This is a genomic window from Mesorhizobium loti, assembly GCF_003148495.1.
Lineage (GTDB): Bacteria > Pseudomonadota > Alphaproteobacteria > Rhizobiales > Rhizobiaceae > Mesorhizobium > Mesorhizobium loti.
In genome coordinates, this window is sequence record NZ_QGGH01000004.1 from 344,902 (window position 1) to 573,242 (window position 228,341).

Consider the following 228,341-nt stretch of genomic DNA (forward strand, 5'->3'; position numbering starts at 1 on the left):
ATGGACACGCAAAAACTCCTCGGCGAAGTCGCCGGCCAGCTTCTTTCAGGCGCCATCAAGGTGGTCGACCTGACAGCACCGCTCGGGCCCGACACCCCGCTGATCAAGCTTCCACCGGAACTCGCCGTCGACACGCCGAAGGTCGAGATCCACTCGATCTCCCGCTATGACAAGAACGGTCCCTGGTGGGCCTGGAACTGGCTGAAGCTTGGCGAACATTCGGGCACGCATTTCGATGCGCCGCAACACTGGATCTCCGGCAAGGACTATGCCGACGGCGCCACCGACACCATTCCGGCGCAGAACTTCGTCGGCCCGGTCAATGTCATCGACTGCTCGAAGGAAGCCGCCGCCGATCCCGATTTCCTGCTCACCGTCGACCACATCAAGGCGTGGGAAGCCAAGCATGGCGCGATCAATGCCGGCGAATGGGTGGTGATGCGCACAGACTGGTACAAGCGCAACGGCTCGGAAGCCGAATTCCTCAACGCCAACGAGACCGGCCCGCACACGCCGGGCCCGACGGCCGAAGCGATCCAGTTCCTGATCAGCAAGGATATCAAGGGCTGGGGCAGCGAGACCATCGGCACCGACGCCGGCAAGGCTGGCGGCATGGAGCCGCCGTTCCCGGCGCACACGCTGATGCACAAGGCCAACCGCTACGGCCTTGCCAGCCTCTGCAACCTCGACCAGCTGCCGCCGAAGGGAGCCATCCTGATCGCGGCGCCGCTGAAGATCGAACACGGCACCGGCAGCCCGATCCGCGCGCTGGCGCTTGTTTCGAAGGGCTAAGCGAAAGCGTTTGCCGTGAGCCAGCCGGATCACATCATCGTAGGCAGCGGCATCAACGCGCTGGTCTGCGCGGCGATGCTTGGCGGCAAAGGCGCCAAAGTGCTCGTCCTTGAGCGCAACGACCGCATTGGCGGCTGCATGCGCACCGAGGAGATCACCGCGCCCGGCTTCATCCATGATGTGATGGCGACGACCTTCGTGCTGTTCATCACCTCGCCAGCCTTTGCGGCGCTGGGCGCCGACCTCGCGCGGCACGGGCTGGAGTTCTGCCACACCGGCACGCCGACCGGCGTGCTGCGGCCGGACGGCAGCCATGCCGTGCTCAGCACCGACCGCGCCGCCAATGTCGCCGCGCTCAACGCGATCGCGGCGGGCGATGGCGACCGGCACGCGGAGGATGTCGGCGGCATCGAGCGCAATGCCGGCCTGCTGTTCGGCCTGCTCGGCGGCAGCCTGTGGTCTTATCCGACGGCGAAGCTGCTGGCCGGCGAAGCCTGGCGACGTGGCTCACGCGGCCTTGCCGCCTTTCTCGGCGAGGCACTAATGCCGGCGCGCAACTGGCTCGAAAGCACCTACCGGTCCGAAACCACCCGCGCGCTGTGGGCGCCCTGGGTGCTGCATGCCGGGCTTGGGCCGGAAGATGCATTCTCGGGCCAGATCGCCAAGGTCATCGCCTTTGCGCTGGAAGCCGCCGGCGCACCGATCGTCAAGGGCGGGGCGCAGAACCTGCTGGCCGCATTCGAGGCATTGATCATCGAGCGTGGCGGCGTCATCTCCACCGAAGCGGACGTTGCCTCCATCATCCTGGCTGGAGGTCGCGCCACCGGCGTGCGGCTGGCCTCGGGCGAAACGGTCCATGCGAAGAAGAGCATCATCTGCTCGGTCACCCCGACGCAGCTTTATGGTCGGCTGCTCGGCGCGGATGCTCCCAGGGATGACGTCGAAGCGACGCAGAAATACCGCTACGGCAAAGGCAATTTCCAGATTCACTACGCCTTGGACAAGCCGCCGGCATGGCGCGGCGAAGGCCTGGACAAGGTCGCGCTGCTGCATCTGACACCGGGGCTCGATGGCGTGTCAAAGGCCTGCAACGAAGCGGCGCGCGGCATGCTGCCGGAGGTGCCGACCATCTGTGTCGGCCAGCCGCATGCGCTCGACCCGTCGCGCTGTCCGGAGGGCAAGGCGATCCTGTGGCTGCAACTGCCCGAGGCACCTCGCCATATCAAGGGCGACGCCGCCGGCAAGCTGCAGGCGCCGGCTGACGGGCAATGGACCGACGCTTTGCGCGAAGCCTATGCCGACCGTGCAGAAGCCATCCTCGCCAGCCACATCGATGGCTTCAAGGACAGCGTCATCGCACGCCACGCCTATTCCCCGGCCGATCTGGAAGCGATGAACATCAATCTGGTCGGCGGCGATCCCTATGGCGGTTCCTCGACCATCGACCAGTCGTTCCTATGGCGGCCATTCAAGACCAGCCGCAACCATCGGACTGGTATCAAGAACGTCTACCATATCGGCGCCTCGACCCATCCCGGTGCCGGCCTCGGCGGCGGCTCCGGCTTTCTCCTGGCGGGGAGGCTGTGATGGAACACAAGGTTGCGGAAAAGCGCCAGCGCATTTCGACCCTGGGGCAGATCGGGCTGCAGCAATTCGCGCCCTATCTGATGAACCGCATCATGGGCCGTTACAACGCTACCTTGCGCGACGATTTCCGCAAGCAAGGCCTGACCATTCCGCAGGTGCGCACGCTGGCCGTGCTGTCGGTCACCGACGGCATCACCGTCAACGACCTCTCGGTCTACACTGTCATCGAGCAGTCGACCTTGAGCCGCACGCTCGACTCGCTGGAGAGCCAGGGCCTGGTGCGGCGCGAGCAGGGTGTCACCGACAGCCGCATCCGCCATGTGTTCCTGACCGACGAGGGCCGCGCCGAGTTCACCCGCGCCTGGCCGGCCATGCATGACGCGTTCGAGGCGATGTTCGACGATATCGACGACGCCGAATATTCCGCGCTCATCGCCACGCTTTTGAAGATGCTGAAGAACATTCGCAAGCACGACATCTAGCATGACCCCGAAAAGTGGAAGCCGGTTTTCGGAAGAGGTCATGCGCAAACAAATAGACCTACGCGCTGCCAGCCTCAGGCAGTAACGGAAGGGAGAAAAAATGGCCGAACGGTCTTTTGCCAAGGAAGTCGAGAAGCTTCGGCTCGGTGCCGGCGAGGAATTTGCCGGCGAAGGCATCCTCGCCATCACCAAGGCGCTGCTGCAATGTGGCGTCGGCTATGTCGGCGGCTATCAGGGCGCGCCGATCAGCCATCTGATGGACGTGCTGGCCGACGCGCAGGACATTCTGGGCGAGCTCGGCGTGCATTTCGAGGCCAGCGCTTCCGAAGCCACCGCCACCGCCATGCTGGCCGCCTCTGTGCACTACCCGATCCGCGGTGCCGCGACCTTCAAGTCGACCGTCGGCACCAATGTCGCCTCCGATGCGCTGGCCAATCTCGCCTCCGGTGGCGTCACCGGCGGCGCGCTGATCATCGTCGGCGAGGACTATGGCGAAGGCTCCTCGATCATGCAGGAGCGGAGTCATGCCTTCGCCATGAAGAGCCAGGTCTGGCTGCTCGATCCGCGCCCCAATCTGCCGTCGATCGTCAAGGCGGTGGAGGATGGTTTCGAGCTGTCCGAGATTTCCAACACGCCGGTCATGCTGCAGGTCCGCATCCGCTGCTGCCACGTCCACGGCCATTTCATCGCCAAGGACAACAAGCGGCCACCGATGACGGTCGCCGATGCGCTCGACGCACCGCGCCGCGACACCGGCCGTATCGTGCTGCCGCCCGCTTCCTTCCTACACGAAAAGGAAAAGGTGCAGAAACGCTGGCCGGCGGCGGTCGACTTCATCCGCAAGAACAAGATCAACGAATTCTTCGGATCGGATCATGGTTCGGTCGGCATCGTCATGCAGGGCGGCATGTACAATTCGGTCATCCGCGCGCTGCAGCGGCTCGGCCTTGCCGACATTTATGGCGACACCGACGTGCCGCTTTATGTGCTCAACGCCGTCTATCCGCTCATCGACGACGAGTTCCTGTCCTTCTGCGAGGGCAAGCAATCGGTGCTGGTCGTCGAGGAAGGCCAGCCCAACTACATCGAACAGGCCTTCGCCGCGATGCTGCACAAGGCCGGGCGCGGCACCAGGCTGGTCGGCAAGGAGCACCTGCCGATGGCCGGCGAATACACCGGCCAGGTCATGCTCGATGGCATCGGCGCCTTCCTGCGCGCCGAGGCGCCGCATCTGCTGCCTGGCGAAGTGCGTGCCCCCAACAAGGTCGGCGACGGCGTCGATACAGCCGACCTGATCAATGTCGTTCCAGGACGACCGCCCGGTTTCTGCATCGGCTGCCCGGAGCGGCCGATCTTTGCCGCGACAAAACTGGTCGAACAGGAACTTGGCAAGCACCACATCGCCTCCGACATAGGCTGCCATCTGTTCTCGATCATGCCGCCTTTCGAGCTCGGCGCCACCACCATGGGCTATGGGCTCGGTCCGGCTTCCGCCTCGGCGTTCAACTCGCCCGATGCCAAGCGCCGTTCCATCTCCTTCGTCGGCGATGGCGGCTTCTGGCACAACGGCCTGACCTCCTCGATCGGCAATGCGGTGTTCAACAAGAACGACGGCGTTATCGTCATTGTCGACAATTTCTATTCGGCCGCGACCGGTGGGCAGGACATCCTGTCGTCGCGCGCGGGCAACAAGACCAAGTCGACGAAGCATCCGATCACCGAGGCGGTGAAGGGCATGGGCGTCAAATGGCTGCGCCATGTCGACCGCACCTATGACGTGACCAAGATGCAGGACACGCTGCGCGAGGCGCTGACGACCGACGAGAAGGGGCCGAAGGTTATCGTCGCCTCGTCCGAATGCATGCTCAACCGGCAGCGCCGCGAAAAGCCGCTGGTCGACAAGGCAATCAAGGGCGGCGAGCGAGTGGTGAAACCGAAATTCGGCGTCGACGAGGATATCTGCACCGGCGACCATGCCTGCATGCGGCTGTCCGGCTGCCCGTCGCTGTCGGTCAAGTCGCTCGACGATCCGCTGCGCGACGATCCGGTGGCGCATATCGACCAGAGCTGCGTCGGCTGCGGCAATTGCGGCGAGGTCGCCGATGCGGCGGTGCTGTGCCCATCCTTCTACCGCGCCGATGTCGTCCATAATCCGAGCCATTGGGACCGTTTCCTGGAAGCCGCGCGCCGCGCCACCATCGGCCTTTTGCAGCGTCGCCGCGAAAGCCGGCGCCTGACCTTCGCCGATGCTTGACGCTGTCCCCCCACTTCGCGCCCACGTCGGCGCTCAGGATGACGAGCGTGTCATCAAGCTTGCCGTGCTCGCGGTCGGCGGCCAGGGCGGCGGCGTGCTCGCCGACTGGATCACCGATGTCGCCGAGCGCAACGGTTATGTCGCGCAATCGACCTCGGTCGCCGGCGTCGCCCAGCGCACCGGCGCCACCATCTACTATGTCGAGATGGCCCGCGACACCGGCCGGCTGCCGGTCTTTGCATTGTCGCCGTCGCAGGGCGATGTGGATATCCTGATCGCCGCTGAACTGATGGAAGCCGGCCGCGCCATCATCCGCGGCTTTGTCACGCCCGAGCGCACGACGCTGATCGCCTCGTCGCACCGCATCGCCGCCGTGTCGGAAAAAATCGAACCCGGCGACGGCCGAGCCTCGTCTTCCAGGGTGCACGCAACGGCGGAGGCCGCATCGAAGCGCTTCATCGCTTTCGACATGGAAAAGATCGCCGCCGACAATGGTTCGATGATCTCGGCCAGCCTGCTCGGCGCGCTGGCGGGGTCCGACGCGCTGCCCTTCACCCGCGAGAGCTACGAACAGGCAATCGGTGCCGGCGGCCGGGGCGTCAAGGCCAGCCTCGCCGCCTTCGGTGCCGCGTTTGACCGCGCGCGCGGTACGGCAGCGCCGGCGTTGAAGCCGGCTGAGCCCGCGATTGTCGAATCTGCCCTGGGCGCCGGACAGGTGAGTGGTCCGCAAAACCTGCTGCAAGGCTGGCAGGCTTTGGCCGCCCGCATCGATCTGTTGCCGGTGGCAGTCCGCGACATGGCGCTCAGGGGCCTGAGAAAGGTCGTCGACTATCAGGACATCGCCTACGGGCGCGAGTATCTCGACCAGCTGGACAAGGCCGTCGCGCTGGACGGACCGGACCGCGGCTATGGCCTGTCCATCGCTGCTGCAAAGCATCTGGCCAACGCGCTATGCTACGACGACATGATCCGCGTCGCCGATCTCAAAACGCGCTCGACGCGTGACCGGCGCGTGCGCCGCGAGGTCGGCGTCAAGGACGGCTCGATCCTTCAGGTCACCGAGTATTTCCATCCGCGCATCGAGGAGTTCTGCGGCACGCTGCCGGCGGGTCTTGGCAGCTACATCGAAAGCCGGCCGAAGCTCGCCGCCTTTCTCGACCGCCGCATCAACCATGGCCGCCGTATCCGCACCGACAGCTTCGCCGGCTTTGCAGCACTCTGGTTCATCGGCGGCCTGCGCCGCTGGCGCCGCAGCCTGCTGCGTCACAAGGTCGAGATCGCGCATCTCGACCGCTGGTACGCTCTGGCGCTCGACCATGTGCCTCAGGATTATGCGCTGGCTGTCGAGATCCTCAACTGCCGCCGGCTGATCAAGGGCTACAGCGACACCCATGTCCGGGCGCAATCGAAATTCGACCGGGTGCTGTCCGCGCTCGATCTGCTCAAGGGCCGAGCGGACGCCGCCGACTGGATCCGGCGCCTGCGCGAGATGGCGCTGAAGGACGAGAAGGGCGACATGCTCGACGGCGCGCTGAAGACGGTGGCGACGCTCAACGACAATGCAGTCCGCTGACGGACGTCGTGACGCCCATTGGCTATTCAGCCGTCACGCGACAAGCCCCTGCATTGGCTTCACTGCGGCGGACTCCGGAAACACCTTGTCACCGAGGGTTCCGGCCGAAAGCCCGAACTGATCGGCGAGCAGCCCTTTCAGCACCGCCCTGACATCGCTGGTCGGCGCTAGGTCGCGTTGTTCGTAAAGCTGAGCCGGCTTCAATCCAGGCCAATCAGCGATAACGCGCCCGCCCTTGATGGCGCCGCCGGCCAGCAGCACCACAGTGCCGGTGCCGTGATCGGTGCCGACGGTGCCGTTGATCTGGGCCGTGCGTCCGAACTCGGTGATGACGACGATCGCCGTGTCCTTCCAGCGCTCGCCGAGACCTTTCTCGAATTCTTCGAAGGCGCCGTCGAGACCGCCGAGCAAGGTGGCGAGCCGACCGGTCGCACCGCCTTCATTGACATGCGTGTCCCAGCCATCGAAGGCGAGAGCCGCAATACGCGGCCCGTCGTCGGCCGCCATCAGCTTGGCCGCACCCTGTGCCGCCTGCCGCATGCCGGCGGCACTGTCGGGACCGCCCTTCGGCTTCATCGCCTTGGCGCCCATCTGGTCGTCGAGCGCCATGCGGTCGGCGTCGAGCCCCTTTTGCAGGGCCACCGCGAGAACCGTGTCGCGATGCTGGTAGAGGTCGAGAACGCGCGCCGCGAAACCATCGCTGGGTGCCGGCAGCGATTGCGGCGCCCAGCCAAGTACGGGTGCGGCGCCACGGATCACCAGCGGCGTTGACGGCCCGACGGCCAACCCACCAAGCGTTGCCACGCGGTCGCCCGATGGCAGGTTTTCAAGCGCCCGGTTGAGCCAGCCGGTGGCGACATGGCCGGGGCCGGCAAAGCCGCTTTCCAGCACGTCCTGGCCGTCGAAATGCGAGCGGTCGCGATAGCCGGTTGCGGCCGCATGCACGACCGCCGCCTGGCTGTTCTTGAACAGCCGTGCAAACACCGGCATCGACGGATTGAGCGCGAAGAAGCCGTCCAGCGGCAGCGCCGCATGCGGGCCGGTCAGGGACAAGGCGATGTCGCCATGCAAGCCGGCATAGTCGGGATCGCCGACCGGACCGACCGCCGACAGGCCGTCAAGCGCGCCGCGCAGCACGATGACGATCAGACGTGGATCGCGATTGTCGGCGGCGCGGGCAAGGCGGGGCATGTAGGCCCAGGCAAACAGCGCGCCACCGGTCATCAACACGGCGCGGCGGGAGGGATCGGGAACTTCGCACAGCAGGCTCATGACATCGTCTCCACGGAAGTTGTCTGCGCTGGAACTACCTGCGCTGGAATTCTGGGGCCATCAGCAACAGCGCCAGCCCTTGCTGCTTGGATTCGGCATGGGCGATCGCCTGCCGCGTCTCCGGCGAGGCGGCAGGGCCGATCAGCGCCTCAAGCATGTCGTTGGGATTGCCGATATCCTTGACCTGGCGTGCCGCTTGCCAGGCGATGTCGAGGCGGATTTTCATACCCTCGGCCGACGTCCAGCCGTCGGCCCCGTCGGAAAAGCCGTTGGGTCCCGGCGGCTGCCAGAGCGGCTCGCCCAGCGCGTTGAGCCAGCCGAGCGACTGGCCGGGATCGTTCGCCGAGCCGGGACCGGCCGCCCTTCGGATGGCGGCGATATAGTCGAAGGGCGAGCGTATCTTCATCAGTGGCGTCGACCACGCCTCCGGCATGTCGATGAGGGCGACCGCCAGCGCCCGCAGATTGCCGTCGGTCTTGGCGAAGACCTTGGCGAGGCGCGCAACTGTAGCCGCCGGGGGCGTGTCGGCGATGAAATGGCGAGCCAGTTTGGTGGCGATGTGCAGGGCTGTTGCCGGATGGCGGGCGATATCGTTGAGCGCGGCCTCGGCCTGTCCCATGCCACACGCGGGATAGGTCTTGCCGAGCAGCACTGCGTCGCCCGGCTCATGTGCATTTGCGTTGAAGACAAAATTGCCGGGCTCGCCCAGCCGTCCATCGCGCCCGGCCATCGTCCAGCCGGTGAGGATGCGCGCGAAGCTGGTGACATCGGCCTGGGTATAGCCACTGCCGACGCCGAGCGTGTGCAATTCCAGGATTTCCCGGGCGAGGTTTTCATTGAGGCCACGCTTGCGGTTCTTGCCCGCGCGCGACTCCGGGCCGATCGATTGCTGGTTGTCGAGATAGAACAGCATCGCCGGATGATGCTCTACCGCCAGCAGCATATCGGCGAAGCGGCCGAGCACGAAAGGGCGGATGGCTTCCCGCTCGAAGGCACCGGCGCTGGCGCGAACGACGGTGTCCTTTGCCACCGAGACACAGAAATGGTTCGACCAGAAGCAGACGAGGCGTTCGACGAAGCCGGCCTTGACCCGAACAGCCTTGTCGAAGCGCGCCTGCGCTTCCGCCCGGAACAACACCACCTCGACCGGCGGTACGCTGGGTTTGCCGGCCGGCACGGGTTGTGTTGGCACGGCCTGGGCGCTCGCCGCCCCCGGCTGCGCCACCGCGGCCATGCGCTCACGCTCGAGCTTGCGCTGGAAATTTGCCGCCATGCTGGCCTGGATGGCAGGCGTACTGCCTTGCAGGTTGGCATAGGCCGGGTCATCAGGCGAGATCATGGCGATGTCGGCTTGCCGCAACTCCGCCTTGAGATAACCGCGCGGATCGCCGGCTATGCTGTCGCGGTCGCCAGGCCGTGCTCCAAGCCCGAAGCGGTTGAACGCGACGAGGGCCGGATCAGGGGAATTGAAAGCCGGGATAGCCAAGTCAGCTCTCCATCGCTTGGGCCTCCTGTGCCTGGCGCAGGAGCCCGTCCGAGCCGTTTTGTACCTGGTTCAATGGGGATCGAGGGGGCCGGCACGTGGTGGAGCGGCCGACCCCCTTATGTCCTACCAGCGGTGCCAACGATGCCAGCGATGGTGCGGATGCCCGACATAGAAGGCCGGGCCATGCCAACGGTGGTAACGAGGATAGACCACCACACGGTTGGGCACGCAGCGTCCCCAATGATTGGGATGCCAGCCCGGTCCACAGCCCCAGGCGACATGCTCGACCAGCGCCGGTGCGGCAAGTGGCGCCAATGGCATCGCCAGGGATGCCGCAGCGGTCGCAACCGTTCCGGTAACGGCAAGAGCGGCGGTGATCGCGTATTTTGTCAGATAGTTCATGACGATGCTCCGAATGTTTCCGAGGTTGAAAGCCTGCCGCACCACACGGATCTGGCAGGCCTGCCCTTCGCTTCGTTAAACGGCACCGTCAGCGTTTTCCGTCGGTCATCACTGCGATTTTTTTGGCGCGGCGGCCCCGCTGCGTTTCATCAGCCCTTGCGCCAGCACGCCGCGCCCCTCAGCGGAACTTGCCGCCGCGAACTCCACAATGCGCTGCTCCAGCCGCGTGCGCACGGTGACATCGGCATTGCGGGCCCGCTCCAGTGCCGCCGACAGCGCCGTCGTGTCCAGAACCGGCTGTTGCAGCAGGTCGGCTGCTTCACGCCTGGCTTGCTGGCCGTCGAGAATGACCTGACGGGATTCTCGGCGAACATCGCGCAACGCCTTGCGGAAGACCGTGCGATCCTGTTCGGGAAGCCGGCCACCGGCCGCCTCCAGTGAATAGCCCTGGTTTTTGCCGCTTCTTATCCAGACGGCTCCGCCGGCAAGCGCTCCGGCCAGGAAAACGTTGAGCACCACCGACGCGATGACAAGGTTGCGGCTCATGGTCATAGGTCTTCCTCGATCGTGTCGCGGTCGGGGCCGGTATCGCCGAACGCCGTCACATTGGCATCCAGCACATAGTGGTCCGGCTGGACCTCGGGTGTGACGACGGTCACCAGGGCCAGTCCTGCCACGGCGCCGGCCAGACCAATGCCGGCAAGTCCCAGCCCCAGCCACCAGAACCGCTGACGCCGGCGCTGGATGAGGTGCCGGCCGGCGGCCTGCTGGATGCTGCCGTGCAGGGCCTTGCCGGGGGCGTCGACGCGGTAGCTGTCAAGCCGCGCGTCGAGTGTCCCGGCATGCTTCAAAATGGCCTCGCCCGCTTCGCTTGCGGCAAAGATAGTGCCGGCCATCCGTTCAGCCTCGGGCCATCGCCGCAAGTCACCGCCATAGGCCGCAGCCAGGGCGGCAAAGCGCTTGGCATCCATTGCCGGTTCGTTCCTGGACCCTTCAGCCATGTGTCTTCCCCTTGCCCATTGGCGCCGCGTGCTCGCGCGGCATGGGGCTGACAGGAATCGAGCGCCAGGCAGCGCCTGCAAGGCGCGATGGCCGTTGCGCCTTGGTGCTGATCCGGTTCTCACTCATCGGCGTCATCCCTGGTCAGGATCGTCTGCAGCGAGCGGCGGCCGCGTGCAAGCAGGCTCTCCAGGGCATCGACGCTGATCTGCAAGGTCGCTGCCGCCTCGATGTTGGACATCTCCTGATAGTAGACCAGGATGATCGCCTCGCGCTGGCGCGGCGCGATGCCTTGCAGCGCCTGTTTGACCCGATGATCTTCCTCCCCGGGATGAGCATCGGGAAGCGGCGCAGGATCGGCCACGTCCGGCACCTCGTCGGTCACCCATTCGCGGCGCCGGCGCAGCCGGTCGTAGCACAGGTTCAGCGTCACCCGGTGGACCCAGGTGTCGAAGCGCGCATTGCCGTACCGCCAGCCCGAGGCATGACGCCAGATCCGGACAAAGGTTTCCTGGGCGACATCCTCGGCCTCCGCCGCATCGCCGAGCATGCGCACGGCAAGCGCCAGGATGCGCGGCAGCTTGCGCGCGACCAGGGTTTGCACGGCAGCCGGATCGCCGGCGCCGACACGGCGAACCAGCTCCTCGTCCGGATCCGCAGCCATCAGTCGGCGCACTCCCGATGTTCATCGCGCGTCATTGCCTCTTGGTCATTGCTCCTGCTTGGGAGCGGTTTTGTGGCTTGGCAGTTCGTCGGCCGTCAGAACGCCGTCGGCATTCTTGTCGAGCCGGGCAAAGCGCTTGGCGAAGAATGCATCGAGCTCGGCGCGGTCGATGAAGCCGTCATGGTTGGAATCGATCCGCGCGAAGGATTTGGCGGGGTCGCCCTTGCCGTTGCGTTTCGCCTGAAAGGCCGTCCACTCCAGCAGGCTGATCTTGCCGTCGCCGTCCGTGTCGGCCGCCATGATCGCCTTCTCGCGCCGCTTCTGGAATTTGGCCAGCGTGATGTCGGATTTGACCCCCGAGGCGCTTGGCGAGGCGGTCGGCGGTGCAGGGGGCGGTGTCGTTGTCTGGGCGAAAGCCGCAACGGCTTGCAAACTCAAGGTAACGACGATTATCGAACGGCTGATCATGCTTTGCGTCTCCGGGTTGGTGCGTTGCAGACGACCTGTGCCGCCGTCACGCTTCAACCGTTAAACGCCGCGACCCGAAAAATCCGTCGGTCGCGCGTGCTGATCCGTTCGTGCTCGAAAAAACAAATAGAGCCCATCCCGATTCCATCGGGATGGAACAGGCTCTAGTCTGATTGGTCGGCCGCAACCAGTTGTTCAGGCTTGAACCCGGCATGTTGCGGGGTCCACACCTCGCCCTCGCGATTGAACCAGTGGCACATATACATGCCCGAGGCCGCACCATCGCTGACCGTCATCCTGGGGCCTCCGGATTTCAGCTTGACGACGTCTCCGGTCTTGAAATTGTTGGGCATTTTTGACCTCCCATGCTGAGGCCACGAGTTTCACATCAAACCGGGGTCTCGACAATGGCAGATGTGCTTCGCCGGCGTCGCAATCCTTTGCACCAGCAGAGCATCTCCCGAGCGCCAGCCGAACGCGTTGCGGCGGTCCGATCTATCTCTTCGGTCTTAACCTTTCCGTAAATATTTGGCGGCTACTTGGACAGCGATGGCCTCGTGGCGGAGCGGCTACGCTGGAGACTGCAAATCTCTGAAGCCTCGGTTCGATCCCGAGGCGAGGCCTCCACCTTTCCAGGATACTATCGGACCATCAGGGGATCCTGTCCGGCAAGCATTCAGCGGCGACAATCGACAAAGAAGCGAGAGGTCGGGCACAAGAGGCTTGGCCCCGGACGCAAGAGGCTTAGCCCAGTGAGGGCGCTATTGCCTGCTCTTTTTGGGAGAAGTGGTGCCGCTTGCGTGACTCGAACACGCGACCCCCGCATTACGAATGCGGTGCTCTACCAACTGAGCTAAAGCGGCCAGGGAGGCCAAGGCCTCCAAGATGCGGGGGTGATAGACGCAACCGGCCGCGAATTCAAGATGGGACTTGGCAATTCATGCGAGGATGTCATGCCGCTGTCGAAAGCCCGCCGCCGCGTTGTTTGCCAACCGGTTGTTAAGTCATGTTCAGCACGGCGCGCACCTCCCTACGCGTGAAAACCGATGAAACATGCTGATTTTGTTGCCGGAACAGCGCCGGCATGGACTTTGGACACCTCTCCAAGGCAGAATGCGCCGCTCGCCCGTTGATTGATTGGTCGCCTGCGGCTAACGATCACGGCAAGGTTGGCGAATGGACAGAGGGACCCGATTGGACGCGATCGAAAAAGCGATCCGGAACGCCTTGGAGAAAGGCAGCGCCGAGGACCGCGCGTTCCGCGAGAGGGTCTATCGCGCGGCTTTTGCCGCGCTTGATCGCGCGCTCCAGGCCAATCCCGGCGTGACCGTGGAAGTCGCCATCAAGCGCCGCAAGGCGATCCAGGCGAAAATCACCGAAATCGAATCCGAGTTTCTGCCGGCGGTGCCGGATGTCAGCCCGCAAGGCGATGCACCGGCGGTCGAGCTTGGTGCAGACTCGGCGCCTGCGGTCGAAACCGGCCAACAGACACCGTCCCCCGCTGTCGTCGTCGATGGCCCCGTGCAATCCGCTTCCGATGCGCCGCGCTCGCGCGTGCTGCCCGTCGTTCCCGACATCATGCCGGACGCTACTCTTCCCGACGCTCCGGCCATCGACATGTCCGCTCCGGCCTCGACCGGCGCGGCGACGGAAGTGGCGCCCGATCGCGATGAACGGCGCATAAGAGGGCGTCGCCTGCCGCTGACCGCCATCTTCCTGACCATAACGCTGCTTGCCGCTATTGGCATTGGCCTGTTTTTCGCCGTGCAGACCGGCGTGTTCAAGACACAGGCGCAGCTTGATACCGCCCCGCCCGAAGCGCCGCCGACCGTTGACGACGACGATTTCGCACCGGCCGACGGCGGCCCGGCAAAGCCTGGTGACGCGGACCAGGCGCGCGACTGGATCAACGTGTTTTCGCCGGCCGATGCGTCGCATGTCAGCGCCCCGTCGGACGCCAAGGCCGAAGTGATGAAGGACGACACCGGGTCGTTCCTGCGCATCCGTTCCGGCGCCTCCGGTTCGGCGATCAGCTTCGATGTCGGACAAGGCGTGCTGGAGAAGCTCGCCGGCAAGCATGCCGTGTTCGACATCATCGCCCGCTCCCAAGAAGGCAAGGAGACGCAGATTTCCGTCGACTGCAATTTCGGCGAACTGGGTGACTGCGGCCGCAAGCGCTACGCTGTCGGCCAGCAGCAGAACGAATATCTGTTCGACGTACAGTTTCCCGAAAAGCGTCCGGGCTCGGCCGGTACGATTGCCATCAATTCCGACTTCGACAAGCAGGGCAAGGCCGCGGACATCTACGAGATCCGGGTTTCGGTCGAGCCGTAAGACAGCTCTAGCGGTCGAGCAGCGCCTGCAGCGTCTCGATGCGGTCTGCCTCATTGGCCGGCTTGTCCCAGCGCAACCGTGAAATGCGGGGAAAGCGCATGGCGACGCCGGATTTGTGCCGGGTCGAGCGGTTGAGGCCTTCGAAGGCGACTTCCAGCACCAGGCCGTTGTCGCGGTCGGCCCGTACCGAGCGCACCGGCCCGAATCGCTCGATCGTGTTGTCGCGGACATATTTGTCGATCTGCTTCAGCTCCTCGTCGGTGAAGCCGAAATAGGCCTTGCCGACCGGCACCAGCTCCTCTTCGCCTTCGGCACCGGACCAGACGCCGAACGTGTAGTCCGAATAGAAGCTGGAGCGCTTGCCATGGCCGCGTTGCGCATACATCAGCACCGCGTCCACCGTGTGCGGATCGCGTTTCCACTTGAACCACGGGCCTTTCGGCCGGCCGGCGACATAGGGTGAGTCCCAGCGCTTCAGCATCACGCCTTCTATGATCGGGTGCGGTGGTGCCCGGCGCAGTTCCTCCAGCGCCTGCCAGTCTGTGAATTCGACGAACGGCGACAGATCGAAGCGGCTCGGGTCGAGCGTCCCGGCGAAGCTTTCGAGGCGGCCACGCCGCTCGCGAAACGGCAGCGCGCGCAAATCCTCGTCGCCGATCTGTAGCAGATCGTAGCAGCGCATGAAGGCCGGGTACTGCAGCTGCATCTTCGGCGTCACCGTCTTGCGGTTCAGGCGCTGCTGCAGGTCCGAGAAGGTTCCCGTTGCCTCCCGGGGATCGCCGACCAGCAATTCGCCGTCCAGCGTCGCGGAAAAATGCATGGCGTTGGCGAGGTCCGGAAAGGCGCCGGAGACATCGTCGCCGGTGCGCGAATAGAGCCGGCGGATGCCGCCTTCGGCCACCGCCTGGACGCGGATGCCATCCCATTTCCATTCGGCGGCATAATCCGCCGGATCGAGCTTTTCGAGATCGCCGTCGCCGACCGGGTTCGACAGCATCACCGGGCGAAACAACGCCATCGCCGTGTTCCTGGGCTTTTCGGCCTTGCCTTCCAGCCACGCGAACAGCGCCGTGTAGGGCGGCGACAGCCCGTGCCAGAGCTCCTCGATCTCGGTGACATCGACGGTGCCGAAATCCGCCAGCGCCTGTTTGGCCAGCCGCGCCGACACGCCGATGCGCAGGCCGCCGGTGACCAGCTTGATGATGGCAAAGCGCGCCGAGATGCCGGCGCTGTCGAGCAGCCCTGCCAGCACCTTGGGTCCGTCGGAACGGCTTGCCGCCTGCAGTTTTGCGACGACCTCGCCAAGCGTCGGCTCGCGGTTCGGGATGTTTCCGGGCGTTTGCGGCCAGACCAGCGAGACTGTCTCGGCCAAATCGCCGACATAGTCGTAGGAATAGCGGAACAGCACCGGATCCATGCGCTCGGTGACCAGCGTGCGCAGCATCGCCGGCTTAACCGCGGCGATGTTGAGATCGCCGGTGATGGCGGCCAGCGCCAGCCCGCGGTCGGGATCCTCGACGCTGCGGAAATAGTCGGTCAGCAAGGTCAGCTTGCCGTTGCGCGACGGCGTCAGCACCAGACGGTCGAGAAGTTCGGCGAAGCGGTTCATACCATCAATCGCCCTCGTCCTCGTAGCCAACCAGATGCAGCGGTCGCGCCGCGATGCCTTCGAGTTCGCACCAGCGCACCAGCGCTTCCTCGCGGCCATGCGTCACCCAGATCTCCTCGGCTCCGGTCTCCTTGATGGTGGCGGTCAGCTCGTCCCAGTCGGCATGGTCCGAGATGATCAGCGGCAGTTCGACGCCGCCCTGCTTGGCACGCTGGCGAATGCGCATCCAGCCCGACGCGAAGCACGAGATCGGATCGGGAAAGCGCCGCGCCCAGCGGTCGGCGAAGGCCGATGGCGGACCGACGACGATGGCGCCCGCGAAGTCTTCCTTGCCACCTTCCACCGTTGCCGGTTGGAGCGCGCCCAGGTCGATGCCCTGACTCTGGTAGTACTCGCTGAGTTTGGCCAGTGCGCCATGGATGTAGAGCGGCTTGTCGTAGCCGGAATCGCGCAACAGCCGCATCACCCGCTGCGCCTTCCCCAGCGCATAGGCGCCGACCAAATGCGAGCGCTCGGGAAACTGCGCCGCCGATTTGAGCAGCCGGGCGATCTCTTGCGTGTCGGGGGGATGGCGAAACACCGGCAGGCCAAAGGTCGCTTCGGTAATAAACACATCGCACCGGATCGGCTCGAATGGCGCGCAGGTCGCGTCCCTCTGCCGCTTGTAGTCGCCGGAAGCGACGATGCGCGTGCCCTGATGTTCGACGGATATCTGCGCCGAGCCCAGCACATGGCCGGCGGGATGGAAGCTGACGCAGACACCGTTGAGCGCAATCGTTTCGCCGAGCCGGGCTGCTTGCGTTGTTCCCGCGAAATCCTCGCCATAGCGCAGACCCATGATGTCGAGCGTCTGTTGCGTCGCCAGCACCGAGCGGTGGCCGGAGCGCGCATGGTCGGAATGGCCATGCGTGATCAGCGCGCGGTCGACCGGCCGCACCGGGTCGATGAAGAAATCGCCCGGCGGGCAATAAAGGCCTTCGGGCCGGGGATGAAGCAGGTCGCTGGCGCGCATGGCCCCAAGATAGGATATAATTCCGCTGCGGGAAGCCTGTTGTAAGTCACTGCTGACTCCCGCATACAGCACCGCCGGCTCGATCCGCCGGCAGGACCCATCGCCATGAAACCGCTTCAGGCCTCGTCCGGCGACTTGAACGCCGATCGCCGTGCCGACTATGCCGAGATGCTGCATGCGGACGGCGATCATGCGGCAGCGGCGGAATTGCTGCTCGGTGCGCTGGGGATGACACCGCAATGGGCGATGGGCTGGTTTCGCCTCGGCGAGATACAGCAGGCGGCGGGCGCGCCGGATCTGGCTGCGCAGGCCTGGACGATGTCGCTGCAACTCGATCCATCGGATCATCAAGGCGCTGCACTGAACCTGCAATTGATCGGCAAGGCGCCGGCGCTCGATGCGCTGCCCAGCGCCTTCGTCGAGACCCTGTTCGACCATTATGCCGAGAGCTTCGATGAATCACTGGTCGACAGACTGGGCTACCGGCTGCCTGAGTTGCTCGATCAGGCCATTCGAACGGCAAGGCCGGGGCGCTTCGCGCTGGCGCTGGACCTCGGCTGCGGCACCGGCCTGATGGGGCAGAGGCTGCGGCCGATCGCCGATCGGCTGGAGGGGTATGACATTTCGGCCAGGATGCTGAAGCAGGCGCGGGCCAAGAGCGTTTATGATTTCCTTGATAAGGCTGATCTGCGGGATTTTTCCTATGCCGGCCCGAAAGCCGATCTGGTGACGGTGGCCGATGTCTTCATCTATGTCGGCGCGCTGGACGGCGTTGTGAAGACGATTGCCGGCTTGCTGGCAAGGGATGGCCTGTTCGCCTTTTCCGTCGAGAAGCTGGCCGGCAGTGGCGATTTTGTCCTGCAGCCATCGCGCCGCTACGCGCATGCGCAACACTATGTGCGCGACGTCCTGGCTGCCAACGGATTTTCGGTCCTGTCGCTGGAAACAACCGTGATCCGGCAGGACCGGCGGGAACCCGTCAACGGGCTGGTCGTTGTGGCAGGCAGGCTGCCGGCGGCTTGAGGCTGCAGTCTCTTGTGGCCTTGCGGACATCCGTGCTGCGAAAAAGTCCGATTTGCATGCGCGACTGATATTTGCGATCTGGTCGCATCAGGGCGGGATATCAGGAGGAGCATAGTCGATGCGCTGGAACATGATGATCTTGGCATCTTGCCTGCTGACCGCCGGCTGCGTCGGCGGCACCTCGATGGCCGAACGGCAGGACGCCAACATCCAGTCTTCCCTGCAGTATGACAGCGTGCCGTGCGACCAGTTGCTGGCGCAGCGCAACGGCTTGGCGCAGCAATACAACCTTTCGGCGAAGGCCAAGCCGACCTTCTCCAATCCGGCCATGGGCTTCGGCCCGTTCACGCCGGACATGCGCTCCAAGGCCAAGCGCGACACCGACAAGGCGAGCGGCGAGATCGATGCCATGAACCGGTCGATTGATCGCCGCGACTGCGGCCACCCGGACAAGCAGAAGAAGCTCGCTCTGCCTGGTTAATATCCGGCTTTGCGGTCCACCAGATTGTCGAGCTTTTCGCCGCGCTCGAAGGCGTCCATCTGGCGCAGCATGATTGGCGCCAAATGGACAGGGTCGGAGGTCGCCGCCGCGTGCGGCGTCACGAACACTTTTGGATGCCCCCACAGCGGGCTGGTCTTCGGCAGCGGTTCGACCTCGAACACGTCGAGGCTTGCCTCCTTCAGTGTGCCGTCATCCAGCGCCCGCAAAATGTCGGCGTCCTTTTGCAGGCGGCCGCGCCCGGCATTGATCAGTACCGAGCCGCCGAGGCCGTTGCGTTTCCTCAATTCCTTCAGCACGCCGTAGTTGATGATGCCCTTGGTGTCCGGCGTCAGCGGCAAAAGCACCACCAGGATGTCGGTCGCCTTGAGGAAGGGAATCAGCCCGGCCTCGCCGGAATAGGTCGCGACGCCTTGCATAAGCCGCTCGCTGCGCGACCAACCATTGACGGCAAAGCCGAGCGACAGCAGCAGCGTGGCCGCGGCGCGGCCGAGACTGCCGAGACCCATGATGCCGACCGAAATGTCACCGGCCGGCCTTTGCTGCGGCTCGTGCCAGATCTTTTTCGACTGCTGCGACCGGTAGAGCAGGCCCTGGCGGTGATGGTCGAGCACCCGCCAGACGACATATTCGGTCATGTACTGGGTGAGGTTGTCGGCGACGACCTTGACGATCGGCACATCGGGCAGGCCGGGATCGGCGAAGATATGGTCGACACCGGCGCCGATCGAGAAGATGGCGCGCAGATTGGGCAGCGACGCCAGGATGTTCGGCTTCTGCTTCCACACCACGGCATAGGTGATCGAGGGGTCGCTGGCGCCGTCCGGCTCCAGCACCACCTCGCGTTCGGCCGACAGGAGTTCGCGCCAGCGCTGCGGATGAAAGCCGGTGACGGCAAGCAGGATGCGGCCTTTTTCCATTGCGATCTTCTCGTCCTCTTTACGCAAATCACTCGCTGACGATGCCGACCGGCGCCGTTTCTATCTTGAAGGCGGCTGAGATCAGAGCCCGAGTATAGTCGGTTTGCGGATTTTCAAAAATCTGCTGGGAAGGGCCGGCTTCGACGATCCTGCCATTGCGCATGACGATGACGTCGTTGGCCAGCGCGCGGATGACTTTCAGGTCATGGCTGATGAAAAGATAAGCGAGGTCGTGCTTGGCCTGCAGGCTGCGCAACAGGTCGACGACCTGCGCCTGCACGCTCATGTCGAGCGCCGATGTCGGCTCGTCCAGCATGACGAAGCGCGGGTTGAGCACCATGGCACGTGCAATGGCGACGCGCTGGCGCTGGCCGCCGGAGAACTCGTGCGGGTAGCGGTTGCGCGTCGCCGGATCGAGGCCGACTTCCTTCAGCACGGCCGCCACCTTGTCGTCGCGCTGGTCGGGCGACAGCTTAGGCTCGTGGATCTTCAGGCCTTCCTCGATGATCTCGGCGATCGACATGCGCGGGCTGAGCGAGCCGAACGGATCCTGGAAGACGATCTGCAATTCGCGCCTGAGCGGTCGCATGGCGTTGAAGGACAGCTGGTTGATGTCGCGGCCGTTGAACTGGATGGTCCCGCTCGAGGAGATCATGCGCGCCAGCGCCAGGCCGAGCGTCGTCTTGCCGGAGCCGGATTCGCCGACCACGCCCAGCGTCTGGCCGGCGCGCACCGTGACATCGATGCCGTCGACCGCCTTCACATTGTCGACGGTGCGGCGGAAGAAACCCTGTTTGATCGGGAACCAGACCTTTATGTCCTTGCCGGTCATCACAGGCTTGGCCGCGGCATTGGCGGCCGGCGGTCTGCCCTTCGGCTCGGCCGCCAGCAGATGCCTTGTGTAGGCATGCTGCGGATTGGCGAAGATCTCCTTGGTCGGGCCTGTCTCGACGATCTTGCCCTTGGTCATCACGCAGACCCGGTCGGCAATCTTGCGCACGATGCCGAGATCATGGGTGATGAACAGCATCGACATGCCCTTGCGGCTCTTCAAGCCGGCCAGCAGTTCGAGGATCTGGGCCTGCACGGTGACGTCGAGCGCCGTCGTCGGTTCGTCGGCGATCAAAAGTTCAGGCTCGTTGGCCAGCGCCATGGCGATCATCACGCGCTGGCGCTGGCCGCCTGACAGCTGGTGCGGATAGGCATCGAGGCGCTTGTGCGGATCGCGGATGCCGACCTCGTTGAGCAAGGCCAGCGTGCGCTCCTTGGCCGGTCGGTCGGCCATGCCTTGATGCAGCTTCAGGATCTCGACGATTTGATGCTCGATCGTGTGCAGCGGATTGAGCGACGTCATCGGCTCCTGGAAGATCATGGTGATCTTGTTGCCGCGCACCTGCCGCAACTGCTTCTCGCTCATCGCAAGCAGGTCGGCGCCATGGAACAGGATCTTTCCCGAGGGGTGGCTGGCGCTGGGGTAGGGCAGCAGCTTCAGCACCGACAGCGCCGAGACTGATTTTCCGGAGCCGGATTCGCCGACCAGCGCCACCGTCTCGCCCTTGGCGATGTCGAACGAGATGTGGTCCACAGCCAGCGACTGGCCGCCGCCCTGGCCGAAGGCGACGCTGAGGTCCTGTACGCTGAGCAGGGGCGCTTCGCTCATCGGAACGTCTTGCGCGGATCGAAGGCGTCGCGCGTTGCCTCGCCGACGAAGACCAGCAGCGACAGCATCAGCGAGATGACGATGAAGCCGGAAATGCCGAGCCACGGCGCGTTGAGGTTGCGCTGCGCCTGCTTCAGCAGTTCGCCGAGCGAGGCGGAGCCGGGCGGCAGGCCGAAGCCGAGATAGTCGAGCGAGGTCAGCGTCGAGATCGAGCCTGAGAGCAGGAACGGCAGGAAGGTCAAGGTCGCTACCATGGCGTTGGGCAACAGGTGCCGGAACATGATGGTGCGGTTGGGCACGCCGAGCGCGCGGGCCGCGTTGACATATTCGAAATTGCGGGCGCGCAGGAACTCGGCCCGCACCACGCCGACCAGCGCCACCCAGGAGAACAACAGCATCAGGCCGAGCAGGATGAAGAAGCCTGGCGGCAGGATGGCAGCGACGATGAGCAGCAGATAGAGCACTGGGATCGCCGACCAGATTTCGATGAAACGCTGGAACAGCAGATCGGTCCAACCGCCGAAATAGCCTTGCACGGCGCCGGCCGCGACGCCGATCAGGGCCGAGCCGGCGGTCAGGATCAGGCCAAACAGCACCGAAATGCGGAAGCCGTAGATGACGCGCGCCAGCACGTCGCGTGCCTGGTCGTCGGTGCCGAGCCAGTTCCAGTTGCCGACGATGCAGGCCGGGTCGGCCGCACCCTGCGGATACTGGTTGCAGCGCGTCTTGGCGTCATACTGCCAGGACGGCTTGGCCGGAGCTGCTTCCGGAATAGCGTTGTTGACGGTCTGATAGGAGTAGCGCACCGGCGGCCAGATCATCCAGCCATTGGCGTTGATCTCGTCCTGGATGACCGGATCGCGATAGTCGGTGACGGCATAGAAGCCGCCGAATTTTTCCTCGGGATAGGCGACCAGTACCGGAAACAGGATCTCGCCCTTGTAGGAAGCGATGATCGGTTTGTCGTTGGCGATGAATTCGGCAAACAGCGACAGCACGAACAGGACGAGGAAGATCCACAACGACCAGAAGCCGCGCCGGTTGGCTTTGAAGTTCTGCAGGCGGCGCTTGTTGAGCGGCGACAGAAACGGCCGCTTGATCCGCGCGGGTGCAGCCTCCGCGGTGGCAGTAGCCTCCGACATCAGACGTCTCTCCGCTCGAAATCGATGCGCGGATCGACCCAGGTGTAGAGCAGGTCGGACAGCAGCCCGACGAACAGCCCCAGAAGCGAGAAGATATAGAGATTGGCGAACACGACGGGATAGTCGCGCTCGACCACCGACCGGAAGCCGAGCAGGCCGAGGCCATCGAGGGAAAAGATGTTCTCGATCAGCAGCGAGCCGGTGAAGAAGGCCGAGATGAAGGCGCCGGGAAATCCGGCGATGACGATCAGCATGGCATTGCGGAAGACGTGGCCATAGAGCACCTGCCGTTCCGACAGGCCCTTGGCCCGCGCCGTAACCACATACTGCTTGCGAATTTCTTCGAGGAACGAGTTCTTGGTCAGCAGCGTCGTGGTGGCGAAGGCCGACAGCACCAGGGCGGTCAGCGGCAAGGTCATGTGCCAGAAATAGTCGACGATCTTGCCCCACCAGGACAATTGATCCCAATTGTCCGATGTCAGGCCGCGCAAGGGAAACCAGTCCCAGAAGGATCCGCCGGCAAACAGCACCATCAGCATGATGCCGAACAGGAAGCCAGGGATGGCATAGCCGACGATCACGACGCCGCTGGTCCAGACGTCGAATGGGGTGCCATCCTTGACCGCCTTGCGGATGCCGAGCGGGATCGAGATCAGGTAGGACAGAAGCGTGATCCACAGCCCGATCGAGATCGACACCGGCATTTTTTCCAGGATCAGGTCGAGCACGGAAATGTCGCGGAAATAGCTGTCGCCGAAATCGAAGCGGGAATAGTTCCACAGCATCATGCCGAAGCGTTCGAGCGGCGGCTTGTCGAAGCCGAACTGCTTCTCCAGCTTCTTGATGAATTCCGGATCGAGCCCCTGCGCGCCGCGATATTTCGAGCTGACGTCGCCGGCGACGTCGAAATTGGCGCTGCCGCCCGCGTCGCCACCGCCGCCGCCGAGGCGGTCGCTGCCGCCCTGGTTGGTCAGCCTGGCGATGACCTGCTCGACCGGGCCGCCGGGGGCGAACTGGATGACAGCGAAGGATATCGCCATGATGCCGAACAGGGTCGGGATCATCAAAAGGATGCGGCGCAGGATATAGGCGCCCATCAGGCTTTCTGCCTTCGTTGGACCGATATCTCAGCCTTTGCCAATTTTTGCCGCCTTGCCCTTATCGAACCACCACAGCGTCTCGACCGGAAAGCCGAAATCGGGCTTCTGCTCGACAAAGCCGAACATGTCCCAATAGGCGACGCGGTGATTCGCCAGATAGTATGTTGGAATCCAGTCCAGCCGCGCGCGCAAGACCCGGTCGAGCGCTCTAAGCGCCGTGACGAGTTCAATTCGGCTTTTCGCCTTGCCGGCTGCCACGATCAGCGCGTCGATGGCTTTGCTTTCGGTGCCCGGATAGTTGCGCTGCCCCGGCGTTTTCGCCATCCGGGAATCATAGAGCATCTCCAGGCCGTCGTCGGTCGGCGTCGCCCCGATCGACCAATGCAGCAAGGCAAGATCGAAGTCGTAATCGCTCTGCCGCTGTTCATACTGTGCCGAATCGATTTGCCGGATCGATGCGTCGATCCCGATCGCCTTCATATTCTCGGACCATGGGGTGTAGATGCGAACGATGCCGTCATCCTCCGCCAGCATTTCGACCCGCAGCTGCTCACCCTTGTCGTTGACGACGAAACTGCCCGCGCGCTTCCAGCCGGCTTGCGCAAGCAATCTTGAAGCCTCGCCCAGCAGCTTGCGGTCATGGCCCGAACCGTCAGAGAGGGGCTGCGTTACCGCTTCTCCAAAGACCTCTGGCGGCAACTCGGTCCGGAACGGCTCCAGCAGGGCTAATTCGCCAGGCGAGGGCAGGCCTTCGGCCTTGTAGTCCGACCGTTCGAAGTTCGATTGAGAGCGCTCGTAAGAGCCGTAAAACAGGGCCCGCTTCATCCATTCGAAATCGAAGCATCTGGCTATCGCCTGCCGCACCCGCTCATCGCGGAACTGCGGACGACGCTGATTCAGCGCGACACCTTGCATGTCTGGCGTCTTCTCGCCGGGAAATTCCCGTTTGACGACCTTGCCATCCTTCAGCGCCGGAAAGTCGTATCCGGTCGCCCACACCCGTGAGGTGAATTCCTCGCGAAAATGCGTGTCGCCTTTCTTGAAGGCCTCGAAGGCGGCCTGCCGATCAAGATAGAAGTCGATGCGGATACGGTCGAAATTATAGAGGCCACGGTTCACCGGGAGATCGCGGCCCCAATAGTCGGGCACACGGTCATATTCGACAGTCTGTCCGGCCGCCACGCGTCCAATCTTGTAGGGTCCCGAACCAAGCGGCGGTGTCATCGTCGAGGAATCGAAATCATTGGCCGTATAAAAGGCCTTGGAGACGATCGGCATCCCCACGATCGCAAGGATGTTTTGCGCCGACTGTTTGCCGTTGAGGGTGAGATCGAAGGTGGCGGAATCGACCGCAACCGCGTCGGCCATGTACCGCAACGCCTGGGAAAGGTTCGGATGCCCCTTGTCCTTATAAAGCTTCAGCGAGAAGGCAACGTCTTGCGCGGTCAGCGGCGAGCCGTGGTGGAAACGCGCTTGCGGTCGCAGCGCGAAGCGGAAGCCGTTGCGGTCCGGCGACAGGGTAACGGTTTCGGCAAGCAGGCCATAGACCGCATCCGGCTCATCGAGCGCGCTTGTCATCAGCGAATCGAAACAGAGTTCGGTGCGCGGCGGCGCCTCCCCCTTCAGCACCAGTGAGTTCAATGTGTTGAAGGTCAGGAAGCTCTGATTGAGGGTCGAGTTCGGCGGCGCGAAATTCATCTGACCGCCTTTGGGGGCGTCCGGATTGACGTAGTCGAAATGCGTGAAGTCCGGTTTGTATTTGAGGTCGCCGAAGGCGGACAGGCCGTGCAGTTTGGTGCCGGTCGCAGTGTCGGCGAAGGCCCGGCCTGGCAGCAAGGCGGCGGCAGCAGCGGCACTGCCCAAGGCCAGGAAGTCGCGGCGGGGCAGGGCCGCCATCAATTGCTGCCCTTGTATTTGGCCGCCAGCGCCTTTTCTCTGTCCGGGTCGATCCACCAGGAGTCCAAATCGACGCCGAGATAGGTTGGTTGTTTTTCAGGCATGCCGAACTTGTTCCAGTACGCGGCCCGAACTTTCCCCAAGTGCCATTGCGGCACCATGTAGAAATTCCAAAGCAATACCCTATCGAGGGCATGGGTCGCAGCCGCCAGGTCGTCGCGGTCGGTCGCAAAGATGACGCGGTCGATCAGCGCGTCGACGACAGGGTTCTTGATGCCGGCCAGATTGCGTGACCCGGCCCTGTCCGCAGCCGTGGAACTGAAAAAGTCGCGCTGTTCGTTGCCGGGTGAGTTGGATTGCTGAAAACCTGCGAGCGCCAGCATGTCGAAGTCGAAAGCGCGGGTACGGTTCGTATATTGGCTGTCATCGACAATGCGAAGCGTTGCATCGATGCCCAGGCGCCGCAAATTGTCGATGAAAGGCGAGGCGACCCGCTCGTCAACGGGATCATTGCCGAGGAACTCGATCTTGAACACTTCGCCGGTCTTCGCATTCACCAGCTTTCCGGCCTGATTGATCCAGCCGGCTTGCTTGAAAAGCTCGTAGGCCTTGCGCAAATTCTCGCGACCCGATTGTGGCGTGTCGTAGACCGGCAGCTTGAATTCCTGCGTGAACAGTTCAGGCGGCAACTTGTCTCGAAACGGCTGGAGTATCTCCAACTCCTTGCCCTGTGGCAGGCCGGTCGAGGCCAGATCGCCGCCTTCGAAATAGCTGTCCGTGCGCGTATAGGCGCCGAAGAAAATGGTTCGGTTCATGCTCTCGAAATCATACGCGTAGGTGAGTGCCTGGCGTACGCGCACATCCTGGAACAGCGGGCGGCGCGTATTTATCAAATAGGCCTGCATGGGTTCCGGTGAGGTCGTGGGGAATTCCTTTTTGATGACATCTCCGGATTTGATCGCTGGAAAGGTATACTCGACCGCCCAACGCTGGGCGCGTGCCTCGGCGCGGAAGTCCTCGAAGCCCCCTTTGGTGAAGGCCTGCCAACCGGCGTTGTCGTCAAGGAAATAGCTGAAACGCTGCTTGTCGAAATTCTCGCGGCCGATCTTCACCGGCAGTTTGGCGCCCCAATAGTCCGGCACACGCTGCCAGATGATTTCGGAACCCGGCTTGAAACTAGCGATCTTGTAGGCTGCTGACCCCAGCGGCGGCTCCAGAGTCGTCTTGGTGATATCGCGCTTCTTGCCGCTGGCGTCGTTGCCCTCCCACCAATGCTTCGGCAGAATGACGAGATCGCCGAGAATCTTCGGCAGTTCCCTGTTGCCTTTCTGATTAAAGTGGAACTCGACCTCGCGATCGGAGACCGCGACCGCGTCGGTGACGTTCTCAAAATAGCGGTTGTACAACGGGCTGTTGGCCTTCAGCACCTGGAACGACCAGATCACGTCGTCGACAGTGATCGGCTGGCCGTCATGCCATTTCGCACGCGGGTCGAGCCGATAGGTGGCAGAGGAATAGTCGGCAGGATATTTGTAGGCATCGGCGATCAGCGGATGGCTGGTGCTGCCTTCGTCGGTCGCCTGCTCCATCAGCGTGTCGTAGAGCAGGCCGCCGCCGAATCCGACCAGGCCAGCCGCCGGTGATCCCTGAACGATATAAGGATTGAAGTTGTCGAACGTGCCGATCACCACCCGGTTCAGCGTGCCGCCCTTGGGCGCGTTCGGATTGACGTAGTCGTAGTGCTGAAAATTGTCGCCGTATTTGGATTCGCCGATCAGCGATGAGGTGGTGCGCCATTCGTCGGCTCGGGTCGCTTGCAACCCCGCCGCCAGAAGGGCTGCCGCCAGCAACGACTTGAGAAGCGTTCGGCCAACCGTCATGCACTATCCTCTTCGCAATGCCCGTTGATAGGCAATCTAGATGATTTGGCGCTCGTGAAAACCGCCATGCGCGGCTTTGTCGCCGCATATGTGGTTTTCCTAACAAAAAAGCCGGGCTGAACCCGGCTTTTTCAAGATCGTTGAGCTGACAGTTTGTTTATTTGGCCGGGGCAGCTGGAGCGGCAGGTGTCGCCGGCTTGGCTGGAGCGGCACCTTCAGCCGGCTTTGCCGGAGCAGCTGCATCGGCAGGCTTGGCGGGCGCGGTTGCATCGGCGGCAGCGCCTGGCGCCGGCAGCGGCTTGGGATTGTCCGACAGCGTGCGCAGATAGGCGATGACGTTGGCGCGGTCCTCGTCCTTGGGCAGGCCGGCGAAGCCCATGGCGGTGCCCTTCACGAATTTCTTCGGCGAGGTGATGAAGTGGTTGATGTTGTCGTAGGTCCACTTCTCGGTGCCGCCCTTGGAAAATTCCTTCATGCCGGCCGAATAGGCAAAGCCTTCATGCTCGGCCACGGGGCGGTCGACGAGATCCCACAGATCGGGGCCGACCTTGTTGGGGCCGCCCTTTTCGCCGGAATGGCAGGCCTGGCACTTCTTGAAGACGGCAGCGCCCTGCTCGACATTGGCGGTCGCCAGCAGATCGGCGATCGGCTTGGCTGCGGCAGCAGGCGCGGCCGGGCCGCCTTCGGCGGGCTCGGTGGCCTCGATGGCGAAACCGGGCTTTTCCGGAGCCGGCGAGGCAAACAGCGCATCGGACACAATGCCGACCGAGAAGACCACGAAAACGGTTCCGAGCAATCCGGCGAGCAGTTTGTTGACTTCGTTGGAATCCATACGCCCCTTGCTCCCTTTTCCGGCGGACCGAACCGTCCACTCCGTCCGTCGGTATCGTGACCCACCCTGCCAGGGCGGTCAAATCGGGCGGAAACTAGGTCTTTTGCTGCGGCGTTGCAACACCTATAAGGGCGCTTCCAGTGAGACCTTTTGCCACTTTCCTTGTCCTCTTTGAGACGCCTTGCACCTGAGATGTCCACGCTGATCCTGATCCCGGCCCGCATGGCCTCGACCCGCCTGCCGGGCAAGCCGCTGGCTGACATAGCCGGCGCCCCGATGATCGTCCATGTCGCCCGCCGCGCCGCCGAGGCCGACCTTGGCCGGGTGGTGGTGGCGACCGACACGCAAAGCGTGGCCGAAGCGGTGCGCGCGCACGGTTTCGAGGCCGTGATGACGCGCATGGACCACGAATCCGGCTCCGACCGCATCCACGAAGCGCTGGTCGCGCTCGATCCTGACCGCAAGGTCGAAACGGTCGTCAATGTCCAGGGCGACCTGCCGACCATCGATCCCGGGATCATCGTTGCATCGCTGAGGCCACTCCAGGATAGAGCGGTGGACATCGCCACGCTCGGTGTCGAGATCGTCCGCGATGAGGAAAAGACCAATCCCAACGTCGTCAAGATCGTCGGTTCGCCGCTTTCGGGCACCAGGCTGAGGGCGCTCTATTTCACCCGTGCCACAGCACCTTGGGGCGAGGGGCCGCTTTATCATCATGTCGGACTCTATGCCTATCGTCGCGCCGCGCTTGAACGTTTTGTCGCGCTGAAGCCGTCGCCGCTCGAACGCCGCGAGCGACTGGAGCAGTTGCGGGCACTGGAGGCCGGCATGCGCATCGATGCGGAGATCGTGCGTTCGATGCCGCTGGGCGTCGACACGCCGGACGACCTCGAACGCGCCAGAACCATCCTTGCAAACTGAAAAATCCCTTCGAAGCTGAGACCCCCTGAATCGAGAATTGGCCATGCCTGAAAAGACCAACAGAATATCCTTCCAGGGCGAGCCGGGCGCCAATTCCGACACCGCCTCCCGCAACGTCTATCCATCGATGGAGCCGTTGCCGTGTCCGACCTTCGAGGATGCGTTCAACGCGGTAGAGACCGGCAAGGCCGACCTCGCCATGATTCCGATCGAAAACACCATTGCCGGGCGCGTCGCTGATATCCATCATCTCTTGCCGGAATCGAAGCTGCACATCATCGGCGAATATTTCCTGCCGATCCATTTCCAGCTGATGGTGCTGCCGGGCGTCAAGCGCGACGAGATCAAGACGGTGCACAGCCACATCCACGCGCTTGGCCAGTGTCGCAAATACATCCGCAAGAACGGCTGGAAGGCGATCGTCGCCGGCGATACGGCCGGCGCCGCCAAGATGGTCTCCGAGGTCAAGGACCGCACCATGGCGGCGCTGTCGCCGGCGCTGGCCGCGACGCTCTACGGGCTGGATATCATCGAGCAAAATGTCGAGGACACCGATTCGAACGTCACCCGCTTTGTCGTCCTGACCAAGAACAAGCAATGGGCGGAGCGCCCGTCGCCTGACGTCAAGATGATGACGACCTTCATCTTCCGCGTCCGCAACGTGCCGGCCGCGCTCTACAAGGCCATGGGCGGCTTCGCCACCAACGGCATCAACATGACCAAGCTGGAGAGCTACCAGCTCGGCGCGTTCACGGCGACGCTGTTCTACGCCGACATCGAGGGCCATCCCGACGATCCACTGGTCAAGCTGGCGCTGGACGAGCTTCGCTTCTTCTCGCGCGAGGTGCGGATTCTGGGCGTCTATCCGGCCAGCGAGTCGCGTGAGCAGTGGAAAGTGGCGGATTAAATCACCGCCCCCAGCGGCACGTAGTCGATCTCCATGAAGGCCTCGACCTCCGGCACCCAGCGGTCGCGCACGAAGGCGACATGGTCTGGATGGTCGTTGTACCTGTTGTAGGCGGCCTGGTCGGCGAACTCCATCGAGAATCCGAAGCGATAGTCGTTCTTCGGGCTAACCTGCCGCAATTGCTCGAAATGCGTGACGCCCCTGATCGCGGTGAGGATTTTCTTGGCGTCGACGAGGAACCTCTTTTCCTCCAGCGAATGCGGCGGGTGCTTCAGGGTGAAGACGACGGTGTGACGGATCATGTCCTGCTCCTGCTATGTCTTTCGGTGTTCGCGGTCATCATTCCGAGTCGACCCAGGCGCGGATCAGGTGATGCGCAATGGCGCCTTTCGGTGGCGTGATCAGATTGACGGGATGCTCCCTGGTCAGCATCAAACGCACTTCGTCGCGGGCAAACCAGCGGCAGTCCTCCAGCTCGTTGAGGTCGGCCTGGATATCGTCGTTGAGCGGTTCGCCGAAGCAGCCGATCATCAGCGAATAGGGAAACGGCCAGGGCTGGCTGGCATGGTAGACGACACGGCCGAGCCTGATGCCGGCCTCCTCCAGCGTCTCGCGGCGCACCGCCGCTTCGATCGTCTCGCCCGGCTCGATGAAGCCGGCAAGGGCCGAGTACATGCCCGGCGCGAAATGACGGCCGCGCCCGAGCAGGCACTTCTCCCGCGTCGCCGTCAGCATGATCGCCACCGGGTCGGTGCGTGGAAAATGCTCGGTGCCGCAATTCGGGCAATGCCGTTTGTATCCGCCGGCCCGCATCTGCGATTCGGTACCGCATTTGCTGCAGAAACGATGGCTGGCGTGCCAGGCAAGCAGGGCGGCCCCTTGCGCCATCGCGCCGGCAGCCGCCTCGTCGATCAGCCCTTGCATATAGACCGAGCGATAGTCGATGGCCTTGATGGTTTCCGGCAATTGCTCGGCGTCGATGCCGGCGGGCACGGCCAGCACCGGTCCCTGTTCGGAAAAACCGAGCAGGATGCCTTGCGCAAGGGAGACCTTGAAGGGCTCGCTCTCGGCGGCGCTGAACCAGGGGTCGAGACCGCCGCCATCCCCGAGCCTCAGATAGAGCCGGCCGCCATTCATCAGAAGCAGCCGCGTCGCCGGGTCGGCGAGCGCCTTGTCGACGGAATCGTCGGCGCGGTTTTCGGATTGCCGGTCGATGGTGTTGCCGGCAAAGCCGACGAACTGGCTCGGCTCGCGCAAAGGCGCGTCAAACAGGCGGAAGCTCATGGAGACTCTGGCGTACGTTGCGGGATGGACACGGGGAACGCTTATAGCGCCGCCTTGATCGTTTCGGCAAACCGCCGCAGGTCGGAACGTTGATAGGGCTCACGCAGGCCGTGCCCCCATACCGGGCCTGGCCAGCCGGGATCGCCTTCCGAACGCGCAATGACATGGATGTGCAGCTGGCGCACAATGTTGCCGAGAGCGCCGGTGTTGATCTTGGTGCAGCCGGTCGCTTTTTTCAGTCCCTGTGCCACCATATTGGTCTCGAAGGTCAGCATCGCCTGGTCGAGCGGCGTCATGTCGTGGATTTCCTCCGCGCCCGGCCGCTGCGGCACCAGGAGCAGCCATGGCCAGCGGCGGTCGTTCATCACGCGCAATTCGCACAGCCCAAGCCACATCAACTGCTCGCTGTCCGCCTCCAGCCGGGTGTCCAGCGTGAATCCGGCCTTCAGGCCCGGCAGCATCGGCGTTTCCCTTGCTTTTCTTGGTTTCCTCAAACGCAGGAACGCTAGAGCGGCGGCAAGGGGGCTGCAAGCGAATCATTGCGCCGCTCACGGTTTGGTGCGCCAATTTCATCTTTTGGCGATTTCTCCGGCGCACTTGCATTTCGTCGCACAATTGCCGATATGGAAAGCGGGAGGTTGGTGGTGGACGATCCACTCGCCAACCGGGTCAGGTCCGGAAGGAAGCAGCCCTAACGAGCCCGGAACGGGTCATTGTTCCAGCCTCCCACCTCATCGGCCCCTCTCGCGACATTGACGACGCATTGCAGCGCGGGCGAGACTATGCGCAGGAATCGGCCGCCTTCGGGTGTGGCCATTTGGAGCTTACGGGCGAATGAGCGAAGCCGGAAATTCGGGACCAAAAAGCCTGGAGATAGGCAAGGCCGCCGCCTATCGTGTTCTGGCGCGCAAGTATCGTCCCTCGAACTTCTCCGAACTGGTCGGCCAGGAGCCGACGGTGCGCACCCTCACCAATGCCTTTGCCACCGGCCGCATCGCCCAGGCCTGGATGCTGACCGGCGTGCGCGGCGTCGGCAAGACCACGACGGCGCGCATACTCGCACGGGCCCTGAACTATAAAACCGCCACCGTCGACCAGCCGTCGGTCGACCTTGCCGTGCTCGGCGAGCATTGCCAGGCGATCATGGAAGGCCGCCATGTCGACGTCATCGAGATGGATGCCGCCTCGCACACCGGCATCGACGACATCAGGGACATCATCGAGCGCGTGCGCTACGCGCCGGTCTCGGCCCGCTACAAGGTTTACATCATCGACGAAGTGCACATGCTGTCGACGCAGGCCTTCAACGGCCTGCTGAAGACGCTTGAAGAGCCGCCGCCGCACGTCAAATTCATCTTCGCCACCACCGAAATCCGCAAGGTTCCGATCACCGTCCTGTCGCGCTGCCAGCGCTTTGACCTAAGACGCATCGACGCCGGCGCGCTGGTCGCGCATCTCGCTTCGATCTCGGCCAAGGAAGGCATTTCGGTCGACGACGACGCACTGGCGATGATCGCGCGTGCCGCCGAAGGCTCGGCCCGTGATTCGCTCTCCATCCTCGATCAGGCGATTGCCCATGGCGCCGGCTCCGTCAGCGCCGATGCGGTTCGGGCGATGCTGGGGCTCGCCGACCGCGCCCGCATCGTCGACCTGTTCGAACATGTGATGAAGGGCGATGTGGCGGCGGCCCTTGGCGAATTCCGCGCGCAGTACGATACCGGTGCCGATCCGGCTGCCGTGCTGACCGATCTGGCCGAATTCAACCATCTCGTCACCAGGCTGCGTTTCGTGCCGACGGCCATCGAGGATGCCTCGCTCTCCGAGGACGAGCGGCAACGCGGCGCGGAATTCGCCAGGACGCTGTCGGTCCGTGTGCTGTCGCGGACATGGCAGATGCTGCTCAAGGGCATTCCCGAGGTGCAGTCCTCCAACCGGCCGGTGAGTGCAGCCGAAATGGTGCTGATCAGGCTGGCGCACGCCGCCGACCTGCCGACGCTGGACGAGGCGTTGAGATCGCTTGAGGGCGCAGCACCGGTGCAAAATGGTGCGCCGCGCCCGAATGGTGCGCCCGCAGGTTCCGGCAATGGCGGTGGCGCCAGCGCGGTGGCGCAGACCCGCATGCCTGCCGGGTCGGGCGGCGCACAGACCATGCGGCTTGTGGAGACCACGCCCGCCCCCGTTGCCTTCGTCGCTCCGCCGGAACCCGTCGTGGAGACGCAATCGGCACCGCTGAAATCGCTGGCCGACATCATTGCCCTGGCTGATGCGCAGCGCGACATCGCCTTCAAGGTGCAGGTCAAGAGCTATATCCGCCTCGTGCGCATCGAGCCCGGCCGGATCGACGTCGGCCTGACCAGCGACGCGCCCAAGATGCTGCTCAACGACCTGACGACAAAGTTGCGCGCCTGGACCGGCCGCAGTTGGCTGGTCTCGCTGTCGAAGGAAGAGGGTGGCCAGACGCTTGCCGAGATGGAATCGGCCAAGCGCGAGAACGCCTTCCTCGATGCCAAGAGCGACCCGACGGTGGCCGCCATCCTGGCCCGCTTTCCCGGTGCCAAGATCATCGACGTGCGCATTCCAGACGCGCCGGAAGCCGAAACGGCCGAGGCCGAAGTGCCGGTCGAGCCCCCGGCTGACGACGACGAAACCTGATCCAGCCACGAATCCGCAAAGGACCCGACCATGAAAGATCTTCTCGGCTTGATGGGCAAGGCGAAGGAAATGCAGGCCAAGTTCCAGGCCATGCAGGACGAGATCGCCACGCTGGAAGCGTCCGGCCAAGCCGGCGGCGGCCTGGTCAACGTGACGCTGACCGGAAAATTCGAGATGAAGTCGCTGAAGATCGATCCCTCCTTGTTCAAGGAGGACGATGTCGAGATATTGGAAGACCTCGTGCTCGCCGCCCACAATGACGCCAAGACCAAGGTCGAGCAGATCATGCAGGAAAAGACCAAGGCGCTGACCGCTGGCCTGCCGATCCCGCCGGGTATGAAACTGCCCTTCTAGCATTCGGCACGGCCATGACCGATGACCCTTCCGAAAGATTGATCGAGCAGCGTATTCGCAACAGGATCTACGAGATCCTGGAAATCCTGGCCGATTGCGACGACGGCGTCGATCTCGTCGGCATCAAGGGGTACTTCAATCTGTTCGAGGATTTCGTCCATCGCCCGTCGATCGAAGCCGGCATATCGGCGCTTTCGAAGGACGAGCGCGCCATCGTGCTGGAGATCGCCGAATTCCTGGAAGCTGCAAGCGAGACAAACCCGGACTTCACCAAGGCCGAGTTCATCGAAAGCGACTGGCCGGCAAAGATCGCGCCGACGGCCAGGGACGCGCGGACGCTGTTCCTCCGGCGCGGCCTGTTTTCGGAGAAGGTTGAGGAGCTTGAGCCTGGCCAGCCGGCCGCGATTGCGGCCGGGCGATAGACCGGTTCCAGGAAAGACGTGACGCGGTTTTCCCGGGAAAAGCGTGTCGCGCTTTCCCTGGGCAATTGCGGCGAAACAAAGAGAGAGCGGTCATCGCTTTTGTGAAATGATGGCTCGATCTATCTGGAAAGCCACGAAATTGTGCCAATTTGGCAACAGTGCGTTGTTAATAACGTTTTGGCCATCATTTTGCCCGAAAGTGTCTCATTCTTGCCGCAGCCTGGGGGCGGGCACGAAGTGAGAGGGTTACCTGTTGATTTCCACGCGATGGAAGACGCCGCTGTTGCTCGGCGCCGTCATTTCACCCCTGTTTTTGGCTGCCTGCAGCCAGACCACTTCGCACGGCATGTCCGTCGCCAGCCTGACCGACGCCATCACGCCGAGTTTCCTGAGCTCGCGGGCCTACAGCCATACGCCGAAGGACAAGGAATGCCTGGAACGGGCGATGTTCTTCGAGTCCAACCGCTCAAGCCGTGATGGCATGGTCGCTGTCGGCACGGTGGTGATGAACCGGCTGCGCTCCGGCAACCACGGCAGCACCATCTGCCAGGTGGTGGGCGAGCCCGGGCAGTTCGCGCCCGGCGTCATGACCAGGTCGATGAATTCGCGGGCGATGCCCGATGTCGAGGAAGCCGCCGATGCCGTGCTCAAGGGCGAGCGCAAGGCCAAGCTCAAGAACACCATGTATTTCCACACCGCCGGGCTGCGCTTCCCCTACAAGAACATGCACTACACCATGGTTGCCGGCGGCAATGCCTTCTATGAGAAGCGCGGCCGCAACTGGCAGCCGCTGCCGGATGAGCCACAGGTCGCCATTGCCTCGGCGGCACCGGAGAAGCCAGCCGCACCGGTGACGCTGGTCGCATCCGCCGAGCCGGCACATCCGGCCAAGACGACAACCGTTCGATCCGCTCCTGCCCAACAGACCTACGTGACCGCGGCCGCCGCGCCGACCGCGAAATCCGCGCGTGTCTCGGAGGAGCCGACGGTGGTGGCGATGCAGGAGCCGATGGAGGAACCGGATGCCGCTCGTTTTGGCGGAACCTTGAACGCAAGGACAAGGGTCATCTCCTCGGTTGAGGACGCGCCGCAAGAGGCGTCGATGGGATTCCAGTCGACGCCTGAGAACACCGACGCCATCGGCGCGATGATTGTCAGCCAGGGCCGGCCGCTCGAAGCCAACTGAACGAATCGCACTCCATAGGGTCCGCCAATTCAACATGGCGGATCCAGTGCTGGGCTGTTTCAAAGCGCGCTGAAAAATCCTAGATCAGAGCGATGTCCAAGCGAATCGCCGGTCCCGAGATCGAACGCCTGATCCAGCTCCTGGCCAAGGTGCCGGGGTTGGGTCCCCGTTCGGCCAGGCGCGCCGCCCTGCATCTGATCAAGAAGAAGGAACAGCTGCTGTCGCCGCTGGCTGCCGCCATGGCCGAGGCGGTCGACAAGGTGCGCATCTGCTCGACCTGCGGCAATGTCGATACATCGGACCCTTGCATGATCTGCACCGATCCGCGCCGTGATGCCGGCACCATCATCGTCGTCGAGGACGTCTCGGACCTGTGGGCGCTGGAGCGCGCGGCGGCGATGAATGTGCGCTACCACGTGCTCGGCGGCACGCTGTCGCCGCTCGACGGCATCGGCCCCGATCAGCTCAACATGCGCTCACTGGTCGATCGCGTCGCCGGTGGCGAGGTCAAGGAGATCATCCTTGCCGTCAACGCAACGGTGGAGGGCCAGACGACCGCGCATTACCTCACCGACCAGTTGTCCGGCTTCGACATCAAGGTGACGCGCCTTGCGCATGGCGTGCCGGTCGGCGGTGAACTCGACTATCTCGACGAAGGCACGCTGGCCGCGGCGCTACGCTCGCGGACGGCGTTTTGACGCAATTGGCCGGCAGGAGAAGCAAATGATTCCTGCTTTTATGAAATCCGCCCTCGTCTTTGCCTGCCTCGTCTTTGCGGCGATGGTTTGGGCCGCTCCCGCCTCCGCTGCAATGATCGACGATCAGTTCCGCGCCTGGCTGCAAAACGACCTCTGGCCGCAAGCCAAGGCGAAAGGCATTTCCAAAAAAACCTTCGATGCCGCCTTCGATGGCATCAAGCCCAATCTGAAGCTGCCCGACCTGGTCAAGCCGGGCGAGAAGGCGACCACGCCGCAGAAACAGCACCAGGCCGAATTCGGCTCGCCCGGCGCCTATTTCGCCGACAAGACGGTTGGCGCGGTAACGGCAGGCGGACGCGCGCGTGAAGTCACCAATGCCAGGACACTTTCGGCCATCGAAAAGCGCTATGGTGTGCCGGGCGAAGTGCTGCTGGCGATCTGGGGCCGCGAGACCGGCTTCGGCGCGGCGAAGATGCCTTACGACGCTTTCGAGGTGTTGGGCACCAAGGCGTTCATGTCGACCAAGAAGGATTTCTTCCGCACCGAACTGCTTGCGGCACTCGAGCTGGTCGAGCGCGGGCTGGCCCCTGTCGGCGCGATGAAATCGTCCTGGGCCGGTGCGCTCGGCCAGCCACAATTCATGCCGACATCGTTCCTGAAACATGCCGTCGATTTCGACGGCGATGGCCGCGTCGACATTTGGAACTCGACGCCGGACGTGCTGGCCTCGATCGCCAACTATCTCGTCCATTATGGCTGGGTGAAGGGCCGCGGCTGGGGTTTCGAGGTGACCGTGCCGGAGACGGTTTCCTGCGCGCTGGAAGGTCCGGACCAGGGCAAGAAAATCTCCGAATGGGCGGCAATGGGCATCAAGCGTATTGGCGGAAAACCGTTTCCGGCCAGTGAGCTGAAGGCCGAAGGATTTTTGCTGATGCCGGCCGGGCGCAGCGGCCCGGCCTTTATCGCCACACCGAATTTCTATGTGCTGAAGGAATACAACACCAGCGACCTCTACGCGCTGTTCATCGGCCATGGCGCCGATCGTATCGCCCATGGCGATCAGAATTTTGCCGGCAGCTGGGGCGCGGTCGGTGGGCTGCACCGCTCGGACATCGCCGCCCTGCAACGCGCGCTGGAAGCCAAGGGCTATGATGTCGGCAGCGCCGATGGCCTGCCCGGCTTCAAGACCCGCCGTTCGATCGGCACATGGCAAGCCAAGAACGGCCGGGCCGCTACCTGCTTCCCTGACGCCGACCTGGTCGCAGTGCTGAAATAGCTCCGGAATTAGTAGATTTTTCTCGATCGGCAGCCTCGATTGGCTGGCCTATGCGTCGACACCCCACCGGCCTTTCTGGCCCAATGAGCCGTCGTATAAATGCTCGTTGCCCGCCACGGGGCCGCCGGATATGGTGTTGACCAACTGGACAAAAACCGCAACGGTAAGAGATCAGAGGGGCCGTCTCCAGGCCCCGAAAAAATTCCACAACCCTGAGCCGGGAACTCAGGTCAACAAACAACAAAACAGGGAACAATCACCATGATGATGGAAAAGTTTGCTCTACGCTCCCGCTTCTTGCTCGCGGGTGCAGCCATGTCCGCGCTGCTTCTGGCCGGCGCGCCGGCTGGCGCGGTCACGCCCGCCGATACGCTGGTCGAAGGTTTCGCGATCGACGACATCATCTCCATGGATCCGGGCGAGGCGTTCGAGCTGTCGACCGCCGAGGTCACCGGCAACACCTATGATCTGCTGGTCCGTCTCGACCTCAGCGACACTTCCAAGGTCAAGGGCGACCTCGCCGAAAGCTGGACCGTCTCCGACGACGGCCTGACCTACACCTTCAAGCTCAAGCCCGGCCTCAAATTCGCTTCCGGCAATCCGATCACCGCGGCCGACGTCGCCTGGTCGTTCGAGCGCGTCATCAAGCTGGACAAGAGCCCGGCCTTCATCATCGGCCAGTTCGGCATCAGCGGCGACAACGTCACCGAAAAGGCCAAGGCGGTCGACGACGGCACCTTCCAGTTCACCGTCGACAAGGCCTATGCGCCGAGCTTCGTTCTGAACTGCCTGTCGGCAACGGTCGCTTCGGTGGTCGACGCCAAGGTGGTCAAGGAACATATCGCTGCGGTCACGCCAAGCGCCGACTACAAGTGGGACAATGACTTCGGCAATGCCTGGCTGAAGACCGGCTATGCCGGCTCTGGTGTCTTCAAGCTGCGCGAATGGCGCGCCAACGAGGCTGTCGTTCTCGAGCGTAACGACAATTACTACGGCGAAAAGGCCAAGCTTGCCCGCGTCATCTATCGCAACATGAAGGAAAGCTCGGGCCAGCGCCTGGCGCTCGAAGCCGGCGATATCGACGTTGCCCGCAATCTCGAGCCGAACGACCTTGACGCCATCGCCAAGAACGCTGGCCTCACCACGACCAGCGCGCCGAAGGGCACGGTCTACTACATCAGCCTCAACCAAAAGAACGCGAACCTCGCCAAGCCCGAAGTACGCCAGGCGTTCAAATATCTGGTCGACTATGACGCGCTGAGCACGACCATCCTCAAGGGCATCGGCGAGATCCACCAGACTTTCCTGTCCAAGGGCGTTCTCGGCGCCATGGACAGTAATCCCTTCAAGCTCGACGTCGCCAAGGCCAAGGAACTGTTGGCTAAAGCCGGCTTGCCGGATGGCTTCAGCGTAACCATGGATGTACGCACCGGCCAGCCGACCACCGGCATGGCGGAATCGATTCAGCAGACACTGGGACAGGCGGGCATCAAGCTGGAGATCATTCCCGGCGACGGCAAGCAGACGCTGACCAAGTACCGCGCCCGCAACCACGACATCTATATCGGCCAGTGGGGCCAGGATTACTTCGATCCGAACTCAAACGCCCAGACCTTTGCCTCGAATCCGGACAATTCGGATGCCGGCAAGTCCCACACACTGGCCTGGCGCAATGCCTGGGACATTCCGGATCTGACCAAGGAAACCGAAGCGGCCCTGCTGGAGAAGGATTCGGGCAAGCGCGCCGACATTTACAAGGATCTGCAGCAGAAAATCCTCGACACCAGCCCCTTCGTCATCATCCATCAGCAATTGGAAGTGGCTGGGCTGCGCAAGAACCTCAAGGGTTTCGCGCTTGGCCCGAGCTTCGACACCAACTTCGTCGGCCCGGTCTCCAAGGAGTGATGCCGGCGGACGCGCCGCATGAGCGCGGTTGAAAACGAGGCGGGGCGCGGCAGCGCCCGCGCCGTCGCCATTGCATCATCGCTCGGCCGTTTCCTGGTCATCGCGATAACGACCTATCTTGGTCTTCTCGCGGTGACCTTCTTCATCGGCCGTGTCATCCCGATCGACCCGGTGCTGGCGGTGCTCGGCGACCGGGCGCCGGCCAATGTCGTCGAGCGTACGCGCCGCGAAATGGGTCTCGACCTGCCGCTGATCGAGCAGTTCTATATCTATGTCAAAAATGCGCTGAGCGGTGATTTCGGCATTTCGGTGCTGACCACCAATCCTGTCATGACCGACATTCGCCGAGCGTTGCCGGCAACGACGGAACTGGCGACGCTGGGGACGCTGATCGGTGCGCTGTTCGGCGTGCCGCTTGGCGTGCTGGCCGCGGTCAGGCGCGGCAGCCTCATCGACCAGATAGTGCGCGTCATCGGCCTGATCGGCTATTCCGTGCCGATCTTCTGGCTCGGGCTGCTGGCACTGGTCCTGTTTTACGCCAAGCTGCAATGGGTCGCCTTCCCGGCGAGGCTCGACGTCGTCTACGAATACACCTTCACGCCGATCACCGGCTTCTACCTTCTCGACTCCGCGATGCAGGGGCAGTGGGACGTCTTTTACGACGCCTTCCGCCACATCATCCTGCCGGCCTCGCTGCTCGGTTATTTCTCGCTTGCCTATATCAGTCGCATGACACGCTCGTTCATGCTCAACGAGTTGACGCAGGAGTACATCGTCGCGGCGCGCGCCAAGGGCCTGTCGGAAACCCGCATCATCTGGGGCCACGCTTTGCGCAACGCGGCGGTGCCGATGGTGACGGTGATCGCGCTCTCCTATGCCGGGCTGCTCGAAGGCTCGGTGCTCACGGAAACCGTCTTCTCGTGGCCGGGCATCGGGCTCTACATCACCAACTCGCTGCAGAACGCCGACATGAATGCCGTGCTCGGCGGCACCATCGTCATCGGCTCGGTCTTCATCGCCATCAACCTTCTCTCCGACCTGCTCTACCGGGTGCTCGATCCGAGGACGAAGTCCGCATGAGCGTCGAGACCATCCAGAGCCGTCGCGATTGGCTGCTCAGTGAGCGGCCGGCCTCGCGCATGCAGGCAAGGCTCGGCCGCGCCTATGTGGCGTGGCGGCGCTTTTCCGCCAACCGGCTGGCGTTTCTCGGCCTGCTCATCATCATTGCCCTGCTGGTCGTTGCCGCGCTTGCCGGCGTGCTGGCACCTTATTCGCCGACATTCGGCGATCTGAAGAACGCACGTCTGCTGGCGCCGAGCGCCGAGCATTGGTTCGGCACTGACGATCTCGGCCGCGATATCCTTTCGCGCATTCTCTACGGCTCGCGCTGGACGCTTTATGTGGTCATCCTGGTCGCCATCATCGCCGCACCCATCGGCCTTCTGGTCGGCACCGTTGCCGGCTATGCCGGCGGCTGGACCGACGCCGTCCTGATGCGCATCACGGACATTTTCCTCGCCTTCCCCAAGTTGATCCTGGCGCTCGCCTTCGTCGCCGCACTCGGACCCGGTATCGAGAATGCGGTGTTGGCCATCGCCATCACCTCGTGGCCGCCTTACGCGCGCATCGCGCGAGCAGAGACGCTGACGGTGCGCAATTCCGACTACATCAAGGCGGTGCAATTGATGGGCGCCTCGCCCTTCCGCATCGTATTGCGCCACATCATGCCCCTCTGCATTTCCTCGCTGATCATCCGGGTGACGCTCGACATGGCCGGCATCATCCTCACCGCCGCGGGCCTCGGTTTCCTCGGTCTTGGCGCGCAGCCTCCGCTGCCGGAATGGGGCACCATGATCGCTTCGGGGCGTCGCTTCGTGCTCGACCAATGGTGGGTGGCCGGTGCGCCGGGCTTCGCCATCCTGATCGTCAGCCTCGGCTTCAACCTGCTCGGCGATGGCCTGCGCGACGCGCTCGATCCGCGGAGCGGCGACCAATGAGCGGGGAGACAAAGACGCTTCTCGACGTCGACGATCTGCGCGTCAGTTTCCCGACCCGCACCGGGTTGATCGAGGCGGTGCGCGGCGTCTCCTTCTCGCTCGGCCGCGAACGGCTCGGCATCGTCGGCGAATCCGGCTCCGGCAAATCGCAGACCGGCCGCGCCATCATGGGCCTGACGCCGCCGCAGGCGCGGATATCGGCCAACAAGCTCGCCTTCGACGGCATCGACCTGCTGGCCGCATCGCCACGCGAACGCCGGAAGCTGCGCGGCAAACGCATCGCCATGATCCTGCAGGATCCGAAATACTCGCTCGACCCTGTAATGAGCATCGGCCGCCAGATCGTCGAGACTCTGCGCACCCATGAAATGGTCGGCAAAGCCGAGGCGCGCGACCGCGCGCTGGCAATGCTGGAGGCGGTGCAGATCCGTGACCCGGCCCGCGTCTTCGACCTGCATCCCCATGAAGTGTCGGGCGGCATGGGCCAGCGCGCCATGATCGCCATGATGCTGATCGCAGGACCGGAAATGATGATTGCCGACGAGCCGACCTCGGCGCTCGATGTCACCGTGCAGCTCGACGTGCTCGGCATCCTCGACCGGCTGGTCAGCGAGCGCGGCATGGGGCTGATCTTCATCTCGCACGATCTGCGCCTGGTCTCGTCCTTCTGCGACCGCGTCATCGTCATGTATGCCGGCAAGGTGGTCGAGCAGCTCAAGGCCTCCGAACTCGGCCGCGCCCAGCATCCCTACACGCGCGGCCTGCTCAACTGCATGCCCAAGATCGGCGCCGACCGTCACCCGCTGCCGGTGCTCGATCGCAAGCCGGAGTGGGCGGCATGACTTCTGCGATTGCCGTCGACAGGCTGGAAGTGATCTTCGACCGTTTTCGCGCGCTGAAGGGCGTCAGCCTCGACGTGCAGCCGGGCGAATCTTTCGGCCTGGTCGGCGAATCCGGCTCCGGCAAATCGACGCTGCTCAGGGCCATCGCCGGCCTCGCGCCGGTCGCATCGGGCAGCATCACCGTCAATGGCAAGACGCTCGGCACCCGCCGCGACAAGGCTTTCTACCGCGAAGTGCAGATGGTCTTCCAGGATCCGTACGGTTCGCTGCACCCACGCCAGACCGTCGACCGCCTGCTGCAGGAGCCGCTTGCGATCCATGGCTTTGCCGATGGCGAAAAGCGCATCCAGCGGGCGCTCGACGAGGTCGGCCTCGGCAACGGTTTTCGCTTCCGCTACTCGCACCAATTGTCGGGCGGCCAACGCCAGCGCGTGGCCATCGCGCGCGCCTTGATCCTCGAACCGTCGATCCTGCTGCTCGACGAGCCGACCTCGGCGCTCGACGCCTCGGTGCAGGCGGAGGTGCTCAATCTGCTGGAAGAGATCCGCCGGCGGCGCAAACTGACCTTCCTCATGGTCAGCCACGACCTCGCCATCATCACCCATATGTGCGAACGGCTGATGGTGATGCAAAGCGGCGAGGCGGTGGAGAATCTGGCGGCGGCCGACCTTGTCGAGCGTCGCGTGACCAAGGACTATACGCGCAACCTGCTGAGAGCGAGCGACGGGTTTGTGAGAACCGCCTGAATTCGTCGTCCTGTGTGCAGAACCAACCGTTTTCAGGGATTCCGATGGAGGAATGGAAGTTTGCGGATCCGCCCAACCTCGCGGTATTATCGGACAAGAGCCTATTTAGACGTGGCGACTGGATCGCATACGTTGTGCATGAAGATGATGACGACGACAGCTACAACGACGAAGGTGGCAGTTAGCAATTCTACAGCAGCGATACTCGAGATTGGGATGAACGCGAGATAATGCTCGTAGGCCTGCAAGAGGTGGTTCAACTGGATGAAACCATCCTGGAGTTGGCCGATTTGCCGAAAGGTTGGCGTGCTCGGCGTAGTTCCAAATCGTCACCGTGGCAACGCGCCAAGTCACGCCCCGTACCCTCCAACGACAACGAATGACCCGGCAAAGCCTTAAGTCTGAGCTTGCACCGGTTCGCCGCTCTCCACGGGTGGCTCTTCCTGGGCTTTCGGCTCCTTGATCCTGAACCACGTCACATAAAGCGCCGGCAGGAACAGCAGCGTGATCGCCGTGCCGGCGATGATGCCACCCATCATGGCATAGGCCATCGGCCCCCAGAACACTTCGCGCGCGATCGGGATCAACGCCAGGCTGGCGGCCGCCGCCGTCAGGGCGATCGGCCGCATGCGGTGTTCGGTGGCCTCGATGACGGCAGCCCAGCGATCCTTGCCCTCCCGGACAAGATCCTCGATCTGCACGATCAGGATGACCGAGTTGCGGATCAGGATGCCGATCAGCGCCAGCACGCCGAGAATGGCGACGAACCCAAGCGGCGCCCCGCTCGGCACCAGCGCGGCCACCACACCGATCAGGCCGAGCGGCGCCACGGCGACGACCAGGAACAGGCGCTGGAAGCTTTGCAACTGCACCATCAGGATCGTTGCCATGACGAACAGCATCAACGGCACCACGGCGGCGATCGGTCCCTGACTTTTACCGCTTTCCTCGACCGAGCCGGCGGTCTCGATGGAATAGCCCGGCGGCAGCTTGGCGATGAAGGCATCGACCGATGGTTTCAGTTCGTTGACGACCGTGGCCGGCAGCACGTCACCGACCAGGCCGGCCCGCACGGTGATCGTCGGAATACGGTCGCGCCGCCACACTGTCGGTTGCTCCAGATCGTAGCGGAAGTTGGCGACGGCCGCGAGCGGAATGGCCTCGCCGGTGCTGGTCGGCAGTTGCATGTTCTGCAACGTTTCGATCGAGCCGCGTTCGGACCCACGTGAGCGCGCCACGACATTGATCAAATAGGTGGCGTCACGCACTTGCGTGATGGTAGCGCCGCCGACGGTGCTGTTGAGCGCGCTGGCGATGTCGGAAGAGGTGATGCCAAGCTGGCGTGCCTTGTCCTGCAGCACGTCGACCCTCAGCACGCGTTGCGGCTCGTTCCAGTCGAAGGTCGGCGCGGCAAGCTTGGGGTTGGCGGAAATGATACCGGCGAATTGCTGCGCCAGCCCGCGCACCGTCTGGATGTCGGGACCGCCGACACGATATTGCACCGGCCGGCCGACCGGCGGTCCGAGCTCTAGCGGCTTGACGAAGGCGTCGGTGCCGACGAATTCCTCGCGCAGCAGCTTCTCCAGAGCCGGCTTCACCCGGTTGCGAGCTTCGATGCTCTTGGTGACGATAACGGTCTGGCCGAAATAGGGGTTGGCCGGCTGCACGTCATAGGCCAGCACGAAGCGCACCGCGCCCTGGCCGATATAGGACGAGAAATGGTCGATGTCGGGATTGCCGACCAGCGCCCGCTGCTCGAACCGCTCCATCTGGTCGCGCGTCTCGGCGATCGATGAGTTCTGCGGCAGGTTCCAGTCGACGATCAGCTCCGGCCGGTCCGATGGTGGAAAGAACTGCTGCTGTACCAGGCCGAAGCCGGCGATCGAGCCGGCAAACAACAGCACCGTGGCGATGATGGTCAGCCAGTGATGGCGCACCGAGCCGACAAGCACGCGCCTGAACAGCGAGGTGAGGCGGCCGGGCTGGTCGTGATGCTTCGTCTTCATCGTTGCCGGCAAGATGGTGACGCCTAGCAGCGGCGCGAACAGCACCGCCACGATCCATGACACCAGCAGCGACACGGCGATGACGACGAACAGGGTGAAGGTGTATTCACCGGCCGCACTGTTGTTGAGGCCGATCGGGATGAAGCCGGCGACCGTCACCAGCGTACCGGTCAGCATCGGGAAGGCGGTCGAGGTGTAAACATAGGTCGCCGCTTTGCGCAGATTGTCGCCGACCTCCAGCCGCGCCACCATCATCTCGACCGCGATCATGGCGTCGTCGACCAGGAGGCCGAGCGCGATGATCAGCGCGCCGAGCGAAATGCGCTGCAACGATATCCCGAGATATTCCATGACGGTGAAGGTGATGGCCAGCACCAGCGGGATCGACAGCGCCACGACGAAGCCGGCGCGCATGCCGAGGCTGATGAAGGACACCGCGAGCACGATCGCCACCGCCTCGAACAGCGCGCGCGTAAAGCCCGAGACTGCCTCCTCGACGATGACCGGCTGGTCTGCGACCAGATGCACACCGACGCCGACCGGCAGGTCGGCCAGCACCTTGTTCATCTCCTGGTGCAGCGCCTCGCCGAATTTGAGCAGATTGGCGTTGGGTTTCATGCCGATGGCGAGTCCGATCGCATCCTGGCCGTTGAAGCGGAACAGCGCCGCCGGCGGATCGACATAGCCGCGGGTGATGGTGGCGACATCGCTCAGCCGGAAGAAGCGGTCATTGACGCGCAGATTGATGGCGCGAAGGCTGTCCTCGGAGGTGAACTGGCCGCCGACGCGCACGCTGATGCGCTCCGGGCCGGACTGGATGACGCCGGACGGCGTGATCGCGTTCTGCGCTTGCAGGCTGGCGACAATCGCTTGCTGGTTGAGGCCAAGGGCCGCGATCTGGCGGGTCGAGAATTCGAGATAGATCGCCTCGTCCTGGGCGCCGACCAGATCCACCTTGCCGGCATTCGGTACGGTCAGGATCTTTGTGCGGACATCCTCGACATAGTCGCGCAGCTGGCGCGGCGTCAGCCCGTCCGACGTGAAGGCATAGATGTTGCCGTAGACGTCGCCGAAGCGGTCGTTGAAGAACGGTCCCTGCACGCCTTGCGGGAACTGCGCCTTGATATCGTTGACCATGTTGCGCACCTGAATCCAGTTCGGCACGACATCGCGCGCCTTGGTGGTATCCTTCAGGTTGATGAAGATGACGGTCTGGCCGGCGGTGGTGACCGATTTGGTGTAATCGAGGCTGTCGAGCTCCTCGAGCTTCTTCTCGATGCGGTCGGTCACCTGACGCAGCGTCTCGTTGACCGAGGCTCCAGGCCAGTTGGCCTGGATGATCATTGTCTTGATGGTGAAGGCCGGATCTTCCTCGCGGCCGAGGTTGAGATAGGAGAACACGCCGGCCACGACGAAGACCAGCATGAAGTACCAGACCAGGGAGCGGTGGTTGAGTGCCCAGTCGGAGAGATTGAAGCCCTTCATGAGGCCCCTCCCTCGGACACTTTCACCTTTTGACCTTCGCTCAGGCTGTGGACGCCCGCCGTGACCACGCGCATGCCGGCTTCAAGCCCTCCGGCCACCGTGAACGTGCCGCCATTCTTCGACGCGACCTTGATGTCGCGCGCGCTCACACTCGATGTCTGCGGGTCGACGATCCATACTTTTTCGGCACCATCCTTTTCGAGCAGCGCCGACATGGGCAGCTCTATCTTCGGCACAACCTTGGTCATGCGGGTCGCCGTCACCGTCGAGCCGAGCCTGAAGGCCTGCGGCGGATCGGTCAACGTCAGCTTGACGCGCCGCGTGCGGGTCGAACCCTCGGATTGCGGCGCGATCTCGCGCAGCTTCGCCTCTGTCTGGATTGTCGGTAGCGATTGCAGGATGACCTGGAACGGCGTGCCGGTCGCGAGGTCGCCGGTCAATTGGTCGGGAATGTCGACCACCGCCTCGCGCAGGTCCGAGCGCGCCACGGTGACGACCGTCTGGCCGGGCGAAACCGTCTGGCCAACTTCGGCACCGACGGCGGTGACAACGCCGTCGAAATCCGAAAACAGGCGAGCGTAACCCAGCTGTTCCTGCGACTTGGCCAGCGAAGCCTTGGCCCGTTCGACACTGGCTTCCGCCGCTTTCCTTGCCTGCTGCGCGGCATCGAAGACGGCCTGCGATGTGTTGGCGGAGGCTAGCAGCTGGCGCTGGCGCTCCTCGCTGGCGGCGGCGTTGGCGAACTGCGCCTCGGCATTGGAGAGCTCGGCCTTGGCCGCTTGGACGGCCAGCTCCAGCGCGGTCGGATCAAGCGCGGCGATGGTCGTGCCCTTGCTTACGATGTCGCCGACATTGACGTCGCGCGAGACGACCCGACCAAGCAGGCGGAAGGCAAGGTCGGCGCTGACCTGCGGTTCGACTGAACCGGCGAAGCCGAAGACCTGGGTGGTGAGTGGCTCGATCACCATCGACAGCACCGGCCGGATGATCTCGGGCGGCTTTTCATCGGACTTCGAGCAGGACGCGAGCGTGCCGAGCATAAGCACGCCGAGCAGGATGCGTGGCAGCCGGCTCATTGGCTCGCTCCCGATATTTCGATCGTTTGTCCGGAGCTGAGCAATTGTCCGCCTGCGGTGACGACGCTTTGGCCTTCGTTCAGCCCGCTGGCGATCACGACCGTGCCCGAGTCGAACGCCAGCACCTCGACCGGCATCACCGTCACTGCCTTGGTCGATGGGTCGACGATCCAGACCGCCGGCTTGCCGGCGCTGGACGTCAGCGCCTGCCAGGGCAGCAGGATCGCCTTCGCCGACCTGGCGCTGACCGAGCCGATGACGGCTGCTCCCAGCGGCATGCCGGTGGGCGTATCGGGAATGGCGACCTTGACCCGGACCGAGCCCGAAGCCGGATCGACCGCCGGTGAGATTTCGCGCACCTGACCCGTCGCCCTGATTTGCGGATCGGACAACAGCGTGATCGTTACCGCAGGAGATGCCGGCGCCTTGGCAACCAGCGTCTCCTGCACGTTGAACACCGCGTCGCGATCACCGTCCTCGGCAACGGTGAAGACGGTTTGCGCCGCCTGCACCACCTGGCCGGCTTCGACCTGGCGGGCCGTGATCACGCCCGCGGCCCCCGCCTTGAGTTCGGTGAAGGAGAGGTTTTGCTGAGCATTGGTCAACGCACTCTGCGTGGCGTCGACACTGCCTTGCGCCACCTTCAGCGCCTGATCGGCAGCGTCATAGTCGCGCCGGGTGGTGAAGCCTTGGGCAAGCAGTGTCTTCTGCCGCTCGAAGGCAGCGGCGGACTGGGTCAGTTGCGCTTGTGCCGCGTCGAGATCGGCCTGTGCGGAGCGCAGATCGGATTCCTGCTCCTGCGGGTCGATGCGGGCTAGCACCGCACCTGGGTCGACATGCTGGCCGACATCGACGAGCCGCTCCGCGACGCGGCCACCGACCCGGAACGACAGATTGTTCAGCGTGCGGGCAGCGATCACCCCTGTCAGCGAGGTTCTTGGCGCATAGTCGGCCATCGCCACGGTTTCGGTGCGCACCATGATGGGCAGTTTCTTTGCTGCCGCTTCCTGCTTCTGGCAGCCGGTCAGCAGAAGGGCAACCGTGCAGGCGAAAAGCGCCGGGGCGGTTGGAAAAGACAAAAGGCTGGAGGTTTTGACCGATGGCGGCGAGACGGACGATGTCGCGTTCCTGCTCATGGGCTCCCCCAGCCGTAGGCCGCTCGCTGATCGCGATGCCTCGCGGACGTCTGAAAGATAGTCGATCCCTTGAAAAAGAAAACCTCTCTCATACGCGTATCGGGCGACTGGTTAAGGTGGCGCCGGGATCGCAGGCCCAATCGCCTACCGGTGGTGCCGACTTGAGGAAAACGTGAAATAAGGTCAGAAGACGTGTCAGCGGCATCAAACAAGAACGGGCGCCGGCCCGATGAGGATATCATGAAGAATTCAGCCATTTCCGAACGCAAGAACCAGTCGATCTCGCGCGGCGTCGGCATGACCACGCAGATCTATGCCGACAGGGCTGAGAATTCGGAGATCTGGGATGTCGAAGGCCGCCGCTACATCGATTTCTCGTCGGGTATCGCCGTCGTCAACACCGGTCATCGCCACCCCAAGGTGATCGAGGCGGTCAAGGCGCAGCTCGACCGCTTCACCCACACCTGCCACCAGGTGGTGCCCTATGAGAGCTATGTGCGGCTGGCCGAACGGCTGAACGGCATGTTGCCCGGCAAGTTCGAGAAGAAGACGATCTTCGTCACCACCGGCGCCGAGGCGGTCGAGAACGCCATCAAGATCGCCCGCAACGCCACCGGCCGCCCGGCGGTCATCGCCTTCGCCGGCGGCTTCCATGGCCGCACCTTCATGGGCATGGCGCTGACCGGCAAGGTCGTGCCCTACAAGGTCGGCTTCGGCGCCATGCCGGGCGACGTCTACCACGCTCCGTTCCCGGTGCCGCTGCACGGCGTTTCGGTCGCCGATTCGCTGGCCGCACTCGACCGGCTGTTCAAGGCCGATGTCGACCCGGCCCGCGTCGCCGCCATCATCATCGAGCCGGTTCAGGGCGAGGGCGGCTTCTACGAGGCGCCGCGTGACTTCCTGGTTGCGCTGCGCAAGCTTTGCGACCAGCACGGCATGCTGCTGATCGCCGATGAAGTGCAGACCGGCTTTGCCCGCACCGGCAAGATGTTCGCGATGGATCACCATGAGGTGGCCGCCGACATCACCACCATGGCCAAGAGCCTGGCCGGCGGTTTCCCGCTGGCCGCGGTCACCGGCCGCGCCGAAATCATGGATGCGCCTGGCCCCGGTGGGCTCGGCGGCACTTATGGCGGTAGCCCGATCGGTGTCGCCGCGGCACACGCCGTGCTCGACGTGATCGACGAGGAAAAGCTGTGCGACCGCGCCAACACGCTGGGTGCGAGGCTGAAGCAGCGGCTGCAGTCGATCCGCGACGACGTGCCCGAGATCGTCGACATCAGGGGGCTCGGCTTCATGAACGCCGTCGAGTTCAACGACGTCAAGAAGGGCCTGCCATCGGCCGAGATCGCCAACGCGATCCGGCTGAAGGCACTCGACAAGGGCCTGATCCTCTTGACCTGCGGCGTCTACGGCAACGTCATCCGCTTCCTCGCGCCGATCACCATCCAGGACAGCGTCATGAACGAGGCGCTCGACATCCTGGAAAGCTCGATCCGCGAAGTCTGCGCCGCGTAGCGCAAACCCCTACCTCCCACCTGTGGGGAGGTCGGACCGGAGGTCCGGGTGGGGGGCCTCGCGCAGACCCCACCCCGATGCTTCGCATCGACCCTCCCCACGAGGGGGAGGGTAGGTATCCTGCTAACCCGCAGCTCTCGTCGGTTCATTCTGCTGAAACGCGGCCAGTGCCGCCTTTAGCCCTTCGGGACCCATGGCCACCGTTTCCGGCGTCGGCGAGAAGCCGGCGCCGAGCATTTTGCGGCCAAGCATGTGGTCGCCGGGACGATTGACGGATTCTATGCCGAGCAGCCGGTCGCCGGCATAGTGGTAGATCGAGAACTTGTTGTCGGGCAGGTCACCCAGCACGACATGGCTGTCGCCGCCGGCGGTCAGGCCGACCATCTGCAGCTTCATGTCGCCGATATCGGACCAGAACCACGGCACCGCCGAATAGGCGTCGGCATGGCCTGATATCGTGCGCGCGGCAAGCCGCGCCTGGTCGGTGGCGTTCTGCACCGATTCCAGCCGCACGTCGCCGCCGGTGAACCAGTGTCGGTAAGAGGCGGCGTCGCCAATGGCGAGAATCTCCGGCACCGAAGTGCGCATTTGGTGATCGACGCGGATGCCGTTGGCGATGCTGAGGCCTGCGGCCTGCGCCAGTTCGACATTCGGCACGGCGCCGATGCCGACAATGACCATACGCGCCGGCAGCCTTTCGCCTGACGAGGTGATCGCAGCCACCACATGGCCGTTTTCGCCTTCGAGCCTGGCGATCGAGGTGCCGGTGAGGATGCGCACGCCTGTCGCTTCCAGCCGTTGCCGGACATGGCTCGCCACGACCGGCGCAACGGCGCGGCCGAGCAGCCGGTCGACCGCTTCCACAACTGTCACCGTGCGGCCGGCGGCCCTCAGCGTCGCGGCGATCTCCAGCCCGATAAAACCGCCGCCGAGGATGACGACCTCGTCGCTCTGTGCGCTGAGCTCGCGGATCAGCCGCGCATCGGCCAGCGAGCGCAGCGACAGCACGCCGGACAGGTCCGAGCCGGGCAACGGCAGGGTGCGCGGGCGCGAGCCGGTCGCCAGGATCAGGTGGTCGAAGGCAAGCGCGCCACCGCCTGATATCTCCAGGCTGCGGCGTCCGGCATCGATGCGATCGATCCTGACGCCCGGCCGGTAGTCGATGGCACTGCCGGTGTAGAAGGCCTCGCCACGCAGGGGTTGAGGTTTGGCCTCGGCATCCTTGATGAAGGTCTTCGACAGCGGCGGCTTGTGGTATGGCAGCTCGTTCTCGTCACCGACGAGGATCACCGGACCGTCATAGCCGTCCTCGCGCAGACTGGCGGCCGCTTGCACGCCCGCATGACCCGCGCCGACAATGACCACACCGTTCTTCATCGCATTCCAATCCGCTTCTATCCTAGGATGTCTCGCCAAGTGGCAATTGTCTGGCGCCGCCGCAAGAGAGCTTTTGCGGGTCGCACCCGGAATGGCGGCTGTCAATCGTACAGTTCAGTTGCAAGACCGGTGCAGGAAGAGGCGTAAAGTTGACAGTTGTAGTTTAGAATAATTCTAAACTGTTGTTTCAATTGACTTTTCTTGCGGATTGTCATTGACATCCGACGATGTCGCAGCTTTATGGAAGCTCGCGCGTCAGCGCATCCCTTTAATGTCTGGGCCTTGAACCCTTTCGATTGGAGGCATTTTGGTGTCTTTCTTCCGCGAACCGCGCGATGGCGTGGCATCTCTTGCGCCCAATGGCATGCCTATGGCGTGGCGCCCGTTGCCGCGCGCGCCGTTTACAGAAATTCCGAGAAACTGGAGAGCGATTATGACAGCACGATATGGCGGCAGGCTTGCCGCGATCGGCGCCACGGCCCTGCTGACGGCGGCGGTTTTCGTGTTGCCGGCAAAGGCGGAAGCCGACGTGAAGGCGGTCATCAAGACCTATTCCGACATCGCGCTGGCCAAGTACGAGGATTCGCTGACCACCGCGCAGGCACTCGACAAGGCGGTCGACGCGCTGCTCGCCACGCCATCGGTGGAAACCCTCAACGCTGCCCGAGAGGCATGGAAGGCATCGCGTGTGCCTTACCAGCAGACCGAGGTCTATCGTTTCGGCAACAAGATCGTCGATGACTGGGAAGGCGAGGTGAATTCCTGGCCGCTGGACGAAGGCCTGATCGACTACGTCGCCAAGAGCTACGGCACCGAATCGGACGCGAATTCGCTCTATACGGCCAATGTGATCGCCAACAAGGAGATCGAGATCAACGGCAAGAAGGTCGATGCCTCGAAGCTTTCGCCGGAATTCCTGTCCGGCACGCTGCAGCAAGCCGGCGGCATCGAAGCCAACGTCGCCACCGGCTATCACGCCATCGAATTCCTGCTCTGGGGCCAGGATCTGCATGGCACCGGCCCGGGCGCCGGCGAGCGGCCCTACACGGACTATGATCTCAAGAACTGCACCGGCGGCAATTGCGACCGCCGCGCCCAGTATCTGAAATCGGCGACTGACCTTCTGGTCTCCGACTTGCAGAGGATGGTCAATGACTGGAAGGAGGACGGCGCCGCACGCAAAAACCTCGTCGATGGCGAGCCGAACACCGCCATCTCGATCATCTTCACCGGCATGGGCTCGCTGTCCTATGGCGAACTGGCCGGCGAGCGCATGAAGCTCGGCCTGCTGCTGCATGACCCGGAAGAGGAGCAGGACTGCTTCTCCGACAACACCTACAACTCGCATCTCTACGACGCCATCGGCATTCGCGCCGCCTATCATGCGAGCTATACCAGGCTCGACGGCACCGTCGTTGCGGGTCCCTCGGTGGCCGATATGGTGAAGGCAGCCGATCCGGCGATCGACAAGGAACTGTCGGACAAGCTCGATGTCACCGCCGCCAAGATGGAGGCGATCAAGGCGCGCGCACTGGCGGGCGAGGCTTATGACCAGCAGATCGCCGAGGGCAACACGCAAGGCAATGCCACCGTACAGGCAGCGATCGACGCACTGATCGACCAGACCAAGTCGATCGAACGCGCCGTTGGCACTCTCAAGCTTAACGCCATCGCCTTCGAGGGCTCCGACAGCCTCGACGCACCCGACAAGGTGTTCAAGTAAGCGCCGTCAGGGTAAATGCAGCCACACGGCGCGGGAGGCGCCGTCAGCCAGAGCAAACTAATGCTGATCTGCCATTGCAACATCATCACGGAGAAGGAGATCGAGCAGACGATCATCGGGCTGCTGGACCAGGATCCCTGGCAGCTGATCGTGCCGGCGAAGATCTATCACGCCATGCAAAAGCGCGGTCGCTGTTGCGGCTGCTTCCCAAATGTGGTCGAAACGATCATTCGGGTCACCGAAAATTACCACGCCCGCTCGGAGGCGAGCGACGTGGATATCGTTTCACATCTGGATCGCGTCAGAGGCCTGCGCGTCCAATACGGGAGCAGAAATCATGAAAGGCGATCCGCAGGTCATCGAGCGGCTTAACGAGGCCCTTTTTCTGGAACTCGGCGCCGTCAATCAGTACTGGGTGCATTTTCGTCTGCTGGAGGACTGGGGATACGCCAGGCTGGCCAAGAAGGAGCGGGCGGAATCGATCGAGGAGATGCACCATGCCGACAAGCTCGTGGCCCGGATCATCTTCCTTGAAGGCCATCCGAACCTGCAGTCGCTGGCGCCGCTGCGCATCGGGCAGAACGTCAAGGAAGTGCTCGAATCCGATCTCGCTGGCGAGTATGACGCGCGCACCGCATACAAGCGTTCGCGCGAGATCTGCGAGGAAGCGGGTGACTACGTGACCATGAAATTGTTCGAGGAATTGCTGACTGACGAGGAAGGTCATATCGATTTCCTCGAGACGCAGCTCGACCTGCTCGCCTCGATCGGCGAGGAAAAATACGGCCAGCTCAACGCCGCATCGGCGGACGAGGCGGAGTAAAGGGCATGCGGGAATGCGGCGCCTGCTAGAGTTCGTGCGCCGCTCGCGGCGGGCCGATGGCTCGCCGCACCTCGAGAAGACGCCGGCCAGATTGGCGCGTCGGCGCTGTGTCATCCTCGTGGTGGCGCTCACCTCTTCCGCGATGGCCGGTGACCTTCAGCCTGCCGGCCTCGCCACCACGCGCACCGACCTCAATCCCAAGGATCAGGCGCGCGTCACCGCCATCACCAGGCCGACCACTGATTTTTCCAAACCCGAGCAATTCGAACTGATGCAAGGCGGCGCCGGCACGTCCAGAAAAGACGTCAACCGCGATTCCTTCTCGCAACCCTCGGCCAACATCACCTTCGAGGAAGAGGGCGACTTCAAGCTCGGCAATGCGCTTTTCCGCAAGAACTGGGTGTCGTCGCCATCCTCGACGCAGGCGTCGGATGGGCTCGGCCCGCTGTTCAACGAACGCGCCTGCCAGAACTGTCATCTGAAGGATGGCCGCGGCCGTCCGCCGCAAGGCGACACCGGCACGACGTCGATGTTCCTGCGGCTGGCCCGCGAGGCAAGCAGCGAGGAGGAGAAAGCCGAGCTTGCCGACCATAAGGTGCTCAATTTCCGCGACCCGGTCTACGGCACGCAATTGCAGGAACTGGCCGTCCCCGGCCTGCGCGGCGAAGGCCGGATGCATGTCGACTATCAGGAACGGCAGGTGATGCTGGCGGACGGCACCGCTATTTCCTTGCGCAAACCAAGCTATTCGGTCGTCGATCCTGCCTATGGACCGCTCGATCCGCGCACCACGCTGTCGCCGCGCCTGACGCCGCCGATGGTCGGCCTTGGCCTGATCGAACAGATCGCACCGGCGGACATTCTTGCTCGCGCCGACCCGGACGACCGCAACAGTGACGGCATTTCCGGCAGGCCGAACATCGTGCGCGACGGCCCAAGCGGCGAACTGACGCTTGGTCGTTTCGGCTGGAAGGCGCAAACCGCGTCGACCCGCCAGCAGGCGGCGGACGCCTTTGCCGGCGACATCGGCATCTCGACGCCGGAAGAGCCGAAACACTGGGGCGACTGCACCGCGGCGCAAGCCAAATGCCTCGCCATGCCGAACGGCGTGCAGCTGCGTCTCGGCCCGGTCGAGGCGCCGCCGCCGGTGATGGATCTCGTCACCTTCTATTCGCAGAACCTGGCCGTACCGGCGCGCCGCGACCTCGACGCGCCGCCGGTGCTTACGGGCAAGAAGGTCTTTTATGAGATCGGCTGCATTGCCTGCCACACACCGAAATTCGTCACCCGTCGCGGCACGCCCAACAAGGCGCAGGCCTTCCAGTTGATCTGGCCCTATTCCGATTTCCTGCTGCACGACATGGGGCCTGATCTGGCTGATGGCCAGGCGGTGGGCGATGCGACGGGCAATGAATGGCGCACGCCACCGCTGTGGGGCATCGGCCTGACCGAGACGGTCAACGGCAATTCTTTCTTCCTGCATGACGGGCGCGCGCGCAGCCTGACCGAGGCCATCCTGTGGCATGGCGGCGAAGCGCAGAAAGCGCGCGACCGCTTTGCCGTGGCCAGCGCGGCCGACCGTTATGCGCTGCTCAAATTCCTGGAGTCACTGTGATGTTCAAGCGCTCTGCATTGTTTCTCGTTGTTCCGCTGGCTTTGCTGGGCGGTGTCCCGGCGTCGGCGGCGGTCAAAGCCTCCGACATCATCCAGCGGGCGATCGATGGCTTTGTCCGCCCGGCCTATGCCAGCCTGCACGAGCATGCTGAAACCTTGACCGGATCCATGCGCAAGCTCTGCGTCGCGCCCTCGCAAGGGGAACTCGATGCCGCACGCGCCGAATTTTCCGCTACCGTCTATGCCTGGTCGTCGGCCGAAATCATCGGCTTCGGACCGATCAAGGAGAACAACCGGCTGGAACGCATGCTGTTCTGGCCGGATCGCAAGAGCATCGGCCTGAAGCAGGTGCAGGCGGCGCTGTCGGCCAAGGATCCGACCGCAACCGATCCGGCACAGCTGGCCGGCAAGAGTGTCGCCATGCAGGGGCTGGGCGCGCTTGAGTTCGTGCTTTACGGCGACGGCGCCGATGCACTTGCCGGCAAGGATGATCCCTATCGCTGCGCGTATGGCGCCGCGGTTGCCGGCAACATCGAAACCATGGCCGGTGAGGTCAGCTCCGCCTGGAACAAGCCGGACGGCTTTGCAGAACTTTGGGCCAATCCAGGCGCGCAGAATCCGCTTTACCGCGACGGCAACGAAGCGGTGACGGAACTGGTCGGCGTCTTCATCAATGAGCTGGAAATGGTCCGCGACGTGCGCCTGAAAGGGTTTTTCGGCGGCAAGCCGGACGCGGACAAGCCGAAACAGGCAATCTACTGGCGCTCGCAAAACACCACCGCGTCACTGGCTGGAAATCTCTCCGGCATCGATACGCTGTTCCAGGCCTCGAAGCTGGGCGATGCCCTGCCGGCCGATGCGCGCTGGATGGCCGAATCGATCCACATCCAGCTGGTCAACGGGGTCGCCACCGCCAAGACGGTCAGCGGTCCAATCGACAAGGCGCTTGCCGATCCGGCGCTGCGTGACAAACTCGACCATTTCGCGCTGATCACCTCCAGCCTGTCGACCCTGATCGGCACCAGGTTGACCGCCGAATTCGGCCTGACCGCCGGCTTCTCCTCGCTGGATGGGGACTGAATTGAAAACCCCTCTGATAGATCGTCGCGATTTCCTGAGAGCTGCTGGCGTTGGCTTCATGGCCGCGATGGCGCCGTCGGCCTGGGCAACGACGCTTGCGGCCGACGCCGTCTTCGCCACCGCCTTCGTCAAGCGCGACGGCAGCTTTGGCGCCGCCGTCCTGTCCGAGGCTGGCAAGGTGCTGCATGCGATCGACCTGCCCGATCGCGGCCATGATGTCACCTTCGATCCGGTGTCGAAGCGCTCGGTGGTGTTCGCTCGCCAGCCCGGCACCTTCGCCGTGGTTTTCGACCACTCGGGCCGTGACGCGCCGCTGACCATCGCCAGCATCGCCGGCCGGCATTTCTTCGGCCATGGCGTGTTCTCAGTCGATGGTGCGCTGCTCTATGCCACCGAAAACGACTTCGACAACGCCGCTGGCGTCGTCGGCGTCTACGATGCGCGGGCGAAATTCAGCCGTGTCGGCGAGTTCCCGACCTATGGCATGGGTCCGCACGAGCTTCTGCTCCTGGGCGACGGCAGGACGATCGCTGTTGCCAATGGCGGTATCGAGACCCATCCGGATTACGGCCGCGCCGAGCTCAACATCGCCACCATGAAGCCGTCCTACGTGTTGATCGACCGCGTTACCGGCGACCTCATCGAGAAACACGAATTGCCGGCCGTGCTGCATCAGCTTTCGATCCGCCACATGGACACCGATCCGTCCGGCACGGTCTGGTTCGGCTGCCAGTACAGGGGGCCGCGCACCGATCGTCCGTTGCTGGTCGGCCGCGCGGCGCGCGGCAAGGAACTGCAACTGCTCGACATGCCCCAGGACGTTTTGTCCGGCTTCCGCAACTATATCGGCTCGGTCGCCGCCAATCCGGCTGCCGGCACCGTCGCCGTCTCCTCGCCGGAAGGCAATTCGCTTGTCGTGATCGATTCGGCCAGTGGCCGGGTCGTCGCGAACAGCGCGCTGGTCGAGGTCTGCGGGGTGGCGCCCGACGGAACCGGCTTCATGGCCACCACCGGCGCCGGCGAAATCGTCGAGGGCAGCGGTGCGACACGCTCCGAACCGGACTATGTCTGGGACAACCACATGCTGCGCATCGAGCTGGTCTGATAGCTCTCCGGCCGAAGCGAAGCCGCTTAACAAATTATGCACTATCCCCTTGCGGTGGCGGGCCGTGGCGGGCACAGGGGATTGTTTCTCGAACCGGTCGCTTCATGAAATTGCTTGCCATCGACTGTGCCGCCAACCTCTGCGCCGCCTGCGTCTATGACGTCGTGGCGAAGCGGGAGCTTGGCCGTTCGGTGCTCGATCTCGGCAAGGGCCATGCCGAGCAGCTGATGACGGTCATCGCCGAAGCGCTGAAGGCAAGTGCAACCGACTATGCAGGGCTTGGCGCGATTGCTGTCTCTGTCGGCCCCGGTTCCTTCACCGGTCTGCGCGTCGGCGTCTCGACCGCGCGTGGCCTGGCGCTGGCGCTGAAGGTTCCGGGGATCGGAGTGACGACGCTCGAGGCGCTGGCCGCTGAAGCAGCAGCGGCATTCCCCGGTCGCGCCGTTCTGGCAGCACTCGATGCCGGGAGGGAGGAAATCCATGCCGCCCTTTACGATGAAATGTCAGCTTTGACTTACGGTCCGGCGGTGGCCACGCTGGCAGAAGCCGTGGCGATGGCGACGGAGGGTTCTTCGGTGCTTGCCGGTACCGCAGCAGCGCTAATTACCGCATCGGCCGGGCGCCCCTTCGATATCGGGCCTCAGACGGCAACTGCCGACATTGTCACCTACGCCCGTCTGGCGGCCGCCAAGGGCGAGAGCGAAAGGCCGAAACCCCTTTATCTGCGCGGCGCGGACGCCAAGCCGCAGGCTGGCTTCATTCTATCAAGGCAAGCAAGATAATGCGCATACCTTTTCTCCAACCACGCCGCCGGGACTATGCGCTCGAGCCGCTGAGGATCGCCGACAGCCGCGCGGTCTCGCTGCTGCATCGCGAGGACTTTGTCCGCCCGTGGACCGATGGCGAATTCGCCGCCTTGCTCGAACAGGACACCGTCTTCGGCTATGCGGCGCGCGAAACCGGACAGGGCGCCAAGCCGCCCGTCGGCTTTGTGCTGGCGAGGCTCGCGGCCGGCGAGGGTGAGATCCTGACCGTCGCGGTGGCGCGATCGCATCGCCGGCAGGGATTGGGCTGGCAATTGATGGACGCGGTGTTGCGCGAATTGCACGCGCAGCGCGCCGAAGCGCTGTTCCTCGAGGTCGACGAGACCAATGTTGCCGCGATTGCGCTCTATCGACGACTGGGCTTCCGCGAGGTCGGCAAGCGGCCGAATTACTACAGGTCGGCGGAGCACGGGCCGACCGGCGCGCTTGTCATGCGCCGCGATCTTCGCTAGCGAGACGGCCGGGGTAGGGCGATGATCAAGAAAATCAGGATTTTCCTGGCGCTGGGCCTCGTTGTCGCCGGCTCATTGGTCCTCGTGCCATTGCAGATACTGTCGATGAAGACCGGCTGGTGGCCGGAAACGATCATCCTCAAGATCTGGCACAGGCTCATCATCAGGGCGCTCGGCATGCGCATCCATGTCAAGGGAGCGCTATCGGCCAAGCGTCCTTTGCTGGTGGCGTCCAATCATATCTCCTGGACCGACATCATGGTGCTCGGCTCTTTTGCCGACGTGAAATTCATCGCTCGAGCCGATATGGAAGGCTGGCCGCTGATCGGGATGCTGTCGAAGCTGCAGCGCACCGTGTTCATCGAGCGCGAGCGCAAGCGTTCGTCGGGCGACCAGGCGAGTGAAATCGCCAGCCGCATGGCCAAGGGCGATGCCATGGTGCTGTTTGCCGAGGGCTCGACCGGCGACGGCAACATGATCCTGCCGTTCAAGAGCACGCTGTTTGGCGCCGCCTCGATGGCGATTTCGGAAGGCGCGGCCGAGCAGGTCTTCATCCAACCGGTGGCGATTGCCTACACGCGCCTGCACGGCGTGCCGCTCGGCCGCCGGCACCGCCCGCTTGCCGCCTGGATCGGCGATGAGGATTTGATGCCGCATCTCAGGGTGCTGCTGGCGGAGGGCGCCCTCGACGTCGAGGTGCATTTCGGCGAACCGATCGCCTTTTCCAAGGGCTCGAACCGCAAGGAAACGTCGAAACTGATGGAAAGTCAGGTGCGCGGGATGATGCAGGCAGCGCTTGCCGATCCGCGTCCGAGCCGCTAGCCCCGGCATGTGCCTGCAGGCGCATGCTGAAAATCGTCTGTTTTTTGTCACGGAAAGGCGTTAGAAGCCGCCGGATGGACTTGAACACGATAGAGCGTGACGACATCGACGCCGTGGCCGAAGGGATGGCCGCCGCGCCGGCTGCAGCGACCAGGAAGGTCTTCATCAAGACCTATGGCTGCCAGATGAACGTCTATGATTCACAGCGTATGACCGATGCGCTGGCCGCCGACGGCTACACCGCGACCGATGCCATTGGCGAGGCCGACCTGGTGCTGCTCAACACCTGCCACATCAGGGAGAAGGCGGCCGAAAAGGTCTATTCCGAGCTCGGCCGTATTCGCGATATGAAAGCCGAACGTGCCTTGGCCGGCCGTAAGATGCTGGTCGGCGTCGCCGGCTGCGTGGCGCAGGCCGAAGGCGCCGAGATCATCCGCCGTTCTCCGGCCGTCGACCTGGTCATCGGCCCGCAGACCTATCACCGGCTCCCCGACGTGCTGGCGCGGGTGCGCGGCGGCGAGAAGATCGTCGAGACCGACTACGCCATCGAGGACAAGTTCGAGCATCTGCCGCAGCCGAAGCGCGCCGAGGTCATCAAGCGTGGCGTCACCGCCTTCCTCACCGTGCAGGAAGGTTGCGACAAGTTCTGCACCTTCTGCGTCGTGCCTTACACCAGGGGCTCCGAAGTCTCGCGGCCGGTGGCGCAGATTGTCGCGGAGGCCGAGCGCCTGGCGGAAGCCGGCGTGCGCGAAGTGACGCTGCTTGGCCAGAACGTCAATGCCTGGCATGGCCGGGGCGGGAACGGCGAGGAGTGGGGCCTTGGCCGGCTGCTGTTCAGGCTCGCCGAAATTCCCGGCCTGGCGCGGCTGCGCTACACCACCAGCCACCCGCGCGACATGGATGACGAACTCATCGCCGCCCATCGCGATCTGCCGGCGCTGATGCCCTATCTGCATCTGCCGGTGCAATCGGGGTCCGACCGCATCCTCAAGGCGATGAATCGCCGGCACACGGCGAAGGATTATCTGGCGCTGCTCGATCGCATCCGCACCGCCCGGCCTGACATCGCACTTTCCGGCGACTTCATCGTTGGCTTTCCCGGTGAGACAGAAGCGGCTTTCGAAGCGACCATGGAACTGGTGCGCCAGGTGAACTACGCCTCGGCCTTCTCGTTCAAATATTCGCCTCGTCCCGGCACGCCGGGCGCCGAAATGCCCGATCATGTGCCGGAAACAGTCAAGGATGAGCGCCTGCAGCGGCTGCAGGCTCTGCTTGTGAAACAGCAGCAGGATTTCGGCTTGAGCCTCGTCGGCAGCACCATCGACACGCTGATCGAGAAGCCCGGCCGTCAGGCTGGCCAGAAGGTCGGCCGCTCGCCCTGGCTGCAGCCGGTTATTGTTGATGAAAAGGCCGGCGAAATCGGTGACATTATCCAGGTGCGAATCACGAAGACAGGTTACAATAGCCTGTTCGCCGAATTGGCCTGAGGGGTCTCGGCAGATGAGGAGAGACGGTTGAGCGCAGCAGAGCTGAAGAACCTGCCCCCGGTACCGGCATCTGGGGCTTCTGACATGGCGCACATCGTTCTGACTTTCGACAACAACAAGCTTGCCAGCGCCCTCTACGGTCAGTTCGACGAAAACCTCGCCAGGCTTGAGCAGAAGCTGGGCGTCGACATCCGCTCGCGCGGTAACCAATTGACCATCAAGGGCTCGGCGTCAGCCGCCGAGCAGGCGCGCCGTGCGCTCGACAATCTCTACGGCATTCTCCAGAAGGGCGTCGATATAGGCCAGTCCGACGTCGACGGCGCCGTGCGCATGGCGATCGCCGCCGATGACCAGCTGACGCTGCCGACGCTGGAACGCAAGGGCAAGGTCTCCGCCGCCCAGATCGCCACCCGCAAGAAGACGATCTATGCCCGCTCGCTGAACCAGGACGCCTATATGCGGGCGCTGGAACGGTCGGAACTGGTGTTCGGCATCGGCCCGGCCGGCACCGGCAAGACCTATCTGGCGGTGGCGCATGCGGCCATGCTGCTTGAGCGCGGCATGGTCGAGCGCATCATTCTCTCGCGGCCGGCGGTCGAGGCCGGCGAGCGGCTCGGCTTTCTGCCGGGCGACATGAAGGAGAAGGTCGATCCCTATCTGCGGCCGCTCTATGACGCGCTCTACGACATGATGCCGGCCGACAAGGTCGAGCGCGCCATTGCCGCCGAAGTGATCGAGATCGCGCCGCTCGCCTTCATGCGCGGCCGCACGCTGGCGCATGCCGCCGTCATCCTCGACGAGGCCCAGAACACCACGCCGATGCAGATGAAGATGTTCCTGACCCGTCTCGGCGAGAACTCGCGCATGATCGTCACCGGCGATCCGACCCAGATCGACCTTCCCTCGAACACCAAATCGGGCCTGGTCGAAGCCTTGCGGGTGCTGGACGGCGTGGCAGGCGCGGTCACCGTGCGCTTCAACGATGGCGACGTGGTTCGCCATCCGCTGGTGGCGGAAATCGTCAGGGCCTACGACCGGGACGCCAAACTGGCGCGCGGCCTCGGCGCCGAGAATTGATCTTGACGATGCGGCTTCATGCCTGAGGACATAAGATCCGGCGGCGGGAATGTTCCCGTCGACATCGATATATCGATCGAAGCGGGCAACTGGCCCGATGAGGCAAGCCTGACGCGGCTGGTCGACCGCGCTGTCACGGCTGCTTTTGCCGAAACCGGCGTGGCGGGCCGTTCCGAACTCAGCCTCGTTTTTTCCGACGATGCCCATATCCGTACCCTCAACGCTGGCTGGCGCGGCAAGGACAAGCCGACCAACGTCTTGTCTTTCCCGGCTTTTCCGCTGGCGCAAGGCGGCCCGCTGCCGCCGATGCTCGGCGATATCGTGCTGGCCGCCGAGACGGTCGCGCGTGAAGCGGCACTGGAAGACAAGCCTGTCGAGAACCATATCACCCATCTCGTCATCCACGGCCTGCTGCACTTGCTGGGCTACGATCACGAGACCGACACTGAGGCCGAGGCGATGGAGGCCATCGAACGCGCAGCGCTCGCAAGGCTTGCCATTCCCGATCCCTACGCGTAACTACATCTGACAATTGACCGGACGACGATGAACGACAAACCAGATACTGCCGCCCGCCCCGACGCCGGCAGTGCGACCAAGGCTTCCGATACGTCGGAAGAGGGATCAAGTCCGAGTACCGTTACCCCTGGTGCTGCCAGCGTCGGCAGCGCTGCCAGCGACACATCGCCTGCTGGTCCCTCCCTGTTCGACCGCGTTTTGGGCCTGTTTCGGCAACGCAACGGAACCAGCCTGCGTGAGGAAATTGCCGGCGCGCTTGCCGAAACGACGAGCGATGCCGAATCCTTCTCGCCCGGCGAACGCGCCATGCTCAACAACATCCTGCGGCTGCGCGAGGTGCGCGTCGAGGACGTCATGGTGCCGCGGGCCGACATCCAGGGGGTCGAGATCACGACGACGCTTGGCGATCTCCTGGGCACCTTCGAACAATCCGGCCATTCACGCATGCCGGTCTATTCCGAGACGCTCGATGATCCGCGCGGCATGGTCCATATCCGTGACGTGCTGGCCCACATCACCAAGATCGCGCGCGTCAAGAAGGGCCGCACGACCAGGAAAACCCCGGCCGCCATGGTTCTCGACCTCGCCCAGGTCGACCTCGCGCGCACCATTGGCGACCTCAATCTGATCCGCCCGGTGCTGTTCGTGCCGCCGTCGATGCTTGCCTCCGATCTGATGGGCCGCATGCAGACGACGCGCACGCAGATGGCGCTGGTCATTGATGAATATGGCGGCACCGACGGCCTTGCCTCGCTGGAGGACATCGTCGAGATGGTGGTCGGCGACATCGAGGACGAGCATGACGACGACGAGCCGATGATCACCCAGAGCGGTGACGGCGTGTTCATCGTCGACGGCAAGGCCGAGATCGACGATGTTGCCAAGATGATCGGCGAGGATTTCGCCGCCGGCGAACATGGCGAATATGTCGACACCATCGGCGGCATGATCTTCAACACGCTTGGCCGCGTTCCGGCGCGCGGCGAGGTGGTGCAGGCGATACCCGGCTTCGAGTTCCACGTGCTCGACGCCGATCCGCGCCGCGTCAAGCGCGTGCGCATCGTGCAGAGCCAGAAGGGCGAGCGCCGCCGCCGCGCCGCGCGCACCGAGCAGGCATGAGCGTTACGCTCGCCCGATGACTGTCGACGACCCGTTCAAGCATCCCAGTCTGGGCTCCGGTGTTTTCTATAAGGACCCTCGTGCCGCGCTGGACTGGCTTGAAGCAGCCTTCGGCTTCGCGCGCAGCATGGTGGTCAGCGATGCCGAGGGCAGACTTGTTCACGCCGAGATGCGGTTCGGCGACAGCTACATCATCGTCGATTCCGAATGGGCCGATTATGTCGCCAGCCCGGCTTCGGTCTCGGGCAAGAACACGCAATCGGTCTATGTCAGACTGAAGGATAGCATCGACGCACATTGCGAGCAGGCTCGGGCCGCCGGCGCCGATATAATCCAGGAGCCGACAGATCAGTTCTACGGCGAGCGCCAGTATCGGGCGCGCGATCCCGAGGGCCATGTCTGGACCTTCACCCTGACCCTCCGTTCGGTTCCGCGCGAGGAGGCCGAGCGGCTGGGCGGTGTTCAAATCGACGGCTGGCACCGGTAGGGCGGTGACCGGGGCTTGCGTCACGGCTTGCCATCCGGCGTTTGGAGCGCGGACCGCGGCCTGTTAAATCTTGCGTCCTGATTCGCGCGACTCGGAAGTATGCATGGAGCGCCTGGCCGGCCGGATAATTCTGCTTTGGGGTTGGCGGCGCGCGCTCGTGGCGTTTCTCGCAGGCGCTTTTGCCGTGCTTGGGCAGGCGCCCTACGATTTCTTCGCCGCCTGTTTCATCTCGTTTCCGCTGCTGGTCTGGCTGCTCGACGGCGCCACCGGTGAAGCCTCCGGCAGCCTGTTCCGGCGCCTGCGGCCGGCCTTCGCCGTCGGCTGGTGGTTCGGCTTCGGCTATTTCCTTGCCGGCCTCTGGTGGATCGGCTCGGCCCTGCTGGTCGAAGCCGATAGCTTTGCCTGGGCGCTTCCCTTCGCGGTGGTCGGCATTCCCTTCATGCTCGCCTTTTTCTACGGCTTTGCGGCCATGGTCGCCCGTTTGCTGTGGAGCAACGACATCGGCCGCATCGCCGCCCTTGCCTTCGGCTTCGGGCTGACGGAGTGGCTGCGCGGCTTCCTGTTCACCGGTTTTCCCTGGAATGCCGTCGGCTACGCGGCCATGCCCGTGCCCTTGCTGATGCAGAGCGTCTCGGTGACCGGGATGATCGGCATGAACGCGCTCGCTGTGTTCGTTTTCGCGCTGCCGGCGCTGCTGGCCGCGCGCCGGCATCTTCGCCTCGGCGCGGCGCTGTTTGTCGTGCTTGCCGCTGCCCATGTCGGCTTCGGCTATGTCAGGCTTGCCGCTCCCGAGAAACCGGCGGCGCGCAGCCTGGACGTCCGCATCGTGCAGCCGGCCGTGGACCTGTCGGAAAAGTGGGACGCCTCGGTGCGCGACCGTATCTTCGCCACCTTGATAGGGCTGTCGGCCAAGGCGCCGGACCCTGGCCATGAAAAGCCGCAACTGATCCTGTGGCCCGAAACCTCGGTGCCGTTCCTCTTCACCGAGCGTCCGGACGCATTGACGGCACTGGGCGACATGCTCGGACCTGGCCAGATGCTGATCGCCGGCGTCGTCCGCGAGGAAGGCGGCTCGGCCGCGAATGCCGACAGCCGCTATTACAACTCCGTGGTGGCGATCGACGACAAGGGTGAAATCACTGACGCTGTCGACAAGGTTCATCTGGTGCCGTTCGGCGAATACCTGCCTTTCTCCGACCTGCTCGAGCGTTTCGGCATCGAGCAGCTGGTTGCCGGGCCGATGACGTTCGCGGCCGGCAATGAGCGGCATGCCATCACCCTGCCTGACGGCATCAGCGCACTGCCATTTATCTGTTATGAGGTGATCTTTCCCGATCTGGTGGCAGTTGACGCAACGTCAGCACAGCTTATTGTGAACGTCACCAATGATGCGTGGTTCGGCGACACGCCGGGTCCGTATCAGCATTTCAGGCAGGCCCAGATCCGTGCGGTGGAGAATGGATTGCCATTGCTGCGTGCTGCCAACAACGGCATCTCGGCCGTCGTTGATCCGCGCGGCCGCATCGTTGATGCGCTGGCTATCGACGCCCGCGGCGCCATCGATGCCCATGTCCCGATTTCCGAACAGGCGGTCATATCTCCCGGCCAACGGCGCATTAACGGAATGCTGATCATGTTGCTGTTTGCCATCGCCGCCACATTGTTGAACGTAAGGCAAAGGCTACGGGTGAATTGACAGCCTACACATTAGAAACTCATACTGTAAGCGCCTGAAATTTCTCGAAGCCGGTTGATCATTCTGTTGGGGCAGTTGCCTCCGGCTTCGTTTGGGCAGGAAAAAAATAGAGAAAGCCGAAAAAATTCGGCGAGGAAAAAATGACAGAAGACAACAAGAAGAAACCGAATCCGATTGATATCCATGTCGGCAGTCGCATCCGGCTTCGCCGCAACATGCTGGGAATGAGCCAGGAAAAGCTGGGAGAAAACCTCGGCATCACATTTCAACAGATTCAGAAATATGAAAAGGGCACCAACCGCGTCGGCGCCAGCCGTCTGCAGGCGATCGCGTCCATACTCGGCGTGCCTGTCGCCTTCTTTTTCGAGGATGCGCCCGGCCAGGAGCCCGTGGCGGGCCGTGGATTTGCCGAGGATGCGTCGATGGCTTTCGCCGTTGAATTCTGCGGCAGTCCGGAAGGACTCCAGCTCAACCGGGCCTTTGTCAAGATCGCCGACGCCAAGGTGCGCCGCAGGATCATAGACCTGGTCAAGTCCCTCTCCACGGACGATCCCGACTGATCCGCAATCACGCCAGAGCCGGCGGCGTGTTGCCGCCGGTGGCACAAGATAACTGCATCGACATTCATGCCAGAGCCGAAGCACCGCTTGACGAGCGGCGCTTCGCCCCGCTAACACGTGGCGCGCCAAAATCGGCAGCCTGCCGATCGTTTTTCAAGAGGGGACACCCGTGACGCGGCAGAACTACTTCTTTACCTCGGAATCCGTTGCCGAGGGCCATCCCGACAAAGTCTGTGACCGGATTTCCGACGAGATCGTCGATCTGGTCTATCGCGAAGCCAAGAAGACCGGCATGGACCCGTGGAAAGTCCGTGTCGCCTGCGAGACGCTGGCCACCACCAACCGAGTCGTCATCGCCGGCGAAGTGCGTGTTCCCGACACGCTGCTCAAGAAGGACAAGGCCGGCAACATTCTCAAGGATGCCGCCGGGCATTCGGTCGTCAATCCGGCCAAGTTCAAGTCGGTCGCCCGCAAGGCGATCCGCGAAATCGGCTATGAGCAGGCCGGCTTCCACTGGAAAACGGCGAAGATCGAGGTCCTGCTGCACGGCCAGTCGCCGGATATCGGCCAGGGCGTCGACAATGCCTCCGACCGTCAGGGCGAAGAGGGTGCCGGCGACCAGGGCATCATGTTCGGTTATGCCTGCCGCGAGACGCCGGATCTGATGCCGGCGCCGATCTACTACAGCCACAAGATTCTCGAACTGCTGGCTGCCGCCCGTCACGAGGGCAGCGGTGAAGCCGGCAAGCTAGGGCCGGACGCCAAGAGCCAGGTCACCGTTCGCTATGTCGACGGCAAGGCCGCCGAGGCGACGCAGATCGTGCTGTCCACACAGCATCTCGATGCGAGCTGGGATTCGAAGAAGGTCCGCAAGGTCGTCGAACCCTATATCCGCGAGGCGCTGGGCGACCTCAAGATCGCCGACAACTGCATGTGGTACATCAACCCGACCGGCAAGTTCGTCATTGGCGGGCCGGACGGTGATGCCGGCCTGACCGGCCGCAAGATCATCGTCGACACCTATGGTGGTGCCGCACCGCATGGCGGCGGCGCGTTCTCCGGCAAGGACACCACCAAAGTCGATCGTTCGGCGGCCTATGCGGCGCGCTATCTGGCCAAGAACGTCGTGGCGGCGAAACTCGCCGACCGCTGCACCATCCAGCTTTCCTACGCCATCGGCGTTGCCCAGCCGCTGTCGGTCTATGTCGACCTGCACGGCACCGGCAAGGTCGACGAGGCAAAGCTCGAGGAGGCGCTGCGCACCGTGATGGATCTGTCGCCGTCCGGCATCCGCCGCCATCTCGATCTCAACAAGCCAATCTATGCCAAGACGTCGTCCTACGGCCATTTCGGCCGCAAGGCCGGCCGCGACGGGTCTTTTTCCTGGGAAAAGACCGATCTCGCCAAGGCGCTCAAGGACGCGGTCGCCGCCTGACAGCGGCGCCGCAGAGTCCCGCCATGGACCCGAAGGACAGACCAAGCCGCGCGACCGAAGCCTTTTTCGGTCGCCGGCGCGGCAAGACCATGCGTCCGCAGCAGGCGGCCGCGCTGGAAAGCGGTTTTGGGACGTATCGGCTCGATCTGACGGCCGAACCGCCGGCCGATCTGCACACTCTGTTTGAAGCCGAGGTTTGCGCAGTTCACCTCGAGATAGGCTTCGGCGGCGGCGAACATTTGCTGCATCGCGCGACCGAGGCGCCAGCGATCGGCTTTATCGGCGTCGAACCGTTCGTCAACGGCATGGCCAAGATGATGATGGCGGTGCGCGAGAAGCCGCTCGCCAATCTGCGGGTTTATGACGACGACGCCACACGGCTGCTCGATTGGCTGCCGCAAGCCTCGCTCGACGGCATCGATCTGCTCTATCCCGATCCCTGGCCGAAGAAGAAACACTGGAAACGGCGCTTCGTCAGCCCGGTCAATCTCGAGCGGTTCGCGCGCGTGCTGAAGCCTGGTTCAAAATTCCGCTTTGCGTCCGACATCGACACCTATGTCAACTGGACCCTGCTGCATTGCCGTGCGCATGGCGCGTTCGCGTGGCAGGCTTCGGAGGCGGCGGACTGGCACCGGCCCTATGATGGCTGGCCGGGGACGCGTTACGAGGCGAAGGCCATTCGTGAGGGTCGGCGGCCAGCCTATCTCACTTTTGTCAGAGCATAGGCCCGCCCACGGCGCACCAGCTTTGCAAAGGCGGGTGTCATCCACTCGCCAGGTTCAGAAACGGCCGATCCTGTTGAAGACAGCCGGATCCATTCCAAGCCTGCGCAAGTCGTCGGCGCGCGGCTTGCGGCCCGCTTCCACGGCACGCGAGGCAGCGACCGCGCTGCCAAATGTCGTGAAAAGTTCGCCTATGGCGGTTAAGATCTTGCGGTTGGTCATGGTCATGCCCTTTCGGTGCCGTGTCGTGCAATCATCTTTGTGTGATGCACCATAAATGGGGACGCAACGGCAAAGCTCACAGGGGTTTCGCCGCATGGAGGCCATGCGTCTGGCGCAACACTGGCGCCTCAGGGCTTTTGTTCGGACTGCACGGCGGGCTTGAAACACCGGCCATGATCGTTTATATCAGCCTCAAATTCTTGGTCGGTATGACGAAGAGTGGGTCCACCCGGTCCCGCTCTTTTTTATTACCTGCCGATAACTTCGGGTAGAACGACAGGGCTTCAATGACTGCAACGGCAAGCGAGGGCGACGATCGCATCATCCGCGAAAGCGGCATCGATGCGCGCATCGCGCTGATCGTCCAGCCGGTTCTGCGTGGCATCGGCTTCCGCCTCGTGCGGGTGCATCTGTCGGGCCAGAACGGGCTGACGCTGCAGATCATGGCCGAGCGCGAGGACGGCACCATGACCGTCGAGGATTGCGAAGAGGTCAGCCGCGCGGTGTCGCCGGCGCTCGACGTCGATGATCCGATCGAAAAGGCCTATCACCTCGAAGTCTCGTCGCCCGGCATCGACCGGCCGCTGGTCCGCAAATCGGATTTCACGACCTGGACCGGTCATCTGGTCAAGATGGAAACATCGATCGTCGTTGCCGACCGCAAGCGATTCAAGGGCAAGATCGTCGAGGCCGGTGAAGACGATGTGCTGATCGAGCGCGAAAAGGCCGCCTATGGCGAGGAGCCGACGGTGCGGGTCCCCTATGACGCAATTTCCGAAACGCGCCTGATCCTGACCGACGATCTCATCCGAGACGCCCTGTCGAAGGACAACAGGGCGCGCAAGGAAGCCAAAAGACACCGCGGTGAACCGGATGATGACGTGCCCCAGGGTGTGGAAGCGGACGCCACGGAAGAAGACGAACAGGAACTATGATTGAGCTGCCGGGCGCAAAGGTCCGGCAAACAGGCTCGGGAGAAAAACGATGGTTGTAAGCGCCAACAGACTTGAACTGCTGCAGATCGCCGACGCGGTTGCGCGTGAAAAGTCGATCGACAAGTCGATCGTCATCGCCGCCATGGCCGATGCGATCCAGAAGGCGGCGCGCTCGCGTTATGGCCAGGAAACCAACATCCGCGCCGACATCAACCCGAACACCGGCGAGATGAAGCTGCAGCGGCTGATGGAAGTGGTCGAGAAGGTCGATGACTACGCCACGCAGATCGCCATTTCCTCCGCCCGCGAGCGCAATCCCGACGCCCAGCTCGGCGATTTCATCGCCGAACAGCTGCCGCCGATGGATTTCGGCCGCATCGCCGCCCAGTCGGCCAAGCAGGTCATCGTGCAGAAGGTGCGCGAGGCCGAACGCGACCGTCAGTATGACGAATACAAGGACCGCATCGGCGAAATCGTCAACGGCACCGTCAAGCGCGTCGAATACGGCAACGTCATCGTCGACCTTGGCCGCGGCGAAGCGATCATCCGCCGCGACGAACTGATCCCGCGCGAAAACTACAAATATGGCGACCGCGTCCGCGCCTACGTTTACGACGTGCGCCGTGAGCAGCGCGGCCCGCAGATCTTCCTGTCGCGAACCCATCCGCAGTTCATGGCCAAACTGTTCACCATGGAAGTGCCGGAAATCTATGACGGCATCATCGAGATCAAGGCCGTCGCCCGCGACCCGGGCTCGCGCGCCAAGATCGCCGTCATCTCGCGCGACAGCTCGATCGATCCTGTCGGCGCCTGCGTTGGTATGCGCGGCAGCCGCGTCCAGGCCGTCGTCGGCGAATTGCAGGGCGAGAAGATCGACATCATTCCGTGGTCGCCTTCGGCCGCGTCCTTCATCGTCAACGCGCTGCAGCCGGCGGAAGTCGCCAAGGTCGTGCTCGATGAGGATGCCGAACGCATCGAAGTCGTGGTTCCCGACGACCAGCTGTCGCTGGCCATCGGCCGCCGCGGCCAGAACGTGCGGCTCGCTTCGCAGCTGACCGGCTGGGATATCGACATCCTGACTGAGGCCGAAGAATCCGAGCGTCGCCAGAAGGAATTCGTCGAGCGCTCGTCGCTGTTCATGGAAGCCCTCGACGTCGACGAGATGGTCGGCCAGGTGCTCGCCTCCGAAGGCTTCACCAGTGTCGAGGAAGTCGCTTATGTCGATTCCGGCGAGATCGCCTCGATCGACGGTTTCGACGAGGACACCGCTTCGGAAATCCAGACCCGCGCCCGCGAATATCTGGAGAAGATCGAGGCCGAGCACGACGACAAGCGCAAGGCGCTCGGCGTCTCGGACGAATTGCGCGAAATCCCCGGCGTCACCACCGCCATGATGGTGACGCTCGGCGAAGACGGCGTGAAGACGATCGAGGACTTCGCCGGCTACGCCGCCGACGACCTCACCGGCTGGAAGGAACGCAAGGACGGCGAAACCAAGGTGTTCCCCGGCGTGCTTGCCAATCACGGCGTCGCGCGTGCCGATGCCGAGCAGATGGTTCTGGCTGCCCGCCTCAAGGCCGGCTGGATCACCGAAGACGAGCTTGCGGCCGAAGAAGTCTCGGCTGACGAAGCCGTTGGTGCGTGAGGTGAAACCGCATCGCACCGAACCCGCCCCTGGACGAGATGAACGATCGCACCTGCATCGTTACGCGCAAACAAGCCGAACCGGATGAATTGATCCGTTTCGTCGTCGGCCCGGATTCGGCCGTCGTTCCCGACATCAAGAGAAATCTGCCCGGCCGCGGTTGCTGGGTGAGCGCCGACCGCCTACATATCGACAAGGCTGCGGCGAAGAATCTCTTTGCCCGCGCCTTCAAGGCACAGGTGGTCGTGCCGCCCGATCTTGGCGGCATGGTCGACGGGCTGCTTTCCAGACACGCTCTGGGCATGCTTGGTCTTGCCCGCAAGGCAGGCGCAATTTCGCTTGGTGCTACCAAGGTCGAGAGCGCGGTGCGCGGCGGATTGGCGCTTTTCGTGCTGCATGCGACCGGGGCGTCCGACGACGGTGTGCGCAAGATCAGCCAGGCGCGACGGGCGACAGTCCATCTCGGCGGGCCCGCTATCCTTGCCTACAAACTTTTCTCCGAGGCCGAGTTGAGCTTGGCATTGGGGGGTACAAATGTGATACATGCTGCCGTTCTCGCGGGAGACGCGGGCAGGGCGGTCCAGAAGCGCATGGTTGCGCTCGACCGGTATCGGGGCGGTTCCCCGGACGATCTGGCAATGCTTGCGGCTGTTGCTGACGAAGATGATGCCGCAGAGGATATGGAATGAGCGATACGAAATCGGGTGACGACAATACGCTGAGTGTGACGCCGAAGAAGACCTTGACGCTGAAGCGCCCCGGTATGGAACAGGGCACTGTGCGCCAGAACTTCTCGCACGGCCGCACCAAGCAGGTCGTCGTCGAAACCAAGAAGCGCAAGTTCTCGATGCCTGGCGACAAGCCGGAGCCGGTTGCCGCCCCCGTCTTCACACCGAAGCCGGCGGTTGTGGCCGCGCCCGTCGTGCAGGAAGCGCCGAAGGCGCCGCCGCCGCCACCGCCCCCACCAGCACCGGTCGAACGCGGCGGCATGGTGCTGAACGAACTGTCGCGCAGTGAAATGGAAGCGCGCCGCAGGGCGCTTGAAGGCTCCAAAGTGCGCGAGGTCGAGGACCGCCAGCGCGCCGCCGAGGACGCCAAGCGCCGTGCCGAGGACGAAGAGCGCCGCAAGCGCGAACGCGATGAATCCGCACGCCGCCAAGCCGAGGAAGAGGCGCGGTTGCAGACCGAGGCCGAGTCTCGCCGTCGGGCCGAGGAAGAGGCACGCCGCCGCGCGCCGCTGACCGCCGAACTGGCAACAGTCGACGATGAGGAAGAGGTCAAGCCGAAGCGGGTTGGTGCCGGTGCACCGGTGCGCCGTCCGGTCACGCCCGAAGTGGCGCGTCCGGCCAAGCCGACCAAGAGCGAGGAAGACCGCCGCCGTGGCAAGCTGACGCTGAATTCAGCATTGTCCGACGAAGACGCGCGGGCCCGTTCGCTGTCGTCGATGCGTCGCCGCCAGGAAAAATTCAAGCGCGCGATGCATAATGAGCCGCGCGAGAAAGTCATGCGCGAAGTGATCCTGCCCGAGACCATCACCATCCAGGAACTGGCGCAACGCATGTCCGAGCGCGCGGTCGACCTGGTCAAGTTCTTCATGAAGCAGGGACAGATCCTGAAGCCGGGCGACGTCATCGACGCCGATACGGCAGAGCTGGTCGCCACCGAATTCGGCCACACGGTCCGCCGCGTCGCCGAGTCCGACATCGAGGAAGGCCTGTTCAACATCGCCGACAATGCCGAGGACCTAGTGGCGCGTCCGCCTGTCGTGACGATCATGGGCCACGTCGATCACGGCAAGACCTCGCTGCTCGACGCCATCCGCAACGCCAATGTCGTCTCCGGCGAAGCCGGCGGCATCACTCAGCATATCGGCGCCTACCAGGTCGAGAAGAATGGTCACAAGATCACCTTCATCGACACGCCCGGCCACGCCGCCTTCACGGCGATGCGTGCTCGTGGCGCCCAGGCGACCGACATTGCCATCCTGGTGGTGGCGGCCGACGACAGCGTCATGCCGCAGACGATCGAATCGATCAGCCACGCCAAGGCGGCCGGCGTTCCGATCATCGTGGCGATCAACAAGATCGACAAGCACGATGCCGATCCGCAGAAGGTGCGCTCCGAGCTGCTGCGCCACGAGGTCTTCGTCGAATCCATGGGCGGTGAAGTTCTGGACGTCGAAGTGTCGGCGACCAAGGGCACCAATCTCGACAAGCTGCTCGAGGCGATCCTGCTGCAGGCCGAAATTCTCGACCTGAAGGCCAATCCGGATCGTACCGCCGAGGGTGTCGTCATCGAAGCGCAGCTCGACAAGGGCCGTGGTCCCGTTGCCACCGTGCTGGTGCAGACTGGCACGCTGATGCCGGGCGACATCCTTGTTGCCGGCAACGAATGGGGCCGGGTGCGCGCGCTGGTCAACGATCGTGGCACGCAGATCAAGGAAGCGCCGCCGGCGATGCCGGTTGAAGTGCTTGGCTTGCAGGGCACGCCGCAGGCCGGCGACCGCTTCGCCGTGGTCAACAACGAGGCCCGTGCCCGCGAGATCACCGAATATCGCCAGCGTCTGGCGCGCGAGAAGGCGGTTGCCAAGCATGCCGGCCAGCGCGGGTCGCTCGAGCAGATGATGTCGCAGTTGCAGACGAGCGGGCTGAAGGAATTCCCGCTGGTCATCAAAGGCGACGTGCAAGGCTCGATCGAGGCGATCAACGCGGCGCTCGACAAGCTCGGCACCGACGAAGTGCGTGCGCGCATCGTCCATGCCGGCGCCGGCGCCATTACCGAAAGCGACGTGTCGCTGGCGGAGACTTCGGGTGCCGCGATCATCGGCTTCAATGTCCGCGCCAACGTTCAGGCGCGTGCCGCCGCAGCGGCGGCGGGCATCGAGATCCGCTATTACTCGATCATCTACAACCTTGTGGATGACGTGAAGGCGGCTCTGTCGGGCCTGCTGTCGCCGGAGCGTCGCGAGACCTTCATCGGCAATGCGCAGATCCTCGAGATCTTCGACATCACCAAGGTCGGCAAGATCGCCGGCTGCCGTGTCACCGAAGGCAAGGTCGAGCGCGGTGCGGGCGTGCGCCTGATCCGCGACAACGTCGTCATCCACGAGGGCACGCTGAAGACGCTGAAGCGCTTCAAGGACGAAGTTTCGGAAGTCCCCGGCGGCCAGGAGTGCGGCATGGCCTTCCAGAACTACGAGGACATGCGCGTCGGCGACGTCATCGAGTGCTTCCGCGTGGAGATGGTGACCCGGACACTCTGAGTTCGAGTGACTTGTTCATACCGGGCGGTGGTCGAAAGGCCGCCGCCCAAGGTCTGTTGAGAATGGCCATATGAGACATGCGGCACGGTCCCATCCCGCGCCTCACGCTTTCAGGATTGAGAAAAATGCCCCGTCCAACCACATCCAGCCCATCCCAGCGCATGCTGCGCGTCGCCGAACAGGTGCGCCATGCGCTGTCCGAAACCCTGCAGCGCGGCGAGATCATCGATCCGCTGATCGAGAACACCGTGGTGTCGGTCTCGGAAGTGCGCATGTCGCCTGACCTCAAGGTCGCCACGGCTTTCGTCTCGCCGCTCGGCGCCAAGGATACCGATGCGGTGGTCGAGGCGCTGAACAAGCATGCGAAATTCGTCCGCGGCCGTGTCTCAGGCGCGCTGCGGCAGATGAAGTTCATGCCGGAGTTCCGCTTCAAGCTCGACACCTCCTTCGACAATTTCGCCAGGATCAACGACCTGTTGAAGTCGCCCGAGGTAGCACGCGATCTGGGTCCTGAGGACCAGGACAAAGACGACAACAAGGACACCGAATAGTGGCGCGCCGCGGCAAGAAGAAGGGCCGTCCGATCTCGGGCTGGCTGATCCTGGACAAGCCGGTCGGCATGGGTTCGACCGAAGCCGTCTCCAAGATCAAATGGCTGTTCCAGGCGGAAAAGGCCGGCCATGCCGGCACGCTCGATCCGCTGGCGTCCGGCATGCTGCCGATCGCGCTTGGCGAGGCCACCAAGACCGTGCCCTACGTACAGGACGGCGCCAAGATCTATCGCTTCACCGTTGCCTGGGGACAGGAGCGTTCGACCGATGACCTCGAAGGTCCGGTGACGAAGCAGTCCGACCTGCGTCCATCGGAAGCCGAGGTCAAGGCGCTGCTGCCGAAATACACCGGCGTCATCATGCAGACGCCGCCGCAATTCTCGGCCATCAAGATCGCCGGCGAGCGCGCCTATGATCTGGCCCGCGACGGCGCGACAGTCGACATTCCGCCACGCGAGATCGAGATCGGTCGTTTGGAGGTTGTCGAGCATAGCGCCGATCATACGGTTTTCGAAGTCGAATGCGGCAAGGGCACCTATGTGCGCTCGCTGGCCCGCGACATGGGCCGCGACATGGGCTGCTTCGGCCATATTTCAGAATTGCGCCGGGTCGAGGTCGAGCCGTTCACCCCGGAGGATTTCGTCACCATCGCCGAACTGGAAGCCGCCCGTTTCGGTGTGCAGGATGAAGACAGCTCGGTCGCGACGGACGTCGCTGACACGACGGAAGCCACTGACGCGGTGGAAGCGCCAATCGACTTCAACGCCATCGATGCGCTTCTGGTCGATACATCGGCTGCCCTCGACTGCCTGCCGCAGATCGCCATCAGCGACGACGCGGCGACCAAGATCCGCCTTGGCAACCCGGTCATCATTCGTGGTCGCGATGCACCGGTGGAAGCCGAAGAAGCCTGCGCCACGGCGCGCGGCAAGCTGGTCGCCATCGGCGCCATCGAGCAAGGCATGTTCAAGCCCAAACGGGTCTTTGCCGGCTGACTCCTGTCGTCTAGAGCAATTCCAGGAAAAGTGTGAACGGTTTTCCGTTCGGAATTGCGTCAAAACAAAGAGTTAGAGTGGTTCGCCGTTTCCGTGAAACGGTGAACTGCTCTAATGTCGAGCCGGGACTCGCGCGAGGGGCATATGGCAAAGGCTGAGGCGATCAAGAAGCGGGCGCCGGTGAAAACAAGGCGGCCGCCTGTCGGTGCATCGCCCGGCACGCTGATCGCCGACCCTTCGGCGCGGCGCAGCGAACTCAGGCTGACCCTGATCTCGCCGCAGAAATTCAAGACCATCGAAAATGCCAGCATCGACGACCTCAACACCCATTGCGACAAATGGCCGGTCCTCTGGCTCGACTGCACAGGCCTCGCCAATATCCAGCTGATCGAGGAAATCGGCCGCATTTTCAGCCTGCATCCGCTGGCGCTGGAAGACGTCGTCAACACCGGCCAGCGGCCGAAGGTCGACTTCTTCGAGGACCATGCCTTCGTCGTCGTCAGGATGATCGACGATGTCACGTCGCACCGCTATGAGCAGATTGCCGTCTTCTTCGGCAAAAACTTCGTCGTCACCTTTCAGGAACGTGAAGGCGATCCGTTCGATCCCGTACGCAAGCGCATCGAAAGCTCGGCGCCCAACCGGTTGCGTGCGCGGGGCGCCGACTATCTCGCCTATGCGCTGATCGATGCCGTCGTCGACAGTTATTTTCCGCCGATCGAGGCGGCTGGCGAGCTGGTCGACAGCATCGAGGACGAGATGCTGCATTCGACGCACAAGCACCAGATGCGGCAGCTGCATGAATTGCGGCGCGATGCCAATGTGCTGAAAGGCGTGCTGTGGCCGATGCGCGATGCGCTGGCGACGCTGATCCGCAACGACGTGCCCTATGTGAAGGCGGAAACCAAGATCTTTCTCAACGACACGCTCGACCATTCGCTCAGGCTGATCGAACTGGTCGAAACCCAGCGCGACATGCTGACCGGCCTGATCGAGATGCACCTGTCGCTGAGCCAGGCGCGCACCAACGACGTCATCAGCTATCTCACCATTGTCTCGGTCATCTTCATGCCGCTCACCTTCCTGGTCGGTATCTGGGGCATGAATTTCGATCCGGAGTCTTCGCCCTGGAACATGCCGGAACTGAAGGCCTATTACGGCTATCCCTTGTCGCTGCTGTTCATGGCGCTTGTCGCGTTCGGGTTGATCGCCTTCTTCAAATGGAAGAAATGGCTCTGACAAGGATAAATCAGCCATTTCGGCCTGAAAAGCCGGCTTGTGAATTGGGCTGGTGTTTTCCGGGGAATTGCACTATATGCGCCGCAGCATAGCGCTAAGACGCTTTGCTTGCACCGGCCCCTGCTGGACGACATCCCGGCTGAGGGCGACCCGTTTCCTCAAACAGATAAGGAAAAACACGATGTCGATTACTGCCGAGCGCAAACAGGAATTGATGGGTGAATTCGCAACCGCCAAGGGCGACACCGGGTCTCCGGAAGTCCAGGTGGCCATCCTTTCCGAGCGCATCAAGAACCTGACCGACCATTTCAAGGACCACAAGAAGGATAACCATTCCCGCCGTGGTCTGCTCGCCCTCGTCTCCCAGCGCCGCAGCCTGCTTGATTATCTCAAGCGCAAGGACGACGCGCGCTACCAGACGTTGATCGAGAAGCTCGGTCTGCGCCGTTGACGAATTGACCGGCGGGCTTTCCCAGGAGAGCCCGCCGGTCGCGCATTCTGCCAGTCGTATCGGCTGGCCAGACCCGGTTTCGATCGTGCAGAGGGCACTCGAAACCGCCCATGGACGGTCATGGGGCAGGATTGCAGGACGCTCGCGCGCTCGCCGCGCCGAAATTACCCGAGCTTCCCGTTGTCTTGCCCGTGGCTGCCCGAGAAAGGAAGCCAGGGAAAGGGCATCCGCGCACCGTGAAACGGCGCGGCCCTTTCCTCATATTAAGGACAAGAAATGTTCAATCACCACAAAGTGGAAATCGAATGGGGCGGCCGTCCGCTCATCCTCGAAACCGGCAAGATCGCGCGCCAGGCTGATGGTGCGGTGCTCGCGACCTACGGCGAGACCAAGGTTCTCGCCACCGTCGTTTCGATGAAGGAGCCGAAGCCCGGCCTCGATTTCTTCCCGCTGACGGTCAATTACCAGGAAAAGACCTATGCCGCCGGCAAGATCCCGGGCGGCTATTTCAAGCGTGAAGGCCGTCCGAGCGAAAAGGAAACGCTGGTTTCCCGCCTGATCGACCGCCCGATCCGCCCGCTCTTCGCCGCAGGCTACAAGAACGACACGCAGATCGTCGTCACCGTCGTCCAGCACGATCTCGAGAACGATCCCGACATCCTGTCGATCGTCGCTACCTCGGCCGCCCTGACGCTCTCGGGCGTCCCCTTCATGGGCCCGATCGGCGGCGCGCGCGTCGGCTACATCAACGGCGAATACGTGCTCAACCCGCATGTCGATGAGATGCAGGAATCCAAGCTCGACCTCATCGTCGCCGGCACCACCGACGCCGTGCTGATGGTCGAATCCGAAGCCAAGGAATTGGGCGAAGAGCTGATGCTCGGCGCCGTCATGTTCGGCCACAAGGGCTTCCAGCCGGTCATCGACGCGATCATCAAGCTCGCCGAAGTTGCCGCCAAGGAGCCGCGCGATTTCACCGCGCCGGACTATTCCGCCCTTGAAGCCGAGATGCTGAAGATCGTCGGCGACGAGCTCAGCACTGCCTACAAGAACGTCGACAAGCAGAAGCGTTACGCCGCCGTCGACGCCGTCAAGGCGAAGGTCAAGGCCGCGTTTGCCCCGGCTGAAGGCGAAGACGCCAAGTACACCTCCGAGCAGATCGGTTCGGTGTTCAAGGAACTCCAGGCCAAGGTCGTGCGCTGGAACATCCTCGACACCGGTTCGCGCATCGATGGCCGTGACCTCAAGACGGTTCGCAAGATCGTCTCCGAAGTCGGCGTCCTGCCGCGCACTCACGGTTCGGCACTGTTCACCCGCGGCGAGACCCAGGCGCTGGTCGTTGCCACGCTCGGTACCGGCGAGGACGAGCAGTATGTCGATTCGCTGACCGGCATGTACAAGGAGAAGTTCCTCCTTCACTACAACTTCCCTCCCTACTCCGTCGGTGAGACCGGTCGCATGGGTTCGCCGGGCCGCCGCGAAATCGGCCATGGCAAGCTCGCCTGGCGCGCCATTCGCCCGATGCTGCCGAGCGCTGACCAGTTCCCCTACACGCTGCGCGTCGTCTCGGAGATCACCGAGTCCAACGGTTCGTCGTCGATGGCGACCGTCTGCGGCACCTCGCTGGCGCTGATGGATGCCGGCGTGCCGCTGGCCAAGCCCGTCGCCGGTATCGCCATGGGCCTGATCAAGGAAGGCGAGCGTTTCGCCGTTCTCTCCGACATCCTTGGCGACGAGGATCACCTCGGCGACATGGACTTCAAGGTCGCCGGCACCGCCAACGGCATCACCTCGCTGCAGATGGACATCAAGATCGATGGCATCACCGAGGAGATCATGCAGATCGCCCTTGGCCAAGCCAAGGACGGCCGTCTGCACATCCTCGGCGAGATGGGCCACGCGCTCTCCGGCGCGCGTTCGGAACTCGGTGAGTTCGCACCGCGCATCGAAGTGATGCACATCCCGACCGACAAGATCCGCGACGTGATTGGTTCGGGCGGCAAGGTCATCCGCGAGATCGTGGAGAAGACCGGCGCCAAGATCAACATCGAGGACGACGGCACGGTCAAGATCGCTTCGTCCAACGCCAAGGAGATCGAGGCAGCGAAGAAGTGGATCCACACCATCGTCGCCGAGCCGGAAGTCGGCGAGATCTACGAAGGCACGGTCGTCAAGACCGCCGACTTCGGCGCTTTCGTCAACTTCTTCGGGCCGCGTGACGGCCTCGTCCACATCTCGCAGCTTGCCAACGACCGGGTCGCCAAGACCTCGGACGTGGTCAAGGAAGGCGACAAGGTCTGGGTCAAGCTGATGGGCTTCGACGAGCGCGGCAAGGTCCGCCTGTCGATGAAGGTCGTCGACCAGGCCACCGGCAAGGAACTCGCCCGCGACAAGAAGACCGAAGGCGAAGAAAACGCCGCCTGATCGGTCTGAGATCATAAATCGAAGCGGGCGCGGCGTATGTCGCGCCCGTTTTCATTTTCAGCACGTCTAGACAGGTCGAGATCGAACAATGTCCGCCGAGCCGTTGAAGACGCTTTTTCATCCCTTTGAGGCCGACGCTGTTCCCCTGCCGGGAAAGGGCGAGCGCGCTCTGTTTCTCGGCGCTGAACCGGGTTTTCGGCTGCCCGAAGGCTTCGAGGCGGCGCTTCACCTCGTGCAGGGCTTCCGGCCGGATTTTCGCGCGCTGCAGGCGTCTGGCCTCATCGTCACCGCACAAGCGGAAGGCGACGGCTTCGATATGGCACTTGTGCTTGCCGGTCGGCACCGGGGCCTGAACGAAGTGCGCATCGCTGAGGCGCTTGAGCGCGTGGCGCCGGGCGGCCTGGTCGTCGTTGCCGGCGGCAAGGACGATGGCATTGCCAGCCTGCGCAAGCGCATTGACGAGCTTGTGCCGCTAGAGGGCCACCTGCCGAAATATCACGGCATCGCCTTCTGGTTGCGCCGTCCCGCCGATCTGGCCGCCGCGGAAGAATTGCGGACCGCCAATCCCGCCTTGCTGGTTGAAAACCGGTTCCACACCGCGCCCGGCATGTTTTCCTTCGACCGGATCGATACCGGCTCGAAATTGCTGGTCGAGAACCTGCCCAATGATTTGCGGGGCAACATTGCCGATTTCTGCGCCGGCTGGGGCTATGTGGCTGCCGAGATTGCCGCCCGCTCCCCCGGCGTTCCGGCGCTCGACCTCTATGAGGCCGATTTCGCCTCGCTCGAAGCCGCGAAGCTCAATCTGGCGGGGGTCAGCCAGTCGATCGCTAGGAATTTCCTCTGGGTCGATCTGCTGAAGGAACCGGTCGAGAAGCGCTACGACGCGATTGCCATGAACCCGCCCTTTCATCGCAGCCGGGCGGCCGAGCCGGAAATCGGCGCCGGCATGATCCGCGCGGCGGCAAAGGCCTTGAAGCCAGGTGGGCGGCTGTTCATGGTCGCCAACCGTCAGCTTCCCTATGAGCCGATCCTGGCGGCCGCCTTTTCGAGCCATGCCGAACTCGCTCGCGACGGCATGTTCAAGGTGCTTGTCGCGCGGCGTTGAATGATTCCGAAAAGTGGATGCCGGCTTTTCGGAAGAGATCATACTCAAACGAAAACAGAGTGCATCGCGCTCAATGCAGATTGGCGATGCGTCGGACCTCGTCGGTGACATGCGCGTCGCCAACCCTGATTTTGAGCGGCGCCGGCCTGCCGAACAGGTAGCCCTGCACCACTTCGCAGCCGGCTGCCCTAAGCAGCGTCGCCTGGTTTTCGGTCTCGACGCCTTCGGCAATGATGCTGACGCCGAGCGCGCGAGACAGTCCGACGATGGTCGAGACGACCGCGCCGGAGCTGGCATCGGTATCGAGGCGGCTGACGAAGGACCGGTCGATCTTCAGCTTGCCGAACGAGAAGTCGATCAAGTAGCTCAAATTGGAATAGCCGGTGCCGAAATCGTCGACGGCGACCGAGATGCCCATATCCGCAAGCTGCTTCAGGATGGCGGCGGCGCGGTCTCGGTCCTGCATCATCGCCGTCTCGGTCACTTCCAGTTCCAGCCGCGACGGCTTGATGCCGGTGCTTGTCATGGTGTCGCGCACGGTACCGACGAAGTCCTTGGTCATGAACTGCACGGGCGAGATGTTGACGGCGACGAAGCAGTCGTCGGGCAGATGCCGGGCGTCGCTGCAGGCTTTGCGCAGCACCCATTCGCCGATCGGGCCGATCATGCCGGTTTCCTCGGCGATCGGAATGAACTCCATCGGCGGGATCATGCCGCGTTCCGGATGCCGCCAGCGGATCAGCGCTTCGTAGCCGACAATGCGGCCGGTCGGGAGATCGAGCTGCGGCTGGTAGTGAAGATCGAAGTCACCGCGTTCGAAGGCTGTATTCAGTTCGGATTCGATCCACTGGCGATGGTCGGCGACCCTGCCCATTTCGGCATGGAAGACCGACCAGTTGCCAACGCCGCTAGCGCGTGCATTCTGCAGCGCCAGATTGGAGCGGCGCAGGATGAGGACGGGATCGACGCCGTCCTTTGGCATCGCCACGATGCCCACCGACAGGCTGACCGATTGCAGGTGCGTGCCGAGATCATAGGGCTCCATCATCTCGTCGATGAGCCTCTCTACGGTGCTTTCCAAGGACCCTGAAACCTGGTTGTCAGGGAGCAGAATCGCGAATTCACCGGCACCGATGCGTCCGATCAGCGCGCGCTGCGGCATGCAAGTCTTCAATCGCTTGGTGAAGGCGCGGATCAGCTCGTCGCCCTGGCTGTAGCCGATGGCATCATTGATCTGCTTGAAACGGTCGATGTCGATATCGATGAGGAACATCGGCTCGCCGGTCCGGCTTGTCGAGCATGCCGCCTCGGCAATCTTGCCGACCATCGCCGGGCGCGCCAAAAGGCCCGTCAGCTTGTCGAAATGGGTTTCCGTGAAGACGAAATCCACCGATTCGTCGACGCCGGCGAAGAAGGACATCGCGGCGACCGACGCCGCCAGTGCGCAAAGAGCGGCCATCACCGCGACCATCATGTCCGTGGAGATGCCGGCAAAGCCATCGCCGAGACCGAGCTTCAGGCCCCAGAGTCCGAGGACGAAACTGCCGAGACCCGAACTCGCTATGGTGAGCAGTCGGAACACCGGTGTTCGCTTCGGGTTGCTGACGGTGGACATTGAAAGATCCCCAGAGTACGGGGCCTTTTACCGGATATGTCCTTAAAATGCGTTTCCGCGAATGCGTCCAATTTTATTGGAGCGAAAGTATTTCTTGAGCGGGTTAAAGCGCGTCGCGTCGAAATGGGTTCAGTCGGGGCATTTTAAGCTTTTGTTTTATAAATGTCGTTGTCCCAAAACCGCTGCGCACTTTTGAGCGACATGCATTAGTCTCGCCCGCCGTCGGTCTGCTTCAATTCGTCGAGCGTCGGCATGGAAACGATGTGATAGCCGGAATCGACATAGTGGATTTCGCCGGTAACGCCGGAAGACAGATCGGACAGCAGATAAAGCGCGGAGCCGCCGACCTCGTCGATGGTCACCGTGCGGCGCAGCGGCGAGTTGCGCTGCTGGTAGGAGAACATGTGGCGGGCGTCGGAAATGCCGGCGCCGGCGAGCGTACGCACCGGTCCAGCCGATATGCCGTTCACCCTGATGCCGCGCGGACCGTAGTCGTTGGCGAGGTAGCGCACACTGGCCTCCAGTCCGGCCTTGGCGACGCCCATGACATTGTAATTCGGCATGACGCGGACCGACCCCGCATAGGTCAGCGTGATCATCGATCCGCCGTCCTGCATCAAGGCGGCCGCGTGGCGGGCGATCTCGGTGAAGGAGTAGCAGGAGATCACCATGGTGCGGACGAAATTGTCCCGGCTGGTGTCGGCGTAGAGGCCTTTCAGCTCGTTCTTGTCGGAAAAGCCGATGGCGTGGACGACGAAATCCAGCCCGCCCCATTCCTTGCCCAGGGTCTCGAACGTGGCGGCGACCGAAGCGCTGTCCTCGACGTCGCACGGCACGACCAGCGAGGCGCCGAGCTTGTCGGCCAGCGGCTTGACCCGGCGTCCGAAGGCATCGCCCTGATAGGTGAAGGCGAGTTCCGCCCCGTGTTCGGATAATTTCCGGGCGATTCCCCAGGCGATCGAATGATCGTTGGCGACACCCATGACAAGCCCGCGCTTGCCCTTCATCAATCCGTCCATGGCCGGCAAATCCTTATGCGGAATAGCGCTGGAAAACGAGCGTGGCGTTGGTGCCACCGAAGCCGAACGAATTTGACAAGACAGTGTCGATCCTGGCGTCGTCGATGCGCTTTCGCACGATCGGCATGCCCTCGAATTCAGGGTCGAGGGTCTCGATATGGGCGCTTTCGCCGATGAAGCCGCCCTGCATCATCAGGATCGAGTAGATGGATTCTTGCACGCCGGCAGCACCCAGCGAATGGCCGGTCAGCGATTTCGTCGAGGTGATGTACGGCATCTCTGGGCCGAACACCTCGCGGATCGCGCCCATTTCCTTGGAATCGCCCACCGGCGTCGACGTGCCATGGGTGTTGATGTAGTCGACCGGCGTGGACACCGTGGCCAGCGCCTGGCGCATGCAGCGGACCGCGCCTTCGCCTGAAGGGGCAACCATGTCGTGGCCGTCGGAGGTCGCGCCGTAGCCGACGATCTCGGCGTAGATCTTGGCGCCGCGCGCCTTGGCATGCTCCAGCTCTTCCAGCACCAGCACGCCGGCGCCGCCGGCGATGACGAAGCCGTCGCGATTGGCGTCATACGCGCGCGAAGCGGTCGATGCCTTGTCGTTGAATTTCGACGACATGGCGCCCATCGCGTCGAAGAGGTCCGACATCGTCCAGTCGAGATCCTCGTGGCCGCCGGCAAAAACCATGTCCTGCTTGCCCCACTGGATCAATTCGTAGCCATTGCCGATGCAATGCGCCGAGGTCGAGCAGGCCGACGAGATCGAGTAGTTGACGCCGTGGATCTTGAACCAGGTGGCAAGCGTTGCCGATGCGGTCGACGACATCGCCTTCGGCACCGCAAACGGACCGATGCGCTTGGGACTGCCGTTCTTCAGCGTGACCTCGGCCGCTTCGACGATGGTGCGGGTGGATGGTCCGCCCGATCCCATGACGATGCCGGTGCGCTCATTGGTGATGTCGCTCTCGCCGAGGCCTGCATCTGCGATCGCCTGATCCATGGCGACGTGGTTCCAGGCCGCACCTTGGCTCAGGAAGCGCATCGCACGGCGATCGATCATGGCCGATGGATCGAGCGTCGGCGCTCCCCAGACCTGGCAGCGGAAGCCGTGTTCGGCGAAGGAATCGGAGAAGCTGATGCCGGATCTGGCGTCATGCAGCGAGGCTTGCACCTCGTTGGCATTGTTGCCGATCGACGACACGATGCCGAGGCCTGTGACTACGACACGTCTCATTCGCAACTCCTTCTAGGGGGCGGGCCGGGGACGCCGGTCAGCCGACCGCCGACTGCTTGGACAGACCGACTTTCAAATCCGTTGCCGCGTATATGGGTTCGCCATCTGCCCTCAGCCAGCCATCGGCGATGCCGAGCACCAGCCGACCTCGCATCACGCGCTTGAAGTCGATGCCATACTCGACCTTCTTCACCGAGGGCGTCACCATGCCCTTGAATTTCACCTCACCGGTCGACAGCGCCATCCCCTTGCCGGGTTCGCCGAGCCAGCCAAGATAGAAGCCCGTCAATTGCCACATGGCGTCGAGGCCGAGGCACCCCGGCATGATCGGATTGCCGATGAAATGGCAGGCAAAGAACCACAGATCCGGCTTGATGTCGAACTCCGCGCGGATGAAACCCTTCTCGAAGGCGCCGCCCGTCTCGCTGATCTCGGTGATACGGTCGAACATCAGCATGGGCGGATAGGGAAGCTGGGCATTACCCGGTCCGAACAGTTCGCCGCGGGCGCAGGCCAGCAATTCGTCGTACTCGTAGCTGGATTTACCCGCCATCAATCTCGTCCCCATATCGTTTCGGGCTATCGGGTGCCCTTGTCGTTGGTTTCCTAACACAATCTGTTTCAGGCCGGAAACCGGCGTTTGCGCTTAACCTGCTCGTCTGCCTGGGTCAATGCGCGCTATTGATCGCATTCGGACGACAGAATATATGTCCTGGGAGGTCCGGTTTCGGCAGACGTTCATTTTTTTGCCATTCTGGGCGTGTCTTGGGGCGGAACTGTGGGGTTCGACGAGAAGATGGACCTGGACGGCCGGAAGGAAAATGTCGCTGTGGACAAGCGGGTCCGTGAAGCCGGCCTGAGGCCGACGCGTCAGCGCATTGCGCTGGCAGACCTGCTTTTCGCCAAGGGCGACCGCCATTTGTCGGCTGAGGAACTGCACGAGGAGGCGGTTGCCGCCGGCGTGCCGGTTTCGTTGGCCACCGTCTACAATGCCCTTCACCAGTTCACCCAGGCGGGACTGTTGCGCATCCTCGCTGTCGAGGGCGCGAAGACCTATTTCGACACCAACACCTCCGACCACCACCATTTCTACATCGAAGGCGAAAACCGCATATTCGACATCGACAGCGGTCCGGTGACGGTTGCCAACCTGCCGGAGCCGCCGGAAGGGATGGAGATCGCCAATGTCGACATCGTGGTGAGGCTGCGCCCCAAACGCCGCGAATGATCGGCCAGGCCAGAATCATCTGTCGGGGATGAAATCCGTCGATCTCACAATCCGGCTCGAATGGGCGTTTGTGGCTGCTGCTGCCGTCGTTTTCTACGGTTCGACCGGCATGTCCTGGTGGCTGTTCGGATTGCTCATCCTGGCGCCGGACCTGTCGATGTTCGGCTATCTGGCGGGGCCTCGAGTCGGTGCTCTTGCCTACAATGCCTTGCACATCCTGATCGTGCCGGTGCCGCTGCTGATCGCCGGGTATATGTCCGGCAATGCGACCGCAATCGCGGTCGCGCTGATCTGGGTCGCCCACATCGCCATCGACCGTGCGCTGGGCTACGGCCTGAAGCTGTCGACCGGCTTTCAGGACACCCATCTCGGCCGTATCGGGCGCTAGAACCACGACCGCGAATCTTCAAAAGATCGCGCTCAAAGGGTCAAAAGATCAGTCCTTGACCCGTTCGCCGGGATAGGCGCCCCAGACGATCGACTGGGCAAGCCAGCCGGTGTGGCCGTCGAACGTCATTTCGCACCACTGACCGTCGCAGGATTTGATCGTGCCCATCACCCCCGGCTCGACCATGGCGACCACCCTTGCATCCTTGTCGGGGCTGTTGAGAAGGTTGATCTGCGCGCCCTTGCCGCGCTGCCATGGTGCGACGATTGCCGTGCGTCGGCCGGAGAGCAGCGACTGGTTGATCCAGCCTTCCGAACCATCGGCATCGCGCACGCGGCGCCATGTGTCGAATTCCTGGATGATCTCCATCGGCAGGCCGGCCTTCATATACATCCAGTCGACCGAGTAGTTGGCGCCGGGGCCGACGCGCGAGTTGACGCGGCCGGATTTCAGGCTGACGAATCGCGGCAGCGGCAGGCCGCTCGGCCCGAGCGTGACGACGCTCTGGGCAGGTGCTGCGGCACTCTGCGCGGCCGCAAGCGGAGAATAAAGCAGAGCGCCGAGAATTGCTGCACTGAGGGTCAGGCGAAGCGACGCGAAACCAGACACTTTCATTCCTTTCGGCGCTTGCCCATCGGCCTCGGCGCCCCTTTTTCTTTGTCTTCGGCGGCACCGCTTGTTACATGGGGTAATCGGCACCGCGACCGGCTTTCAGTTTCGCCGGTCTTGGTTAAAGAGGTCTCAACGAGATCGGGGTACGAGGAAACAATGGCAGGCAAAAAGAAGCCTCTCGTCGTCATCACGCGAAAGCTGCCCGACCCGGTCGAGACCCGCATGCGCGAACTGTTCGACGCAAGGCTGAATGTCGAGGACAGGCCGATGACGCAGCCGGAACTGGTTGCGGCGGTCAAGGAGGCCGACGTGCTGGTGCCGACGGTGACGGACCAGATCGATGCGGCGTTAATCGCCCAGGCCGGCGACAACCTCAAGCTGATCGCCAATTTCGGCAACGGCGTCGACAAGATCGATGTCACCGCCGCGGCCAAGAGGGGCATCACCGTCACCAACACGCCCAATGTCCTGACCGAGGACACCGCAGACATGACCATGGCGCTGATGCTGGCGGTGCCGCGGCGGCTGGCGGAAGGCGCCAATGTGCTCACCGGCGACAAGAAATGGGCCGGCTGGTCGCCGACCTGGATGCTTGGCCGGCGCATCTGGGGCAAGCGGCTGGGCATTGTCGGCATGGGGCGCATCGGCACCGCCGTCGCGAGGCGAGCCAAGGCCTTCGGTCTTTCTATTCACTACCACAACCGCCACCGCGTGCTGCCGGCGGTGGAAGACGAGCTGGAGGCGACCTATTGGGAGAGTCTAGACCAGATGCTGGCCCGCATGGACATCATTTCGGTCAACTGCCCGTCGACGCCGGCGACCTTTCATCTGCTTTCGGCGCGGCGGCTGGCGCTGCTGCAGCCGACCGCCTATGTCGTCAACACCGCGCGCGGCGACATCATCGACGAGGAAGCGCTGGTCAAGCTGATCCAGGACGGCAAGATTGCCGGCGCCGGTCTTGACGTCTACGAGCACGAGCCGGCTTTGAACGGCAAGCTGCTGAAGCTCGCCGCCAAGAACAAGGTCGTGCTTCTGCCGCATATGGGCTCGGCGACGCTCGAGGGCCGCATCGACATGGGTGAAAAGGTGATCATCAACATCCGCGCCTTCGTCGACGGCCATCGCCCGCCGGACCGCGTGCTGCCGCTCAGAACTTGACGCTAGAGCATGATCCCGAAAAGTGGAAACCGGTTTTCTCGGACAAACGGAAACCGTTTGTCCAGAGATCATGTTCAAACGAACAGATACAGATAGAGCCCATCCCGATTCAATCGGGATGACAGGTTCTATCGCGGCGCAACATTTTTCTGCCTTGAAACGAAAGGCCAAGCTTACGCAAGAGCCTTGCGCATGGTGATCGAGGTCGCCCTGTCGTAGCCTTCATGCGCCGTCCGTTCGGTCTCGTGAAAACCGAAGCGGGCAAAGACTGCATGGTTTCCGGTCAGCTCGATCCGCGTCTGAAGCTCGATGGCCGCCTTGCCGCGGCTGCGGGCAAGGCCTTCGACCGCCTGCATCAGCCGCCGGCCAATGCCTTGTCCCTGGCAGTCCGGAGCCACGGCGAGCTTGCCGACATAGAATTCCGCGACCCTTTCAAGGGTAAAGACGCAGCCGACGATCCTGTCACCCTCGAGCGCCACGAAGCCGGTCTCCCGCCGCGCCTTGTCCCGCAGGCTGTCGGCGGTCAGCAAGTGGGCCGAGGAGGGCGGGTCGATGACGCCGTCCATCGAGGCGAAGGCACGCATGATCAATGCGAGCACATCGTCCCAACGGTCGAAGCCGGCCACTATCTGTGTGATGGGGACGGCGTCGGTCCGCTCCACGGGGTCAGTTTCTCTTGTAGCGGATCGTGTCGAAGCGCGCCGCCAACGCATCATAGAGCAGCAGCCGGCCGACCAGCGGTTCGCCAATGCCGGTGACCAGTTTGATCGCCTCCATCGCCTGCAGCGTGCCGATGACGCCGGTCAGCGCGCCAAGCACACCGGCTTCGGCACAGGACGGCACCAGGCCCGGCGGTGGCGCTTCGGGAAACAGATCGCGATAGCCTGGGTTGGGCTTGCCGTCCTTGCTGTCTTCGAATGGCTTCAGCACCGTGACGGAGCCGTCGAAGCGTCCGACGGCGGCATGCACCAGCGGTTTCCCAGCGCTCGCGCAGGCATCGGCCACCGCATAGCGGGTTTCGAAATTGTCGGAGCCGTCGACGACGATGTCATAGGCGGCGACGAGGGCAGGTGCATTGTCCGGGTTCAGCCGGATTGCGTGCGTTTCAACCTTTGTGTTGGGATTGATGCGGGCGATTGCCGCCTTGGCGCTATCGGTTTTCAGCATACCCACAGTGTCGGTGCCGTGAATGACCTGACGCTGCAGGTTGGACAGCGAAACGGCGTCATCATCGACCACGCCGAGCGTGCCGACGCCGGCGGCGGCAAGATATTCAAGCACCGGCGCGCCCAGCCCGCCGGCGCCGATGACCAGCACCCGCGCCTGCTTCAGCCTCTGCTGGCCGGCGCCGCCGATTTCGGGCAGCACGATGTGGCGGGCATAGCGTTCGATCTCGTCGGCGGTCAGGGCGGCAGCGGTCATTGCCAGACCATATAGGGACTGAAAAACCTTGTCAGGAGCTAATGCATGTCGCCCAAATGTGTGAAGCGGTTTTGGGCCAACGACCTGCATAAGATCTAGATCGTTGGCCCAATCACGCCGTGGTCGACGGTCAGGAACTGCGCACGCCCCTTGAGACTGGAAAACAGCGCTGCATCGGTTCCGGTCATGAACGCTTGGCAGTTCAGTTCTTCCAGGATGGAAAACAGCGCCGCGCGCCGCCCGCTATCGAGATGCGCGGCGATCTCGTCGAGCAACAGGATCGGCGTCATGCCCGACATTTCACCGGTCAGCCGGGCATGCGACAGCACGATGCCGACCAGCAGCGCCTTTTGCTCGCCTGTCGAACAAAGCTCGGCCGGCATCGCCTTGGGACGGTGCCGAACCACCAGGTCCGAACGGTGCGGTCCCTCGAGCGTGCGTCCGGCGGCACGATCGCGGTCACGGCCCTCGATAAGCGTCCGGCGGAAGCGCTCCTCGACATCGACCGCCGGCGCGGTGGCAATTTCGGCTTCCAGGTCTCCCGAAAGGCCGATATCGGCCTGCGGAAATGGTCCCGTGTCGGGCAGCCTGTCGATCATGGCGGCCAGAAGGCGCACCATCTCGGCTCGCGCCGCGGCGATCGCCACACCGGTTTCGGCCATCTGCGTCTCGATCGCGTCGAACCAACGGTCGTCCCGGGAGCCTTCGGTAAGCAGGCGATTACGGCCGCGCATCGCCTTCTCGTAGTCGATCGCACGTTGCCCGTGGCCGGGGTCGATCGCCAGCACCAGCCGGTCGAGAAAGCGGCGGCGATCTGCGGCCGGCCCGGTGAACAACGCGTCCATCGCCGGCGTCAGCCAGACCACGCGCAGCCATTCCAGCATGTCCTCGGCCGAACGCGCCGAAGCGCCGTTGATGCGCACCCGCCTGCCGCCTTCGCCGGCGGTGTCGCCGCCGGCAATGCCCGTTCCGATCTCGACCTGGCCGTCAGGTCCGTCGAGCTGGGCATGCAGCGCAAAGCCGCCGTCGCCACCTTCGCGCGCGACATCAGCGTAGGGGGCGCGGCGCAAGCCACGCCCCGGTGTCAAAAAGGAGATCGCTTCGAGGAGATTGGTCTTGCCGGCACCGTTGTCGCCGGAAAAAACCACGGCACCTGGCGCCAGATCGATCGTCAGCGCCGCATAGTTGCGGAAATTAGTAAGTGTTAGCTTACTTATATGGTTCTGTATCGGCAACCGCTATCCGCCTATAGAGCGGTCCATCGTTTCACGGAAACGCAGAACCGCTCTATCTCTTTGTTTTAACGCAATTCCCAAGGGAAAGCGCTATGCGCTTTTCCCGGGAAAACCACTTCACACTTTTCCTGGAATAGCTCTGGAAGTTGCCGCAATCATCATTCTTGCCGCCGCTCCGCTACAAGACCGAATTGCTGACACCGCGTCGGCTACACCCGCATCGGCATCAGCACATAGAGTGCGGTCTCGTCGGCCATGTCGTGGATCAGCGTCGGCGAACCGGCATCGGCCAGCATGAACTTGGCCTCCGTGCCGGTCAGCTGCGCGGCAACGTCGAGCAGGTACTTGGCGTTGAAGCCGATCTCGATCGGGTCCGATGAATAATCCGCCGCCAGCTCCTCGGTGGCGCTGCCCGAATCCGGATTGTTGACCGCAAGCGTCACCTGACCCTCGCTGATCGACAGCTTCACCGCGCGGCCGCGTTCGGAAGAGATGGTCGAGACGCGATCGACGGCAGCAGCGAAGCTCTGCCGGTCGATGATCAGCTTCTTGTCGTTGCCTGTCGGAATGACCCGCTGATAATCGGGGAAGGTGCCGTCGATCAGCTTCGAGGTCAAAACCACGCTGCCGATGGTGAAGCGGATCTTGGTGTCCGACAGTTCGGTGGTGACCGCAACATCCGGATCGTCGACCAGCTTCTGCAACTCGCTCACCGTCTTGCGCGGAATGATGATGCCCGGCATGCCCTCGGAACCCGCCGGTGCGTCGATCTCGGCGCGCGCCAGACGGTGGCCGTCGGTCGCCACCGAGCGCAGCTTCAGCTTGCCGCCGACCTCATGCGTGTGCAGGTAGATGCCGTTCAGGTAATAGCGCGTCTCCTCAGTGGAGATGGCGAACTGGGTCTTCTCGATCAGGCCTCTCAGGGCAACCGAGTCGAGACGGAAGATGTGTGAGAAGGATCCGGCCGAAAGTTCCGGGAAGTCGGATTGTGGCAGGCACTGAAGGCGGAAGCTCGAGCGGCCTGACGTCACCGTCATGGCGTTGCCGTCCTCGTCCGTCTTCAGCATCACCTCGGCGCCATCGGCGAGCTTGCGCACGATGTCGTAGAGCAGATGTGCCGGAACCGTCGTCGCCCCGCCGCGCTCCACCTTGGCGGGCGTCGCTTCCGTCACCTCGAGGTCGAGGTCGGTCGCCTTCATCTCAAGGCTGGCGCCCTCGGCGCTGAGCAGCACGTTGGACAGGATCGGTATGGTGTTGCGCCGCTCGACCACACGGTGGACGTGGTTGAGCGACTTCAGGAGATTTGACCGTTCCAGGATAACACGCATGACGAAACAGGCTCGCTTGAATGAATGACGGGTCACCAGTGGGCGGCGCCCCGCGAAAGGTCTGAACAGGCTCAGAATCTGCGTAAACTGACAGTAAAAAACCAGCAAACGCAAGCCCGCGCCACCGGTTCGGGCAGGCTACGCGGGCTTTCTGGGGATAAAGGGCAAGAAGTCCGCGAGCCGGTGTCGTAAAACCGAAATCCGGGCCGCTTCCAGGCGGCGCCACGAGCCCATCCCAGGCCCCGGGCCGCACTGGCAAGCCATTGAATTCCGGTGTTGTTCCGGTTCGCCCCCGGTCCCGTCAGGCCTGGTCGTTGATCAACCGCCTCAAGAGCTCGAGTTCCTGCGCCAGCGTGTTGTCGTTGCCGGAAAGGTCCTCGATCTTGCGCACGGCATGCAGCACCGTGGTGTGATCGCGCCCGCCGAAACGCCGTCCGATCTCGGGCAGCGAGCGCGGTGTCATCACCTTTGACAGGTACATGGCGACCTGCCGCGGCTTGACGATGGTGCGCGTGCGCCGGTTGGACAGCAATTCGGTCTTCGACACATTGTAGTGGCGCGCGACGATGCGCTGGATGTCCTCGATACGGACCCGTTTCGGCTCGCCGGTACGATAGATGTGGCCGAGGATCTCGTCGATCCGGTCGATGGTGATCTGCGGCTCGAAGGATTGACGGAACAGCAGCTGGTTGAAGGCGCCTTCCAGTTCGCGTCCGCTGCCGGTCACGGTGCGTGCGACGTGATTGAGGATCTCTTCCGAAATGTTCAGCGACGCGTCATCGACCCTGGCGGTGGCAAGGCGCAATTTGAGCATGCCAAGGCGCATGGCGAAATCGGGCGCCGACATTTCGAGCGCGACACCACCATTGAGGCGCGAACGGACCCGCGGTTCGAGCGATTCCAGTTCCGACGGCGGCCGGTCGGCGGCGACGACAACCTGCTTGGCGCTGTCGAGCAACATGTTGATCAGGTGGCAGAATTCATGCTGGATCGACTTGCCCTGCAGGAACTGCATGTCGTCGATGATGAGCAGGTCGATGTCGCGCAGCTGTTCCTTGAGCGTCAGCGCGTTGTTGTCACGGATCGCGGTGGCAAAGCGCCACATGAAATACTCGGCCGTGAGATAGACGACGCGCGACTTGGGGTTCTGCTTCAGCGATTCCGCGGCGATGGCCTGCAACAAATGTGTCTTGCCGAGCCCGACGGTTGCATGAAGGAAAAGCGGGTTGAAGCGCACCGCGCTCGATTGCGATTCCGCCACTGCCTTGGCTGCGGCGAAGGCCACCCGGTTCGACGGTCCCTCGATGAAGGAGCCGAACGTGTAGCGCGGATCAAGCGGTGACCCCAGCACATTGTGGCGGAATTCGCTCTCGACCGGTGTGCCCGGACGCGGAGCCGGTGCACGCTCTGTCCGGCCGGGGCTGACGGTCCCGGCGGCAAGCACCGTCTGCGTCTGCCGAGTCATCTTGCGTGCCGGCACCACCTCCGGCTCGGCCTGGCTGCGTCCCTGGCGGGTTGCCGTGCGCACGACGATGTCGATCTTGAGGAGATCGGGATCCTCCTGCTTCCACAACTCGGAGATGAGGTCGAGATAGTGGCCGTTGATCCATGAGCGCAGGAAGGCGGTGGGCACCGAGATGCGGACAATGCCCTTGGAAGCCTCCGCGACCTTCATGCGGCCAAACCAGCTCGAATAGACTTCGGTTCCCAGGCGCGCCTTCAACTGGGTCCTGACCCGGTCGAATTTCTGTTCCGCGTCGCTGGAGACCGCCATGTCGTTTGCTCCGATCAAAGTTCCAGGAAATGGGAGGTCGCCCGTAAGTTCCCTTTCGATGCCGCTCTGCATGATCTTTTCCTTGTCCTTCCGTACCTGTTTTTCCACCGGGGATGCGCCTCCTGCATCCGGTTCCGGCGACTGCGTCTTTGCTACGACGTCCGCTGCCGCCGCCGGCAGATGAACGTCGCCCATTATCGAGGGGAACCGGTGCCGGCCCATGGAAGCCAGTCCGCGTTGGGTATGTCAGGGCAATACAACACCGTCCGGCGAAAAGAGCGCCGGCGCGCCATCTACCTGCCATGTCTAGTTACGCCAGTCCCCTACCGTGTCGAAAAAAGACAAACCAAATCGGTCCGCGGACTTGATCCGCGTTGCAAATCCCGCCAATTTAAGCTGGCCGATTCAGGCTGGGTGTAAGGCCCAGAGCCCGTCCCTTTCGATAGATCGACATTACCGAAATCGCTGTGGATAGGGCAAGGCCACGTCTAACGGATTTTTAAGGAATCTGGTTACTGGAGGCGGGTTCGAGTGGCGTGCCGCAACGGCACATTTTAACAAAGCCATTGTGATTCAAACCCTTTTCCGGCGAATATGAAAAACTGGGCGCTTAGAGAAATATTCTGAAATATTTCGCTTGACAGCTACTTGTCCCCCATCGGGTTGGCCCGGTGTGGACAAGCTGTGGATCACCGTCTGTAAGTGTCTGAAAAATATAGGCTATTTCTGATAGCTAAGAATCTTTAAGCCAGCCCTTTTCAAGCATGCCGGCCAACAGCAGGCATGCATATGCCGGCAAAGTATTCTCAATCGTGAAATCCGCACAAGACGCCGTTTCCGGACATTCTTTTTAAGTGCTTGCCGGCAAACGAAAAAACCCGGCACAAACGGCCGGGTTCGAAAGAACGTCAGTCTAGGGAAGTTATATTAGGCCGAGAGAACTTTGACCCGCTGGGCCAGTCGCGACACCTTGCGGGACGCTGTGTTCTTGTGGATCACGCCCTTGGTTGCGGCGCGCATCAATTCCGGCTCCGCGATCTTGAAGGCAGCCTGTGCGGCAGCCTTGTCACCGGAGGCAAGTGCCTCTTCGACCTGGCGGATATAGGTGCGGACGCGCGAGCGGCGGTTCTTGTTGATCGCTGCGCGGCGGACGATCTTGCGCGTTGCCTTTTTGGCCGAGGATGTATTGGCCATGATGCCTCTCTTCTGATCTGGTCGGCCGCATGCGGGATGCCGCAGGGCGCAAAAAACAAACGGGCAGCCACGGGGCCGCCTCGGTTGGTGGGGCTTATAGTTCAGCTTTTCCGGCGCGTCAACGCTGCCTGGCCTTCTTTTTGGCGGCCAACAGCCATCTTCTTCGCAGCTAAAGGATTGGCGTCAGCGGTTGGTGAAATTCGGCTTCCGCTTCTCGGCAAAGGCCGCCATGCCTTCCTTCTGATCGTCCAGTGCAAACAGCGAGTGAAACAGCCGGCGCTCGAACCGCAATCCCTCGGCAAGCGTCGTCTCGAAGGCGCGGTTGACTGCCTCCTTTGCCATCATCACCGATGGCAGCGAGAAAGCGGCGATCTTGGCTGCCGCCTTCAGAGCCTCCTCGACTAGGTCACTGGCAGGCACGACCCGCGACACCAGGCCCGAACGCTCGGCTTCGGCGGCATCCATCATCCGCCCGGTCAGGCACATGTCCATCGCCTTCGACTTGCCGACGAAGCGGGTCAGCCGTTGCGACCCGCCCATGCCTGGAATGACACCAAGAGTGATCTCGGGCTGGCCGAATTTGGCCGTGTCGGCGGCTATGATGAAATCGCACATCATCGCTAGCTCGCAGCCGCCGCCGAGTGCATAGCCCGCCACCGCCGCGATAATTGGCTTTCGCGCCCGCGTAAGCTCCTCCCAGCCGACGAAGAAGTCTTGGGCGTAGGCGTCCGCATAGGAGATGGACTGCATCTCCTTGATGTCGGCGCCGGCGGCGAAAGCCTTTTCGGAACCGGTGATGACCATGGCGCCGATGCCGGCATCGGCGCCAAAAGCGTTCACGGCTGCGATCAGTTCGGTCAGTATCTGGGAGTTCAGCGCGTTGAGCGCCTGCGGCCTATTCAGCGTGATCAGTCCGACCTTGCCGTGCGTCTCGGTGATGATCGTCTCATAGGCCATGGCTGCTTCTCCTCGCTCGCGCTCGTCTGACTCACCGTTGACATGTCCGGCAATAGAAGGTCGATCGGCCGCTCTGCACGATCCGTTCGATGTGGCCGCTGCAGCCGGGCTTCGAGCAGGCTTCGCCTTCGCGGTCGTAGACGGCGAAGGAGTGCTGGAAATAGCCCAGTGACCCATCGGTCTGCATATAATCCCGCAGTGAGGACCCGCCGGCGGCAATCGCATCTGATATCACCGAGCGGATGGCTTGGGCCAGGTGTTCGCTTTGGGCCTGGGCTTTCTTTCCGGGTTTGGCGATCGTGCCCGCCTCACGCAGCGGCGACAGGCTGGCGCGCCATAGCGCCTCCGACACATAGATGTTGCCAAGCCCGGCGATCAGCCTCTGGTCGAGAAGCGCTGCCTTCAGCGGTGATCGCCGCCCTTTCATCAATGAGGCAAGCAGTGCGCCGTCCAATGTATTGCCCGTTGGCTCAACGCCGAGTCCGGCGAGCATCGGATGGACGTCCGGCCCTTCGGCAAACAACATGAAGCCGAAGCGGCGCGGATCATTGAAGATCACGCGTGATCGGGCGCCTGCCGGAGATACGACATGGAAGACGACATGATCATGATTGGAGCTCTTCGAGCGGTCGTGGTGGAAGATGCCGGGCATGTCGTTGCTGTCCGCCGTCTCGATGCGGAATGAGCCCGACATGCCGAGATGGCAGATCAGCACGGGACCGCCTTTCAGGTCCATCGTCAGATACTTGGCCCGGCGGCCGAGTGCCGTGACCGTCTTGCCGGTCAGCCGCTGTGAGAATTTCTCGGGAAATGGAAAGCGCAGATCCGGGCGGCGTGCCTCGACACGGGTGATGGTTGCGCCTTCCAGGACCGGCTGCAGCCCGCGCCGGACGGTTTCGACCTCCGGCAATTCAGGCATGACCGCCAATCGCCGTATAGAAAGAAGTCCCGTAAAGGCCGTGCGCCAGCCCAAGATGCTCGGCCACGGTTTCGCCGATATCAGCGAAGGTTGTTCTCAGCCCGATGTCGCCGCCCTTGAAACCCGGACCTGTGCCGATCACCGGAATGCGCTCGCGCGTATGATCGGTCCCTTGCCAGGTCGGATCGTTGCCGTGATCGGCCGTCAGGATGAGAAGATCGCCCTGCCGCAGCCTTGCAAATGCCTCCGGCAGCCGCCGGTCGAAGGCCTCAAGCGCGGCAGCATAACCTGCAACATCGCGGCGATGACCGAATTCGGTGTCGAAGTCGACGAAATTGGCGAAGACGAGATCGCCGTCGCCGGCATCGTCCATCGCGCCCAGCGCCTCGTCGAACATGGCCATGTTGCCCGCCCCCTTGCGCACTTGCGAAATTCCGCGATGGGCGAAGATGTCGCCGATCTTGCCGATGGCGATGACACGGCTGCCACGCGCTATCAGCCGATCGAGCAGGGTTGGCTCCGGCGGAGGCACGGCGTAGTCATGACGGTTGTATGTGCGCTCGAAAGTGGCGGCGGTTTCGCCGACGAAAGGCCGCGCGATCACCCGTCCGATCCTCAGCGGGTCAACCAGCCTGCGCACCACCTTGCAGAATTCATAAAGTCGCTCGAGGCCGAAATGGACTTCATGCGCGGCGATCTGCAGGACCGAGTCGACAGACGTGTAGCAGATCGGCTTGCCGGTGCGGATGTGCTCCTCGCCGAAGCGCTCGATGATCTCGGTGCCCGGCGCATGACAATTGCCGAGAATGCCCGGCACCTTGCCCTCGCGGATGATCGCCGCGGTCAGTTCCGCCGGAAAGGCGGGAACCGTATCCGGGAAATAGCCCCAGTCGAAGCGCACCGGCAGGCCGGCGATTTCCCAATGGCCCGATGGGGTGTCCTTGCCGCTTGAAACCTCCTGCGCGGCGCCGTGGAAGGCAGCCGCGAGCAGATCCGTCCCACTGCTGGAAAAGCCCAGTCCCGTCGCGGTTTCGGCAGCCTTGCCAAGCCCGAGCGAGGCCATGTGGGGGACAAACAGCGGTCCACTGCGAAGCCCTTCGCGATCCGAGCGTCCTTCGGCACAAGCTTCTGCTATGTGCGCGAATGTGTTGGCGCCGTCGTCACCGTAGCGGTCGGCGTCGGCCGCGCCGCCGATGCCGAAGGAGTCCAGAACGAAGAGGAAAGCGCGCGCCATCGAGTTGTTGCCAGTTTGAACGACCAGACATAGGGTTCCGCGACTTCATTGGCAATTCGGAAACCAAACGGCAACGGCTTGGCGCGATAGTCCAGTGATGTCGCCCAAGGTGCACGGCGGTTTTGGGCAACGACATGCACAAACAACGACATGCACAAACAAGGAATGCATGTCGCAACGATGCGACGGGCATGGGTCTAGGAAAACAGACGGCGGTTTTGTCATGAGCATTGCGCTGAAGGCGTCTGCTGCCCTCATGTTGATGCAGGGTGCGCTCTGGTCCGGTCCGGCACATGCCGATTGGCGCGATGATATCGGCACGTTTCGCATCGGCATCGTTGCAGAGCCAGGCGCCGGCAACACCGTTCCGGGGCTGGCTGTGTTGACCGACGCCTATACAAAGGCCTTGGGCATGAAGGTCGAGTTTGTCGTTGCCCGTGATTATGCCGCGCTGATCGAGGCGCAGGCCAATGCCCGCATCGAATACGCGATCTATTCGGCAACCGCCTATGCGACGGCCTCGCAGCGCTGCTTATGTATCGAGCCGCTTGTGGCTCCGGTCGATTCCGACGGCGCGATCGGCATCCGCTCTGTTCTGCTGACGCGGGACGGCAAGCTGCCCAATCTGGCGGCGATGCAGAGCCATCGCATCGCCATGGCGCCTTCGGGCAGCGTTGGCGGTTCTCTCTTGCCATTGGCGGCGTTGGCGGCGGAAGGCCGCAAGGTTGCGGAAGATGCGCCGTTTCTTGTCCATGCCGACTCGGCTGCGGCGGCCGAAACGATGCTGGTCGATGGCAAGGCCGATGGCCTGTTCGGTTGGGTGACGGCCGCCGCCGACGGCCAGCCGGAAACATCGGGCACGCAGGCAAGGCTCGAAGCGGCAGGGCTCTCAGTGACGGCGCTTCGGGTGGTATGGACGTCTGGCTTGCTGAGATATGGCCCCCACGCCGTCCGCAGCGATCTCGACCCTGAAGCCAAGCGCCGGCTCACCGTGTTCCTCACCAACCTCAAGTCGATGACGCCTGATATCTACGACCTCCTGGAATCAAAGCATTCGGGAGGCTTCGCTACCGTCGCGCCAAAGGATTACGAGATGGCCGCTTCTATCGTGCGCTTCGTCTCGGACAGTGCCCCACAGCAATAGTGCTCCGCAGCAGTAGCGCAATTCCAGGAAACAGAAGAAGTGCGTGATTATTCTCAGTCTGCAGTTGCGTGGCAACAGAGAGCTGAAGCGGTCCTGCGAATCGCCCGGCTGTCTCTGTTCAACAGTCGCCGCAAGGGATAGTCACGCTTCTGCGGGGGCGCAGATAGTAGGTTTCGCCCATCGTTATATTGCTGAAAGCCGAGGTCAATCCAAGTTTCTGCTGGTTGCTGGCCGTCCAGGCGATGACCGGCGTGTAGCCGAGATTGCTTTCGACGCGGATGAGGAAGGTGCTGGCGACCTTGAGCGTTGCTGGAACCGTGGTTTCCGTGGTCGCCGCGGCGCCGGCGCTGGCGACGCCGGCGACCAACTTGCGTGACCATACCACCAGTGCCTTCGTCGCATCGGCCGAGACCTGTATTGCCGTGATGGTGATGGTCGGGGTCGAGCGGTTGTAGGGCTGAAGGGTAACGCTGCCGATCTGCATGATGGCGTCGACATCCGCCTTGACGACGCTTGTCTGCTGGGTGACGAGATCGGCCACCATGCTGCCGATACGACTGACCTTCTTGCTGGTCTCGATGGCCTGTGACGCCTCCATTGTCAGGAAATACATGATCAGCAAAATTGGCATGATCAAAGCGAATTCGACCGCCGCGATGCCGCGGCGATCGGACCAGAATCGATTTGCTTTCCGCCAAACTCCTGCAGTCCTAAGATGTGCCCCCGCACGCATCATACCCATTGCCCTTTTTCTTTTACTGCCTGTGCATCCGCCTCGAACTCAGTTGTCGAACGGCTCGTTCTGCCAGGTCACCGATGCGAAATGCAGAGTCTTGTTGCCGCCCATCGACTGCGCCAACAGGTCTGTCATAATAGGCCACTTGTAGAAGACGCGAAGCATGTTCCTCGACTCCGCCGCCCCCGCCGTTACTGCAAACGATTGGGTTGCGGCGCCTTTCGTCAGTACGACATCACCGTTCTGGATCATGAAGCCCGCCGTGGCCGCGTCGGCGAATGTTGTATATTGGCGGAGATCCACCAGCAGCTGATTGGGACAATCCTGGGAAACGATGATCTCCAGTTTTGTGCAGATCATGTCCCGCAAATTGGTCCCGGCGACGTCGGTCGCCCTCAACTGGCCGGTGCGCAGCTTGCGCGCGACATCGTCGGTTATGTTGGCCATCACTTCCTGGCCGGCAAACGCGATGCAGCTTTCCAGAATGGCAAAGACAAGCAGGGCGAACGGAACTGAAAGGATTGCGAATTCGATTGCCGTGGCGCCGCGCCGGTCACGTAGGAAACGGGCGAAAAACCTTGGGCGTTTCGCTTTGTGGTCGCCTGTGCAGCCGAATTCCTTGCTCATGTCTGATCCTGCCGATCTCTATGCGGTCTCGGAAGGAGCATTAGCGCAAACCGATTTAGGTCCGGTTTGGATGATCGTTAAAGTCAGCGCCAGCTTCTTAACCAGCCGATAACCTGAACGGCATTCGACTACGCCATCCTACCGGCTGACGCTCATCTCCGTTTCGGAGGCCTTCTCTGCATCGCTCTTGTAGGAGCTTTCGCAATAGGGCGTGCAGGACATCGTCTGTATTTCGGCACGCCGATAGATACGCACGGATGAGGCGGCCTGCCGCACGACGGTAACCTGCTCGTCGACGATCGGGCTGCCATCCGTGTCGAGCACGACCAGATTGGTGACGCCGAAGCCTTTGCCGGTCAGCACGATCGTCGAAGCGTCCTGCACGGAAGCGTCGGCGATTGCCGGGTTGCCAACCACGATCGTGTCGGCAGGGCGCGACAGTTTGACGATCTTGGCTTGGTTCATCGTGACCTCGATGCCAGCGCCGGCCATTGCGGGCGCGATGAAGGTCGTGGCGGCAAGAAGCGCGGCAATCAGGATTGACGATCTCGGCTGGGCCATTGAGGCGCTCCACGCAAGCGGACTGATCAACGGAACATGAACGAGATTGGTGAACCAACGGTTAAGCGCGCGTCGTTACCGATGGTGCAATGGCGACAAGGCTACTGTGAGGTGCGGTCCGGCTCGGGGTCGCAAGCGCCACCAAACCCGTAAACGGAAGGTCGGTTGGCATTTAGCCTGGAGTTAACCACGCAATATGTTCGAACCGGGAAAGGAATCGGTAAGGCTGTTTATTAAGCCGATCGAAAGAGCTTCTCCCTAGATTGGCAGCATCCGATCAACCATCACAGAAGTTGACGGAAGTGCTGTAACACGTGGAGTAGGAGCTCTCAAATGTCTAATCTCATCGCACGTTTTGTGAAGGACGAATCCGGCGCGACCGCTATCGAATATGGTCTGATCGCCGCTCTCATCGCGCTCGCCATCATCACCGGCGCCGGCGCGCTCGGCAATGCACTCAACGCTAAGTTCACCACTATCGGAACCACCTTGAACAGCGCGCCGAGCGGCAGCTGATCGGCCTTATCGCCGAGCACTTGGATTGCGTTCTGGAAAGGGCCGCCACGTGGCGGCCCTTTTCCTTGCCGCTGCCAGTTCAGTATCAGTCGTCTTTTCGTTCCGGGCCTCATCAATCGTTAATCGAACATGCCTAGATTGAGCCCCGTGAAATCGGACAATAGGCATAGCGCCGATGCTTGAAGCCCTGATCTTCGTCGTTTTTCCGTTCTGCATGCTGTTTGCCGCGATCTCCGACATGCTGTCGATGACGATCGCCAATCGCGTGCCGGTGCTGCTCGTCGTTGTCTTCGCGCTGGTTGCGCCGCTGACGGGTATGGAATGGGCGGCCTATGGCGGACATTTCGCCGCCGGCGCCCTGGTCCTTGCCGTGACGTTCGGCCTGTTTGCAATGGGCGGCATGGGCGGCGGCGACGCCAAGCTTCTGGCTGCCACCGCGATGTGGATGGGTCTCAACGTGAATCTCGTCGAGTATCTTGTCGCCTCGACAATCATCGGTGGCCTGCTGACACTCGCGATCATCCTCTACCGGAAGTCACTGCTTGCGGCCGTTACCGGCCAAAACCCGTTTCTGCGCCATTTCGCCGACGAGGCAAAAGGTGTTCCTTACGGAGTAGCCCTTGGCCTTGGCGGGTTGCTGACCTATCCGGATTCGCCTTTGATGGTGTGGGCGCTGGCCAGGCTGTCGGCCTGAACACGATCTATTTTTTTAGTGATCAGCGTTGCCGCAACAGGCTTTCAACAAGGCCGGCCCGGTCATTTCTGCCGGTCAGGCCACGTTCCGTCCAATTTATGTAAACCTTAAATTAATCACGATCGTAAGCATTACATTAACCTTGTTTTGACGATTGCCGCTGCAAAGTCCGGCTTGGCTACGTGGTTTGCCAGGGCAAGGGTTCGGACAGATGCCAGCATCGCGATTGATAATTCTGAGCGTGGCGGTGGCCGCGGCGGGCGGCGCTGGGTATGTCGCGAAAAATATGGTGGCACCGCAGCCCCAGGTCGTCGTCGATTCCGGCCCCCAGGCCCCGGCGGTATCTCTGCAGGATGTGCTTGTGCTTTCGGGCGACGTTCCGATGGGCAGCCCGATCGAGAACAACATCGCCTGGCAATCCTGGCCCGCCGACGGCGTCAACGCGAATTTCATCACCCGCACCGCTGAGCCTGAGGCACTGGACAAGCTGAAGGGCTCTGTTGCCCGTGTGGCGATGTATGCCGGAGAGCCTCTGCGGCGTTCCAAGTTGATCGGCGAGGGGCAGAGCTTCATGTCGTCGATCCTGCCTTCCGGCATGCGGGCTGTGGCCACGGCCATCTCGGCCGACACGTCGGCCGGCGGCTTCATTCTTCCGAACGATTTCGTGGATGTCATCATGACCCGCAGGGCAGATGCCGCCAGCGGTGCCGCCGGCTTCAACACCGAGACCATCCTCAAGAACATTCGCGTCCTGGCCATCGACCAGACCATTCAGGAGGACGAGGAAGGCAAGAAGACCAGGGTGGGCCAGACCGCCACGCTGGAACTGACGCCCAAGCAGGCGGAGATCATCACCGTCGCCCAACAGATGGCGGATCGCCTGACCTTGGCGCTGCGGGCGGTCGCGGACACGCAGGAAAAGAATCTGGGTGAGGCCGACTATCTCGTTTCCGGCAATGGCCGCAGGGGAACGGTGAGGCTGATCAAGTCGGGCGAAGTTTCCGAAGTAGGGGCAAGGAAATGAGGCTAAATGGTAAACTGCCGGCAATTGTAGCCGCGGCATTCGGCCTGCTGCTCGTCGGAACGAATTTGCAAGGCGTTGTCGAGGCAAAGAACGCGCGGGTCACGGCATCGACGGCCACCCAGCGCGTCAAGCTCGGCCTCAACAAGTCGGTGGTCATCGACCTGCCGAGCGATGCCTACGACATTCTCGTCGCCAACCCGGCCGTGGCCGATGCGGTCACCCGCACCGCAAGGCGCATCTACCTGTTCGGCAAAGCGGTCGGCGAGACGAACATTTTTGTCTTCGGCCCGAATGGCGAGCAGATCGTCAGTCTGGACCTGGCCGTCGAACGCGATGTTGCCGGCCTTGAGGATTATATCAGGCGCTTCCTCCCGACGTCGGCTATCAAGGTAGAACTGCTGAATGACAACGTCGTCCTGACAGGGACGGTCGACACGCCGCTGGACGCGAAACGCGCGGTCGACCTGGCGACGATCTTCGTCTCGGGTGGTGAAGCAACGACGGGACAATATTCGCAGACCGCGGCCGGCGGTTCGTCACAGAGCGGTGTCGACATCAACAACCCGGACCAGGAGCGCCGCACCAGCAAGATCGTCAACCTGCTGCAGATCATCGGCGACGACCAGGTCACGCTGAAGGTGACGGTCGCCGAAGTCAGCCGCTCGGTGATGAAGCAGCTCGGCGTCAACATGGTCGGCAGTGGCGGCAGCAACGGCATCAGCTACGGTGCGATCAGCGACAATTTCACCGGCCTCGGCAAGCAGCTGTCGAATTCGGGCTTCACGATCGGCGCCTCGGGCCTGCAGTCCTATATCAACGCCATGGAGCAGTCCGGGGTCATGAAGACCTTGGCGGAGCCGACCTTGACCGCCGTATCCGGCGAAAAGGCGACCTTCAAGGTCGGTGGTGAATACAACATGGTGAGCAGCGTCTCCCAGAATGTATCCACCGACAACCAGACTGGCCTGAAAACCTACGCCATCGACAAGATCGAGTACGGCATCGGCCTGGAATTCCAGCCGGTGGTGTTGTCTCCCGGCCGCATAAGCCTGAAGGTCAGGACTTCGGTTTCCGAGCCGACAACCGAAGGATCCGTATCACTCTCCTCAGGTGTGACGAGTCCCGGCATGAATGCCTTATCGCTGCGCAAGCGTCTTGCCGACACAACGGTGGAATTGCCCTCAGGCGGCTCCATGATGATCGCCGGCCTGGTTCGCGATGATGTCAGGCAAGCCGTCAATGGATTGCCCGGATTGACAAAAATCCCGGTGCTCGGCGCGCTGTTCCGCAGCAGGGATTTCGTACGCAACGAGACCGAGCTCGTCATCATCATCACGCCCTATCTGGTGAAGCCGGTGGCACGCAACGACCTTGCCAAGCCGGATGACAATTTCAACGCCGCCAGCGATGGCGCCGGCATGTTCCTTGGCCGCGTCAATCGCGTCTACGGTACCATGCAGACCGACAAGCCCAACGGCCGTTACCATGGCGTTGTCGGCTTCATCTACAAGTGAGCGGGGAAGCGGACATGTCTCAGTCAGCATTGAAGGCAAGCACCATCGCCGCAACGATGCGCCTCGGTCGCTCGCGGGTCTGCCGGCGAGCCGTTCCGGTCCTGGCGGTTGCGGTTGCGGCGCTGCTCGCCGGCTGCGCCCATCGTGACAGCGTCACTGTCGGCGCCATTCCGGACGACTATCGTACCAATCATCCGATCGTGATCGCGGAGAAAAATCAGAAGATAGACCTGCCGGTTGGCGCTGGTGACCGCGGCATGACCGGCTCCCAGCGCGATACGCTTCTTGGCTTCCTCGACGGATATGACAAGAGTGCCGCCCCGACGCTGACGATCCAGATCCCGAGCGGATCGGCCAACGAGGTCGCCGCGACGGCGGCCGGCCGTGATTTCGCCAGGCTCGCAGTCGCCAGCGGCATCAAGCGCAACCGCATCGTCGTGGTCTCCTATCAGGCCGGTTCGAGCGAGACATCCGCCCCGGTTCGCGTCTCCTATATCTCGGTGAGAGCTCAGACCGACAAATGCGGACGCTGGCCGGACGACCTCGTCAACACGTCGGAAAACAAGCACTATGCCGACTTCGGCTGTTCCTATCAGAACAATCTTGCTGCCCAGATGGCTAACCCGGCCGATCTGCTCGGCCCCCGCAAGCCCTCTACCATCGATGCTGAAAATCGCGGCGCGGTGATCGACACCTATCGTGCAAGAGGCATTTCGGAAGAGTTCCTCGGCAATTCGGAAGTGACGTACTGAGCCGCCAGTCTCGGATAGAACAGGCTACGGGAAAGAGTATGACGATGAGCAACCTTGCCTACGACGCCCCGGTGGATGGCAGCGATACCTCGCAGCAGGACATCGCCGCGATGCAGGCATTGCGGCCGATTCCGCGCATCTCGATCCAGGCATTCTGCGAGACCGAGGGCGTTGCCAATCCGGTCGAGCGCGCCGGCGAGGACCGCCGCATGGCGAAGGCGCATCTCAAGGTCCATATGGGCGGCGTCCCCACCGCCATCGAATTCTACCAATCGGCGCCAACGCCTAACCTGATCCTGCTGGAATCGCGCAGCGAGCCCAAGCAATTGCTGGAGCAACTCGCCCAGCTCTCGGAATATTGTGATCCGACTTCGAAGGTGGTGGTGATCGGTCATTACAATGATGTCGGCCTCTACCGCGAACTCATCCGCAACGGCATTTCCGAATATGTGATCGCACCGGTATCGATGGCTGACATCGTCAGCGTGGTATCTTCGATTTTCATCGATCCGGAAGCCGAGCCGCTAGGCCGCTCGATCGCCTTTGTCGGCGCCAAGGGTGGCGTCGGCTCCTCGACGATTGCCCACAATGTGGCTTGGGCGATGTCCTCCCTGTTCAAATCCGAGGTGGTCGTCGCCGATCTCGATCTCGCTTTCGGCACGGCCAACATCAATTTCGACCAGGATCCGGCGCAAGGCATCGCCGAGGCGGTGTTTTCGCCGGAGCGCATCGATGAAGTCTATCTTGACCGGCTGCTGACCCAGTGCGCCGAGCATCTGTCGTTGCTGGCAGCACCTTCGACGCTCGAACGGGTCTATGACTTCGATCCGGAGGCCTTCGCTCAGCTCATCGACACCGCCCAGCGCAGCGTGCCGCTTTTGGTGCTCGATATTCCTCATGTCTGGACGGGCTGGACCAAGAACACCCTGATCAAGGCCGACGAGATCGTCATCACTGCGACACCGGAACTGGCCAATCTGCGCAACACCAAGAACCTCGTCGACATGTTCAAACGGCTTCGTCCCAACGACCCGCCGCCGAAACTGATCATCAACCAGGCCGGCATCCCGAAGCGTCCGGAGATTTCGCCGTCCGATTTCGCCGAGCCGCTCGGCCTGTCGCCAATGTCGGTCATTGGTTTTGATCCTTTGCTGTTCGGCAATGCCGCCAACAACGGACGCATGCTTGGCGAGATGGATGCCAAGAACCCGGTTGTCGCAATGATCAACGAAATGGCGCATGTGCTGACCGGGCGCAGTGAAATCAAGGCCAAGAAGAAGGCCGGGCTTGGCAACCTGCTCGGCAAGTTCTCGCGCAACAAGAAGTGACGCTTCAGCAGTGGAATCGGTAGTCGATCATGTTTGGTAAAAGAGGCAGCGACGACGGCAACCGGTTCACGCCGGAATTTCGCCAGCCAGCAGCGGCGCCTATTGCGCCCCCGGCGGCAAGTTCTGCGGAGACGGCAGTTCTGGCCCGGCCTGCGGCTGCGCCAAGCGCGCCTGTTGCGCCGCCGGCGCGCCGTGCGGTCGAGGCACCGCCATTGGCGCCTGAGCCGAAGCGGGCACAACGCGAAAAGAGCGAAACCTACTACGACACCAAGAGCCAAGTTTTCTCCGCGCTCATCGACACGATCGATCTGTCGCAACTCGCCAAGCTTGATCCGGAAAGCGCGCGCGAGGAAATCCGCGACATCGTCAACGACATCATCGCGATCAAGAATTTCGCGATGACGATCGCCGAGCAGGAAGAACTGCTCGAGGACATCTGCAACGATGTGCTTGGCTATGGGCCGCTCGAGCCGCTGCTCGCGCGCGACGACATCGCCGACATCATGGTCAACGGCTCCAAGAACGTCTACATCGAAGTCAACGGCAAGGTCGAGCAGACCGGCATCCGCTTCCGTGACAACCAGCAGCTCCTCAACATCTGCCAGCGCATCGTCAGCCAGGTTGGCCGCCGTGTCGACGAATCCAGTCCGATCTGCGACGCGCGTCTTCCCGACGGCTCCCGCGTCAACGTCATCGCGCCGCCGCTCTCCATCGACGGCGCCACGCTCACCATCCGCAAATTCAAGAAGGACAAGCTGACGCTCGATCAGTTGGTCAAGTTCGGCGCCATTTCACCCCAGGGCGCCGAAGTTCTCAAGATCATCAGCCGTGTTCGCTGCAACATCGTCATCTCGGGCGGTACCGGCTCGGGCAAGACGACGCTGCTCAACTGCCTGACCAACTATATCGACCGCGACGAGCGCGTCATCACCTGCGAGGACTCGGCCGAGCTGCAATTGCAGCAACCGCACGTGGTGCGCCTTGAAACCCGCCCGCCCAATCTGGAGGGCGAGGGTGAGGTGACGATGCGTGATCTGGTCAAGAACTGCCTGCGCATGCGCCCCGAGCGCATCATCGTCGGCGAAGTGCGCGGACCCGAAGTGTTCGACCTTCTGCAGGCGATGAACACCGGCCATGACGGTTCGATGGGAACGATCCACTCGAACAGCCCGCGCGAATGCCTGAACCGTATCGAATCCATGATCGCCATGGGCGGTTATTCGCTGCCGCAGAGGACGGTGCGAGAAATCGTCGTCGGCTCCGTCGACGTGATCATCCAGGCGGCACGCTTGCGCGACGGATCGCGTCGCATCACCCACATCACCGAGGTGATCGGGATGGAGGGCGACGTCATCATCACGCAGGATATCGTCCTCTACAACATCAAGGGCGAGGACGCCAATGGCAGGCTGCTGGGAGAGCATGTATCGACCGGCATCGGTCGTCCGCATTTCTGGGAGCGGGCCCGCTATTATGGCGAGGAACAGCGCCTCGCCATTGCGCTCGAGGCGATGGAGAAACGCGCTGACTGACGCATCCTGGGGCGTAAGGGTTCGGGCCAATGTTTGGAATTGACGGCACAGTACTGGCGTTTGTCGTGCTCGCCGGCTTCAGCGCCGGCGCGGTCGCCTATGCATTCCTGTTCACTCGGATCAGCAACGAGAAACAGGTCGGCAAGCGGCTCGAAACGATCAAGACCGCCGAGACGGATCGTTCCGTTGTCAAGGCCTCGCGCGACCGCGCAGCGGAAGCCGTCAAGCGGCGCAAATCGGTTCAGGATTCGCTCAACGATCTCGACGCAAAGCAGAAAACCAAGGACAGCGTGGTCAAGAAACCGCCGCTGAAAGCCCAACTCCGTCAGGCCGGCCTGAAGACCACAGTCGAGCGCTTCTATATATACTCCGCCATATGCGGCCTCGCTTTGACGATGGCTGCCTTCGTGGCCGGAGCGCCGTTGATCGTCTTGCCGGGCGTGCTGCTGGCCGGCGCGCTCGGCCTGCCGCGCTGGTTCGTCTCGTTTCGTCGCGCCCGCCGCGTCAAGGCATTCCTCAACGAATTTCCAAACGCGCTCGACATCATCGTGCGCGCCGTAAAATCCGGCCTGCCGCTGAACGACGCCGTGCGCCTGATCGCCAACGAATCGCCCGAACCGGTGAAGACTGAATTTCGTCGTATCGTCGATTCGCAGCAGATGGGCTTGTCGATCCCCGATGCGACCTTGCGCATGCCCGAAACCATGCCTTGCACGGAGGCAAGCTTCTTCGGCATCGTCATCCAGATCCAGTCGCAGGCCGGCGGCAATCTCTCCGAGGCGCTGGGCAATCTTTCGCGTGTGCTCCGCGATCGCAAGAAGATGAAAGCCAAGGTCGCGGCGCTGTCGATGGAAGCGAAGGCGTCCGCCGCCATCATCGGTGCGCTGCCCTTCATCGTCGCCTTTCTCGTCTACCTGTCGAGCCCGGCCTACCTGATGCCGCTGTTCGTCACCAGCGTTGGACACCTGATCCTTGGGTGCGCGGCAGTCTGGATGTCGATCGGCATCTTTGTGATGCGCAAAATGATGAACTTCGAAGTCTAGGATCGCGGCATGACCGAGCAAGTCATCAAAACCCTGACGGATCCGACCTTCCTGATCGCGCTGCTGGTCGCCATTGCGGTGTTTGCGACCGTCTTCACCTTGCTGCCGGCGTTTGGCGGAGACCAGCTCAAGTCGCGCATGAAAACAGTCGCCCTGGAACGCGACGAACTCCGTGCCAAGCAGCGCGCGCGGCTTGCCGTCGAGGCGGATCGCCGTCGCAAGGGCCTGCGCGAGGAACAGTCGGTTGGCATGCGCAACATCGTCGACCGGCTGGATCTTAGGCGCGCGCTCGCCGATGAGGGCACGCTGCAGAAACTCAAAGTGGCCGGGTTTCGTGGGCAGAATCCGCTGACGCGGTTTCTTTTCTTCCGTCTCGTGCTTCCCTTCGTCGGCTTCGCGCTGGCCACAATCTACATCTTCGTCCTCGGAGGATTGCCCGACAAGCCATTGGTCATCAGGCTGTTCGTCTGCATCCTCGTTGCGTATGGCGGCTTCTACGCACCGGTCGTCTACGTCAACAACCGCGCCACCAAGCGCAAGCAGTCGATCCAGATGGCATGGCCGGATGCGCTCGATCTGCTGCTGATCTGCGTCGAGTCGGGCATGTCGGTGGAAGCAGCACTCCGCAAGGTCGCCGACGAGATCGGCGCGCAATCGGTGGCACTGGCGGAAGAATTCATCCTCACCAACGCCGAGCTTTCCTATCTGCAGGAGCGCAAGCAGGCCTACGAGAACCTGGCAAGCCGCACCGGCCTGGATTCGGTCAAATCGGTGTCGCAGGCACTCGTCCAGGCCGAGCGTTACGGCACGCCGGTGGCGCATGCACTGCGCGTACTTGCAGCCGAAAGCCGCGACATGCGCATGAATGCGGCCGAAAAGAAGGCTGCCGCCTTGCCGCCAAAGCTCACCGTGCCGATGATCCTGTTTTTCCTGCCGGTGCTTTTCGCCATCATTCTGGGCCCTGCCGGCATTCAGGTCAGCCAGCGCGGTATCTTCGGAGATCATCCGGCACCGGCAGCAGCCCAGTAACGGCAAGGCAAATCCCTGCACGACATGCGAAGAAGCCGCGCTGCATGCAGCGCGGCTTCTTCATTGATGGTCACTACAAGGATCGTCGTCTCAGTTGGTTGCCGGTTTTGACTTGTCTTGGTCCTTGAGCTGGCTCCAGGCATTCTGCTGGGCCAGCATCTGCCTGAGATAGGCGATGTTTGCCTGCGCCTGGTCAGGCGAGAGTTCCTGCGAGGCGATCTTCTCGGCTTCGTCGAAACGGCCTTGCAGGCCGACGACCAGTGCCAGGTTCTGGCGGACCCGGCTGTCCGCATTCGGCTGCTGCGCAGCCGAGCGCATATAGGTTTCGGCGGTGCGCAGGTCACCTTCCAGCACATAGGACATGCCAAGATTGGAGAGCACCGAAGGCTCGTTCGGCTTGAGCTCGAGCGCCTTGCGATAAAGCTGGCGCGCATTGTCCTTCTGGCCGGTCTGGTCGAGAATGGCCGCTTCGGCCGACACCAGCCTCCAGTCGGGATATTCCGGCGTCTGGGCGCGGCGCACGGCGTCGAGCGCCGCCTCGAACTGGCCATTGGCCGCCAGCGCCTTGCCATAGGAGGCAAGCACATCACGATCCTTCGGCAGAGCGATCGCCAGCTTGCGCATCACGGCGAGCGACTGGTCGGCGTCACCATCCATCTGTAGTGCCGCGGCATAATTTGTCGCTATCCGCTTGTCGTTGGGGTTCTTGGCGTAGGATTGGCCAAGTGACGTCGTCGCAGTGTGCAGTTCTCCCGCCGACATGGTTTCCAGCGGTTTGCCGCTGGTGCGCCCGATCGAGCCGGTGGAAAGCTTGTCGGTCCCGCAACCGGCGACGCCCGCTGCGAGCACCAGCGCAAGGGCAGTGGTGATGAGCCGTTTTCCCCTGGCGTTGATCGTGCGGTTGGTTGGCATGGCTACCTAAGCCTCCATTCATGCGCGGCCATTGCGTGGCCGTCTTCCCTCCTGCAGAAATATTCTGTTAACCCTAACGGATGGTTAAGAACGGCGACTCGAAGGTCGCCGCATGGAGAACATCGAATGCCTGTCGAACTCGTCGAGAAGAAACTGCCGGGCTCACTGCCGGTCCATCTGGTCGCCAGGGATCGCCTTGAGGCGACGGGTGTTGCGCCAGCCGCCGTCGCCTGGGCCAGAGCCAACGGCTTTTCCGGCGAGCCAGGCAGGACGCTGGTCGTGCCCGGCGAAAACGGAGCGCTCGGCGGCGCGTTGTTCGGTATCGGCGATGGCGAAGGCGCGCTCGCCCTCGGCGCGCTGTCGAAAGCCTTGCCGGAAGGCGACTGGCATTTCGCCTCGGCGCCGGTCGAGCCCGAGCTCGCGGCCACCGCGCTGGTGCTCGGCGGCTATGTCTTCACCCGTTACGGCAAGAAGTCAGGCAAGGCGCTGCGCTTCGAACTGCCGGCAGCCGTCGATGCCGGGCGCGTTCGCCGCATTGCCGATGGCGTCTTCCTGACACGCGATCTGGTCAACACACCGACCAGCGATATGGGCCCGGAAGACCTGGAGCAGGCGGTGCGGACCCTGGCCGTCAGGCACAAGGCCGAAGTCTCGGTGGTGACCGGCGACGATCTCCTCGATCAGAATTTCCCGATGATCCATGCGGTCGGCCGAGCGTCGGCCGGCGCGCCGCGCCTGATTGACATGAGATGGGGGCAGCAAGGCGCGCCGAAGGTGACGCTGGTCGGCAAGGGTGTCTGTTTCGATACTGGCGGTCTCGACATCAAGCCATCGTCCGGCATGCTGTTGATGAAGAAGGACATGGGCGGTGCTGCCAATGTGCTTGGCCTCGCCTCGATGATCATGGCTGCCGGTCTGAATTTGCGGCTGCGCGTGCTCATTCCCGCGGTCGAGAATTCGATTGCCGGCAACGCCTTCCGGCCCGGCGACGTGCTGACGAGCCGCAAGGGTATCACTGTCGAAATCGGCAACACGGATGCCGAGGGGCGGCTGGTTCTGGGCGACGCGCTGGCGCTGGCCGACGAGGAGGAACCGCAGCTTCTGGTCGACATGGCGACACTGACCGGGGCTGCGCGTGTCGCGCTCGGCCCCGACCTGCCACCCTTCTACACCGGTGACGAAGCGCTGGCAGCCGAGCTGGCGGCGGCTTCCGTCGTGGCTGAGGATCCGTTGTGGCGCATGCCGTTGTGGCGGCCTTACGATGCAAAACTGTCATCGAAGATCGCCGACATCAACAACGTCACCACGGACGGTTTTGCCGGCTCGATCACGGCGGCGCTGTTCCTGAAACGCTTTGTCGAAAAGACCGCGGGATGGGCGCATTTCGACATCTTCGCCTGGAACCCGGCCGACCGCCCGCATGGCCCCGCCGGCGGCGAGGCACAAGGCATCCGCGCGCTGGAGCGGATCATCTCGAAACGCTACGGGTGATAGCTGTAAGCAGAGCCGGCAAATTGCGGAAACTGAAACGGAACCGAAACAATTTGCCGTCATGCTGGCGTGATGTCGATTGGGATGCGCCCGAGCCAGGCCTTGCGACTGTGGCAGCAAGTGATGCTGTCGCAGGTGCGCGACGACGAGCCCGATCTGACCATGCGCCAGACGGCGATCCTGTTCACCATCTATCTCGATCCGCCGCCGCACACGGTGCGCGGGCTCGCCGCCCGCCTCAATGTCACCAAGCCGGTGATCACCCGCGCGCTCGACACGATGGGCGCGTTGAAACTGGTGTCGCGCCATCGCGACGAGCTCGACAAGCGCAATGTGCTGATCAGGCGCACGGTCGAGGGCGCGCTCTTTGTCGAGCGCTTCGGCGATGGTATCATTGCCAAGGCCCACGAACTGCCGATTTGAGCGACTTGCCATCTAGGGAGCATGATCCCGAAACGTGGAAACCGGTTTTCGGATAAAGATCACGCTCAAACAAAATAGAAGAGATACCCGATTTGACTGCCAGGGATGCCCGTCTTCACGCTTTCCGTTCCGACCTTGCCGATGCACGGCTGAAGGGCGAGGTCGCCGCCGAGCGCTTCGTCGCCGGCCGGCCGGCGCGGATCACCGCGTCCGTGGCCGATATGCGCAAGGCGCCGCGGCCGGATGCCGGGGTCAACACGCAACTTCTGTTCGGCGATGATGTCCTCGTCTTCGAGGTCGCTGAAGGCTGGGCGTGGGTCCAGGCCGAACGCGACGGCTATGTCGGCTATGTCGCCGACACGATGCTGGGCGGGCGGGACCTTGCGCCCACCCACATCGTCTGCGTGCCGCGCACCTTCCTCTACCCCGGGCCGGATCTGCGCTTTCCGATCGCAGGACAATTGTCGATGGGATCGACGGTGACGGTGACGGATGCTGCCGAAACGCGCGGCACGCACTATGCCGTCCTGTCCTCTGGCGAGGCGTTGATCGCAGGTCACCTGCGGTCAATCGGCAAAGCTGCCGCTGACTATGTCGCGGTTGCCGAGACGTTTCTTGGAACACCTTATCTCTGGGGTGGTACTTCCGGCTTCGGCATCGACTGTTCGGGCCTGGTGCAACTGGCGATGCGCATGGCTGGCAGCAACGTGCTGCGCGATTCCGACATGCAAGCGGCGACGCTCGGCGAGCCGCTGGATCCGGGTCCGGACTACGCCGGCTTGCGGCGCGGCGATCTGGTGTTCTGGAAAGGCCATGTCGCCGTCATGACCGACGCCGACACCATGATCCATGCCAATGGCCACACCATGCTGGTGTCACGCGAAGGGCTGAAGGATGCGGTTGCCCGCATCGGTTATCTCTATGGCGGCCCGACCGGATTTCGGCGACCCTAATGCATGTCGCTCAAAAGTGGTCCCGGTTTTGAGACAACGACATGCATGAAAACAAAGACCTAAAGCGCGGCGCATGAATCCGTTTCGACGCGACGCGCTTGTCTTATGACATTATTTGGCGGAGAGGCGAGAATGAACCGCTGGGAGAGAGTAGCAGCTCTCTCGTCAGCGGCGAGGGATGGATCGTCGACGCGCTGGCCGTTTGAGGGGCCGAGCTAAAGTTTGATCACCCTCGTCTTTTTCCGAAGGCCTGAACGGATACGCGCAATTTAAGCTGCGCATGACAAGCAGAGGCACGGCAAAAGATGACCGAGATTACCATTGGCGTTGACGTCTCGAAAGAGGCGCTGGATGCCTATCGCTTCCCCGATGGCGAGAGCCGCCACTTCGACAACAACGCCAAGGGTCACAAGGCGCTGATGCGCTGGATCGGCTCCGAAGTCACCCGGATCGTCTACGAGCCCACCGGGGCTTACCATCGCGGGTTTGAGTGCAGGCTTGCCGAGGCCGGACTGGCCCTGGTCAAGGTCAATCCGCGCCAGGCGCGCCGCTTCGCGGAGGCGACCGGCAAGCTGGCCAAGACCGACCGATGCGATGCTGCGATGCTGGCGCGTATGGGGGCAGTGCTGGCTTTGACGGCGCGGCCGCTTCGCGGCGCACTGCTCAATGAACTCAAGGATCTACACATGGCCCGTGCGGCTCTGATCAAGGATCGCACCGCAGCCAGGAACAGAGCCAAGACCCTGACCCTTGCCTTGCTCAAGCGCCAGAACGGCGAGCGGTTGAAGCAGATCCAACGTCACCTCGGCGATCTCGATCAGACGATCCTTGCGCTCATCAAAACCGATCCCGACCTTGCCCAGCGCCTCGACATCCTGACCAGCATACCCAGCGTTTCGCACGCGACCGCATGCGCGCTCATCATCGATATGCCCGAACTCGGAGCCCTCCAGCCGTCAGAGGCCGCAAGCCTTGCCGGCCTCGCTCCGGTCGCTCGTCAATCGGGCACATGGACCGGCCGAGCCTTCATTCGCGGCGGCCGGGCCAATGTTCGCCAAGCTCTCTACATGCCGGCCCTCGTCGCCATGCGCTTCAACCCGGATCTCAAGGCAAAATACCAGGCGCTAAAGGCGGCAAAAAGGTCGCCATCACCGCCTTGATGCGTAAGCTCATCATCCTCGCAAACGCGCTCATCAAGGCACAGCGAAAATGGGCCCCTAAAACACCTTGATCAAAACGGATACTTTAGATCAGGACCGAGCCAAACGCTTACCTTTGAAGGCCGTACCGTCCAATGTCCGGTCGACGGGTTTGGCGACTACGGGAGGAAGCCGGGTTTCAAACCTGCCGGACGATGGTGCCCACCACATTGACGAGAAGGCGCGCGGCGGTCAGGGCCGACAGGCCGTCAATGTCGGCGGGGGGATAGAACTCGACCAGGTCGACCCCCGCAATCCTGGCCCGCCTGCCGAGGCCCGCGACCAGGTCGATCACCTGCGTGCAGGTGAGGCCGCCGGGTGTACGCGCCGCTACGCCCGGCATGATGCTTGGATCGAGGCTGTCGCAGTCAAGGGTGACTACGACCCGCGCGCCTTCCGGAATATGCCGGAGTGCGGCTTCGACGCCCTGGGCGTGGACCTCGCGGGCGGTCACGAAGCGGCTGCCATAGCGCCGTGCCGCTTCGATGTCGGTGATGCCCGCGCTGCCGACGCTGCGCAGGCCGACCTGCACCATGCCGGCGACATGCGGCATCTCGCTCGCCCGGCGCATCGGGCTCGAATAGCCGTGGCGTTCGCCATACACCTCGTCGCGCCAGTCGATATGGGCGTCGATCTGCAGGACCCAGACCGGCCCGTGATCCGTAAAACCGGTGAGGAAGGGAATGGTCATGGAACAGTCGCCGCCGATCAGGATCGGCACAGACGGCAGCGCCAGGATTTCGCGCATCTTCGCCTCGATCCGAGCCCGGTTGCCGGCATTATCATGCATCGTGGTTGGGACATCGCCGGCGTCGATGCAAGAGACCGGCTTGCCGTCGAACAACGGGCCGCCGAGATCGAAATCCCAGTGCTCGATGAGCGCGGCATCATCCTGGCTCGCAGCGCGGATGGCGTCGGCGGCCAAGGCATGGCCGCTGCTGTCCTTGCCGGGATAGGTGCTGCCGTGACCGGCTCCGAAGATCACCGCACGAGGCACGTGCCCATCGGCGAGGCGGTCCGGAAAGCCGAGAAAGCGAGGCGAGGCGGTCATTTCTAAAGTTTCGGTTGTTGAGGGCGCAAGACGGGGGTCGTTTGCGGCAGGCAGCAAAATCCTATGCTAGGCCGGTAAGGTCGCAAGACCAATACGAAGTGCGCCCATTGACGTAAGAAAATCAGAATCTTTCGTCGATTCCGGATGTGTTAGCTTGGCGAAGCCGGTGGAGCGAACACGCGAATGCCTGTCGCCCCAAGTAGGTACCGGTACGACGGAACAAAGGCCTCGATCACCTTTTGTTCCGATTCTTCTTGGCGATTGCCCGCCGTCGCGCTACCTCTGGCGGGTGACAGAACAGCTGCGCCTTGCCGAACAGAATGCCACCGTGGCCCTGCCCGAACCATTCATCAGATGGTTTGGCGAAAAGGGCTGGTCGCCGCGCGCCCATCAGATTGAACTTCTGGCGAAAGCCCAGGCCGGACTGTCGGTCCTGCTGATTGCCCCGACCGGCGCTGGCAAGACGCTGGCCGGATTTATGCCGTCGCTGACCGAACTGGCCAACCGGCCAAGGCGAAAGCCAGGCCAGGCGCATCGCGGCATCCACACGCTCTACATCTCGCCGCTGAAGGCGCTTGCTGTCGATATCGAGCGCAATCTCGGCAAGCCGGTGGAGGAGATCGGCCTGCCGGTCACCATCGAGACGCGCACCGGCGACACCCCCGCCCACAAGCGCCAGCGCCAGAAGCTGGTGCCGCCCGACATCCTGTTGACCACGCCCGAGCAGCTGGCGCTGCTGATCGCGGCGCCCGATGCCAGGCGTTTCTTCGAGGATCTGCGCTATGTCGTGCTCGACGAGTTGCACTCGCTGGTGACGTCGAAGCGCGGGCATTTGCTGGCGCTCGGTCTGGCGCGGTTGCGCAGCTATGTGCCTAGCCTGCAGACGATAGGCTTGTCGGCCACCGTTGCCGAGCCCGACGATTTGCGGCGCTGGCTGGTCGGGCAGAATCCGCCGGGTGCCATGGCCGGCCTGATCACTGTTGCGGGCGGGGCCAAGCCCAACATCTCCATCCTCGACTCGGAACAGCATGTGCCGTGGTCCGGCCATTCGGCCCGCTACGCCATCCCCGAAATCTATGAGGCGATCAAGCGGCACCGCACGACGATCCTGTTCGTCAATACACGCAGCCAAGCGGAGCTCCTGTTCCAGGAATTGTGGCGGGCAAATGAGGACTCGCTACCGATTGCCTTGCATCACGGCTCGCTCGATGTCGGTCAGCGTCGACGCGTGGAAAAGGCGATGGGCGAGAATGCGCTGCGCGCCATCGTCGCCACCTCGACGCTCGACCTCGGCATCGACTGGGGCGATGTCGACCTGGTCGTGCATGTTGGTGCGCCGAAGGGCGCGAGCCGGCTGGCGCAGCGCATCGGCCGCGCCAACCACCGCATGGACGAGCCGTCCAAGGCGATCCTCATTCCGGCCAATCGCTTCGAGGTGCTGGAATGCCGGGCCGCCCTCGACGCCAATTATCTCGGCGCACAGGACACGCCGCCGCTGATCACCGGCGCGCTCGACGTGCTGTCGCAGCATGTGCTGGGCGTCGCCTGCGGTGCGCCCTTCGATGCAGATCTGCTGTTCGAAGAGGTGCGCGGTGCCGCGCCCTACGCCGGGCTGGCGCGTGAGACCTTCGACCGCGTCGTCGATTTCGTCGCCACCGGCGGCTACGCGCTGAAGAATTACGAGCGCTATGCCCGCATTCGAAAGACGGTCGACGGGCTGTGGCGGGTCTCGCATCCGCGCATCGCGCAGCAATACCGGCTGAATGTCGGCACCATCGTCGAAATGCCGGAGCTCAACGTCCGCTATGTCAGGCAGGGCCGTGGCATGGCTGGTCGCGGCGGGCCGGTGCTGGGCAAGATCGAGGAGTATTTCGCCGAGACGCTGCGACCCGGCGACAACTTCCTGTTCGCCGGCAAGGTGCTGCGCTTCGAGGGCATCCGCGAGAACGAATGTGTCGTCTCCAACGGCGCCGGCGCCAACATCATCGTGCCGTCCTATGCCGGCGGCAAGTTTCCTTTGTCGACCTATCTGGCCGATCAGGTGCGCGGCATGCTGGCCGACAGCGACCGCTGGCAGGCTCTGCCCGAACAGGTCGCCGACTGGCTGCGGCTGCAGAAAGAAAGGTCGGTGCTGCCGAAGCGCGGCGACCTTCTGGTCGAGACCTTTCCACGCGGCAACCGCCACTACATGGTCGCCTATCCCTTCGAGGGCAGGCTGGCGCACCAGACGCTCGGCATGCTGTTGACGCGGCGGTTGGAGCGGGCGAACGCCCGGCCGCTCGGCTTCGTCGCCACCGATTATTCGTTGGCTGTGTGGGCTCTCGACGACGTGGCCGCCCTGTTCAAGGCGAAGAAGCCGTCATTGGCCGCCTTGTTCGACGAAGATATGCTGGGCGACGATCTCGAGGCCTGGCTGAACGACAGCTGGATGCTGAAACGGACGTTTCGCACCTGTGCGGTCATCGCCGGGCTGATCGAGAAACGTTATCCGGGTCAGGAGAAGAGCGGCCGCCAGGTGACGGTGTCGGCCGACCTCATCTATGACGTGCTGCGTAGCCACGAACCGGATCATATCCTGCTGCAGGCAACACGCACCGATGCGGCGGCCGGACTGCTCGATGTCAGCAGACTTGCCGAGATGCTCTCGCGTGTGCGTGGTCGAATCATGCATAAGCATCTTGAGCAGATATCGCCGCTGGCGGTGCCGATCATGCTGGAGATAGGCAAGGAATCGGTCAATGGCGGCGCCAATGAGTCCTTGCTCATGGAAGCCGCCGATCTGGTCGAGGAGGCCATGGGCCAAAGATGAGTCCGATTTCCTGATGAATTTTTCGCTGGCGCGCGCATCGCTGATCGCCGAGGCCGACCTTGTCGGCATCGCCGGCGAGCGCGCCGTCTGCGACCCGCGCGGCGTGCTCTATTTTCCGGATCTGCGGCTTCTGGCCGTTTCCGACCTGCATCTGGAAAAGGGTTCGTCGCTGGCACGGCGCGGCACGCTGATCCCACCTTACGACACTGGCGCGACCTTGCTGAGACTGCAGGCGGTGATATCAGACTACCACCCATCCATCGTCATCACCCTGGGCGACAGTTTTCATGATGGCGGCGGCGCCGAGCGTATGCATGCAAGTTTCCGCGAGCGTCTGGAAGCGCTGATATCAGGACGCGACTGGTTCTGGGTCGCCGGCAATCACGATCCGGATGCGCCCGCCGACCTGCCTGGCGAAACGGTGCGCGAACTGGCCATCGGCTCGCTGCTGTTCCGACATGAGCCATCGAAGCAGCGCGTCGAAGGTGAAATAGCGGGCCATCTGCATCCTTGCGCTCGCATCGTCCAGCGTGGCCGCTCGGTGCGGCGGCGCTGCTTTGCCGGCGACGGCGGTCGCATGATCATGCCGGCCTTCGGCGCCTATACCGGTTCGCTCAACGTGCTCGACCGCGCCTATGCAGGGCTGTTCCGGCTGGACACTTTGATGGCTTACATGCTCGGCACGGACCGTATCTTCGCCATCTCGCGCTCGATGCTCAGGCCCGGCTGAAACGCCCTATCTGCCGTAGTAGAGCGTGACAGTGTGCTTGGCTTCGGCGAAGAACAGCCAGCGTTCGACCAGCACACCGGCGAACTGCACGATCGCGGCAAGCAGTGACAGTGCTGCTGCGAAGGGCCGGGGCAGGGCGACTGTTACGGCGAGCAGCAGGCCGGGCAGCGCGAAAGTCAGGAGCTGCGTGATCTGGCGCAGTCGCGCGCTGTGCTTGCGCGCGATGCGAAAGCCCATTTCCTTGAGCAGATAGTTTTCCTCGGTGTGCGGCCATTCCAGCGACCGCACCGTGCCGCCGGCCAAACCCGTCGCAGTGTTGGCGGTGGTCGGGATTTCCAGCCGGTCGTTGTAGCGCCAGGTCGCCAGCTTCCAGCCCCAACCAAGCAAGGTCAACAATACGGAAGCCACCAGAAGAATTTTCGAGCCGAGAGCAAATCCCTGCAGCAGCGCGTTCAGCAGAAGGCTGCCGGTCATCGCTGAGAAGACGAGATAGCCGGGCAGAGTGAAACGGCTGTGCCACTGCGCGATCGGTTTCAGCGACGCGTAGATCATGCCGGTCGTACAGACGGTCACGGCCGCACCACAGGCCGCGAGCAATCCGGCGATGCCGACCCAGCCATCGGTCTTGCCAAAGAAGACCCAGCCGATGCCGAACAGTCCCGCCGGAATGAAGGTGAGGACCGAGGCAACGCCTTCGCGCGACAGCCAGGAACTGCGCCACTGCGAGAACGCCCGCCAGGCGCGTTCGGGGCGGCCGAGATGACCCGTTGAGGACAACAACCCGGCCGCGATCAGGCCGAGCGCCAGGCCCATGCCGATGAGGCCCAGCCAGAAATCGGGCGGGATGATCTGGAAGCCTCCGAGCACGCCCAACAGCGCCAGCAGACCGTAGCCGGCGCCGGTGGCGGTGGTGAAGAAGACGACGGAGAAGGCTGGATGCATGGGCTAGTTCGAAAGCATGCGGTCGACCCAGCCGAGAAAGCCACCTTCGGCCCGCACCGGTTCGAGTGCGGGTGCTGCCACCGATGCCGCGCGTGTGGTGTGGGCGCGCGGCGGCAGGTATTTGTTGGTCGGGCGATAGCCGAGCTCCGGCATCAGGTCGACGCCGCCACGCTCCGCCACCAGTTGCGAGACAGCCGACTGAGGATCGCCGAGATCGCCGAAATGACGGGCACTGGTCGGGCAAGCGGCGACGCAGGCCGGCACGCGGTCTTCTTCGGCCAGATTGTCATTGTAGATGCGGTCGACGCACAGCGTGCACTTCTTCATCACCCCGACATCGGTATCGAATTCGCGTGCGCCATAGGGGCAGGCCCAGCTGCACAATTTGCAGCCGATGCACTTGTCCTCGTCGATCAGCACGATGCCGTCCGAGGCCCGCTTGTAGGAGGCGCCGGTCGGGCAGACGGTAACGCAAGCCGGCGTCTCGCAATGCAGGCAGGAGCGCGGGAAGTTCACCGTGCGCCCGCCCATCTCGGTGGTGTGCTCGTAGCTATGCACGCGGTTGAACCAGACGCCGTCGACATGGCCGCCATAGGGGTCGATGTCGGTCAGCGGCGCCATGTGGCCGCCCGTGTTCCATTCCTTGCATGCGGTGACACAGGCCTGGCAGCCGACGCATGTGTCGAGATCGATGACGAGGCCGAGCTTCTTGCCGCTTTGACTTGGCAGACAGGTCATTCGGCCGCCTCTCTTGCCTGCCGGAACTCGGCGCCGAAGGTCAGTTTGTCGGGCGAGGGTTCGAAATGCGGCGGCTGCTGGAAACGTTCGAACTGCGGCTCGGTGAAGCCGGCTTCCTCATCAGCGCATTTGACGATCCGCACGCGCAGGTCGAACCATGCCGCCTGGCCGGTCACCGGATCGGAATTCGAATAGCGTTTGCCTTGAGCATCGGCCGAGGTCTGGTCGCCGATGATATGGTTGAGCAGGAAGCCACGGTTGGATTCGGCCGCGTCGTCCTTCAGCCCCCAGCTGCCGCGCCGCTTGCCGATGGCGTTCCAGGTCCAGACCGTGCTTTCGTTCACCCCGTCGATCAGCTTGATCTGCCCCTTCACTCTGCCGTTGATGCTTTCGATCCACACCCAGTCGTCATCGACAAGGCCGAGACCGGCGGCGGTTCGATGATGCACGAACAGCCGGTTCTGGCTGGTGATTTGCCTGAGCCACGCATTCTGCGAGCCCCAGGAATGGTACATATGCATGGGCCGCTGCGTCAGCGCATGCAGCGGATATTTTTCGAGGTCGACGACCGCTTCCTCGAAGGGCATGTACCAGAACGGCAGCGGGTCCATATAGGTCTCGATGCGCTGGCGATCGCCCTTTGGTGGCAAGACACGGCCATGCCCACGCGCGGCCAGACGGAAACGCTGCAATGGCTCGGAGTAGAGCTGGAAGACGATCGGCTCCGCCTTGGGGATGAAGCCCATCTGCTCCGCGAAGTCGAGATAGGAGCGGTTGGCCATCTTGTAGTAGCGCTGGTCGTCGGCAAAATCGTGGTGCCAGAAACCGCCATTGTCGATGTAGCGCTGCAATTGGTCCGGGTTGGCCCCGCCCTTGCCGATTGAGGTCCCATCCTTGCCGCGCCAGCCGGCGAGCGGGCCGATGCCGGGCGTGCGCTCATGGTTGACGATGTAGTCGGCATAGTCGCGGTATCTGGCCGAGCCGTCCTCATCGACGAAACCGGGCAGGCCAAGCCGGGCGCCGAGTTCGATCAGCACCGACTGGAACGGCCTGACGTCGCGGTCGGGCTCGACGACGGGATGGCGGATGGCGTCGCCCGGTCCGTCGGCATGGCTGATCGGCCGGTCGAGCAGGCTGATGCAGTCATGCCGCTCGAGATAGGTCGTATCCGGGAGCACGAGGTCGGCGAACGGCACGGTCTCGGAATAATAGGCATCGGAATAGATGATGAAGGGGATCTTGTAGTTGCCGGCCTCGTCGTGGTCGGTCAGCATCGCCATGGTCTCGACGGTGTTCATCGAGGAATTCCACGCCATGTTGGACATGTACATCATGAGCGTGTCGATCTTGTAAGGATCGCCAGCCCAGGCGTTGCGGATGACGGTGTGCATCAGGCCATGCGCGGCCAGCGGTGCGTCCCAGGAATAGGCCTTGTCGATACGGGTCGGCGTGCCGGCCTCGTCGACCAGCAAATCGTCCGGCCCGCAGACGAAGCCGAGCGGCATGCCGTCGAGCGGCGTCATCGGCTTGACGGTCTTGCCCGCCGGTTTCGGCCCTGGCGGCGCGGACCGGGGATAGGGCGGCTTGAAACGGAAACCGCCGGGGACATCCACGGTGCCTAAGAGCACTTGAAGCAAATGGATGGCGCGGCAGGTGTGAAAACCGTTCGAGTGGGCCGAGATGCCGCGCATGGCGTGCATCGAGACAGGCCGCCCCTTGATCGTCTCGTGGCGGCGCCCGGCCCAGTCGGTCCAGGCGATCGGCAATTCGATCGTCTGTTCGAAGGCGACATGGGCGAGTTCGGCGGCGATCCTGCGGATCGTGTCGGCCGCAATGCCGCAGCGCTCGGCGACCGCGTCCGGTGCATAGCTCTCATCGAGGTAGCGGTCGGCGATCAACTGGAATACCGGAACACAGCGGCGGCCATCGACGTCAAAGCTGCCGGTCAGCGCTGGTTTGGTATTGGCATCGGTGGCGCTGACCGGTGTCTTCGCCACCCGGTCCCAGGCCAGCGGATTGCCGTCGGTATCGCGCACGAACAACCCGTCATCGGCGGCACCCGGCTCCTGCACGACGAGGACATGGGCATTGGTGTAGCGCAGCAGATAATCAAGATCGACGCGGCCCGCCCTGAGCAATTCGTGGATGAGGGCGAACACGAACAGCCCGTCGGTGCCGGGCCGTATGCCGATCCAGTCGTCGGCAATGGCGTTGTAGCCGGTGCGGCACGGATTGATCGAGACGACCTTGGCGCCGCGCGCCTTGAGCTTGCCGAGACCGATCTTGATCGGGTTGGAATCGTGATCCTCGGCGACGCCGAACAGCATGAAGTATCGGGTGTTGTCCCAGTCGGGCTCACCGAACTCCCAGAATGAGCCGCCGATCGTGTAGAGGCCTCCGGCCGCCATGTTGACCGAACAGAAACCGCCATGGGCGGCGAAGTTCGGCGTTCCGAACTGGCTTGCCCACCAGCCGGTGAGTGACTGCGACTGGTCGCGGCCGGTGAAGAAGGCCAGTTTTTTTGGGCTGGTCCTGCGGATGTTCGACAGCCGTTCGGTGGCGATCGAAAACGCTTCTTCCCACTCGATCTCGCGGAACTCGCCCGAGCCGCGCGGACCGGTCCGTAGCAGCGGCTTCTTCAGCCTTGCCGGACTGTAATGCTGCATGATGCCGGAGCTGCCCTTGCCGCAGATCACGCCGCGATTGACCGGGTGGTCCTTGTTGCCGTTGATGTAGCGGACCTTGCCATCCTTGATGTGCACGTCGATGCCACAGCGGCAGGCGCACATGTAGCAGGTCGTCTTGGCGATGCTGTCGGAGACGTCAGGCGAGGTGTCGACGCCGTCGCCTTCATCCGGTGCGCGCGTGTCGGCAAGCGGGCGTTGCGAGGGTGCCGAATTCGCGCCGCGCGGCGGTCCCTGCATCATGATCCGGTGGTGCCCGTTCGGCCAGCGGATTTGGCCCGTGTCTTCGGTCCGGGACCGCGCATGTAGTGCTCTTCCGGGTGATAGCGATCGCCGGCCAGCCGCCGCCTTAAGCCGCGGGCCCAATGCGCAAGCAGGGATCTGAACCGCCTGATCATTCTGCTCTCTGCGATCTCTCGGCGAATTTTTTCTAACTTCGCTCGAAAACTTAGAATGAAGCTATCGATCTGTCTAATCAGTTGTTCTTGTAAATTCGATCGATATTGGTTCTTAATACAGACATGACACTGGATCAGTTGCGGATTTTCGTCGCCGTCGCCGAGCGCGGCCACATGACCAAGGCGGCGGAACTGCTGGGCATTTCGCAGTCGGCCGCATCGGCCGCCATCCGAGCGCTTGAAGAACAGCACGGCGTGCATCTGTTCAACCGGGTCGGCCGCAACATCGAGCTTGCCCAGACCGGACACCGGTTCCTGCCCGAGGCCAAGGCCGTGCTCGAACGGGCCGCCGCCGCCCGCAATGTTCTGGAGCATGTCTCGCAGACGGTCACCGGCAGCCTCTCGATCGCCGCCAGCCAGACCATCGCCAGCTACTGGCTGCCACGCCGGCTGGCTTCCTTCCACGAAGCCTATCCCGCCGTCAGGCTGAGCGTCAGCATCGGCAACACCAGGCAAGTGGAGGCCAATGTCCTCGATGGCGCGGCGGATCTCGGCCTGGTCGAGGGGCGCACCGAGTCCGACATATTGCGCCGCACCAAGGTTGACGTCGACAGGCTGATGCTGGTGGTTGCCAGCTCGCATCCGGAGATCGCCGAAGTTGCGCCCGGCCACTCCGACATCAAGGACCTGCGCTGGATCATCCGCGAGGGCGGTTCGGGCACCCGCGAAGTGCTGGAGGACCTGGCCCGCCGCGAAGGAATTTCACTCGCCGACTTGCAGATATTCCTGGTGCTGCCGAGCAACGAGGCTATCCGCCAGGCGGTCGAGGCGGGAGCCGGCGCTACCATCATTTCGGAGCTTGTCGTGGCCCGCGCCGTGGCCGAAGGCAGCCTCAGGTCCGTGCCGCTCGAATTGCCGAAACGCGACTTCGCCATGATCACCCATCGCGATCGCCAGGCAAGCCTGGCCCAGATGGCGCTCAAGGCGCATCTCACCGGCAAAACGTAGCGCGCCGGACCCGGTTCGGCGCTTATGGGCAGAAGCGGGCATGAGACTGCCGACAACCCCGTCAAAATGACCCAAATTGGATCACCCCGAGCGCTGTCCGCCTCAACGCTCGACCGTCACTCCGGCAATCCGGCGTCCCGCAGCGCGCTTCCAAGAGTCTCCGCGAGTGCCGGCGCACAGCTCACGCCAGCAAACTGGCGGCTGTAGCGAAAACCCGGCTGAAGCTCGCGCACGCGCGCAGCGGCCGCCCTCGCTTCGTCCAGCCGGCCGAGTTTGGCGAGCGCAGCGGTCAGTTGCACGTAGGTGATGCTGTGTGCTGGATTGGCTTGAACGGACTTATAGGCCGCACGACAAGCTTCTTCGTAACGTCCGCGCAGCAAATGGCTCATTGCTTGCGCGTCAAACGCGGCCCACGCCCACGAATCGAACGGGCTTAGCCGCATACCCTTCTCGCTCCATTCTATCGCGCGCTCTGCTTCGCCGCCCCATCCGAGAATGACGCTGCCAAGAATGTAGGTCAGCGCCGATGACGGGCTAATGGCGAGGGCAGCTTCCAGCGCAGTGAACGCAGCCGCGCGATCATGCGCATCCATGCCGATCGAAAACCCTGCCCATGTCAGAGCGAGCGCATCGTCTTGTCCATGGACAATGGCCGATCGGGCGTGCCGGATCGAAGCCGCACGGTTGATTTCTTGCAGCCCGGAGCGAAGGAACAGACAATGATGACACATCGCGGCATTGCCATGCGCAAGGGCATAGGCAGGCTCGAGTGCGATCGCACGCTCAAGAAGCCCCAGCGCTCTCGTAACTTGTACTGGCATACCTGTATCAACATCAGGCTGGGCTTGAAGCACGAGATCGTAAGCATCGAGACTCTCTGGGCGCTTCCGCCTGACGCGTTCAATTTCCGCTTTTCGCACGCTCGGAGCAATCGCGCCCACCGCTGATAGCGCGATCTCGTCCTGAAGCGCGAAAATATCCTCGGAGCTGCGGTCGTAGCGCTCGGCCCACACATGCGCGCCGGTTGATGCGTCGATCATCTGACCGGTCACGCGCACACTACCGCCGGCCTTGCGCACGCTACCTTCGAGGACATAGCGCACGCCAAGCTCGCTGCCGACCTGCTTCACGTCCACGGCGCGGCCTTTGTAGGTGAAGGTCGAGTTTCGTGCGATAACGAAAAGCCACTTGATGCGTGCCAGACCGGTGATGATGTCATCGACCATCCCATCGGCGAAGTACTCCTGCTGCGGATCCCCGCTCAAGTTCGAGAACGGCAGGACCGCGACGGACGGTTTCTCAGGCAGGGTCAGCGCCGACGCGGTGCGGGCGGCAGCCGAACGATCAGGGACATTCGTCGCAACAGCCGGTCCTACATAGCGATAGCCGCGGCGCGGCAGTGTTTCGATCCAGCTCCTAGCATCCGCCGCGTTGGCCAATACTCGGCGCAAGGCCGCGATCTGGACCGTGAGGTTGTTATCGGCAACCGCCAATTTGCCCCAGCCGGCCTCGACCAGCGCGTCCTTGGACACCGGTACGCCCGCGTTTTGGAGCAGCAAACGCAGCAGCGCGACGGCGCGTTGCCCAAGCATGGTCGGCTCGGCACCGTGGTACAAAATGCCCGCTACCTGATCGAGGCGGAACGGGCCAAACTGATAAAGGTCGCCTCCGATTGTCATCAAACGCTTTTAGCAAATTTTTGGGAACGAATTCACGACTTCCCAGCATCGATGGCCAATGTTGCACAAGTGCTTGCCAGAAGTAAGCGCCCAGTCAAAGGAGGATCCCATGAGCGCCAATGCCGTTATTCGCATGCCCGATGAGAAGAAGGGTGTCATGCTACGTGGTCAACCTATGGTCTTCCTCGTCACCGGCGAAAATACCAAGCACACGAGCATGTTTGACTGGACGATCCCGGCGGGGTTCGCCACCGGACGGCATGTTCACCGCGTGCAGGAAGAGACATTCTACCTGCTTGAGGGCGAGTGTGCGTGGCATGTCGGCGACAAGACGATCCGCGCAACGCCCGGAACCTATCTGTTCATTCCACCGGGAGTGCCGCACGACATCACGAATGTCAGTGAGAGACCCGCCCGCGTGCTGCTGACCGTCTCTCCGCCTGGCCACGAGCACTATTTCGAAGAACTCGCCAAACTCGCGGCGCGGGGCGCGCCGGACCCAAAAGCGCTCGCCGATTTGCGAAACCGCTACGACACTGACCAGCTCTCGACTTTGACAACACGCGGGTAAGTCTCTGTCCGGCGGTTCACGGCAGCTTCTGGCCAATCGCGACATATCGCGCTGTGGCACGAGCTTGGTCGGTGCTGGGGCGAGGCGGACGTGACCTTCGTCGCATCACGCCGACGGGATTTATGGGCACAAGGCGTAGCCTAAAGCGGATCAGTCTCTGAAAAGCTGGACCGCTCTGAGAAGACCTCAGCCGAACTTCCGCTGCGCATCCAGCGCCAGGCCAAGTCCGACCGAGCCGAACATGTCGCCTTCGATGACGGATGCCTGCGGCACCAGCGACAGGATCTCTCGCCTTGCCAGCGGGATCGCGGTCGATCCGCCGGTCAGGAACACCGCGGTGATGTCGGATGGCCTGACCTCGGCGTCCCGGATGGTCTGCGCCACCGTTGCCGTGACCCGCTCGATGTCCCTGGCAATCGTGGCATCCAGCCCGCTGCGTGTGATTTCGGCGGCGAATTCAGCACCCGGCAGCTTCACCGCCACATCGGCGGACGAGCTGTCGGTCAGCTCGATCTTGGCCTTTTCGACGAGTGCCGCCAGCGCGTGTCCGTAGCGGTGTTCGACGATGTGGATGAAACGGTCGACCAGGTCGGCGCGCTCGGCCTCGTAGCGGATCTGGCGCAGATGCGTCATGGCCTTGGCGGTGTAGACCAGGTTGATGCGCTGCCATGTCGCCAGATCGATGAAATAGCTCGCCGGCAGATTGCGCTTGCCGTCCTTGGTTGGCGTCAGATAGCCGAGCTGCGGCATCACATGGGCGATGCTCAGCAGCCGGTCGAAATCCGTACCGCCGATATGGACGCCTCGGCTGGCCAGGATGTCGTCCTTGCGGTCGAGCGAACGGGAGCGCTGCGGTGAAACGCGCACGATCGAGAAGTCCGACGTGCCGCCGCCCATGTCGATGATCAGCGCCAGTTCCTCGCGCGTCACCTTCTGCTCGTAGTCGAGCGCCGCCGCGATAGGCTCGAACTGGAAGGCGATATGCTTGAAGCCCTGGGCGCGCGCGGCGTTCTCGAGTTCGCTTTGTGCCTTCGCGTCGGCTTCAGCGTCATCATCGACGAATTGCACCGGCCGGCCAAGCACGACGGTCTCTACCGTATCGCCGACATCTGCTTCCAGCCTCCTCTTGAGATGGCCGAGGAACATGCCGACGATCTCCATGAAGCCGATCGAGCGCGCCTTGATGCGGGTCTTCTCGTGAGCCAGCGAACTGCCGAGCACGCTCTTCAGCGAACGCATCAGCCGGCCTTCGATGCTGTCGGTGTAGTTGGCGATGGCGTGGCGGCCAAAACAGGTGCGGTTGTCCTCGAAGTTGAAGAACACGGCACTGGGCAGCGTCACTTGGCCGTCTTCAAGCGCGACAAGGCGCGGCTGCCCGTTGCGGACCACGCCAACGGTGGAGTTCGAAGTACCGAAGTCGATACCGCCGAAGGCTGGTCGCATGACAAGTTCCTGTATTTGTCGACGGCGAGCCGACAGGCGCCATGAGAAATCGCGCGCTGCCCGGGGACGGGCTGCTCTGCCGAACCGAATTGTTTGTGTCTGCAAGTTGGCTGGGGAGCGCGGTCTACCGCATGCTCCCGCAAAGGGAAACCACTTTTCGGGAAAAGTTCTAGTCTCGCCGGAAGATCAGCCTTCCGAGCCAGCCTGTCAGCATGGCCAGCGATATCGCAAAGACGCCATAGAGGAAGGAATAATTATGGGCGACACGGAAGATCGACTGTTCGAAACCGGATTTGCGGATTTCGAGCTGGGCTGAGCTTTCCTTGATGAACAGGCCGCTCTTGAACAGGAAGGCGCGTGCCTTGTGGGTGCCGACCGGGACATTCGGCGCCAGCCTGACGGTGGCGCGGAACAGGTTCTGCGACAGGAATTGCACGCCGCCGACATTCTCGCTGTAGAGGCCGGTCGCCGACTTGCGCTCCCGCAACGCCGCGGTGAATTCCTCGATCGTCGCCGGGCTGTCGCCGGCATCGGCGGGCTGCATGTAGAGGTTGGAGGCGCCAAGCGACAGCTGCTTGTAGCTGTTGGGTTCGGTGATGTCCTGCAGCGGCCGCGTCGTCGCCACCGAATAGGACATCGGCACGTTCTCGAAGGTCTCGGAGTCCAGATTGACCCAGACGCCAAGCACCCTGTCCTTGCGGCGCACCACCACCGGTTTGGGCGGGCCTTCGAGCACGACGATGACATCGTAGCGGCCCTGGCGAGCGACGAGTGGATCGGGATTTTCCAGCGAACCGAAGATGGTCAGGTCGGCGCCGGAAAAGCCGGCGGTGATCGAGACATTGTCGGTGGAGAGCCCGATCTGGATGCCTTCCGTCAATGGGACCTGTGCCTTCGCTGATACCGCGGCCGCAAGCAATGACAGGACAATGGCGGTTGCGAACGCGTTCGGAGCCCTCATCAGTTGAGGCCCACGGCGGACAGCGAATAGAGATTGGGCGGAGTGACGAAAAGATCGATGGCCAATCGTATCGCCACCGCCAGCACCAGCAGCGCCAGCAAGGCCCTGAGCTGCTCGCCGCGCAGCCTCTGACCGGCCTTGGCGCCATATTGCGCGCCGGCCACGCCGCCCGCCATCAGCAGGAAGGCCAGCACGACGTCGACCGTCTGGTTGGTGGTGGCGTGGACCAGTGTCGTATAGGCGGAAGTGAAGATGATCTGGAAGAGCGAGGTGCCGATAACGACATTGGTCGGCACTTTCAGCAGATAGATCAGCGCCGGCACCATGATGAAGCCGCCGCCGACACCCATGATCGACGACAGGAAGCCGATGCCGGCGCCAAGGCCGAGCACCGGGATGACGCTGACGAACAGTTTCGAGGCCCTGAAGCGCATCTTCAGCGGCAAGCGGTGGATCCAGTTGTGCTGGCCGGATTTCTTCAGCACCGGTGCCGCACCGCTGCGCGTGGCGCGCAGCGCATTGACGCTTTCGACCAGCATCAGTCCGCCGACCGTGCCGAGCAGCACGACGTAGAGCAGCGAGATAAAGAGGTCGAGCTGGCCGAGGCGGCGCAGGAAGGCGAAGACGTAGATGCCGCCGGTGGAACCGACAATGCCGCCGGCCAGCAACACCCCACCGAGCTTGAAGTCGAGCGTCCCTCGCTTCATGTGCGAAAGGACACCGGAGACGGAGGAGGCGATGACCTGGTTGGCGCCGGTGGCGACCGCGATCGCCGGGGGTATGTTGTAGAAGATCAAGAGCGGCGTGATGAGGAAGCCGCCGCCGACACCGAACATGCCCGACAGGAAACCCACCGCCGCGCCCATGGCCAGCAGGACGAAGATATTGACGGAAATTTCCGCGATCGGGAGATAGATGCCCACCCGTCAGTCTCGATCAGTTCTGCCTGTCGGCGAATGCAACCGTTGCGGGCATCTTGGACCGACAAGCCAATTCGTTCTTGCGCCGGAGGTGCTGCGAAGTCAAACCGCGCCACGCCGCCGAAACAAAAAACATCTCAATCAGTTAACAGGCAAATGTGTGGCAAGGGCGTCGTGGAAGCGACGCCTCTGCCGTTATTTGCGCGCCAGCAGCGCCTTGACCAGTTTTTCATCGACTTCACCGGTCGCCGCCATCTTGTTGTCGGTCTGGAAAGCCATGATCGCGGTCTTCGTCTTCTGGCCCATCTTGCCGTCGGCGCCGCCGGCGTCGTAGCCGTTCTTGTTGAGAATGCGCTGGATGTTCTCGACGGCCTTCTTCATGTCGATGCTGGCGGTCGTCTGCGGTGCGCCGTCCTGCCAGGATTCGGGAATGTCGGCCGAATTGGCTGCCGCATCCAGCGGCTTGGCCTTCCACAGTTCGGCCGCGGCGCGGGCGCGTTCGAGCTGCTCGGGCCGCAGCGCATTGGCGATCTCGTCGCGCTTGGCTGCGGCATCCTTGTCGCCGGTCTTGGCGACGAGCGCGAACCATTTGTAGGACTCTTCGAGGTTCTGCTTCATGCCGACGCCCTTGGCGGCGAGGATGCCGAGATTGAACTGGCTGTCCTTGACGCCGACGTCGGCCGCCGCCTGGAACCAGTGCGCGGCCGATTCATTGTCGGTCACGCCGTCAGCGGCCATGGCGAACAGCACGGCCAGATTGTGCATGCCGCTGGCGTTGCCCTGCGCCGCGGAAAGTTGGTACCAGGTCTTCGCCTTCTTGATGTCGCGTGCGACGCCGATGCCCTTTTCGTAGAAATTGCCGATGCGGTATTCGGCCGGCGCGAAGCCGAGTTCCGCCGACTTCTCGTACCATTTGGCCGCTGCCGCCATGTCTTCCTTGACGCCGCGCGACTCGGCATAGCGCGAGCCGATCTCGAACAGCGCCTTGGCATCGCCGCCGGCGGCGGCATCGCGCAAGGCGACCGGGCCGGCGTCAGCGGGAATGTCGAACTTTGCCGTCGCCGCCGCCGGCGAAGCGTCCGCTGGCGCAACCGCGCCCGTGGTGTCCTTGGCGGCGGTCGGCTGAACCGCCATCGGCTGGGTGTCGGCATCTGTTGCTTCAGCGGAGGCCGCAGCAGCCGGGGCAGGCACAGCAGAGGCTGTGGTGCCGGACGCCGCCGCGTTCGCATCGGCGGGCGCAGCCGAAGCGAGCGGTGCAGGAGCCGGCTGGGCTGGCGGCGCGGCGTCCATCGACAGCTCGGCGGCTGGCGGCGTGGCCATCGGGGTTTGCGATGCCATATCGTCCTTGGTCAGCGGGTCGGACGGTTCGGCCTGTCTGACGACACGGTCCGGCGCGCTTTCTGCTGCCGGAAGCTGGATGTCTGTCTTTGGCTGGCCAGCGGCGTCGAATGAGGCGGTTTTCACCGGCTGCGAGGCGACGATCGGCGCGACGTCGTTGCTCGCCATCTGTGCGGGATCGGCGAAGAAGGCCTTGCCCAGTTGCAAGGCGCCCAGCGCCAGCAAGATCGCGGTCGTCCCCATCAGGATCGGCTTGCGCCGTGCCTTGAGCAGGTCGCCGATCCGTAGCGCCTTTACCGGTCCGGTCACCGTCGACTGGCGCTTCAGTGCATCGGCCTCGGCGGCCGCAGCCTGCGCCGCGCGCCGGGCCGCGGCGATGAAATCCGATTTCGCGGCATCGGTGTCGCTGGGCTTGGCCGGCTGGCCGCGCTCGTCACGCACGCGTTTCATGATGGCATTAAGGTCAGGTGCGCCGGAGCCGGGCTCCAGCGGCCGGTTGGCCATTTTCGGATCGAGCGGCTCGTCGAGATCGACGCTCGGTATTGGGGCACTCGGCGCCGAGCCGGCCAGTGGCGGAATGTCCGCCTCCTTCTTGCCCTTGAAGGCGCGGGCCAGCCCGCCGAACATCGATCTGCGGCCGCCCGCCTGTTCGTTCTTCTCGACAATCGCGTCGGAGCCGAGAGCAGCCATGGCCGCAGCCGCTGCGGCTTCGGCTGGCGTGCGCGTCCCCATACCCAAGTCGCTTCGCAGACCCATGTCGCTACGTGCACTTAGGTCGCTACGAGCGCCCGGCTCATTGCGCAGGATGGCGGCGGCGCGGCCATCGAGATCGGCCATGTCTCCAGTCAATGGCAGAGGCTGATCGATATCCATCGACGGCGCGTCGACGGCCATCTTGGGTCGCCGTGCACCGCGCCAGTTGCTCGGCTCGACCGGTGCCGCATCCAGCAGTTCGCTCATCGCCTCGACCGGCTCGCCGGGTTCGAGCGAACCCAGCCGGTCGACGATCTTGAGCAACGTGTCGTGGATGGCCTCGAATGTTCTCGAATTGCGCTCGTCGGAGCGCCGCGTCAGCGTTTCAAGCGTCTTCAAATCCTGGGCGAGGCCGGAAACGGCGGTCGTATTGGCGCTCGAACCAGCCAGCGATTGCACCGCGTTCTCGGCCGCTTCGCGCGCCGCGCCAAGGATGGAATCGCGGGTTCCAGCCAGCGACTTTTCAATTTCGTTGAGACGCGGGCTGATGTCCTCGAATTCCGGCAGCGGCGTGCTGGGCTTGGAAAGATGTGCGGACAGGCCGGCGACCTGCGCCTCCAGACTGCGGATCAGCGCAGGATCGATGCCGGCCACCTGCGCGGCCGATGCGTCCAGCCGGCTTGAAATGTCTTCGAGCCGGCTTTCCAGGCCGCGGATCGCTGCTTCGCCCGCGGGATCGGGAACACGCGTTTCCATGCGCTTGGCCAGCGCGGTGAAGCGGGCATCGATGGCTTCCATGATGCCGGCGCTGTCGACCTGCGGCATGCGCTGGTCGAGCCTGTCGGCAACCTCGTCCAGCCGGCGTTCGAGATCGCGGAACAGCATGTTGCCCTGTTCGATGGCGTCACCCTGGCGGCGCTCCATCATGCCCGACAGCACGTCGAAGCGTTGCTCCAGCCCGTGGAAGATGTAGTCGGCGTCGGGCATGGCGGGTGCCTGGTCGATCTTGTCGGCGATGAGTGCGATCTGCTTGGCCAGGCGCTCCATCGCCTGCTCGGGCAGGTTGGCGCGGCCGGCGAGCTCGTCGACCCGGCTCGACAGCGTGCCCAGCCGGTCCATGACCGCGTTGCCGGGCCGATCCTGCGCCACTTCCTCAATCTGGCTGGCAAGCGAGTCGATCCGCCTCTCGATGCGCTCGAAAGCCTCGTGGTCGAATGAATTGGCTTGCGCCGCGACCGTCGATGCAACGATGGCGCGGGAAATCTCGTCCAGCCGCTCGTCGATCATGCCAAGCGTGTCGCTGCCGCGATTGTCCTGCTGGCTGGCGAAATGGTCGACGGCGCCGGCGAGCGTGCGCACCTTTTCCTCGAGCGAGCGCAGCGACAGCGATTCCGGCAGGTTGTTGACGGCATTGCTGATCTGCTCCAGCCGGTCGGTCAGCATTGAAAGGCCCGGGTCGTCCGAGCGCTTGCGCTGGTCGGCGTCGACGCGGTCCTCGAAAGCCGTCCAGCGGCGATCGAAATCGTCCCAGCGGCGGTCGACCTTCTGCACGCTCTCTTCGCGCGCCAGCGTCTCGAGCGCGGCTTTGACCTGTTCGAGCTCGAGTCGCAGCATGTTGACGCTTCTGTCGTCGCTCTTCTCGGCCAGCGTCTGGATGGCGCCGGAAAGCCGTTCGAATTCAAGGCCGAGCTCGGCGCTGCCCTTGGCCGAAGCACCGGGCCTGGCGCCCGACTGGAAAGCCCGCTCGATGTCCTTGCGCAGCGCTTCGAATTCGCGCTGCAGCCCTGATGTCATCTGGTGGCGCAATTCCTCGCGCATGCCGCGCAACTCGCCGGCGATCTTGCCGACCATAGCCACGCCGTCCTCCTGGCCGCGCACGCGATCGATGTCGCGGGCAATGGCCTGGTAAGCGGTGGCTCCTTGCATCGGGCTTTTCGGGCGCGGCGCCGGCTGCGGATCCTCATACCAGCGCTGCTGGCCAGTGGGTCGGGCGGCGGGATAGCGCGCATCGGCGCCATATTGGCGAGGATCGGGTTGGCGGAGATCGGGACGTGCCATCGGATCCTCGCGCGTCCGCTCAAGCCGCTGCTCCAGCGTCTCAAGCGACTGGTTCAACTGCTCGAGCGTGGTCTGCGGCCTGCGCTGCCTGCCGGCGTTGAGTGTATCGAGATAGGACCGCTTGCTGTTCATAGGTGCGTCCGTCTTTCAGAATGGCTGGCTCGTGGCCAGTTCCCCCAAGTCCCTGCCGGAACGAAGGCGACCTGCGGCTATGCCGCGGCGGAAGACGAGCTTCCCAGGTTCTCACCCGCGCTCCGAAAAACCGTGAAAAATTCGATACAGGATAAACACGGGTAGCCGACGTGCCCACATTTCCCCCAACGTGGTAAACAACGCGTTAACCAAACTTAAGAAGTTGCAAGGAAGTTGGCTGCCGGCTTGACGGTGCGGCATAAAGCTCAGCCCGCAGAACGCCCTTGCGTCATGAGGCGGCTATCGGTATAGAATTGACGTAAACGTAAAAGGCGCATTCGAGCGTGCTATTTTGCGATTTGTTTGTTGAAACCACGACTGGAAGCAAGCCCCCGCTTCCAGTCAGGCGACGCACGGTCCAGGACCGCGACGCCACCAGACGGGGAAAGCCAGTGACCATGAAGCTTATCTCGGCCGGCGAGACCGCGGCCAATACCAATATGTCTGTCGAAACCAGCGAGGACCTTGTCCGCATCGGCGAGATGGCGAAGAAATACGGAGTGACGCTGCGCACGCTGCGTTTCTACGAAGACAAGGGCCTGCTCAACCCGCAGCGCGACGGTTCGACCCGTCTCTACACACGCCGTGACAAGGCCCGGCTGAAACTGATCCTGCTTGGCCGCAAGGTCGGGTTCTCGCTGCGCGACGTCAAGCAGATGATGGATCTCTACGATCCGACCGGTTCCAACACCAAGCAGCTCAAGCTCGCGCTGGACAAGTCGGAAAAGCAGCTTGCCCGCCTGCAGAAGCAGCGGGCGCTTATCGACGATGCCATCAACGAGCTAAGTGGCTCGATGTCGGCGGTGCGCCGAATGCTGACCGAGCGGTCGGCACCGCAGGCGAGCGCCGCGAGCTAAGTCATCCACTGATTGCCTGACTATCAAGCCGCGTGGCACTGCCGCGCGGCTTTTCGTTGTCCTGACCCCACCAATATAGCCTTCGGCGCTGGCTTGCGCGACGTCGCGCCGCTACGCTCATTGCCGCAATGGGCGGGAAATCTTGTCGCATCAAAAAAATTGACGTTTACGCAAACGTCAATTTTTGCTATCCCGCTCCCAATATGGGTCCGCATGCCGCCCCTGGCTTGTCTTCGGGGCATTCGGACCGGGTTTGCAGGGTGGAGAAAAAGCATGCCGACATACAGGGCTCCGGTCCAGGATACGCTGTTCGTGCTCAACGAGGTGCTGGGTTATCAGCGCTATTCGAACCTTCCCGGATTTTCCGACGCCACGCCCGATGTGCTCGAGGCGATCCTCGCCGAAGGCGCCAAGCTCGCCGAAAACGTCATGCAGCCGCTGAACCGTGTCGGCGACATGGAAGGCTGCGTGCGTCATGACGATGGCTCGGTGACCACGCCGAAAGGCTTCAAGGAGGCCTTCGACCAGTATCGCGAGGGCGGCTGGATGGGATTGGCCGCGCCGGTCGAGTTCGGCGGTCAGGGCCTGCCCTATGCCGTGCACACCGCCGTCGCCGAATATATGGTCTCGGCCAACATGTCGCTGATGATGTATCCGGGCCTGACGCAAGGTGCGATCGCGGCGATCATCACCCATGGCACCGACGAGCAGAAGGCGAAGTGGCTGCCCAGGATGATCGAGGGTGCCTGGACCGGCACCATGAACCTGACCGAGCCGCATTGCGGCACCGATCTCGGCCTGTTGCGCACCAAGGCGGTGCCGAACGGCGATGGCACCTACAAGATTTCAGGCCAGAAGATCTTCATCTCGGCCGGCGAACACGACATGTCGGACAACATCGTCCATCTGGTGCTGGCCCGCATTGAGGGCGCGCCGGAAGGCGTCAAGGGCATCTCGCTGTTCATCGTACCGAAGCTCATGCTCGACGCATCGGGCAATCCGGGCGCCAGGAACACCGTCTCCTGCGGCTCGATCGAGGAGAAGATGGGCATCCACGGCAATTCGACCTGCGTCATGAACTATGACGAGGCGCAAGGCACGCTGCTCGGCGAGGCCAATGGCGGCCTCAAGGCGATGTTCACGATGATGAACGAGGCACGCCTCGGCGTCGGCCTGCAGGGGCTGTCGCTGTCGGAGATCGCCTATCAGAACGCCGTCGCCTACGCCAAGGACCGCTTGCAGGGCCGTTCATTGTCGGGGCCGAAGGCGCCGGACAAGAAGGCCGACCCGATCATCGTCCATCCCGACATCCGCCGCAGTCTGATGACCATGAAGGCGTTCAACGAGGCCGGCCGCGCGCTGGCGCTGTGGACCGCGATCAAGTCCGACATCGCCCACCGCTCCGGTGATGACAAGGACCGCCAGGCCGCCGACGACTACACCGGCCTGATGACGCCGGTGGTCAAGGGCGTGCTCACCGACAAGGGGTTCGACCACGCCGTCATGGCGCAGCAGGTGTTCGGCGGTCACGGCTACATCGAAGAGCATGGCATGAGCCAGTTCGTGCGCGATGCCCGCATCGCCATGATCTATGAAGGCGCCAACGGCATCCAGGCGCTCGACCTCGTCGGCCGCAAGCTCGGCCTGAATGGCGGCCGCGCCGTGCAGGCCTTCTTCAAGGAGGTCGGTGAGTTCTGCGAGGAGAGCCGCTCCGACGAGAAGATGGCGCCGTTCACAAAGGCCTTGAAGAAGGGTCTCAACGATCTGCAGGCGGCGACCATGTGGCTGGTGCAGAACGGCATGGCCAAGCCCGACAATGCGGGCGCCGCCTCGACCGACTACATGCATCTCTTCGGCCTGGTGGCGCTGGGCTACATGTGGGCGCAGATGGCCAAAGCGGCACTTGGCAAGACGGGCGCCAACGGTTCCCAGTCCTTCTACGACAACAAGGTTGTGACGGGGCGCTTCTTCATGGAGCGGATCATGCCGGAGACGTCGGCGCACCTCGCCCGGATCTCGAGTGGTGCGGACACGCTAATGGCCCTGCCGGCGGAAGCGTTCTAAAGATGGTTCCCCTCCCCCTTGAGGGGAGGGTGGCCCGGAGGGCCGGGTGGGGTCCTGCGTGAAGTGCGCCGACCTCAACTCTAACGATGTGCTCTGGGAGGAGTATCATACCAACATGACCAGCCCCGCCGAAATCCTGAACCTCCCCAAGCCCGCCTGGGCGGCGGACGAGGTCGGCATGCTCTACGACATGGCGCACCGCTTCATGTCGGAGGAGATCGCGCCGCGCTACGACGAGTTCGAGAAGAACGAGATGGTCGACCGCGAGAGCTGGCTGAAGGCCGGTGCGGCTGGTCTGCTCTGCGCCTCTATGCCAGAGGAATATGGCGGCTCCGGCGGTACCTTCGCGCATGAGAGCGCCATCATCGAGGCCATCGGCCATGTCGGCGTCGATGGTTTCGGCATCGGCCTGCACAATTCGATCGTCGCCCCTTACATCCTCCATTACGGCTCCGAGGAGCAGAAGAAGAAATGGCTGCCGAAGCTGGCGACCGGCGAGCTGATCGGCGCGATCGCCATGACCGAGCCCGGCGCGGGCTCCGACCTGCAGGGCGTCAAGACGCGCGCAGAAAAGGATGGCAACCAGTACAAGATCAATGGTTCCAAGACCTTCATCACCAACGGCCAGCTCGCGAACTTCATCATCGTCGTCACCAAGACCGATCCGGAGAAGGGCGCCAAGGGCACGTCGCTGATCGTCGTCGAGACCGATGAGGTCGAAGGCTTCCAGCGCGGCCGCAACCTCGACAAGATCGGCTTGAAGGCCAACGACACGTCGGAGCTGTTCTTCAACGACATGCGTGTGCCGACCTCCAACCTGCTCGGCCACGAGGAAGGGCAAGGTTTCGTCCAGCTGATGCAGCAATTGCCGCAGGAGCGGCTGCAGATCGGCACCGGCGCCATTGCCATGATCGAGCGGGCGCTGGCGCTGACCATCGACTACGTCAAGGAGCGCAAGGCGTTCGGCAAGGCGATCATCGATTTCCAGAACACCCAGTTCAAGCTGGCCGAACTCAAGACCGAGGCCACCATCGGCCGCGTCTTCTATAATGATTGCGTTACCCGCCACATTGCCGGCGGCCTCGATCCCGTGACCGCGTCGATGGCCAAGTACTGGCTCAGCGACCTGCAGGGAAAAGTCGTCGACGAATGCCTTCAACTGCATGGCGGCTATGGCTACATGAATGAATATCCGATCGCCCGCATGTTCCGCGACGCTCGCGTCCAACGCATCTACGGCGGCACCAACGAGATCATGAAATTGCTGATCGGACGCTCGCTCTAATGCATGTCGCTCAAAAGTGGTCCCGGTTTTGGGGGATCGACATGCATCAGTTTAAAGTCGTTCGATAAACCCAAGGAGCAAAACGATGGCCGAAGCTTATGTCTATGACGCCGTGCGCACGCCGCGCGGCAAGGGCAAGAAGGACGGATCGCTGCACGAGGTGCCGGCGGTGCGGCTTGCCGCCAAGACGCTCGAGTCGCTGCGCGACCGCAATGGGCTGGATACCGGCACTGTCGACGACATCATCTTCGGCTGCGTCGATCCGGTCGGCGAGGCGGGTTCGGTCATTCCGCGCGCCGCAGCCTTCGAGGCCGGCTACGACACCAAGGCGCCCGGCATGCAGATCTCGCGCTTCTGTGCTTCCGGGCTCGACGCCATCAATCTCGGCGCCGCCAAGATCGCGCAGGGCGCCGATGAGATCGTCATCGCCGGCGGCGTCGAATCGATGTCGCGCGTCGGCATGGGCGCCTCGGGCGGTGCCTGGTTTATGGACCCGTCCGTCGGCCTGCCCGGCTGGTTCGTGCCGCAAGGCATCGCGGCCGATCTGATCGCCACCAAATACGGCTTCTCCCGCGACGACGTCGACGCCTATGCGGTCGAGAGCCAGAAGCGTGCCGCCAAATCCTGGGCCGATGGCCGCTTCAAGAAGTCCGTCATCCCGATCAAGGACCAGAACGGCCTGACCATCCTCGACCATGACGAGCATATGCGGCCATCGACCGACATGCAGTCGCTGGCCTCGCTCAACCCGTCCTTCGTCATGCCTGGCGAAATGGGCGGCTTCGATGCGGTTGCCTTGCAGAAACACCCCGAGGTGGAGGAGGTCAACCATGTTCACCATGCCGGCAATTCGTCCGGCATCGTCGATGGCGCGGCGGCCGTGCTGCTCGGTTCGAAGAAGGCCGGCAAGGCGATGGGGCTGAAGCCCCGCGCCCGCATCCGCACCTTCGCCAATATCGGCTCCGAGCCGGTGCTGATGCTGACCGGTCCGGTCGACGTCACCGAGAAGCTATTGAAGCGCGCCAAGATGAAGCTCTCGGACATCGACCTGTTCGAGCTCAACGAAGCCTTCGCCTCGGTGGTGCTGCGCTACATGCAGGCTTTCGACATTCCGCATGACAAGATCAACGTCAATGGCGGCGCCATCGCCATGGGCCATCCGCTCGGCGCCACCGGCGCGATGATCCTGGGCACGGTGCTGGACGAACTGGAGCGCCGCGATCTCAACACCGCTTTGGTGACGCTGTGCATCGGCGCCGGCATGGGCACCGCAACCATCATCGAACGCGTCTGACGGGGAGAGAAACGATGAGCTACACCAATTTCACCCTCGACATCGACGCCGACGGCATTGCGCTGGTCACCTGGGACATGCCTGGCCGGTCGATGAACGTCTTCACCGAGGAAGCGATGCGGGAATTGAACGCCATCGTCGACAAGGTGGCAGGTGACGCCGCCATCAAGGGCGCGGTGATCACTTCCGGCAAGGACACCTTCTCCGGCGGTGCCGACATCACCCTGCTGCAGAAGATGTTGACGACCTTCGCCACGGACAAGGGCAAGGACGCCGAAAAGGCGACGAAGGCGCTGTTCGACAATGCCGGTATCATGACCGGCCTGTTCCGCAAGCTGGAGACATCAGGAAAGCCGTGGGTGTCGGCGATCAACGGCACCTGCATGGGCGGTGCCTTCGAATTGTCGCTCGCCTGCCACGGCCGTGTCGCCGCCGACAGCGACAAAGTGAAGATGGCGCTTCCCGAGGTGAAGATCGGCATCTTCCCGGGCGCCGGCGGCACCCAGCGCGTGCCGCGGTTGACCGACCAGCAGCAGGCGCTGCAGATGCTGACCTCCGGCCAGACACTGTCGCCGCAGAAAGCCAAGTCGATGGGCCTGATCCATGAGATCGCCGAACCGGCCAGGCTGGTCGAGGCCGCCAAGGCGATGATCAGGAATGGCCTGAAGCCCGTAGCACCTTGGGACGAGAAGGGTTTCAAGCTGCCCGGCGGCCAGATCTATTCGCCCGCCGGCTTCAATCTGTGGCCGCCGGCCATCGCCATCCTGCGTCGTGAGACCTACGGCAACTATCCGGCCGCCGCAGCGATCCTGAAATGCGTCTATGAAGGGCTGCTGGTGCCGTTCGACACCGCCTTGCGCATCGAGCAGCGCTATTTCACCGAGATCATGCAGACCAAGGAAGCGGCGGCGATGATCCGCTCGCTGTTCGTGTCGCTGCAGGAACTGAACAAGGGCGCCCGCCGCCCGGCCGACGTGCCCGAAACCAAGTTCAAGAAGATTGGCATTCTCGGCGCCGGCTTCATGGGCGCCGGCATCGCCTATGTCACCGCCAAGGCCGGCATCCCGGTGGTGCTGCTCGACCGCGACATGGAGTCGGCTGCCAAGGGCAAGGCGCATTCCGACAGCCTGATCTCGGATCAGGTGAAGAAGGGCCGCGCCAAGCCGGAGGACAGGGAGAAATTGCTGTCGCTGATCACGCCGACGGCCGATTATGCCGACCTTGCCGGCTGCGATCTGGTGGTCGAGGCGGTGTTCGAGGATTCAGGCGTCAAGAAGAGCGCCACCGAACAGGCCGAGGCCGTTCTGAAGCCATCGGCGATCTTCGCGTCGAACACCTCCACCATCCCGATCTCGTCGCTGGCCAAGAATTCGGCGCGGCCGAAGAATTTCATCGGCATCCACTTCTTCTCGCCGGTCGACAAGATGATGCTGGTCGAGATCATTTTGGGCAAGAAGACCGGCGACAAGGCGCTGGCCACGGCAATCGATTTCGTCCGTGCCATCAAGAAGACGCCGATCGTCGTCAACGACACGCGCGGCTTCTACGTCAACCGCTGCGTGCTGCGCTACATGTCGGAAGCCTACAAGATGCTGATCGAAGGCGTCCCGGCGCCGATGATCGAAAATGCTGCGAAGGCCGCCGGCATGCCGGTCGGACCCCTGGCGCTGACCGACGAGACGGCCATCGACCTTGCCCAGAAGATCATGAAGCAGACCATCAGGGACCTGGGCGACAAGGCGGTCGATCCAAAGCAGATGGCGCTGATCAACACCATGGTCGACGATCACGGCCGCTTCGGTCGCAAGAACGGCAAGGGTTTCTACGATTATCCGGCGAAGCCCGCCAAGAAGAAGCTGTGGCCGGGTCTCAAGGATCTCTATCCGCAGCTTGCGCCCGAGAAGGTCGATTATGAGGAGTTGCAGCAGCGGCTGCTGGTCACCATCGCGCTGGAAGCGGCGCGGGTGATGGAAGAGGGCATCGTCACCGACCCGCGCGAGGCCGATGTCGGCTCGATCCTGGCCTTCGGTTTTGCCCCCTACACCGGCGGCGCGCTGTCCTACATCGACGGCATCGGCGCCAAGGCATTCGTCAAGATCGCCAAGAACCTGCAGAAGAAATACGGCGCCGAGTTCAAGGCGCCCAAGCTGCTGCTCGACATGGCCGAGAAGGGCGAGAGCTTCTATCAACGTTTCGATCCCTATGCGAAAGGCGACGTGAAGCAGGCAGCCTGACGCCGACCCGATGTATGTCTGGGTGCGCATGGCGCGCATGATGGCCACGGCGCGCAGCCGTGGCCCCTATATGATGGGTGGCGAAAGCCGGCTGGCTTTTCGCTGCCTGCCGACCGACATCGATTTCAACATCCATCTCAACAATGCGCGCTACATGATGCTGGCCGATCTCGGCCGCATTGATTTATTTATGCGCGCGGGCCTCATCAGGCTGGCGAGGACAAATGGCTGGGCGCCGATGATGGGCGGGCTGCAGACGGTCTATGCGCGCGAGATCAGGCTGTGGCGTCGCTTCGAAGTGGTGTCTTCGATCGAGACTTGGGAAGGCACCCAGGTTATAGGCAAGCATCGTTTCGTCCTCGACAATGGCGAGACAGCCGCCTTGATTATGACGACGGCCGGCGTCTATGACCGCGGGGCTCGGCGCTTTCTCGATATCGACGAGGTCGTCGCAGCACTTGGCCGCGCGGCAAACCCGCGACCTCTAACCCAGGCAGAACGGATTTTCATGACGTCGCACCAGGGTCTGCGCAGCTTGGCCAAGGGTGTCGATTGATCCCGGGAATCGGAATTTGTGGTGCCACAGCTTACACGCGGCGTTGTGGGGCGGGCGGTGGACAAAACGGCATTCCAAGACTAGAAGGGAAAGGTATTTTTTCCTGCATTGAAGGAGAGCAAGACGTGCTCTCGCATGACCGTGTCTGGGCCGCCATCGATGCTCTTGCCGAGCGCTATTCGCTTTCGGCCTCGGGACTGGCCAAGCGCGCGGGGCTCGATTCCACCGCCTTCAACAAGTCGAAGCGTTTGTCGTCGGATGGCCGGCCGCGCTGGCCCTCGACCGAATCGCTTGCCAAGATCATCGAGGCGACGGGCGCTTCGCTCGATGAATTCACCGGTCTTATCGAAGGCCGGCCCGGGATCAGCAATAGTGCTTCGACCAGCCATGCCGCTTCGGTCGCCCGCAGACGCTCCGTGCCGTTGCTCGGCTTTGCCCAGGCCGGCGCCGGCGGCTTCTTCGACGACGCCGGCTTTCCGGCCGGGCAGGGTTGGGATCTGGTCGAACTGCCGGCACAATCGACCGAGAGTTCCTATGCGCTGCAGGTGCAGGGTGATTCCATGCTGCCGCTCTACCGCAATGGCGACGTCCTCATCGTCGAACCGGGCGCCATCACCCGCAAGGGTGATCGCGTCGTCGTCAAGACCACCGGCGGCGAGGTGATGGCCAAGGTGCTCGAGCGCCAGACCGTCAAGTCGATTGCTCTGGTCTCGCTCAATCCCGATCATCCCGACCGCGATATTCCCATGCACGATGTCGAGTGGGTGGCGCGGATTGTGTGGGCAAGCCAGTAGGTCAGGCTCGTGCGGCTCCTTCATCATGCCTTGGCGGTTCTGATGGTCCCAGTGATGGCGGCCATGGTCGTCACTGGTGGTCACACGCTGAAAGGAAGCGACAGCGTCGTCACGGTGGATCAGCTTGATCCGGGCGCCGATACGATCGCGCAACAAGGCGCCGAGACGGTGCCCGAAGAGCCGGCCACATCGGCCATAGCAGCTCCACAGCCGCCAAAGCCGGCGCCGCATTCGAGGGCGATCGATCCCCAATTTGTCGCGCCACCGGAACTGCCCGCCGAGGGGCTTGAACGGGTCGAGCCGCGCGAGCCATTGAGCAAGCTTGCGCTGGCCGTGCCGCCCAAGCCGAAAATGCCTGACGACTGGAACGGCACAAAGCTGTTCCAGCCGGTTGCGCCGGCCGCTGGCCTAATCGAAGCGAAGGGCTACTCGGTCGCGGTTTCCGGCATCGACCTCGTCAGGCAGGACGAGACCTGTAGCGAGGACGGCAAATCCTGGCCGTGCGGCGTCCGTGCGCGGACGGCATTCCGCGCCTTCCTGCGTGGCCGCGCGGTGGTTTGCACCGTGCCGCCCGAGGGCGGCCGCGACCTGATCGCTGCCGAATGCCGGATCGGCAAGCAGGATGTCGGCCAATGGCTGGTCGAAAACGGCTGGGCGCGCGCCGCCAAGGGTGGGCCCTATGCCGAAGCCGGCGACAAGGCACGCACGGCGAAGAAGGGCATTTTCGGATCGGCGCCTGATCTGTCCGGCATGCCGGCAATGCCGGCCGCACCGAGCCCGGCGCCTCAGGCGCCGAGTTCGATCCTGGAAGAGTCCGGCGGCGTGCTCAAACCAGCTGACCAGCCAGCGCCCGCTCAATGAGCGCCCGCGTCTCGGCAATGCCGTAGAGCGCGGCGAACGAACCGAAACGCGGGCCGCGCTCCTGGCCGATCAGCACCTGATAGATCATCTGGAAGAAGGCACCCGATACGCCAGGGCCGCCCTCCGGGCTCTGCTTGGAATGATCCTGATAGCGTTCGATCCTGCGCGCGACGTTGAGCGAAGCGTTCTGGATCGCTTCGCCATTGGCGCCGGCCGGCAATTCGCCAAGCGCCTTGTCGAGGGCTTGCAGCGCCTCGCGCTCGACCTCGTCGGCCGGGCGGAAGGTTTTCGTCGGCTTCACGAAATCGTCGAAATAGCGGATCGCGTGGCCGACCAGCTGGTCGAGTTCGGGATGCGTCTTTGGCGTCACCCCTTGCGTGTGGCGTGAGATGAAGCCCCACAGCACATCCTTGTTCTGCGCGTTGGAAGCGCTGACCAGATTGAGCAGCAGCGAGAACGGCACCGGCATGTCGATCGCGGGCGGGTTGCCGTCATGCATATGCCAGACTGGGTTGCCCAGCCGTTCCTTCCAGTCCTGCCGGGGATAGGCGGCGAGGAAGGTATAGTATTCGTCCACAGCCCGCGGGATGACGTCGAAATACAGCTTCTTGGCCTGCCGCGGCCGCTGGTACATGTAGAGCCCGAGGCTTTCGGTCGGCGCATAGGTCAGCCACTCGTCGATGGTCAGCCCGTTGCCCTTCGACTTCGAGATCTTCTGGCCGTTCTCGTCGAGGAACAGTTCGTAGACGAAATGCTCCGGCGCCCGTCCGCCCAGAATGTTGCAGATGCGGTCGTAGACCACCGCATTGGTCTGGTGATCCTTGCCGAACATCTCGAAATCGACACCAAGGGCTGCCCAGCGCATGCCGAAATCCGGCTTCCATTGCAGCTTCACGCGGCCGCCGGTGATCGAAAGCGTGGTCTCGGTACCCTCGTCGTCGAAGGTGATGGTGCCGGCCTTGGCGTCGACATGCTTCATCGGCACGTAAAGCACGCGGCCGCTCTTCGGCGAAATCGGCAGGAACGGGCTGTAGGTCGCCTGCCGCTCGGGGCCGAGCGTCGGCAGCATCACCGCCATGATCTGGTCGTAGCGTTCGGCGGCGCGCAGCAGCATCGGGTCGAAACGGCCGGACTTGTAGTATTGCGTCGCGCTGGCGAACTCGTAGTCGAAGCCGAACGTGTCGAGGAAGCGGCACAGCATCGCATTGTTGTGGTCGGCGAAGCTGGCATAGTCGTCGCCGAAGGGATTGGGAACCGACGACAGCGGCTTGTGCAAATGCGGCTCGAGTGCGGCGCGATCCGGCACGCTGTCGGGTATCTTGCGCATACCGTCCATATCGTCGGAAAAGCACAGCAGCTTGGTGGCAACCTTGTCCTGCGTCAGGACGCGAAAGGCATGGCGCACCATCGACGTGCGCGCCACCTCGCCGAACGTGCCGATATGCGGCAGGCCGGACGGTCCGTAGCCGGTCTCGAACAGGACTGTTTGCGGAAAGTCGGTGCCTTTGTAGCGTTCGATGATCTTTTTGGCTTCTTCGAACGGCCATGCCTTGCTCTCGGTCGCGGCCGCCAGCAGCTCGGGATTGAGATCGATGATGTTTGATCCCGCCATGTCACTGTTTTCCAAATCATTCGCCGGCCCATTCGAAGGCAGGCCGGAGCAGAGGTTTTTCAACCGGTCTCTAGGCGTGCATCGCCGGAGCGTCAACGCGTGCGGCGCTTTTTCCTTGCGGTGCAGAATGAGCGTTCCTACCTTCGAGGCCCGGTTCAAGGAGAAAAAATTGCCGACGCCGCATGAAGCCCTGATCTACCTGATGGTCATCACCTCGGCCTCCGATCGCGACATGACCGATGTCGAACTGGCGCGGATCGGCGAGGTCGTCCGCTCCTGGCCGGTGTTCGAGGACTTCAACCACGACCGGCTGGTCGGCGTCGCCCAGGCCTGCCAGAAGCGTCTGCACGAAGAGGATGGGCTGGAAGGCGTGCTCGCTGAAGTCGCCGAGGCCTTGCCCGAGCGGTTGCGCGACACCGCCTATGCCGCCGCCTTCGAGGTTGCCGCTGTCGATCTCGAAATGCGCATGGAAGAAGTGCGGGTGCTACAGCTGATCCGTCGTCAGCTCGATCTCGACACGCTGACGGTCGCCGCCATCGGCCGTGCCGCCAAGGCGCGGCTGCGTACGCTCACCTGAATATCAGCGGCGCCTTAGAAAAAGCTGACGGGAAAGTAACGCAGGTAGAATTCGGCGAACGTGCCTTTCATCGAAATCTCCTGCAGCGCGTAGTCGAGCGCGGCGGCCAGCGCCGGATTATCCGCTTTGGTGGCGATGGCCATGCCAGTGCCCAGATATTCGGGCGCCAGATAGGGCCCGCCGGCAAAGCGGCAGCAGCCCGCCGCATCCGAGCCGCCCAGCCAGAAGGCCAGGCGCATGCCGTCGCCGAAGGCCGCGTCGACCTTGCCGGCCTTGAGATCGTTGTAAAGGTCTTCCGGTCTGTCGAAAGTGACGACCTGAACCGTGTTGAAATAGTCGCGCAGCATGCGCTCATGCGCTGAACCTGATATTACGCCGACACGGTTGCCGTGCAATTTGTCAAAGACCGGTTCGGTCAGCGCCTTGCTTTTCGGCATGATGAAGCGTGCCGGAAACTGCAGATAGGAGCGCGAGAAGGCATAGGTCGCGCGCGATTCCGGCGTTGCGGCGATGCCGGCGATGATCGCCTCGCCTTCGCCTTTCTGCAATGCGCCTTCCAGCTCGGTCCAGGGCAAGGCCTGGATCTGGCATTTTTCGACGATGCCAAGCTCGGCGCAGATGGCGCGTGCCAGATCGATGTGGAAGCCGGACAGCTTTCCCGAGCCGTCGAGGAAATTGAAGGGTGGGAAATCTGTCGTGGTCAGAAATCTCAGCCGGGGCAGCGCCGAAAGGTCTGGCTTGGGCAGCCGCTCCTTGGCATCCCACAGCACCGGAACCTGAGGCGCCGCGGCGCGCGCACCATCGGCGAGCGACAGCAATCCGATCAGCATCGCAAGGGCGAAGGATCTCCACTGGAACGCCAAGATAAAACTCCGCCACACTCGTGCTCGCACCGGTTTTGGTACGAAAATGGTACAGGCACAATGGTTTTTGATTTCAACACGCCGATTTCAGGATATGATTTAGCCGGTTTGCAAATCAGCTTTGGCCGCCTTGGTGAGAGGATCAAGGTCGGAGCCACAGAATAAGAATGCGGTTTGCAATCCGTGGTCGGTGGCGAAGTGTAAATCAGGCACGCATCATTGGCCGCAATGCATGAGGCAACATGGGGTTGATGTTGCGATGAGTCAGTTCGATCGCACGCTGGAATTCATAGACCAACTGCAGCACGCCGCAACGGCGGCGGCGGTCTGCGAAAGGCTGCTGGGCATAACGGCGGATTTCGGTCTCACCGCACTGATGGCGGGAACCGTACCGCAGCCAGGCACGCCGGCCGGCCAGCAAAAGCAGCATGTGCTTCTCTGCGATTGGCCTGGCGAGTGGCTCGAGCGCTATGTCGCGCGCAACTATGTCGACCATGACCCGGTCGTCAGCCACATGAAACAGTTGCAGGCGCCCTTCCAGTGGCGCGAGGCGTCGCAGAGCATCCGCATAGACAAGAGCAGCGGCGAAGTGATGGGCGATGCCGGCGCCTTCAAACTGCGTGATGGGCTGGCCTTCCCGTTGGTCACGCTCGACGGCCAGATCGTCATGGTGTCGCTGGGCGGCGAGGCCGTGGAATTGTCCGCTGCCGAGTTCGGCCAGGTGTCGTTGGTGTCGACCTATGCGGTTGGCCGCGCCATGCAACTCCACACCATGGCGAGCAAGAGCATCGATCATATCGTGCTGACGCCGCGCGAACGCGAATGCCTGCAATGGGCCGCAGTGGGCAAGTCCGAGTGGGAGATTTCGCAAATCCTCGGTATCTCCGAACACACCTCGGAGAAACATCTTCTTAACGCCAAAAGCAAACTCGGTGCCGTCAACCGGGTTCAAGCCGTCGCGGAAGCGATAAGGCGCGGCTACATTAGTTAGGTCGGCCGTGCCGACCTGAAATCCTTGCCTACGCGATCACGCAATTTTCTCACCAAAGCACGGCCGTATCTTCCTCTGAACACAGGAGACGCCGGAATGCTTTTTTCCCTTACAACCCAGGAATTGATGGAACGTCCCGACCTTTGGGAGGCCGTCCATCGGCTGCGCTACAAGATATTTGTCGAGGAGATGGGATGGGAGGATCTCAGGCGGCCCGACGGGCTCGAACGCGACCAGTTCGATCATGACGAGGCCATCCATCAGATCGTCATCAGAGGTGACGAAGTCGCGGGCTATCAAAGGATGTTGCCGACCACGCGGCCTCATCTGCTGACCGAGGTTTTGACCGACCTTTCCGAAGGAATCCCGCCATCGGGTCCGAACATCTGGGAATTGACCCGCTATGCGGTGGCTCCCGGTTTTCGCGATGGCCGCCGCGGCGTTTCGACCGTCGGCACCGAATTGATCGCCGGCTTCGTCGAGTGGGGGCTGAAGCGCGGCGTCGACAAGGTGATCATCGAGTTCGAGCCGATGTGGGTACTGCGCGCTTTGCAGCTGCACTTCCTGGCGACCCCGCTGGGCTATCAGCGCACCTATGGCAACCAGCAGGTGGTCGCAACCCTGCTCACCTTCAACGAGCATACCCTCGACGTGGTGCGGTCGCGCCGCAATCATTTTGCTCCCGTGCTGGCCAGGGGATATCCCGACATGCTCGGCCAAAGGCGAGCGTCATGAGGTCGGAGACAGTCATGAGCGCACATCCACAACCCGAACTCCGCAATCACACGCTTGTCGTCACCGTGTCGTCGAATGACGGCCGGCCGGTGCTGGACAGGAGAGCCTATGAAAGCCTGGCAAAGACCTTCCATGAAGCCGCCGACAATGAGGAGGTGCGCGTCGTCGTGCTGCGCGGCCTGGCAGGCTGTTTCTGTCTCGGCGGCGATTTCTCCGAATTTCTCGACGCCACCAAGCACCAGAAACTGATCGCGGCCGTCACGGACCTGTTCCGCACGCTGGCCACATTTCCCAAGCCCATCCTTGCCTGCGTCGACGGCGATGCCGTCGGCGTCGGCTGCACCATCCTGTTCCATTGCGACATGGTGATCGCGTCCAATGAAAGCACCTTCAGGGTGCCGTTCGTCGATTTCGGCCTGGTGCCGGATGCGGCGACCAGCATCCTGGCGCCGCAGAAGCTCGGCTATGCCGGCGCTTTCCGCTTCTTCTGCCTCGGCGACACGCTTCGTGCCGAGGACGCCAGGGCGCTCGGCCTTGTCGCCGAGATCGTGCCGGGCGGCAGCGTCGAGGAGGCGGCCCTCGGCCGGGCAAGGCAGCTTGTCAAGAAGCCGGTCGCTGCCTTGCTGCAGACGCGCGGCCTGCTGAAGGGAAACACCCAGGCGCTCTGCGACCGCATCGACCAGGAGATTTCGCTTTTCCAGCAGGCGCTGCAGGACGACACCACGCTGCGCCGATTGCAGCGCATCGCCCGGCTGGCGGCCTGAACGGTCCGATCGAAAGGTGCCGATGAAGAGCGCCGCGCGGCCTTGGCTGCGCGGCGCAAAAAGCGTCAGTCCTGTTTTCCCAGGAAAGACGGCCCTTCGCCGATGATCTTCTTGTCCTCCTTGCCGATCACGTCGAGATCGCGCCCGTCGTAGGGCAGCGACAACAGGATGCGCCGCATGACCGCCAGCCGCGCGCGTCGCTTGTCATTGGCGCGCACGATGATCCATGGCGCGAACTCCTTGTGGGTGCGCTCGAACATGGTGTCGCGCACCTTGGTGTAATCGTCCCACTTGGTGATGCCGGCAACGTCGATCGGCGAGAACTTCCAGCTCTTCAGCGGGCTGTAGCGGCGGTCGTGAAAGCGCTCGAGCTGCGTTTCCTGGCCGATGTTCAGCCAGAACTTGAAGAAGTGGATGCCCTCGTTGGAAATCATCCGTTCGAAATGCGGCGTCTCCTCGAGAAACTGCTCGTGCTGTTGCGGCGTGCAGAAACCCATCACCGGCTCGACGCCGGCGCGGTTGTACCAGGATCGGTCGAAGGTGACGAATTCGCCCGATGTCGGGAAATGGTCGACATAGCGCTGGTAGTACCATTGCCCCAGCTCGGTCGGGGTCGGCTTGGTCAGCGCCACGTTGCGTGCCGTGCGCGGGTTGAGGTACTGGCGCACCACGAAGATCGTGCCGCCCTTGCCGGCAGCATCGCGGCCCTCGAACAGCGCCATCACCCGTTTGCCGGTCGACTGCAGCCAGGCCTGCGCCTTGACCAGCTCGATCTGCAATTTCTCGAGCGTCTCGTCATACTCGTCGCTTTTCATCTTCTTGTCGTAGGGATAGCCGCCGGCGGTCAGCTTGTTGTCCTCGACCCAGTCGGGAAGCACGGGATTTTCGATGTCGAACTCCCGCTCCTTGCCGTCGATCCTGATCTTCAGCGGCCCCGAAGTCGGCGCGGCAGAACTTTCCTTGGCTTTTTTCATCAAGACGAACCCTTTCCAGCTTCCGGACTCATGCTATTGGGAGCCACTACAGCGCCGCGCGTCCGTTTGGACGCGCAAAGGACGCTGTAGCACTTTTAATTTGCGCATGATCCTTTCCGAAAATCGATTCCCGATGTTCGGGGTCATGCGGCAACCGGCCCAGTGGAAGTTTCCGCCACTGTGCGGCCGGGCGCGAAGGCATGGGGTGCGGGGCCGCAAGCGAATGACTGACCTGGACGCAGAGCAGAGAGGCATCGCGCAAACCATAGCCACACGGCTGTGGAACAGCCGCTGGCTGCTTGCGGCCGGCGTGGTCGCGGTCGTCGTCGTTTATGCCTTGGCCGGGATTTCAGCCTATGTCGTCCTCGCGGCGCTGCTCCTGCTGCTTGCTGCGGCAACGCTGCCGGCCGTTGGCACCGGCCAGTCGGCTGAAAGTGGCGCGGCCATCGAGGCCATCGGCTTGCAGAGGCTGTCAGGTGAATATCTTGCGGCCGCCGTCGCCGATCCGCTGATCATCTTCGACCGGACAGCCACCATCGTCCACGCCAATGCCGCCGCTTTCGCCGCCTTCGGCGGGATAGCGCCGGGCATGTCGCTGTCGTTGAAATTCCGGGCGCCGGAAATGCAGGCGCTGCTGGACGGCGTGCTGTCGGGCGACCTCGCCTCCGATGTCGTCGACTATACGGAAAAGCTGCCGGTCGAACGGGCTTACCGGGTGAGCGCGTCCTCGGTCGGCCACGCCACCGATCTCTATGTACTGGTGTTCAAGGACCAGAGCGAAGCGCGCAGGATCGACCGTATGCGCGCCGACTTCATCGCCAATGCCAGCCACGAACTGCGCACGCCGCTCGCCTCCATCGCCGGCTTCATCGAAACGCTGCGCGGGCCGGCCCGCAACGACCCGGCGGCGCGCGATCAGTTCCTGCAGATCATGCAGAGCCAGACGGGTCGCATGGCGCGTCTGATCGACGATTTGCTGTCGCTGTCGCGGCTTGAGATGAAGCCTTATCTGAAGCTTGGAACCGAGGTCGATCTGCGCGAGACCGTCGACAGCGTCATCGATTCGCTTGGACCGCTGGCCAGGGAAAACAGCGTTGCCATCGAGCGGGACTATGCCGATGGGCCGCTTGATGTGCCGGGCGATCGCGACGAACTTTTTCAGGTGTTCGAGAACCTTCTGGAAAACGCCTGCAAATACGGGCAGTCGGGCGGGCGCGTCGTGGTGTCGATCGCGCGCAGCGATGCCGGCTCGGAGTCGGGTATCGACGTGACTATCAGGGATTTTGGCCCCGGCATTCCAGAAGAGCACATTCCGCGCATCACCGAGCGTTTCTATCGCGTCGATGTCGAGACCAGCCGGACCCAGAAAGGCACCGGCCTTGGCCTGTCGATCGTCAAGCATATCCTGACGCGCCACAACGCAAGGCTTTCGATCAAGTCCGAGGTCGGTCAAGGCGCCGCCTTCTCGGTTCATTTGCCGACGCACTGAAACCGCCCTAGTTTTCCACCAGACCGTTTCTTTTTTCTGTCATCCGGCTAGCGTATCAGCGGGGATTCGAGGAAACGACTCAAAGTCAAAACACCCGTGGGAAGGCATTTTATCATGCAGTCCGTGCATACTATGAGCGCCTATGATGAGGAGCTCAAATATCTGTCGAAGCGCATCGCGGCGATGGGCGGCCATGCCGAGCGCATGGTCGAACAGGCGGTTGCCGCTCTCGTCAACGCCGACCCCGGCCTCGCCCAGAAGGTCATCCGCGATGATGCCGTGCTGGATGAAGGGCAACGCGAAATCGACGACAAGGCGATTATCATCATCGCCAAGCGCCAGCCGATGGCGACGGATTTGCGCGAGATCGTCGGCGCGATCCGCATCTCCGCCGACCTCGAACGGGTCGGCGACCTCGGCAAGAACGTCGCCAAGCGGGTGGTTGCTGTCACCGACGGACGCCAGCCGACCAGCCTGTTCCGCGGCCTCGAGGCCCTGGCCAACCTGGCGCTGACCCAGCTCAAGGAAGTGCTCGACGTCTACGCGTCTCGCTCGGTGGAGAAAATCGGCTTCGTGCGCGACCGCGACGACCAGATCGACGCCATGTACACATCGCTGTTTCGCGAATTGCTGACCTACATGATGGAAGATCCGCGCAACATCACGCCCTGCACGCATCTGCTGTTCTGCGCCAAGAACATCGAGCGTATCGGTGATCACGCCACCAACATCGCCGAGACCATCTACTACATCGTCACCGGCGAGCAGTTGCCGGCCGAGCGACCCAAGGGCGACAAGACCGACAAGATCGGTCTTTCCGAGACGCTGCCGGTGAAGTGAACGGCCGCCTCTCGAACCGTCGCCCGAATTACGCTAAGCTTTCCGGGCTTTGCCTCTATCCTCGTCCGTGGATTTGCTTCGGGAGGTCGTGATGGAAAATGTTCGGAACCTGACCCCGGCGCCTGCTTCCGGCATAATCGCTTGCGGCGTCTACACGGCCGGGCGCCGCATCGCCGATATTCCCATCGAGGAAGCCGGCGAATGGGCAAAAAAATCCGGTCATGTCGTCTGGATTGGCCTGCTCGAGCCCGACCGCAACCTGCTGCTGCGCGTTCAGGCGCAGTTTCACCTGCATGAACTGGCGATCGAGGATGCCGAGCACCCACACCAGCGGCCGAAGATCGAGCAATATGGCGATGCCTTGTTCATCGTCGCCCGCACCGCGCAACTGATCGACGGCCGGGTCACCTTCGGCGAGACCCATTTGTTCGTCGGCAGCGGCTATATCGTCAGCGTTAGGCACGGTCCTTCGACGTCCTATGCCGCCGTTCGTCAGCACTGGGAAAGCTGCCCGCATTCGCTGGCCAAGGGCGAGGATTTCGTTCTCTACGCCATTCTCGATTTCATCGTCGACAACTACATGCCGGTGCTCGAGCAGATCGAGGACGAAGTCGAGGTGATCGAGGATAGGGTTCTGTTGAAGCCAATGACCGGCCCTGACATCGAGCGGCTCTATATGCTGCGCCGCGATCTCTTGCGCCTGCGCAATGCAGCGCTTCCGCTGGTCGAAGTCTGCCGACGGTTGACCAGCGCCGAGCTGCCGCAGATCCATACAGCCATGCATCCGCTGTTTCGCGACGTGACCGATCACATCCGCACTGTCCAGGAAAAGATCGACAGTCTGCGCGAGGTGCTGGCGTTCGCTTTCGAAGCCAGCCTGCTGGTCGGCCAGAGTCAGGAAACGGCGATCTCCAAGAAGCTCGCCTCATGGGCCGCCATTCTGGCGGTGCCGACGGCGTTCGCCGGCATCTACGGTATGAATTTCAGCGACATGCCGGAACTGAAGATGGAGTACGGCTACCCGATGGTGCTGACCACGATCGCGCTGATCTGCGCGTTCCTCTACTGGCGGTTTCGCAAGAATGGGTGGCTGTGAAGATAGGGGCAGTAGGGCAGTAGGGCAGTAGGGCAGTAGGATGGCATTTCGTGAGCGCAGCTTTCCGCACTCATACTGCCCTACTGCCTTACTCCCTATTCCCCTATTCCCTTGCCTACCGGCTCCGCCGCCGCTCCGATGCCGGCTGGAACGCCACGCGGGCGTGATACTTGCAATAGGGCCCGGTTTCGGCGGCCTCGTTGCCGCAGAAATGGAAATCCTCCGAAAGCGGATCGCCGTTCGGCCATTTGCAGGTCCGCTCAGTCAGCTCGACGAGTTGCAGATGCCGCGAGATCGGCAACACGACATTCTCGACCGGGCGGATGTAGTGGCGTGCCACCGGTTCGGCATCGAACTGCGTCTGCAAGGCCGTCGCGCCGATTGACGTCGTGACATGGCGTGCCGCGGTTGCGGCGCGTGACACCGATTTCTGAACGGTCGATCCTTGCGCCGCCTTCTTTTGGCGTGCCGGCGCGGCGGTCGAGCGTCCGCGGCCCGACAGTTTCAGCCGGTGCACCTTGCCGATGACCGCGTTGCGGCTGACCCCTCCAAGCTGTGCAGCAATCTGGCTCGCGCTCAGACCCTCCGACCACAGTTTCCTGAGAAGTTCTACCCGCTCGTCAGTCCAGTTCATGACCGCGCTCCTATAAGCGTGCGGCAATCGGAATCCCTTACCGACCCGGCAACATTTGCCGGGGCAGACACCACATATATCTGGTGATTAGGTCCGCCGCACGAAATCTAGTTATTTCTCGACTACAACTACTCTATCCGCTGACTCGGTGACAAGAGTCCCAAGTGCAACACGAATCGGTTTTTTCGGTTTTCCCCAACTTGCCCGGTCGCTTATGAGCCGGCGTCTCGTCAGGGGGCTTGCCGCGCGCCACTACGCGACGTTTTCGTTGACTTCATGGCCGAAAAACACGATAAGCCGCACAGGCCGCCGCTTTGGCGGCTTTTTTGATTTTCCGGTACCGGAGACGCATATAATGAGCGGTTCGGCGCTTTACGAGACCTTTGCTCGCGCACCCCTGGCCTTCGACCACGGGGAAGGCACTTGGCTGATTACCGACAAAGGCGAGCGATATCTCGATTTTGCCGGCGGCATCGCCGTCAATTCGCTCGGCCACAGCCATCCGCATCTGGTCGCCGCACTCACCGAGCAGGCCGCCAAGCTCTGGCATGTTTCCAATCTCTATGAGATTCCGGGGCAGAGCCGGCTCGGCGAGCGGCTGGTCGACGCCACTTTCGCCGACAAGGTGTTCTTCACCAATTCGGGCGCCGAGGCGCTGGAATGCGCAATCAAGACGGCGCGCCGCTACCAGTTCGTCAACGGACACCCCGAGCGCTTCCGCGTCATCACCTTCGAAGGCGCCTTCCATGGCCGCACGCTGGCGACCATCGCGGCCGGCGGCCAGTACAAATATCTCGAAGGCTTCGGTCCCAAGGTCGAAGGTTTCGATCAGGTCGGTTTCGACGACATCGACGCCGCCGAAAAGGCGATCACGCCGGAGACGGCCGCCATCCTGATCGAACCGGTGCAGGGCGAGGGCGGTATCCGTCCGGTGCCGACGCAATCGCTGAAGCGGCTCAGGCAATTGTGCGAGCAGCACGGCCTGCTGTTGATTTTCGACGAGGTCCAGTGCGGCATCGGCCGTACCGGCAAGCTGTTCGCGCATGAATGGTCAGGGGTTACGCCAGACATCATGGCGATCGCCAAGGGCATTGGCGGTGGCTTCCCGATGGGCGCCTGCCTTGCCACGGATGAAGCAGCCGTCGGCATGACCGCAGGCGTGCATGGCACCACGTTCGGCGGCAACCCGCTGGCGATGGCTGTCGGCAACGCCGTGCTCGATGTCGTGCTGGAAGACGGCTTCCTCGAAGATGTCCAGCGCAAGGCGCTGCTGCTGAAGCAGGGGCTTGCGTCGGTCGCCGACGAGTTTCCCGAGGTCATCGAGGACATCAGGGGCGCGGGGCTGATGCTCGGCCTCAAATGCGCCATGCCCAACACCAAGGTGAACATGGCATTGCGTGATCAGCACCTGCTGGCGGTGCCAGCCGGCGACAACGTTATTCGCCTGCTGCCGCCGCTCACCGTCACCGATGCTGAGATCCACGACGCGCTCAACCGCATCCGCGCCGGCGCCAAGGGCCTGGCGGAGGCGATCGCCTCCGCCGCCGCGAAGTAATCCGGAACCATTCCTGATGTCAGTTCGCCATTTCACCGACCTTTCCGCCGTCTCTGAAGGCGATCTGCGCTTCATGCTGGACGACGCGGTGGTGCGAAAAGCCCGTCTCAAGGCCGGCGAGCGGACAAAGCCGCTCGAAGGCAAGGTGCTGGCGATGATCTTCGACAAGCCGTCGACACGCACGCGCGTCTCCTTCGACGTCGGCATGCGCCAGCTTGGCGGCGAGACCATCATGCTGACCGGCACTGAGATGCAGCTCGGCCGTTCCGAGACCATCGCCGACACCGCCAAGGTGCTGTCGCGTTATGTCGATGCGATCATGATCCGCACCACCTCGCATGAGCGGCTGCTGGAATTGACCGAGAATGCCACCGTGCCGGTGATCAACGGACTGACCGACGACACCCATCCTTGCCAGCTGATGGCCGATATCATGACCTTCGAAGAGCATCGCGGTCCGGTCGCCGGCAAGACCATCGCCTGGACCGGCGACGGCAACAATGTGCTGCATTCGCTGCTCGAGGCCTCGGCCCGGTTCCGCTTCAACCTCAACGTCGCCGTTCCCGAGGGCAGTGAGCCGGCGCAGAAGCATATCGACTGGTCCCAGGCACATGGCGGCAAGCTGCACTTCACCCGTTCGCCCGAGGAAGCCGTCGATCAGGCCGACTGCATCGTCACCGATTGCTGGGTGTCGATGGGCCAGGAGCATCGCGCCCGCGGCCACAACGTGTTCTCGCCGTACCAGGTCAATGCCAAGCTGATGGCCAGGGCCAAGCCGGACGCGCTGTTCATGCATTGCCTGCCAGCGCACCGCGGCGAGGAGGTGACCGACGAGGTCATCGACGGACCGCATTCGGTGGTCTTCGACGAGGCCGAGAACCGGCTCCATGCCCAGAAGGCCGTGCTCGCCTGGTGTCTTGGCGCATGAAGTGTCTGGGAGCTTGATCTGCGGGGGTGTGATGCCTATTTGCGCCGCATCACGCAAATCAAGCGCGTTTCGACGCATGCGCCCCGGAGGGCGGCATGGCCGCGCCCTGGAGCTTTGTCATGTTGGAAACCTATCAAGTGACTGAACATCACCCCAAACTCGGCGAATTCGGCTACGCCGGCGACGATCACGTCGTGCCGTTCGAGGTCGGCCCGCTCGATGTACGCGGCCGCACCGTCCAGCTCGGGCCGATGCTCGACGCCATCCTCGGCCGCCACGATTATCCCGAGCCGGTCGCCCGCCTGCTGGCGGAGGCCTGTGTGCTGACGGTACTGCTCGGCACATCGCTCAAGTTCGAGGGCAAATTCATCCTGCAGACCCGCACCGACGGGCCTGTCGACATGCTGGTCGCGGATTTCTCCACGCCCTCGGCATTGCGCGCCTATGCGCGTTTCGATGCCGACCGGCTGGAGGCGCTGGTCGCGGCAGGCGAAACGTCGCAGCAGACCCTGCTCGGCAGCGGCGTGCTGGCGCTGACCATTGACCAGGGCGCTCATACGCAGCGCTATCAGGGTATCGTCCAGCTCGATGGCGAGACGCTGGAAGATGCGGCACGCACCTATTTCCGTCAGTCGGAGCAGATTCCGACCGATCTTAGGCTGTCGGTGGCCAAGTTGCTGACGCCCGGCCCCGGCGGCGCCCGCGAGCAGTGGCGCGCCGGTGGCATCCTGGCGCAGTTCCTGCCGCAGTCGCCCGAGCGCATGCGCGTGCCGGATCTGCCGGGTGGCGATGGCGATCCGCGCGAGGAGATCCACGATCCGGCCGACAATTCCTGGCAGGAGTTGCTGGCGCTGCTCGGCACCATCGAGCCGACCGAACTGATCGACCCGACGATCGGCGCAGAGCGGCTGCTCTACAGGCTGTTCCACGAGCATGGCGTGCGCGTCTTCGGCGGCGTTCCTGTCGCCGACCAGTGCTCGTGCTCTCGGGACAAGATCCGCGGTATCCTCGAGGGTTTTTCCGCCCAGGAGATCAAGGACAGCACCGAGGACGGCGGCATCCACGTCGCCTGCGAATTCTGCTCGACGCAATATGACTTCGACCCAGCGGAATTTACTGCTCAATAAAGAAATCCTTCCTTCCCGTTTACGGGGAGAAGGTGCCCGAAGGGCGGATGAGGGGCAGCGCGAACTTTGGCGAATGGCCGCGCGTTGTCCACTCGGACGTTGTCGTGCATGGGAGATAATCTTCTGGGCTCGGCGCCGCCCCTCATTGCCCTGCCGGGCATTTCTCCCCGTATAGTGACGGGGAGAAAGATGCTAATTCACCGTCCGCCGCGTCCCCGGCAGGTCGAGTGAGAAGGCGGGGATGGCGATGTCGAACGTCTCGCCCCGCTTGTTGCGCATCGTGTAGTGCCCGACCATGATGCCGGATGGTGTCGAGAGCGGGCAACCGGACGTGTATTGGTAGCTGTCGCCGGGATTGAGTTCAGGCTGGTCGCCGACGACGCCGGGGCCGCGTACCTCCTCGACCCGGCCGGTGCCGTCGGTGATGTGCCAATAGCGCGACAACAGCTGCACGAAATCGTCCGACTGATTGTCGATCGTTATCTGATAGCCCCAGACATAGCGGTTCTCTGAGGGATCTGAGCGGTCCTCTAGATAGAACGGCCTGACCTGCACTTCGATATTGCGCGTGACGGCGCTGTACATAAGCGGCTCCAAAACGATCCGGTAACTTTCGGCGCTCCACGCGGGCTGGTCAACGGTGCGCATCCTGTTATTGCGGCCTCTAATGCATGTCGCCCAAAAGTGGCCTCGGTTTTGGGAAAACGACATGCATAAAAACAAGGACCTAAAGCGCGTCGCCTGAATCCGTTCAAACGCGACTCGCTTTAGGGGCAGGTGGCGGGAAAGAATGTCATTTAAGTGACACATGACAATGATGGTGTGCGCCGATCAGTGCCGCGCGACTCGGGCGCTCAGTCGAACTGTTGAATCGGCCGTCCTGCGGACCGGTTTTCTGGAGTGACCGGATCTCGATGGAACTCACTCTCATAGCCGCCACGCTTTCGACTGCTCTCATCCTCTCAAATCTCGCCAGCATCATGCTTGCCGCTTCGCGTCTGAAACGGCGACGCATTGTCGCGCCGCCGGCCGGCAAGCCGCTGCCGGTGTCGATCGTCGTGCCGTCGCGTGGCGCGGAGCCATTCACGCACGAGACGCTGGAGCGCGCCTTCTCGCTCGACTGGCCGCGCTACGAGCTGATCTTCTGCGTCGCCCATACCGACGATCCGGTGGTCAAACTGATAAACAGGGCGATTGCCCGGTTTCCGAAGGTGCCGGCCCGGCTTCTGGTCGGCGACGACCGCATCAGCGCCAATCCGAAACTCAACAATTGCGTCAAGGGCTGGGAGGCAGCCCGACACGACTGGGTCATCCTGGCCGATTCAAACGTGCTGATGCCGAGGGATTACGTCCAGCACCTGATGGCTGCCTGGCGGCCCGACACCGGCCTTGTCTGCTCGACGCCGATAGGCTCGCGGCCGGCTGGCTTCTGGGCCGAGGTCGAATGCGCTTTCCTCAACACGCTGCAGGCACGCTGGCAATACGCCGGCGAGGCGCTTGGTCTTGGCTTTGCCCAGGGCAAGAGCATGCTCTGGAACAAGCCGATGCTCGACGCCAATGGCGGCATCCGCGCGCTGGCCGCCGAGATCGCCGAGGACGCGGCTGCGACCAAGTTGGTCAATGGCCTCGGCCTGCGCGTCAATCTCGTCGCCGCGCCCTTCGAGCAACCGCTCGGCCGGCGAACCTTTGACGAGATCTGGTCACGCCAGGCCCGCTGGGCGCGCCTGCGCCGCGTCACCTTCCCGCTGTTCTTCGCACCCGAAATCCTGACTGGCGCGGTGGTGCCGCTGGTGCTCGCGCTGATTGCGGCGGCAAGCGCCGGCATCAGCCTCTGGCCAACCGCCATCGCCGTGCTGGCGGCCTTCTATCTTCCCGAGTGCGCCTTGGCCTGGTCCAAGGGCTGGTACCTGTCGCCACGCATGGTTGCGGCGATTATGGCGCGCGACCTGATCCTGCCGGCGATGTGGGCGCGCGGCTGGCTCGGCGGTGCCGTCGACTGGCGCGGCAACGCGATGACCATCGGCACCAAGGCGGCCGAGCTGGAAGAGACGCCGTCCGGCGCCTGAAGGCGTCTTATCTGGCCTTCAGCGCCTGCGCGATGTCCTCAAGCAGATCGTCGGTGTCCTCCAGGCCGACCGACAGCCTGAGCGTGCCCGGCCCGATGCCGAGCTCGGCGCGCGCCTCGTCACTCAGATTCTTGTGTGTCGTCGTTGCCGGATGGGTGATCAGGCTCTTGGCATCGCCGAGATTGTTGGAGATCAGCACGATGTCGAGCGCGTTCTGCAAGGCGAAGGCCGCCTGCTTGCCGCCCTTGACGTCGAGGCAGATCAGCGTCGAGCCGCCCGACATCTGCTTCTTGACGATATCGGCCTGTGGGTGATCGGCGCGCCCGGGATAGATGACGCGGGCGATTTCCGGCCGCTCGGCCAGGAAATCCGCGATCCGGCCTGCGCTTTCCGTCTGCTGGCGCACGCGCAGCGGCAGCGTTTCCAGGCCCTTCAGCAGCGTCCAGGCGTTGAACGGCGACAGGCTTGGACCGGTGTGGCGGAAATAATCGTGCAGGTTCTCGTCGATCCACTTCTTGTCCGACAGGATGACGCCGCCGAGACAGCGCCCCTGGCCGTCAATGTGTTTGGTCGCCGAATAGACGACGATATGGGCGCCGAGCTGCAAGGGCTTCTGCTGCAGCGGCGTGGCAAAGACATTGTCGACGATCAGCCTGGCGCCAATCGAATTGGCAAGCGACGCAACCGCTGCGATGTCGACCACTTCCAGCGTCGGATTGGTCGGGCTTTCCAGGAAGAGCAGCTTGGTGTTCGGCTTGACCGCCTTTTCCCAGTTGGCGATGTCGGTGCCGTCGACCAGCGTCGCCTCGATGCCGTATCTCGGCGCCAGCGTCTCGACCACCCAGCGGCAGGAGCCGAACAGTGCACGCGCCGCCACGATATGGTCGCCGGCCTTGGCGCTGCACAGAAGGGCTGCCGTCACCGCGGCCATGCCAGACGCGGTGGCGCGCGCGTCTTCCGCGCCTTCGAGTGCGCACATGCGCTTCTCGAACATATCGACGGTCGGATTGGCATAGCGCGAATAGATGAAGCCCGGCTCCTCGCCCTTGAAGCGGGCTTCGGCGGCTTGCGCCGTTTCGTAGACATAGCCCTGGGTGAGGTAGATCGCCTCCGACGTTTCGCCGAAACCGGAACGCAGCGTTCCGCTGTGCACGAGTGCCGTCTGAGGCTTCCAGTTGCGCTTCTTGGTGCTCATCGCTCTTCTTCCAGACACAAAAAAACCGGCCGCGAAGTCGCAACCGGTCCATACGGCCTTGCGGCCCGACGGTCCTTTAGCGACTTGTTTAACGTGGCTGCAAGCCGACCGGCCAAATCACCACGGGATAACGACCCTTTAGACCCGCGCCACGCTTGCGTCAATTGCCGGCTTCATTAAGAGGTTTGTACCAAGCAGGTTCCGCAAAAGTGTTCCACGGTTTTGCGGCAAGAACCTGCGACAAGAAAAATCGCCTGGCTAAGGAGCGGAGCCTTGCGGCAGACAGGCATTCTTCCCGATCAGGACATTTCAGCGCTGTTCCAGTGTGGCGCGCTGAAGTCGGCGCGCGCACTTGATGCCGACCAGATCCAGCCGGCCAGTCTTGATCTCAGGCTCGGCGACAAGGCCTGGCGGGTGCGTGCCTCCTTCCTGCCGGGTCCCAACCACAAGGTTTCGGAAAAGCTCGATAGGCTGAAGCTGCACGAGATCAATCTGGCCGAGGGCGCGGTGCTGGAGACCGGCTGCGTCTACATCGTGCCCTTGCTTGAAAGCCTGGCATTGCCGGCGGACATTTCGGCCTCGGCCAATCCGAAGAGTTCGACCGGGCGGCTCGACATCTTCACCCGCGTCATGACCGATCGCGGCCACGAGTTCGACAAGATCGCTGCCGGCTATCATGGGCCGCTCTATCTGGAGGTCAGCCCGCGCACCTTCCCGATCGTCGCTCGCACCGGTTCGCGTCTGTCGCAGATACGTTTCCGCACCGGCAATGCGCTGCTTTCGGAAGCCGAGCTGAATGAGTTGCATCGCGCGCAGATGCTGGTCGCCACCGAGCCGCCGAACATTTCCGGCGGCGGCATCGCGCTGTCGATCGACCTCAACGGCGATCAGAACGGGCTGGTCGGCTATCGCGGCAAGCATCACACCGGTCTTGTCGATGTCGACAAGCGCGCGGCACAGGAGGTCGTCGACTTCTGGGAGCCGATCCACAAGAGCGGCGCCGGCGAGCTGGTGCTCGATCCCGACGAGTTCTACATCCTCGTCAGCCAGGAGGCAGTGCATGTGCCTCCGCTCTACGCCGCCGAGATGACGCCCTTCGATCCGCTGGTCGGCGAATTCCGCGTCCACTATGCCGGCTTCTTCGATCCGGGCTTTGGCCATTCCGCGTCCGGTGGTACCGGCAGCCGGGCTGTGCTCGAAGTGCGCAGCCACGAAGTGCCGTTCATCCTCGACCATGGGCAGATCGTCGGCCGGCTGGTCTATGAGCACATGCTGAAACGGCCGCAGGCGCTCTACGGCACCGATCTCGGCTCCAACTACCAGGCGCAGGGCCTGAAGCTGTCCAAGCATTTCCGCGCCGCGCGCTGAGCGTCTATCACCGTCAGGCAAAATACTTGCCTGCACTGGCTCGCCATGCTTGGCTGCCTTGCTGGTCGTCAAGCTGGCGGCGTTCAAGGGGAACCAAGAAAATGCAGATTTCGAAATGGATCATATCGGCAGCGGGTGCTGCCATGCTGGTGATAGCGGCCAGCTCGCTGTCGCAGGCACAGGAGAAGATCAAGATCGGCACCGAGGGCGCCTATCCGCCGTTCAACACCATTACAGCGGACGGCAAGGTCGAAGGCTTCGATATCGACATCGCCAATGCGCTGTGCGCGCAGATGAAGGTCGAATGCGAAATCGTCACCCAGGACTGGGACGGCATCATTCCCGCCCTGCAGGCCAAGAAGTTCGACGCCATCATCGCCTCGATGAGCATCACCGAGGAGCGCAAGAAGCAGGTCGCCTTCACCAACAAATATTATACGACGCCGCTCGCTTTGGTGGCGCCGAAGGACAGCGAGCTCACCTCGACCGAACCGGCAGCCCTTGCCGGCAAGACGGTCGGCGCCCAGGCTTCGACCACGCAGGCCGACTATGCCCAGAATAGCTACGGCAAGGCCGGGGCGGAGGCAAAACTCTACCCGACCCAGGAAGAGGCGATCACCGACCTGACCAACGGCCGGCTTGACGCCGTGATCTCGGACAAGTTCGTGCTGATGGACTGGCTGAAGAAGGCAAGCGACGGCTGTTGCAAGCTGGTCGGCGACGTCAAGGGTACGGAAACGCAAGCCGGCATTGCCGTTCGCCTGGAAGACACAGCACTTCGCGACAAGCTCAACGCGGCCATCGACGCGATCGTCGCCGACGGCACCTACAAGAAGATCCAGGCCAAGTATTTCGACTTCGATATTTATTGAGACGTTGAAGCTGCCAATCTCCCCCCTTGAGGGGGAGATGGCCGGCAGGCCAGAGGGGGTCGCTGCGCGTAGAACGCCAGCGTCGTCTGGTGCCGCGAGAAGACGTCGGCGCTCCACGCGCGACGACCCCCTCTGTCGCCTTCGGCGACATCTCCCCCTCAAGGGGGGAGATCACCCTTTCTACAGCGCCTTCACCGCCACCTTCACCGGCTGTTCGATCTCGAGCGGATTGCGCAGCGGCAGGCCGAAATCCTTGGCCTCGATCTCGAACACGTCGCCGGCCTCGGTCTTGATGCCGTCGGCGAAGGACAGCGTCGCCGTGCCGAACATGTGCACATGCACGTCGCCCGGCTGGCGGAAGGCTGCATATTTGAAATGGTGGTGTTCGAGATTGGCGATGGTGTGCGACATGTTCGCTTCACCGGACAGGAACGGCTTTTCCCATAGCACCTCGCTGTCGCGCAGGATGCGCGAGGTGCCGCGGATGTCGGACGGCAGGTCGCCGATCAGGATTTCCGGCCCGAACGAGGCGTTGCGCAGCTTGGAATGGGCGAGGAAGAGATAGTTCACGCGTTCGGTGACGTGGTCGGAAAACTCGTTCGACAGCGTGAAGCCGACACGGAAGGGCGCGCCGTCATCACCGATGACATAGATGCCGGCCACCTCCGGCTCTTCGCCGGCGTCCTTGGCGAAAGCCGGTGACAGGAGTGCGGCACCTGGCGCCACTGCCATCGTGCCGTTGCCCTTGTAGAACCATTCCGGCTGCACGCCGATCTGGCCTTTCGCAGGCTTGCCGCCCTCCAGCCCCATGCGGAACATCTTCATGGAATCGGTCAGTTGCTCCTCGCCGTCGGCACTGAGCTTCTTGTGCATGGAATCGCGTGTCGCGGCCGAACCCAGATGCGTCAGTCCGGTGCCGGTCAGGTGCAGATGCGCCGGGTCGGGGTGGTTGATCGGCGACAGCAGCCGCCCCTTCTTGTAGGCCGCCTCGAGATCGACCGTCTCGCCAAGCCCCTTGCGTTCGATCAGCGCGACGAGGCCGACGCCGGTGCGGGCAGCCTCCATCGCCAGCGAATAGACGCTGCGGGCGCCGTTGATGATCCGGGTCTTGCCGCCATTGCGGGCGACGACGCGGATGGTCTCGGCGTCGTCAAGGATCTGGGAGATCAGCATGATGAATCCTCTCTCATTTGCCTTGGCAGGGTTGCCAAAACGGCAAACCTTGCTCAGCGCGGCCGGGACGTCGTCCATGCCACGGTTGATATTCTCCGTTCGGATTGCGCTCGCGGGCCTGGTCCCTCAGGGAACTTCTTTACGCCGGTGGGTTTGCCGGCAGCGCCGCGATCGTATGCCTCCTGCTTGCCTCGACTAGAGCGGTTCACCGTTTCACGGAAACGGCGAACCGCCCTAACTCATTGTCTTGGCGCAATTCCGGGCGGAAAACCGTTTCACACTTTTCCTGGAATTGCTCTAAAGCCTGTTCAAGCCTTGTTCTTGTTGTAGACGTCGAAGATCACGGCGCCGAGCAGCACCAGGCCTTTGACCACCTGCTGCCAGTCGACATTGACGCCCATGATCGACATGCCGTTGTTCATCACGCCCATGATGAAGCCGCCGACCACCGCGCCGATGACCTGGCCGACACCGCCCATCGCCGAGGCGCCGCCGATGAAGACGGCGGCGATGACGTCGAGCTCGGAGCCGAGGCCCGCCGCCGGCACGGCCTGGCCGAGGCGCGCCGCGATGATCAGGCCGCCAAGCGCCGACAGCACGCCCATATTGATGAACACCATCAGCGTCAGCCGCTCGGTGTTGATGCCCGACAGTTGCGCCGCCTTGGCGTTGCCGCCCATCGCGTAGATACGGCGGCCGATGGTCATGCGCTTGGTGACAAAGACGAACAGCGAGATCAGCACGCCCATGACGAGAAGCACCACCGGCAAGCCTCTGTAGCTGGCGAACTCATAAACCAGGAACAGCGCCAGCGCGCTGGCGACCAGCGTCTTGATGACGAACAGGGGGAAGGGCTCGGCCTCATAGCCATGGCGTTCGCGCTTGCGTCGCGTCCTCACCCCGAAATAGGCATAGGCCAGCACGGCGATCAGACCGAGCACGATCGTCGTCATGTGCAGCGTCAGGCCGCTGCCCATGATGGTCTTGCCGGCCGCATTGACCGTCGGCGGGATCAGCGTCAGCGGGCCGATCACATCCGGGATGAAGCCGGAGCTGAGCATTTTGAAATCGTCCGGAAGCGGACCGACCGAGGATCCGCCGCCCAGCAGCGCCTGGCAGATGCCGCGGAAGATCAGCATGCCCGCCAGCGTCACGATGAAGCTCGGTATTCGGTGATAGGCGATCCAATAGCCTTGCGCCGCGCCGATCAGGCCGCCCACGATGAGGCAGACGATCGAAACCACCAGCGGATTGCTGAGCGGGCCGAGCTGCCAGATGACCATCATGTTTGCCGCCAGCGCGCCGATGAAACCGGCGACCGATCCGACGCTGAGGTCGATATAGCCGGAAACGATGACCAGCAGCATGCCCAGCGCCATCACGATGATGAAGGAGTTCTGCTGCACCAGGTTGCTGAGGTTGACCGGCTTGAACAGCGTTCCCGACGTGGTGAACTGGAAGAACAGCATGATGACGATCAGCGCGATAATCAGACCGTATTCGCGCAGGTTCGTCGTCAGCGCCGAGACGGCGATGCGTGGACGCTGCTCTTCGGCGACGTTGCCCTGCGGGGCGGGGGCGATTTCGGTGCTCATGCTGCTTTTCCTTCTCCCCGAACGATGGCGCGCATTATTTTTTCCTGGCTTGCTTCCGCCGCGGGCATTTCGCCCACCATGCGCCCTTCGTTCATGACGTAGATGCGGTCGGTGATGCCGAGCAGTTCTGGCATTTCCGACGAAATGACCACGATCGCCTTACCTTCGGCGGCGAGGCGGGCGATGATCGTGTAGATTTCGTACTTGGCGCCGACATCGATGCCGCGCGTCGGCTCGTCAAGGATCAGCACTTCCGGGTCGGCGAACAGCCATTTCGACAGCACCACCTTCTGCTGGTTGCCGCCGGAAAGATTGCCGGTCATCTGATAGACGCTCGAAGCGCGGATATTGGTCTTCTTGCGATAGTCGTTGGCAACGGCGAGCTCGCGCATGTCGTCGATCACGCTGTGGCGCGAGACGCCGCCGAGGTTGGCCAGAGTGATGTTGTGCTTGATATGGTCGATGAGGTTGAGGCCGTAGGTCTTGCGATCCTCGGTGACGTAGGCGATTCCGTGTTCGACCGCCCTGCTCACCGAGGAGACATCGATCGGCTTGCCCTTGAGCAGCACCTCGCCGGTGATGCGGCGGCCATAGGAGCGGCCGAAGATGCTCATGGCGAATTCGGTGCGGCCGGCGCCCATCAGCCCGGCAATGCCCACAACCTCGCCCTTGCGCACATTGATGTCGATGCCCTTGATCACTTGCCGGTCGGCATGGAGCGGATGATAAACCGACCAGTTCCTTACTTCGAACACGACCTCGCCGATATCGGGCTCGCGCGGCGGATAGCGGTCGTCGAGCGAACGACCGACCATCGAAGTGATGATGCGGTCTTCCGAGATGTCCTTCTTGGCCAGTGTCTCGATGGTGCGCCCGTCACGGATGACGGTGACCTTGTCGGCGACCCGGTTCACCTCGTTGAGCTTGTGCGAGATCAGGATCGAGGTCATGCCTTGCCGCTTGAATTCGAGCAGCAGGTCGAGCAGCGCCTGGCTGTCCTTTTCGCTGAGCGACGCCGTTGGCTCGTCGAGGATCAGCAGCTTGACTTCCTTGCTCAGCGCCTTGGCGATCTCGACCAGTTGCTGCTTGCCGACGCCGATATTGGTGATCAGCGTCTTGGGGTCCTCCTTGAGGCCCACCTTCTTCAACAGGGCGCTGGTGCGCGCTTCGTTGGCATTCCAGTCGATGACGCCGTATCTGGCGTGCTCGTTGCCGAGGAAAATGTTTTCGGCGATCGACAGCATCGGCACCAGGGCAAGCTCCTGGTGGATGATGACGATGCCCTTGTGTTCGCTGTCATGGATGCCTTTGAAGTGACATTCCTGGCCCTGAAAGATGATCTGGCCGTCATAAGTGCCTGTGGGATAGACGCCCGACAGCACCTTCATCAGCGTCGACTTGCCGGCGCCGTTCTCGCCGACCACGGCATGAATCTCGCCTTCCTCGACGCTGAGGTTGACGTTCGACAGCGCCTTCACGCCGGGGAACGTCTTGGTGATGTCGCGCATCTCCAAAATCGTCGAAGCCATAAGGGATACTGCTCCTCCCAATTCCGGACAATGCCGGTGGGCTAGTATGCGAATTTTGGATTCGCCGCGCTAGCAAAAAGGGGCCCCGCTGTACGCGGGACCCCAGGCTTTTGCAATGCGATTACTTCAGGTCTTCGGCCTTGATGTAGCCGGAGTCGACGACCAGTGCCTGGTAGTTCGACTTGTCGACCTCATGCGGCGTCAAGAGGATCGAGGGGACAACCTTGACGTCGTTGTTGTAGGTCTTGGTGTCGAGGCCATCCGGCTTGCCGCCCGACAGCACCTTGTCGACCAGACCGACAGTGGCCTTGGCCAGTTCGCGGGTGTCCTTGAACACGGTCGAGTACTGCTCGCCCGAGATGATCAGCTTGACCGAAGCGGTCTCGGCGTCCTGGCCGGTGACGACCGGCCACGGCTGAGCGGCCGTGCCGTAACCGACGGCGCGCAGCGAGGCGGTGATACCGCGCGACAGACCGTCATATGGCGACAGAACGCCATCGACGCGGCTGCCGTCCGAATAGTTGGCCGACAGCAGATTGTCCATGCGTGCCTGGGCGGTTGCCGCGAGCCAGCGCAGCGTGCCGACCTTGTCCATGCCGGTCTGGCCGGACTTCACGACGAGCACCTTGCTGTCGATCAGCGGCTGCAGCACCGAGATGGCGCCATTGTAGAAAAAGAAGGCATTGTTGTCGTCCGGCGAGCCGCCGAACAGCTCGATGTTGAACGGACCCTTCTTCTCCGGATAGCCGAGACCCTTGAGCAGCGAATTGGCCTGGATAACGCCGACGCCGAAATTGTCGAAGGTGGTGTAGTAGTCGACATTGGCGGTCTTCTTGATCAGGCGGTCATAGGCGACGACGACGACACCGGCGTCAGCGGCCTTCTGCAGCGCATCCGACAGGGTGGTGCCGTCGATCGAAGCGATGATCAGCGCCTTCGGGCCCTTGGTGATTTCATTTTCCAGCTGGCTGAGCTGGTTGGGGATGTCGTCCTGCGCGTATTGCAGGTCGACGGTGTAGCCGAGAGCCTCGAGCTGGGACTTGACGGCGTCGCCGTCGTTGATCCAGCGCTGCGAGGTCTTGGTCGGCATCAGCACGCCGACAAGACCCTTATCGGCTGCGTGCGCCGAGTAGGTCATGGCGGCAACGCCAAGGGCCGCGACGGCGGCCAGTGTCTTGATGATTTTCACTTTAACTCTCCCTGGTTGATGGACGCGGCACCCCGGGGTCGCGGGCCGCGCAATCGTGCAGAAGCGCCAAGGCACTGCTGCCGTCATATCGATCTCCGGTATCCTCCCATGGCCCCTAGACGCTGATTTCAATCGATACGATTTTCTCGTTAGCGACCGTCGCGTCTCGGAACGCGCGAAGGGTGTGGCTCTTTGCCATAACTGTCAAATGCGATCTTTGATGGTTGCTATATCATGGTTGGTATATGTACTGCGACGTGACGGGCTGATCCCAATACCGACCGTCCGCGAGCAGAAGAGAGGGGAAAGCGATGGCTGCGCTAGGGAATCCGACTGCAGTTTCAAATAGTTACAGAGAGATGCCGGGCGATGGCGAAACCCTGCTGCGCAGCGGCCTCAGTCTGCGCCACATGCGCATGATCGTCGCGCTCGACGACCATGGCCGGGTCAGCGCGGCAGCCCAGGTCATGAACATTTCGCAGCCGGCGGCCTCGCGCATGATCAGCGAGATGGAGGCGGTGCTGGAGGTCAAGCTGTGCGAGAGACTGCCGCGCGGCATCACCTTGACGCCCTACGGCAAGGCTTTGGCCAGGCGCGCGCGCTCGATCCTCTTGGAGATGCGCGAGGTCGATCGCGAGATATCCGAGCTCAAGGCGGGCAAGGGCGGTTCGGTGTTCCTCGGTGCCGTGACGGCGCCTGCAATCGAGCTGGCGGTGCCGGCAATTCGCGAAATCCGCCGCATCTATCCGCGCATCGAGATCACCATGCAGGTCGAGACCTCCAACGTGCTGGCGCGCGAGCTGATCGCCACGCGCCATGATTTCATCATCGCGCGCATCCCCGACGACCTCAATCCGCGGCTGTTCGAGTCGCGCGTCATCGGCGTCGAGAAGGCGTGCCTGATCGTGCGCCGGGGCCATCCGCTGACCAAAGGCGAGGGGGTGCGGTTGGAAGAGACCGCCGCCTATGACTGGGTCTTCCAGTCGGGCGGCTCGCCCTTGCGCCAGGCGATGGAGAGCAATTTCCTCAACCGCAACATCGCTTTGCCGGACCGCATCCTCAACACCAGCTCACTGCTTCTGACGCTGGTCATGGTCGCGCAGTCCGATGCCATCGCGCCGGTCTCGGTCCAGGTGGCGAAATTCATCCAGAACCCTGACGGACTGGCCGGCGCCATCGACGTCGTCCAGACCGAATTCGACATCGAGGTCAGGCCTTACAGCCTGATCACGGTGAAGAACCGCGTGCTGTCGCCGGCCGCCAAGATGCTGCATGATTTCATTCTGCGGGAGGTGGGATGATGGCGCGGTCGGGTAGGGTTGCCTGGCGTCGAGTTCGATCGGGCGCGCAAAGCGCATGAAAGAGCCGCCAGGCCGAGGCTAGCGAAAGCGAGCCGGGAACATTATTTCCTGCCGATGCGTTCATGATCTTGCAAGGGACGATTTCTTCTGGAGGCTGAACATGTGCAGCTTCGAAATCATCGATCTGCTTTACGTGGTCGAGGCCTGCAAGCACGATCGATCGGTCGGGAATTTCGTGTCCATGGCTGAAAGCGTAGAAGAATTGCGGGTACTGACCGGCGATTTCGTTTCATCGGATGACGCAGTAGCAAACGCCCTCGCAACGGTGGCGCTTGCGCGCGGCTGCTCGGTTTTGTTCGACGAACAGGCACGCGCTGAAATTGTTTCTGGCGCCTTAAGCTGGAGCGGGTAGAGGGAATCGAACCCTCGCGTTCAGCTTGGGAAGCTGACAAGCTACCATTACATCATACCCGCGTGTGCCCTCGTTACCATGACGGCCCGGCTTCGGGCAATCGCAAAGCAGCCCTTGCGCCGGCCCCAAACAGGATCAGGTGCCGGGCAGGTAGATTACCGCGTAATCGTCCGCATAGGCTCGCTTCCAGCCCAGCTGGTCAAAGAAGGGGATGCGGGCGTCATCAGCCGACAACAGCGCCCAGCCTATTGCGTATTTCTTCAGCTGGGCTTCGAGGAGCGGCTTGCCGCCGGTGTGGCCCATGTCGTCATCGGCCTTTGTGAAACCGCCCAGGAACAGCTGGTCCGTCCGTCCGTCGATATAGGTCTTGATCCCGTGAAAGATCAGCGTCCCGCCGAAATTGTAGGAATTCATCACATTGCCAGACAGATGATGGCTTTCAGCGAAGGCCAGCGCCCCGCTGGCCGACGTCTTCGGGCTCGGCGCGACCTGATGAATACTGCCGAGCACGACGACCCCACTGACCGTCAAGACGGCGGTCGCGCCGCAGATCGCGTAGAATCGCCTGGCGAAGAATTTTTCCAGTCCGTCGCGCCTTTGCGCCAGCCATGCGGTGGCTGAAAGCGAGGGGTATTGCTGCGCCACCTCGACTGCGATCACCAAGGGAACCAGCAGGAAGAACAGATACACGAAACGCACATGGGCGAGATAGACATGCAAGGTGAAGACGACGAACAGAGCCTTTGCCCAGCCAATTCGCAACGGTGCTACCAGAAGCCCGAAAAGTCCCAGCAGCATCGCCAGTTCCTGGATGGAGTTCTCCGGTTGATTGAATGCGTTCCATTCCATGATCAGCGGCACAGCCTCATTGCCGTAAGCCACGCCGAGCGTCGCCAGGATGGCCTGGACGCCATAGGGGTGGATCAGGCTGACCAGCGGGCAAAGCAGACCGAATGCGATCCATTTCGCCAGGAGGGCTGGTTTCGACAGGCCTGTGCGCGCCAGCAGATCGAGACCGGCGAAACCCGCGATGATGAAGCTCAGCGTGAAGGTGGCGTGCAGGTTCGCCCACAAAACGACCAGCACGAGCAGCCACCAGGGCGGCACCCGTTCTTCCCTTGCCGCACGAAAGAGCATCTCCGTCCAGATGACGATGATCGGGAAGGTCAAGACATGCGGACGCGCCGTGAAGATCGACATGATCAGGAACACCGCGGCGAAGGCCAGTATAGTGGCCAGGATCGGCTTCAGCCAGGCGCTGAGAAACCACCCCATCAGGAAAACCGTCAGGGAAATCGAGGCGATGATAACGGTGACCACCCCGTTCCAGCCTCCTGTCTTGTAGGCAAGGGCCAGCACGACCTGCCCCAGCCATTCTTTGGCAATCCATGGCTGGCCGGCAAACGTATAGGAATAAGGGTCGACCGTCGGAAATGTCCGGTTTGCCAGGAAATCCAGCCCGACCTTCACTTGCCACCAGCTGTCGGGATCCTGCAGGGTGGAACCGGCTTTTGCAGTCAGTATTGCCGCCATCGCCCAAGCCGTGAACAGGCAGAATATCGCGCGGGTCCGCTCGTCGTGCGTTGCGGCTTCCACCCCGGCCCGGGCGTTGTCCATAATGCGCCGCCTCTGATTGTTTGCGATGAGAGTTTGGTTCATGGAATTCGACTGCTCGGCGCCCGCCAAAGCTCGTCGGTCACCCGAAGGTTCCCGTCTGCTTTGTCGTCTGCGCGACTTTCACGTCCGACAAACACCAAGTGAGCCGAACCGAGACAGAAAACGACCGAATAGACGCAGATCGTTTCCAGGTGAACCAGGGAGCTTTCGGTGATGCCTGCTGAGCGAGTGGCGATCGCAACCGCCAGATTGACGCTGTAGGCGACCAAGAAGATCCCCCCATCCCCATATCGAAACAGGGTTCCTGACAGGAAGCCATCGGCCCGTGTGAAGGTCCATTGGCGGTTGCGGAAGAAGCTGAGGACAAGGTCGGTGACATAAACCGTGGCGTTGGCGAGGGTGTCGTTAAGGCCGAGCGCAAGCTCGGCCAGAATGACCGCGTACCCCGACGCCGTGTTCAACAGACCGACGGCGCCAGATCGCAGCATCCTGGGAAAGTCAAACGGCAGGCTTGACCGCATGCGCAAAATATTGGGCTCCGACAGGAATCTTGGTGAGGAAACGCTCGAACGGCCTCAGCCTTGCAAGCAGCCGAGGAAAGAAAATCCGGTAGATGATCCGGGTGTTGGCAAGGCCCGCCTCGGCCATACGCCTGCGCATCTCGCGGGAATTTATCAAAACCGCGTTTTCGTCGAAGGCGCAGTTTCTCACCGCATGCGTGGTCAACGGGTTCCACGGATTGTGTTCGAAAAGAAAGAAGCTGCCGCCATCGGCCAGCACCCTGCCGATCTCCGCCAGCAGCCCGACCTGCAGGTCCTCGGGAATGTGGTGGAAGACGCAAGCCGCGAAGGCCAGGTCGAAGCTGCCAGCGGCAAAAGGAATCGTCTTGCCGTCGAAATGCGTGAAGGCGGCCTGGCCGGGAAAGCGCTTGCTGGCGATGTCGAGCGATTCCCGCGAAGGATCGAGCAAGGTGATCTCGGCATCGGGAAACGCGTTGCGCATATGGCCGAGCGAATTGCCGACGCCGGCGCCGAAGTCGAGTATCCGCCGTGGTTTCACACCGGCCCGCCGCAGTGTCGTGGCGACGTCGTCGATCTTGTACCTGGCGAAGAAGTCCGGCGTTTCGCCACTCAGCCTTATGCTCGCGGCATGCTGCTCCTGGTATTCCCGCGCAAACTGGTCGAACTCGGCCTCAAGCACGTGCGGCTCTCTTTGCGATCTTCTGCAAACGATGGACCGGCAGATCCTTGTCTCTGGCTGCCAGGTTGCTCGAAACGATCTCGTTGACGAAGTAGAGCGGCCGCCGCTTCGTCTCCATGTACATGCGCCCGAGATACTCGCCGAAGATGCCAAGCACCATCAGCTGGACGCTGCCGAGGATCAGCACGATCGCGGCAAGGCTGGTCCAGCCGGGCAAGACGTTTCCGACCGACCATTCGAACAGGGTGTAGGCGAGCACGACCAACCCCAGAAGTCCGAACATCATTCCGAGCAACGAGGCGAACCGCAGAGGCACGATCGAGAAGCTGGTCATCGCGTCGATCGCCAGCAGAACCATTTTCTTCAGCGGATAGTGGGTGGTGCCGGCAAAGCGACGGTGCCGTTCATAGGGGAGAGCCGTCTGCTTCAGCCCGATCCAGCTCACCATACCGCGAATGAACCTGTAGCGTTCGGGCATCGCGTTCAGATGGTCGAGCGCGCGGCGGCTCATCAGCCGGAAATCGCCGGTATTCGGGGCTATATCGACGTCGACCATCCGGCGCAGCAAGCGGTAGAACATCGAGGCGGAAGCGAGCTTGAACCAGCTTTCGCCGTCGCGCGTCAGCCTCTGGCCGTAAACGACATCGAAGCCTTCGTTCATCTTCGTCATCATCGCGCCGAGCAGCTCAGGCGGATCCTGCAGGTCGGCATCGAGAATGAGAATGCGCTGGCCGCGACAGAATTCGAGCCCCGCGCTCAACGCGATCTGGTGGCCATAGTTGCGGGCAAGATCGATGGCGACGACATGGTCGTCCTTTTCGGCCAGCTGGAAAATGGCCTCGCGCGTCCCGTCGGTCGCGCCGTCGATAACAAGGACGATCTCATAGGAAGGGCCTTGTTCGACGCATGCGGCCGTCACCCGCCGATGCAGTTCGGCCAGGCCATCCAGCTCATTGTAGCATGGGACGACCACCGACAGCATGACGGCGCGTCGCGCGGTGTTTTTCTCCGTCTCCACCAAAAGCCTTGCTCCCGCTATTCGATTGGAAATAGCGGGAATTGGTTAGAAAACAGATAAGCCAGCGGGATCAGCTGCGGCCATCGGCCGGCCGCCTTTTCCGCTGCCAGCGGTCACGGGATGAACCGGCAGGGCCATGCGGATGCGGGCGCCTTGCCAGGACCCCGCCAATATCCGAATGGTGCCGTCATGCAGCAGCGCGATCTGCCGGGCAAGGTTCAATCCCAGACCTGCCCCACGCGATTGCGGCTGCAAGCGGTAGAAGGGTTCGAAGACATTCTCGCACTCATCCGCCGGAATGCCCGGGCCTTCGTCGTGGACTTCGACGCCACCGGTCTCGTCGACGGCAATGGTGATCGTGCCGGAGCCGCCGCCATGGTCGATGGCATTGCGCACGAGATTTGCCAGCGCGCGCTCGATCTGCAGGACGTTGACCTCGACATGGACCTTGCCGGCGGGCGGCTCGAAGGCAAGATCGTAGCCTGCTTCGATGGCGAGCGGGGCGAAGTCGGCCGCGACCCGGCTGACAAGGTCGCAGAGATCGATGATCTGGCGCTGGTCTGCCGGGCGGTCAAGCAACTGGTGGTCGAGCAGCTGCTGCGCAAGATGCGACAGGCGCTCGATATCATGCAGCAGGCGTGCACTTTGCGGCTCCTGCTTCAGCAATTCGGCGCGCGTGCGCAAGATGGCGATCGGCGTGCGCAGTTCATGGGCCGCGTCGGTGAGGAAGCGATTGTGCCGGTCATAGCCTTGGGCCAGGCGCGCCAGTGTCTGGTTGAAGGCATGCACCAGCGGCTCGATCTCCTGCGGTACATTCTTGACCGGGAGTTGCATCGCACGGGTGCCGATGTCGATACGCGCGGCCTGCTGGACGGTGTCGACGAGGCCGGCAAAAGATCTGCGCACGACGGCAGGCGTGGTCACCAGGGTCGTGGTTCCCATGACGAGGACAATCGGCAACAAAAGGATGATGATGATGGCCGTGAGAGCGGGAAGTGCCTTCTCCCAGTTCCTGCTGCCGTCCGGGTTCTTGGCGACATCGACGGTGGCCGAAATGGTGACTTCGAGGCCTTCTGTTTTGTCGCGCAAGGATCGTGTCGCGGCGATGATCTGAACCGTGCCCGCCTTGGTCGAAACCCTTTCGAGATAGGCCTCCGGCCGCGGGTCATCCTCCGAAAACCCGATGGTGGCGTGATCGGCCGCGCCCAGCAGATCGCCAAAATTCCTGGCGTAGACGTCTGGTATGGTGCCGAAGCGGACGCTCTGGCCGCTGCCGTCGCGGATAATGTACCAGACGTTCGGGAAGCCCTCACGAAACGAACGCAACTCGTCGGTCTCATGGACGATCAATTTGCCGTTGCCGTCACGATCGACGGCATTCTTGATGGCTGCAACGGCAGCCTCGTTGTCGACAAGAAGCCGCGGATCGGCGATCCATAGCGCGGCCGCGGACAGCACGATGAAGATAAGAAGCGTCGCCGCCTGCAGCAGGATCAGCCGCCGCACCAGCACCCATTGCAGCGACCGCGTGCGCGGCTTTTTCACGAAGCCGCCCGCAGGAGATAACCGAGATTGCGGATCGCCCTGATCTCGATGCCGGCAGCGACATCGTCAAGCTTGCGACGCAGCCGCGAAATGTGCGCATCCAGCGCATTGGAGCCGATCTCGTCATCGAGGGCGTAGACGGCTTCTTCCAGGGCGCCGCGCATGATGGTCCGGCCTGGCCTGCGGATCAGCGTTTCGAGCACCAGCCGTTCACGCCGCGGCAACTCCAGTGCCTGGTCCTCGATAAGCGCCTCGCGATGGCGGAAATCATAGGTAAGGCGGCCGACCACCGTCTGGTTGGCGCGTGAGGTGAACGAACGCCTGTGCAAGGCATTGAGCCTGGCAACCAGTTCCACCGTGGCGAATGGCTTGACCATGTAGTCGTCGGCGCCGGCATCGAGCCCGGCCACCCTGTCGTCGAGACCGCTGAGCGCCGTCAGCGCGATCACCGGCACGTCCAGATGCAAGGCCCGCAGGCGCGGGATCAGGCTGAGACCATCGCCATCGGGCAGGCGGCGGTCCAGTATCACGGCGTCATGATGGCCGAGCCGCGCCACGGCTTCGGCATCGGCCAGTGTCGCGGCATGGTCGACGATGATGTCCTGGCGCTCGAGCGCCGTCTTCAGCACCGAGGCCATTTCCGGTTCGTCCTCGATCAGCAGGATGCGCATGTGCACGCTCCGTCACGGGCAGCCGGCAGGCTGTGGCAATTCATTCGCATTCCAGCTTCGGTTGACGAAAATTGGTGATGAACCATCGGCCGCCCGAGGCGCGGGCGTAGAACGTATAGAAGCATTCCTGGCGCTCGATATAGCCAGGCGTTTCGGTCTCTTCGTAGACGGTTCCGTGTTTCGTGTGGCGAACCTCGCCGCTGGAGGTCCCGGAAACCGCATTGGTGGAGATCTTGCGCCACTGATAGGCTCGCTCGCCTTGCCCGAGGTCAACGACGGCGGTTGGCGGACCGTAGTCCAGAATGACCGATTCGACCGGTTGCCCGATGTAGTTCTTCATGATGTCGGAGGCGCATCCCGTCAGCGCCAGCACGATTGCGACGAAGAACGCCTTCGAGATCCACACAAGATGGTTTGCGCGGCGTTTGGACATATCTGATTCCCATCATCAAGGTCATCCGCGGCACCTAGGGTGTGAAGATTGCATCGACATTACGCAGGACCCGGCACAGGCGCGGTCTGCCGATGCGCGTCGATGCCGGTGCGGATGGGGCAAGCAATTGCGCGGCACCCATTGCGTCTGGGCACCGCGCGAGGTCTGTTCGAACAGAATACAAGACGGGTTCAACTGAACCCGCGGCCTGCCCTAGAATCGATAGTTGATGCCGGCCTTCAGTTCATGGCTGCCGATCGTCGCCTTGGATTTACCGAAGGCCGACGTCGTTTCGACGCCAGGGGTGCGGACATAGTCATATTCGACCTTGGCCGAGAGGCCGCCGGCAAAACCCTGCTCGATGCCGGCGCCGACCAGATAGCCAAGTTTCCAGCCGTCGATACTGCTCACATTGTCGCCCTTGTCGAATTTTGTCAGGGCGACGCCGCCGGTTCCAAAGAGTAGCGTCTGGTCGAAACTCAAACCGGCCTTGGCTTTGGCGGCACCGCGCCATTTTTCCTTGATCTTGCCGCCCTCGACGTCGTGCTCGGCGCCACCCAGATAGGAGCCCTCGATCTCGGCACCGAGAACCGCTGGACCCATCTGCTGGTTGTAGCCGGCTTGAACGCCGCCGCTGAGGCCGTTCCGGCCGGCAAACGGGTTCGGCATCCCGGTGAACGCCGTGCCGCCATGCACGCCGACATAGGCGCCGCTCCACTGGAAAGCAGGGGGATCATTGTAGGCGGGTAGAAGGTCGGCGGCCATCGCCGGCCCGAGGAGGCACATGGCAAGGGCACTTGCCGTCAGGATGATCTTTGCTTGAGAGAACACTGCATTACTCCAACACACGCGCGCATCCGGCAATCGATACGCAGGTTAATTCCCGAGGACCTCGACCGTTGGGGCGATCGAGCTCCGATTTGGTGTCTTTCAGGCATGGCTGCGCGGTCCTGGGACTGGCTTTCGCCAGCTGTAGTAGGGGGGCAGAGCGCCCGCGCGGCCGATCACCTGAAAGACGCCGACTGTCTCGCAGGCGAAAATTGCACGCACATTGCGGGGAATCGAAAAATGAAGATTTTTCGCTTTATTTTCAATAAATTAAGGTAATTCCATTTACGCATATTTAACAAATTGACACGGATTCGGTCCGTTCGGTAGCGCAACCTTGCCATGCAATGCCTCGCTCGAGGTTCTTCGGCATCCCGTAAAACTGTCGGCTTGAAGCCGGCAAGCCAAGTGCGTATGTCTGGGCCGACGCCCTCGAGTCTGGGTACCTCAATCTGGAGACGAGCCTTGTCCGCACTGACGCGCTTTCTAGGCGACTCGCCGCTCAAGGTGATCCTAAAACTGCTGGTCGTGTCTTTCCTCGTCGGCCTGGTCATGAATGCCTTCGGCTGGTCGCCGATGGATGTGCTCTACGGCATCCAGAAGTTCTTCATCGACCTGTGGAATCTGGGCTTCCACGCCATCGACCGTTTCCTTGGCTATATCCTGCTAGGCGCGGCCATCGTCGTTCCGGCCTTCATCCTGCTCAGGCTCGCCAACTACCGGAAGTAGAGCATGATCCCGAAAAGTGGGAACCGGTTTTCGGACAAGATCATGCTTTAAAAGGACTATCGGGCATAGGCCGAGGCCACCTCGAACAGGATGGCGTGGCGCGCGGCAAGCGCGGGTACGTCCGTGGAATAGCCACCGCCGATGACGCCGCAGACCGGAATGCCGAGCGTGCGAAAGTGGCTGATCACCATGTCGTCGCGGGCGCGCAGGCCGTCATCCGATAGCGACAGCCTGCCAAGCCGATCCTCGGCATGGACGTCGACGCCGGCATTGTAGAACACGATGTCCCAGTGGGCTTGGGCGGACAGTTCCGGCAGGATGGCGGCAAGCCTCTCCATGTAAGCGGCGTCACCCGTGCCATCGGGCAGCGCGACATCGAGGTCGGAGGCGATCTTGCGCACGGGGTAGTTGCGGTCGCCATGCATGGAAAAGGTGAACACGCGCGGATCATCAGCGAGTATATCCGCCGTGCCGTCGCCCTGATGCACGTCGAGGTCGACGATCAGGATGTTTTGTGCCGCGCCTTCGGCGAGCAGGACCAGCGCGGCGACGGCGACATCGTTGAAGGTGCAGAAGCCCGCACCTTGCGCACGCCGCGCATGATGGCTGCCGCCGGCGGTGTTGCAGGCAATGCCGTGGCGCAAGGCGAGCCGCGCCGCCAGCACCGTGCCGCCGGTGGCAAGCTGCGCGCGCAGCGAGACGCGGAGCCCGATCGGAAAACCGATCTCGCGTTCGATCTTTTCGGGCACGCAGCAGCTGATGACCTGGTCGACATAGTCCGGTGCATGGGCAAGTCTCAGCCATGACGCCGGCGCGGGTTCCGTGGTGTTGAGCGCGTCGGGTCCGGCCAGTCCGCGAGCGCGCAAGGCGTCCATCAGCAACGGATATTTGCTCATCGGAAAGCGATGGTTGGTGGCGAAGCCGGCGTCGTAGTCGGGGTGATGAACGATCTGCAGGGGCATGAACTGGATCCGGCGGGCTCGCGCCAGACCGGGGATTTCGGTTGGCCGTCACGGGAAGAGTGATTGCGCGGTGGCCGGAAAATGGGGCACATCGGCTGTTCGATCAAGCTCAAACAGCAAGGCAGCAATCCTTTGGACAAGGGTGCAATCACAGCCGACGCCAGATCTTTTGTCGTCACCAACCGTTCAGTGCTCGCCATCGCCGTGCCGATGACGCTTGCCTATCTGACGACGCCGATGCTCGGCCTGGTCGACACGGCTGTCGTTGGTCAGTTCGGCGACGCCGCCTTGCTCGGCGGCCTGGCGGCCGGCGCACTGATATTCGACGTCGTCTTCACCACCTTCAATTTCCTGCGCTCGGGCACCACCGGGCTCGTTGCCCAGGCTTTCGGGGGCGCCGATGCCCTGGAGGAACAGGCGGTGTTCTGGCGCGCCGTGCTGATCGCTGTCGTCGCCGGCATCGTGCTTGCGGCCCTTGCGCCCCTGGTCGCCATCGCCGGGCAAAAATTCATGGGCGCCGAACCGCGCGTCAGCGAGGCGATGGGCGTCTACATCAGGATCAGGCTGCTCGCTGCACCCTTTTCGCTGATCAACTACGCCATCCTTGGCTATGTGCTGGGGCGCGGCGAGGGCGGGCTCGGGCTGATGCTGCAACTGGTGCTGAACGGCATCAACATCGCGCTCTGCTTCCTGCTTGGGCTGGAGCTTGGCTGGGGCGTCGCCGGCGTCGCCTGGGCGACCGTCACTGGTGAGTTCCTTGCCATGCTGCTCGGCCTGGCGATCGTGATCAGCCGGTTCCGCGCGGCGCCGCCTTTGCCGCGCCATCGCCTGCTCGACATGGCCGCCTTCCTGCGCATGCTGTCGCTCAACCGCGACATCATGATCCGCTCGTTCTCACTGCTCGCCGCTTTTGCGCTGTTCACCCGCCAGGGCGCCCAGTTCGGCACGGTGACGCTGGCCGCCAACGCCGTGCTGATGAACTTCTTTCTCGTCGCCGGCTATTTCCTCGATGGCTTCGCCACCGCCGCCGAACAGCTGGCGGGCCGTGCCGTCGGCGCGCGCGCCGCCGCACCGTTCCGGCAGGCCGTGCGGCTGACCCTGTTCTGGGGCTTTGGCTTGGCCGGGGCTGCAACTCTGGTGCTGCTGTTTGGCGGCGCCAATCTGATTGCTCTTGTGACGACGTCGCAGGAAGTCCGTGCAGTGGCCGACACCTACCTACCGTGGGCGGCGTTCACCGCGCTGAGCGGTGTGCTGGCGTTCCAGATGGATGGCGTCTTCATCGGCGCGACCTGGTCGCGCGACATGCGAAACATGATGCTTTTGTCGTTTCTCGCCTTCAGCGCCGCGCTGCTCACTTTGGCGCCCGCTTTCGGCAACAATGGTCTGTGGGCGGCGCTGCACGTCTTCCTGCTGGTGCGAGGCTTCAGCCTGCTCACCATTCTGCGGTTGCGGATGCAAACGGCGTTCAGCTGAGCGGCCTCATTGCCCATCGATCGAGATGGCTGTCGCGCAACTCGCGAATGGATCTGAGCCGTTCCGTGCCGGCAAAGCGTGCCATCGCGGCGACAATCCGGCCCGGCAGCGCAGGCCCGGCATAGATCATGCCGGTGTAGAGCTGCACCAGATCGGCGCCGGCACGGATCTTGTCCAGCGCGGCCTCGGCAGAATCGACGCCACCGACGCCGATGATGGCGCGGTCTGGGCCAAGCAGCTTGCGCATCTTCGCCAGCACGATGGTCGAGCGTTCGAACAAGGGTTTGCCCGAGAGTCCGCCGGTTTCGCGCGCGGTGTCGCCGCTGCGCAGTGCCGGTCGGGAGATGGTGGTGTTGGAGACGATGACGCCGTCGATCCGCTTCTCGGTGACCTCTGCGGCGATGTCCTCCAGCTCTGCCTCGACCAGATCCGGCGCGATCTTGAGGAAGACCGGCGGCTGGGCTGTTGCCGTGGCGCGCGCGGCCATGACACGCGACAAAAGTTCGCCAAGCTGCTCGCGCGCCTGCATGTTGCGCAGGCCCGGCGTGTTGGGCGAGGAGATGTTGACGGTGAGATAGCTGGCGTATTGCGCAAACCGGGCGACACCGCGCTCATAGTCGCCGATGCGGTCGCTGCTGTCCTTGTTGGCGCCGATGTTGACGCCGACGATGCCGCCACGCCCCTTGCGTGCGGCAAGGCGCTTTTCGGCCGCTGCATGGCCTTCATTGTTGAAGCCCAACCGGTTGATCACCGCTTCGTCCGCCGTGAGCCGGAAAATGCGCGGCTTCGGATTGCCGGCCTGCGGCAGCGGCGTGATCGTGCCGACCTCGGCAAAGCCGAAGCCCAGGCCAAGCAGCGCGTCGGGCACCTCGGCGTTCTTGTCGTAGCCCGCAGCCATGCCGAGCGGATTCGGAAAATCGAGGCCGCAGACCGTCACCTTCAGCCGTGCGTCGAGCGTCGTCCGCGCGCCGACCGGCAGGCCGCATCGCAACGCCGCGATCGACATGCCATGCGCGGTTTCCGGATCAAATGTGAACAGCAGCTTCTGGCCGAGCCGGTCGAGCACGCTCATTGCCCCTCCAGTGCCGGAAACTGATGCACACCATCGGCGCCAAGCGGCAGTGGTCGGACCCACAGCACGGCCTTGAGATCGAGCGGACCATAAAGATGTGGAAACAGTGCGCCGCCGCGCGAGACTTCGTATTTCAGCGCCGCGCCCAGGCTGGTCCCGTCGATGGCGACCAGCAGCAGGTCGGTCCGGCCGGCAAAGTGCTTTGCCGCGGTTTCCTTGACCTGCGCCGCCGTGGAGAAATGGATGAAGCCGTCTGCGACATCGATTGGCGCGCCGGTGAAGCGGCCATGTGTTTCGGCCTCGCGCCAAGGCGCTTGCGGGGTTATCTTGTAGATAATCTGAGACATGGTTGCGCTATAGTCCGAACCAGCCACGTGGGAAAGGCCACGCCAAGGGTCTTCCCCATTTCCGGCGCAAACATGCGATATTTCAGGCCTTGGCCATGGAGGACAACATGCGTCTGCAGCACATCTTGATCCCCGCCGCGCTCGTTTCGCTGGTCGCGGCTTCAGCTTATTCGGAAGAAACCGACCGCTACCGGCTGGAAAAGTCTGATAACGGCTATGTCCGTATGGATACGCAGACCGGCGCCATGTCGATCTGCGAGGAACGCTCCGGCCAGCTTGTCTGCAAGATGGCGGCCGACGAACGCGCCGCTTTCCAGGACGAGGTCGACCGCTTGCAGACCTCTATGAAGGCGATGGACGAGCGCGTCACCAAGCTCGAGAATTCGCTCTCCGCCCGTCTCGAATCGAAATTGCCGAGCGAGGAGGATTTCAACAAGACGATGAGCTACATGGAACGCTTCCTGCGCGGCTTCATGGGCATCGTCAAGGATATGGACAAGGACAACGGCGCCCAGCTCAATTCGCAGAAGACCTGAGCGTCCAAAGCAGGGAAAACGCGGCGCGCTGGCTTTGCCGCTTGAAAACAGCGCGCAGCCCCTCATAATCGTCCAACTGATCCCGAAAAAAGCAAAAATTATCGGGGGATTCGGGGAGGGACATTTGCCGGCCGGCTATTCTTTCGTCATCGCCGACGATCACCCGCTGTTTCGTGGTGCGCTGCGCGAAGCGCTTGCCGGCATCGGCAATGTCGCAGCCATCCACGAAGCCGGCGATTTCGAGAGCGCCAAGGCGCTGGTCGTGGCCAACGAGGATGTCGATCTGGTGCTGCTCGACCTGTCGATGCCGGGCGCCAGCGGCCTCTCCGGCCTGATCGCGCTGCGTGGCATCCATCCGACGGTGCCGCTGATCGTGGTGTCGGCGCGTGACGATCCGGCGACCATCAGGCGGGCGCTCGATCTCGGCGCTTCCGGCTTCATCTCCAAATCGGCCAGCATGGAAGAGATCCGCGGCGCCGTGCAATCGGTGCTTGCCGGTGACATCGCCGCGCCCGTCGGCGTCGATCTTGGCGTCGAGCGTGATCCCGAAATATCCGACCTGATCAAGCGGCTGCAGGCCCTGACGCCGCAGCAGACCCGGGTGCTCGGCATGCTGGCCGAGGGCCTGCTCAACAAGCAGATCGCCTATGAACTCGGCGTCTCCGAGGCCACCATCAAGGCGCATGTCTCCGCCATCCTGCAGAAGCTCGGCGTCGACAGCCGCACCCAGGCGGTGATCCTCCTGTCCAAGATCGGCGGCGACCCGCTGCAGCCGACGAGCTAACCTATTCGGCGGCCGATGCCAGCGGCCTGACCCTGGCCATCATCGAGCGCAACACGGCCGGCTTCAGCGGCTTGTTGATCACCGCAATCTCGAGGCCGCCCGCGGCCGTGCGCACCTCGTTGGAGCGGTCCGCGGTGACCAGCACGGCCGGCAGGTTGTCGCCGTGGATTGCGCGCAGCCTGACGATGATATCGAGACCGGTTTCGCCGTCGAGATGGTAGTCGGCAAGGACGATGTCCGGGCGGTGCATCGCGGCTCCGTCCAGATCCCTTGAGCCGGACACTGTATCGACGTTGCACCCCCAGCCTTCGAGCAGCAGCCGCATACCTTCGAGGATGCGGGCATCGTTGTCGATGCAGAGCACGTGCAGCCCAGCCAGCGAAGCTGTCGCACGCGCAGGGGCTCTGGTCTCGATCTCGCGTCGCGGCTCCTGCACGGCCGCCACAGGCAGGATGACGGAAAAGCGCGTGCCCTTGCCCGGATTGGAAAAGATCCGGATCTCCAGGCGCAACACCCGGGCGATGCGGTCGACGATGGAGAGGCCGAGGCCGAGGCCCTCGGCCTCGCGCGCGCCTTCGTCCAGCCGGGTGAATTCGTGAAAGACGGTGTTCAGCTTGTCGCCGGCGATGCCGATGCCGGTGTCGATCACCTGGATTTCGGCCAGTTCGCCGCGCCGCCTGACGCCGACCAGCACACGGCCGTGGCGCGTGTATTTAATGGCGTTGGAGACCAGGTTCTGGATCAGGCGCCGCAACAGGTTGCGATCCGTCGTCACGGTCAGCGATGACGGCATGATCGTCAGCTCGAGCTTCTTTTCGGCGGCGAGCGGCCGGAAGTCGTTGCCGATCTGGCGCAGCAATCCATCGAGGTTGAAGGCGGTATCGTCCGGCTTCATCGCACCGGCGTCGAGGCGGGAGATGTCGAGCACGGCGCCGAGAATGGTCTCGACCGATTCCAGCGAGGATTCGATGTTGACCGCTGCCTTGCCGGTCGGCCCCTTGCCGGCCTTCTCGATCAGCGACGAGCAATAGAGCCGGGCGGCGTTCAGCGGCTGCAGGATGTCGTGGCCGGCGGCGGCGAGGAAGCGGGTCTTGCCGAGATTGGCCTCCTCGGCCAGCATCTGCGCCTGCGCCAGCTCTTCGTTGACGCGGGTCAGCTCGATGGTGCGGGTCTTGACGCGCTGCTCCAGCGATTCATTGGCGCGTTTCAGCGCCAGATCCTGCTCGACGCGTCCGGAAATGTCGGCATAGGTGGCGACGATGCCGCCGTCCGGCATCGGGTTGGACCGCAGCTCCAGGATGCGGCCCGAGGTTTTCAGCTCCATCTGCCATGGGCTGACGAAGCTGGTCAGCCGGTTGAGCATGGCCACGCGCTGCTCCGCCGGAATGTCGCCGCGCTCCGAGAGATGGCGCAGGATGCTGTCGAGCGAGACGCCGACCTGGCCCATCTCGTCGGGCAGGTCGAACAGGGCCCGGTACTGGCGGTTCCAGCAGATCAGGCGGAAGTCGCGGTCGAAGACGGTGATGCCTTGCTCCATCTGGTCGAGCGCGATCTGCAGCAGGTCGCGATTGTGCTGCAGCGCCTCGGTGGCGTCATCGAGTAAGCGGAAGGCATCCCTGGATTCGCGGTCGTGGCGCCGAAACAGCAGCGACAAGATCAGCCGCGCCGAAGACGAACCGACGGCGCTGGCCAGCAATTGTTCGGAAAATCGGATGACGTCCATGCTCGCCTGCTCGTTGCCGTGCAGCGAGGTTCCGTTGGTCTTTTCGAACGACTGGAAGGAGCGCTCGGTGCGCTCGACACCGAGATAGCGCCCGATCGTGTCCTTGAGGTCGTTGACGGTGATGGCGGTGCGGAAGCGGCGCAGGCTTGGCATCGGGCCGGCATCGCGTGGCACGAAGATCGACGCCTGAATGCGCTCCAGCGGCACCGATGCGCGCGAGAGGGAACCGAGCACAAAGAACACCGCGTTGATCGACAGGCTCCACAACACGCCGTGGTTCAGCGGTTCGGCGACGGTGCCGAACAGGGCCTGCGGCCGCAACGCCTCGAAGCCGAACAGCCCGTGCGCGATGATTTCGGTGTCAGGTCCGGCAAGCGATGGAAACAGCAGCGTGTAGCCCCAGACGAGGATGCCGGCGACCATGCCGAGTGCTGCACCCCGGCCATTGGCGCCGCGCCAGATCAGGCCGCCGATCAGCGCCGGCGCGAACTGTGCTATTGCCGCGAACGACATCAGGCCGATCGACGACAGGCGCGCGCTGTTGGTGCTCTCGCGGTAATAGAGGAAGGCGATGAACAGCAGGATGAAGATCGCTCCGCGCCGCACATTGAGGATGAGCGTCGACCAGTCTTCGGTCTCGGAGGTCGAGGTCTTGAGCAGGCGGCGCACGAACAGCGGAATGATGAGGTCGTTGGAGATCATGATCGACAGCGCCACGCTCTCGACGATCACCATCGCCGTCGCCGCCGACAGCCCGCCGATGAAGGCCGCCATGGCCAGCACGTCATGGCCGCTGAACAAGGGCAGCGACAGCACATAGAGATCGCTGCTGGTTCCGGTGCCGACCAGCGACAAGCCGGCAAAGGCGATCGGCAGCACGAACAGATTGATCGCTACGAGGTAGAGCGGAAACACCCATGTTGCGGTGCGCAGTTCGGCCTCGCCGCGGTTCTCGACGATGGTGACGTAGAACTGGCGCGGCAGCATGATGATGGCAAAGCCGCTCAGGCAAGTCAGCACCAGCCAGGTGGCGAGCGAGGTGTTGTAGCTCATCGCCTGCCGAACCTGTGCATTCTGGGCGAGCTTGTCTAACATGTCGCCCGGGCCGCCGAAGATCAGGAAGGTGACCATCAAGCCGATGGCCAGGAAGGCGGCAAGCTTGACCACGGTTTCGACGGCCACCGCCAGCATCAGCCCGTCCTGGTGTTCGGTGGCGTCGGCGTGGCGCGTGCCGAATAGCACCGCAAACAGCGCCAGCAGCATGGCGACGACCAGCGAGATGTCGCTGACGAAGGGATCGAAGGAGGGCGGCGATCCCGTATAGTGCTCGACCATCAGGCTGACCGAACCGGAGATCGCCTTCAACTGCAGCGCGATATAGGGCACCGCGCCGATGGTCGCGATCAGCGTGGCGATCGCCGCGACGGTAAAACTCTTGCCATAGCGGGCGCCGAGGAAGTCGGCGATCGAGGTGATCTTCTCCGTCTTGGCCAACCGCACGATGCGGTTGAGCAGCGGAAAGCCGAACACGAAGACCAGCACCGGGCCGGTATAGATGCCGAGGAATTCGAGGCCGCGTTCGGAAGAGAGGCCGACCGAGCCGAAGAAGGTCCAGGACGTGCAGTAGATCGCAAGACTGAGCGCGTAGATGAAGGGACGGGCCCGACTCGGCCCTGAAATGGCCGAGCGGCGGTCGCCTAGGCTGGCGATGGCGAACAGCAGCGTCACATAGGCGATCGCGATGATGACGATGAACAAGCCCTGCACGCCGGCAATATCCTCCCTGTGCCGAATTTCAACCCGGCTTGCCCAGACGCAATCACAGCTTGGCTTCCGAGTCCATCACGGCTTTGGGCGCATGAAGACCGCGATTTCTGATGCATGTCGCCCAAAAGCGCGCAGCGGTTTTGGGGCAACGACATGCACAAAAACAAACACCCAAAGCGCGGCGCGTGAATCCGTTTCAACGCGACGCGCTTTGGAGACTACCGCCAGGTAAGGAGAAACCGGTTGCTTTCTCCTTTTTGCCGATGTTGCAACCGCAGGTTTTTGTTATGTTGCCTCAGGTCGATGCCCGCAAGGACGGAAGCGGCAGCTCGGCCGGTCATGACAAGGAGGGTCGAATGCTGAAAGAATTCCAGGAATTTATTTCCAAGGGCAATGTGATGGACCTTGCGGTCGGCGTCATCATCGGCGCGGCCTTCGGCAAGATCGTCGATTCCCTTGTCAATGACATCATCATGCCGATCGTCGGCGCGATTTTCGGCGGCTTGGACTTCAACAACTATTTCCTGGGGCTCTCCTCGGCCGTCAACGCCACCTCGCTGGCGGACGCCAAAAAGCAAGGCGCAGTTTTCGCGTATGGCAGCTTCATCACCGTCGCGTTGAACTTCCTTATTCTCGCTTTCATCATCTTCCTGATGGTCAAGGCGGTGAACAACATGCGCAAGCGGCTTGAACGCGAGAAGCCGGCTGCACCAGCCGCTCCGCCGCCCGCTGACGTCGCGCTGCTCACCGAAATTCGCGACTTGCTCGCCAGAAGATAATCCGCAAAGCATTGCTGGACCAAGACCCCGGTCGTTCGCGGCCGGGGTTTTCTGTTTTCGCATCTGGTAAGGAGCGCGGATCAATACCCGAGATCGGAACGGACCCGCCCATGACTTTGATCGACAGCTTGCGCACGGAGGCCCGCGCCGCACCCGAAAGCGGCATTGTCGCCGTCGTCAATTACGGCCGCCTGCGCGAAGGCATGATCCCGCTCTGGGCCGGCGAGGGCGACTTGCCGACGCCTTCGTTCATCACCGATGCCGCGTCGAAGGCGCTGGCCGGCGGCGAGACGTTCTACACCTGGCAAAAGGGCATCCCAGATCTCAGGCAGGCGCTTTCCCGCTACTATGCCAGGCATTTCGGTAAGACCTTCCCTGAGGAGCAATTCATCGTCACCGGGTCAGGCATGCATGCCATCCAGCTGGCGCTCGACGCGCTCGCCGGTGCCGGCGACGAGGTCATCTATCTGTCGCCGGCCTGGCCGAATTTCGATGCCGCAGCAGGGATATCGGGCGCCGTTCCGGTGGCGGTCACGCTCGATCATTCCGGCAATGGCTGGTCCTGCGACGTCGAGAAGATTGCGGCGGCGATCACGCCGCGCACAAAAGCGCTGTTCATCAACACGCCGTCGAACCCGACCGGCTGGACCGCCGATCACGAGACCTTGCAGGCGATCCTCGATCTTGCGCGCACGAAGAACCTCTGGATCATCGCCGACGAAATCTATTCGCTGTTCCACTACAGCCACGGCCGTGCGCCGTCCTTCCTCGACATCGCCACGGCGGAAGACCGCATCCTGTTCGTCAACAGTTTTTCCAAGAACTGGGCGATGACCGGCTGGCGCGTCGGCTGGATCAAGACACATCCCGCCTTGCAGCAGGTGTTCGAGAACCTGATCCAGTATTCCAACTCCGGCGTCGCCCAGTTCATGCAGCGCGGTGCGGTTGCAGCCCTTGATGAGGGTGATGCCTTCGTTGCCGAACAGGTGGAGCGGGCGCGCAAGGCACGCGATCTGGTCTGCGGCATTCTCGGCGACACAGGCCGCGCCCGGTTCACCGTACCGCAAGGCGCGTTCTATCTGTTCTTCACGGTCGACGGCATCACCGATTCACGCACTGCCGCTTTCGACATCGTCGACAAGGCCAATGTCGGCCTGGCGCCCGGCACCGCCTTCGGTCCCGGCGGCGAAGCCTTCCTCAGACTGTGCTTCCACCGCCGCCTCGATCAGATCGAGGAAGCCGCGCACCGGCTGGCAAAGTGGATGAAGACTATTTGATGCCCTGAGGCCGGATTGAAAATCGCTCCGGCGAGTCAGCTGGCGTGGGTTTCGAGAACCGGAGCGCAGCGGACATTCAGGTCCGTGAGCACCGGAAGCGCAGAAACCTGCGTCAGATGGCCGTCGGAGTAGAGTTTCAAACGGGCTTCAGCCGCCTGACTTGGGCACCAGCAGGGGAATGATCCGGTCGCTCTTGGCCACCGATGGCCGACCGGCGGAGCCATAGGGAATGCCGAGTGCATCCCAGGTCTCGACCAGCGCGTCCTGCAACTCGGCGATCAGCGCATCGGAGTGGAACGGCGTCGGCGTGATGCGCAGCCGCTCCGTACCGCGCGGCACGGTCGGGTAGTTGATCGGCTGGATGTAGATGCCGTGCACGCCGAGCAGGCGGTCGCTGGCCATCTTGCAGGCCTCCGGATCGCCGACCAGCAGCGGCACGATGTGCGTTGGCGAGTCCATCACAGGCAGGCCGGCGGCCGAAAGGATCTGCTTGGTTCGTGTCGCCTGCTGATGCTGTGCATCGCGCTCGGCCTGCGAGCGTTTGAGGTGGCGGATCGAGGCGGTGGTGGCGGCGGCGATCGCCGGCGGCAGCGCCGTGGTGAAGATGAAGCCCGGCGCATAGGAGCGCACCGCGTCGATCACCGCGCTTGTGCCGGTGATGTACCCGCCCAGCGTGCCGAACGCCTTGGCCAGGGTGCCCTGGATTATATCGATCCGGTCGGCCAGTCCCTCGCGCTCGGTGATGCCGCCGCCGCGCGGTCCGTACATGCCGACGGCATGGACCTCGTCGATATAGGTCATGGCGTTGTAGCGCTCGGCGAGCTCGACGATCTGCTTTATCGGTGCGATGTCGCCATCCATCGAATAGACGCTCTCGAAGACGATCAGCTTGGCGCGTTCGCGGCCCGCCGCCTGCAGCAGGCTTTCCAGATGCGCGACATCATTGTGGCGGAAGATCTTCTTTTCCGCACCGGAGCGCCGCACGCCTTCGATCATCGAGGCGTGGTTCAACTCGTCCGAGATGATCAGGCAGTTGGGCAAAAGCCGCGCGATGGTCGAAATCGAGGCTTCATTGGAGACAAAGCCGGAGGTGAAAACGAGTGCGGCTTCCTTGTCGTGCAGGTCGGCAAGCTCCACTTCGAGCTCGACCAGCGGGTTGCTGGTGCCCGAAATGTTGCGGGTGCCACCGGCGCCCGACCCCATTTTGCCGGCCGCGTTCTGGAACGCGGCGATGACGTCGGGATGCTGGCCCATGCCGAGATAGTCGTTGGAGCACCAGACGGTGATTTCCTCGGCGCGGCCATTGGAACGCCAGATGGCGCGCGGAAACTTGCCCGCGATGCGCTCAAGGTCGGCGAAAACGCGATAGCGACGCTCTGCATGGAGCTGGTCGATCGCTTCCTCGAAGAACCGCTGATAGTTCATGTCGACTTTCCCAATTTTGCGCGGGATCATAATCATTGCCCTATTGGTCGTCCACCGGGCCTTTTTGGTCAAAATGCCACGCCCCGGACCTGTTCCTAACGACCACGGATCGTGGCCTATTCCCTTGATGTGGATCAATTTTGTTTCAGGACGATGCCACATGCCGACAATGCCGGTTACCACGAGTTCTAATGGCCAGGCGGCAGGCTTTCCAGTAAGGCGGGGGTTGAGACAGTTTCCGATAAATCTTGAGATGCGAGGTCACGGATGACGGTTTTGGTAACAGGCGGCGCCGGTTATATCGGCAGCCACATGGTCTGGGAACTGCTGGATGCCGGCGAGAGCGTGGTCGTTCTCGACCGTCTTTCCACCGGTTTCGAATGGGCGGTGGCGCCGGAGGCAAAGCTGGTGGTTGGCGATGTCGCCGACAGGGAATTGGTCGGTTCGATCATCAGGGACAATCATGTCGATGCGATCATCCACTTCGCCGGCTCGATCGTGGTCCCGGAATCGGTTGCCGACCCGCTCAGTTATTATGAGAACAACACCAGCAAGACGCGCACGCTGATCGAGACCGCGGTCCGAGAGGGCGTGCCCAATTTCATCTTTTCCTCGACCGCTGCCGTCTATGGCGGCGCCGGACTGGAGCCGGTGCGCGAGGATGCTCGCCTGGCGCCGGAATCGCCCTATGGCCTGTCCAAGCTGATGAGCGAATGGATGCTGCGCGATGCGGCGATCGCGCACCCCTTGCGCTACACGGCGCTGCGCTATTTCAACGTCGCCGGCGCCGATCCCAGGGGCCGTACCGGCCAGTCGACGCCGGGCGCCACCCATCTGATCAAGGTTGCCTGCGAAACCGCACTCGGCAAGCGGCCGTTCATGCAGGTGTTCGGCACCGACTATCCGACGCCGGACGGCACCTGCATGCGCGACTATATCCATGTCAGCGATCTGGCGGCGGCGCATCGCCTGGCCCTGCAGCGGCTGCGCGCCGGGGGCGCGAGCCTGGTCGCCAATTGCGGCTACAGCCATGGCTATTCGGTGCTCGAGGTCATCGACAGCGTGCGGCGTGCCTTCGGCCATGATTTCGAGGTGAAGATGGGCGATCGCCGCCCCGGCGACGCCGCCGCGGTGGTTGCCAATTCGGATCTCGCCCGCGCCGAACTCGGCTGGACCCCGCAGCGCGACGATCTCGACCAGATCGTTGCCGACGCGCTCGCCTGGGAGCGCATCCTGACCGGCAAGAACTCCGCGCGCGGCTGAGCCGGGTTCTCCCAGGGGCTCGCAAGGCACGTGGCGAAGCGCTATTGAAGGCATTCGCGGCACGGCGTGGAGGCGCTGCGCCGCGAAGAGCTTTTGGGGGGATGGCATGAAGATAACGGTGCTCGGGGCCGGTGTCGTCGGTACGGCAGCCGCCTATTATCTGGCCAGCGACGGCCACGAGGTCACCGTGATCGAGCGCCATGCGGCGCCGGCGCGCGGCACCAGCCAGTCGAACGCCGGCCTGGTCTCGCCGGGCGATGCCACCGCCTGGGCTTCGCCGGCGGCGCTGAAGACCTTCCTGCGCGCGCTCTACAACCATGATCTCGGCATCAAGGTGCGGCTGCGCTTCGATCCCTACTTCCTCGCCTGGAGCCTGCGCTTCCTGCGCCAATGCACGAAAGAGCGCCTGCGTGCCAACAGCCGGGTCAAGCTGCGCCTGGCGCTCTATTCGCGCGACTGTATCAACGCCATCTCCACCGATACCGGCATTCACTATGACGAGCGCAAGAAGGGCATCCTCTATTTCTTCCGCTCGCAGCACAGTCTCGACACCGGCACCGACAACTATCGCTATCTGGCCGAGCATGGCCTGCCGATCGAGATCGTCGGCCGCGACCGGCTGATCGAGCTCGAGCCGGGTCTTGCCGGAGTGAAGGAAAAGATCGCCGGCGGCGTCTATTCGCCGATCGACCAGACCGGCGATTCCCGGCAGTTCGTGGAAAAGCTCGCCGCCCACGCGGCCGGGAAACTCGGCGTGACGTTTCTCTACGGCACGACGGTCGAGGGCCTCGACATCGAGGGTGACCGGGTGCGCGCGGTGATGACCTCGGCCGGACCGGTTCTCGGCGATGCCGTGGTCATGTCGATGGGGCCGGAAAGCGGCCTGCTCGGGCGCCGCTACGGCATCGACCTGCCTATCTACCCGGTGAAGGGTTATACCGCGACGATTCCGCTTGAGGACGAAAGCAAGGGCCCGACCATGGGCGGCGCCGACGAGGATCAGTTGATTGCCTATTCCAGGCTTGGCAACCGGCTGCGGCTCGCTTCGACCGCCGAATTCACCGGTTTCGACCGTACCTTCCGGCCGAGCGATTTCGCCGCCATGTTCAGGACCGGCAAGGACCTGTTCCCCGGCGCCTTCGACGAGAACAAGGCCGAGCTGTGGGCGGGCCTGCGGCCGATGATGCCGAACTCGGTGCCGGTCATTGGCAAGGCGCGTTTCAGCAACCTTTATCTCAACACCGGCCACGGCCATGTCGGCTGGACCATGGCCTGCGGCTCCGGCAAATTCCTCGCCGACCTCGTCGCCGGCCGCAAGCCGGAGATCGACCCGCAAGGGCTGGTCTACGGGGGCTAGAGATGTCGGGACCGCAAGTCGCCATCGACCTTGGCCGCATCGAGCGCAATGCGCGCACGATCGTCGAGCGCTGCGCGCTGTCTGGCATCAAGGTGTTCGGCGTCACCAAGGGCACATGCGGCATGCCGCAAGTGGCGCGCGCCATGCTGCGCGGCGGCGTTGCCGGTATCGCCGAATCGCGCTTCGAGAACATCCGCCGGCTGCGCGACAGTGGCATCAACGCGCCGATCATGCTGCTGCGCAGTCCGCCGATGGCGCGTGTCGAGGAGGTGGTGCGCACCGTCGACATCAGCCTGCAGTCGGAACTCGCCACCATCCGCGAGATTTCGCGCATCGCCGAGCGCATGGGCCGCGTCCACGACATCATGCTGATGATCGATCTCGGCGATCTCCGCGAAGGCATTTGGCCGAATGACCTCATCCCGACGGTCGAACAGATACTACAGTTCAATGGCGTGCGCATTGCCGGCATCGGCACCAATCTCGGCTGCTTCGGCGCCATCATGCCGACGCCGGAAAACCTTGGGCAACTCGTCGCCCATGCCTACAAGACCGAGCGCCTGTCCGGCAAAAGCCTCGACTGGATTTCCGGGGGCGCCTCGTCGTCGCTGCCGCTGTTGCTCGAAGGCAAGCTGCCGGCCGGCATCAACAATCTGCGGGTCGGCGAGGCGATCCTGCAGGGCGGCGTCGAGACCTTCCGCGACACGCCATGGGCCGAGCTCGAACCCGATGCCTGCCGGCTGACCAGCGACATCATCGAGGTCAAGCTCAAGCCGTCACGGCCGATCGGCCAATCGGGCTACGACGCCTTCGGCAACCAGCCGGTCTTTCCCGACGAGGGCGACAGGCTGCGCGCCATCGCCAATATCGGCCGCGAGGACGTGCTGGTCGAGGGGCTGACACCGATTGCCAAGGGGATACGGGTGCTCGGCGCCTCAAGCGACCATCTGCTGCTCGATGTCGCCGATGCCGATCCGCCGCCGGCTGTCGGCGACCGCGTTGCCTTCCGCATGAGCTATGGCGCCATGCTGCTGGCGATGACTTCGGAATATGTCGAGAAGGCCCCGATGCATGACGTCGAGGACTTTTCCGGCCGCAAGATGGTGCAGATCACGGCCGAGCAGGGGGCTGCCGGCATACTGGCTCGGGAAGGCACCGGCGCGCGGCTGGAAGCGATGAATTTCGACGTCGTCGAACTGGCCGATGTCGAGCGGCCGCCATCGGGGCTGATCCGGCTGACTGCCGGCGCCGACCGTCGCATCGCCCACAAGGCGCTGACCGCAGCGGCGCGCGCGACGCATTCCTTCGGCCTGATCTGGATCGATTCCATCGCCGCCCTGATGCCCGAGGACGAGGACGGCATCGACTTGCCGCAAGGCTCGGTCTTGGCGCGTACCCTCGGCCTCGACCACAAGGCGGGTGCGCTGCAGCCGCAGCTGTCGCCGGAGAATGTCGTCATTGTCGGCTTGCGCCATGCCGACCCGGCCGAAGCACGGGTGCTGAAGGATTCACGCGTGTCGGCCTTCACCATGACCGATATCGATGCCATGGGCATGCGCGACCTGATGCATGAGGCGATACGCATCGCCACATCCGGCACGCAAGGCTTCCATGTCAGCTACTCGCCTACCGCAACCGAATTCGCGGGCTGGGCTGCGGGCTCCGGCGGGCTGACCGTGCGCGAGACGCATCGGGCGATGGAGGCGATCGCGCTCTCCGGCGGTCTGCTGTCGATGGATGTTTCGGGGCTGACCGCGGATCTGGAGCCCCGGATCGGCACCGACGTGATCAACTTCGTCATGTCGGTTTTCGGCAAGCGGATCTTGTAGCTGAGCATGGTCCCGAAAAGTGGGTTCCGGTTTTCTCGGACAAACGGAAATCGTTTGTCCAGAGACCATGCCCAAACAGACAGACCCTATCCCTGCACTTCGACTGCCGCGCGCCAGGCACTGGCGTAGTCGGCCCAGACCGGGTCGGTTGGCGGATCCATTCTTTCGCCTTTGCCCTGCGCCATCCGTTGATCGGTTGCCAGCAATGCGGCGCCGATGCTGGTGCCGGTGGCAGCCTCGGACGCAACAACGGCACGTGCCGTGCCGGCTGCCAGCATGCCGACAAAGAGCCGGTTGCGGGCAAAGGGCCCTTCGATTGTGGTCGGGCCGTCGGCGCCGATCAGGTCGAGGCAGGTCGCCGTCATCAACGCCAGATAGAACGAGATGGCAGCAAAGCGCTGGCCATTGTTCATGCCGTCGGCGTTGAGCCATATCGCAGTCTGATGCGGGAACGGTCCCGACCCTTGCTGGGTCGACGGCAGCAGCAGCACCTTTCGCGCCAGCACGGCGCCGACATCGGCTTCGGTCCACTGCTCCGGTAGGTCCTTCGTCAGCACGGAAAACTCGCGGCCACCCATGAAGCGCGCCGAGGGAACGGGATCGCCGAGTGCGTTGACATTGACCAGAGTGTCGCGCGCGGCATCCAGCGCAATCTGTTTGCCGCCGACCGCCATCGACACCACCCAGGTGCCGGTCGAGACGACGGAGAAAGGCGGTTTGTCGGAGAGAAGATGCGGCAGCAGCGAGGCGTTGGAATCATGCAGGCCGCAGAAGACCGGCGTTTGCGGATCGAGTCCGGTTCGCACCGCAACGATAGGCAGGATCGGGCCGAGGCGATCCCTCGCCGTCCGCACCGGCGCCATCAGCCCGCGCCATTCCAGGCTGTCGATCAATGATGAAAAATCCGCCGTCCACGGGTTCCACAGATCGGTGTGGCAGCCGAGTGAAGTCACCTCGTTAGCGGCGATGCCGGTCAGTCGCAAGGCCCAGTATTGCGGGTACATCAGCATCGCTGCAGCCCTGGCGAACTCCGCCGCGAAGCTTTTCTGCTGCCAGAAGAATTGTGCACCGAGATTGAGGCCGAGCGGCAGGCGCGGCGTGCCGGTCTCGGCGAAAGGCGGGCGGATCGCTTCATAGTCCGCTGCCAGCCGGTCGGGGCCGTCGAATTCATAGTCGAGCACCGGCAGCACCAGCTCGCCCGCGGCATCGACCAGCACGCCCGTCGCGCCATGTGTCGTGATCGAAATGGCGTCGATGCGCTGTTCGCGGTTGAGGCTGGCAAGGCTGTCGAGGATGAACGTCCACAGTGCCTCGACATCGTGGCGGGGGTAGGGCGCTAGCCGCACCGGCGCATTGGCCGTGCGGCGCAGCGCGACCTCGCTCAACGTCGTGAGGTCGACCAGCGCCACTTTGGCGTTGGTCTTGCCGATGTCGATGACGGCGACGTGGCGCATCGCACTCATGCCATATGGAACACGGTTTCCAGCGGCACGGCCACCGGCTCGTTGTCCGGCCTGGTCTCCATGATGTCGGCCATGTGTGCCCACCAGCGCTGCATCACCGGATGCTTGGGCAGTTCGTCCATGCTGTGGTTGTCTCGCCGCCACAGCACGCCGAACAGGATATTGGTCTCTTCGTCGAGATGGATGGAATAATCGGAGACGCCGGCCTGTTTAAGCAATAAGACCAGCGACGGCCAGATCTCGTCATGGCGCTGCTTGTACTCGGCCTTCATGCCCGGCTTGAGCTTCATCTTGAACGCGTATTTCTCAGGCATCAGCTGTTACCACGCAGCCGCCGCCAGACAATCGGCAGCGCGATGACGATGATCAGCAGCAGGCCGATGAAGATCGACATGACGATGCCGGGCACGTTGAGCAGGCCAAGCCCGAAGGTCACCAGCCCCATGATGAGGGCGGCGAGCACGACGCCAACAATGCTGCCGGCGCCACCAAGAATGCTGACGCCGCCGAGTACCACCATGGTGATGACTTCCAGCTCGTAACCCTGTGCGATCGACGGTCGCGTCGAACCGAGCCGCGAGGTTATCAGCACCGAGGCGATGCCCGACATCAGCCCGGTCAGGCAGAACAGCATGAACTTGGTGCGGCCGACGCGCACGCCGGAAAATTGTGCAGCGACCGGATTGTTGCCGATGGCAAAGACGCGACGGCCGAAACTCGTGCGGTGCAGAAGGAACCAGTAAACGACGGCAGCGATCAGAAAGAGCACAAGTTCGAACGACACCACCCACCAGACATAGCCCTGGCCGAAAAAGGCGAAGCTTTCGGGATAGCCCTTGTAGGCCTGGTCGCCGAGGATGATGAAGGCGATGCCGCGAAACAGGCTCATCGTGCCGATGGTGACGACGATCGAGGGCAGGCCGAGCCTTGTCACCAGCAACCCGTTGAAGGCGCCGCAACCAAGCCCGACGACGATGCCGATCAGCACCAGCACCGGTGTGCCGGCGCCGGCCTGCACGGCCATGCCCATCATGGTCGACGCCAGCGCGATGATGGCGGCCACCGACAGATCGATCTCGCCCGAGATGATCAGCAGCGCCATGGCAAAGGCGATCAGACCCTTCTCGGTGAAATTGAAGGTGAGATCGGACAGCGAATACGGGTCGAGGAAATAGGGCGAGGCGAAGCTGTTGATGGCGAAGATGGCGACGGCCACCACGACCAGCAGCGCTTCCCAGGAAAAGATCGCCGCACGGAACGGCTTGTCGAGCCGGTCGGGAATGTGGCGCGGGGCAGGGATGTCGGTCATGTCACCGCCTCCACCTTTCTGAGGATGATGCGGCCCTGCTGGCGTTCGCCGCGCGCGTTGAGCACGACGGCCAGAATGATGGCGCTGCCCGAAATCGCCATCTGCCAGAAGGGTGAGATGTTGATGACCGGCAGCGCGTTGGAGATGATGCCGAGGAACAGCGCCCCCAACACCGCGCCGCCGACCGAGCCGATGCCGCCGGCGATGGAAATGCCGCCAATGACGCAGGCGGCGATGATGTTAAGCTCATAGCCGTTGGCGACCTCGACCGAGGCGATCACATAGCGCGAGATCCAGAGATAGCCCGAGAGGCCGCCGATCATGCCGGAGATGCAGAAGACGATGAATTTCGTCCGGCCGACATCAATGCCGGCATAGACTGAAGCCGTCGGGTTGACGCCGATGGCATAGATCGAGCGGCCGAGCGCGGTGCGCGTCATCAAGACGAAGAACAGCGCAATGACCAGGATGGCGATCCACGACAGCACCGGAATGCCGAGGAAGGCCGCACGCTGGAAGCCGATGAAGTCCGGGCTCATCTTGTCGGCATTGACCCAGGCGCCGCCGGACAGGACGAAGGTGGCGCCGCGATAGATGGTCAGCGTACCCAATGTGACCACGATCGAAGGGATGTTTAGCCGCCACACCAAAAGGCCGTTGATGGCGCCGAGCACCAGCCCGACCAGCAGTGCGATGACGATCAGCAGCGGGATCGGGATCGCCGGATGCGCGGCGTTCAGCATCGCCACCACCATGCCGGTGAAGCAGAGGTTGGACGCCATCGACAGATCGATCGACCGGGTCAGGATGACGACCATCTGGCCCAGCGCCAGGATCATCAGGATCGAGGTGTCGTTGAACACTTGGCGCAGATTGCCGGGGTCGGCAAAGGCCGGGAAGCGCGTCGAGATCAATCCGATCAGCACGACGATGGCCGCGAACAGCCAGATTTCACGGTATTTGAGGAAAGCCTTCATGCCGCGATCCCTGCTGCTGTCCTGACAAGCGTCTCGGCGTCCAGTCCCTTGTTGTCGTAGACCGCTGCGACGAGACCCTCGCGCATGACGACGACGCGGTCGGACATGCCGAGGATTTCAGGCAGTTCCGACGACACCATGATCACCGACAGGCCTTGCGCCACTAACTCGGCCATGAAGCCGTGCACTGCTGCCTTGGAGCCGATGTCGATGCCCTTGGTCGGCTCGTCCAGGATGATCACCTTGGGCGCGGTCGCCAACCATTTGGCGATGACGATCTTCTGCTGGTTGCCGCCCGACAGCGTGCCGACCTCCTGGCTGAGCGAGGAGGCCCTGAGGTCGAGCCGCTCGGTGTAGGAACGGGCGAGCGCAAATTCCTCGGACAACCGAAGCAGGCCTGACTTGGAGGTGCGCTTGAGCGACGGCAGCGAGACGTTCTGGAAGATCGGCAGGCCGATCACCACGCCTTGCTTGCCGCGTTCTTCCGGCACATAGACGATGCCGGCATCGATGGAATCCGCCGCCGATTTCGGCGCGATCGTCTTGCCTTCCAGCGTGATCGTGCCGCTTGAGGTGCGGGTAATGCCTGATATCGCCTGCATCACCTCGCTGCGCCCAGCGCCGACCAGGCCGTAGAAGCCGAGGATCTCGCCCTTGTGCAACTCGAAGCCGATATCGTTGAATTCGGTCGGGTGCGACAGGCCGGAGACGGAGAGCACCGGTGCGCCGATCTCGGCCTTGCGTTGCGGGAAGATGTGATCGACGGCGCGGCCGACCATCAGGCGCACGATCTGGCTCTGGCCGGCATCCCTGATCAGGCCTTCACCGACCATCTCGCCATCGCGGAACACCGTGTAGCGGTCGGCGATGCGGTAGATCTCGTCGAACTTGTGGCTGATGAACAGGATCGCCTTGCCTTCGCTCTTGAGGAACTCAATGAGCAGGAAAAGCTCCTCGATCTCCTTCATCGAAAGGGCGGCGGTCGGCTCGTCCATGATGACGATCTGCGCGTCGATCGACATGGCACGCGCAACGGCGACCAGATGCTTGTTGGCGATGCCGAGGTCCTTCAGCCGCGCGTCGGCGCCGATATGGCCGGCATGCATGGTGTCGAGCACCTCGCGCGCATTCTTGCGCATCGTGCGCCAGTCGATGGTGCCGAAGCGCGTGCGTGGCGCGTGGCCGAGAAAGATATTTTCGGCAACCGTCAAATCGTCGAACAGCACGGTTTCCTGGTGGATGGCGGTGACGCCATAGCCGAAGGCGGCATGCGCGCTGGGCAGGGTGACGGCCTGGCCGTCGATGCTGATTGTGCCCTCGTCAGGCTGGTAGATGCCGGTCATGATCTTGACCAGCGTCGACTTGCCGGCGCCGTTCTCGCCGATCAGCGCGGTTACCTGGCCCGGATAGAGCGACAGGCTGACATTGTGCAGCGCGCGCACGCCGGGAAAGCTTTTGGAGATGCCGGACAGAGTCAGGCGTGGGGCCGAGGCCAGAGGCCGCTCCTTCACCGTGCCGGGTTGGGCTGTCGTGTCCATAGTCGTATCAAGCCCTGAAAACAAGGTCCGTTTAAAGTCGCGGCGGGACGTGAGCCCCGCCGCGACAGCCTGAAAGGGCTCCAGATCAATAGATCTTGGAGAACTTCTCGATGTTCGACTTGTCGAACTGGAAGGGCGGAGCCATCGCAGCCGAATTGGTGTCGTCGAGCGTGACCTTGCCGACGCGGCCGATCGACAGCGTGGCGCCGGGCTTCGCCTCTTCCTTCTTCACTGCCAGATCATGGGCGAGGTAGACGGCCGAGTAGCCGAGGTCGATCGGGTTCCACAGCGCGACCGCCTGGCTGGAACCGTTGTCGATGAATTTCTTGAACTCGGACGGCAGCGCGAGGCCGGTGACATTGACCTTGCCGATCAGGTTTTCGTCGGTGACGACCTGGGCGGCGGCAACGACGCCGACGGTGGTCGGCGCTATGATCGCCTTGAGGTTCGGGTAGGACTTCAGCAGGCCCTTGGCCTCGTCCGTGCTCTTGGCCGAATCGTCATCGCCATAGACGGTGGCGACGAGTTTGATCTTGGGGAACTTCTCCGGCAGGATTTTCTTGGCCGCATCGATCCAGGCGTTCTGGTTGGTCGCGGTCGAGGAGGCCGACAGGATGGCGACGTCGCCGCCTTCAGGCAGGTAGTCGGCGGCGAGCTTGATGATGGTCTCGCCGATCAGGCCGGTATCGGACGGGTTGAGGTGAAGCTGGCGGCCTTCCTTGGCGACGCCCGAATCCCACGAGATGACGGTGATGCCGCGCTCCATGGCCTTCTTCAGCACCGGCACCAGCGCATCCGCGTCATTGGCCGAAATGGCGATGGCGTTGACCTTCTGGGCGATCAGCGAATTGACCACTTCGATCTGCGCTTCGGCGGTCGCCTTGGTCGGGCCGGTGTAGATGATGTCGACATCGCCGAGTTCCTTGGCCGCCTCTTCGGCGCCCTTGTTGGCGGCATCGAAGAAGCCGTTGCCAAGCGACTTCACCACCAGCGCGATCTTGACGTTTTCGGCATAGGCTGCATTCACGAACATGGCGGCTGAAAAGGCCGCCGTTACCATCAATTTCTTCAAGAAGCTCATCGAATATCCTCCCTTGAGCGTTGCATTCCATCGTCGCTGCGGGCGTGAGGGTGTCTCAGGCCTGCAGTGAAGATTCTTCCTTTGCCGATTTGCGGGCGACGATCAGCGTCACGCCGGCGGTCTCTAACATCTTGGCCTCCCGATCCTCGATGCCGTCATCGGTGATGACGGTAGCGATGCGCGACAGGCCGCACAGGATCAGGCTGGAGCGTTTGCGGAATTTTGACGAGTCGACCAGCACCACCAGTTCGTCGGCCTGGTCGATCAGCTTCTGCTCCGCCTGGATCAGCAGCGGATCGCCCTCCATCAGGCCGAGCGGCCCGAGCCCCTGCGCGCCCATGAACATGCGGCGCGCATAGAAATTGCGCGTCACGTCATTGTCGAAGGGCGACAGGATGATGTTCTGCTCGCGATAGATGGTGCCTCCCGACAACATCACCGTGTTCTTGGAATGCTTGAGCAGGTGCTCGGCGATCGGGAACGAATTGGTGAAGATCGGCATGCGGCGGCCGGTCAGGAAATGCACCATCTGGAAGGTGGTGGTGCCGCCATTGATGATGATCGGCTCGCCATCCTTGCACAGCTCGACCGCTTCACGCGCGATTGCCCGCTTCTGCGAGGCGTTGATGGTTTCGTTGACGGAAAAGGGCCGGCCGGCCAGCCCGATGAACTGCGGCGGCGAGATTGCTTCAGCGCCACCGCGCACGCGGCGCAGGCGTTTCTGGACATGGAGAGCCGCGATATCGCGCCGGATCGTCGCCTCGGAGGACTCCGTCAGGTCGACCATCTCCTGCACCGTCACAACAGGCTTTTCCTGGACGGCGGACAGAATAATCCTGTGGCGCTCTTTTTCGTGCATGGTTCCTCCCTGCCTAAGCATCTAGGCACCCAAAACGCGCAGTGTCAATCATTTCCGATCATATAATTTCATTGTGCAGTGCAATATGATCGATCTTGATCGTTTATGATTGACAAGCCAGATGCTTCCGTGGAAATTCAGGCCAAATGGGCCGCACCTTTGCGTGCCTTTCGGGAGGATACCCTATGCTCGACAAGCGCACCGGCGCGCGCCTCGCCAATCTGTGGGATGAGGCCAAGGCTCAAGCGATGAGCGAGCCGGAACTTCTGGTCTATCGCTCGAACACGCTCGGCTCGGACAAGCGCGTCACCAACTATGGCGGCGGCAACACGTCCTCGAAGATCTGGCAGAAAGATCCGCTCACCGGCGAGACCGTCGAAGTGCTGTGGGTCAAGGGTTCGGGCGGCGACAGTGCTTCGATCAAGCTTGATGGTTTCGCCACGCTCTACATGGACAAGCTGCGCGCCCTCAAAGGCCTTTATCGCGGCGTCGAGCACGAAGACGAGATGGTGGGGTATCTGCCTCACTGCACGTTCAACCTGAATCCTCGCGCGGCCTCGATCGACACGCCGCTGCATGCCTACGTGCCGAAGCCTTTTGTCGACCACATGCATCCCGATGCCATCATCGCCATTGCCGCCGCCAAGGATTCCAAGGCGCTGACCAAGGAGATCTTCGGCGACGCCATCGGTTGGCTGCCATGGAAGCGCCCCGGCTTCGAACTCGGCCTGTGGCTGGAGAAATTCTGCCTCGAACATCCCGCCGCCAAGGGCGTCATCCTGGAAAGCCATGGCCTGTTCACCTGGGGCGACACCCCTCTGGAATGCTACGAGACGACGATCTCGGTGATCAACCAGGCGATCGAATGGTTCGAGCGCCGCTCCGAGGGCCTGGCCATCTTCGGCGGTGAAGTGGTCAAGTCGCTCGACGCCGCCGAACGCCGTGCCATTGCGGCAAAATTGATGCCGAAAATCCGCGGCCTGATCTCGGAAAAGAGCCACAAAACAGGCCATTTCGATGATTCCGCCGCTGTGCTCGAATTCGTCAACTCCAGGGATTTGCGGCCGCTGGCGGCACTCGGCACCTCGTGCCCGGATCATTTCCTGCGCACCAAGATCCGCCCGCTGGTGATCGAGTTCGATCCGGCAAAACCCGATGTCGATGCCGTCATCGCGCGCCTCGCCGACGATGTCGCCGCTTATCGTGTTGGCTACCAGGCCTATTACGACAGCTGCAAGCACCCGGACTCACCCGCCATCCGCGATCCCAATGCCGTCGTCTACCTGATGCCCGGCGTCGGCATGTTCACCTTCGCCGGCGACAAGGCGACGGCGCGTATTTCGGGTGAGTTCTACGTCAACGCCATCAACGTCATGCGCGGTGCATCGACCGTCTCGTCCTATGTCGGCCTGCCCGCACAAGAAGCCTTCGACATCGAGTACTGGCTACTCGAGGATCTGAAGCTGCAGCGCATGCCGAAACCGAAGTCGCTTGCCGGCCAGATCGCGCTGGTCACCGGCGGCGCCGGTGGTATCGGCCGCGCGACGGCCAACCGGCTGCTGCGCGAAGGCGCCTGCGTCGTGCTGGCCGACATCGACGAAACAGCGCTCGCCAGCGCCAATGACGAACTGGCCAAGGCCTATGGCAAGGATTTCGTCCGCCCGGTGCTGATCAACGTCACCTCGGAGGACCAGGTCATTTCGGGCTTTGCCGAGACGGCGGTCGAGTTCGGCGGCATCGACATTCTGGTGTCGAATGCCGGCCTCGCCTCTTCGGCTCCGATCGAGGAGACGACGCTGGCGCTGTGGAACAAGAACATGGACATCCTGTCGACCGGTTATTTCCTGGTCTCGCGGGAAGCGTTCCGGCTGTTCCGGGTGCAAAAGATCGGCGGCAACATCGTCTTCGTCGCTTCGAAGAACGGCCTTGCCGCCTCGCCCAACGCCGCCGCCTATTGCACTGCCAAGGCGGCCGAGATCCATCTCGCCCGCTGCCTGGCGCTGGAGGGCGCGGAAGCCCAGATCAGGGTCAATGTCGTCAACCCGGACGCGGTGCTTCGCGGTTCGAAGATCTGGACCGGCGAGTGGAAGGAACAGCGCGCCGCCGCCTACAAGATGTCGACCGACGATCTGGAGGAGCACTATCGCTCGCGCTCGATGCTGAAGCGCTCGGTCTTCCCGGAAGACATCGCAGAGGCGATCTATTTCTTCGCCTCCGACATGTCGGCCAAGTCCACCGGCAACATCATCAATGTCGACGCGGGCAACGCGCAGAGCTTTACGCGCTGAGCCAACGTCGAAGCGCTTCCCTTCTCCCCGTCACTCTATGGGGAGAAGGTGCCGGCAGGCGGATGAGGGGCAGCGCTGACTGAACGCATTTTGGGAGGAACAGCAGTGTCCGAATCCATCATCTCCGCCGACCTCGTCGACAAGGACAACGCCGCGCGCAAGGCCAACCTCGAGCGCGACTACGCCTCGCTCGGTGAGCGCCTCGACCGTCGCGGCATTGCCATCGACGCCATCCGTGACAAGGTCGAGAAATTCGCCGTGGCGATCCCGTCCTGGGGTGTCGGCACCGGCGGCACCCGCTTTGCCCGCTTTCCCGGCGCCGGCGAGCCGCGCGACATCTTCGACAAGATCGAGGATTGCGCCGTCATCAAGCAATTGACGCAGGCGACGCCGACCGTGTCGCTGCACATTCCGTGGGACAAGGCAGACCCGAACCGGCTGAAGCAGGCGGCCTCGCGCTTCGGCCTCGGCTTCGACGCCATGAACTCCAACACCTTTTCCGACGCCAGGGATCAGAAGCTCTCCTACAAATTCGGCTCGCTGTCGCATGCCGATGCCGGCACGCGCCGGCAAGCGGTCGAGCACAATCTCGAATGCATCGAGATCGGCAAGACGCTGGGCTCCAAGGCGTTGACGGTGTGGATCGGCGACGGCTCGAATTTTCCAGGCCAGGCCAATTTCGCCAAGGCATTCGAGCGCTATCTCGACGCTATGAAGGAGATCTACGCCGGACTGCCCGCCGACTGGAAGCTGTTCAGCGAGCACAAGATGTACGAACCGGCCTTCTATTCCACCGTCGTGCAGGACTGGGGCACCAACTACATGATCGCGCAGGAGTTGGGCGACAAGGCGTTCTGCCTGGTCGACCTCGGCCACCATGCCCCCAACGTCAACATCGAGATGATCGTGTCGCGGCTGATCCAGTTCAAGAAGCTTGGCGGCTTCCACTTCAACGATTCGAAATATGGCGACGACGACCTCGATGCCGGTTCGATCGATCCTTACCGGCTGTTCCTCGTCTTCAACGAACTGGTCGACGCCGAACTTTCCGGCGCCGAGGGTTTCGATCCCGCCCACATGCTCGACCAGAGCCACAACGTCACCGACCCGATCGAAAGCCTGATGCTGTCGGCCGTCGAAGTGCAGCGCGCCTATGCGCAGGCGCTGCTTGTCGACCGCAAGGCGCTGGAAGGCTACCAGGACAACAACGACGCGCTGATGGCGACGCAGACGCTGAAAGCCGCCTACCGCACCGATGTCGAGCCGATCCTGGCCATGGCGCGGCTGAAGACCGGCGGCGCCATCGATCCGGTCGCCGCCTATCGGGCAGCGGGCTACCGCGCCAAGGTCGCCGCGGAACGCCCGGCGGTCGCCGGTGGTTCGGGCGGGATCGTCTGAGGCGAACTCTCGTCCGATATTGCCCCTCACCGTTTTGCTTCGTGAGGGGGCACTTTGTGAATGGACTCGATCCGTCCAACACGGTCTTCTAGGTGTCCCCCCGCCCGGAGAACCGCCATGCCTCTCAACCGTCGGATATTGATCGCCGCCAGTCTTTCCATCACCTTCGTCCTGGCGCCGTTGACGAGCGTCTTCGCTGCATCACCGGCGCCAGCCAAGGGCGAGCATGGCATGGTGGTGACGGCCCAGCATCTGGCGTCCGAGGTCGGCATCGAGGTCTTGAAGAAGGGCGGCAATGCTGTCGATGCGGCGGTTGCCGTCGGCTATGCGCTCGCCGTCGTCTACCCCAATGCCGGCAATATCGGCGGCGGCGGCTTCATGACCATCCGTTTCAAGGACGGCAACTCGACCTTCCTCGATTTCCGCGAACGCGCGCCGCTGGCGGCAACCAAGACCATGTATCTCGACAAGGACGGCAAACCGGTGAAGGGCGCCAGCCTTGACGGCTATCTCGCGGTCGGCGTGCCTGGCTCGGTGGCTGGTTTAGAGATGGCGCGCGAAAAATACGGCAAATTGTCCCGACAGGATCTGATGGCGCCGGCGATCAGCTACGCCAAGGACGGATTCATCCTCAATCAGGGCGACGCCGCCTCTTTTGCCGGCAGCGCCGACCGGCTGGCGAAGGATCCCGCGGCTGCCACCATCTTCCTGAAACCCGATGGCAAGCCCTATGGCATCGGCGAGCGCCTGGTCCAGCCCGACCTCGCCGCGTCGCTCGCCGCCATTTCGGAAAAAGGCCCGGATGCCTTCTACAAGGGCGCCATCGCCGACGCCATCGTCAAGGCGAGCGGCGCCAAGGGCGGCATCCTGGCCAAGCCGGACTTCGAGCAATATGCGGTGCGCGAGCTGAAGCCCGTGACCTGTAGTTATCGCGGCTACGAGATCACCTCCTCGCCGCCGCCGAGTTCCGGCGGTGTCATCATCTGCGAAATCCTTAATGTGCTCGAAGGCTATCCCTTATCCTATCTCGGCGCCGGTTCCGCCGAGACCGTCCATGTCATGGTCGAGGCGATGCGCTATGCCTATGTCGACCGCAATTCAGCGCTCGGCGATCCCGATTTCGTCGACAATCCGGTCTCGAAACTGCTTGATAAGGCCTATGCCAAGGATATCCGCGACAAGATCGACCCGTTCCGGGCCGGCGTGTCGCAGGACCTGATGCCGAAGGGCTTTGGCGAGAGCAAGGAGACGACGCATTATTCGATCATCGACAATGACGGTAATGCGGTCGCGGTCACCTATACGCTGAACGGATCCTTCGGCGCCGGCGTCGTCGCCGACGGAACCGGCATCCTGCTCAACAACGAGATGGACGATTTCACCCAGAAGCCCGGCGTGCCCAACCTCTATGGCCTGGTCCAGGGTGAGGCCAATGCCATCCAACCGAAAAAGACGCCGCTGTCATCGATGAGCCCGACCGTGGTGGCCAAGGACGGCAAGCCGTTCATGGTCATTGGCAGTCCCGGCGGTTCGCGCATCATCACCATCACGCTGGAAGCCATCGTCAACGTCATCGACCACGGCATGAACATCCAGGAGGCGATCGACGCGCCGCGCATCCATCACCAGTGGCTGCCCGACACGGTCTATATCGAGCCGTTCGGTCTGTCCCCGGACACCGAAAAGCTGCTGGCCGGCATGGGTTATCACCTCGATCTCGCTGACCAGACCTGGGGCCAGGCAGCGGGCATCCTGGTCGGCGGCAAGAGCCTGGCGGAGATCGAGAAGGGCGGCGGCGCCCGCTACAACGGCGCCATCGACAGCCGCGCCGCCTCTGGCGAGGCGCTCGGATATTGAGGTTAGCGAGGCCGGGGATAGCTCAGAGGAAGGGCTTGGAGCAGCGTGGCGATTCGGGTCGATCGCCCGCTGCTCAAGAGGGTTGGCTCATAGCCAGGATGGTCGTCACAGGACCAGCGTGAGGGTGGACGCAATCAGCATCAGGGCGGCAATGCCGACGAACAGCGCATAGATGCGCGGCCGGTCGAGCAGCAATGCGTTTCCGGATATCCAGGCAGACGTGGCACCGCCAAGCGCGAAGAGGAAGCCGTTGCGGTGCCCGAAGACCATCGACGCGGCCATCAGCCCGCCAATGATCAGCGCGCCGAACACTATGATCACGGCCACGGCGTATTTCTCGAAATCGTTGCCGCTTCCCATGCTCGGACCGATCGCGTTCAACGTCGGCAGGTCGTCCGGATCGAAGGGGTTCGTCGACCCATATTCGTCTTGACCGGCAGGCTCTCGCATCATTCGTTCTCCGTATAGCGGCAACAAATCATCAAGCCTCGCCGAGTGCAACCCGATCGCGCCGCCTTGAGGCGTTCGACCGGTCTTTAACGCCCTCGGGCGGCGGCTTGCCGCCGGCTTTTTGATTCGTGCCCCGGCCGTCTTTTGTCTCAGGCAATCCAGGACACGGCTGCCCGGAGGCGACCGTGGACCCCTCTATCATGGAATGCATTCGTGGAGGAAAAATGATGCGGGATGTGGATTGGGCTTCGCTGGCAGCGATTCTCGGTGGCGGTGACGCCGCACAGCACCATGACGAAGGCCAAATCGCCTTGCCGCCAACGCGAATGTGGAACACGGCCGCGTCTGATCGCGACCCTGGACGCGTCGCATCGTCACGGGTCCATGCGACGCGCTTCAGCTATTGCATGCCAGATCACGGCAGGCAGGCTGGCATGCATCAGAACTTCATGCTGAGGCTGCCCTTGATGACACGGCCTTCGCCATAGATGCAGCTGAGGTCTTTGTTGCTGCCGGCCTCATAGCAGGTCGAATAGTAGGTCTTGTCGAACAGGTTGGAGACGTTGAGCGCCGCCTGCCAGCCATTCTTCTTGTAGCGCAGTGCCGCATCGACCAGCGTGTGGCCAGGCACGTTCACTGTGTTCGCATTGTCGCCGAAGCTGGCGCCGATATAGCGCACGCCGGCGCCGACGCTCAGGCCCTCGAGCACGCCGCTGCCAACCTCGTAATTGGCCCATAGCGATGCCTGGTGTTCCGGCACCCTGGCCGGGCGGTTGCCGATGATGGCGGCGGCATCGCTGGTTATCTCCGCGTCGAGATAGGTGTAGGCCGCCGTCATGCTGAGGCCGGAAGCCAGGTCGGCGTTAGCCTCGATCTCCAGGCCGCGATGGCGGACTTCTCCGGTCTGGACCTGGTAGACGGGATTGGCTGCTGCCGTCGGCACATTGGTCTTGCGCAGGTCGAACAGCGAAGCGGTGATGAAGCCGGGGAAGAAGGTCGGCTCGTATTTCACGCCGACTTCGTACTGCTTGCCCAGCGAAGGCAGCAGCGCGTCTCCGGACTGGGTCGGGCCGATATTGGTGGTGAAGGATTCGGCATAGCTGGCGTAGGGCGTCAGGCCATTATCGAAGAGATAGCCGATGCCGATATTGCCGGTGAAGGCATGGTCCTTCTGATCGTAGCTGCCTGCATCATCGAGCCGGTCGAAATTGGTGTGGTCGATCCAGGCCTGCCGGCCGCCGACGGTCAGGATCCAGTGGTCGGCGATCTTGGACTGGTTTTGTGCATAGAGACCGACCTGGCTGATCGTCTCCACGCGATCCGTAATGATGAGGCTCGGCGGCGTGACCGGGATCGAATAGTCCGGGCTCTGGGTGTCCAGCGCCGGACCCTCGCCGTAGCCGTTGCGCCCGTCGACCGACTGCCTGCTGTAGTCGAGACCGAACAACAGCTTGTTTTCGACCGCGCCGAAGTCAGCCTTGTATTCGGCCTGGTTGTCGACGTTGAACAGCCTTGCGGTCTCGTCCACGGTGAACAAGGTGCGCGACATCGTATGGTCGTCGATCATGTCCGGGCCACCAAGCCATTCGCCATAATAGAGCTGGCGGTAGTCGGTTTCCTGCTGCGAGTAGCGCAGGTTCTGCCGCACCGTCCAATGGTCGTCGAACTCATGGCTGAACTGGTAGCCGATCGAGCCGTGGTTGGCATCGAAACGGTCGAAATCGGGCGAGCCGGTGAAGAAATTGCGTGGCAGATTGCCATACTGCGCCGGCAGAAACTGAATCGGCGTCAGCCTGTCCCACTGGTAGTTGGCCAGGATGGTCAGCGAGGTCTGCGCATCCGGCTGCCACTTGAGCGCCGGCGCGACGAAAATGCGATCGTTGCGGGAATAGTCGGTTTCGAGCTCGCCGTTGCGAACCAGACCGGTCAGCCGGTATGACCACACGCCGGCATCGTCGATCGGGCCACCTATATCCAGCCCGGCCTCGACAGTGTTGAAGCTGCCATAGCTGAGGAAGCCGTCATAGATCGGCTTGTCGGTCGGCCGCTTGGTGACGGCATTGACCATGCCGCCAGCCTCGTTCTCGCCGTAGAGAACCGAGGACGGTCCCTTCAGCACCTCGATCCGCTCCAGCCCGTAGGGCTCGATCTTGAAGCCGGAAAAATCGATCACCTTCTGCGGCAGCCCGTCGCGATAGATCGCCGACGTGCAGAGGTCGAAGCCACGAATCAGGCATTGGTCGAAGCGATCGTCGATGCCCCATGGCGAGATGGTGACGCCGGCAAGATAGGACAAGGCGTCCTCAAGCTGCCCCGGCTGGCGGTCGTCGAGCTGCTTGCGGGTCACCACCGAAATCGAGCGCGGAATTTCCTTCAGCGGCGTGTCGGTCTTCGAGCCGGTGGTGGTGTTCCTGGCGATGTAGCCGTCATCCGGTCCGAGCGGGCTGTCGCTCTTTCCCTCGACATTGATCGGGTTGAGCTCGGTCGTGGCTTCCTGCGCAAGGGCCTGGGTGCAAAGCAGGGTCGAAAGCGATGCGACCACGAGGCCCTGGGCCCGGCTTCGCCGACGCGCCGCACGATATGCACTCAACCCCATCTCGATACCCCTTATGGCTGCGATGCGCGCAGGATCATTCCGCCCTGTGCTAATTTAAAATTGTTGACTCGTTTAGTCATCTTCAATGTTGACTATTAAACTCATGTTTCATAGTCAACCAGCCATCGGCTGCCGACAGCCAGATTTTTGAACCGCGTCGTGTTGGAGAAAACCCGTGCCTGAAATCCACGCCCAGCCGGCGTTCCGCACAGGCGCTGCGCGGTAATGGCGGTCCTTGAATCCCACAGAGCTGACCGTCTGCGCGGCCGGATCACCCGGCGCGGCGCGCTGGGACTTTTCGTCCTGTCCTTCGCTGCAATTGCATCGCCATCTGCCGCGGCGAAACCGTTGCGCATCGTCTCCCTGGATGACGGGCTGGCCGAGACCTTGCTCGTGCTCGGCGTCAATCCGGTCGCCATTGCCGGCCGCGACATCTGGGAGACCTGGGTGGTCGAACCGCCGCTGCCGCCTGAGATCGCCGATGTAGGCACGCTGCTCGAACCCAATCTCGAATTGCTGCAGCAGCTCAGGCCCGACATCATCCTGTCCATGCCGTATCTCGACGGCATCAAGCCGCTGCTCGAACGCGTGGCGCCGGTGACGACGATCGGGCTCTATACCGAAGCCGGGCAGCCCTATCAGCGCGCCGTCGAGGCAACCCGCCAGCTCGCCAGGCTTGTCGGCAAGAAAAGCGAAGGCGAGGCGCTGATCGCGGCGACGGATGCGTATTTTTCGGAAGTTCGCCAGCAACTGGCGCCGCTTTCGGCGCGGCCGATCTATGTCGTCAGCTTCATGGACCCGCGCAATGTGCGCGTCTACGGCAAGAAGAGCCTGTTTCAGGAGGTGTTCGACCGCATCGGGCTCAGCAATGCCTGGACGGCCGAGACCAATTATTGGGGGTTTTCGATCGTCGGCATCGACGGGCTGGCGACATCCAGCGACGCGCGCCTTGCCTATCTCGAACCCTTGCCCGAGGGCGCCGGCGGCACGCTGACCGAAAGTCCGGTCTGGAACGCCATGCCTTTCGTGCGCAGCCGCTCGATCATGCGCCTTCCCGCCGTCCACATGTTCGGCGCGCTTCCGTCCGCCAGCCGTTTTGCTCGGGTCCTGGCGTCGGCGATGGCCGCGGAGGCAGCCCGTGGCTGAGGATGCTGCGGCCATTGCCCAAGGGGGAAAGCCTGCGTCGGCCGGCCGGGCCTTCCCATGGAGCTTTCTTGGCAATCAGCCGGTAGGCGCGATCCTGCTCTGCGCGATGCTGCTCGCGGCGGCGGCAGCGGCAACCGTCTCGAACCTCACGGTGCAGCTGCCATCGGCGCTCTGGCTGCAATCGCTCGCCGCCCCCGACATCGCCGACATGCGGCAGGTGCTTGTCCACTACGCCTTCCTGCCCAGGCTTGCCGTCAGCCTTCTGTGTGGTGCGGCGCTCGGGCTTGCCGGAACCGTCCTGCAACAGGTTCTGCGCAACCCGCTCGCCTCGCCCGAAACGGTCGGCGTCTCGGCCGGCGCTTATCTGGCGCTGGCACTGGCGACGCTTCTGTCGCCTTCCTTGCTTGCCTTCGGCCGCGAATGGGTGGCGCTGGCCGGCGCATTCATGGCCCTTGCCGCCGTCTTCGCTCTGTCCTGGCACAAGGGCCTGTCGCCGCTTTCGGTCGTGCTGGCGGGGTTGGTCGTCAGCCTCTATGCCGGCGCCATCGGTGCCGCTCTCATTGTGCTGCGGCATGAATGGCTGGCCAGCCTGTTCATCTGGGGCGCCGGTTCGCTCGGCCAGCAGGACTGGTCGACGACGCTATGGCTTCTGCCGCGCATCGGCACTGCTGCGCTCGCGATCTTCCTCATGGTGCGACCACTGACCTTGCTTGGCCTCGACGACGAAGGCGCGCGCAGCCTTGGCGTGTCGCTCGGCGCCTATCGCTTCGCTGGGCTGGCGGCCGCCGTCGCGCTGATTGCCTTCGTCGTTTCCGCCGTCGGCGTCATCGGTTTCGTCGGCCTGGCCGCGGCGACGCTTGCGCGTATCGGTGGCGCCCGACAGCTGGGCCAGCAATTGGTGATGGCGCCGCTGATCGGCGGGGCATTGCTGTGGGCCGCCGACCAGGCCGTGCAGATCGCCACAGGACCGCAAGGCGACCTGTTGCCGACCGGAGCGATCACCGCGCTTCTCGGTGCACCGCTGCTTCTCTGGCTACTGCCGCGTCTTGCGCTTGGCTCGGAAGCCCCGGCCTTGACCGCCGAGCGCCTGCCACGCGCAAGCCGGCCGAGCCTCCTACTGGCGGTGATCGGCCTGGCTCTGCTTTTGCTGCTTGGGCTGGCCTTGCTCTATGGACCGGGCCCGCATGGCTGGACCTTCGCTTTCGGCGATGAGCTGCAGCCCCTGCTGTCATGGCGGTGGCCTCGCGTGCTTGCCGCGCTGAGCGCCGGCGCGATGCTGGCGCTCGCCGGGCTGATGATGCAGCGGCTGACCGGCAATCCGATGGCCAGCCCCGAAGTGCTTGGCATCAGCGCCGGTGCCGCGCTTGGCATGATGGTAGCGCTGTTTGCCCTCTCGGATGCCGGACGCCCGGTTCAGACGGCGGCGGCAACCATCGGCGCCTTCGCCGCCTTGCTGGTGACGCTGGCGATCGGCCGCCGTGCCGCGTATGCGCCGGAGCGGCTGCTGCTCGCCGGCGTTGCTCTGACGGCCTTGTTCGACGGGCTGATCCTGGTGCTCACCGCCACCGGCGATCCTCGCGCCATGCTGCTACTCAACTGGCTGACCGGCTCGACCTATGGTGTCGATGTCGGCGCCGCCCTGCTGACCGGTGGCATCGCCGTCTGCCTCTTCGCGCTCGCGCCTCTCTTCATGCGCTGGCTCGACATCCTGCCGCTCGGCCCTGCCGCCGTTCAAGGCCTTGGCATCAACCTGAAAATGACGCGGCTTCTCGTGCTGCTGGTGGTCGCCATGCTCACCGCTGCCTCGACGCTGATCGTCGGTCCGCTGACCTTCATCGGCCTGATGGCGCCGCATCTTGCCCGTCGCCTTGGCCTTTCCCGTGCGCTGCCGCAGGCCATTGGCGCGGTGCTCGCCGGCGCGCTGATCATGGTCGCCGCCGACTGGATCGGCCGCACCGCCATCTTCCCGCGCCAGATCCCGGCCGGTCTCGTCGCCACGCTGATCGGTGGCCCGGTGCTGATGTGGCTGCTGCGCCGCCGCTGACTTTTTTGTCCCTGTGGAGATATCCATGTCCAAGTCGATGCCAGCCCTGATCGCCGACACGACGGTCCACGACTTTGTCCCGGCGCATGGCGGCGCCGCCTGGCGGGTATTCCTGCATGTGCCGTCCGGGCCAGTGCCCGAGGCCGGCTGGCCCGTCCTCTACATGACCGACGGCAACGCCGTCATCGGCACAGCGGTCGACGCCATGCGTGCGCAGGCCTTCTATCCCACGGGCACCAATGTCGGCTGGGGCGTCATCGTCGCCATCGGCTATCCCGTAGAGGGCGCCTATGATCCGCTGCGGCGTTCATGGGATCTCGCCCCGCCGCCGGGCAAGACCTATCCGCCCTTCTCCGAGGGCACGCCCGAAGTCCGGACCGGTGGGGCAGGGGAATTCCTTGCCTTCATCGAGGACGAGCTGAAGCCATGGGTCGCCAGTCGGGTCACGGTCGATGCAAGCCGCCAGGCGCTTTACGGCCATTCCTTCGGTGGCCTGTTTGCGCTCTACGCCCTGTTCACGCGGCCTTCGGCCTTCCAGACCTGGATCGCGGCGAGCCCCACCATCTATTGGGAGGATCGTGCCATCGACCGCTTTCTCGAAACCTTCGAGGCCGCCGTTCCCGAGGGCCTGACGGCGACCATGATCCTGTCGGCCGGCGAATACGAGACGGAGAAGCTGGCACCGTTCCAGATCGGCGCCGAGGACGAGGAAAAGCGCCTGCAGCAGAAGAAGGTGACACGCACCGACGAATTCGCGCGGACGATGGCGGAGCGTCTCCATGCCTTCCCGGGCGTGCGCGCGAGCTTCGAACTGCATGCCGGCGAGAACCACATGTCGATCCTGCCGGTCACCGTCAATCGCGCGGTTCAGGCGGCGTTTGCGGTGAGGAAGGATACCGCCCTTTGCTGAACGCTGCAGCAAGGCGGTCGGCGCCTCGCGCCGTCATTCCTGTGAAGGGGAGGCGCTCAATCGGCGGTAGGAGACGCCGCCGAAGGTTGCCGTCACAAAGTCCGTGACGGACATCTTGCGCTTGCCTCCGTCGCTGCAGGCGTAAACCGGCCAACCGGCATCGCTGCATTCGCTGGCAGCGCAGATGCGCGCCAGGCAGTTCCCGATAGTCAGCCGGAAGCCGCCCTTGCCGGCGAAGCCTTGCAACAGGCTGCCGTCCGCCGAGCGCCATGTCCGCGCACGGAATTCCGCCCGCAAAAGCAGGGGTTCGAGAGGGACCGCAAGGCTGGTTTCGCCGGCACGCCCTGCGAGCTGCAGACGGAAGCGCGCCATTGCGGTCGCGTATGCGGTCACAAGATCCGCTTGGCGAAAATAGGCGGTCGCTAGGCTTGAGCGGTCAAGCAGATGAGACATCCACTCGCCTGCCTCTACCGGCCTCACCAAGGCAACAAACGCAAGAAAGGCGAAGCAAGCTCGTGACATTTCCAGCAGCCATATCGATCTCGGCGTGCCGGTTTGCCCCCCGGTTGCCCTCCCATAACATCCTGCCAATCGGCGCCCGGCGCAAGCCGCTTGCGGAGGCAGTTCAAAAGGCCGCCGAGCAAAGGCGCCTAGAGCCGAAGACGGTGACCCGCATCGACGAACTTGTGTGGGCGATGGCGAGGTGGAGGCGGCGTTTGCGGCAAGGGCTGAAGATCTTCACCAGCCAGGGTTCCTTAGCCGATGCGAGCCGGCGGCAGTTCGAACAGAGTGGCGCCGTTCTCCTGGCCGCGTTCGACATAGCCGATGACTCCAAACCATCTTGCGACATCCGGTCCCCGGAGCCAGCTGCGCGAGTGGATGGGGAGGTTGCCGGCAAGCGCCTGGATGTGCCGGATATGCCGCTTGCAGAAGCGGACGGTCGCCGCACGGAAGAAATCCTCCTGTGCGGCAAACAGCGTGTCGGCGGCGTCGCTGTTCTCATGCCAGGCGATGATCGCCACGGCCTTGTCGCCCTCGACAAGCGCGTGAGCACGGCCTTCCTTCAAATTCATCATCAGATTGTCGTAGGCGATCTTGCTGTCCTTGCCGGCCGCCGCGTATTCGTCCGACATCCGCTTGGACAGACCACGAAAGACATCTTCCAGATCCCCGAGCGTTGCTGCGCGTGCTCTCATTTCTCCTCCTGACGCCCCGGCAGGCAGTTTGCCCTAAGGTTGGGGGATCACCAAGCAAATCAAATCCGCTGGTGGCCTAATATGCGCAAAGTGATTTCGCCCAGAGGATGCGGGCGCCGCCGCCTACGCCGGCAAGCCTGCAATCCGCATGGCGTCGGTGACATCATCGACGATATCTGGCGCAAGTCCTACGGCGGCGGACCAGCGGCCGATGGAGAAGTGCGGATCGAGCGACAAAAGCCGCGTGGCCGATACTTTGGCCTCGTCGATCCGCCCCAGCCTGGCAAGCGGCGCCGCCAGCCATCCGTGCAGCATGCTGAATCCGGGGTTCATTTCGACCGCCCGTCGGCCTGATATGACGGCCTGCTCGTGCCGGCCGGTGAGAAAATTGCCGAATCCGATCATGCCTTGCGGCACACAGCTCATGGCGTCCAGGGGGTTCAGCCGTAACGCTTGCTCGCCCCAGTCGATTGCCCGGGCAGCGTCGCCGCCATAGGCAACCGACACGCAACCGAAGGCATAGACGAAGGCGCAGGAGGCGCTGAGCGTCAAAGCCTGCGCAAACGCCTCGTCGGCCAGCCTGCGATCATGCTCCACGATGCCGATGGTGAACCCGGCCAGAGCGAGCGCCATGGCGTCGCCCGAGCCGTGCTCGATCGCTGCATGGGCATGGCGGATCGATCGCTCCCGATTCTCCGGTTTCATGCCGCCGCGCACGAACAGCGACTGATGCGCCCAGGCGGCAAAGCCATGGGCAAGGGCATAGGTCGGTTCGATGGCGAGCGCCTGGTCCAGCAGCGGCAGGCCCTTGGCTGCACCATGCGGCATGAAGGTGTAGACGTCAGGCAGCGCGCGCAGCAGCAGATCATAGGCGTCGAGACTGTGGGGGCGCTGGCGCTTGACGCGTTCGACCTCGGCCCGGCGCAGATTGGGCTCTATTGCCGCAACCACGCTGATGGTGATCTCGTCCTGCAGCGCGAACACATCGGTCAGTTCGCGGTCGTAGCGTTCGGCCCACAGATGGCTGCCGTCCTCCGCGTCGATGAGCTGGCCGGTGATGCGCACGCGGCTTCCCACCTTGCGCACGCTGCCTTCCAACACATAGCGCACGCCGAGCTCGCGCCCGACCTGCTTCACATCCACCGCGCGGCCTTTATACGTGAAGCTTGAGTTCCGCGCGATCACGAACAGCCAGCGGATCCGCGACAGACCGGTGATGATGTCCTCGACCATGCCGTCGGCAAAATAATCCTGCTCCGGATCGCCGCTCAGGTTCACGAAGGGCAGCACGGCGATGGACGGACGGGCGGGAATGCCCAGGCCGGGCTTCGGTTGCTTCACCGAGGCGATAGCCTCGGCCTCCTCGCGCACGGTGCCGACGAAGCGAAGGCCCCTGCGCAGGATGGTGCGGATGAGGCGCTGCTCCTCGCCGCTGTCGTGCAGTGCATTGCGCGCCGCGTTGATGCGGCTGGCGAGCGTGGCGTCGGAGACGATGCGCCCCTGCCAGACCGCGTCGATCAGATCGTCCTTGCTGACCACCCGCTCGCGATTGCGGATCAGATATTGCAGCAGGTCGAACACCTGCGGCTCGATGGAAATCAGGTCGTTGCCGCGGCGCAGTTCGCGCCGATCGCCGTCCAGGGCAAAATCCTCGAAGAGATACGGCAAAATGGCTCGCTCCAGACCGCGCGGCAAACAGGCCGACACTTTAGCCGTGTCGTGGACGCAAAATCAAAGCGATCTCAAGGTAAAATCAAGAGTTCCTGAAGGCCGCCTCAAAGCGCGTCCGTCAGCCCTGCCGCATAGTCCTCCTGCAACCAACGCAAACAACACTTTGAAAAGGAGAACTCAAATGTCGAACACTGCAGCAAAGTCCGTCGTCCTCGTCCATGGCGGCTTCGTCGATGGCTCCGGCTGGGACGGGGTCTACCAGATCCTCAAGAAGAACGGCTATGACGTGACCATCGTCCAGAATCCGACCACCTCGCTCGCCGACGATGTCGCTGTGACCAAGCGCGCCATCGCCGCCGCTCCTGGCAACGTCATCCTGGTCGGCCACTCCTATGGCGGCGTCGTGGTGTCGGAAGCCGGCACCGATCCGAAAGTGGCAGGTATAGTCTACATCGCAGCCTTCGCGCCGGACGCCGGAGAGTCGGTTTCGAGCCTGATCGCCAACCCGCCGCCAGGAGCGTCGGTGCCACCGATCCTGCCGCCCGTAGACGGCTTCCTGATGCTCGACAAGGCCAAATTCGCAGCCTCGTTCGCCGCCGACGTCCGTCCCTCGCTCGCCTCCTTCATGGCGGATTCGCAGGTGCCGTGGGGCGTGGCGGCGCTCGAAGGCAAGGTCACCGCTCCAGCCTGGAAGGTGAAGCCCAGCTGGTATCTGGTCGCCACGGATGACCGGATGATCCCGCCGCCGGCTCAGCGCAATATGGCCAACCGCGCCCAAGCGACGACGGTGGAAGTGCCCGGCAGCCACGCCGTCTATGTCTCCAACCCCGCAGCTGTCGCCAAGCTCATCGAACAGGCAGCCGCCGGCATCGCCAAGAGCTGAACCGCATCACATCCGGAGATGGATGGCCTGGGCGCCTGTGGCGCCCGGGCTTGTTGCTTTGCTGGGATGATCCACGAAAGACATCCTCCAGATCCCCAAGCGTTGCTGCGCGTGCTCTCATTTCTCTACTGGCGCCCCGGCGGGCAGTTTGCCCTAAGGTTGGGGATCACCAAGCAAATCAAAATCCGGATGCAGGCCAATAGCCAATAGGAGCAAAGTTTCGCCCGAAGGATCGCGATGCAATACAGTGTCCAGTAGTTTGGCGGACGGATCGATGTCGTTCGGCCCCGATCTGACAAGCGAAGCGTGCCGCAAATCTTCCTCGCCGCGGAAGTGCTTCACATTTCGCCGTCCAGTTGTGCCGTTGCGGGCGAAAATCCGGACGTCGTGGTCAATGATGATTGGCTACGGTAGTCGTCGAACTTTATCTCGTGAATTCGGCCGTTACCTTCAGGAGGCTTCTCAACCAAGGTCGGCTGCATGGCTCGACAAACTTCAAACGCATCAACAGACTTGCAAAACCGCGATTCAATTACCTTGCGCTGAAATGGTTACAAAACGCGAAAGAGCCCGCGCATTGTCCAAAGGACACGCGGGCTTTTTGATTGTTTTGGGGGATCCCTCAATCCCCGTGTCGCGACCCATAAGCAGACATTGCCCTGAATGGCGCTGATGTAGGCAACGGCTAGAGTGGTGGCACTGGCAACAGGCTAGTTTCCTCTGTCACCCGGCTTGTGGCCAGCGTCGCGAGTGTCAGCCGTGCTGAAACTCGTCGTTACGCCGACAGTAGTGGAACAGAGCACGATGATCGCCAGAACTCTAAATAATGCGGTTCGCATGCTTCGCCTCCCTGCGCCGAAACCGGCCATCCAGTCTCGGAACTCAAGGATCATATCGCGTTATTCAAATGAACAACGAGGCGTCGCATACACCAATCGGTCATTTTTCCATGTCAGTTCGACGTAGGCTGATGTGCAATGACCCGCGCCTCCCCACTGACGCGGGCCGACCAAGCGTTGCCTTTGGCCAGCAGCCTTACCCAGGGAAGGGACGGCGCTTTCCGTCCAACTTTCCGCCTGGTTCCCGTTTCCTCGGATGCCCTTCCCGAGAGATGGGTGATGGTGCCCAGAGGCGGATTCCAAGTAAATGAAATCTGGTTTTGCTTTCAAATGTTTGTGGTTCGCATAGCCACGGCACCTACCAACAGGACTACCAACAAAATATTTCTGTGGATTAGTTTGGTTCCCAAACCTCGCTCTGCACGCTACGACGCCGGCATACTGCACCTTATCTCACAGGCCGATAGCGGTTGCTACTTGGGGTGGCCCAGTTCGTCCCCCCTCAATGACATCCCATGATGCGGGGGGGTCGAGTCAATTGAAGCCTCCGGGCATCGCGCACCTTGGCGGGTGGTTGTTGCTCCACCGAAACCATCAACGCGGTCTGATTCTCATACACAGCTAGCCTCCCTGAGATTGCGCCTCAGACACAATCCCATGAACGACTCGAGCAGTCACCACACCTGCAACAGGCATCTCGATACCCCACGGGTACTTCGGATTTTGCGCGCGTTCGAATTGGTAGACGACCAAGTTAGGCAGATTTCGTTTGTCATAGCGGCGAGCTAGGTTGAAGACGGCGCTGTTTTGCGCAGCCAAGACTAGATGGATCCTTTCGACGCCCGCCGCATCGAGTTGCTTCAAAACCCCGAGAAACTGATCGGCAAGTGCCGATTGCTTGACTTGGGACCAATGCGACGACTGCAGGTCCGGCAGCATCATGCGGACAACCGGATGCGCGAAGGTGGTGGCTAGATCTTCCGACTTCACAGTGTATGAAACCGAGACAGCCAGCACCACCTCTCGGGCACTTCCAGCTTCATCGATCCCTGTAACTTCGAAACGTAAACCATCGTCCGGCCCATCGAGCAAGCGCCACCGACTTGCGCCCCGATCCCAGTCCATGACGACGACATCGCCCTCATCATCCAGAAGCACGCCGGTCAAAAAGGTAAACGGCACGGCCGTCAGTCCACCATAGACAGTAGTCAGGTCGCTTCTGTCATTTCCCTTTTGGAGTTGATGGAACAATGTCTTCATCCCGGCAACGGGCTGGAGCAGGTCTCCGGGGTCGACAATGACACCGTCCTTGCGCTGGCGCAGATCCATAACCAAATCCACGCGAGCACCAACAATGCTATCGGGAACGGCGGCCTTCAATGGAGAACCGTCGTCGTCGCGCAAACCTCTGCCCTCAATGACGAACACCTTCTTGCGTGAGAGTCTCTTTTGCTCATTGGCGTAGCGCATCCACGCCCAGACCGCTGAGCCGATCATCAGCAGAGCGCAAACCACAGTGACTGCCCAAAGAATGCCGTTCGGGACAGCGCCACCCGTTCCTATCTCGACGGAGCCAGCGGTGCCCCAGATGGGACCTGAATATTTGAAGACCCAGTTCGCGCCATGAATTGCAATCAGCACCGTGACAGCACCGCGGAAAATCCAACTCTCCGCGTTGCGCGCTCGAAAGAACCATCCGGCAGCCGATCGGATCACAAAGTCAACGGTATCCCAGCGCATAGTGCGGCTCCTTAGTTGGTCGCCAGTTCGACGGATTCGGGCTGCCGACCGCGCCTATGAAGGCTTGCGGACACAATGAAGCGCCGGAAGAATCCCAGTTTCACGATCAGGAGCACGGCGAACTCGATACCCCTTTCTCCGTCGACCAGGTCCTGCATCGAACGAAGATCCGTAATGCTCGGCCGCGCTGAAAAACTTGGATGCGAGTGCCATTCGCCGAGATAGTTGAACGTCTGATAGTTGTGACCTGTCCGATCGAAGAATTTCTCCAACGCCTGCCGATGATGGTCGGCGTCGCGAACGAAGTGAGCCCGTTCTCCCGAAATCTCGTCCAGAGAAAAATCGACGACCACAAAATGACCGCGCGCGACCTCCTGCCCCATGAGGATGCCGCCAATCTCACGCGACCCTGCTCGTCGAAGAGCTGGCTTCATACAATCGCGCACCTCATGGGAGACGCCCACCCGGATCATGCTGCGACCTCCGGGAAGAGAGAAGCGAGAAGCTCCTTCAGGTCTTCCTTGGACGCGCCATCTTGGCCTTCGCCCCACTTTCCTTCCGGCAGAAGGTCGATCGGCCAGGTATCGAAGGCTGCGCGGAAGATCCATTCCGCGGCCAATCCGATCGCATAGGCCGAGAACGGAAAGATGCTTTGCTCGCGCGTCAGGATATCCAACGCCAATCGCGAAGCATGGCCGGCGATCACACTGACATCGGCGTCGTCGGCCACGAGCGTGGAGCCTTGCTCCCGCTGCGCCCCATATTCCACTTGAGTTGTAGCCGCCCATGGCACACCATGGGCATCGCACCAGGCGCGTATCTGGCCTCGAGCAATCGTCGGGATCGGGTCGAGCTCTGGCCTCGCCCTCGCGACGATACCTCCGATCCCTCCGGCAAAGACCTCGCACCAAATCATCGGTTTGCGGTGCCGGCGCGCGACCGCCGCCATCAGGTTGAACGCTCGCGGATCGGCGGTCGCATCGATCAGCAGGTCGGCCTGCGCCAATTCCTCCATGACGGACTCGGTGGTTCCGGCGCTCTCCTGCTGACCTATCGCCACGCGCCGCATGGAAATCTCGGCATTCGCGACGATGTCCTTGAGGCGAGCCGCCAAGGAGTCGACCTTATGTTGGCCAATCGCTCTTGCGTCGAGGTCATTCCTGACCAGATTTGCCGAGAAGAAGATATCATCATCGACGAGCGTGAATTTTCGGACGCCGGATCTGGCAAGAGTGGCAGCGATCTTCGATCCAACCGAGCCGCATCCGACAATCGCGACCCGCTTCTCTGCAAGACCGGCGTGGTTCGTCGGCAAGCGGCCGGATGTACCGGGTGCGACGATCATCTTATAGCCGAAGACAGTCTGCTTGCGTTCCTGCGGATAGAGGTTCAGCGCGATCCACCGATCTGCGTCCCCGAGCAGCACGAAACCGTCAAAGGGGCTGTCCAGCAGTTGCTCCGCAAGTTCGGGGAACTCAGCAGGCAACAGCTCGGCGAAACGCCCCGGGTTTGCCCCGAAGCCGGCGATCTCACGCGTTGTGCGAAAGGCGAACCCCTTAGCGATCGAGGAGCGCGAAGGCTTTGGACCGCTGTTCGACCATATCGAGCCTTCGTCCCCCACACTGACGAGAGATGCAACCCACGTCGGTTTCTCAAACCGATCCCAGGCGATGATGGGTACAGCGGTATCGACTGGAAGTACTGCGAGAACTTCGATGACTCCTGGGTCAAGTACGAACCTCATATGCTCGTTGCGGGCGTCGCGGCCGATCGACGCCTTATGAGCCGATGGAACAACGCCGCCCTCGTCTCCCTCCGGCCTCTCACCCGACAGGAGAAGATATGCGCTCTCTGCCATCATCGCCCCGGTGATCGACGGATCCCAATTGTCCGGCCGGAACTCGAGGCAGAGCTCTCCCCCCGCCCCGTATTGGTGCCAGGTAAGCCGCTTACCGTCCCGCGATAACACCATGGGCGGTGTATCCGGGAAGGTCGACGGATACACCATGTAGAGGCTGAACGTCTCACCATTGTGCTGGATGTCGAAATCCACGATCAGCTGAAGATCGTCGCCGACCCTCCAGCCGACAGCCGACAACCATCCGGCGCGCTCCTGCAACTGTGCAAGCGCGACCTGCTCGGACCTCGCACGGGAGGCGTTCGTCAGCCACCAGCTCATGCAAATCCTTTCGGCGTCGTCGGCACCCGAGGCGCGTTTCCGAAGGTCGGGATGGCCACCGCAGGGGCAGCGGACGGCGTGCGCAGGAGCCCTCCACCGTTTCCGTTGATCTTTGTCACTGCTCGGTCGGTCAACGCCGTGCCCATCCGGGCAGAGACCGCTTCGTTCATGCGCTGCAACGTTGTGGCGTGGGCGGCGCGTCCAAAATCCTGCCGGGCCTGTTCGAGCCACCGGAAGAAGGCCTTCGCCTTGCGCGGGTCCTTCTCCCATCTGTCAGCGAAGTTCTCGAACGGGTCGGTGGGATTCGCAATGATGTATTTGGTACCATCGTGACGGAGGTACCGGTCCATGCCCTCCAGGATCGAAAAGAGGGCGCCGGAGATCGTGTCCTGTTCCCCGTATGCGTGGCCTGCCAGCGTGGTGATGATGACAGAGATGGGCTTCAGATCGGGCTCGCCGATGAACGTGTTGTCCCGGTGCCTCTTTAAGAGCATCACCGCGGCCTGCAACGGTGTCCGCACGCGATAGTCCGGCAGCTTCTCGACGCTAGCCGTGACCCCCTGCCTCTTCAACGACTCCACGAGGACCTGCTTGCGCCGGGCGAGGACCGAGGCCATCCGGGACTTGAACCATTCCCCATATCCCTTGGGATTGGAACGCGGCCAGTTGGCCGTCCGCACCCGGTAGGTTGGGACATCACGATCCGTGATTGCGATCGCAGTATCAGCCCACCGCGCATCGAATTGCGCGCGTTCCAGAAGGAGTCGCTGTTCCGAGCCATTCGGCAACGAGGGAAGGACGTCCATATGGAACTGGGCGCCATCCGCATAGGAGAGGATCCAGCAACGCCGGCCTTCGCGCACCGGCTTCGTCATCCCTTTGGCGTCGTGATAAGCCTTGATTTCGTGGCCCAAGAGCTGCTTCAGGTCGAACTGCGTTAGCTCGTTCTTTGTGAGCTTCTTCAACTCACAGACAGAGTCGACGTCATATTCCTCGGCGTCGCTTATCGGTCGGATCGCTGTTCCGAGACGAAACGATCCCTGCACATAAACCGCCGGGTCGAAATTCCGCACCGTGCTCTCGGGCCGGTGAAACCAATCGCCCAGGGACTTGTAGCTCGTCTCCGCCTGTTCATATCGAGACACCGGAATGGCCAGTTCTCCCACGAGTGCCTGAAGAAATTTCTCAACCTGATCGTTTGCGCCTGTCATTTTCAACTCCCTCTGTTTCTCGATCCGTTCGATACGGGCCAAAATCGCCCAGACCGCTGTCGAAGGGCGTCAATGGGAAGGATTAGTACACGGATAGCTTTAATATGTCCATACACTTTATATTCGTATCTGCGGTTGAGGTCGAGGAGGGCGCTATGGCGCTGAAATCGAAGCGCGTTT

The 228,341-nt window shown here is 62.9% G+C and carries 200 protein-coding genes, 3 tRNA genes, 1 other RNA gene, 1 pseudogene and 1 riboswitch; of the genes and pseudogenes, 112 read left to right on the top strand and 93 right to left on the bottom strand.

Going from position 1 to position 228,341, the window contains the following annotated elements:
- From C8D77_RS18520 to C8D77_RS18540, 5 genes are all read left to right on the top strand, one after another.
- Entirely contained in the window at positions 1 to 792 is a 792-nt protein-coding gene (locus C8D77_RS18520; RefSeq protein WP_109666754.1) for a cyclase family protein, read from the top strand.
- Between the two features lie 15 nt (positions 793 to 807).
- The gene (locus C8D77_RS18525; protein ID WP_109666226.1) at positions 808 to 2,379 is read left to right on the top strand and encodes a phytoene desaturase family protein; all 1,572 of its coding nucleotides are present in this window, start codon (positions 808 to 810) and stop codon (positions 2,377 to 2,379) included.
- Positions 2,379 to 2,861 (top strand): MarR family winged helix-turn-helix transcriptional regulator, encoded by a 483-nt coding sequence (locus C8D77_RS18530; protein WP_109666228.1) that lies wholly within the window; start codon positions 2,379 to 2,381, stop codon positions 2,859 to 2,861. Before C8D77_RS18525 ends, C8D77_RS18530 begins: the two co-directional genes overlap by 1 nt.
- 100 nt (positions 2,862 to 2,961) lie before the next feature.
- Positions 2,962 to 5,115 (top strand): thiamine pyrophosphate-dependent enzyme, encoded by a 2,154-nt coding sequence (locus tag C8D77_RS18535; protein ID WP_109666231.1) that lies wholly within the window; start codon positions 2,962 to 2,964, stop codon positions 5,113 to 5,115.
- Positions 5,108 to 6,688 carry an indolepyruvate oxidoreductase subunit beta family protein gene (locus C8D77_RS18540; protein WP_109666234.1) on the top strand — a complete coding sequence of 527 codons (1,581 nt, stop codon included), beginning with the start codon at positions 5,108 to 5,110 and terminating at the stop codon, positions 6,686 to 6,688. Before C8D77_RS18535 ends, C8D77_RS18540 begins: the two co-directional genes overlap by 8 nt.
- Positions 6,689 to 6,721: 33 nt before the next feature.
- On the opposite strand, the gene C8D77_RS18545 is transcribed toward C8D77_RS18540, so the two are convergent.
- From C8D77_RS18545 to C8D77_RS18580, 8 genes are all read right to left on the bottom strand, one after another.
- Positions 6,722 to 7,960 carry a DUF1501 domain-containing protein gene (locus tag C8D77_RS18545; RefSeq protein ID WP_109666237.1) on the bottom strand — a complete coding sequence of 413 codons (1,239 nt, stop codon included), beginning with the start codon at positions 7,958 to 7,960 and terminating at the stop codon, positions 6,722 to 6,724.
- Between the two features lie 34 nt (positions 7,961 to 7,994).
- Entirely contained in the window at positions 7,995 to 9,446 is a 1,452-nt protein-coding gene (locus C8D77_RS18550; RefSeq protein WP_109666240.1) for a DUF1800 domain-containing protein, read from the bottom strand.
- Positions 9,447 to 9,569: 123 nt separating this feature from the next.
- A complete protein-coding gene (locus C8D77_RS18555) occupies positions 9,570 to 9,848 on the bottom strand; it encodes a GCG_CRPN prefix-to-repeats domain-containing protein (RefSeq protein ID WP_109666757.1) in 279 nt (92 codons plus the stop codon).
- 108 nt (positions 9,849 to 9,956) lie between these two features.
- Positions 9,957 to 10,394 (bottom strand): periplasmic heavy metal sensor, encoded by a 438-nt coding sequence (locus C8D77_RS18560; protein ID WP_425453742.1) that lies wholly within the window; start codon positions 10,392 to 10,394, stop codon positions 9,957 to 9,959.
- 2 nt (positions 10,395 to 10,396) lie between these two features.
- Positions 10,397 to 10,849 (bottom strand): hypothetical protein, encoded by a 453-nt coding sequence (locus tag C8D77_RS18565; RefSeq protein WP_109666245.1) that lies wholly within the window; start codon positions 10,847 to 10,849, stop codon positions 10,397 to 10,399.
- A gap of 119 nt (positions 10,850 to 10,968) precedes the next feature.
- Entirely contained in the window at positions 10,969 to 11,511 is a 543-nt protein-coding gene (locus C8D77_RS18570) for an RNA polymerase sigma factor (protein ID WP_109666247.1), read from the bottom strand.
- Positions 11,512 to 11,556: 45 nt separating this feature from the next.
- Positions 11,557 to 11,979 carry an EF-hand domain-containing protein gene (locus C8D77_RS18575; RefSeq protein ID WP_109666759.1) on the bottom strand — a complete coding sequence of 141 codons (423 nt, stop codon included), beginning with the start codon at positions 11,977 to 11,979 and terminating at the stop codon, positions 11,557 to 11,559.
- A gap of 164 nt (positions 11,980 to 12,143) precedes the next feature.
- On the bottom strand, positions 12,144 to 12,332 hold the full coding sequence (locus C8D77_RS18580; protein WP_109666250.1) for a YodC family protein: 189 nt from the start codon (positions 12,330 to 12,332) through the stop codon (positions 12,144 to 12,146).
- Between the two features lie 198 nt (positions 12,333 to 12,530).
- Between C8D77_RS18580 and C8D77_RS18585 the strand changes: the two genes are divergently transcribed.
- Positions 12,531 to 12,606, top strand: a tRNA-Cys gene (locus C8D77_RS18585).
- A gap of 160 nt (positions 12,607 to 12,766) precedes the next feature.
- On the opposite strand, the gene C8D77_RS18590 is transcribed toward C8D77_RS18585, so the two are convergent.
- A tRNA-Thr gene (locus C8D77_RS18590) sits at positions 12,767 to 12,842 on the bottom strand.
- A gap of 331 nt (positions 12,843 to 13,173) precedes the next feature.
- On the opposite strand from C8D77_RS18590, the gene C8D77_RS18595 reads away from it, so the two are divergent.
- Positions 13,174 to 14,313 (top strand): hypothetical protein, encoded by a 1,140-nt coding sequence (locus C8D77_RS18595; RefSeq protein WP_109666253.1) that lies wholly within the window; start codon positions 13,174 to 13,176, stop codon positions 14,311 to 14,313.
- Positions 14,314 to 14,320: 7 nt separating this feature from the next.
- Here the strand turns inward: C8D77_RS18595 and C8D77_RS18600 are convergent, their stop codons facing one another.
- Positions 14,321 to 15,922, bottom strand: coding sequence for a cisplatin damage response ATP-dependent DNA ligase (locus C8D77_RS18600; RefSeq protein WP_109666255.1), 1,602 nt, complete (start codon positions 15,920 to 15,922; stop codon positions 14,321 to 14,323).
- Positions 15,923 to 15,926: 4 nt separating this feature from the next.
- Positions 15,927 to 16,934, bottom strand: coding sequence for a ligase-associated DNA damage response exonuclease (locus tag C8D77_RS18605; RefSeq protein WP_109666259.1), 1,008 nt, complete (start codon positions 16,932 to 16,934; stop codon positions 15,927 to 15,929).
- 105 nt (positions 16,935 to 17,039) lie between these two features.
- On the opposite strand from C8D77_RS18605, the gene C8D77_RS18610 reads away from it, so the two are divergent.
- Together C8D77_RS18610 and C8D77_RS18615 are read left to right on the top strand one after the other, a co-directional pair.
- Positions 17,040 to 17,957 carry a class I SAM-dependent DNA methyltransferase gene (locus C8D77_RS18610; RefSeq protein ID WP_109666261.1) on the top strand — a complete coding sequence of 306 codons (918 nt, stop codon included), beginning with the start codon at positions 17,040 to 17,042 and terminating at the stop codon, positions 17,955 to 17,957.
- Between the two features lie 118 nt (positions 17,958 to 18,075).
- Positions 18,076 to 18,438, top strand: coding sequence for a hypothetical protein (locus C8D77_RS18615; protein ID WP_109666264.1), 363 nt, complete (start codon positions 18,076 to 18,078; stop codon positions 18,436 to 18,438).
- Here C8D77_RS18615 and C8D77_RS18620 read toward each other — a convergent pair.
- The 7 genes from C8D77_RS18620 to C8D77_RS18650 all read right to left on the bottom strand — a co-directional run bounded on the left by C8D77_RS18620 (position 18,435) and on the right by C8D77_RS18650 (position 27,886).
- On the bottom strand, positions 18,435 to 19,376 hold the full coding sequence (locus C8D77_RS18620; protein ID WP_109666267.1) for a 2-hydroxyacid dehydrogenase: 942 nt from the start codon (positions 19,374 to 19,376) through the stop codon (positions 18,435 to 18,437). The two genes, C8D77_RS18615 and C8D77_RS18620, sit on opposite strands and share 4 nt — an antisense overlap.
- A gap of 28 nt (positions 19,377 to 19,404) precedes the next feature.
- Positions 19,405 to 21,036 (bottom strand): ABC transporter ATP-binding protein, encoded by a 1,632-nt coding sequence (locus tag C8D77_RS18625; protein ID WP_109666270.1) that lies wholly within the window; start codon positions 21,034 to 21,036, stop codon positions 19,405 to 19,407.
- Positions 21,033 to 22,178 (bottom strand): ABC transporter permease, encoded by a 1,146-nt coding sequence (locus tag C8D77_RS18630; protein WP_109666273.1) that lies wholly within the window; start codon positions 22,176 to 22,178, stop codon positions 21,033 to 21,035. Before C8D77_RS18630 ends, C8D77_RS18625 begins: the two co-directional genes overlap by 4 nt.
- On the bottom strand, positions 22,178 to 23,275 hold the full coding sequence (locus C8D77_RS18635) for a microcin C ABC transporter permease YejB (protein ID WP_109666276.1): 1,098 nt from the start codon (positions 23,273 to 23,275) through the stop codon (positions 22,178 to 22,180). The genes C8D77_RS18630 and C8D77_RS18635 overlap by 1 nt, the downstream gene beginning before the upstream one ends.
- A 30-nt stretch (positions 23,276 to 23,305) precedes the next feature.
- Positions 23,306 to 25,174: an extracellular solute-binding protein gene (locus C8D77_RS18640; RefSeq protein WP_109666279.1), complete on the bottom strand. Its 1,869-nt coding sequence runs from the start codon at positions 25,172 to 25,174 to the stop codon at positions 23,306 to 23,308.
- A complete protein-coding gene (locus C8D77_RS18645; RefSeq protein ID WP_109666282.1) occupies positions 25,174 to 27,054 on the bottom strand; it encodes an extracellular solute-binding protein in 1,881 nt (626 codons plus the stop codon). Before C8D77_RS18645 ends, C8D77_RS18640 begins: the two co-directional genes overlap by 1 nt.
- A gap of 157 nt (positions 27,055 to 27,211) precedes the next feature.
- A complete protein-coding gene (locus C8D77_RS18650) occupies positions 27,212 to 27,886 on the bottom strand; it encodes a c-type cytochrome (RefSeq protein ID WP_109666284.1) in 675 nt (224 codons plus the stop codon).
- Between the two features lie 192 nt (positions 27,887 to 28,078).
- On the opposite strand from C8D77_RS18650, the gene C8D77_RS18655 reads away from it, so the two are divergent.
- The gene (locus tag C8D77_RS18655; RefSeq protein ID WP_109666287.1) at positions 28,079 to 28,807 is read left to right on the top strand and encodes a 3-deoxy-manno-octulosonate cytidylyltransferase; all 729 of its coding nucleotides are present in this window, start codon (positions 28,079 to 28,081) and stop codon (positions 28,805 to 28,807) included.
- Between the two features lie 43 nt (positions 28,808 to 28,850).
- Positions 28,851 to 29,714 carry a prephenate dehydratase gene (locus tag C8D77_RS18660; protein WP_109666762.1) on the top strand — a complete coding sequence of 288 codons (864 nt, stop codon included), beginning with the start codon at positions 28,851 to 28,853 and terminating at the stop codon, positions 29,712 to 29,714.
- Here C8D77_RS18660 and C8D77_RS18665 read toward each other — a convergent pair.
- Genes C8D77_RS18665 through C8D77_RS18675 form a run of 3 tightly spaced genes read right to left on the bottom strand, consistent with a single transcriptional unit; the run spans position 29,711 to position 31,459 of the window.
- The gene (locus tag C8D77_RS18665; RefSeq protein ID WP_109666291.1) at positions 29,711 to 30,016 is read right to left on the bottom strand and encodes a Dabb family protein; all 306 of its coding nucleotides are present in this window, start codon (positions 30,014 to 30,016) and stop codon (positions 29,711 to 29,713) included. The genes C8D77_RS18660 and C8D77_RS18665 overlap by 4 nt on opposite strands.
- Before the next feature lie 37 nt (positions 30,017 to 30,053).
- Positions 30,054 to 30,998, bottom strand: a complete 945-nt coding sequence (gene nudC / locus C8D77_RS18670) for an NAD(+) diphosphatase (RefSeq protein ID WP_109666294.1) — start codon at positions 30,996 to 30,998, stop codon at positions 30,054 to 30,056.
- A 41-nt stretch (positions 30,999 to 31,039) separates the two neighbouring features.
- Positions 31,040 to 31,459 carry an HIT domain-containing protein gene (locus tag C8D77_RS18675; RefSeq protein WP_109666296.1) on the bottom strand — a complete coding sequence of 140 codons (420 nt, stop codon included), beginning with the start codon at positions 31,457 to 31,459 and terminating at the stop codon, positions 31,040 to 31,042.
- Between the two features lie 172 nt (positions 31,460 to 31,631).
- Here C8D77_RS18675 and ffs point away from each other — a divergent pair.
- The 12 genes from ffs (at position 31,632) to C8D77_RS18735 (ending at position 43,076) form a co-directional block, all read left to right on the top strand.
- Positions 31,632 to 31,728: signal recognition particle sRNA small type (ffs, locus tag C8D77_RS18680), an RNA gene on the top strand.
- 104 nt (positions 31,729 to 31,832) lie between these two features.
- Positions 31,833 to 33,650 carry a DNA polymerase III subunit gamma/tau gene (locus C8D77_RS18685; protein ID WP_109666299.1) on the top strand — a complete coding sequence of 606 codons (1,818 nt, stop codon included), beginning with the start codon at positions 31,833 to 31,835 and terminating at the stop codon, positions 33,648 to 33,650.
- A gap of 30 nt (positions 33,651 to 33,680) precedes the next feature.
- Positions 33,681 to 34,004, top strand: coding sequence for a YbaB/EbfC family nucleoid-associated protein (locus C8D77_RS18690; protein ID WP_013527931.1), 324 nt, complete (start codon positions 33,681 to 33,683; stop codon positions 34,002 to 34,004).
- Positions 34,005 to 34,018: 14 nt separating this feature from the next.
- On the top strand, positions 34,019 to 34,426 hold the full coding sequence (locus C8D77_RS18695; protein WP_109666302.1) for a hypothetical protein: 408 nt from the start codon (positions 34,019 to 34,021) through the stop codon (positions 34,424 to 34,426).
- A gap of 253 nt (positions 34,427 to 34,679) precedes the next feature.
- Complete coding sequence (locus C8D77_RS18700; RefSeq protein WP_109666304.1) at positions 34,680 to 35,612, top strand: cell wall hydrolase; 933 nt, start codon at positions 34,680 to 34,682, stop codon at positions 35,610 to 35,612.
- Positions 35,613 to 35,704: 92 nt separating this feature from the next.
- A complete protein-coding gene (gene recR / locus C8D77_RS18705) occupies positions 35,705 to 36,310 on the top strand; it encodes a recombination mediator RecR (RefSeq protein ID WP_109666306.1) in 606 nt (201 codons plus the stop codon).
- A 40-nt stretch (positions 36,311 to 36,350) separates the two neighbouring features.
- Entirely contained in the window at positions 36,351 to 37,586 is a 1,236-nt protein-coding gene (locus C8D77_RS18710) for a lytic murein transglycosylase (RefSeq protein WP_109666308.1), read from the top strand.
- A gap of 261 nt (positions 37,587 to 37,847) precedes the next feature.
- Positions 37,848 to 39,491, top strand: a complete 1,644-nt coding sequence (locus C8D77_RS18715; protein ID WP_109666310.1) for an ABC transporter substrate-binding protein — start codon at positions 37,848 to 37,850, stop codon at positions 39,489 to 39,491.
- Between the two features lie 18 nt (positions 39,492 to 39,509).
- Positions 39,510 to 40,571 carry an ABC transporter permease gene (locus C8D77_RS18720; RefSeq protein WP_109666313.1) on the top strand — a complete coding sequence of 354 codons (1,062 nt, stop codon included), beginning with the start codon at positions 39,510 to 39,512 and terminating at the stop codon, positions 40,569 to 40,571.
- On the top strand, positions 40,568 to 41,488 hold the full coding sequence (gene nikC / locus C8D77_RS18725; protein WP_109666316.1) for a nickel transporter permease: 921 nt from the start codon (positions 40,568 to 40,570) through the stop codon (positions 41,486 to 41,488). Before C8D77_RS18720 ends, nikC begins: the two co-directional genes overlap by 4 nt.
- Positions 41,485 to 42,330 (top strand): ABC transporter ATP-binding protein, encoded by an 846-nt coding sequence (locus C8D77_RS18730; protein ID WP_109666319.1) that lies wholly within the window; start codon positions 41,485 to 41,487, stop codon positions 42,328 to 42,330. The genes nikC and C8D77_RS18730 overlap by 4 nt, the downstream gene beginning before the upstream one ends.
- Entirely contained in the window at positions 42,327 to 43,076 is a 750-nt protein-coding gene (locus C8D77_RS18735; RefSeq protein WP_109666765.1) for an ABC transporter ATP-binding protein, read from the top strand. Before C8D77_RS18730 ends, C8D77_RS18735 begins: the two co-directional genes overlap by 4 nt.
- Before the next feature lie 395 nt (positions 43,077 to 43,471).
- On the opposite strand, the gene C8D77_RS18740 is transcribed toward C8D77_RS18735, so the two are convergent.
- The 3 genes from C8D77_RS18740 to C8D77_RS18750 are packed head-to-tail and all read right to left on the bottom strand — an operon-like array spanning position 43,472 to position 48,779.
- Positions 43,472 to 46,567, bottom strand: coding sequence for an efflux RND transporter permease subunit (locus tag C8D77_RS18740; protein ID WP_109666322.1), 3,096 nt, complete (start codon positions 46,565 to 46,567; stop codon positions 43,472 to 43,474).
- The gene (locus C8D77_RS18745) at positions 46,564 to 47,643 is read right to left on the bottom strand and encodes an efflux RND transporter periplasmic adaptor subunit (protein ID WP_109666325.1); all 1,080 of its coding nucleotides are present in this window, start codon (positions 47,641 to 47,643) and stop codon (positions 46,564 to 46,566) included. The genes C8D77_RS18740 and C8D77_RS18745 overlap by 4 nt, the downstream gene beginning before the upstream one ends.
- The gene (locus C8D77_RS18750) at positions 47,640 to 48,779 is read right to left on the bottom strand and encodes an efflux RND transporter periplasmic adaptor subunit (RefSeq protein ID WP_109666328.1); all 1,140 of its coding nucleotides are present in this window, start codon (positions 48,777 to 48,779) and stop codon (positions 47,640 to 47,642) included. The genes C8D77_RS18745 and C8D77_RS18750 overlap by 4 nt, the downstream gene beginning before the upstream one ends.
- Before the next feature lie 240 nt (positions 48,780 to 49,019).
- Between C8D77_RS18750 and C8D77_RS18755 the strand changes: the two genes are divergently transcribed.
- Positions 49,020 to 50,297, top strand: coding sequence for a 4-aminobutyrate--2-oxoglutarate transaminase (locus C8D77_RS18755; RefSeq protein ID WP_109666330.1), 1,278 nt, complete (start codon positions 49,020 to 49,022; stop codon positions 50,295 to 50,297).
- A 123-nt stretch (positions 50,298 to 50,420) separates the two neighbouring features.
- On the opposite strand, the gene C8D77_RS18760 is transcribed toward C8D77_RS18755, so the two are convergent.
- Positions 50,421 to 51,674 carry an NAD(P)/FAD-dependent oxidoreductase gene (locus C8D77_RS18760; RefSeq protein WP_109666333.1) on the bottom strand — a complete coding sequence of 418 codons (1,254 nt, stop codon included), beginning with the start codon at positions 51,672 to 51,674 and terminating at the stop codon, positions 50,421 to 50,423.
- Between the two features lie 433 nt (positions 51,675 to 52,107).
- Here C8D77_RS18760 and C8D77_RS18765 point away from each other — a divergent pair, with 433 nt between their 5' ends.
- From C8D77_RS18765 to trmB, 18 genes are all read left to right on the top strand, one after another.
- Positions 52,108 to 53,397, top strand: a complete 1,290-nt coding sequence (locus C8D77_RS18765; RefSeq protein ID WP_109666335.1) for an imelysin family protein — start codon at positions 52,108 to 52,110, stop codon at positions 53,395 to 53,397.
- Between the two features lie 60 nt (positions 53,398 to 53,457).
- Positions 53,458 to 53,769, top strand: coding sequence for a (2Fe-2S)-binding protein (locus C8D77_RS18770; RefSeq protein ID WP_109666768.1), 312 nt, complete (start codon positions 53,458 to 53,460; stop codon positions 53,767 to 53,769).
- Entirely contained in the window at positions 53,735 to 54,220 is a 486-nt protein-coding gene (bfr, locus tag C8D77_RS18775; RefSeq protein WP_109666338.1) for a bacterioferritin, read from the top strand. Before C8D77_RS18770 ends, bfr begins: the two co-directional genes overlap by 35 nt.
- A gap of 13 nt (positions 54,221 to 54,233) precedes the next feature.
- Positions 54,234 to 55,835 carry a di-heme oxidoreductase family protein gene (locus C8D77_RS18780; protein WP_109666341.1) on the top strand — a complete coding sequence of 534 codons (1,602 nt, stop codon included), beginning with the start codon at positions 54,234 to 54,236 and terminating at the stop codon, positions 55,833 to 55,835.
- Positions 55,835 to 56,914: an imelysin family protein gene (locus C8D77_RS18785; protein WP_109666344.1), complete on the top strand. Its 1,080-nt coding sequence runs from the start codon at positions 55,835 to 55,837 to the stop codon at positions 56,912 to 56,914. The genes C8D77_RS18780 and C8D77_RS18785 overlap by 1 nt, the downstream gene beginning before the upstream one ends.
- Position 56,915: 1 nt before the next feature.
- Complete coding sequence (locus C8D77_RS18790) at positions 56,916 to 58,019, top strand: DUF1513 domain-containing protein (protein ID WP_109666771.1); 1,104 nt, start codon at positions 56,916 to 56,918, stop codon at positions 58,017 to 58,019.
- Between the two features lie 104 nt (positions 58,020 to 58,123).
- A complete protein-coding gene (gene tsaB, locus C8D77_RS18795) occupies positions 58,124 to 58,801 on the top strand; it encodes a tRNA (adenosine(37)-N6)-threonylcarbamoyltransferase complex dimerization subunit type 1 TsaB (RefSeq protein ID WP_109666347.1) in 678 nt (225 codons plus the stop codon).
- Positions 58,801 to 59,295: a ribosomal protein S18-alanine N-acetyltransferase gene (rimI, locus tag C8D77_RS18800; RefSeq protein ID WP_109666350.1), complete on the top strand. Its 495-nt coding sequence runs from the start codon at positions 58,801 to 58,803 to the stop codon at positions 59,293 to 59,295. The genes tsaB and rimI overlap by 1 nt, the downstream gene beginning before the upstream one ends.
- 21 nt (positions 59,296 to 59,316) lie before the next feature.
- Entirely contained in the window at positions 59,317 to 60,117 is an 801-nt protein-coding gene (gene olsA, locus C8D77_RS18805) for a lyso-ornithine lipid O-acyltransferase (RefSeq protein ID WP_109666353.1), read from the top strand.
- Positions 60,118 to 60,242: 125 nt separating this feature from the next.
- The gene (miaB, locus tag C8D77_RS18810) at positions 60,243 to 61,604 is read left to right on the top strand and encodes a tRNA (N6-isopentenyl adenosine(37)-C2)-methylthiotransferase MiaB (protein ID WP_425453746.1); all 1,362 of its coding nucleotides are present in this window, start codon (positions 60,243 to 60,245) and stop codon (positions 61,602 to 61,604) included.
- 84 nt (positions 61,605 to 61,688) lie between these two features.
- Entirely contained in the window at positions 61,689 to 62,681 is a 993-nt protein-coding gene (locus C8D77_RS18815; RefSeq protein WP_023758127.1) for a PhoH family protein, read from the top strand.
- Positions 62,682 to 62,699: 18 nt separating this feature from the next.
- The gene (ybeY, locus tag C8D77_RS18820) at positions 62,700 to 63,200 is read left to right on the top strand and encodes an rRNA maturation RNase YbeY (protein ID WP_109666359.1); all 501 of its coding nucleotides are present in this window, start codon (positions 62,700 to 62,702) and stop codon (positions 63,198 to 63,200) included.
- A 27-nt stretch (positions 63,201 to 63,227) separates the two neighbouring features.
- A complete protein-coding gene (locus C8D77_RS18825) occupies positions 63,228 to 64,319 on the top strand; it encodes a hemolysin family protein (RefSeq protein ID WP_109666361.1) in 1,092 nt (363 codons plus the stop codon).
- 16 nt (positions 64,320 to 64,335) lie between these two features.
- Complete coding sequence (locus tag C8D77_RS18830; RefSeq protein WP_109666364.1) at positions 64,336 to 64,806, top strand: VOC family protein; 471 nt, start codon at positions 64,336 to 64,338, stop codon at positions 64,804 to 64,806.
- A gap of 103 nt (positions 64,807 to 64,909) precedes the next feature.
- Positions 64,910 to 66,502 carry an apolipoprotein N-acyltransferase gene (gene lnt, locus C8D77_RS18835; RefSeq protein WP_109666367.1) on the top strand — a complete coding sequence of 531 codons (1,593 nt, stop codon included), beginning with the start codon at positions 64,910 to 64,912 and terminating at the stop codon, positions 66,500 to 66,502.
- A gap of 140 nt (positions 66,503 to 66,642) precedes the next feature.
- Positions 66,643 to 67,062, top strand: coding sequence for a helix-turn-helix domain-containing protein (locus C8D77_RS18840; RefSeq protein WP_023811410.1), 420 nt, complete (start codon positions 66,643 to 66,645; stop codon positions 67,060 to 67,062).
- A 169-nt stretch (positions 67,063 to 67,231) separates the two neighbouring features.
- The gene (metK, locus tag C8D77_RS18845; RefSeq protein ID WP_109666370.1) at positions 67,232 to 68,497 is read left to right on the top strand and encodes a methionine adenosyltransferase; all 1,266 of its coding nucleotides are present in this window, start codon (positions 67,232 to 67,234) and stop codon (positions 68,495 to 68,497) included.
- 23 nt (positions 68,498 to 68,520) lie between these two features.
- Positions 68,521 to 69,222: a tRNA (guanine(46)-N(7))-methyltransferase TrmB gene (trmB, locus tag C8D77_RS18850; protein ID WP_109666372.1), complete on the top strand. Its 702-nt coding sequence runs from the start codon at positions 68,521 to 68,523 to the stop codon at positions 69,220 to 69,222.
- A gap of 54 nt (positions 69,223 to 69,276) precedes the next feature.
- Here trmB and C8D77_RS18855 read toward each other — a convergent pair whose 3' ends face one another.
- On the bottom strand, positions 69,277 to 69,441 hold the full coding sequence (locus C8D77_RS18855) for a hypothetical protein (RefSeq protein ID WP_109666773.1): 165 nt from the start codon (positions 69,439 to 69,441) through the stop codon (positions 69,277 to 69,279).
- Positions 69,442 to 69,728: 287 nt separating this feature from the next.
- Here C8D77_RS18855 and rimP point away from each other — a divergent pair, with 287 nt between their 5' ends.
- From rimP to C8D77_RS18905, 10 genes are all read left to right on the top strand, one after another.
- A complete protein-coding gene (gene rimP, locus C8D77_RS18860; protein ID WP_109666374.1) occupies positions 69,729 to 70,376 on the top strand; it encodes a ribosome maturation factor RimP in 648 nt (215 codons plus the stop codon).
- 49 nt (positions 70,377 to 70,425) lie between these two features.
- On the top strand, positions 70,426 to 72,021 hold the full coding sequence (gene nusA, locus C8D77_RS18865) for a transcription termination factor NusA (RefSeq protein ID WP_109666377.1): 1,596 nt from the start codon (positions 70,426 to 70,428) through the stop codon (positions 72,019 to 72,021).
- Positions 72,022 to 72,059: 38 nt separating this feature from the next.
- A complete protein-coding gene (locus tag C8D77_RS18870; protein WP_109666380.1) occupies positions 72,060 to 72,710 on the top strand; it encodes an RNA-binding protein in 651 nt (216 codons plus the stop codon).
- The gene (infB, locus tag C8D77_RS18875; protein WP_109666382.1) at positions 72,707 to 75,283 is read left to right on the top strand and encodes a translation initiation factor IF-2; all 2,577 of its coding nucleotides are present in this window, start codon (positions 72,707 to 72,709) and stop codon (positions 75,281 to 75,283) included. The genes C8D77_RS18870 and infB overlap by 4 nt, the downstream gene beginning before the upstream one ends.
- Before the next feature lie 125 nt (positions 75,284 to 75,408).
- The gene (rbfA, locus tag C8D77_RS18880) at positions 75,409 to 75,834 is read left to right on the top strand and encodes a 30S ribosome-binding factor RbfA (protein WP_109666384.1); all 426 of its coding nucleotides are present in this window, start codon (positions 75,409 to 75,411) and stop codon (positions 75,832 to 75,834) included.
- Entirely contained in the window at positions 75,834 to 76,829 is a 996-nt protein-coding gene (gene truB / locus C8D77_RS18885) for a tRNA pseudouridine(55) synthase TruB (protein ID WP_109666387.1), read from the top strand. The genes rbfA and truB overlap by 1 nt, the downstream gene beginning before the upstream one ends.
- Positions 76,830 to 76,973: 144 nt before the next feature.
- On the top strand, positions 76,974 to 78,068 hold the full coding sequence (corA, locus tag C8D77_RS18890) for a magnesium/cobalt transporter CorA (protein WP_109666389.1): 1,095 nt from the start codon (positions 76,974 to 76,976) through the stop codon (positions 78,066 to 78,068).
- 181 nt (positions 78,069 to 78,249) lie between these two features.
- Positions 78,250 to 78,519, top strand: a complete 270-nt coding sequence (gene rpsO, locus C8D77_RS18895; protein WP_006202929.1) for a 30S ribosomal protein S15 — start codon at positions 78,250 to 78,252, stop codon at positions 78,517 to 78,519.
- A gap of 276 nt (positions 78,520 to 78,795) precedes the next feature.
- Positions 78,796 to 80,943, top strand: coding sequence for a polyribonucleotide nucleotidyltransferase (gene pnp / locus C8D77_RS18900; RefSeq protein WP_109666391.1), 2,148 nt, complete (start codon positions 78,796 to 78,798; stop codon positions 80,941 to 80,943).
- A gap of 88 nt (positions 80,944 to 81,031) precedes the next feature.
- Positions 81,032 to 82,051 (top strand): class I SAM-dependent methyltransferase, encoded by a 1,020-nt coding sequence (locus C8D77_RS18905; RefSeq protein WP_109666394.1) that lies wholly within the window; start codon positions 81,032 to 81,034, stop codon positions 82,049 to 82,051.
- A gap of 70 nt (positions 82,052 to 82,121) precedes the next feature.
- Here the strand turns inward: C8D77_RS18905 and C8D77_RS18910 are convergent, their stop codons facing one another.
- The 4 genes from C8D77_RS18910 to fabA all read right to left on the bottom strand — a co-directional run bounded on the left by C8D77_RS18910 (position 82,122) and on the right by fabA (position 86,472).
- Complete coding sequence (locus C8D77_RS18910) at positions 82,122 to 83,666, bottom strand: putative bifunctional diguanylate cyclase/phosphodiesterase (RefSeq protein ID WP_109666396.1); 1,545 nt, start codon at positions 83,664 to 83,666, stop codon at positions 82,122 to 82,124.
- 206 nt (positions 83,667 to 83,872) lie between these two features.
- A complete protein-coding gene (gene fabI / locus C8D77_RS18915; RefSeq protein WP_109666399.1) occupies positions 83,873 to 84,685 on the bottom strand; it encodes an enoyl-ACP reductase FabI in 813 nt (270 codons plus the stop codon).
- A gap of 13 nt (positions 84,686 to 84,698) precedes the next feature.
- Positions 84,699 to 85,919 (bottom strand): beta-ketoacyl-ACP synthase I, encoded by a 1,221-nt coding sequence (gene fabB / locus C8D77_RS18920; protein WP_109666402.1) that lies wholly within the window; start codon positions 85,917 to 85,919, stop codon positions 84,699 to 84,701.
- 37 nt (positions 85,920 to 85,956) lie between these two features.
- On the bottom strand, positions 85,957 to 86,472 hold the full coding sequence (gene fabA, locus C8D77_RS18925; RefSeq protein WP_109666404.1) for a 3-hydroxyacyl-[acyl-carrier-protein] dehydratase FabA: 516 nt from the start codon (positions 86,470 to 86,472) through the stop codon (positions 85,957 to 85,959).
- 243 nt (positions 86,473 to 86,715) lie between these two features.
- Between fabA and irrA the strand changes: the two genes are divergently transcribed.
- Positions 86,716 to 87,147, top strand: a complete 432-nt coding sequence (gene irrA / locus C8D77_RS18930; RefSeq protein WP_024503471.1) for an iron response transcriptional regulator IrrA — start codon at positions 86,716 to 86,718, stop codon at positions 87,145 to 87,147.
- Between the two features lie 28 nt (positions 87,148 to 87,175).
- A complete protein-coding gene (locus C8D77_RS18935; RefSeq protein ID WP_109666407.1) occupies positions 87,176 to 87,535 on the top strand; it encodes a DUF4260 domain-containing protein in 360 nt (119 codons plus the stop codon).
- A 48-nt stretch (positions 87,536 to 87,583) separates the two neighbouring features.
- Here the strand turns inward: C8D77_RS18935 and C8D77_RS18940 are convergent, their stop codons facing one another.
- Positions 87,584 to 88,144, bottom strand: coding sequence for an SH3 domain-containing protein (locus C8D77_RS18940; protein ID WP_109666776.1), 561 nt, complete (start codon positions 88,142 to 88,144; stop codon positions 87,584 to 87,586).
- Positions 88,145 to 88,303: 159 nt separating this feature from the next.
- Here C8D77_RS18940 and C8D77_RS18945 point away from each other — a divergent pair, with 159 nt between their 5' ends.
- Positions 88,304 to 89,305: a 2-hydroxyacid dehydrogenase gene (locus tag C8D77_RS18945; RefSeq protein ID WP_109666410.1), complete on the top strand. Its 1,002-nt coding sequence runs from the start codon at positions 88,304 to 88,306 to the stop codon at positions 89,303 to 89,305.
- A 173-nt stretch (positions 89,306 to 89,478) separates the two neighbouring features.
- On the opposite strand, the gene C8D77_RS18950 is transcribed toward C8D77_RS18945, so the two are convergent.
- The 9 genes from C8D77_RS18950 to C8D77_RS18990 form a co-directional block, all read right to left on the bottom strand.
- Positions 89,479 to 89,967 (bottom strand): GNAT family N-acetyltransferase, encoded by a 489-nt coding sequence (locus C8D77_RS18950; protein ID WP_245951819.1) that lies wholly within the window; start codon positions 89,965 to 89,967, stop codon positions 89,479 to 89,481.
- A 4-nt stretch (positions 89,968 to 89,971) separates the two neighbouring features.
- The gene (locus C8D77_RS18955) at positions 89,972 to 90,727 is read right to left on the bottom strand and encodes a molybdopterin-synthase adenylyltransferase MoeB (protein WP_109666416.1); all 756 of its coding nucleotides are present in this window, start codon (positions 90,725 to 90,727) and stop codon (positions 89,972 to 89,974) included.
- 95 nt (positions 90,728 to 90,822) lie between these two features.
- Entirely contained in the window at positions 90,823 to 91,962 is a 1,140-nt protein-coding gene (gene recF, locus C8D77_RS18960; RefSeq protein WP_109666419.1) for a DNA replication/repair protein RecF, read from the bottom strand.
- 209 nt (positions 91,963 to 92,171) lie between these two features.
- Entirely contained in the window at positions 92,172 to 93,290 is a 1,119-nt protein-coding gene (dnaN, locus tag C8D77_RS18965; RefSeq protein ID WP_109666422.1) for a DNA polymerase III subunit beta, read from the bottom strand.
- A 301-nt stretch (positions 93,291 to 93,591) separates the two neighbouring features.
- On the bottom strand, positions 93,592 to 95,064 hold the full coding sequence (gene dnaA, locus C8D77_RS18970; protein ID WP_245468682.1) for a chromosomal replication initiator protein DnaA: 1,473 nt from the start codon (positions 95,062 to 95,064) through the stop codon (positions 93,592 to 93,594).
- 927 nt (positions 95,065 to 95,991) lie between these two features.
- Positions 95,992 to 96,258: a 30S ribosomal protein S20 gene (gene rpsT, locus C8D77_RS18975; protein WP_013533694.1), complete on the bottom strand. Its 267-nt coding sequence runs from the start codon at positions 96,256 to 96,258 to the stop codon at positions 95,992 to 95,994.
- Positions 96,259 to 96,441: 183 nt separating this feature from the next.
- A complete protein-coding gene (locus tag C8D77_RS18980; RefSeq protein ID WP_109666425.1) occupies positions 96,442 to 97,215 on the bottom strand; it encodes an enoyl-CoA hydratase in 774 nt (257 codons plus the stop codon).
- Positions 97,216 to 97,246: 31 nt separating this feature from the next.
- Complete coding sequence (mutM, locus tag C8D77_RS18985; protein WP_109666428.1) at positions 97,247 to 98,134, bottom strand: bifunctional DNA-formamidopyrimidine glycosylase/DNA-(apurinic or apyrimidinic site) lyase; 888 nt, start codon at positions 98,132 to 98,134, stop codon at positions 97,247 to 97,249.
- Positions 98,127 to 99,368, bottom strand: a complete 1,242-nt coding sequence (locus C8D77_RS18990) for a phosphopentomutase (RefSeq protein WP_109666430.1) — start codon at positions 99,366 to 99,368, stop codon at positions 98,127 to 98,129. The genes mutM and C8D77_RS18990 overlap by 8 nt, the downstream gene beginning before the upstream one ends.
- A gap of 223 nt (positions 99,369 to 99,591) precedes the next feature.
- On the opposite strand from C8D77_RS18990, the gene C8D77_RS18995 reads away from it, so the two are divergent.
- Complete coding sequence (locus C8D77_RS18995) at positions 99,592 to 100,512, top strand: phosphate/phosphite/phosphonate ABC transporter substrate-binding protein (RefSeq protein ID WP_170136767.1); 921 nt, start codon at positions 99,592 to 99,594, stop codon at positions 100,510 to 100,512.
- Positions 100,513 to 100,630: 118 nt separating this feature from the next.
- Here C8D77_RS18995 and C8D77_RS19000 read toward each other — a convergent pair whose 3' ends face one another.
- The 3 genes from C8D77_RS19000 to C8D77_RS19010 form a co-directional block, all read right to left on the bottom strand.
- Positions 100,631 to 101,248, bottom strand: a complete 618-nt coding sequence (locus C8D77_RS19000; protein WP_109666435.1) for a TadE/TadG family type IV pilus assembly protein — start codon at positions 101,246 to 101,248, stop codon at positions 100,631 to 100,633.
- A 45-nt stretch (positions 101,249 to 101,293) separates the two neighbouring features.
- Entirely contained in the window at positions 101,294 to 101,875 is a 582-nt protein-coding gene (locus C8D77_RS19005) for a TadE/TadG family type IV pilus assembly protein (RefSeq protein ID WP_109666437.1), read from the bottom strand.
- 138 nt (positions 101,876 to 102,013) lie between these two features.
- Positions 102,014 to 102,436 (bottom strand): pilus assembly protein N-terminal domain-containing protein, encoded by a 423-nt coding sequence (locus C8D77_RS19010; protein ID WP_109666441.1) that lies wholly within the window; start codon positions 102,434 to 102,436, stop codon positions 102,014 to 102,016.
- A gap of 333 nt (positions 102,437 to 102,769) precedes the next feature.
- Here C8D77_RS19010 and C8D77_RS19015 point away from each other — a divergent pair, with 333 nt between their 5' ends.
- From C8D77_RS19015 to C8D77_RS19055, 9 genes are all read left to right on the top strand, one after another.
- Positions 102,770 to 102,952 (top strand): Flp family type IVb pilin, encoded by a 183-nt coding sequence (locus C8D77_RS19015; RefSeq protein ID WP_109666443.1) that lies wholly within the window; start codon positions 102,770 to 102,772, stop codon positions 102,950 to 102,952.
- A gap of 175 nt (positions 102,953 to 103,127) precedes the next feature.
- Positions 103,128 to 103,646 carry an A24 family peptidase gene (locus C8D77_RS19020; RefSeq protein ID WP_109666446.1) on the top strand — a complete coding sequence of 173 codons (519 nt, stop codon included), beginning with the start codon at positions 103,128 to 103,130 and terminating at the stop codon, positions 103,644 to 103,646.
- Between the two features lie 211 nt (positions 103,647 to 103,857).
- Positions 103,858 to 104,670 (top strand): Flp pilus assembly protein CpaB, encoded by an 813-nt coding sequence (gene cpaB / locus C8D77_RS19025; protein WP_109666448.1) that lies wholly within the window; start codon positions 103,858 to 103,860, stop codon positions 104,668 to 104,670.
- A complete protein-coding gene (locus C8D77_RS19030; RefSeq protein WP_109666451.1) occupies positions 104,667 to 106,184 on the top strand; it encodes a type II and III secretion system protein family protein in 1,518 nt (505 codons plus the stop codon). Before cpaB ends, C8D77_RS19030 begins: the two co-directional genes overlap by 4 nt.
- Positions 106,185 to 106,198: 14 nt before the next feature.
- A complete protein-coding gene (locus tag C8D77_RS19035; protein ID WP_109666453.1) occupies positions 106,199 to 106,936 on the top strand; it encodes a CpaD family pilus assembly protein in 738 nt (245 codons plus the stop codon).
- Between the two features lie 44 nt (positions 106,937 to 106,980).
- Positions 106,981 to 108,264: a CpaE/TadZ family protein gene (locus tag C8D77_RS19040; RefSeq protein WP_425453744.1), complete on the top strand. Its 1,284-nt coding sequence runs from the start codon at positions 106,981 to 106,983 to the stop codon at positions 108,262 to 108,264.
- 29 nt (positions 108,265 to 108,293) lie between these two features.
- A complete protein-coding gene (locus C8D77_RS19045) occupies positions 108,294 to 109,796 on the top strand; it encodes a TadA family conjugal transfer-associated ATPase (protein ID WP_109666459.1) in 1,503 nt (500 codons plus the stop codon).
- A 29-nt stretch (positions 109,797 to 109,825) separates the two neighbouring features.
- The gene (locus C8D77_RS19050; protein ID WP_109666462.1) at positions 109,826 to 110,839 is read left to right on the top strand and encodes a type II secretion system F family protein; all 1,014 of its coding nucleotides are present in this window, start codon (positions 109,826 to 109,828) and stop codon (positions 110,837 to 110,839) included.
- A 9-nt stretch (positions 110,840 to 110,848) separates the two neighbouring features.
- A complete protein-coding gene (locus C8D77_RS19055; protein ID WP_109666464.1) occupies positions 110,849 to 111,868 on the top strand; it encodes a type II secretion system F family protein in 1,020 nt (339 codons plus the stop codon).
- A gap of 90 nt (positions 111,869 to 111,958) precedes the next feature.
- Here C8D77_RS19055 and C8D77_RS19060 read toward each other — a convergent pair whose 3' ends face one another.
- Complete coding sequence (locus C8D77_RS19060; RefSeq protein ID WP_109666466.1) at positions 111,959 to 112,780, bottom strand: tetratricopeptide repeat protein; 822 nt, start codon at positions 112,778 to 112,780, stop codon at positions 111,959 to 111,961.
- Between the two features lie 126 nt (positions 112,781 to 112,906).
- Here C8D77_RS19060 and C8D77_RS19065 point away from each other — a divergent pair, with 126 nt between their 5' ends.
- From C8D77_RS19065 to C8D77_RS19080, 4 genes and pseudogenes are all read left to right on the top strand, one after another.
- Positions 112,907 to 114,271, top strand: coding sequence for a leucyl aminopeptidase family protein (locus tag C8D77_RS19065; RefSeq protein WP_109666467.1), 1,365 nt, complete (start codon positions 112,907 to 112,909; stop codon positions 114,269 to 114,271).
- 72 nt (positions 114,272 to 114,343) lie between these two features.
- Positions 114,344 to 114,694, top strand: coding sequence for a MarR family winged helix-turn-helix transcriptional regulator (locus C8D77_RS19070; protein ID WP_109666469.1), 351 nt, complete (start codon positions 114,344 to 114,346; stop codon positions 114,692 to 114,694).
- A gap of 92 nt (positions 114,695 to 114,786) precedes the next feature.
- Positions 114,787 to 115,647, top strand: coding sequence for a C40 family peptidase (locus tag C8D77_RS19075; RefSeq protein ID WP_109666470.1), 861 nt, complete (start codon positions 114,787 to 114,789; stop codon positions 115,645 to 115,647).
- Between the two features lie 305 nt (positions 115,648 to 115,952).
- Positions 115,953 to 116,878, top strand: a pseudogene (locus C8D77_RS19080) (IS110 family transposase).
- Positions 116,879 to 116,985: 107 nt separating this feature from the next.
- Here C8D77_RS19080 and C8D77_RS19085 read toward each other — a convergent pair.
- Positions 116,986 to 117,897 (bottom strand): agmatinase, encoded by a 912-nt coding sequence (locus C8D77_RS19085; protein ID WP_109666472.1) that lies wholly within the window; start codon positions 117,895 to 117,897, stop codon positions 116,986 to 116,988.
- Positions 117,898 to 118,186: 289 nt separating this feature from the next.
- On the opposite strand from C8D77_RS19085, the gene C8D77_RS19090 reads away from it, so the two are divergent.
- On the top strand, positions 118,187 to 120,706 hold the full coding sequence (locus C8D77_RS19090) for a ligase-associated DNA damage response DEXH box helicase (protein ID WP_109666474.1): 2,520 nt from the start codon (positions 118,187 to 118,189) through the stop codon (positions 120,704 to 120,706).
- 13 nt (positions 120,707 to 120,719) lie between these two features.
- A complete protein-coding gene (gene pdeM, locus C8D77_RS19095) occupies positions 120,720 to 121,436 on the top strand; it encodes a ligase-associated DNA damage response endonuclease PdeM (RefSeq protein ID WP_109666475.1) in 717 nt (238 codons plus the stop codon).
- 6 nt (positions 121,437 to 121,442) lie between these two features.
- Here the strand turns inward: pdeM and C8D77_RS19100 are convergent, their stop codons facing one another.
- From C8D77_RS19100 to C8D77_RS19110, 3 genes are read right to left on the bottom strand one after another with little or no spacing between them, the layout of a single operon-like run.
- Positions 121,443 to 122,378, bottom strand: coding sequence for a dimethyl sulfoxide reductase anchor subunit family protein (locus tag C8D77_RS19100; RefSeq protein WP_109666477.1), 936 nt, complete (start codon positions 122,376 to 122,378; stop codon positions 121,443 to 121,445).
- A 3-nt stretch (positions 122,379 to 122,381) separates the two neighbouring features.
- Positions 122,382 to 123,116 (bottom strand): 4Fe-4S dicluster domain-containing protein, encoded by a 735-nt coding sequence (locus C8D77_RS19105; protein WP_056588391.1) that lies wholly within the window; start codon positions 123,114 to 123,116, stop codon positions 122,382 to 122,384.
- The gene (locus tag C8D77_RS19110) at positions 123,113 to 126,043 is read right to left on the bottom strand and encodes a molybdopterin oxidoreductase family protein (RefSeq protein WP_170136768.1); all 2,931 of its coding nucleotides are present in this window, start codon (positions 126,041 to 126,043) and stop codon (positions 123,113 to 123,115) included. Before C8D77_RS19110 ends, C8D77_RS19105 begins: the two co-directional genes overlap by 4 nt.
- 278 nt (positions 126,044 to 126,321) lie before the next feature.
- On the opposite strand from C8D77_RS19110, the gene C8D77_RS19115 reads away from it, so the two are divergent.
- On the top strand, positions 126,322 to 127,206 hold the full coding sequence (locus C8D77_RS19115; protein WP_109666479.1) for a LysR family transcriptional regulator: 885 nt from the start codon (positions 126,322 to 126,324) through the stop codon (positions 127,204 to 127,206).
- Between the two features lie 116 nt (positions 127,207 to 127,322).
- Here C8D77_RS19115 and C8D77_RS19120 read toward each other — a convergent pair whose 3' ends face one another.
- Complete coding sequence (locus tag C8D77_RS19120; protein WP_109666481.1) at positions 127,323 to 128,885, bottom strand: winged helix-turn-helix domain-containing tetratricopeptide repeat protein; 1,563 nt, start codon at positions 128,883 to 128,885, stop codon at positions 127,323 to 127,325.
- A 109-nt stretch (positions 128,886 to 128,994) separates the two neighbouring features.
- Between C8D77_RS19120 and C8D77_RS19125 the strand changes: the two genes are divergently transcribed.
- Entirely contained in the window at positions 128,995 to 129,456 is a 462-nt protein-coding gene (locus C8D77_RS19125; RefSeq protein ID WP_109666784.1) for a cupin domain-containing protein, read from the top strand.
- Between the two features lie 186 nt (positions 129,457 to 129,642).
- Here the strand turns inward: C8D77_RS19125 and C8D77_RS19130 are convergent, their stop codons facing one another.
- The 4 genes from C8D77_RS19130 to C8D77_RS19145 all read right to left on the bottom strand — a co-directional run bounded on the left by C8D77_RS19130 (position 129,643) and on the right by C8D77_RS19145 (position 137,001).
- Positions 129,643 to 130,899: an Hsp70 family protein gene (locus C8D77_RS19130; protein ID WP_109666483.1), complete on the bottom strand. Its 1,257-nt coding sequence runs from the start codon at positions 130,897 to 130,899 to the stop codon at positions 129,643 to 129,645.
- A gap of 169 nt (positions 130,900 to 131,068) precedes the next feature.
- Positions 131,069 to 131,860: a TIGR02186 family protein gene (locus C8D77_RS19135; RefSeq protein ID WP_109666485.1), complete on the bottom strand. Its 792-nt coding sequence runs from the start codon at positions 131,858 to 131,860 to the stop codon at positions 131,069 to 131,071.
- Positions 131,860 to 132,783 carry a sulfite exporter TauE/SafE family protein gene (locus C8D77_RS19140; RefSeq protein WP_109666487.1) on the bottom strand — a complete coding sequence of 308 codons (924 nt, stop codon included), beginning with the start codon at positions 132,781 to 132,783 and terminating at the stop codon, positions 131,860 to 131,862. The genes C8D77_RS19135 and C8D77_RS19140 overlap by 1 nt, the downstream gene beginning before the upstream one ends.
- Positions 132,784 to 132,975: 192 nt before the next feature.
- On the bottom strand, positions 132,976 to 137,001 hold the full coding sequence (locus tag C8D77_RS19145) for a peptidoglycan-binding protein (protein WP_109666489.1): 4,026 nt from the start codon (positions 136,999 to 137,001) through the stop codon (positions 132,976 to 132,978).
- A gap of 458 nt (positions 137,002 to 137,459) precedes the next feature.
- Here C8D77_RS19145 and C8D77_RS19150 point away from each other — a divergent pair, with 458 nt between their 5' ends.
- From C8D77_RS19150 to C8D77_RS19185, 8 genes are all read left to right on the top strand, one after another.
- Positions 137,460 to 137,918: a MerR family transcriptional regulator gene (locus C8D77_RS19150; protein WP_109666492.1), complete on the top strand. Its 459-nt coding sequence runs from the start codon at positions 137,460 to 137,462 to the stop codon at positions 137,916 to 137,918.
- A 273-nt stretch (positions 137,919 to 138,191) separates the two neighbouring features.
- Positions 138,192 to 139,982 (top strand): acyl-CoA dehydrogenase, encoded by a 1,791-nt coding sequence (locus C8D77_RS19155; protein WP_109666495.1) that lies wholly within the window; start codon positions 138,192 to 138,194, stop codon positions 139,980 to 139,982.
- 115 nt (positions 139,983 to 140,097) lie between these two features.
- The gene (locus C8D77_RS19160; protein WP_109666497.1) at positions 140,098 to 141,267 is read left to right on the top strand and encodes an acyl-CoA dehydrogenase family protein; all 1,170 of its coding nucleotides are present in this window, start codon (positions 140,098 to 140,100) and stop codon (positions 141,265 to 141,267) included.
- Positions 141,268 to 141,352: 85 nt separating this feature from the next.
- Entirely contained in the window at positions 141,353 to 142,561 is a 1,209-nt protein-coding gene (locus tag C8D77_RS19165) for an acetyl-CoA C-acetyltransferase (RefSeq protein WP_109666499.1), read from the top strand.
- Between the two features lie 14 nt (positions 142,562 to 142,575).
- A complete protein-coding gene (locus tag C8D77_RS19170; protein ID WP_109666501.1) occupies positions 142,576 to 144,795 on the top strand; it encodes a 3-hydroxyacyl-CoA dehydrogenase NAD-binding domain-containing protein in 2,220 nt (739 codons plus the stop codon).
- A gap of 10 nt (positions 144,796 to 144,805) precedes the next feature.
- Entirely contained in the window at positions 144,806 to 145,351 is a 546-nt protein-coding gene (locus tag C8D77_RS19175; protein WP_109666504.1) for a thioesterase family protein, read from the top strand.
- Positions 145,352 to 145,476: 125 nt separating this feature from the next.
- Positions 145,477 to 146,145 carry a S24 family peptidase gene (locus tag C8D77_RS19180; RefSeq protein WP_109666506.1) on the top strand — a complete coding sequence of 223 codons (669 nt, stop codon included), beginning with the start codon at positions 145,477 to 145,479 and terminating at the stop codon, positions 146,143 to 146,145.
- Between the two features lie 9 nt (positions 146,146 to 146,154).
- A complete protein-coding gene (locus tag C8D77_RS19185; protein WP_425453745.1) occupies positions 146,155 to 147,006 on the top strand; it encodes a thermonuclease family protein in 852 nt (283 codons plus the stop codon).
- On the opposite strand, the gene C8D77_RS19190 is transcribed toward C8D77_RS19185, so the two are convergent.
- Positions 146,972 to 148,618 (bottom strand): lysine--tRNA ligase, encoded by a 1,647-nt coding sequence (locus tag C8D77_RS19190; RefSeq protein WP_109666509.1) that lies wholly within the window; start codon positions 148,616 to 148,618, stop codon positions 146,972 to 146,974. The genes C8D77_RS19185 and C8D77_RS19190 overlap by 35 nt on opposite strands.
- A gap of 127 nt (positions 148,619 to 148,745) precedes the next feature.
- Between C8D77_RS19190 and C8D77_RS19195 the strand changes: the two genes are divergently transcribed.
- Positions 148,746 to 149,195 carry a tellurite resistance TerB family protein gene (locus C8D77_RS19195; protein WP_109666511.1) on the top strand — a complete coding sequence of 150 codons (450 nt, stop codon included), beginning with the start codon at positions 148,746 to 148,748 and terminating at the stop codon, positions 149,193 to 149,195.
- A gap of 14 nt (positions 149,196 to 149,209) precedes the next feature.
- Here C8D77_RS19195 and C8D77_RS19200 read toward each other — a convergent pair whose 3' ends face one another.
- On the bottom strand, positions 149,210 to 150,058 hold the full coding sequence (locus C8D77_RS19200; protein ID WP_109666513.1) for an ABC transporter substrate-binding protein: 849 nt from the start codon (positions 150,056 to 150,058) through the stop codon (positions 149,210 to 149,212).
- A 259-nt stretch (positions 150,059 to 150,317) separates the two neighbouring features.
- Between C8D77_RS19200 and C8D77_RS19205 the strand changes: the two genes are divergently transcribed.
- From C8D77_RS19205 to C8D77_RS19215, 3 genes are all read left to right on the top strand, one after another.
- Complete coding sequence (locus tag C8D77_RS19205) at positions 150,318 to 151,049, top strand: helix-turn-helix transcriptional regulator (RefSeq protein WP_109666516.1); 732 nt, start codon at positions 150,318 to 150,320, stop codon at positions 151,047 to 151,049.
- Between the two features lie 96 nt (positions 151,050 to 151,145).
- Positions 151,146 to 151,784, top strand: a complete 639-nt coding sequence (locus tag C8D77_RS19210; protein ID WP_109666519.1) for an acyl-homoserine-lactone synthase — start codon at positions 151,146 to 151,148, stop codon at positions 151,782 to 151,784.
- Positions 151,785 to 151,798: 14 nt separating this feature from the next.
- Complete coding sequence (locus C8D77_RS19215; RefSeq protein ID WP_109666788.1) at positions 151,799 to 152,548, top strand: enoyl-CoA hydratase-related protein; 750 nt, start codon at positions 151,799 to 151,801, stop codon at positions 152,546 to 152,548.
- A 65-nt stretch (positions 152,549 to 152,613) separates the two neighbouring features.
- Here C8D77_RS19215 and ppk2 read toward each other — a convergent pair whose 3' ends face one another.
- The gene (ppk2, locus tag C8D77_RS19220; protein WP_109666522.1) at positions 152,614 to 153,522 is read right to left on the bottom strand and encodes a polyphosphate kinase 2; all 909 of its coding nucleotides are present in this window, start codon (positions 153,520 to 153,522) and stop codon (positions 152,614 to 152,616) included.
- A gap of 223 nt (positions 153,523 to 153,745) precedes the next feature.
- Between ppk2 and C8D77_RS19225 the strand changes: the two genes are divergently transcribed.
- From C8D77_RS19225 to C8D77_RS19235, 3 genes are all read left to right on the top strand, one after another.
- Positions 153,746 to 155,011, top strand: coding sequence for an ATP-binding protein (locus C8D77_RS19225; RefSeq protein WP_170136770.1), 1,266 nt, complete (start codon positions 153,746 to 153,748; stop codon positions 155,009 to 155,011).
- A 114-nt stretch (positions 155,012 to 155,125) separates the two neighbouring features.
- A complete protein-coding gene (gene phoU, locus C8D77_RS19230; protein WP_109666524.1) occupies positions 155,126 to 155,851 on the top strand; it encodes a phosphate signaling complex protein PhoU in 726 nt (241 codons plus the stop codon).
- A gap of 91 nt (positions 155,852 to 155,942) precedes the next feature.
- Complete coding sequence (locus C8D77_RS19235; RefSeq protein ID WP_109666526.1) at positions 155,943 to 156,947, top strand: magnesium and cobalt transport protein CorA; 1,005 nt, start codon at positions 155,943 to 155,945, stop codon at positions 156,945 to 156,947.
- A gap of 115 nt (positions 156,948 to 157,062) precedes the next feature.
- On the opposite strand, the gene C8D77_RS19240 is transcribed toward C8D77_RS19235, so the two are convergent.
- On the bottom strand, positions 157,063 to 157,581 hold the full coding sequence (locus C8D77_RS19240) for a GcrA family cell cycle regulator (protein ID WP_109666529.1): 519 nt from the start codon (positions 157,579 to 157,581) through the stop codon (positions 157,063 to 157,065).
- 355 nt (positions 157,582 to 157,936) lie between these two features.
- On the opposite strand from C8D77_RS19240, the gene C8D77_RS19245 reads away from it, so the two are divergent.
- The 3 genes from C8D77_RS19245 (at position 157,937) to C8D77_RS19255 (ending at position 161,191) form a co-directional block, all read left to right on the top strand.
- The gene (locus tag C8D77_RS19245; protein WP_109666533.1) at positions 157,937 to 159,136 is read left to right on the top strand and encodes an aspartate aminotransferase family protein; all 1,200 of its coding nucleotides are present in this window, start codon (positions 157,937 to 157,939) and stop codon (positions 159,134 to 159,136) included.
- A 16-nt stretch (positions 159,137 to 159,152) separates the two neighbouring features.
- A complete protein-coding gene (gene argF / locus C8D77_RS19250; RefSeq protein ID WP_056588317.1) occupies positions 159,153 to 160,064 on the top strand; it encodes an ornithine carbamoyltransferase in 912 nt (303 codons plus the stop codon).
- A 95-nt stretch (positions 160,065 to 160,159) separates the two neighbouring features.
- Entirely contained in the window at positions 160,160 to 161,191 is a 1,032-nt protein-coding gene (locus tag C8D77_RS19255) for an Hsp33 family molecular chaperone (protein WP_109666535.1), read from the top strand.
- 192 nt (positions 161,192 to 161,383) lie between these two features.
- Here the strand turns inward: C8D77_RS19255 and apaG are convergent, their stop codons facing one another.
- Positions 161,384 to 161,776: a Co2+/Mg2+ efflux protein ApaG gene (apaG, locus tag C8D77_RS19260; RefSeq protein ID WP_013533640.1), complete on the bottom strand. Its 393-nt coding sequence runs from the start codon at positions 161,774 to 161,776 to the stop codon at positions 161,384 to 161,386.
- Positions 161,777 to 162,105: 329 nt separating this feature from the next.
- On the opposite strand from apaG, the gene C8D77_RS19270 reads away from it, so the two are divergent.
- Positions 162,106 to 163,257, top strand: a complete 1,152-nt coding sequence (locus C8D77_RS19270; RefSeq protein ID WP_109666538.1) for a ceramide glucosyltransferase — start codon at positions 162,106 to 162,108, stop codon at positions 163,255 to 163,257.
- 7 nt (positions 163,258 to 163,264) lie between these two features.
- Here the strand turns inward: C8D77_RS19270 and C8D77_RS19275 are convergent, their stop codons facing one another.
- Positions 163,265 to 164,452: an O-succinylhomoserine sulfhydrylase gene (locus C8D77_RS19275; protein WP_109666540.1), complete on the bottom strand. Its 1,188-nt coding sequence runs from the start codon at positions 164,450 to 164,452 to the stop codon at positions 163,265 to 163,267.
- Between the two features lie 56 nt (positions 164,453 to 164,508).
- A riboswitch (SAM riboswitch) is annotated at positions 164,509 to 164,586 on the bottom strand.
- A 139-nt stretch (positions 164,587 to 164,725) separates the two neighbouring features.
- Between C8D77_RS19275 and C8D77_RS19280 the strand changes: the two genes are divergently transcribed.
- Positions 164,726 to 165,820 carry a 2'-deoxycytidine 5'-triphosphate deaminase gene (locus tag C8D77_RS19280; RefSeq protein WP_109666543.1) on the top strand — a complete coding sequence of 365 codons (1,095 nt, stop codon included), beginning with the start codon at positions 164,726 to 164,728 and terminating at the stop codon, positions 165,818 to 165,820.
- A gap of 101 nt (positions 165,821 to 165,921) precedes the next feature.
- The gene (locus C8D77_RS19285) at positions 165,922 to 166,692 is read left to right on the top strand and encodes an ABC transporter substrate-binding protein (RefSeq protein WP_109666545.1); all 771 of its coding nucleotides are present in this window, start codon (positions 165,922 to 165,924) and stop codon (positions 166,690 to 166,692) included.
- Positions 166,693 to 166,872: 180 nt separating this feature from the next.
- Here the strand turns inward: C8D77_RS19285 and araD1 are convergent, their stop codons facing one another.
- The 4 genes from araD1 to chvE form a co-directional block, all read right to left on the bottom strand.
- Complete coding sequence (araD1, locus tag C8D77_RS19290) at positions 166,873 to 167,865, bottom strand: AraD1 family protein (protein ID WP_109666792.1); 993 nt, start codon at positions 167,863 to 167,865, stop codon at positions 166,873 to 166,875.
- A gap of 308 nt (positions 167,866 to 168,173) precedes the next feature.
- Positions 168,174 to 169,460, bottom strand: coding sequence for a multiple monosaccharide ABC transporter permease (mmsB, locus tag C8D77_RS19295; RefSeq protein WP_109666548.1), 1,287 nt, complete (start codon positions 169,458 to 169,460; stop codon positions 168,174 to 168,176).
- Positions 169,457 to 170,989, bottom strand: coding sequence for a multiple monosaccharide ABC transporter ATP-binding protein (mmsA, locus tag C8D77_RS19300; protein ID WP_109666550.1), 1,533 nt, complete (start codon positions 170,987 to 170,989; stop codon positions 169,457 to 169,459). The genes mmsB and mmsA overlap by 4 nt, the downstream gene beginning before the upstream one ends.
- Before the next feature lie 121 nt (positions 170,990 to 171,110).
- Entirely contained in the window at positions 171,111 to 172,178 is a 1,068-nt protein-coding gene (gene chvE / locus C8D77_RS19305; RefSeq protein ID WP_109666553.1) for a multiple monosaccharide ABC transporter substrate-binding protein, read from the bottom strand.
- A gap of 311 nt (positions 172,179 to 172,489) precedes the next feature.
- Here chvE and C8D77_RS19310 point away from each other — a divergent pair, with 311 nt between their 5' ends.
- Entirely contained in the window at positions 172,490 to 173,479 is a 990-nt protein-coding gene (locus C8D77_RS19310) for a LysR family transcriptional regulator (RefSeq protein WP_109666555.1), read from the top strand.
- A 160-nt stretch (positions 173,480 to 173,639) separates the two neighbouring features.
- Complete coding sequence (locus C8D77_RS19315) at positions 173,640 to 173,891, top strand: hypothetical protein (RefSeq protein ID WP_109666557.1); 252 nt, start codon at positions 173,640 to 173,642, stop codon at positions 173,889 to 173,891.
- On the opposite strand, the gene C8D77_RS19320 is transcribed toward C8D77_RS19315, so the two are convergent.
- The 9 genes from C8D77_RS19320 to C8D77_RS19360 all read right to left on the bottom strand — a co-directional run bounded on the left by C8D77_RS19320 (position 173,880) and on the right by C8D77_RS19360 (position 181,206).
- Positions 173,880 to 173,953: transfer RNA gene (locus C8D77_RS19320), tRNA-Gly, on the bottom strand. The genes C8D77_RS19315 and C8D77_RS19320 overlap by 12 nt on opposite strands.
- Before the next feature lie 73 nt (positions 173,954 to 174,026).
- Positions 174,027 to 175,508: a hypothetical protein gene (locus tag C8D77_RS19325; protein WP_109666794.1), complete on the bottom strand. Its 1,482-nt coding sequence runs from the start codon at positions 175,506 to 175,508 to the stop codon at positions 174,027 to 174,029.
- Between the two features lie 38 nt (positions 175,509 to 175,546).
- A complete protein-coding gene (locus tag C8D77_RS19330; protein ID WP_245951822.1) occupies positions 175,547 to 176,029 on the bottom strand; it encodes a GtrA family protein in 483 nt (160 codons plus the stop codon).
- A complete protein-coding gene (locus C8D77_RS19335; RefSeq protein ID WP_109666563.1) occupies positions 176,007 to 176,708 on the bottom strand; it encodes a class I SAM-dependent methyltransferase in 702 nt (233 codons plus the stop codon). The genes C8D77_RS19330 and C8D77_RS19335 overlap by 23 nt, the downstream gene beginning before the upstream one ends.
- Positions 176,701 to 177,690, bottom strand: a complete 990-nt coding sequence (locus C8D77_RS19340; protein WP_206438809.1) for a glycosyltransferase family 2 protein — start codon at positions 177,688 to 177,690, stop codon at positions 176,701 to 176,703. The genes C8D77_RS19335 and C8D77_RS19340 overlap by 8 nt, the downstream gene beginning before the upstream one ends.
- Before the next feature lie 81 nt (positions 177,691 to 177,771).
- Positions 177,772 to 179,271 (bottom strand): sensor histidine kinase, encoded by a 1,500-nt coding sequence (locus tag C8D77_RS19345; RefSeq protein ID WP_109666566.1) that lies wholly within the window; start codon positions 179,269 to 179,271, stop codon positions 177,772 to 177,774.
- Complete coding sequence (locus C8D77_RS19350; RefSeq protein ID WP_109666799.1) at positions 179,268 to 179,942, bottom strand: response regulator transcription factor; 675 nt, start codon at positions 179,940 to 179,942, stop codon at positions 179,268 to 179,270. The genes C8D77_RS19345 and C8D77_RS19350 overlap by 4 nt, the downstream gene beginning before the upstream one ends.
- A gap of 40 nt (positions 179,943 to 179,982) precedes the next feature.
- Positions 179,983 to 180,375, bottom strand: a complete 393-nt coding sequence (locus tag C8D77_RS19355; RefSeq protein ID WP_109666568.1) for a hypothetical protein — start codon at positions 180,373 to 180,375, stop codon at positions 179,983 to 179,985.
- 213 nt (positions 180,376 to 180,588) lie between these two features.
- Entirely contained in the window at positions 180,589 to 181,206 is a 618-nt protein-coding gene (locus C8D77_RS19360; protein WP_109666571.1) for an outer membrane protein, read from the bottom strand.
- Positions 181,207 to 181,668: 462 nt separating this feature from the next.
- Between C8D77_RS19360 and C8D77_RS19365 the strand changes: the two genes are divergently transcribed.
- The gene (locus C8D77_RS19365) at positions 181,669 to 181,932 is read left to right on the top strand and encodes a DUF6460 domain-containing protein (protein WP_109666574.1); all 264 of its coding nucleotides are present in this window, start codon (positions 181,669 to 181,671) and stop codon (positions 181,930 to 181,932) included.
- Between the two features lie 56 nt (positions 181,933 to 181,988).
- Here the strand turns inward: C8D77_RS19365 and C8D77_RS19370 are convergent, their stop codons facing one another.
- Complete coding sequence (locus C8D77_RS19370) at positions 181,989 to 182,894, bottom strand: histone deacetylase family protein (RefSeq protein WP_109666576.1); 906 nt, start codon at positions 182,892 to 182,894, stop codon at positions 181,989 to 181,991.
- A 132-nt stretch (positions 182,895 to 183,026) separates the two neighbouring features.
- Here C8D77_RS19370 and C8D77_RS19375 point away from each other — a divergent pair, with 132 nt between their 5' ends.
- Positions 183,027 to 184,367, top strand: a complete 1,341-nt coding sequence (locus tag C8D77_RS19375) for an MATE family efflux transporter (RefSeq protein ID WP_109666801.1) — start codon at positions 183,027 to 183,029, stop codon at positions 184,365 to 184,367.
- Here the strand turns inward: C8D77_RS19375 and C8D77_RS19380 are convergent.
- Together C8D77_RS19380 and C8D77_RS19385 are read right to left on the bottom strand one after the other, a co-directional pair.
- Positions 184,360 to 185,439, bottom strand: a complete 1,080-nt coding sequence (locus C8D77_RS19380; RefSeq protein WP_109666579.1) for a quinone-dependent dihydroorotate dehydrogenase — start codon at positions 185,437 to 185,439, stop codon at positions 184,360 to 184,362. The two genes, C8D77_RS19375 and C8D77_RS19380, sit on opposite strands and share 8 nt — an antisense overlap.
- Positions 185,436 to 185,786 (bottom strand): DUF952 domain-containing protein, encoded by a 351-nt coding sequence (locus C8D77_RS19385; protein WP_109666581.1) that lies wholly within the window; start codon positions 185,784 to 185,786, stop codon positions 185,436 to 185,438. Before C8D77_RS19385 ends, C8D77_RS19380 begins: the two co-directional genes overlap by 4 nt.
- A 107-nt stretch (positions 185,787 to 185,893) precedes the next feature.
- Between C8D77_RS19385 and C8D77_RS19390 the strand changes: the two genes are divergently transcribed.
- Both C8D77_RS19390 and C8D77_RS19395 read left to right on the top strand, forming a co-directional pair.
- The gene (locus C8D77_RS19390) at positions 185,894 to 186,322 is read left to right on the top strand and encodes a hypothetical protein (protein ID WP_056588273.1); all 429 of its coding nucleotides are present in this window, start codon (positions 185,894 to 185,896) and stop codon (positions 186,320 to 186,322) included.
- A gap of 124 nt (positions 186,323 to 186,446) precedes the next feature.
- Positions 186,447 to 187,106 carry a response regulator transcription factor gene (locus C8D77_RS19395; RefSeq protein WP_109666584.1) on the top strand — a complete coding sequence of 220 codons (660 nt, stop codon included), beginning with the start codon at positions 186,447 to 186,449 and terminating at the stop codon, positions 187,104 to 187,106.
- 1 nt (position 187,107) lies between these two features.
- Here the strand turns inward: C8D77_RS19395 and C8D77_RS19400 are convergent, their stop codons facing one another.
- On the bottom strand, positions 187,108 to 190,596 hold the full coding sequence (locus C8D77_RS19400; RefSeq protein WP_109666586.1) for a PAS domain-containing hybrid sensor histidine kinase/response regulator: 3,489 nt from the start codon (positions 190,594 to 190,596) through the stop codon (positions 187,108 to 187,110).
- A gap of 356 nt (positions 190,597 to 190,952) precedes the next feature.
- Between C8D77_RS19400 and mscL the strand changes: the two genes are divergently transcribed.
- Positions 190,953 to 191,375, top strand: coding sequence for a large conductance mechanosensitive channel protein MscL (gene mscL, locus C8D77_RS19405; protein ID WP_013533610.1), 423 nt, complete (start codon positions 190,953 to 190,955; stop codon positions 191,373 to 191,375).
- A 110-nt stretch (positions 191,376 to 191,485) separates the two neighbouring features.
- A complete protein-coding gene (locus C8D77_RS19410; RefSeq protein WP_109666588.1) occupies positions 191,486 to 192,652 on the top strand; it encodes a pyridoxal phosphate-dependent aminotransferase in 1,167 nt (388 codons plus the stop codon).
- Positions 192,653 to 192,799: 147 nt separating this feature from the next.
- Here C8D77_RS19410 and hemA read toward each other — a convergent pair whose 3' ends face one another.
- Complete coding sequence (gene hemA, locus C8D77_RS19415) at positions 192,800 to 194,077, bottom strand: 5-aminolevulinate synthase (protein WP_109666803.1); 1,278 nt, start codon at positions 194,075 to 194,077, stop codon at positions 192,800 to 192,802.
- A gap of 267 nt (positions 194,078 to 194,344) precedes the next feature.
- Here hemA and galE point away from each other — a divergent pair, with 267 nt between their 5' ends.
- The 3 genes from galE to C8D77_RS19430 all read left to right on the top strand — a co-directional run bounded on the left by galE (position 194,345) and on the right by C8D77_RS19430 (position 198,526).
- Entirely contained in the window at positions 194,345 to 195,340 is a 996-nt protein-coding gene (gene galE / locus C8D77_RS19420; RefSeq protein WP_109666590.1) for a UDP-glucose 4-epimerase GalE, read from the top strand.
- Positions 195,341 to 195,446: 106 nt separating this feature from the next.
- Positions 195,447 to 196,697 carry a D-amino acid dehydrogenase gene (locus C8D77_RS19425; protein WP_109666593.1) on the top strand — a complete coding sequence of 417 codons (1,251 nt, stop codon included), beginning with the start codon at positions 195,447 to 195,449 and terminating at the stop codon, positions 196,695 to 196,697.
- A gap of 2 nt (positions 196,698 to 196,699) precedes the next feature.
- A complete protein-coding gene (locus C8D77_RS19430) occupies positions 196,700 to 198,526 on the top strand; it encodes an alanine racemase (RefSeq protein ID WP_109666596.1) in 1,827 nt (608 codons plus the stop codon).
- An 86-nt stretch (positions 198,527 to 198,612) separates the two neighbouring features.
- On the opposite strand, the gene C8D77_RS19435 is transcribed toward C8D77_RS19430, so the two are convergent.
- The 7 genes from C8D77_RS19435 to C8D77_RS19465 all read right to left on the bottom strand — a co-directional run bounded on the left by C8D77_RS19435 (position 198,613) and on the right by C8D77_RS19465 (position 205,753).
- Positions 198,613 to 199,989, bottom strand: coding sequence for an FGGY-family carbohydrate kinase (locus C8D77_RS19435; protein WP_109666598.1), 1,377 nt, complete (start codon positions 199,987 to 199,989; stop codon positions 198,613 to 198,615).
- Entirely contained in the window at positions 199,986 to 200,303 is a 318-nt protein-coding gene (gene rhaM, locus C8D77_RS19440; RefSeq protein WP_109666600.1) for an L-rhamnose mutarotase, read from the bottom strand. Before rhaM ends, C8D77_RS19435 begins: the two co-directional genes overlap by 4 nt.
- Positions 200,303 to 201,298, bottom strand: a complete 996-nt coding sequence (locus tag C8D77_RS19445; protein ID WP_109666602.1) for an ABC transporter permease — start codon at positions 201,296 to 201,298, stop codon at positions 200,303 to 200,305. The genes rhaM and C8D77_RS19445 overlap by 1 nt, the downstream gene beginning before the upstream one ends.
- Positions 201,295 to 202,275, bottom strand: a complete 981-nt coding sequence (locus tag C8D77_RS19450; protein WP_109666605.1) for an ABC transporter permease — start codon at positions 202,273 to 202,275, stop codon at positions 201,295 to 201,297. The genes C8D77_RS19445 and C8D77_RS19450 overlap by 4 nt, the downstream gene beginning before the upstream one ends.
- The gene (locus C8D77_RS19455) at positions 202,272 to 203,813 is read right to left on the bottom strand and encodes a sugar ABC transporter ATP-binding protein (RefSeq protein ID WP_109666608.1); all 1,542 of its coding nucleotides are present in this window, start codon (positions 203,811 to 203,813) and stop codon (positions 202,272 to 202,274) included. The genes C8D77_RS19450 and C8D77_RS19455 overlap by 4 nt, the downstream gene beginning before the upstream one ends.
- A gap of 85 nt (positions 203,814 to 203,898) precedes the next feature.
- A complete protein-coding gene (gene rhaS / locus C8D77_RS19460) occupies positions 203,899 to 204,894 on the bottom strand; it encodes a rhamnose ABC transporter substrate-binding protein (protein ID WP_109666611.1) in 996 nt (331 codons plus the stop codon).
- A gap of 55 nt (positions 204,895 to 204,949) precedes the next feature.
- On the bottom strand, positions 204,950 to 205,753 hold the full coding sequence (locus C8D77_RS19465) for a DeoR/GlpR family DNA-binding transcription regulator (protein WP_057145053.1): 804 nt from the start codon (positions 205,751 to 205,753) through the stop codon (positions 204,950 to 204,952).
- A 185-nt stretch (positions 205,754 to 205,938) separates the two neighbouring features.
- Here C8D77_RS19465 and C8D77_RS19470 point away from each other — a divergent pair, with 185 nt between their 5' ends.
- From C8D77_RS19470 to ggt, 3 genes are all read left to right on the top strand, one after another.
- On the top strand, positions 205,939 to 208,041 hold the full coding sequence (locus tag C8D77_RS19470) for a bifunctional rhamnulose-1-phosphate aldolase/short-chain dehydrogenase (protein ID WP_109666613.1): 2,103 nt from the start codon (positions 205,939 to 205,941) through the stop codon (positions 208,039 to 208,041).
- A 105-nt stretch (positions 208,042 to 208,146) separates the two neighbouring features.
- Positions 208,147 to 209,439, top strand: coding sequence for an L-rhamnose catabolism isomerase (rhaI, locus tag C8D77_RS19475; protein WP_109666615.1), 1,293 nt, complete (start codon positions 208,147 to 208,149; stop codon positions 209,437 to 209,439).
- A gap of 117 nt (positions 209,440 to 209,556) precedes the next feature.
- Positions 209,557 to 211,296: a gamma-glutamyltransferase gene (gene ggt, locus C8D77_RS19480; protein ID WP_109666617.1), complete on the top strand. Its 1,740-nt coding sequence runs from the start codon at positions 209,557 to 209,559 to the stop codon at positions 211,294 to 211,296.
- 105 nt (positions 211,297 to 211,401) lie between these two features.
- On the opposite strand, the gene C8D77_RS19485 is transcribed toward ggt, so the two are convergent.
- Together C8D77_RS19485 and C8D77_RS19490 are read right to left on the bottom strand one after the other, a co-directional pair.
- Positions 211,402 to 211,749, bottom strand: coding sequence for a hypothetical protein (locus tag C8D77_RS19485; protein WP_164548579.1), 348 nt, complete (start codon positions 211,747 to 211,749; stop codon positions 211,402 to 211,404).
- A gap of 436 nt (positions 211,750 to 212,185) precedes the next feature.
- Positions 212,186 to 214,342: a TonB-dependent siderophore receptor gene (locus tag C8D77_RS19490; RefSeq protein WP_109666619.1), complete on the bottom strand. Its 2,157-nt coding sequence runs from the start codon at positions 214,340 to 214,342 to the stop codon at positions 212,186 to 212,188.
- Positions 214,343 to 214,567: 225 nt separating this feature from the next.
- On the opposite strand from C8D77_RS19490, the gene C8D77_RS19495 reads away from it, so the two are divergent.
- Genes C8D77_RS19495 through C8D77_RS19505 form a run of 3 tightly spaced genes read left to right on the top strand, consistent with a single transcriptional unit; the run spans position 214,568 to position 218,442 of the window.
- A complete protein-coding gene (locus C8D77_RS19495; protein ID WP_170136771.1) occupies positions 214,568 to 215,488 on the top strand; it encodes an ABC transporter substrate-binding protein in 921 nt (306 codons plus the stop codon).
- Positions 215,481 to 217,532 (top strand): Fe(3+)-hydroxamate ABC transporter permease FhuB, encoded by a 2,052-nt coding sequence (fhuB, locus tag C8D77_RS19500; protein WP_109666622.1) that lies wholly within the window; start codon positions 215,481 to 215,483, stop codon positions 217,530 to 217,532. The genes C8D77_RS19495 and fhuB overlap by 8 nt, the downstream gene beginning before the upstream one ends.
- A gap of 25 nt (positions 217,533 to 217,557) precedes the next feature.
- Positions 217,558 to 218,442 (top strand): alpha/beta hydrolase, encoded by an 885-nt coding sequence (locus C8D77_RS19505; RefSeq protein ID WP_109666625.1) that lies wholly within the window; start codon positions 217,558 to 217,560, stop codon positions 218,440 to 218,442.
- Positions 218,443 to 218,475: 33 nt separating this feature from the next.
- Here C8D77_RS19505 and C8D77_RS19510 read toward each other — a convergent pair whose 3' ends face one another.
- The 3 genes from C8D77_RS19510 to C8D77_RS19520 all read right to left on the bottom strand — a co-directional run bounded on the left by C8D77_RS19510 (position 218,476) and on the right by C8D77_RS19520 (position 221,306).
- Complete coding sequence (locus C8D77_RS19510) at positions 218,476 to 218,895, bottom strand: hypothetical protein (RefSeq protein WP_164771617.1); 420 nt, start codon at positions 218,893 to 218,895, stop codon at positions 218,476 to 218,478.
- 302 nt (positions 218,896 to 219,197) lie between these two features.
- Entirely contained in the window at positions 219,198 to 219,638 is a 441-nt protein-coding gene (locus C8D77_RS19515; RefSeq protein ID WP_109666627.1) for a hypothetical protein, read from the bottom strand.
- A gap of 123 nt (positions 219,639 to 219,761) precedes the next feature.
- The gene (locus C8D77_RS19520) at positions 219,762 to 221,306 is read right to left on the bottom strand and encodes a winged helix-turn-helix domain-containing tetratricopeptide repeat protein (protein WP_109666811.1); all 1,545 of its coding nucleotides are present in this window, start codon (positions 221,304 to 221,306) and stop codon (positions 219,762 to 219,764) included.
- Between the two features lie 184 nt (positions 221,307 to 221,490).
- On the opposite strand from C8D77_RS19520, the gene C8D77_RS19525 reads away from it, so the two are divergent.
- Positions 221,491 to 222,192, top strand: coding sequence for an alpha/beta hydrolase (locus tag C8D77_RS19525; protein ID WP_109666630.1), 702 nt, complete (start codon positions 221,491 to 221,493; stop codon positions 222,190 to 222,192).
- A gap of 1,460 nt (positions 222,193 to 223,652) precedes the next feature.
- On the opposite strand, the gene C8D77_RS19535 is transcribed toward C8D77_RS19525, so the two are convergent.
- The 4 genes from C8D77_RS19535 to C8D77_RS19550 are packed head-to-tail and all read right to left on the bottom strand — an operon-like array spanning position 223,653 to position 228,161.
- Entirely contained in the window at positions 223,653 to 224,771 is a 1,119-nt protein-coding gene (locus tag C8D77_RS19535; protein ID WP_109666632.1) for an SAVED domain-containing protein, read from the bottom strand.
- Between the two features lie 11 nt (positions 224,772 to 224,782).
- Complete coding sequence (locus C8D77_RS19540; protein ID WP_215732068.1) at positions 224,783 to 225,244, bottom strand: Mov34/MPN/PAD-1 family protein; 462 nt, start codon at positions 225,242 to 225,244, stop codon at positions 224,783 to 224,785.
- Positions 225,241 to 226,950: a ThiF family adenylyltransferase gene (locus tag C8D77_RS19545; protein ID WP_109666634.1), complete on the bottom strand. Its 1,710-nt coding sequence runs from the start codon at positions 226,948 to 226,950 to the stop codon at positions 225,241 to 225,243. Before C8D77_RS19545 ends, C8D77_RS19540 begins: the two co-directional genes overlap by 4 nt.
- Complete coding sequence (locus C8D77_RS19550) at positions 226,947 to 228,161, bottom strand: nucleotidyltransferase domain-containing protein (protein WP_109666816.1); 1,215 nt, start codon at positions 228,159 to 228,161, stop codon at positions 226,947 to 226,949. Before C8D77_RS19550 ends, C8D77_RS19545 begins: the two co-directional genes overlap by 4 nt.
- Between the last annotated feature and the right edge of the window lie 180 nt (positions 228,162 to 228,341).

What these genes read in the sequence shown, in the direction of transcription:
- C8D77_RS18520 (WP_109666754.1), top strand. Translation starts at nt 1, where the DNA reads ATGGACACGCAAAAACTCCTCGGCGAAGTCGCCGGCCAGCTTCTTTCA.
- C8D77_RS18530 (WP_109666228.1), top strand. Translation starts at nt 2,379, where the DNA reads ATGGAACACAAGGTTGCGGAAAAGCGCCAGCGCATTTCGACCCTGGGG.
- C8D77_RS18535 (WP_109666231.1), top strand. Translation starts at nt 2,962, where the DNA reads ATGGCCGAACGGTCTTTTGCCAAGGAAGTCGAGAAGCTTCGGCTCGGT.
- C8D77_RS18540 (WP_109666234.1), top strand. Translation starts at nt 5,108, where the DNA reads ATGCTTGACGCTGTCCCCCCACTTCGCGCCCACGTCGGCGCTCAGGAT.
- C8D77_RS18545 (WP_109666237.1), bottom strand. Translation starts at nt 7,960, where the DNA reads ATGAGCCTGCTGTGCGAAGTTCCCGATCCCTCCCGCCGCGCCGTGTTG.
- C8D77_RS18555 (WP_109666757.1), bottom strand. Translation starts at nt 9,848, where the DNA reads ATGAACTATCTGACAAAATACGCGATCACCGCCGCTCTTGCCGTTACC.
- C8D77_RS18560 (WP_425453742.1), bottom strand. Translation starts at nt 10,394, where the DNA reads ATGAGCCGCAACCTTGTCATCGCGTCGGTGGTGCTCAACGTTTTCCTG.
- C8D77_RS18565 (WP_109666245.1), bottom strand. Translation starts at nt 10,849, where the DNA reads ATGGCTGAAGGGTCCAGGAACGAACCGGCAATGGATGCCAAGCGCTTT.
- C8D77_RS18570 (WP_109666247.1), bottom strand. Translation starts at nt 11,511, where the DNA reads ATGGCTGCGGATCCGGACGAGGAGCTGGTTCGCCGTGTCGGCGCCGGC.
- C8D77_RS18575 (WP_109666759.1), bottom strand. Translation starts at nt 11,979, where the DNA reads ATGATCAGCCGTTCGATAATCGTCGTTACCTTGAGTTTGCAAGCCGTT.
- C8D77_RS18580 (WP_109666250.1), bottom strand. Translation starts at nt 12,332, where the DNA reads ATGCCCAACAATTTCAAGACCGGAGACGTCGTCAAGCTGAAATCCGGA.
- C8D77_RS18600 (WP_109666255.1), bottom strand. Translation starts at nt 15,922, where the DNA reads ATGAACCGCTTCGCCGAACTTCTCGACCGTCTGGTGCTGACGCCGTCG.
- C8D77_RS18605 (WP_109666259.1), bottom strand. Translation starts at nt 16,934, where the DNA reads ATGCGCGCCAGCGACCTGCTTCATCCCCGGCCCGAAGGCCTTTATTGC.
- C8D77_RS18610 (WP_109666261.1), top strand. Translation starts at nt 17,040, where the DNA reads ATGAAACCGCTTCAGGCCTCGTCCGGCGACTTGAACGCCGATCGCCGT.
- C8D77_RS18615 (WP_109666264.1), top strand. Translation starts at nt 18,076, where the DNA reads ATGCGCTGGAACATGATGATCTTGGCATCTTGCCTGCTGACCGCCGGC.
- C8D77_RS18620 (WP_109666267.1), bottom strand. Translation starts at nt 19,376, where the DNA reads ATGGAAAAAGGCCGCATCCTGCTTGCCGTCACCGGCTTTCATCCGCAG.
- C8D77_RS18625 (WP_109666270.1), bottom strand. Translation starts at nt 21,036, where the DNA reads ATGAGCGAAGCGCCCCTGCTCAGCGTACAGGACCTCAGCGTCGCCTTC.
- C8D77_RS18630 (WP_109666273.1), bottom strand. Translation starts at nt 22,178, where the DNA reads ATGTCGGAGGCTACTGCCACCGCGGAGGCTGCACCCGCGCGGATCAAG.
- C8D77_RS18635 (WP_109666276.1), bottom strand. Translation starts at nt 23,275, where the DNA reads ATGGGCGCCTATATCCTGCGCCGCATCCTTTTGATGATCCCGACCCTG.
- C8D77_RS18640 (WP_109666279.1), bottom strand. Translation starts at nt 25,174, where the DNA reads ATGGCGGCCCTGCCCCGCCGCGACTTCCTGGCCTTGGGCAGTGCCGCT.
- C8D77_RS18645 (WP_109666282.1), bottom strand. Translation starts at nt 27,054, where the DNA reads ATGACGGTTGGCCGAACGCTTCTCAAGTCGTTGCTGGCGGCAGCCCTT.
- C8D77_RS18650 (WP_109666284.1), bottom strand. Translation starts at nt 27,886, where the DNA reads ATGGATTCCAACGAAGTCAACAAACTGCTCGCCGGATTGCTCGGAACC.
- C8D77_RS18655 (WP_109666287.1), top strand. Translation starts at nt 28,079, where the DNA reads ATGTCCACGCTGATCCTGATCCCGGCCCGCATGGCCTCGACCCGCCTG.
- C8D77_RS18660 (WP_109666762.1), top strand. Translation starts at nt 28,851, where the DNA reads ATGCCTGAAAAGACCAACAGAATATCCTTCCAGGGCGAGCCGGGCGCC.
- C8D77_RS18665 (WP_109666291.1), bottom strand. Translation starts at nt 30,016, where the DNA reads ATGATCCGTCACACCGTCGTCTTCACCCTGAAGCACCCGCCGCATTCG.
- nudC (WP_109666294.1), bottom strand. Translation starts at nt 30,998, where the DNA reads ATGAGCTTCCGCCTGTTTGACGCGCCTTTGCGCGAGCCGAGCCAGTTC.
- C8D77_RS18675 (WP_109666296.1), bottom strand. Translation starts at nt 31,459, where the DNA reads ATGCTGCCGGGCCTGAAGGCCGGATTCACGCTGGACACCCGGCTGGAG.
- C8D77_RS18685 (WP_109666299.1), top strand. Translation starts at nt 31,833, where the DNA reads ATGAGCGAAGCCGGAAATTCGGGACCAAAAAGCCTGGAGATAGGCAAG.
- C8D77_RS18690 (WP_013527931.1), top strand. Translation starts at nt 33,681, where the DNA reads ATGAAAGATCTTCTCGGCTTGATGGGCAAGGCGAAGGAAATGCAGGCC.
- C8D77_RS18695 (WP_109666302.1), top strand. Translation starts at nt 34,019, where the DNA reads ATGACCGATGACCCTTCCGAAAGATTGATCGAGCAGCGTATTCGCAAC.
- recR (WP_109666306.1), top strand. Translation starts at nt 35,705, where the DNA reads ATGTCCAAGCGAATCGCCGGTCCCGAGATCGAACGCCTGATCCAGCTC.
- C8D77_RS18710 (WP_109666308.1), top strand. Translation starts at nt 36,351, where the DNA reads ATGAAATCCGCCCTCGTCTTTGCCTGCCTCGTCTTTGCGGCGATGGTT.
- C8D77_RS18715 (WP_109666310.1), top strand. Translation starts at nt 37,848, where the DNA reads ATGATGATGGAAAAGTTTGCTCTACGCTCCCGCTTCTTGCTCGCGGGT.
- C8D77_RS18720 (WP_109666313.1), top strand. Translation starts at nt 39,510, where the DNA reads ATGAGCGCGGTTGAAAACGAGGCGGGGCGCGGCAGCGCCCGCGCCGTC.
- nikC (WP_109666316.1), top strand. Translation starts at nt 40,568, where the DNA reads ATGAGCGTCGAGACCATCCAGAGCCGTCGCGATTGGCTGCTCAGTGAG.
- C8D77_RS18730 (WP_109666319.1), top strand. Translation starts at nt 41,485, where the DNA reads ATGAGCGGGGAGACAAAGACGCTTCTCGACGTCGACGATCTGCGCGTC.
- C8D77_RS18735 (WP_109666765.1), top strand. Translation starts at nt 42,327, where the DNA reads ATGACTTCTGCGATTGCCGTCGACAGGCTGGAAGTGATCTTCGACCGT.
- C8D77_RS18740 (WP_109666322.1), bottom strand. Translation starts at nt 46,567, where the DNA reads ATGAAGGGCTTCAATCTCTCCGACTGGGCACTCAACCACCGCTCCCTG.
- C8D77_RS18745 (WP_109666325.1), bottom strand. Translation starts at nt 47,643, where the DNA reads ATGAGCCGGCTGCCACGCATCCTGCTCGGCGTGCTTATGCTCGGCACG.
- C8D77_RS18750 (WP_109666328.1), bottom strand. Translation starts at nt 48,779, where the DNA reads ATGAGCAGGAACGCGACATCGTCCGTCTCGCCGCCATCGGTCAAAACC.
- C8D77_RS18755 (WP_109666330.1), top strand. Translation starts at nt 49,020, where the DNA reads ATGAAGAATTCAGCCATTTCCGAACGCAAGAACCAGTCGATCTCGCGC.
- C8D77_RS18760 (WP_109666333.1), bottom strand. Translation starts at nt 51,674, where the DNA reads ATGAAGAACGGTGTGGTCATTGTCGGCGCGGGTCATGCGGGCGTGCAA.
- C8D77_RS18765 (WP_109666335.1), top strand. Translation starts at nt 52,108, where the DNA reads ATGACAGCACGATATGGCGGCAGGCTTGCCGCGATCGGCGCCACGGCC.
- C8D77_RS18770 (WP_109666768.1), top strand. Translation starts at nt 53,458, where the DNA reads ATGCTGATCTGCCATTGCAACATCATCACGGAGAAGGAGATCGAGCAG.
- bfr (WP_109666338.1), top strand. Translation starts at nt 53,735, where the DNA reads ATGAAAGGCGATCCGCAGGTCATCGAGCGGCTTAACGAGGCCCTTTTT.
- C8D77_RS18780 (WP_109666341.1), top strand. Translation starts at nt 54,234, where the DNA reads ATGCGGCGCCTGCTAGAGTTCGTGCGCCGCTCGCGGCGGGCCGATGGC.
- C8D77_RS18785 (WP_109666344.1), top strand. Translation starts at nt 55,835, where the DNA reads ATGTTCAAGCGCTCTGCATTGTTTCTCGTTGTTCCGCTGGCTTTGCTG.
- tsaB (WP_109666347.1), top strand. Translation starts at nt 58,124, where the DNA reads ATGAAATTGCTTGCCATCGACTGTGCCGCCAACCTCTGCGCCGCCTGC.
- rimI (WP_109666350.1), top strand. Translation starts at nt 58,801, where the DNA reads ATGCGCATACCTTTTCTCCAACCACGCCGCCGGGACTATGCGCTCGAG.
- olsA (WP_109666353.1), top strand. Translation starts at nt 59,317, where the DNA reads ATGATCAAGAAAATCAGGATTTTCCTGGCGCTGGGCCTCGTTGTCGCC.
- miaB (WP_425453746.1), top strand. Translation starts at nt 60,243, where the DNA reads ATGGCCGCCGCGCCGGCTGCAGCGACCAGGAAGGTCTTCATCAAGACC.
- C8D77_RS18815 (WP_023758127.1), top strand. Translation starts at nt 61,689, where the DNA reads ATGGCGCACATCGTTCTGACTTTCGACAACAACAAGCTTGCCAGCGCC.
- ybeY (WP_109666359.1), top strand. Translation starts at nt 62,700, where the DNA reads ATGCCTGAGGACATAAGATCCGGCGGCGGGAATGTTCCCGTCGACATC.
- C8D77_RS18825 (WP_109666361.1), top strand. Translation starts at nt 63,228, where the DNA reads ATGAACGACAAACCAGATACTGCCGCCCGCCCCGACGCCGGCAGTGCG.
- C8D77_RS18830 (WP_109666364.1), top strand. Translation starts at nt 64,336, where the DNA reads ATGACTGTCGACGACCCGTTCAAGCATCCCAGTCTGGGCTCCGGTGTT.
- lnt (WP_109666367.1), top strand. Translation starts at nt 64,910, where the DNA reads ATGGAGCGCCTGGCCGGCCGGATAATTCTGCTTTGGGGTTGGCGGCGC.
- C8D77_RS18840 (WP_023811410.1), top strand. Translation starts at nt 66,643, where the DNA reads ATGACAGAAGACAACAAGAAGAAACCGAATCCGATTGATATCCATGTC.
- trmB (WP_109666372.1), top strand. Translation starts at nt 68,521, where the DNA reads ATGGACCCGAAGGACAGACCAAGCCGCGCGACCGAAGCCTTTTTCGGT.
- C8D77_RS18855 (WP_109666773.1), bottom strand. Translation starts at nt 69,441, where the DNA reads ATGACCAACCGCAAGATCTTAACCGCCATAGGCGAACTTTTCACGACA.
- rimP (WP_109666374.1), top strand. Translation starts at nt 69,729, where the DNA reads ATGACTGCAACGGCAAGCGAGGGCGACGATCGCATCATCCGCGAAAGC.
- nusA (WP_109666377.1), top strand. Translation starts at nt 70,426, where the DNA reads ATGGTTGTAAGCGCCAACAGACTTGAACTGCTGCAGATCGCCGACGCG.
- C8D77_RS18870 (WP_109666380.1), top strand. Translation starts at nt 72,060, where the DNA reads ATGAACGATCGCACCTGCATCGTTACGCGCAAACAAGCCGAACCGGAT.
- infB (WP_109666382.1), top strand. Translation starts at nt 72,707, where the DNA reads ATGAGCGATACGAAATCGGGTGACGACAATACGCTGAGTGTGACGCCG.
- rbfA (WP_109666384.1), top strand. Translation starts at nt 75,409, where the DNA reads ATGCCCCGTCCAACCACATCCAGCCCATCCCAGCGCATGCTGCGCGTC.
- corA (WP_109666389.1), top strand. Translation starts at nt 76,974, where the DNA reads ATGGCAAAGGCTGAGGCGATCAAGAAGCGGGCGCCGGTGAAAACAAGG.
- rpsO (WP_006202929.1), top strand. Translation starts at nt 78,250, where the DNA reads ATGTCGATTACTGCCGAGCGCAAACAGGAATTGATGGGTGAATTCGCA.
- pnp (WP_109666391.1), top strand. Translation starts at nt 78,796, where the DNA reads ATGTTCAATCACCACAAAGTGGAAATCGAATGGGGCGGCCGTCCGCTC.
- C8D77_RS18905 (WP_109666394.1), top strand. Translation starts at nt 81,032, where the DNA reads ATGTCCGCCGAGCCGTTGAAGACGCTTTTTCATCCCTTTGAGGCCGAC.
- C8D77_RS18910 (WP_109666396.1), bottom strand. Translation starts at nt 83,666, where the DNA reads ATGTCCACCGTCAGCAACCCGAAGCGAACACCGGTGTTCCGACTGCTC.
- fabI (WP_109666399.1), bottom strand. Translation starts at nt 84,685, where the DNA reads ATGGACGGATTGATGAAGGGCAAGCGCGGGCTTGTCATGGGTGTCGCC.
- fabB (WP_109666402.1), bottom strand. Translation starts at nt 85,919, where the DNA reads ATGAGACGTGTCGTAGTCACAGGCCTCGGCATCGTGTCGTCGATCGGC.
- fabA (WP_109666404.1), bottom strand. Translation starts at nt 86,472, where the DNA reads ATGGCGGGTAAATCCAGCTACGAGTACGACGAATTGCTGGCCTGCGCC.
- irrA (WP_024503471.1), top strand. Translation starts at nt 86,716, where the DNA reads ATGGACCTGGACGGCCGGAAGGAAAATGTCGCTGTGGACAAGCGGGTC.
- C8D77_RS18935 (WP_109666407.1), top strand. Translation starts at nt 87,176, where the DNA reads ATGAAATCCGTCGATCTCACAATCCGGCTCGAATGGGCGTTTGTGGCT.
- C8D77_RS18945 (WP_109666410.1), top strand. Translation starts at nt 88,304, where the DNA reads ATGGCAGGCAAAAAGAAGCCTCTCGTCGTCATCACGCGAAAGCTGCCC.
- C8D77_RS18955 (WP_109666416.1), bottom strand. Translation starts at nt 90,727, where the DNA reads ATGACCGCTGCCGCCCTGACCGCCGACGAGATCGAACGCTATGCCCGC.
- dnaN (WP_109666422.1), bottom strand. Translation starts at nt 93,290, where the DNA reads ATGCGTGTTATCCTGGAACGGTCAAATCTCCTGAAGTCGCTCAACCAC.
- dnaA (WP_245468682.1), bottom strand. Translation starts at nt 95,064, where the DNA reads ATGGCGGTCTCCAGCGACGCGGAACAGAAATTCGACCGGGTCAGGACC.
- rpsT (WP_013533694.1), bottom strand. Translation starts at nt 96,258, where the DNA reads ATGGCCAATACATCCTCGGCCAAAAAGGCAACGCGCAAGATCGTCCGC.
- C8D77_RS18980 (WP_109666425.1), bottom strand. Translation starts at nt 97,215, where the DNA reads ATGGCCTATGAGACGATCATCACCGAGACGCACGGCAAGGTCGGACTG.
- mutM (WP_109666428.1), bottom strand. Translation starts at nt 98,134, where the DNA reads ATGCCTGAATTGCCGGAGGTCGAAACCGTCCGGCGCGGGCTGCAGCCG.
- C8D77_RS18990 (WP_109666430.1), bottom strand. Translation starts at nt 99,368, where the DNA reads ATGGCGCGCGCTTTCCTCTTCGTTCTGGACTCCTTCGGCATCGGCGGC.
- C8D77_RS18995 (WP_170136767.1), top strand. Translation starts at nt 99,592, where the DNA reads ATGAGCATTGCGCTGAAGGCGTCTGCTGCCCTCATGTTGATGCAGGGT.
- C8D77_RS19000 (WP_109666435.1), bottom strand. Translation starts at nt 101,248, where the DNA reads ATGATGCGTGCGGGGGCACATCTTAGGACTGCAGGAGTTTGGCGGAAA.
- C8D77_RS19005 (WP_109666437.1), bottom strand. Translation starts at nt 101,875, where the DNA reads ATGAGCAAGGAATTCGGCTGCACAGGCGACCACAAAGCGAAACGCCCA.
- C8D77_RS19010 (WP_109666441.1), bottom strand. Translation starts at nt 102,436, where the DNA reads ATGGCCCAGCCGAGATCGTCAATCCTGATTGCCGCGCTTCTTGCCGCC.
- C8D77_RS19015 (WP_109666443.1), top strand. Translation starts at nt 102,770, where the DNA reads ATGTCTAATCTCATCGCACGTTTTGTGAAGGACGAATCCGGCGCGACC.
- C8D77_RS19020 (WP_109666446.1), top strand. Translation starts at nt 103,128, where the DNA reads ATGCTTGAAGCCCTGATCTTCGTCGTTTTTCCGTTCTGCATGCTGTTT.
- cpaB (WP_109666448.1), top strand. Translation starts at nt 103,858, where the DNA reads ATGCCAGCATCGCGATTGATAATTCTGAGCGTGGCGGTGGCCGCGGCG.
- C8D77_RS19030 (WP_109666451.1), top strand. Translation starts at nt 104,667, where the DNA reads ATGAGGCTAAATGGTAAACTGCCGGCAATTGTAGCCGCGGCATTCGGC.
- C8D77_RS19035 (WP_109666453.1), top strand. Translation starts at nt 106,199, where the DNA reads ATGTCTCAGTCAGCATTGAAGGCAAGCACCATCGCCGCAACGATGCGC.
- C8D77_RS19040 (WP_425453744.1), top strand. Translation starts at nt 106,981, where the DNA reads ATGAGCAACCTTGCCTACGACGCCCCGGTGGATGGCAGCGATACCTCG.
- C8D77_RS19045 (WP_109666459.1), top strand. Translation starts at nt 108,294, where the DNA reads ATGTTTGGTAAAAGAGGCAGCGACGACGGCAACCGGTTCACGCCGGAA.
- C8D77_RS19050 (WP_109666462.1), top strand. Translation starts at nt 109,826, where the DNA reads ATGTTTGGAATTGACGGCACAGTACTGGCGTTTGTCGTGCTCGCCGGC.
- C8D77_RS19055 (WP_109666464.1), top strand. Translation starts at nt 110,849, where the DNA reads ATGACCGAGCAAGTCATCAAAACCCTGACGGATCCGACCTTCCTGATC.
- C8D77_RS19060 (WP_109666466.1), bottom strand. Translation starts at nt 112,780, where the DNA reads ATGCCAACCAACCGCACGATCAACGCCAGGGGAAAACGGCTCATCACC.
- C8D77_RS19065 (WP_109666467.1), top strand. Translation starts at nt 112,907, where the DNA reads ATGCCTGTCGAACTCGTCGAGAAGAAACTGCCGGGCTCACTGCCGGTC.
- C8D77_RS19070 (WP_109666469.1), top strand. Translation starts at nt 114,344, where the DNA reads ATGTCGATTGGGATGCGCCCGAGCCAGGCCTTGCGACTGTGGCAGCAA.
- C8D77_RS19085 (WP_109666472.1), bottom strand. Translation starts at nt 117,897, where the DNA reads ATGACCGCCTCGCCTCGCTTTCTCGGCTTTCCGGACCGCCTCGCCGAT.
- pdeM (WP_109666475.1), top strand. Translation starts at nt 120,720, where the DNA reads ATGAATTTTTCGCTGGCGCGCGCATCGCTGATCGCCGAGGCCGACCTT.
- C8D77_RS19100 (WP_109666477.1), bottom strand. Translation starts at nt 122,378, where the DNA reads ATGCATCCAGCCTTCTCCGTCGTCTTCTTCACCACCGCCACCGGCGCC.
- C8D77_RS19105 (WP_056588391.1), bottom strand. Translation starts at nt 123,116, where the DNA reads ATGACCTGTCTGCCAAGTCAAAGCGGCAAGAAGCTCGGCCTCGTCATC.
- C8D77_RS19110 (WP_170136768.1), bottom strand. Translation starts at nt 126,043, where the DNA reads ATGATGCAGGGACCGCCGCGCGGCGCGAATTCGGCACCCTCGCAACGC.
- C8D77_RS19115 (WP_109666479.1), top strand. Translation starts at nt 126,322, where the DNA reads ATGACACTGGATCAGTTGCGGATTTTCGTCGCCGTCGCCGAGCGCGGC.
- C8D77_RS19120 (WP_109666481.1), bottom strand. Translation starts at nt 128,885, where the DNA reads ATGACAATCGGAGGCGACCTTTATCAGTTTGGCCCGTTCCGCCTCGAT.
- C8D77_RS19125 (WP_109666784.1), top strand. Translation starts at nt 128,995, where the DNA reads ATGAGCGCCAATGCCGTTATTCGCATGCCCGATGAGAAGAAGGGTGTC.
- C8D77_RS19130 (WP_109666483.1), bottom strand. Translation starts at nt 130,899, where the DNA reads ATGCGACCAGCCTTCGGCGGTATCGACTTCGGTACTTCGAACTCCACC.
- C8D77_RS19135 (WP_109666485.1), bottom strand. Translation starts at nt 131,860, where the DNA reads ATGAGGGCTCCGAACGCGTTCGCAACCGCCATTGTCCTGTCATTGCTT.
- C8D77_RS19145 (WP_109666489.1), bottom strand. Translation starts at nt 137,001, where the DNA reads ATGAACAGCAAGCGGTCCTATCTCGATACACTCAACGCCGGCAGGCAG.
- C8D77_RS19150 (WP_109666492.1), top strand. Translation starts at nt 137,460, where the DNA reads ATGAAGCTTATCTCGGCCGGCGAGACCGCGGCCAATACCAATATGTCT.
- C8D77_RS19155 (WP_109666495.1), top strand. Translation starts at nt 138,192, where the DNA reads ATGCCGACATACAGGGCTCCGGTCCAGGATACGCTGTTCGTGCTCAAC.
- C8D77_RS19160 (WP_109666497.1), top strand. Translation starts at nt 140,098, where the DNA reads ATGACCAGCCCCGCCGAAATCCTGAACCTCCCCAAGCCCGCCTGGGCG.
- C8D77_RS19165 (WP_109666499.1), top strand. Translation starts at nt 141,353, where the DNA reads ATGGCCGAAGCTTATGTCTATGACGCCGTGCGCACGCCGCGCGGCAAG.
- C8D77_RS19170 (WP_109666501.1), top strand. Translation starts at nt 142,576, where the DNA reads ATGAGCTACACCAATTTCACCCTCGACATCGACGCCGACGGCATTGCG.
- C8D77_RS19175 (WP_109666504.1), top strand. Translation starts at nt 144,806, where the DNA reads ATGTATGTCTGGGTGCGCATGGCGCGCATGATGGCCACGGCGCGCAGC.
- C8D77_RS19190 (WP_109666509.1), bottom strand. Translation starts at nt 148,618, where the DNA reads ATGGCGGGATCAAACATCATCGATCTCAATCCCGAGCTGCTGGCGGCC.
- C8D77_RS19195 (WP_109666511.1), top strand. Translation starts at nt 148,746, where the DNA reads ATGAGCGTTCCTACCTTCGAGGCCCGGTTCAAGGAGAAAAAATTGCCG.
- C8D77_RS19205 (WP_109666516.1), top strand. Translation starts at nt 150,318, where the DNA reads ATGAGTCAGTTCGATCGCACGCTGGAATTCATAGACCAACTGCAGCAC.
- C8D77_RS19210 (WP_109666519.1), top strand. Translation starts at nt 151,146, where the DNA reads ATGCTTTTTTCCCTTACAACCCAGGAATTGATGGAACGTCCCGACCTT.
- C8D77_RS19215 (WP_109666788.1), top strand. Translation starts at nt 151,799, where the DNA reads ATGAGCGCACATCCACAACCCGAACTCCGCAATCACACGCTTGTCGTC.
- ppk2 (WP_109666522.1), bottom strand. Translation starts at nt 153,522, where the DNA reads ATGAAAAAAGCCAAGGAAAGTTCTGCCGCGCCGACTTCGGGGCCGCTG.
- C8D77_RS19225 (WP_170136770.1), top strand. Translation starts at nt 153,746, where the DNA reads ATGACTGACCTGGACGCAGAGCAGAGAGGCATCGCGCAAACCATAGCC.
- phoU (WP_109666524.1), top strand. Translation starts at nt 155,126, where the DNA reads ATGCAGTCCGTGCATACTATGAGCGCCTATGATGAGGAGCTCAAATAT.
- C8D77_RS19235 (WP_109666526.1), top strand. Translation starts at nt 155,943, where the DNA reads ATGGAAAATGTTCGGAACCTGACCCCGGCGCCTGCTTCCGGCATAATC.
- C8D77_RS19240 (WP_109666529.1), bottom strand. Translation starts at nt 157,581, where the DNA reads ATGAACTGGACTGACGAGCGGGTAGAACTTCTCAGGAAACTGTGGTCG.
- C8D77_RS19245 (WP_109666533.1), top strand. Translation starts at nt 157,937, where the DNA reads ATGAGCGGTTCGGCGCTTTACGAGACCTTTGCTCGCGCACCCCTGGCC.
- argF (WP_056588317.1), top strand. Translation starts at nt 159,153, where the DNA reads ATGTCAGTTCGCCATTTCACCGACCTTTCCGCCGTCTCTGAAGGCGAT.
- C8D77_RS19255 (WP_109666535.1), top strand. Translation starts at nt 160,160, where the DNA reads ATGGCCGCGCCCTGGAGCTTTGTCATGTTGGAAACCTATCAAGTGACT.
- apaG (WP_013533640.1), bottom strand. Translation starts at nt 161,776, where the DNA reads ATGTACAGCGCCGTCACGCGCAATATCGAAGTGCAGGTCAGGCCGTTC.
- C8D77_RS19270 (WP_109666538.1), top strand. Translation starts at nt 162,106, where the DNA reads ATGGAACTCACTCTCATAGCCGCCACGCTTTCGACTGCTCTCATCCTC.
- C8D77_RS19275 (WP_109666540.1), bottom strand. Translation starts at nt 164,452, where the DNA reads ATGAGCACCAAGAAGCGCAACTGGAAGCCTCAGACGGCACTCGTGCAC.
- C8D77_RS19285 (WP_109666545.1), top strand. Translation starts at nt 165,922, where the DNA reads ATGCAGATTTCGAAATGGATCATATCGGCAGCGGGTGCTGCCATGCTG.
- araD1 (WP_109666792.1), bottom strand. Translation starts at nt 167,865, where the DNA reads ATGCTGATCTCCCAGATCCTTGACGACGCCGAGACCATCCGCGTCGTC.
- mmsB (WP_109666548.1), bottom strand. Translation starts at nt 169,460, where the DNA reads ATGAGCACCGAAATCGCCCCCGCCCCGCAGGGCAACGTCGCCGAAGAG.
- mmsA (WP_109666550.1), bottom strand. Translation starts at nt 170,989, where the DNA reads ATGGCTTCGACGATTTTGGAGATGCGCGACATCACCAAGACGTTCCCC.
- C8D77_RS19310 (WP_109666555.1), top strand. Translation starts at nt 172,490, where the DNA reads ATGGCTGCGCTAGGGAATCCGACTGCAGTTTCAAATAGTTACAGAGAG.
- C8D77_RS19315 (WP_109666557.1), top strand. Translation starts at nt 173,640, where the DNA reads ATGTGCAGCTTCGAAATCATCGATCTGCTTTACGTGGTCGAGGCCTGC.
- C8D77_RS19325 (WP_109666794.1), bottom strand. Translation starts at nt 175,508, where the DNA reads ATGGACAACGCCCGGGCCGGGGTGGAAGCCGCAACGCACGACGAGCGG.
- C8D77_RS19330 (WP_245951822.1), bottom strand. Translation starts at nt 176,029, where the DNA reads ATGCGGTCAAGCCTGCCGTTTGACTTTCCCAGGATGCTGCGATCTGGC.
- C8D77_RS19340 (WP_206438809.1), bottom strand. Translation starts at nt 177,690, where the DNA reads ATGCTGTCGGTGGTCGTCCCATGCTACAATGAGCTGGATGGCCTGGCC.
- C8D77_RS19350 (WP_109666799.1), bottom strand. Translation starts at nt 179,942, where the DNA reads ATGCGCATCCTGCTGATCGAGGACGAACCGGAAATGGCCTCGGTGCTG.
- C8D77_RS19355 (WP_109666568.1), bottom strand. Translation starts at nt 180,375, where the DNA reads ATGTCCAAACGCCGCGCAAACCATCTTGTGTGGATCTCGAAGGCGTTC.
- C8D77_RS19370 (WP_109666576.1), bottom strand. Translation starts at nt 182,894, where the DNA reads ATGCCCCTGCAGATCGTTCATCACCCCGACTACGACGCCGGCTTCGCC.
- C8D77_RS19380 (WP_109666579.1), bottom strand. Translation starts at nt 185,439, where the DNA reads ATGAGCGTGCTCGACCGGCTCGGCCAGAAGCTGCTGTTCACATTTGAT.
- C8D77_RS19385 (WP_109666581.1), bottom strand. Translation starts at nt 185,786, where the DNA reads ATGTCTCAGATTATCTACAAGATAACCCCGCAAGCGCCTTGGCGCGAG.
- C8D77_RS19390 (WP_056588273.1), top strand. Translation starts at nt 185,894, where the DNA reads ATGCGTCTGCAGCACATCTTGATCCCCGCCGCGCTCGTTTCGCTGGTC.
- mscL (WP_013533610.1), top strand. Translation starts at nt 190,953, where the DNA reads ATGCTGAAAGAATTCCAGGAATTTATTTCCAAGGGCAATGTGATGGAC.
- C8D77_RS19410 (WP_109666588.1), top strand. Translation starts at nt 191,486, where the DNA reads ATGACTTTGATCGACAGCTTGCGCACGGAGGCCCGCGCCGCACCCGAA.
- hemA (WP_109666803.1), bottom strand. Translation starts at nt 194,077, where the DNA reads ATGAACTATCAGCGGTTCTTCGAGGAAGCGATCGACCAGCTCCATGCA.
- galE (WP_109666590.1), top strand. Translation starts at nt 194,345, where the DNA reads ATGACGGTTTTGGTAACAGGCGGCGCCGGTTATATCGGCAGCCACATG.
- C8D77_RS19425 (WP_109666593.1), top strand. Translation starts at nt 195,447, where the DNA reads ATGAAGATAACGGTGCTCGGGGCCGGTGTCGTCGGTACGGCAGCCGCC.
- C8D77_RS19430 (WP_109666596.1), top strand. Translation starts at nt 196,700, where the DNA reads ATGTCGGGACCGCAAGTCGCCATCGACCTTGGCCGCATCGAGCGCAAT.
- C8D77_RS19435 (WP_109666598.1), bottom strand. Translation starts at nt 199,989, where the DNA reads ATGAGTGCGATGCGCCACGTCGCCGTCATCGACATCGGCAAGACCAAC.
- rhaM (WP_109666600.1), bottom strand. Translation starts at nt 200,303, where the DNA reads ATGCCTGAGAAATACGCGTTCAAGATGAAGCTCAAGCCGGGCATGAAG.
- C8D77_RS19445 (WP_109666602.1), bottom strand. Translation starts at nt 201,298, where the DNA reads ATGACCGACATCCCTGCCCCGCGCCACATTCCCGACCGGCTCGACAAG.
- C8D77_RS19450 (WP_109666605.1), bottom strand. Translation starts at nt 202,275, where the DNA reads ATGAAGGCTTTCCTCAAATACCGTGAAATCTGGCTGTTCGCGGCCATC.
- C8D77_RS19455 (WP_109666608.1), bottom strand. Translation starts at nt 203,813, where the DNA reads ATGGACACGACAGCCCAACCCGGCACGGTGAAGGAGCGGCCTCTGGCC.
- rhaS (WP_109666611.1), bottom strand. Translation starts at nt 204,894, where the DNA reads ATGAGCTTCTTGAAGAAATTGATGGTAACGGCGGCCTTTTCAGCCGCC.
- C8D77_RS19465 (WP_057145053.1), bottom strand. Translation starts at nt 205,753, where the DNA reads ATGCACGAAAAAGAGCGCCACAGGATTATTCTGTCCGCCGTCCAGGAA.
- C8D77_RS19470 (WP_109666613.1), top strand. Translation starts at nt 205,939, where the DNA reads ATGCTCGACAAGCGCACCGGCGCGCGCCTCGCCAATCTGTGGGATGAG.
- ggt (WP_109666617.1), top strand. Translation starts at nt 209,557, where the DNA reads ATGCCTCTCAACCGTCGGATATTGATCGCCGCCAGTCTTTCCATCACC.
- C8D77_RS19485 (WP_164548579.1), bottom strand. Translation starts at nt 211,749, where the DNA reads ATGATGCGAGAGCCTGCCGGTCAAGACGAATATGGGTCGACGAACCCC.
- C8D77_RS19490 (WP_109666619.1), bottom strand. Translation starts at nt 214,342, where the DNA reads ATGGGGTTGAGTGCATATCGTGCGGCGCGTCGGCGAAGCCGGGCCCAG.
- C8D77_RS19495 (WP_170136771.1), top strand. Translation starts at nt 214,568, where the DNA reads ATGGCGGTCCTTGAATCCCACAGAGCTGACCGTCTGCGCGGCCGGATC.
- C8D77_RS19505 (WP_109666625.1), top strand. Translation starts at nt 217,558, where the DNA reads ATGTCCAAGTCGATGCCAGCCCTGATCGCCGACACGACGGTCCACGAC.
- C8D77_RS19510 (WP_164771617.1), bottom strand. Translation starts at nt 218,895, where the DNA reads ATGTCTCATCTGCTTGACCGCTCAAGCCTAGCGACCGCCTATTTTCGC.
- C8D77_RS19515 (WP_109666627.1), bottom strand. Translation starts at nt 219,638, where the DNA reads ATGAGAGCACGCGCAGCAACGCTCGGGGATCTGGAAGATGTCTTTCGT.
- C8D77_RS19525 (WP_109666630.1), top strand. Translation starts at nt 221,491, where the DNA reads ATGTCGAACACTGCAGCAAAGTCCGTCGTCCTCGTCCATGGCGGCTTC.
- C8D77_RS19535 (WP_109666632.1), bottom strand. Translation starts at nt 224,771, where the DNA reads ATGCGCTGGGATACCGTTGACTTTGTGATCCGATCGGCTGCCGGATGG.
- C8D77_RS19540 (WP_215732068.1), bottom strand. Translation starts at nt 225,244, where the DNA reads ATGATCCGGGTGGGCGTCTCCCATGAGGTGCGCGATTGTATGAAGCCA.
- C8D77_RS19545 (WP_109666634.1), bottom strand. Translation starts at nt 226,950, where the DNA reads ATGAGCTGGTGGCTGACGAACGCCTCCCGTGCGAGGTCCGAGCAGGTC.
- C8D77_RS19550 (WP_109666816.1), bottom strand. Translation starts at nt 228,161, where the DNA reads ATGACAGGCGCAAACGATCAGGTTGAGAAATTTCTTCAGGCACTCGTG.